This window comes from Streptomyces sp. NPDC001068 (genome assembly GCF_042897315.1).
Lineage (GTDB): Bacteria > Actinomycetota > Actinomycetes > Streptomycetales > Streptomycetaceae > Streptomyces.
Genome location: NZ_JBIAYD010000016.1, coordinates 1 through 169,199, shown reverse-complemented (window position 1 = coordinate 169,199; position 169,199 = coordinate 1). Strand labels below are relative to the sequence as shown.

Here is a 169,199-nt window from a genome sequence, read left to right as displayed (position 1 = left end):
GCGACGACCAAATGGCTGTTGGCGTCGATGACGACCTGCAGGTTGGTCGAGTAGCGGTAGTTTTTACTGGAAGCGGCGATGCTGCGGTCGCGGGTAGGCACCAGGGTGCCGTCGACGATATAGACGGTGTCCTTGCGCGGTCGACGGGCTGGCGAGATGGCCAGCAGGGGTGCGAGGTGATCGAGAATGCGGTCCGCCGCGGACTTCGAGACTCCGAACAGCGGCGCTATCTGACGCAAGGTGAGGTTCGTCCGCCAGTACGTGGCCACCAGCAGCACCCGGTCCTCCAGCGGCAGTCGCCAGGGGCGGCCGCGCTGTACGGCGCCGCCACGGCGCCGTACCAACGCAACCAGCCTTGCGAACTGCACCTCGGACAGCCCGGAGAACGGCTCGATCCACTTCGGATCATCCGCTGAGATCACCCCACCCATGCCCAGGCAACGCAGCAACCGCCACACGGGTTACGGGACAACCTCTAGGCCGCGCCGCGCTGCAGCGCCTCGCAGACCGCCGTCGACTCCCGGACGCCCAGCTCGACCGCGCGCCCGCAGTGCGCGATCCAGGCGGCCATGCCGTCCGGAGTCCCGGAGACGTACCCGTCCAGGGCCGCCGCGTAGGAGGCGCGGCCCAGTTCGGCGTGCCCGACCTCGGCGGGACAGACCGACTTGGGGTCGAGGCCGCTGCCGATCAGCACGATCCGCTCGGCCGCGCGCGCGACCAGCCCGTTGTTCGAGGTGAAGGGCCGCAGCGCGAGCAGCTCGCCGTGCACCACGGCGGCCGTCACCAGCGCCGGCGCGGCACTCCCCGCGATGATCAGTTCCGCGAGACCGTCGAGACGCCCCGACACCTCGTCCGCGTCCGGCAGCGGCAGCTCGATCAGCGGCTCCTCGACACGCTCACCGGCCCGGCGCGGCCGGCCCACCTCGTCGTCGCCGGTCGCGGCCGCCACCAGGTGCAGCCGGGCCAGCACGCGCAGCGGGGACTGCCGCCAGATGGAGAGCAGCTGGCCGGCCTCGGCGGTCAGCCGCAGGGCCGCGCCCACCACGCGCGCCTCGTCGTCGGCACCGAAGTCGGAGCGCCGCCGGACCTCCTCCAGCGCCCAGTCGGCGCCGGACAGCGCCGCACTGCCCCGGGCGCCGCGCAGCGCGGCCTCGGAGGTGACGGCGTTGCTGCGGCGCCGCATGACCCGGTGCCCGTAGACCCGGTCCACGGCCTTGCGTACGGACTCCACGGACTCGGCCACTCCGGGCAGCGATCCGAGGGCCGCGAGCGGATCGGCGGTCGCACCTGTCGTACTCATGAGTACGACCCTACGCACCCCCTGCCCGCCACTCCACGAAGGAGTGGTCTTCTTCACTTCCCCTGACACGTACAGCTACTGTCCGACTACGCTTTGTGAACATGAAAATTGCTTTCGTGGGGAAGGGCGGCAGCGGCAAGACCACGCTCTCCTCCCTATTCATCCGCCACCTCGCGGCAGCCGGTGCGCCGGTCGTCGCCGTCGACGCCGACATCAACCAGCACCTGGGCCCCGCTCTCGGCCTCGACGAGAGGGAGTCGGCGGCGCTGCCCGCCATGGGCGAGCGGCTCTCCGTGATCAAGGACTACCTGCGCGGCAACAACCCGCGCATCGCCTCCGCCGCGACGATGATCAAGACCACCCCGCCCGGCGAGGGTTCGCGGCTGGTCAGGGTCAGGGAACCCAATCCGGTCTACGACGCCTGCGCCCGCCCGGTGGAACTCGACGGCGGTGCCGTCCGTTTGATGGTCACCGGGCCCTTCACTGACGCCGACCTGGGGGTCTCCTGCTACCACTCCAAGACCGGAGCGGTCGAGCTGTTCCTGAACCACCTCGTCGACGGCTCCGACGACTACGTCGTGGTCGACATGACGGCGGGTTCGGACTCCTTCGCCTCCGGCCTGTTCACCCGCTTCGACATCACGTTCCTCGTCGCCGAGCCGACCCGGAAGGGGGTCTCCGTCTACCGCCAGTACAAGGAGTACGCCCGGGACTTCGGCGTGGTGCTGAAGGTCGTCGGCAACAAGGTGCAGGGGCAGGACGACATCGACTTCCTCCGCGCGGAGGTCGGGGACGACCTGCTGGTCACGGTCGGGCACTCGGACTGGGTGCGCGCCATGGAGAAGGGCCGGCCGCCCCGGTTCGACCTCCTGGAGGACGCCAACTCCCGCGCCCTGCGCACTCTCAGGGTCGCCGCCGACGCCACGTACGAGCTGCGGGACTGGGAGCGCTACACCCGCCAGATGGTCCATTTCCACCTGAAGAACGCCCAGTCCTGGGGGAACGAGCGCACCGGGGTCGACCTGGCCGCGCAGATCGACCCCGGTTTCGTGCTCGGCGAGGGAGTGGCGGCACCCGCCTGACGGAGGTGGGCACTCCGCCGGCGGGAGCAGCTCCCGCCACCCGCCGAAGCCGCCCTCGTGCCGGCTACTGCTTCACCGCCGGCGCCCCGGGCACCCCCTTCGGTGCCGGGGCGGGCCGGCCGGAGAGGAAGGACGCCCAGCCCTGGCGCGGGGCCTCGCCCACGTCCAGGGTGCGCAGTCTCGCCAGGACCTTCGGGTCCTGGGCGTCGAGCCAGTCGGCCAGCTGGTGGAAGGAGACGCAGCGCACCTCGGGCTTGTTGCAGACGTTCTCGATCACCTCGTCGATGGCCCGCATGTAGGTGCCGCCGTTCCAGGACTCGAAGTGGTTCCCGATGACGAGCGGTGCGCGATTGCCGTCGTAGGCCCGGTTGAAGCCCTGGATCAGCCCGTCACGCATCTGGTCGCCCCAGTAGTCGTACTTGTCGGGGTCGCCCTGGGTGGAGGTGCCGGACTGGTTGACCATGAAGTTGTAGTCCATGGTCAGCTGCTCGAAGGAGTGGCCGGGGAAGGGGACGAGCTGCATCGACAGGTCCCACAGCCCTTCCCGCTTCTTGGGCCAGACCTGGTCGTTGACACCGCTGGTGTCGTAGCGGAAGCCCAACTGGCTCGCCGCCTTCACGAAGTTCTTCTGCCCCTCCAGGCAGGGGGTGCGGGCGCCGATGAGCTCCTTGTCGTAGTCGAAGGGCAGCGGGGCGGCGTTCTTCATGCCCGCGTTGGTCTTCCAGCTCTTCACGAACTTCTTGGCCTGGGCGATCTCGCTCTTCCACTCCGCCACCGACCACTCGCCGACACCTCCGTCGGGACCGCAGAAGTGCCCGTTGAAGTGGGTGCCGATCTCGTTGCCCTCCAGCCAGGCCAGCCGCAGCTGCTTGACCGTGTCGGAGATGCCCTGCTCGTCGTTGAAGCCGATCTCGGAGCGGCCGGGTGAGTGCTGCGGGGGGCGGTAGAGGTCGCGCTTCTCCTCGGGCAGCATGTACACGCCGCTGAGGAAGTACGTCATGGTCGCGTTGTTCTCCTTGGAGACCTTGCGGAAGTGCGAGAACAGCTTCTGGCTGTCCTCGCCCGCGCCGTCCCAGGAGAACACCACGAACTGCGGGGGCTTCTCGCCCGGCTGAAGCTTCTCCGGCCGCGGCAGACGGGGCTGCGCTCCGGTGTACGCGGTGGAACCGTCACCGATCAGACGGACCACGCTCTGGGGCGCCGGTGCTCCTTTCTGTGGCCCGGGCGCCCCCTCCTCGGTGCTGGTGCCGGTCGCGCAACCCGCCAGCGACGCGGCACAGGCCGCGGCGGCCACGGCGCCGGCGGTGATCCTCTGGGTGGCAGCCAATTCCGCCCACCTTCTTCCTTCTCTCGGCGAACGCCGATCACGACGTTTTATGGCGGTGTGCCGGGTATGTGCCGACAGCGCCGCCAAGGTCGCATAGGACCGAGAGAGGGATTAATACGACAAGCCGATGAACTGCTCACTTCACCCATGGAGGTGAGCATGTGCCCCATTTGCACAGAAAATCCATGCACGACTTTTACTCTGCATTACGATTCATTTACTGAGCGTTGATTCATCCCGCCACTGCACGCCGTGACCCACGGCCGCGACCACGCCCCGGCCCCCTGGCGAGGGGACCCCCTGTTCCGCGACCGCGCTGCCCCGGAGGAGACGGGAAACATGTCGTCAGCCTGCGTACCCACCCACCCCGAGAACCTCGGACCCGCCCGGTCCGGAGCCCCGTCCGGAGCCCCGGCCGAGGCCACGGCTGCCGGGCCCGCCAAGGACTCCGACCGCCCGCCGGGCCCACCCGCGCCCCCGCGCGGCCGCTTCCGGATCGAGGGCGCCGATGTGTCGGCGTCCGTCGCGGTCTTCCTGATCGCCCTGCCGCTGTCCCTGGGCATCGCCCTCGCCACCGGCGCCCCGCTCCAGGCCGGCCTGGTCGCGGCGGCCGTCGGCGGGCTGGTCGCCGGGCGGCTCGGTGGCTGCCCGCTCCAGGTCAGCGGCCCGGCCGCCGGACTGACCGTGGTCACCGCCGATCTCATCCACCGCTACGGCTGGCGCACCACCTGCGGCATCACCGTCCTGGCCGGCCTGGCCCAACTCGGTCTGGGCTGCCTGCGGGTGGCCCGTACCGCGCTCGCCGTCAGCCCGGCCGTGGTGCACGGCATGCTCGCCGGCATCGGTGTCACCATCGCCGTCGCCCAGCTGCACATCGTGCTCGGGGGCAACCCGCAGAGCTCGGTCCTCGCCAACATCCGGGCGCTGCCCGCGCAGTTGGCCCACCTGCACCCGGCCGCCGTGGCCATGAGCGTGCTGACCCTCGGCCTGCTGTTCGGCTGGCCCCGGATCCCGGGCAGAGCGGGCCGCGCGCTGCGCACGGTTCCGGCGGCCTTGGTCGCCGTCGCCGGTGCCACCGCGGTCGCCACGCTCACCGGCCTCACGCTGCCCCGGGTCGACCTGCCGTCCTGGAGCAGTCACGCCCTGGCGGGGCTGCCCGAGGGGCCCGCGCTCGACATCGTCGCCGCGGTGCTCACCACCACGCTGGTGTGCAGTGTGCAGTCGCTGCTCGGCGCGGTCGCCGTGGACAAACTGGTGGCCGGCCGCACCGGACCCCAGTCCCGGGTCGGCCGCTCCGACCTGGACCGCGAACTGCTCGGTCAGGGCTCGGCGAACATCGTCTCCGGGGCACTCGGCGGACTGCCGGTCGCGGGGGTCGCGGTGCGCAGTTCGGCGAACGTGCAATCCGGTGCCGTCAGCCGGAACTCCACGATGCTGCACGGCGTTTTCGTAGTAGCCGCCGCGCTGCTGATGGTCCCGGTCCTGGATCTCATCCCGCTCGCCTCGCTCGCCGCCCTGGTGATGGCCGTCGGCATCCAGATGGTGTCCCTGCACCACATCCGCACGGTGACCCGCCACCGTGAGGTCGCGGTGTACGCCGTCACCACTCTCGGGGTGGCGCTCATCGGTGTCCTCGAGGGTGTGCTCCTCGGGGTCGCCGTGGCCGTCGCCCTGTCCCTGCACCGCCTCGCCCGCACCCGCATCACCCACGAAGTACAGGAAGGAGTCCATCGCATCCATGTCAGAGGACAGCTGACGTTCCTGGCGGTCCCCCGGCTCAGCAGAGCCCTGCATCTCGTACCCCACGGCGCCCGCGCCGAGGTGGAGCTGGACGGCTCCTTCATGGACCACGCGGCCTACGAGTCGCTGCGGGACTGGCAGCGGGCCCACACCGCGCAGGGCGGCTCGGCCGAGCTCACCGGCTGCCGGGTGGGCGTGCGCGCACCGGAGTACGGGCACGCGCCGGAGCACGGGCCTCGTCCCAGGCCCCGCCCGGAGCCCGGCCATGGATCCGGCCCCGCCCGGTGGGGCCTCGCCCGCTGGGGCGGCAAGGCGGCCGGGACCGGTCATGAACTCGCCCACGGGATCGGCGTGTTCCAGCGTGACACCGCGCCCCTGGTGCGGGACGAACTGGCCCGGCTGGCGCGCGACGGGCAGCGGCCGTCGCAGCTCTTCCTCACCTGCGCCGACTCCCGGCTCGTCACGTCGATGATCACCTCCAGTGGTCCGGGTGACCTGTTCGTGGTCCGCAACGTCGGCAACCTGGTCCCCCCTCCGGGTGAGGAGAACGGCGACGACTCGGTGGCGGCGGCGATCGAGTACGCGGTGGACGTGCTGAAGGTGCGGTCCGTCACGGTGTGCGGGCACTCCGGATGCGGGGCGATGCAGGCGCTGCTGGGTTCCGGGTCCGGGGGTGGCACCAGTCCGCTCGGGCGCTGGCTGCGGCACGGGCTGCCGAGCCTGGCGCGGCTGGCCGACGACGGCTGGCCGGGGGTCCGGCTGGCCGGCCGGGCGGCGGCGGACACGGTGGAACGGCTCTGCCTGACCAACGTGGTCCAGCAGCTGGAGCACCTGCGGGCGCACGACTCGGTGGCGCGCGCGCTGGCCGCCGGGGAGCTGGAGCTGCAGGGCATGTACTTCCATGTGGGCGAGGCGCAGGCGTATCTCCTGCGCCGGGCCGGCGACGAGGAGGAGGGTGAGGTGTTCGAGGGGGTACCGGGCGCGGAGGAGCTGCACAGCCCGGCCTGAGAGCGGGCGGCGAGGGCCTGCCGGCGCCGTCCAGGCCGGCGCCGGTGGGCCTCGCGCGGCCCGCCGCACCCAACAGGTCTAAACCAATTTTTGGACGGCCCTTGTCACCGGACCCCCGGGTCTGATGAGCTGTGGCCTGGGACACAACGGACACCCTTGGAAAGGGAGATGTCGTGAGCAACGAAAGCCTGGCCAACCTCTTGAAGGAGGAGCGACGCTTCGCGCCGCCCGCTGACCTGGCCGAGAACGCCAATGTCACGGCCGAGGCGTACGAACAGGCCAAGGCTGACAGGCTCGGCTTCTGGGCCGCGCAGGCCCGTCGGCTGACCTGGGCCAAGGAGCCGACCGAGACGCTGGACTGGTCGAACCCGCCGTTCGCGAAGTGGTTCAAGGACGGCGAGCTCAACGTCGCGTACAACTGCGTGGACCGGCATGTGGAGGCGGGCAACGGCGACCGGGTCGCCATCCACTTCGAGGGTGAGCCCGGCGACAGCCGCGCGATCACCTACGCCGAGCTCAAGGACGAGGTCTCCAAAGCGGCGAACGCGCTGCTGGAGCTCGGCGTCCAGAAGGGCGACCGGGTCGCGGTCTACATGCCGATGATCCCGGAGACGGCGATCGCGATGCTCGCCTGCGCCCGGATCGGCGCCGCGCACTCCGTGGTCTTCGGCGGCTTCTCGGCGGACGCGCTCGCCACCCGCATCCAGGACGCGGACGCCAAGGTGGTCATCACCTCCGACGGCGGCTACCGGCGCGGCAAGCCGTCGGCTCTCAAGCCCGCCGTGGACGAGGCGGCCGGCAAGGCGGGCAACGTCGAGCACGTGCTGGTCGTCCGGCGCACCGGCCAGGAGGTGGCCTGGGACGACACGCGGGACGTGTGGTGGCACGAGATCGTCGAGCGGCAGTCGGCGGAGCACACGCCCGAGGCGTTCGACGCCGAGCACCCGCTGTTCATCCTGTACACGTCCGGTACGACGGGTAAGCCGAAGGGCATCCTGCACACCTCGGGCGGCTATCTCACCCAGGCGTCGTACACGCACTGGGCGGTGTTCGACCTCAAGCCGGAGACGGACGTGTACTGGTGCACGGCCGACGTCGGCTGGGTGACCGGCCACTCGTACATCGTGTACGGGCCGCTGGCCAACGGCGCCACCCAGGTGATGTACGAGGGCACCCCGGACACCCCGCACCAGGGCCGGTTCTGGGAGATCGTGCAGAAGTACGGGGTGACGATCCTGTACACCGCGCCCACCGCGATCCGGACGTTCATGAAGTGGGGCGACGACATCCCCGCGAAGTTCGACCTGTCCTCCCTGCGGGTGCTGGGTTCGGTGGGCGAGCCGATCAACCCCGAGGCCTGGATCTGGTACCGCAAGCACATCGGCGCCGACAGGACCCCCATCGTGGACACCTGGTGGCAGACCGAGACCGGCGCGATGATGATCTCGCCGCTGCCGGGTGTCACCGCGACCAAGCCCGGTTCCGCGCAGACCCCGCTGCCGGGCATCTCGGCCACCGTGGTGGACGACGAGGCCCACGAGGTGCCCAACGGCGGTGGCGGCTACCTGGTGCTGACCGAGCCGTGGCCGTCGATGCTGCGCACCATCTGGGGCGACGACCAGCGGTTCCTGGACACCTACTGGTCGCGCTTCGAGGGCAGGTACTTCGCGGGTGACGGCGCGAAGAAGGACGACGACGGCGACATCTGGCTGCTCGGCCGGGTGGACGACGTCATGCTCGTCTCCGGGCACAACATCTCGACGACCGAGGTGGAGTCGGCGCTGGTGTCGCACCCGTCGGTCGCCGAGGCGGCCGTGGTCGGCGCGGCCGACGAGACGACCGGGCAGTCGATCGTCGCCTTCGTGATCCTGCGCGGCACGGCGAACGCCGAGGACGAGGGCCTTGTCGACGCGCTGCGCAACCACGTCGGCGCCACGCTCGGCCCGATCGCCAAGCCCAAGCGGGTGCTGCCGGTGGCGGAGCTGCCGAAGACCCGCTCGGGCAAGATCATGCGCCGGCTGCTCCGTGACGTCGCCGAGAACCGCCAGCTCGGTGACGTGACCACGCTGACGGATTCGACGGTCATGGACCTCATCCAGGCGAAGCTCCCGGCGGCGCCGAGCGAGGACTGACCCGGACCCCGACGTCCCGGAGGGCGCCCGGCGCGAAACGCGCCGGGCGCCCTCTTTGCGCTTAGCGTGAGACCCACCTGGCACCCTCGGAACATCTTAGGTAAACTAAGCAAAGCAGTGTAAGCCTCAAGGTGTGCCGGGAAGTCTGGTCGGCAGTAGTTCCGTCCTGCCCACCGACCGGAGGTCCCGTGTCCGCGCCCCGCACCACCACCGCCCGCAAGGTCCTCGGCCGGCTCTCACTGCCCGAGCGGACCTTCGTGGCGGACGCGCTGCGGACCGAGACCGTCGGCGGTGTGCTGCTGCTGATCGCCGCGGTCGCCGCCCTGGTCTGGGCGAACGTACCGGGGCTGCACCACAGCTACGAGACCGTCGGCGACTTCCACCTGGGCCCCGGCACCCTCGGCCTGAACCTCTCCGTCGCCCACTGGGCCGCCGACGGCCTGCTGGCGGTCTTCTTCTTCGTCGCCGGCATCGAACTCAAGCGTGAACTGGTGGCCGGCGACCTGCGGGACCCGAAGGCGGCCGTACTACCGGTGGTCGCCGCACTGTGCGGCATGGCGGTTCCGGCGCTCGTCTACACCCTCACCAACCTCGCCGGCCACGGCTCCACCCAGGGCTGGGCGGTGCCCACGGCCACCGACATCGCCTTCGCGCTGGCGGTACTGGCCGTCATCGGCACCTCGCTGCCGGGCGCCCTGCGCGCCTTCCTGCTCACCCTCGCGGTCGTCGACGACCTGTTCGCGATCCTGATCATCGCGGTCTTCTTCACCGCCAGGATCGACTTCGCCGCGCTCGGCGGCGCGGTCCTCGGACTGGCCGTCTTCTGGCTGCTGCTGCGAAAGGGCGTACGCGGCTGGTACGTGTACGTGCCGCTCGCGCTCGTCATCTGGGCGCTCATGTACAACAGCGGCGTGCACGCGACCATCGCCGGTGTCGCCATGGGCCTCATGCTGCGCTGCACCACCCGTCAGGGCGAACAGCACTCCCCCGGCGAGCACCTGGAGCATCTGGTGCGGCCGTTGTCGGCCGGGCTCGCCGTGCCCCTGTTCGCGCTCTTCAGCGCGGGCGTGAAGGTGTCCGGCGGAGCGCTCGGGGACGTGTTCGGCAGACCCGAGACGCTCGGGGTGGTCCTCGGGCTGGTGGTCGGCAAGACCGTCGGGATCTTCGGCGGGACCTGGCTGACCGCCCGCTTCACCCGGGCCTCGCTCAGCGAGGACCTGGCCTGGGGCGACGTCTTCGCGGTCGCCTCGCTCGCCGGCATCGGCTTCACGGTGTCGCTGCTCATCGGCGAACTGGCCTTCGAGGGCGACGCGGTGCTCACCGGCGAGGTCAAGGCCTCGGTGCTCACCGGCTCGCTGATCGCGGCCCTGTGCGCCACCGTGCTGCTGAAGATACGCAACGCCCGGTACCGGCGGCTGGTCGAGGCCGAGGAACGGGACGACGACCGGGACGGCATCCCGGACGTCTACGCGCAGGACGACCCGGCGTACCACCTGCGGATGGCGGAGATCTACGACCGCAAGGCCGCCGAACACCGCCGGATGGCCGCCGAGAAGGCCGGTCAGGCCACCGGGCAGCGACCGCGTTGAGGCCGCCGACGGCACGACGCGCGTGCCGAAGTACTGGGCGGGGCAGGCGCGCAGGGCGACCGTCCGGCATGATCTGACGAGACGGTACAAAAGACGATGACACGTACGCAGAGGGAGACCGCGATGAGCGCACCCGACGGCAGCCCGGTCGGTGCCGAACGCAGCATCGGCCAGTTGTTCGCCTCGGCCACGGCCGAGATGTCGGCGCTGGTGCACGACGAGATCGCGCTGGCCAAGGCCCAGCTGAAGCAGGACGTCAAGCGGGGCGCGACGAGCGGCGGCGCCTTCTCGGTGGCCGGCGCGCTGCTGCTGTTCTCCCTGCCGATGCTCAACTTCGCGCTGGCGTACGGCATTCGCACCTGGAGCCACTGGAACCTCGCGATCTGCTTCCTGCTCTCCTTCGCGGCGAACGTCCTGGTGGCCGTCGCCCTCGCGCTGATCGGCGTGGTGTTCGCGAAGAAGGCCAAGAAGGGCAAGGGCCCCCAGAAGGTGGCCGCGTCGATGAAGGAGTCGGCGGGCGTACTGCAGAACGCCAAGCCGCACCCGCGTCCCGCACTCCCCAGGGATGACGTGCCGGCCATCGAGGCTGTGGGACGCTCGTCGTCATGAGCGATCCCGCCCCCTCGCCCGTCCGGCTCGAAGGCCCATGGACCCACCGGGACGTCGCCGCGAACGGCGCGCGCTTCCACATCGCCGAACTCGGCGACGGCCCGCTGGTCATGCTGGTGCACGGATTCCCGGAGTTCTGGTGGGCCTGGCGGCACCAGCTGGTGGCGCTCGCCGACGCGGGCTTCCGCGCCGTCGCCATGGACCTCAGGGGTGTCGGCGGCAGCGACCGGACCCCACGCGGCTACGACCCGGCCAACCTGGCCCTCGACATCACCGGCGTGATCCGCTCACTCGGTGAGCCGGACGCCGCGCTGGTCGGCCACGACCTGGGCGGCTACCTGGCGTGGACCGCGGCCGCCATGCGCCCCAAGCTGGTACGACGACTCGCGGTCGTGTCCATGCCGCACCCGCGGCGCTGGCGCTCGGCGATGCTCCGGGACCGCCGGCAGTCCGCCGCCGCCTCCTGCATCTGGGGCTTCCAGCGGCCGTGGGTGCCCGAGCGGCAGCTCACCGCCGACGACGGCGCGCTGGTCGGCCGGCTGATCCGGGACTGGTCGGGCCCGCGGCTGCCGGAGGACGAGGCGGTGGAGACGTACCAGCGGGCCATGTGCATCCCCTCCACCGCACACTGCTCGATCGAGCCCTACCGCTGGCTGGTGCGCTCGCTGGCCCGCCCGGACGGCATCCAGTTCAACCGCCGGATGAAGCGTCCGGTCCGCGTCCCGACCTTGCATCTGCACGGTTCCCTGGATCCGGTGGCCCGCACCCGCAGCGCCGCCGGCTCCGGCGAGTACGTCGAAGCCCCGTACCGCTGGCGGCTGTTCGACGGACTCGGGCACTTCCCGCACGAAGAGGACCCGGCCGCGTTCTCCACCGAACTGATCAACTGGCTGAAGGATCCCGAACCCGATCGGTGACCGGGCCGATACGCCCGGTATCCGGATCTGCACACCTGTTCTACGAACGGCCACATGCCTGGCGCATAGGCCGATTGGGGGCCGCACCGGAGGTTATCGACCTTGGGGCGGGGGCAGACGTCGGGGTATGGGCTGGACGCACGACTACAGTGACGCACCCCGCAACCGCCGTACGGCAGGCGGTCTGGGCTCCCATCGAGGAGCCGTCCCGCAGCTGCCGGGCACGGACCTCAGGGTGGGGATTCCGCACATTCTGCGCCGCCGGGCCCGCTGGGTCTCGGTCCGTCTGCGTCATACCCGCACATGATCGATCACAGCGCGCAGCTGTCGGTCCCGACCTGCTGATTCGCCGTACGGCCCCGGGCGATGTCCGGCTGGATCTCGTCGGCCGTCAGGGCGTACCCGGTGTCCGCGTCGTCCAGTGACTTCGCGAAGACGACCCCGTACACCCGGCCCTCGGGTGTCAGCAGCGGTCCGCCGGAGTTGCCCTGGCGGACGGTCGCGTACAGCGAGTAGACGTCTCGGCGGACGGTGCCCCGGTGGTAGATGTCCGGGCCGTTGGCGGTGATGCGGCCTCGCACCCGGGCGGCCCGGACGTCGTAGGAGCCGTTCTCGGGGAATCCGGCGACGATAGCGCTGTCACTGGTCCCGGCGTCCCGCGCGGCGAACTTCAGCGCGCGCGCCGGCAGGTTGGGCACGTCCAGTACGGCGATGTCGCGCTGCCAGTCGTACAGGACGACCTTGGCGTCGTACCTGCGGCCCTCGCCGCCGATCTGGACGGTGGGCTCGTCGACGCCGCCGACCACGTGCGCGTTGGTCATGACCCGGCGGTCGGCGAACACGAAGCCGGTGCCCTCGAGGATCTTGCCGCAGCTCTGCGCGGTACCCGTCACCTTGACGATGGACCGCTTGGCGGTGGTGGCCACCGCGCTGTTGGCGAGGGCCGGATCGGGCGGCGACACGTCCGTGATCGGTTCGTTGGCGAAGGGGCTGAAGACCTGCGGGAAGCCGTTCTGCGCGAGGACCGCGGAGAAGTCCGCGAACCAGGTGTCGGCCTGGTTGGGCAGCGCCCTGGACACCCCGAGGAGCACCTTGGAGCTGCGGACCTCCTTGCCGAGGGTAGGCAGGGTGGTGCCCGCGAGGGCGGAGCCGATCAGCCAGGCGACCAGCAGCATCGCCAGCACGTTCACCAGCGCGCCGCCGGTGGCGTCCAGGGCGCGGGCCGGGGACCAGGTGATGTACCGGCGCAGCTTGTTGCCCAGATGTGTGGTCAGGGCCTGTCCGACCGAGGCGCAGACGATGACGACGACCACGGCCACCACGGCGGCGGTCGTGCCCACCTCCGCGTTGTCGGTCACCGCGTCCCAGATGACGGGCAGAGCGTAGACGGCGACGAGTCCGCCGCCCAGGAAGCCGATCACCGACAGGATGCCGACGACGAACCCCTGGCGGTAGCCGACGATCGCGAACCACACGGCGGCGACCAGCAACAGGATGTCCAGCACATTCACGGTGGACACCCTGTCATGACCGCCAGTCGAGCGGGACCAGCTTCTCGCGGTCCCAGGAGCGCTCCCATCCCGCGTAGTGCAGCAGCCGGTCGATCACTCCGGCCGTGAACCCCCACACCAGGGTCGATTCGACCAGGAATGCCGGACCTCGATGACCGCTGGGGTGCATGGCGGTCGCCCGGTTGGCCGGATTCGTGAGATCCGCCACGGGGACCGTGAAGACCCTCGCCGTCTCGTTCGGATCCACCACGTCCACCGGGCTCGGCGCGCGCCACCAGCCCAGCACCGGGGTGACCACGAAGTGGCTCACCGGGATGTACAGCTTCGGCAGCACCCCGAACAACTGGACCCCGGCCGGGTCCAGCCCGGTCTCCTCCTCGGCCTCGCGGAGAGCGGCCCGCAGCGGCCCGTCGGCCTTCGGGTCGCCGTCCTCGGGGTCGAGGGCGCCACCGGGGAACGCCGGCTGCCCGGCGTGCGAGCGCAGGCTGCCGGCCCGCTCCATGAGCAGCAGCTCCGGCCCCTGCTCACCCTCGCCGAACAGGATCAGCACGGCCGACTGCCGCCCCGTGCCGTTCTCCGGGGGCAGGAAGCGGCTCAGCTGGAGGGGCTGGACCGTCTCCGCGGCCCGCACCACCGGGTCCAGCCACTCCGGCAGGCCGTCCGTGCTGAGCGCCACGCCCGCGTGCGGGTCCCCCGTGTGCGCCTTGCCGCCCTGTGTCATGGCTTCCCCCGTCCCGACCTGCTGCCCCGGCCTGCCTGTTCCAACGCCCGACGACTCCTTGATCGTTCCGTGTTCGGCCCCTGAGAGGATCCCTGGGTCACATCCCTGACGCGCCCAGCGGCGGCGCCGGCCTGCCGCCCGCGTCCAGATAGGCCTGGGGCGGCTTGAGCCGCTGCCCGGGGAAGCCGCCCTTCTCGTACTTGAGCAGCTTCTTCGCCTTCTCCGGGTCGGTCTCGCCCTCGCCGTAGGCCGGGCAGAGCGGGGCGATGGGACAGACCCCGCAGGCGGGCTTGCGGGCGTGGCACATCCGGCGGCCGTGCCAGATCACATGGTGCGACAGGTCGGTCCACTCACTCTTGGGGAACAGCGCGCCGACGGCCGCCTCGATCCTGTCGGGTTCGCTCTCCTCGGTCCACTTCCAGCGCCGGACCAGTCGCTGGAAGTGCGTGTCCACGGTGATGCCGGGCCTCCCGAAGGCGTTGCCCAGCACGACGAAGGCGGTCTTGCGGCCGACGCCGGGGAGCTTGACGAGGTCCTCGAGCCGCCCGGGCACCTCGCCGCCGAACGATTCCACCAGGCCCCTGGACAGCCCTATCACCGACTTGGTCTTGGCCCGGAAGAATCCGCAGGGCCGCAGGATCTCCTCGACCTCCTCGGGGTTGGCCTCGGCCAGTTCCTCGGGGGTGGGGTACTTCGCGAACAGCGTCGGGGTGGTCTGGTTGACCCGCAGGTCGGTGGTCTGCGCGGAGAGCACCGTGGCGACCAGGAGCTGGAAGGGGTTCTCGAAGTCCAGCTCGGGGTGGGCGTAGGGGTAGACCTCCGCGAGCTCGCGGTCGATCCGGCGGGCACGGCGCACCAGCGCGGTGTGCGACTCGGGCTTCCAGGCCGCCCGCGACTTCCCGGCCGGGGTCTTCTCGGCCGTGGTCTTCTCGGTCACCGCCTTCTTGGCGGGCGCGGCCTTCTTGGCCACCGCCTTCTTCGCCGGTGCGGCCGCCGCCCTCTTCGCCGCCACCTTCACCGGTGCGGCCGTCTTCTTGCCCGATGCGGCCTTCTTCGCCGCGGCCGTCTTCGCCGTGGCTTTCTTCGCGACCGCCGCCTCAGTCGCGGTCGCCGCCTTCTTCGCCGACGTCTTTTTCGCCGGTGCCTTCTTCACGGCCTTCGCCGCCTTCGTCGCCTTTTGCGGCTCACCGGAGGCAGTATCGGACCCCTGTTCGCCCACAGCGGAATCACGACGTACAACCACCCTCGCAGCCCCCTTGGCCTGTGCTCTCACCGGCGATTTGGACACTCGGCCAGCCTAGAGCCCGGCACCGACATCCGCCCCGGACCCTGAAGATCGGCCCCCGATTGGACCCCTGCCGCTTACCTCGGGACACCTGTGCGGCATCCTTGTGACAGATCACACTGTTTGAATCGTCCGGCAAAATGGGGAGCACGGTCCCCTGGTACCAAGGGGAAGCAAGATCCCCTGAGCAGGTCGACAAGGAGAGAACTCGTGGACGACGTTCTGCGGCGCAACCCGCTCTTCGCGGCGCTCGATGACGAGCAGTCCGCGGAGCTGCGTGCCTCCATGAGTGAGGTGACCCTCGCGCGTGGCGACTCCCTGTTCCACGAGGGCGACCCGGGCGACCGGCTGTATGTCGTCACCGAGGGCAAGGTCAAGCTCCACCGCACTTCCCCCGACGGCCGCGAGAACATGCTCGCCGTCGTCGGCCCCGGCGAGCTGATCGGCGAGCTGTCGCTGTTCGACCCGGGCCCGCGTACGGCCACGGCGACCGCGCTGACCGAGGTCAAGCTGCTGGGCCTGGGCCACGGCGACCTCCAGCCCTGGCTGAACGCCCGGCCGGAGGTGGCCACCGCCCTGCTGCGCGCCGTCGCCCGCCGGCTGCGCAAGACCAACGACGCCATGTCGGACCTGGTCTTCTCCGACGTCCCGGGCCGCGTCGCGCGCGCCCTGCTGGACCTGTCGCGGCGCTTCGGCGTGCAGTCCGAGGAAGGCATCCACGTCGTCCACGACCTCACGCAGGAGGAGCTGGCCCAACTGGTCGGCGCGTCCCGCGAGACCGTGAACAAGGCGCTGGCCGACTTCGCCCAGCGCGGCTGGCTGCGCCTGGAGGCGCGGGCCGTGATCCTGCTGGACGTCGAGCGGCTGGCGAAGCGCTCGCGATAGTCGCCGTATCCGGGGGCCACCGCCCCCGGATCCCCGGTCGTCGGCGCTCGGCCTCGTCCTGGTCACCGGACGGGCGCGGATTTGGTTGGTCCATGTCTGACACGGTCGCGTCCAGAGGACTCGACGCCCTGGGCTTCTTCGAGCGCGAGGGATCGCACGCGCGCGTGCCGCTCGCTTTCCGTCCCGTGGTCGCCGCCGCCCGCGACCGACTGCTGGACGCCTTCGGGACGCGGCTGGACAGCGCCTACCTCTACGGTTCGATCCCGCGTGGCACCGCGCGCGTGGGACGCAGCGACCTGGACCTGGTGGTCGTCCTGCGGTCGGAGCCGACCGGCGCCGACCGGGACGCGGCCCGGGGCCTCGGCGAGGCCGTCGACAAGGAGTTCCCGCAGATCGACGGGGTCGGGGCCCTGCTCTTCTCCCGCGCGGGTGCTCGACGAGCGGGAGCGCCACGACATCGGCTGGTTCGTGGCCTGCCTGTGCACCCCGCTGCTCGGCGAGGACCTCGCCGAGTTCCTGCCCCGCTACCGCCCGGACTCCACGCTCGCCCGCGAGACCAACGGCGACCTGGCCCTGCACCTGCCGCGCTGGCGGCGGCGGATCGCGGCCGCGGGTGACGGCGAGGAGGCCTTGCGGCCGCTGGTGCGTTTCATGTCCCGGCATCTCGTGCGGACCGGGTTCACTCTCGTCATGCCCCGCTGGAACGGCTGGACGAGCGATCTACGGGAGATGGCCGAGGCGTTCGCCGGCTACTACCCGGAACGGTCCGAACAACTGCGCCGCGCGGCCGCGTCGGGGTACGAGCCGGTCGGCGACCGCGCGGTCCTGCGGTCCTACGTCGACGACCTCGGCCCGTGGCTGGCGGACGAGTACACACGCGTGCACGGCGAGAAGTCCCCCAGGCCCGAGGGCTGGGATTAGGTCCCCGCGGGGCGCCGCTAGATCAGCCCCTGCTCGCCTAGATCAGCCCGTGCTCGCCTAGATCAGCCCGTGCTCGCCGAGGTAGTCCAGCTGGGCCCGTACCGACAGCTCCGCGGCGGGCCACAGGGAGCGGTCCACGTCCGCGTAGACCTGCGCGACGACCGCGGCCGGGCTGCGGTGGCCGTTCTCCACGGCCGTCTCGACCTGAGCGAGCCGGTGGGCGCGGTGCGCCAGGTAGAACTCGACGGCCCCCTGGGCGTCCTCCAGGACCGGGCCGTGGCCCGGCAGGACGGTGTCGACGCCGTCGTCGACCGTCAGGGAGCGCAGCCGTCGCAGCGAGTCCAGGTAGTCGCCCAGGCGGCCGTCCGGGTGGGCCACCACCGTCGTACCGCGCCCGAGGACGGTGTCGCCGGTCAGGACCGCGCGGTCGGCGGGGAGGTGGAAGCACAGCGAGTCGGCGGTGTGGCCGGGGGTGGACACGACCCGCAGCTCCAGACCGCCGGTCGTGATCACGTCGCCGGCCGCCAGCCCCTCGTCGCCCAGACGCAGCGCCGGGTCCAGGGCACGCACGCGCGTGCCGGTCAGCTCGGCGAAGCGGACGGCGCCCTCGGCGTGGTCGGGGTGGCCGTGGGTCAGGAGGGTGAGCGCGACGCGTCTGCCGGCCTTCTCGGCCGTGTCGACCACGTTCTCGAGGTGGCCCTCGTCCAGGGGACCGGGGTCGATCACGACGGCCAGGTCGGAGTCGGGTTCGGCGACGATCCAGGTGTTGGTGCCGTCCAGGGTCATCACGGAGGCGTTGGGCGCCAGCACGTTGACGGCCCGTGCGGTGGCGGGACCCGACAGGACACCGCCGCGCGGCTGACCGGGCAGGGCTGCTGCGTCCGTCATGCTCAGGCTCCCCCGGTCGTCAGGTCGGTCGGTATGCGCTTGGTGAACTCGCCGTGGCCCGGCCAGGTCAGGACGATCTCGCCGTCCTCCAGGCGGGCACTGGCCAGCACCGGCGTCATGTCCCGGGCGGGCGCCGCCGCGAGTGTCTCGGCGGCGGTGCCGTACGGCGTCAGCTGGCGCAGGGTCGCGATGGTGGGCGGCATCATCAGCAGCTCGCCCTTGTCGTACCCGGCGGCCGCCTCCGCGGGACGGATCCACACCGTGCGGTCGGCCTCGGTGGAGGCGTTCCGGGTGCGCTGCCCCGCGGGGAGCGCGGCGACGAAGAACCAGGTGTCGTAACGGCGGGTCTCGAACTCCGGGGTGATCCAGCGCGTCCAGGCGCCCAGCAGGTCCGAGCGCAGGACCAGGCCCCGCCGGTCCAGGAACCGGGCGAAGGACAGGTCACGCGCGACCAGGGCCGCGCGGTCGGCCTCCCAGTCGTCCCCGGTGGTGTCCCCGACCACGGCGTCGGCGGCCGGTCCGGCCAGCAGGACACCGGCCTCCTCGTACGTCTCGCGCACGGCGGCGCAGACGATCGCCTGGGCACCCGCCTCGTCCACGCCGAGCCGCTCGGCCCACCACGCGCGCGAGGGGCCCGCCCAGCGGACCTGGTGGTCGTCGTCGCGCGGGTCGACACCGCCGCCCGGATACGCGTACGCGCCTCCGGCGAAGGCCATGGAGGCGCGTCTGCGCAGCATGTGGACGACAGGACCGCCAGGGGTGTCCTTCAGCAGCAGGACGGTCGCCGCGCGCTTCGGCGACACCGGCACGAGGGTGCCCTCCGCGTGCGCGCGGATGCGGTCCGGCCACTCCGGGGGATACCACTGTCCATCGGCCATTACCGGAGGCTATCCCCTGGGGAGCGAATGTTCGAGAGGGGCACCGGGGCACCCGGGGGTGCCACGGAGCGGCCGGCGTGGCCGGGGACGCGGTTACGGCAGCAGTTCGACCTGGACCTCGACCTCGACCGGCGCGTCCAGCGGCAGCACCGCGACGCCCACCGCGCTGCGCGCGTGCACGCCCTTGTCGCCGAGGACCTCGCCGAGCAGCTCGCTGGCGCCGTTGATCACCCCGGGCTGACCGGTGAAGTCGGCCGCGGAGGCGACGAAGCCGACGACCTTCACGACGCGCGCGACGCGGTCGAGGTCACCGGCGACGGACTTCACGGCCGCCAGGGCGTTCAGCGCGCAGGTGCGGGCCAGTTCCTTGGCCTCCTCCGCGGTGACCTCGGCGCCGACCTTGCCGGTGACCGGGAGCTTGCCGTCCACCATCGGCAGCTGGCCGGAGGTGTAGACGTACACGCCCGACCGGACGGCCGGCTGGTAGGCGGCGAGCGGCGGGACGACCGCCGGCAGCGAGAGACCGAGTTCGGCCAGCTTGGCCTCGACAGTGCTCGTCACGGCTTCTCCCGCTTCAGGTAGGCCACCAGCTGCTCGGGGTTGTTGGGCCCGGGCACGACCTGGACGAGCTCCCAGCCGTCCTCGCCCCAGGTGTCCAGAATCTGCTTCGTGGCATGGACGAGCAGCGGCACGGTTGCGTATTCCCACTTGGTCATGGGGCCGACTGTATCCGCTGTGACGGACGGGACACGTGGCCGAGGGGCGGGCCGGTGGGGGCGGTCCGCGACCGGCCTCGGCGGCCGACCGTACGCACGGTTGTCCACAGCCTCCCGCGTGAGTGTCCGGCCGAATGGTTAGTCTCGAAGATGTGAGCAGGCTCCAGGTCGTCAGCGGCAAGGGCGGGACCGGAAAGACGACGGTCGCCGCCGCACTCGCGCTCGCCCTCGCGACCGAGGGGAAGCGGACGCTTCTCGTCGAGGTCGAGGGCCGGCAGGGCATCGCCCAGCTCTTCGAGACGGAGGCGTTGCCGTACGAAGAGCGGAAGATCGCGGTCGCGCCGGGAGGCGGTGAGGTCCATGCACTGGCCATCGATCCCGAACTGGCCCTTCTGGACTACCTCCAGATGTTCTACAAGCTCGGCGGGGCCGGCCGGGCCCTGAAGAAGCTCGGCGCGATCGACTTCGCCACCACCATCGCACCGGGCCTGAGGGACGTCCTGCTGACCGGCAAGGCGTGCGAGGCGGTGCGCCGGAAGGACAAGGCCGGCCGGTTCATCTACGACTACGTCGTGATGGACGCCCCGCCGACCGGCCGCATCACCCGCTTCCTGAACGTGAACGACGAGGTGGCCGGGCTCGCCAAGATCGGCCCGATACACAATCAGGCGCAGGCCGTGATGCGGGTGCTGAAGTCCCGGGAGACGGCGGTGCACATGGTCACCCTCCTGGAGGAGATGCCGGTCCAGGAGACCGCCGACGGCATCGCCGAACTGCGCGCCGCGCGGCTGCCGGTGGGACGGGTCATCGTGAACATGGTCCGGCCGGAGGTGTTGGACGCGGCCGACCTGGAACTCGTACGGACGGTGCCGCGCACCGCCGTGGCGCAGGCGCTGTCCGCCGCGGGCCTGGGCGGGGCGCGCCGCGGCGGCAAGGCGGAGCAGCTGGTGGACCCGCTGCTCGCGCAGGCCACCGAGTACGCCGAGCGGTACGCACTGGAGCACGAGCAGCGCGCGGTCCTCGCCGAGCTGGACCTGCCGCGGCACGAACTGCCGCTGCTCACCGAGGGGATGGACCTGGCGGGCCTGTACGAACTCGCCACCGAGCTGCGGGAACAGGGGATGTCATGACTTCGGACCCGGATCCGGACCCGGCGCAGGACGGCACGCGCCGGGTGGCCCACGCGCCCGCGCTCGACGTCGACGCGCTGCTGGACGACCCCACCACCCGCATCGTGGTGTGCTGCGGCTCGGGCGGGGTCGGGAAGACGACGACCGCCGCGGCGCTGGGGCTGCGGGCCGCCGAACGCGGTCGCAAGGTGGTCGTGCTCACCATCGACCCGGCCAAGCGGCTGGCCCAGTCCATGGGCATCGACTCGCTCGACAACGTGCCACGGAAGGTGAAGGGCACCGAGGACCGCGGCGAATCGGGACAGTCCGGCGCGGCCGAGGACGGCGGGCGGCGCGGCGGTGGCGAGCTGCACGCCATGATGCTCGACATGAAGCGCACCTTCGACGAGGTCGTCGAGGCGCACGCGGACGCCGAGCGGGCGGCCGCCATCCTGGCCAACCCCTTCTACCAGTCGCTCTCGGCGGGCTTCGCCGGCACGCAGGAGTACATGGCGATGGAGAAGCTGGGCCAGCTGCGGGCCCGGGACGAGTGGGACCTGATCGTCGTCGACACCCCGCCCTCCCGTTCCGCGCTGGACTTCCTGGACGCGCCGAAGCGGCTGGGCTCCTTCCTGGACGGCAAGCTGATCCGCCTGCTCACCGCGCCGGCGAAGCTGGGCGGCCGCGCGGGCATGGCCTTCCTGAACGTCGGCATGTCGATGATGACCGGCACCCTGGGCAAGCTGCTCGGCGGGCAACTGCTCAAGGACGTGCAGACCTTCGTGGCCGCGATGGACACGACGTTCGGCGGGTTCCGTACCCGCGCGGACGCCACGTACAAGCTGCTCCAGGCGCCCGGTACGGCCTTCCTGGTGGTGGCGGCCCCGGAGCGGGACGCGCTGCGCGAGGCCGCGTACTTCGTGCAGCGGCTGGCCGCGGAGGACATGCCGCTGGTCGGTCTGGTCCTCAACCGCGTGCACGGCAGCGGTGCCAGCCGGCTGTCCGCCGAGCGGGCGCTCGCCGCCGCGGAAAATCTTGAGGAGCCCGGCATTGTGGATCAGGGTGACGGGAAAGCTGGACTTCGTAACTCTCCCGAGACGTACGGCAGTTCCGAATCATCCACGTCCGAGTCCGACGGCTCCCCCTCGTCCGGACCCGACGGGACGACGACGTCCGAGACCCACCCGGCGGACCAGGAAGCCCCGGCACCCCGCGCGGACGAATCCCCCTCGTCCCGGCCGGGGACCGACGGATCCGGTTCCTCCGGCGACCCGGGTCGCACCGTGGACCAGCTCACCGCGGGCCTGCTGAAGCTGCACGCCGAGCGCATGCAGCTGCTCTCCCGCGAGCAGCGCACCCGTGACCGCTTCACCGCACGCCACCCCGAGGTGGCCGTGGTGGAAGTCGCCGCGCTGCCCGGCGACGTGCATGACCTGGCCGGGCTGCGGGACATCGGCGACCGGCTCGCGGCCGCCCGCCCGGAGCTGCCGTAGCGGCTCGGACCCACAGGAGCCATAGGACCCTTAGACCCACAGGAGCCGCCGGCGCCGCGCAGACACAGCCATGGCAGAGCTGCCGTGGGGCCGCGCGCCGGTCGGTGGCGGGCGTGGGCCCGCCGGCCGGTAGCCGATCGTGGGTCCGCCGGCCGGTCGTACGCCCGCGAAACCCCGGGAGGCGTATGCCTCCGGCAGCTCGGCGGGTTGTTCCGTCAGTGGTGCGGCGGGTGAGTCAGCTCACTGCCGCGTAGTTCTCGTACACCTCGTCGTTGTCGAGGGGGACGATGCCGGTCCCCCGCTCGTACTCCGAACGCGCTGTCTCCAGAAGCCTGCGCCAGGAGGTCACGGTGGGTCGCCTGCGCAGCAGTGCGCGGCGCTCCCGCTCCGTCATTCCTCCCCATACGCCGAACTCGACACGATTGTCGAGCGCGTCGGCCAGACACTCCGTGCGTACCGGACACCCGGTGCACACCGCCTTGGCCCTGTTCTGCGCTGCTCCCTGAACGAACAGTTCATCCGGATCGGTAGTGCGGCAGGCGGCCTGCGCACTCCAGTCGGTTACCCAGCCCATACCGGCGCCGTCCTCTCCCGAATCGAGGCTCCCCCACGGCGGCAGCGGCATATTCACCGCCGCCAGTTGAGGACGTTACGGAAGGTGGGCACAGCGCAACACCCCCTTCGGGCCCAATCTTGAATGGCCCGAACGGACTATGGGTAAGCGGCAGATCACCCGCGGGAGTGAGCCGACGACAAGCGTGATCATCCCGGCATACCGGGACAGCTGTGGCGCGTCACAACGGACGCCGGATGACACACGAGGCGGATTCGGACACACCATCAACACATCACCCGAAAAAAAGTGGGCAGGTTCCGGAACGATTCGGGGTCGCCGGACGTATTGATACGTGGCCGCGCTGCTGTGACAGTTGAGAGCAGCTTAGGCCAAGGCCTGTACGTGTGTCCGGCGAATGGCAAGGTAGACCGTTCATGCCGTCGCGCCGTCAGGCAGCGGCGGCCGGTCGCCCTCTATGTCACGATCCTGCACTCGAACATCCCGAGAGCCGCTCGCTCACACGGAATGCTCATCCCTACGGATTAGGCTGCCCCCATGCCAAAGAAGCGCTCGGGCGGTGGTCTGTCCACCACGCAGCAGGCCGCCAAATTCCTCGGTGTCAGTGTGCTCGCGGGAGCCGTGATGGCGGGCATCGCACTGCCCGCGGCCGGCGCCCTGGGCCTCGCGGCCAAGGGTTCGGTCCAGGGCTTCGACGACATCCCCGCCAACCTGAAGAGCCCCCAGCTCAGCCAGCGCACCAGGATCCTCGACAGCAAGGGCAACCAGATCGCCCAGGTCTACTCCCGTGACCGCACGGTGGTGGAGCTCAAGGACATCTCGCCGTACATGCAGAAGGCGATCGTCGCGATCGAGGACTCGCGCTACTACCAGCACGGCGCCATCGACCTCAAGGGCGTCCTGCGCGCGCTGAACAAGAACGCGGTGAGCGGCGGGGTCGCCCAGGGCGCCTCCACGCTGACCCAGCAGCTGGTCAAGAACTACTTCATCGAGGAGGCCGGCGACGACCCCACCAAGGTCGCCCAGGCCACTCAGCAGACCCTCGGCCGCAAGGTCAAGGAGCTGAAGTTCGCGATCCAGCTGGAGGAGAAGCTCGGCAAGAAGAAGATCCTCGAGAACTACCTGAACATCACCTTCTTCGGAGAGCAGGCCTACGGCATCGAGGCCGCCTCCCAGCGCTACTTCTCCCAGCACGCCAAGAACCTCAACCTCCAGCAGTCGGCCCTGCTGGCCGGCATCGTGCAGTCGCCCAGCCGCTACGACCCGGTCAACGACGAGGCCGAGGCGACCAAGCGGCGCAACGTCGTCCTCGAGCGGATGGCCCAGCTCGGCGACATCTCCCAGGCGGAGGCCGACAAGGCCAAGGAGGCCCCGCTCGGCCTGCACGTCACCCAGCCCAAGAACGGCTGCATCACCGCCACCAAGGGCGCCGGGTTCTTCTGCAAGTACGTCGAGAACGTCTTCCTGACCGACGAGACCTTCGGCAAGACCCGCGAGGCGCGCGCCAAGCTCTGGAACCAGGGCGGTCTGACCATCCGCACCACCCTGGACCCCCAGGCCCAGGACTCGGTGCAGAGCTCGATCAAGGACCACGTCTACAAGGCCGACTCGGTCGCCGCGGCCGCCACCCTCGTGGAACCCGGCAGCGGCAAGATCCTGGCGATGGGCCAGTCGAAGCCGTACGGCTACAACAAGAACGAGACCGAGTACAACTTCTCGGTCGACCACGCCTACGGCGGCTCCAACTACGGCTTCCCGACGGGTTCGACGTTCAAGCCGTTCGTGGCCGCGGCCGCCATCGAGGGCGGCAAGCCGGCGACGCAGCAGTACTCGGCGCCGTACAAGATGGCCTACCCGAGCCCCGTCCAGCAGTGCGACGGCAAGCAGTGGGTCAACACGGAGAACGAGCAGGTCGAGAACGAGAACGAGTCCGAGGTCGGGCCGTACCAGATGAAGAAGGCGATGGCGAAGTCCATCAACACCTACTTCGTCCAGCTGATCTCCGACATCGGCCTGTGCCCGGTGGTCAAGATGACCGACGCGCTCCACGTCCACCAGGGCGACGGCTCGAAGCTCCCGCAGACCCCGTCCATCGCCCTCGGCGCGATCGGTCTCTCCCCGCTGACCATGGCGAGCGCGTACGCCACCTTCGCCGACCGGGGCATGTACTGCACGCCCGTCGCCATCGAGTCGATCACGCAGAAGGTCGGCAACGAGCAGAAGTCCCTGGCCGTGCCGAAGTCGACGTGTTCGCGGGCGATGAGCGAGCGGACCGCCGACAGCATCAACACCCTGCTGCGCGGAGTGGTCGACTCCGGTACCGGTCAGGAGGCCGGCCTGGACGACCGCGAGAGCGCGGGCAAGACCGGTACGACGGACGCGCGCAAGAACGCCTGGTTCGTCGGCTACACGCCGAATCTCGCCGGCGCGGTCTGGGTCGGCAGCGCCAAGCAGGACATCGAGATGACCAACATCACCATCGGCGGTGTGTACCACGGTGAGGTCTACGGCGCCGACACGCCCGGCCCGATCTGGAAGGACGCCATGACCGGCGCCCTGGAGGGCAAGCAGACGGAGTCCTTCAACCTCATCGACATCCCCGACGAGCCCGACCACGACAAGGGTGACGGAAACGGCCACGGGAACGGCCACGGCCGCGGCGGCGACACGGGCGGCCTGATCGGCGGCCTCGTCGGCGGCGCGGGCGACGGCGGCCCGGGCGACGGCGGAGCCAACCCGAACCCCACGTTCTCCCTCCCCGACGGCTTCATCCAGGGCAACGGGAACGGCGGGAACGGAAACGGCGGCAACGGCGGGAACGGGATCGGCGGCAACGGAAACGGCGGACGCAGGAACTGACCTGCCTCCCGCTCTCCCACGGGTACGACGGCGGGGCCGCACCTCTCTCGCAGAGGTGCGGCCCCGCCGTCGTACCGCCCGGAACAAGGGCCTCCGGTGGACCGGCAGGCCTCCGGGGTCAGCCCTGGAGCCGCTGCTTCACCGCGGCGGCGACCCGGCCGCCCTCGGCCAGTCCGGCCACCTTCGGGTTCACGATCTTCATGACGGCGCCCATGGCCCGCGGCCCCTCGGCACCCGCGGCCTTCGCCTCCTCGACGGCCGCGGCGACGATGCCCGCGAGCTCGTCGTCGCTGAGCTGCCTGGGCAGGTACTCGTCGAGGAGCTCGCCCTCGGCCTTCTCCCGCTCGGCACTCTCGGTACGGCCGCCCTGAGCGAAGGCCTCGGCGGCCTCCCGGCGCTTCTTCGCCTCCTTGGCGATCACCTTGAGCACCTCGTCGTCGGAGAGCTCCCGCTTCTCCTTGCCCGCGACCTCCTCCTTCGTGATCGCGGCGAGCGTCAGCCGGAGCGTCGAGGAGCGGAGCTCGTCGCGTGCCTTGATCGCGGAGTTGAGGTCGTCGTGCAGCTTCGACTTGAGCGTGGTGGTCATGGTTCCGATTGTCGCAGGTGCCCCGCACGAGCCGCCCGCGGTTTTACCGGCACGACGGCGACCGGCCGGTGGGCGGTGGCCGATGGGTGGCCGGTGGGCGGCGGCCGGTGGCAGGCGGGCGGCGGCCGGTGGCAGGCGGGCGGTGGCCGGTCATGAGTACCGTCGCGGGTCTGACACGATGGTCGTATGCGCGCTCGATACGGAGTACCCCTGGGAATCGCGGCGTTCGGCGCCGCCGGTGTGTTGTACGCGGCCGGCATCGAGGTCCGTTCGTTCCGCCTGCGCCGGGTGACGGTCCCGGTCCTCCCGCCGGGGATGCGGCCGCTGCGCGTGCTCCAGGTCTCCGACATCCACATGGTGAGCGGACAGCGCAAGAAGCAGCGCTGGCTGCAGTCGCTGGCGGGCCTGCGCCCGGACTTCGTGATCAACACGGGCGACAACCTGTCCGACCCCGAGGGCATCCCCGAGGTCCTGGACGCGCTCGGACCCCTGATGGAGTTCCCCGGCGCCTACGTCTTCGGCTCCAACGACTACTACGGCCCCAAGCCCCGCAACCCCGCCCGCTACTTGCTGGAGAAGGTGAACGGCAAGCACGGGCTGAACGGCAACCCGCCGGTGGTCGGTGCGATCCACCTCCCGTGGGAGGACCTGCGGGACGCGTTCGACGGGGCAGGCTGGCTGAACCTGACGAACACGCGCGGTGTCCTGAAGGTCGAGGGCGTCTCGGTGGAGCTCACCGGACTCGACGACCCGCACATCAAGCGGGACCGGTACGTGCAGGTGGCGGGCGGCCCCTCCGGCGAGGCGGACTTCTCGATGGGCGTGGTCCACGCCCCGTACCTGCGCGTCCTGGACGCCTTCACGGCCGACGGCTACCCCCTGCTGCTGGCCGGCCACACGCACGGCGGCCAGCTCTGCGTCCCCTTCTACGGCGCCCTGGTCACCAACTGCGACCTGGACGCGGACCGCGTGAAGGGCCTCTCGCGGCACACGGCGGAGGGCCGCACGTCGTTCCTGCACGTCTCGGCGGGCTGCGGCACGAACCGCTACACCCCGGTCCGCTTCGCGTGCCCCCCGGAGGCGACGCTCCTGACGCTGGTCCCCCGGGACCAGAGGCCGGCGTAACCCGCTCGGCCTAGAACAAAATGCCGGACATGCCCCTTATTTCTACTTTGGGGGCATGACGGCTCCCATACCCCGGGACATCCCGGACCTCCCCGCGGTCCCGGGTACGCCCGTACTGCTGCCCGGCTACGTTCCGGCGACGGCGGTGGTGGCCCCGAGCCGCCGCCCCGCGACCGCGGTGTTCCGCGTCCTGACGGCCGTGATGGCGGCGGCCGGCGTGGCCCTGGAACTGCTGCTCGGCAGCCCGGGCCGGATCATGAGCTACTTCGGCATCCAGGCGGCGGTGATCCTGGCCCTGGTCAGCCTCGCCTCCGCCCGCCGCGCCTGGCAGGCGTCCCGCCCGCTGACCTCGTCCTTGACGGGCGCGGCACTGCTGTACATCGTGACGTCGGGGCTGGTCTACCACCTGCTGCTCGGCCACACCGTGCCCCCCTTCTCCATGACGGGCTCGACGCACCCGCCGGTGGCCTGGCACGGGCAGTGGCTGGCCCTGCAACTCCTCTACACGGCGGCACCCCTGGCGGCCCTCGTGGACTGGCTGATCCTCAGCCCTCCCGGCCGCCTGCACCTTCGCCAGACGGCGGGCTGGATGCTCTACCCCCTGGCCTACCTGGTGTTCTTCCTGATCCGCGCGGAGCTGTCACTGCCCGGCACGGCGGGCCGCTACCTCTACCCGTTCCTGGACGCCGAACAGCACGGCTACCGCGGCGCCCTCGCCAACGCCCTCCTCCTCGGCCTCGCGTGCTACGCCCTGGCGGTCCTCCTGGTGGCCCTCGACCACACCCGCCCGAACCCGGTCGGCCGCCGCCCCTAAACCGGATTTCGTCTCCAGCCACCGGTGGGCTAAAGTAAACGACGTCGCCGCAGGAAGCAGGACAGCAGCGACACCGGGGTGTAGCGCAGCTTGGCAGCGCGCTTCGTTCGGGACGAAGAGGTCGTGGGTTCAAATCCCGCCACCCCGACAGCCAAAACAGCAGATCAGCCACCTACTCACGTGAGTAGGTGGCTGATCTGTTTTGGGCTGCGTGTCTACCGCTTCCCGAGTACCGACGACTGCTGCGGATCCGAGCCGAAGATCCCGCAGCGGGACCGCCAGGTGCACAGGATCCCTGACCCTGACCGGCGAAAACCCACTCCGGCACGCAGGTCCTGGCTATGTTTCGCTTCGGTGCTCGGCATGTCCCTGACCGGCTGGCACGGGTGCCACTGGACGGACCGCGGTGAAGTCATGGAACTCGTAGCGGGTGGCGGAGAGCAACAGCAGCCATTCGTTGCAGCCCTGCCACGGAGAGAGGTCGCCGGCTCCTCCGCGCACCACCCGCGGTCCGTCCCCGGTGCGGGGGCGTGCGTCCACCGGCGCGTCCTTGAAGTGTGGGATCCATACGTCGGCGCAGATCTCGTTGGCCGACCCCGTCGCCGTCAGCCCGAAGGTGTTCTCAGTCGTAGAGTTGCGTTGCTCGTCGGCGAAGTCGTCGAGCACCTGGTCCTCGTCCGGCCTGTCGTCCCCACGGAAGTTCAGGGTGGCCGTACCGGCTCGGGCCGCGTACTCCCACTCCGCCTCGCTGGGCAGCCGGAACGGCAACATCCGAAGCAGGTCGTCCAAGTCGTCGTCGCCGAGTCGGGCAGTGCTCGAATCCGATGCGGCGAAGCTGTCCTCGTACTCGGGCAGCCAGTGCCGTACTTGTGCCACGGTGAGCGGATGCCGGGCGATCAGGAACGGTTCGAGCCGTACTTCCCGCACCGGTCGGGCCTGGTCGGCGCCGGCGAAGAACGGTTCCAGGTCGTCGTCGGCACCGTCGGCCCGCTCGATGGCGCGGACCGCGGCCAGTTCCGCGTCGGAGAGGCCCATCCGGAACGAGCCACCGGGCACGGCCCGGAAGACCACTCCGGAGGGCGTGTGCCGCCAAGCCGGTCGGCCTGCCACGATCTCCTGAGCCCACATGGTGCGGACGCTAGCAGTCGGCCATCCCGGAAGAAGGCGGGGCCAGGAGGGAAGCGTGATCGACCGGCCACCTGCTGGACGTCGCAGTGCCGCACCGCCACCGCACCGGATCGAGCGGGGGGATCAGGCGCAAGAAGCCGCGACCGATGGAGCCGCGCTCGGCCGGTGGCTCAGGTCAGGCCCTGGACCGCCCCGACCGGCCGCAGCCTTCCATGCTGATGGCTCGGGAAGTCAGCAGTCGGTCGTTCTCGTCGCCAGATGCCTGGAGGCATGACGGAGACCCGTCCTGGAGGTGTCTTGCCGCAAGGGCCCCTCCTTGCCGGTCGTCAGAGTCCTCGGTCTCGATTCCAGCGGCTCACGTGCATCGCGTAGAAGACATTGCCGATGCCCGCAGTGAACATGAACAGCCAGAAGTGGGCCCACAGCGACTGGCGTCGACGCCTCAGGCCCGCCCCGCCGATCACCGCCGCGGCGGAAATGCTGTTGTTGATGATGATCGTCGGCGGCTGCCCGTACAGCTGGGCAGGCTGCTGATCCTGCGGTGTCGCCATGCTGCGTCGACTCCTCGGTGAACTGAATGTGCAAGAGCGAGACGCACCTTAGAGGTGCCCCACTGATCACCGAGGTCGAATCCGCTGTGCGTCACCCGCTCGGGGACCCAGGCCTCCGACAGTTGGAAATCATGCACGTCGAGGAACGCACCGAATGTACTGACCGCGTGCGCGTGGGGCTCCGGATGCCGCCTCCTTGACCGTCTTGTTCCGGCAGCGCGTCTACGTCCTCTTCCAGGCCAAGGGCAAGAAGTCCTGGACGCAGTCGGGCTCCGTCAAGGCCGACTCGCACGGCCACTTCACCGCCCGCTTCACCACGAGGCAGGACGGCACGTGGGTCGGGGCCCATCTCGCGTCCGGCTCCTATGTGGACGCCGAGAGCAACCACGACTACGTGGACGTGCGCTGACCGACCTTTCCTCTCGACCACCACGAAGGGCGCCCCGGGAACCTCCGGGGCGCCCTTCGTCCTGACGACGGACCGGGTACGGTGCCCAGCCCATGCCGCGCAGGCCGCGGCCGCGACAGCTCCCGCACCCTTCCCTCGCCGCCTCTGGGCGAGCCGGCCACGGACCCGGCCTGTCACAGAGCACAGCGCTGTCCTGTCATGCAGCCGAAAGGGGCGAAGTAACTCTTGTGTCCGATATCCCCCTTTTCCAGCCGACCGAGGACGGCAGCTCGATGACCGATACCGCGAACAGCAGCGATCACGTGAAACACGCGTCCGACATATCCGATACGGCGTTCGCGCTGCTCGACAGGCAGGGGACGGTGGTCGCGTGGACGCAGGCCGCCGAGCACCTCGTCGGGTACTCCGCCGGCGAGGTGGTCGGCCGGTCCGCCGCGCTCGTGCTGCCACGCTTCGGGTCGGCGCCCACGATGTCGGCCTACGTCGGGCAGTGCCGCGCCCGGAACGGCTGGTCCGGCGAGACGGCGGTGCGCCACCGGGACGGCCGCATGATCGCCGTCGGCATGCGGATCTCGATGTTGCGGGGCCAGGACGGAGCGGTGCGGTGGCTCGCGTCCGCGACCGACGTCTGCCCGCTGTCCGGAGACTCGGTGAACCAGTTGGTACAGGGCGCGATCCTCGATCACGCGCCGATCGGCGTCTCCGTTCACGACCTGGAGCTGCGATGCACCTGGGTGAACGACGTGATGGAGAGCCACGACGGGGTCTCCCGTGACCGGCGGCTCGGACGGAGGATCACCGACGCGTGCCTCCGCGTCGAGACGGAGGCCACGGAGGCGATGATGCGGCGGGTCCTGCGGAGCGGCAGCGCCAACGTCCACGAGTACCGGACCTGGCTTCCGACGCCTCTGGGCGAGGAGCGCCCGCTGGCGGTCTCCTTCTCCTGCCTCCAGGGCGCCGACGGCATGCCGCTGGGCGGGTGCACCATCAGTGTCGACGTCGTCGAGGGCCGGCGGGAGCGTGAGCGCCTCACCGTCCTCGGCGAGGCGCGCAGCCGCCTGGGCAGCACCCTGGATGTGATGCAGACCGGTCAGGAACTGGCCGAACTCGCCGTACCCCTGTTCGCCGACGGCGTCGCCGTGGATCTGGAGCAGTCGGTGCCGTTCGGTGAGGGGGCACCGATCCGCATCGGCTCGATCGGCGCGCGCCTCCCCGTTCTCCGACGTGTCGGCGTGGCCTCGATCCACCGGGGGGCGCCGGAGTCCCCCTGGGTGCGCGGTGAGCGGACTCTCATCCCACCCGCCTCGCCCCTCGCCAGAGCACTGCGCACCGGCAGGTCCTGCCTGGAAGCGAAGGCGGACACCGCCCCGGGCGGCTGGATCGACGGGTCGCCGCTACTGGCACAGCGGATGCGTGAGCACGGCATGCACTCCGTGATGGTCGTGCCCATCCGCGCGCGGCGCGTCCTGCTGGGCATGGCGGTGTTCATCCGCACCGAGAACCCGCTGCCCTTCCAGGAGACCGATCTGCTGCTGGCCGAGGAACTCGTCGGCCGCGCCGCGGTGTCCTTGGACAAGGCCCGCCGCTACCGCCGCGAGCACACCGCGGCTCTCGCGCTCCAGCGCAACCTGCGTCCTCACCGTCTGCGTGGTGGTGCGGCCGTGGAGGCCGCCTCCCGCTATCTGCCCGCCGACATCGACCGCGGTGTCGGGGGCGACTGGTTCGATGTGATCCCGCTGTCCGGCGCCCGGGTGGCCCTGGTCGTCGGCGACGTGGTCGGGCACGGCATCAACGCCGCCGCGACGATGGGCAGACTCCGTACCGCCGTCCACACGCTGGCCGACATGGAGGTGCCGCCCGCCGAACTGCTGGCCGCCCTGGACGACACGGTGGAGCGACTGGCGGAAGCGGACGCCGACACCCCGGACCGGAATCCCGCGGTGGTGGGCGCCACCTGTCTGTACGCCGTCTACGACCCGGTCACCCGCCGGTGCACCATGGCGGCGGCCGGACACCCGCCGCCCGCGATCGTCGACCCGCGGGGCGAGGTGACCTTCCCCGACCTTCCCACCGGCACCCCGCTCGGCATCGGGCTGGGAACCCTCTTCGAGGCCACGGAGCTGGAGCTGCCCGAGGGAACCCTCCTCGCCCTGTACACGGACGGCATGACCGAGACCCGCGGGGAGAGCATCGAGGAGGGGATGCGCCGGCTGGGAGCCGCCCTCGCCCGACGCGGGTTGTCCCTGGAGGAGCTCTGCGACCGGGCGATGGCACCCGTCGAGGCCCAGGTGGCGTGCGACGACGCCAGTCTGCTCCTGGTCCGCACCCGCTCGCTCGGTCCGGCCGGGATCGCCTCCTGGACACTGCCCCGTGACGAGACCGCCGTCCGGCGCGCCCGGAACCTGACAACGGGTCAGCTGGCCGAATGGGGGCTGGCAGGGCTCGAGGACTCCATGAGGCTGATCGTCAGCGAGCTGGTGACCAACGCCGTCCGGCACGGCGCCGGTCCGATCGGTCTGCGTCTGATCCGGCACGAGGTCCTGACCGTCGAAGTGTCCGACGCGGACCCCTACTCCCCGCGTCCGCGCAGCGCGCGCAACGTCGACGAGCACGGCCGCGGCCTCGCCATGGTCGCCCGGCTGTCCCGCAGATGGGGCACCCGCCCGGCACATGACGGCAAGGTCCTGTGGGCCGAAGTGGATCTCGCCCACGCATCCGGCCGGTGACCGATCCGCGAGACCGCCGGGAATGCGTCCACCCACGCGCCCTGTTCAGGACAGGCACCGGCCGTGCCGATTCCAGGCGGGGCGCGACGGCGGGAGAAGCCGGGGGAGGACCCGGCGCGCATAGGCGACGGAAGCCCGTGTTCTATGACGTCAGTCACAGCGCTACACCAATCCGCCGTCTTGCTTAGTAGATACGACGTGGCAGACATGTAGGCATTTGTCCGTCTTGGGACTGATGTGACCCTCGCCGCACATTCCGGGCTCCCGGTCGGCCGACTCGGGCGCCCGTCTCCCAGCCGTACGCGGTTTCTGATGTCACGTCACCTGTCCCGGCCGCCGCCATGCGCGGGCCGGAGACCCGCGCACCGCTTCCGTGCGGTCCGGGAGCCTACGAGGCGGGGTAGTTGCGGGACCCCTTTGCGCTCCCTGTGGAGCGGTTCTAAGAATGTCGACCCACAGGACGACGCCGCAGTTCGGAACCGGTGTGCACGCACATTCGACCGCGCACCCGGCGCTCGGCGTCACCGAGTGAGTAGGAGCCCCCCACATGAAGTCGTCCCGCATGTCCCCGAGACTCTTCGCCCTCGCTCTCGGCCTGGGTCTGGCCCCCGGTGCGCTGGGAGCGGCGGTGCCGGCGAGCGCCGAGCCCGCCGCCGTCCCGGCCGCCACGGACACCCCCGTGGCGCGGTACGCCGGGGCGTCCGACGAGGCCGCGAACAACAAGGCGTTCTTCGAGGCCGTACTCAAGTCGGCCTCCGCGCGGAGTGCGGCCCAGCCGGACGCGAAGGCGGTGACCGTCTACTACGACGACTCCCACGCGCCGAGCTTCCGGTCCCAGATATCGTCCGCGGCTTCGATCTGGAACAGCTCCGAGTCCAACGTCAAGCTCAAGGAGGCGTCGAGCGGCGCCGACTTCTCCTACTACGAGGGCAACGACCAGCGCGGGTCCCACGCCGAGACCAACGGCCACGGAAGCGGCTACATCTTCATCGACTACACCCAGGCCCGGCAGAACGACTCGATCCGCGTCGTCACCCACGAGACCGGGCACGTGCTCGGTCTGCCGGACGACTACAGCGGACCGTGCAGCGAGCTCATGTCGGGCGGCGGCCCGGGGCCGTCCTGCACCAACCGCGAGCCGAACGCCACCGAGCGCTCGCGCGTCGACCAGCTGTGGGCCGGCGGGTCCGCACCGACCTCCGGCACGGCCTCCGGCTCCGGCGGGTCCGGCGGGTCCGGAAGCGTCGCGCCGTCGATGCCCTCCATGCCGTCCATGCCTTCGATGCCCTCCATGCCTTCGATGCCCTCGGGTGGCGGTGCCGGGATGCCGGGCGCCGGTGCCGGGATGCCGGGTGGCGGGGTCGTCATGCCGGGCGGCGGTGCCGGGATGCCGGGTGGCGGTGCCGGGATGCCGGGTGGCGGTGCCGGGATGCCACGTACCGGTGCCGGGATGCCGGGCGGCGGGATGCCCGGCGGCGGTACCCCCTGGGGCTGATCGGGCCCCCCTCCGGGGGCGGTGGCAGCCGGGCCACGGGTCAGGACGTCCCGGGGCGGGGCTCCTCCCCGTCGTAGGCCGCCAGCGCGGCCTGGCGGCCCTCCAGCAGGCCGCCGAGGACCTCGGGGGTCACGTGCTCCCGGGTCAGCGCGACCGTGGCCCTGGCCTCGACCGACGCCCAGGCGTGCCGGGCACGTTTGTTGGCCCGGCGCCTGGTGTCGCTGCGCATGAAGCCCGCCCCCGCCGCGAAACCGGCGGAGGCCAGAGCGGCGAATGCGGCGGGGACGCGCGCGTCCGGTGAGGCCAGTCCCGCCGTTCCCGCCGTCCCGGCGAGCAGGGCGGCGGGGAATCCGAGGGCGATGTCCATCTTGGTCCAGAACTCGGCCCTGCGGTGGGCCAGCGTCCTCTGGCGCGCCGCCTCGTCTCTCAGCCGCTCGATCTCGGCGCGCAGGCGGCGTTCGGGCTCGTCCGGACCCAGATGGGTGGTTCCGTCAGCGAGAGTGGCCATGAGGGCATTCCAACACGGCTGTGGCGCAGTGTAGTTGGTGGTGCCGAACAGTTCTCGGGCGCGACGGACGTGCGCTTCCCACGAATCGCGCCCCGCATCGCGACGGCCATTTCCCGCATCGCGACGACCGTGCCGAGCGCCGCGAAGACCGTGCCCCGCGCCGCGGACACCGTGCCCCGCCTCGCGGAGGCCGGGTATGCCGGACGCCCGGCCGGGAGATCCCGGCCGGGCGTCCGTGTCCGTCCTCGAATCGGGTGTGCGGGTTACCAGCCGTGGTCGCAGTCGGAACCGATGTCGGTCGCCTGCGCACCCGGGCTGCCCTCGCCGTTGAGCAGGTTGCCGCCCAGGCCGTTGAGGATGCCCACCTCGCCAAGGATGTCGACGTTCAGGTCGTGGGACCTGCATCCGCCACCCTGCATACCGTGCGCGACCTGCGCGCTGGCAGGGCTGACACCCATCAGGCCGACACCGCTTATGATCGCGACCGCAACAGCAAACCTACGGAAACTGGTCATTTCTCCTCCTTCGGGCAAAGTGAGCGCACCATCAGACAAAACGCTCAGCGCTCATTTCGGAGGCTAGATCGACATCCCCCCGCACGCTCATCGGGGAAGCCATACGGGGGTTCTGAGGGCCAATCAGTCGACACCGTGCCGTCTGCCGTGCCGTCAGGACGGCTGACCGGCACCCGCTTTCCCGCGGTCCGCTGACTACTCTGCACGGGTGCCCACCGAGCTGATCCTGCTGCCCCGAGTCTCCTGTCGTGGACGGGAGATCACCGCGCCCCGGCTGCGTGGACTGCTGGCGTTGCTCGCGGAGGACCCGCGCGGCGGCTGCAGCACCGGCCGGCTGGTGGAGGGGCTGTGGCCGGAGGAGCTGCCCGAGCGGCCCGGCAAGGCCGTGCAGATCCTGGTGTCCCGGCTCAGGTCCCAACTGGGCGCCGAGCTGATCGTGAGCACGCCGACGGGGTACCGGCTGGCGCTGGACGAGGCGCAGGTCGACAGTTCCGCGCTGCTGCTGCACGAGTCGGCGAGCGCCGAGCGGGCCCGGGCCGGGGACCACGCGGGCGCCCTGGCCGAGGCCGAGGCCGGGCTGGCGCTCTGGGACGGAAACGTGGGCGCCGGCGCGGGAGAGGATCTGCACGATCCAGTGGTCGCGCTGCGTGCCGGGCGGCTCCGGGCACAGCGCTCGCTGGTCCGGTCCCGGGCGCTCGCGCTGGCCCGGCTGGGGCGGCGGGCACAGGCCGCGGCACCGCTGGCCGCGCTGGCCCGGGAGCTGCCGCGGGACGAGGAGGTGCTGGCGGAGCTGTTGCGGAGCGAGGCCGGGACCACCGGGCGGGCGGCCGCGCTGACCCGGTACGACGCCTACCGCCGCAGGCTGCGCGACGAGCTGGGGACCGACCCCGGGCCCGGGCTCGCAGCCGTCCACCAGGAGCTGGTGCGCGCGGATGTGCCGAGGGTCAGGCACGGAGTGCCGTACGAGCCGAACCCGCTGCTGGGGCGGGACGCGGACGTCGCCGCCGTGGGCGCGCTGCTGCGCGGGTTCCGGGTGGTCAGCGTCGTCGGTCCCGGCGGTCTGGGCAAGACCCGGCTCTCCCACGCGGTGAGCCGCGCCGCCGATCAGCCGGTGGTGTACTTCGTCGGCCTCGCCGGTGTCCTCGCCGACGCCGACGTGGCCGACGAGGTGGCCTCGGCCGTCGGCGCCGGGGAGGGCGGCAGGTTCAGCGGTGGCGCAGACGCCGTGAGCGGCATCCTGACGGCGCTGGGGACCGGACCCGCGCTGCTGGTGCTGGACAACTGCGAGCAGGTGATCGCCGGTGCCGCCGGTCTCGTACGGACGCTGGTGTCGCGGTCCGCGGAGCTGCGGGTGCTGGTCACCAGCCGGGCGCCGCTCGGACTGACCTCGGAGTCCGTGTACGCCCTGCCGGAGCTCTCGCCGACGACGTCGGCCGAGCTCTTCGAGCAGCGGGCGCGGGCCGCCCGGCCGGGTGTGGAGCTGCCCGCCGATCAGGTCGCCGAGATCTGCCGGCACCTGGACGGGCTGCCGCTGGCCGTGGAGCTGGCCGCGGCCCGGGTGCGGGTGCTGTCCGTCGCCGACATCGCGCGCCGCCTCCAGGACCGGTTCGCGCTGCTGCGCGGCGGCGCCCGCGACGCGCCCGAGCGGCATCGCACCCTGCGCGCCGTGGTCGAGTGGAGCTGGAACCTCCTGGAGCCCGACGGCCGGGCGGCGCTGCGTGCCCTGTCGGTGTTCCCGGGCGGATTCACCGAGGAGGCCGCCGAGTACCTGCTGGGAGAGATCGCGGAGAAGGGGGACGCGCTCGGCCTGCTGGACCAGTTGGCCGGTCAGTCCCTGCTCAAGGTGGACGAGGGCCCTTCCGGCGTGCGTTTCCACATGCTGGAGACGCTGCGGGAGTTCGGTGCCGTCCGGCGCGCCGAGGCCGGTGAGCAGGAGGCCGTGACCGGCCGGTTCCTGCTCTGGGCCCGGGACTTCGGGCGGGCCCACCACGACGCGCTGTTCCGCCGCGACCCGGTGCCCGCGTGGTTCCGTATCCGCGCCGAGCGGGACAACCTCGTCCTGGCCCTGCGGTACGCGCTGGCCCGCGGCGACGGACCCGCCACCGCGGCGGCCACCGCCGTACTGGCCTCCCTGTGGGTCACCGACTCCAGCTACGGCAGGCTCGTCGCCCTGTGTGCCGAGACCGGCGGGCCGCTGTCCCGGTTCCGTCCCGGCCCCGACCGCCCCGAGGACGTGGAGGCGGCCCGTACCGCGGCCGCCGTGTGCACGGGCGCCCTCTTCGTGGGCCTGGGCCCGCACGCCGTACGTCAGTTGGTCACTCTGCGCCGGCTGCCGTCCGCACCGGCGGACACCGTCGTACGGGCGATGGCCCTCGTACTGTGCGCCACCCCGGACATCCGCCCGCCGCAGTACGCCCGGCTCCAGCAGCTGTGCGCCGCCGACGAGCCCCTGCTGGCGGGCACGGCGTGGAGCGTGGCCAGCTACGTCTGGGAGGCCGAGCACGACACGGCGCGGGCGCTGGAGTGCGCCCGCAAGCTGCCCGGGACGCTGGGGACCCTGGGCAATCCGGCCATGCAGCTGCTCAGTCACGGGCGGATCAGCGAGCTGTGCATGCAGGCCGACCTGGGCGAGGAGGCGTACGACCATCTGCGGGCGGCGCTGCGCACGCTCGACGAGTTCGAGGGCTGGCCGGACTCGATCGGGGTGCGCTGGGGGCTGGTGCTCGCCTGTCTCCAGCGCGGGGAGATCGACGAGGCGGAGTACTGGCTGGACCTCGCGGCCCTGGACCGGCAGCCGGAGTCCGCCCGGATCTACGCCCCCGATCTGGTGGCCCGGGCCGAGATCGCGCTGGCCCGGGGGCTGACCGAGGTCGGGCTCGGGCTGTGGCGCCGGGCGGTCGAGCGGATCCGGGAGGACAGTGTGGTGCTCGCCGGCGATCCGTTCGTGGATCCCTGGGCGCTCCAGGTGCAGTCGGCGGCGCTGGCGGCGCACGCGCAGCACGGCCGGCTCGAACCGGTGGCCGCGCTGGCCGGGCAGTTGAGGGCACGGCTCCTGCGGATGCTCTCCGGGACACCGGGGGACGACACCGGGGAGAACACCACCCCGGCCGGCCCCGGGGCCGTGGTCCCGGCCGACCCCGAGGCCGCTCCGGTCGACTCGTCCGTGCTCGAACTCCCCGTGTACGGGACGGCGTTGCTCGCTCTCGGATTCGCCGGGCTGGCCACGGGCGATCCGGGTGCCGTACGGCTGGTGGCGCTGGCGGAGCGGATGCCCGCGGTGCGTGAGGTGCCCACCCTGGCCCGGGCCCGGTCCCAGGAGGCGGCCGAGAACGCGGACCGGGCCGCGTACGCCGACGCGAAGTCGGAGTACGCGGCCCTGGGGCGGGATCAACTGCGTCTCGCGGCCCTGCACGAGCTCACTGCCGGGGCTCGCGGCTGAACTGCGCCTTCGACCACAGGTAGCCCAGCACGATCAGCACCAGACACCAGCCGAGGGACAGCACGGCGTTCCTCGTTCCGATCCCGTTGCCCAGCAGCAGGCCGCGCAGGGTCTCGATGAAGGGCGAGAACGGCTGGTACTCGGCGAACCAGCGGAACCAGCCCGGCATGGCGTCCACCGGTACGAACGCGCTGGACAGGAACGGCAGCATGACCAGCGGGTAGCCCATGTTGCTGGCGCCCTCGGGGTTCGGGGCGGCCAGGCCGATGCCGACCGCGATCCAGGTCAGCGCCAGGCTGACCAGGGCCATCAGCCCGGCGGCCGCGATCCACTCCACCGGACCCGCGTTCGGCCGGAACCCGATGGCCAGTCCGATGCCCAGGACCAGGACCAGGGCCATCAGCGTCTGGATCACGGTGCCCAGCACGTGGCCGATCAGCACGGAGGCGCGGGAGATCGCCATGGTGCGGAACCGGGCCATGATGCCCTCGGTCATGTCGGTGGCCACGGACACGGAGGTACCGAGCGAGGTCATGGCCAGGGTCAGGAAGAGGATGCCCGGGACGAGGTAGGCGACGTAGTCGGACCGGTCGGCGTGGCCTCCGGTGATGCCGGCGCTCATCACGTTGCCGAAGACGTAGACGAACAGGAGCAGCAGGACGACCGGGGTGAGCAGGAGGTTCAGGGTGAGGGAGGGGTAGCGGCGGGCGTGCAGGAGGTTGCGCCGCAGCATGGTGAGGTTGTCACGGAAGGCGTGGCCGGCGGTGCTCATCGGGCGGTCTCCTTGTCGGTGGCGGCTGCGGGGGTGCCCGTCAGGGCGAAGAACACGTCGTCCAGGTCGGGGGTGTGCACGGAGAGTTCGTCGGCCTCGATGCCGGCCGCGTCGAGCCAGTCGAGGATCGCGCGCAGCTCGCGCTGGGAGCCGCCGCTGGGGACCTGCAGGACGAGCGCCTCGTCGTCCCGCGTGGTCTCGCGCAGTTCGGTGGCCGCCCGCTCGTACGTCAGCGGGTCGGAGAACCGCAGTCGTACGTGGCCGCCGGGGACAAGTCGCTTGAGTTCCCCGGCACTTCCCTCGGCGACGAGCTTCCCGCCGTTGAGCACCGCGATGCGGTCGGCGAGTTGGTCGGCCTCCTCCAGGTACTGGGTGGTGAGGAAGACGGTGGTCCCGCCGGAGACCAGTTCGCGGATGATCTGCCACATGGTGTGGCGGGAGCGCGGGTCCAGGCCGGTGGTCGGCTCGTCCAGGAAGATGATCCGGGGGCTGCCGACCAGGGTCATGGCGATGTCGAGGCGGCGCCTCATGCCGCCGGAGTAGCTGGAGGCGGGCTTGCGCGCGGCCTCGGTCAGGTCGAAGCGCGCCAGCAGTTCGGCGGTGACCCGGCGTCCCTCACTCCTGGAGAGGTGGTGCAGGTCGGCCATGAGGAGCATGTTCTCCTCGCCGGTGATCAGGCCGTCCACGGCGGAGAACTGTCCGGTGACACCGATGGCGGCCCGGACCGACTGGGCCCGCGTGGTGATGTCGTGGCCGGCGATCGTGGCCCGGCCCGCGTCGGCGGCGATCAGGGTGGAGAGGATGTTGACCGCCGTGGTCTTGCCGGCGCCGTTCGGTCCGAGGAGGGAGAAGATCGTGCCGGCCGGGACCCGGAGGTCGATGCCGTCGAGGACGGTCAGGTCCCCGTAGGCCTTGCGCAACCCGGTCGCCACGATGGCGAGTTCGCTGTCTGTCGTCGTCATGCCGCAGAGCTTGCGGCCGCGCGGGTTCAACGGGGCTTCAGCCGGGTTTCAGCGCCGGGCGGACGGTTTCAGCGGGCGGTTTCAGCGGGCGGTTTCGGGCCGGCACGCGGGTTCGGTCGGCCGACAGCTCCTTTCCATATTTTTCCCATAGGAAAGGTGGGTACGGTCCGCCGCATGCATTCCACCGGCCCGATCGTCGTCGCGGGAGCCCTGGTCGGGTTCGCCGTGGGTCTCACCGGCATGGGCGGCGGGGCCCTCATGACTCCGGTCATGGTCATGGTGTTCGGGGTGAACCCGACGGCGGCGATCGGCAGCGACCTGGCCGCGTCGGTGTTCATGAAACCGTTCGGCGCGCTGGTCCATCACCGGGCCGGCACCGTGCGCTGGGACATCGTGCGCCTGCTGCTGCCCACCGCGGTCCCGGCGGCCTTCGGCGGCGTCTTCCTGCTCCGCGCCCTCGGCGACGGCGAAGCCCTTCAGCGACACGTCAAGTACGTCGTCGGTACGGCGCTGATGCTCGCCGTCGCGGGCATGCTCGCCCGGCTGTGGCTGGACCGCCGCCGGGCCGACTCCGAGGACGAGGACAAGGGCGAGGACGGGGACGGGGACGGGGACGCCGGGGTTCCGGTACGGCCGGTGGCGACGGCGCTCATCGGGCTGGTGGGCGGGACGATCGTGGGGATGACCTCGGTCGGCTCCGGCTCCCTGGTCATCGTCCTGCTGATGCTGGCCCACCCGCGTCTCAAGGCGAACCATCTCGTCGGCACGGACCTGGTGCAGGCCATCCCGATGGTGGCCGCGGCGGCCCTCGGCCACCTGCTCGTCGGCGACGCCGACCTGGGTCTCGCGGCGACCCTCCTGATCGGCGCGGTGCCGGGCGTCCTGGCCGGTTCGGCCGTCTCCAGCCGGGTGGCGGGCGGCGCGGTGCGCTGGGCACTGGTCGTGCTGCTGACCGGGTCCGGGCTGTCCATGTTGCAGGCGCCTTCGGCCGTCGTCGTGCTCGGTTGCCTGGGGACGGCACTGCTCGGCGGGACGGTCGGCGTGCGCGCCCGCCGTGCCGCACGCTCCCGCGCGGCGACCGCCCCAGCGACCGACCCAGCGACCGACGCAGCGACCGACGCAGCCGGCGCGAGGTGAATCCAGCGTTCCGGCTCCGGCCCGACTCGCGGAGGTCGCCACCCGCGCGCGACCATGGCATGAGTCGGCCTTGAAGGAGCGCACATGCTACGGAACCGACTGCTCACCTCGGCCGCGGCACTGAGCGCGGCCGCCGCACTGGGCCTGGGCGTACCGCACACCGCGGCGGCCGCCACCGACCACTCCTGCTCCTACGTGTCGTCGGACTACCGGCCCACGCTCACGTACGGCAACAGCGGCGCGGCGGTCAGGCAGGCCCAGTGCCTCAGCAACGCCTGGAGCGGCCAGCCGCCGAAACTGGCGACCAGCGGGGTCTACGGCGACCTCATGCTGAAGAAGATCGAGTGGATCCAGGTCTGCCACGGCCTCCCGGAGAGCGGCGTGATCGAGGGCCGCACCTGGCACGTCCTGTACGAGCCGGCCCTGGACTGTCACGACCCGTACCCGCGCTGACGCCTCTCCTGACCCCCCTCTGCCCCCTTCCGCCCCTCTTTGCCCTCTCCCGCGGCCTCCCCTGCCGCGGAAGCGCCGACCTCCCCGCCCAAAGGCCGGTTAGGCTGTCGTAAAGAAATCGCAAAGAGACAGCGGAACGAGTACGGACGAGACAGGGGAGACAGCCTTGGGGGCTCCACGCCTGAGCAGGACGCCGTTGCCGGGAATCGGCGTACGTTACGACCTCACCACACGGGAGCAGCGCAGGCTCTCCGTGGTCGCGCACCGGGACGGTTCGCGGATCGTGAGCGCCTACCACCAGGACGACCCCGACGCCTGCGCCCTGTCGGTGCGGCTGTCCTCGGGTGAGGCGGACGCGCTCATCGACGCGCTGATGCCGACGCACCACAGCCCGAACCTGCTCTCCACCACCGATCTGGGCCTGGTGGCCGAGCGGATCGAGCTGGGCGCCACGTCGTACTGGAACGGCAGGCTGCTCGGCGAGACCCGGATGCGCACCGAGACGGGGGTGTCGATCGTGGCCGTGCTGCGCCGCGCCGAGGCGGTCCCCTCCCCCGCACCGGACTTCCGGCTCGCCGGCGGGGACACCCTCATCGTGATCGGCACCCGCGAGGGCGTCGACGCGGCCGCCTCCATACTCGGGCGGGAGTGAGGCCGCCGTGCACGACTCCGCCGTCTTCCTGATCGAGTTCGGGGCGATCATCCTCGGCCTGGGCCTGCTCGGCCGGCTCGCCGGACGCTTCCGGTTCTCGCCCATCCCCCTCTACCTGCTGGCCGGGCTCGCCTTCGGCGAGGGCGGGATCTATCCGCTCGGCACCAGCGAGGAGTTCGTCGCGATCGGCGCCGAGATCGGTGTCGTCCTGCTGCTGCTGATGCTCGGCCTGGAGTACACGGCCAGCGATCTCGTCTCCAACCTCAAGACCCAGTACCCGGCGGGCCTGGTCGACGCCGCGCTCAACGCGCTGCCCGGCGCGGCCATGGCCCTGTTGCTGGGCTGGGGCCCGGTGGCGGCCGTGGTGCTGGCCGGTGTCACCTGGATCTCGTCGTCCGGGGTCATCGCCAAGGTCCTCGGCGACCTGGGACGCCTCGGCAACCGGGAGACCCCGGTGATCCTGAGCATCCTGGTCCTCGAGGACCTGTCCATGGCGGTCTACCTGCCGATCGTCACCGCGCTGCTCGCCGGTGCCGGCCTGGCCGCCGGCAGCCTCACCCTGGCGATCGCCCTCGGGGTGGCGGGGCTGGTGCTGGTGGTGGCGGTGCGCTACGGCCGCCACATCTCGCGGTTCGTCTCCAGCGACGACTCGGAGAAGCTGCTGCTGGTGGTGCTGGGTCTGACGCTGCTGGTCGCCGGGATCGCGCAGCAGCTCCAGGTGTCCGCCGCCGTCGGCGCGTTCCTCGTCGGCATCGCGCTCTCCGGCGAGGTGGCGGAGGGCGCGCATCATCTGCTCGCGCCGCTGCGTGACCTGTTCGCGGCCGTCTTCTTCGTCTTCTTCGGCCTGCACACCGACCCGGCGAGCATTCCTCCGGTGCTGCTGCCCGCGCTCGCCCTGGCGGTGGTGACCGCGCTGACGAAGGTCGCCACCGGGTACTGGGCGGCGAGGCGCGCCGGAATCTCCGTCAGGGGCCGCTGGCGGGCCGGCGGCACGCTGGTCGCCCGCGGCGAGTTCTCCATCGTCATCGCGGGTCTCGCCGTCACCTCCGGCATCGAGCCCTCCCTGGGCCCGCTGGCCACGGCGTACGTCCTGATCCTCGTCGTCGTCGGCCCTCTCACCGCCCGCTACACCGAACCTCTGGCCCGCCGCCTCACCCGCCGGTCCGAGCCCGCGGACACCGTCGCCCGCGTACCCGCGCAGGCCGGCGCGACGGACCAGGAGACAGCGCCTGTGGGAAACAGCGCGGGCGGGAAATGACCGGCACACGGAAGAAACGCGCGCGGCCGGCTGAGCCGGTGGCCCGGCGGGCGACCGGTCGACGCACCGATCCGGCCCGTCAGTTGTTCCAGGTCTCGTCGTACGGGTCGGCCGGGGTCGGGATCGGCTTGGCCTCGGTGACCTGGAGGAACGGGATCGGGCCGTCGTTCACCGGGTCGCGGGTCTGCTTCGTGGTGTAGGTGCCCGTCACCTGGAGCCAGGCGTCCGGCTGGAGAACCGGGGGGATCTTGCCGGTCAGGCCCACCTTGACCGGTTGGGCGTCCGCCGCACAGCAGTTGAGGGCCATGCGGACGAGATACGGGGTGCCCGACGAGTCGACGGCCACGAACCCGGCTGTCCGGACCTGGCGGCCGGCGAGCGAGCGGCCGTGGTCGTACACCGCGCGGCCCGCGTAGTCGACCAGGTTGAGCGGCATCGGGTCGGACTTGGGCAACTTCAGGTAGCCGTAGGGCTGTTGCAGGGCCGTCCCGGTGCGCAACGCGCTGTAGGAGCCGAGCGCGGGCGGGGCCACGAGGATCAGGGCGAGGAGGGGGAGGACCAACAGCCAGGAGATGCGGGGTTCCTGATGGACATGCGCCTCCGAGTGGGCGTGCGCCTCGGGGAGCGTCTCCGGATGCGTTTCCGAGTGCGTCACCGGGTGCGTCTCGGTCCGTGGCGTGGCCGTAGCCGTAGCCGTGGACTCCTTCCGGGCGCGGGCGCGCTTCCACTCGTACCACGCGGTCGCCAGCGCGGAGACGATCAGGACGGCGCCGGCCGCCAGCACCAGTGGTCGCAGACCCGCCTTCACATAGCGCAGGTAGAGGTCGGTGCCGCCCGCGTGCAGCAGGGCCGCTCCGACCAGGAACATCACCGCCGCCTGGGCCTGCCGGTTCACAGCAGTACCGCCCCGGTCAGGACCGCGCCGGCGATCGCCGCCACGAAGGTCGCCGGCGCGAAGCGCAGCGCGAAGCCGCGACCGAAGGTGCCCGCCTGCATCGCGAACAGCTTGAGGTCGATCATCGGGCCCACGATCAGGAAGGCCAGTTTCGCGGTGAGCGAGAACTGGGTGAGGGATGCCGCCACGAACGCGTCCGCCTCCGAGCAGATGGACAGGAGCACGGCCAGGACCGACAGGGCGAGGATCGCGATCAGCGGGTCGGCGGCGGCCGTCCGAAGCCAGTCGGCCGGGGCCACCGCCTTCAGCGTCGCCGCGGCCATCGCGCCGAGTACCAGGAAGCCGCCCGCCTGCATGGTGTCGTGCCGGACCGAGGACCAGAACGCCTCCCCCCTGGTCTCGCCCTGGTGGTGGGCGTGCGCCGGCAGCCGCAGCCAGTCGGTACGGCCCAGGCGCTGCCACAGCCAGCCCATCGCGCACGCCACCAGCAGGCTGCCGGCGAACCGGCCCACGACCATCTCGGGATCGCGCGGGAACGCCACCGCCGTCGCGGTCAGCACGATCGGGTTGATGGCGGGGGCGGAGAGCAGGAAGGCGATGGCCGCGGCCGGGGTGACGCCCCGGCGGACCAGGGCACCGGCCACCGGCACCGACGCGCACTCGCAGCCGGGAAGGATCACCCCGGCCAGGCCCGCGACCGGGACCGCCAGGGCGGGGTGGCCGGGCAGGGCGCGGGCGAAGAAGGACGGGGGCACGAAGACCGCGATCGCCGCCGAGAGGAGCACACCGAGGACGAGGAAGGGGAGCGCCTGCACGACGACCGCCACGAACACCGTCATCCAGCTCTGCATCACCGGCGTGGACAGCGCACCGCGTACCGGGCCCTGGAACACCACCACCAGGAGGAGCAGCAGGGTCAGGGCGAGAGGGGAACTGAGGTGCCAGCCCTCCTGACCGGGCGGGGTGCCGGTGCCGTCGGGGCCGGGGGTCCCGTCCCCGGGCACCTCGCCGGGCGGGGCGGCTTTCTCGGTGATGGCCACGGGTCCGATACCTCCGGCACTTCGGTCAGATCCGGGGATTGTGCCCCCTGCCCTTCCCTACGGGCGGTCAGGGGCGGCTGTTCACTTCGTTGCTGGAACCATGCGTCCCGTTGAGGCAGTCTTTTCCCTTGTGGCGAGCGTTCCGTATCAGGGTGGTGGCGCCCCGGACCACATGGTGGTCTGCGGCGACGACGGTCTCGCGCACCGGCTGGCGGCCGAGTTGCGCGTGGTGTACGGCGAACAGGTCACCCTCGTCGTACCACCGAACGTGCGGATCGCCAGGCCGCCGGTCGTCGGCCGGGCCCGGGCCGCCTCGGCCGCGCTCCTGGACCGGGTGGTCAGCGCCGCCGTGGGCCGGGCCAACGGCAACGTCACCGGCGGCGCGGGCGCCGGCAGCGGTCCGGCCGCTGGTGAAGGGCCGCGCGGGGAGCGGGTGCTGGAGGCCGTGGAAGCCTCCGAGGCCGTGCTCGCCGAGGCGGGCGTGGAGCGGGCCGCCGCGCTCGCGTTGGTGTACGACGACGACGAGACCAACATCCGGGCCGCTCTCACCGCCCGCCGGCTGAACCCCCGGCTGCGGCTGGTGCTGCGCCTCTACAACCGGCGGCTGGGCGCGCACATCGAGGAACTCCTCGACCAGGCGGCCGTGCTGGCCGTCGGAGCCACGGACGGCGGGGCGGCCGACACGTCCACGACCGTGCTCTCCGACGCCGACACGGCGGCACCCGCGCTGGCCGCCACCGCGCTGGCCGGGAGCGGCAAGGTGATCCAGACGGAGGGGCTGGTGCTGCGCGCGGTGGACCTGCCGCCGGGCGCCCTCACCGGGCCGGACATCGACCGGGGCCTGTGCACACTGGCGCTTTTCTCGGCGAACAACAACGGTCCCGCACCGGTCGAGGGCAACGGTGAACAGGGGCCGCGGCTGCTGCCCGACGACGCGGAGGTCCGGGCCGCCGGCGGGCGGGGCGTGATGGTGCTGGAGCAGGTGTCGTCCTCCGTGGCGGCGGCGCAGGAGCGGCGCCGGGACGGGGTGGGCGCCGAGGTCGTCCCGCTGATCGCCTCGCTGTTCTCGCGGCGGCTGCGCTGGTCGCTGGCCGGCGTCGTGGGGTGTGTGGTCGCGCTCGCGGTCGCGCTGTCGGTGGTGACGGGCATCCATCCGGTACGGGCCTTCTACTACACGCTCCTCGACCTGTTCGCCATCGACGATCCCGCGATCGGGCAGTCGCTGGGGCGTCAGATCCTTCAACTTCTCTCAGGACTCATGGGGTTGCTGTTGCTGCCGGTGCTGCTGGCGGCGGTCCTGGAGGCGCTCGGCACCTTCCGGACGGCGACCGCGCTGCGCAAGCCGCCGCGGGGACTGAGCGGGCACGTGGTGCTGCTGGGGCTCGGCAAGATCGGTACCCGGGTGCTGACGCGGCTGCGTGAACTGCAGGTGCCCGTGGTGTGCGTCGAGTCCGACCCGGAGGCGCGCGGACTGGCCGTGGCCCGGCGGCTGCGGGTGCCGGTGGTGCTCGGGGACGTCACCCAGGAGGGAGTCCTGGAGGCCGCCAAGATCCACCGGGCGCAGGCGCTGCTCGCGGTCACCAGCGCGGACACCACGAACCTGGAGGCGGTGCTCTACGCGCGGGCGGTGCGGCCCGACCTGAAGGCGGTGCTGCGGCTGTACGACGACGACTTCGCGACGGCCGTGTACCGGACGCTTCGGGCGGCGCATCCGCGTGCGGTCACCCGCAGCCGGAGCGTGTCCTATCTGGCGGCGCCGTCCTTCGCGGGGGCGATGCTGGGGCGGCAGATCCTCGGGGCGATTCCGGTGGAGCGCAAGGTGCTGCTGGTGGCGGCGGTGGATGTGGCCGGGCATCCGCAGCTGGAGGGACGCACCGTGCGGGGGGCGTTCCGGGCGGGGGCGTGGCGGGTGCTGGCGCTGGAGGGACAGGCCGAGGTCGCCGCTGACCACGTCCTGCGGGACGGCGACCGCGTGGTGGTCGCCGTCACCCGCCGGGGACTGGCGGAACTGTCCGGCCGGGTGCCGCCCGCCGACCCGCCCCGCTCACTCGGTTGAGAGGCGAGAGGCGAGAGGCGAGGAATGGGGGCGGGTCGCGGCGGTGGGACTCCGTGCGGGTACGTCGTGGCCGTTCGCGCCGTTCGCGCCGTTCCCCGCGCCCCTTGCGGGGCGCGGGACGGTGCGGTGGCCGTGCGGTCACGCGGGCCCGTGTCCTCGGCTCACTCCGTCGGCGCCGTCACCGCGGGCGTGAGGTGGCTCTCCGCGAACTCCATCTCCAGTCGCAGTTGCTTGATGCGCTCGTCGACCACCAGGGAGCCGTGGCCCGCGTCGTAGCGGTAGAGCTCGTGCGCGGCGGAGCGGGCGGCCAGGCGGGCGACGTAGTTGTCGATCTGGCGGATGGGGCAGCGGGGGTCGTTGACGCCCGCCGAGATGTAGACCGGGGCCTTCACGTCGTCGACGTAGGTCAGCGGCGAGCTGGCGGCGAAGCGGTCCGGAACCTCCTCCGGCGTGCCTCCCAGCAGCGTGCGGTCCATCGCCTTCAGTGACTCCATCTCGTCGTGGTACGCGGTCACGTAGTCGGCGACCGGGACGACGGCGATGCCCACCGCCCAGGACTCCGGCTGGGTGCCCAGGCCGAGCAGGGTGAGGTAGCCGCCCCAGGAGCCGCCGGTCAGAACCAGGCGGTCGGGGTCCGCCAGGCCCGACTCGACCGCCCAGTCCCGCACCGCCGCCACGTCCTCCAGCTCGATCAGGCCCACCCGGTGCTTCAGGGCGTCCGTCCAGGCCCGGCCGTAGCCCGTGGAGCCCCGGTAGTTGATGCGGACCACCGCGTAACCGTGGTCCACCCAGGCGGCGGGGCCGGCCGCGAAGCTGTCGCTGTCGTGCCAGGTCGGGCCGCCGTGCAGGTCGAAGACGGTCGGCAACGGACCCTCCGCGCCCGCCGGCTTCTGGATCAGCGCGTGGATGCGGCCGCCGGGGCCCTCCACCCACGCGTCGGAGACCGGGACGGACGGCGGGCACTTCATGCCCGGCGGGTCCAGGACCACCTCGCCCGTCGTCGACCGGACCACCGGCGGCTCGGCGGCGGAGGACCACAGGTACTCGACGCTCCCGTCGGGGCGGGCCGTCGCGCCGGAGACCGATCCGGCCGGGGTCGGGACCACGGTCAGCGCGCGCGTCGCCAGGTCGTAGCGGAACAGTCCGCTGCGGGCCTCGTGGCTGTGGACGATCAGCAGGGCGCTGCCGTCCGGGAACCACTCCGCGCTCACGTCGCCCGGCAGGTCCAGGGTCAGGTCCGTCTGCTCGCCGGTCACCACGTCCCACACCAGCGGCTCCCAGCGGCCGCGGCGCTGATGGCCGATGAGCAGCCGCGAGTCACCCTCGACCGGGGCGAATCCCAGTACCTCCAGGCCCAGTTCCTCGGTGCCGCCCCTGGTGTCGTCCAGCTCGGCGACCGGCGCTCCGTCCGGCCGGACCACGCGCAGCGCGGAGTGCATCGCGTCGCCGTGCTCGGTGTGCTCGATGGCGATCAGCGAGCCGTCGTGGGAGAGGTCGCCGACCCCCGCCGACTCGTGGTGGCGGTAGATCTCCCGCGGCCGCTCCCCCGCGGTGACCAGGTAGATCGTCGTGCCCTCGTCGTCGGTGGAGCGGCCGACGACCGCCGTGCTGCCGTCCCGGCCCAGCGCCAGGCCCGAGGGGTAGGAAGGCGCCAGGCCCGGTGTCGCCTCCTCGTCCGCGCCGCCGCCGAACGGCTGGCGGCGCCAGACGCCGAACTCGTCGCCGTCCTTGTCGTCGAACCACCAGATCCACGCGCCGTCCGGGGAGAGCAGCCCGTCCGTCGTGCCGTTCGGCCGGTTCGTCGCCTGGCGCTGCTCTCCGCTCGCGCGGTCCCAGGCGTACAGCTCATACGTCCCCGTCGCGTTCGACACGAACAGGGAACGGTCGGGGGCGTCCTCCGCCCAGTCCGGCAGGGAGACCCGAGGGGCGCGGAAGCGCTTCTCCCAGTCCGGCATGTCGCTCTCACTCATGGCCGCAGTCATGGCCCCATAGTGCCCGCACCCGCCCGCAACGCGCTGGCGGGCGTCCTCAGCCTGTGGACAACTTTGCGAGCGGCCGCCCGGACGGGCCGACCCCAATCCCGGCCCGACGCGGTCCGCCCCGTACCGTGGACGGTGTGTACCGCTTCCTGCTGACATCCCGCTGGTGGGGCATCAACGTCTTCGTGCTGCTCGCCATCCCGTTCTGCGTCTTCATGGGGTCCTGGCAGCTGAGCCGCTTCGAGTCGCGGGTCGAGGCGCACCGCAGCGCCGACAAGCAGGTCGTCGACGCGCGGACGGAAGCGGCCCGGCCGCTGGCCGACCTGCTCCCCGTGGACCAGTCGACCTCCGGCAAGCGGGCCACCGTCAGCGGCCGTTACGCCAAGCAGCTGCTGGTGCCGGACCGGCAGCTCGACGGCAAGAACGGCTTCTACGTCCTGGCCCTGCTGCGCACCGACTCCGGCCGGGCCCTGCCCGTGGTCCGCGGCTGGCTGCCCGGACGGGCCGACGCGGCGAAGGCGCCCGCACCGCCGGCCGGCGAGGTCACCGTCACCGGCGCGCTGCAGGCCTCCGAGACCCCCGGGGACAACGGCGTCAGCACCCAGGGCGGGCTGCCGTCCGGGCAGACGGCGGCGATCAGCGCGGCCTCGCTGGTGAACCTGGTGCCCTACCAGGTGTACGACGCGTGGATCACGCTGGACAGGGCCGACTCGGGGATGACCGCCGTACCGGCGACCGCGCCGGACAACTCCGGGCTCGACCTGAAGGCGTTCCAGAACCTCGGCTACACCGGTGAGTGGTTCGTCTTCGCGGGGTTCACGGTGTTCATGTGGTTCCGGCTGCTGCGCCGCGAGGTGGAGTTCGCCCGGGACGCGGCGCTCGGCCTGGTACCGGACGAGGAGAGCCCGGACCGGCAGCCGACCGTCGTCTGACACGGGCACCGGCGCACGGCCGACGCAGGCGGAGCGCCGGCCGGTGCCGCCGGATCAGGCGGAGGGCCGGGCCGGGGCCCGCATGCCGAGCCACTGCTCGGCGCCCCAGGCCACGAACCGCTCCACCTCGGTGAACCCCAGTTTCGCCGCGAGCCGCATCGAGCCGGCGTTGGCGCTCTGGGTGGTGAGCACCACCGGCTCGCCCGGGAATTCGCCGTCCAGCCAGCCGAGCGCCGCCGTGCACGCCTCGGTGGCGTATCCGGAGCCCCACGCCCGCGGCAGGAACAGGTAGCCGAGATCGGCCTTCCCCGCGGCGGCCGGGCGACGGTGGCCCGTCGCCCTCCGAAGCAGGATCTGGCCGATCATCGCCCCGTCGAGTTCGACGACGAAGCTCCCGGGTGCCCGCTGGGGCACCCGGGGCAGCTCGCGTTCGAGTTCGTCGCGCGGACGGGGGCCGCCCAGGTAGGTGTGCACCTCGGGCGAGGCGAGCAGCTCGACGAAGACGGCGCGGTCCCGGGGTTCCGGCTCACGCAGGACGAGCCGCTCGGTCCTGATCGGTTCGGGCGGCCAGGTCACGGATCCAAGATCTTCCATCGGCGCACGCTAACAGCGCCGGCGGAACGGCCGCGGGGAAGTCGCTGTTCCGGCCGGAACCCGCCCCCCGGACCGCCGCTGCCGCCGGTCACACCGCCGGCAGGACCCCGGTCCAGTAGACCGTCCCGGAGCAGGCGTTCGTCACCGTCGCGGAGCCGCTCGGGGACCCGGCCTCGGGGGTGTACGAGACCGCGACGCCGCCGTCGGCCGTGCCGTCCTCGGTGAGCAGCTGGGTGGTGACGCCCTCCGACCCGGTCGTGGTCGTACCGGTGCTGCTGGTGCTGGACGGGCTCGGGGAGGCCGTGGGGCCGCCGGTGTCGCCGGTGCCGCCGCTGGGGGAGCCGTCGGTCGGGCAGGTCGCCAGGGGGACGAAGCCGAACTTCTCGTCGTAGGCCGCGCCGGGGGCCAGCACCAGGCCGGTGAGCTCGGTGGACGGGTCGGGGAGCCCGGCCGCCGCGTCGCCCGAGGTGTGCCGGACGGCGCTGAGCTGGGTGGCGTCGGCCGCGCCCTGCGCGAGCAGGCCCACGCTGCCGGGGCCGCCGACGGTGCAGCTGGTCGTCGAGACGTTCACGATCCGGAAGGTGCCGTAGACGACACCCGTCGAGTCGGGGGCGTCGACGGTGGCGGTCGGGGTGCCGAGCTGGTCCGCGGTGCAGACCGGGGCCTTGGTGTCGGCGCTGGCCGAGGGGACGACCTTGGTGCCGCCCACGGCGCCGGTGCTCTCGCCCTTGTCGCTGTCCTTGGTGCCGCCGGAGTGCTGGCCGGTGGCCTGGCCGCTGCTGCCGCCCGCGGTGCTGGAACCGCCGTCGGGGTTCTTGCCGCCGGCCGAGCCGCCCTGGGCCTGGGAGGCCTGGCCGACGTTGGAGGTGTTGGGGTCGATGCCGCCGGAGTTGGAGACGTGCACCAGGGCGGGGACCGCGGTGCCGATGAACAGGGCGGCGGCCGCCATGCCGATGGCCGCCTGGCGCTTGCGTGCCCGGCGGGCCGGGACCGCGCGGCGCAGGTGGTCGAGGACGCCGTCGCTCGGTGCGAGGTCGTCGACCGCGGAGTGCAGCATGCGGCGCAGGGCCAGTTCGTCGGCGCCGAGCCCGTCGTGGTCGGAGCCGAGCCCGCCGAAGCCCGCTCCGAGCTGCTCGGGGCTCTTGTCGTCGGGGCCGTGGTTCACAGTTCCGTTCCCAGCGTGCGATTGCGTGTGCTCTTGCTCGTGGTCCCGGGCCTGTTCCCCCGAACCGTCCGGCTCCGCCGAACGGTGGGAGCCGTGCGACCCGCGACCGGTGTGTGACGCACCGTCCGGTGTCGGCTCGTGCCAAGCGTACGGCTCGTGGCGATCATGTGAGTCGCCTCCCTGGGGACTGTCCGTCATGCCGCCGACTCCATCGCCACCCGCAGTGCCGCGATGCCACGCGATCCGTACGCCTTCACCGAGCCCAGCGAGATGCCGAGCGTCTCGGCGACCTGCGCCTCGGTCATGTCGGCGAAGTACCGCAGCACGAGGACCTCGCGCTGGCGGCGCTGCAGGCCCTTCATCGCCTTGATCAGGTCACGCCGCTCCAGCTGGTCGTAGGCGCCCTCCTCGGCGCTCGCCATGTCGGGCATCGGCTTGGAGAGGAGCTTGAGGCCGATGATGCGGCGGCGCAGCGCTGAGCGGGAGAGGTTCACGACCGTCTGGCGGAGGTAGGCCAGGGTCTTCTCCGGGTCACGGACGCGTTTGCGGGCCGAGTGGACCCGGATGAACGCCTCCTGGACGACGTCCTCGCAGGACGCGGTGTCGTCGAGGAGGAGCGCGGCGAGGCCGAGCAGCGAACGGTAGTGCGCCCGGTAGGTCTCGGTGAGGTGGTCGACGGTGGTGCCGGCCGCCACCGTCTCCTCGGCGCCGTCGCGCTGGCTGGGTATGCGGGTGGGCCGCGCTGCGGGCATGGGCGCGATCACCGGCATGCCGCCGGCCGCGCCGGGCATGCGGGGGCGCAGGCCCGCGCGGGGCGGCCGCAAGGCCGTCGCGCCGGGGGGCGCACTGAGTTCGAGTACCTCTGCCACGACAGTTGGACACGCGTGCCCCCGTCGGGGTTGTACGTGCCGGGCATCACTTTCGTGTGACTCCCGCCGGACGGGGTCGCGCCGGGCGTGCCGGGGCGGCCGGCGCACGCGGCCGGGGCCGTTCTTCGCGCGTCCGGCAGCAGACCCGACGGTGCCTCAGATGCCGTCATGCGTCCCGCTCTTCCCTCGTGTCCCATTTGAACGGGCGTCCCCACGCCCTGATCACGGCGTCCCCACGCCAGGATCATGCGTCCCCACGGCCGGCCGGCCGGTCGCGTGAGCGCCCCATGAGAGGGCGATCGCAAAGACGCTCCCCGGCACCCGCGTGGTTGCGGGGCGCAGAGAGGGAAATCTTCGAACGCCAAGGGTCTGCGGTTCAAGTGGTTTGGACCATGCTCATGGCCACATTTCCGATCCGGACGGCTCTGGTGGGCCCGCTCCCAGAAACGACGTTTCCCGTGGTCACCGGCTGTTCACGCGAACTCCGCCGCCCCTGAACGGCCAGTCAGTTCCGCCGCTACCAGCTCGGCGATCTGCGCGGTGTTCAGAGCGGCACCTTTGCGAAGGTTGTCCCCGCAGACGAAGAGTTCCAGCGCGGTCGGGTCGTCGAGCGCCCGCCGCACCCGCCCCACCCAGGTCGGATCGGTGCCCACCACGTCGGCCGGGGTGGGGAACTCGCCGGCGGCCGGGTTGTCGAAGAGGACGACTCCCGGTGCGGTGTCCAGGATCTCGCGGGCCCCGTCGACCGTGACCTCGCCCTGGAAGCGGGCGTGCACGGTCAGGGAGTGCGTGGTGACCACCGGGACCCGGACACAGGTGACCGCGACCGGCAGCTTCGGGAGTCCGAGGATCTTGCGGGACTCGTCCCGCACCTTCATCTCCTCCGAGGACCAGCCGTCCTCGCGCAGCGACCCGGCCCACGGCACGACGTTCAGCGCGACCGGCTCGGGGAACGGCCCGGTGCTGTCCCCGACGGCCCGCCGCACGTCACCCGGCTTGGTGCCCAGCTCGGTGCCGGCGACCATCGACAGCTGGGCCCGCAGCGTCTCCACGCCGGCCCGCCCGGCCCCGCTCACCGCCTGGTACGACGAGACCACCAGCTCGCGCAGCCCGAACTCGGCGTGCAGCGCGCCCAGCGCGACGATCATCGACAGGGTGGTGCAGTTGGGGTTGGCGATGATCCCGCGCGGCCTGCCGCGGGCGCAGTGCGCGTTGACCTCGGGGACCACCAGCGGCACGTCCGGGTCCATCCGGAAGGCGCCGGAGTTGTCCACCACGACGACGCCCTTGGCCGCGGCGACCGGCGCCCAGCGCGCGGACACCTCGTCGGGCACGTCGAACATCGCCACGTCGACCCCGTCGAAGGCCTCCTCCGACAGGGCGACGACCTCCGCCTCCGCCCCGCGCACGGTCAGCTTGCGGCCGGCCGAGCGCGGGGAGGCGATCAGACGGATCTCGCCCCAGACGTCCGCCCGCTGGGACAGGATCTGGAGCATGACCGTGCCGACGGCCCCGGTCGCCCCCACGACCGCGAGCGTCGGCTTGGCGGTCATCGGCCGGTGCCTCCGTAGACCACGGCCTCGTCGCTGTCGGAGTCGAGCCCGAAGGCGGTGTGCACGGCGCGCACGGCCTCCGGCACGTCGTCGGCACGGGTGACGACCGAGATGCGGATCTCGGAGGTCGAGATCAGCTCGATGTTGACCCCGGCGTCGCTGAGCGCCTCGAAGAAGGAGGCCGTGACCCCCGGGTTGGTCTTCATGCCCGCGCCGACCAGCGAGATCTTGCCGATCTGGTCGTCGTAGCGCAGCGAGTCGAAGCCGATGCCCGGCCGGTTGCGCTCCAGGGCGTCGATGGCCTTGCGGCCCTCGGTCTTCGGCAGGGTGAAGGAGATGTCCGTCAGACCGGTGGCGGCGGCGGACACGTTCTGCACGACCATGTCGATGTTGACCTGGGCGTCGGCGATGGTCCGGAAGATGGCTGCGGCCTCACCCGGCTTGTCCGGCACACCGACGACCGTGATCTTGGCCTCGGAGGTGTCGTGCGCGACACCGGAGATGATGGCCTGCTCCACCTTCTGGTCCCCAATCGGCTGACTGCTGACCCACGTGCCCTGCAGTCCGCTGAAGCTGGACCGGACGTGGATCGGGATGTTGTAGCGGCGCGCGTACTCCACACAGCGGTGGAGCAGCACCTTGGAACCGGAGGCGGCGAGCTCCAGCATGTCCTCGAAGGAGATCCAGTCGATCTTCCGCGCCTTCTTCACCACGCGCGGGTCGGCGGTGAACACACCGTCGACGTCGGTGTAGATCTCGCAGACCTCGGCGTCGAGCGCGGCGGCCAGCGCCACGGCCGTGGTGTCGGACCCGCCGCGCCCCAGCGTGGTGATGTCCTTCTTGTCCGCGCTGACGCCCTGGAACCCGGCGACGATGGCGATGTTGCCCTCGTCCAGCGCCGTCCTGATGCGCCCCGGCGTGACGTCGATGATCCGGGCTTTGTTGTGCACCGAGTCGGTGATGACGCCTGCCTGGCTGCCGGTGAACGACTGGGCCTCGTGGCCCAGGTTCTTGATCGCCATGGCCAGCAGGGCCATGGAGATGCGCTCTCCGGCGGTCAGCAGCATGTCGAACTCCCGGCCGGCGGGCATCGGGGACACCTGCTCGGCCAGGTCGATCAGCTCGTCCGTCGTGTCGCCCATCGCGGAAACGACGACAACCACCTGGTTGCCGTTCTTCTTCGCTTCCACGATCCGCTTGGCGACGCGCTTGATGCCCTCGGCATCGGCAACGGAGGAACCTCCGTACTTCTGCACGACAAGGCCCACGTGCGCTCCTCGCTCGGTTCGTCTGTGTCGGCTCAGTTTAACGAGCGGCCGGATTCCACCAGCGTGCTCCCGCATGGTGAGACGTCCTGGCGGGGGTTCCCGCCGCTCGCTTCCGGGACGGAACATGCCCAGCTCACGGCGCACCACGCAGGAAAGTGCGGTGGCTCACAGCGACGTGGCTCGCAGCGACGGCGGCGAGGAGAGCGCCGGGGCCGGGACCGGTCCGGTGCCCCGGGGGCCGGGGCACCGGCTCACTTGGTCCGCAGGCCCAGCTGTCCGCCGATCTCCTCCTGCATGACCTGGCCCGCCTCGAACTCCAGGGTCTCGTCACCCATCGTCGCCTGGTCGGTGTCCAGGCCGTCCAGCTCGGCCAGGGGCTGGTTGAGGCGGACGTGGATGAGGACGGACTGGAGGGCGCGCAGGGTCGCGGAGGCCGTCGGGCCCCAGTTGGAGAAGTAGGAGAACTGCCACCACCACAGCGCCTCCGTGGTGCGGCCGGCCCGGTAGTGGGCCATGCCGTGCCTGAGGTCGGTGATGACGTCGGCCAGGTCGTCCGAGATCCGGGCCGGCACGGGCGCCCGGCGCGGCTCGTACGGGTCGAAGACCTCGGAGTAGACGTCGATGGGCTCCAGCAGCCGGGCGAAGTTCTCGCGCAGCTCGTCGACGTCCGGCTCGGGGCCCAGGTCCGGCTCGTAGCGCTCGTCGGGGACGATGTCCTCGTGCGCGCCGAGACGGCCGCCCGCCAGCAGCAGCTGGGAGACCTCCAGGAGGAGGAAGGGCACCGCCGAGTCCGGTTCGTCGCCCTTGGCCACCTCCGTGACGGCCACCAGGAAGCTCTCGACCTGGTCGGCGATCTGGACCGCGAAGTCGTCGGGGTCCTGGGCGGTCGCGTGCAGTGTGGCGTCAGACATCTAGGAGTCGTCTCCCCTCGAAGGCGCGGCCGAGGGTGACCTCGTCCGCGTATTCCAGGTCGCCGCCCACCGGGAGGCCGCTGGCCAGGCGGGTGACCTTCAGGCCCATGGGTTTGATCATGCGGGCGAGGTAGGTGGCGGTGGCCTCGCCCTCCAGGTTCGGGTCCGTGGCCAGGATGAGTTCGGTGACCGCGCCGTCGGCGAGCCGGGCGAGCAGCTCCCTGATCCGCAGGTCGTCGGGGCCGACGCCCTCGATCGGGCTGATCGCGCCGCCGAGCACGTGGTAGCGGCCGCGGAACTCACGGGTGCGCTCGATGGCGACCACGTCCTTGGGTTCCTCGACCACGCAGATCACCGACGCGTCGCGGCGCGGGTCGCGGCAGATGTTGCACAGTTCCTCCTGCGCCACGTTGCCGCAGGTCGCGCAGAACCGGACCTTCGCCTTGACCTCCAGGAGGGCCTGCGCGAGCCGCCGTACATCCGTCGGCTCGGCCTGCAGGATGTGGAAGGCGATCCGCTGCGCGCTCTTCGGACCGACGCCGGGCAGCCGCCCCAGCTCGTCGATGAGGTCCTGGACCACGCCTTCGTACAACGGAATGCCCTTCCTGCGAGTCTTTCGGTACGTACCGTAGTTGGCTGCCGCCTGTCCTAGGAAGGCGGTGCGGGTGTCGCGTGGGCGACGAACATCAGAACGGCGTGATCAGAACGGCAGACCGGGGATGCCGCTGCCGCCGCCCAGGCCCTGCGCCAGCGGGCCGAGCTTCTGCTGCTGGAGTGCCTGCGCGTTCGCGTTGGCCGCCTGGACGGCCGCGACGACCAGGTCGGCGAGGGTCTCGGTGTCGTCCGGGTCGACCGCCTTCGGGTCGATCTTCAGCGCGCGCAGTTCGCCGGCGCCGGTCACGGTGGCCGTCACCAGGCCGCCGCCCGACTGTCCGTCGACCTCCGTGTTCGCCAGCTCCTCCTGGGCCCGTGCCAGGTCCTCCTGCATCTTCTGGGCCTGCTGGAGCAGCTGCTGCATGTTGGGCTGGCCACCACCGGGGATCACGATCAGCTCCTGGGTCCGCGTCCGTGTCTTGTGTCTTGCCGTCTTGCCGTCTTGCCGTCCTGCGGTCTTGCCGTCCTGCGGTCCTGCTCGGCGTCTTGCCGTTCCTGCTCTGCTGTGGATGAGCCTACGTGCTCGGCGCGGCCATCGCCCCGCCACTCTTTCGAGTGAGAATCCTGACGGCCCTATACCTGATCAAGGCCCACTTCCGAGCGGAAAAGAAACGAAAGCAAGGCCTTCGCCACCCATTGGGCGGTAGGAAGGGTTCCCGTCGTCAGCACCCATGTCACGTGCACCATGACGGTCCGATGTCACGGAACGTGACCGGTTGTGATCAGTAGGGAGTGCCGGGTGGGCCAGCCGGAGATGCAGCCCGAGGGACCGCCGCAGGAAGGGCGCGGCGAGGGCGCGGCCGGACTGCGGCCGGGGGATCTGACGGGACGGCCGTTCCCGCTCGGGGACTGGGGCGAACCGGCCGAGCGGCTCGACGAGCTGTACCGGTGGGTGGAGCGCGGGGCGCTGGGGACCGCCGAGTGGTACCTGTCCGACCGGGTGTGGAAGCGCCGGGGGGCGCGGGCGCTGCGGTGCGGAGCGGCCGTGGGCGCGGTGCTGGGCGCGGCGCTGCCGCTGCTCGACCTCACCGGGGTGGTCGGCGGGGTCGCGCCCTGGGGATATCTCGCGCTGCTGATGGCGGTGGCCTGTGTCGGCATCGACCGGTTCTTCGGGGTCACCTCCGGCTGGATAAGGGACATGGCGACCGCGCAGGCCGTGCAGCGGCGGCTCCAGGTGCTCCAGTTCGACTGGGCGTCGGAGAGCGTGCGGGAGGTGCTGGGACCGGCGGAGGGCACGGCGAGCGAGGCGGCCGAGCGGTGCCTGGCGGTGCTGCGCCGGTTCTCGGAGGACGTGACCGAGCTGGTCCGCACGGAGACCGCCGACTGGATGGTGGAGTTCCGGACCGGTCCGGCACCGCTCGGCATGCAGGCGACCGTGCCGGCGGGACCGCGTGCGGACGCGGGACATCTGAACGGCCGGTTCCCGATGCCCCCGGGCACCAACGGCACCCGCCCGAACATGCCGCGGCAGCGCCCGCCGGAGCCCCGATGAGCGGGATTGTCACGACGCCCTAATGTCTTGACATCACCGGAAGCGGCCCAGCATCGTGGGCGGACAGCGTGAGCGGACAGTCCGCGGAACGGTCCGAAGAGGGGCAGCCACATGGTGCGCAGGCTCGGTGTCGCCGTCGTCGGGTTCGGCTGGATGGGGCGGGTGCACACCCAGGCCTACCACCGGGTCACCCACCACTTCCCGGAACTGCCGGTCCGTCCCGAGCTGGTGACCGTCGCCGAGGAGGTGCCCGGCCGGGCCGAGGAGGCCGCCGCGCGGTTCGGTTTCGCGTCCACCACCCGCGACTGGCGCGAGGTCGTCACCGACCCGCGGGTGCACGCCGTCAGCATCACCGCGCCGAACTTCCTGCACCGGGAGATCGGCGTCGCCATGGCCGAGGCCGGCAAGCACATCTGGATCGAGAAGCCGGTCGGGCTGACGGCCGGGGACGCCGGCGCGGTGGCCGACGCGGTCGCGAAGGCCGGTGTCCAGGGCACGGTCGGCTTCAACTACCGCAACGCGCCCGCCGTCGCGTACGCCCGTGACCTCGTCGCCTCCGGTGAGCTGGGCACCGTCACGCATGTCCGCATCCGGCTCCTCAGCGACTACGCGGCCCACCCGGACGGGGCCCTGACCTGGCGCTACGAGCGGGCCCGCGGCGGCTCCGGGGTCCTCGGCGACCTCGCCTCGCACGGCGTCGACCTGGCCCGCTTCCTGCTCGGTGACATCACCGCGCTCGCCGCGGACACCGCCGTCTTCATCCCGGAGCGCGCCCGCCCCGCCGGCGCCACCGCGGGCCACACCCTGGCCACCGGCGGTGATCTCGGCCCGGTCGAGAACGAGGACTACGTCAACTGCCTGCTGCGCTTCGCGTCCGGCGCCCGGGGCGTGCTGGAGGCCTCCCGGGTCTCCGTCGGCGAGCAGAACAACTACGGCTTCGAGGTGCACGGCACCCGGGGCGCCGTCTTCTGGGACTACCGGCGGATGGGCGAGCTCGGCGTCAGCCGCGGCACCTCCTACCAGGACCAGCCCGTGGCCACGGTCTTCGTCGGACCCGGGCACGGCGAGTACGGCGCGTTCCAGCCCGGCGCGGCCAACGCCATGGGCTACGACGACCTCAAGGTCGTCGAGGCCGGCAACTTCCTGCGTTCCGTGGCCGAGGGCGTCGCCCACGGCCCGACCCTGGCGGACGCCGTGCACAGCGCGGCCGCCCTGGACGCGATGACCCGCTCGGCCGCCCTGGGCACCTGGGTCAGCCTCGGCTGAACCGGCGCGGCCCGCCCGCGGCGGGGCCTCACCGGCACAGTTCCATCCCCACCGGGGTGTAGCAGGGCACATGCCCGTGGGTGCGGATCACGTCCTCGCCGTTGCCCTTGACGACGTACGACAGGAAGCTCGACGCCAGCGTGTCGGCCGCGGGCCGGCCGTAGGTGTACGCGTACTCGATCTCCCGGTACGGGTACGGGCTGAGACCGCCCTCGATCGCCTCCACGGACGGGGCGTGGTGGTCGACGGCGAGGGTGTGCAGGCCCTTGGCCCCGGCCGCCACGTTGAGCTCGGCGTAGCCGACCGCCCCCTTCAGCCGGGCCACCTCGTCCAGCACCTGATCGGTCGAGTCCAGTTCGCAGCGGATCGCCTTCGCCGTCGGGTCGTCCTTGTGCACGCAGTCGACGGAGGAGTTGGCGATCTCGCCGCGCTTCAGCACCCGCCGCTGGAAGACCTGCCGGGTACCGGAGTTGGCGTCCCGGCTGACCAGGTGGACCGGCAGGTCGGGCCCGCCCAGTTGCTTCCAGTCGGTGATCTCGCCCCGGTACAGCCGGCGGACGTCGGCCGTGGACAGGTTCGTCAGCGGCACGTCGTCGTTCACGACCAGGGCGAAGACCACCAGGGCGACCCGGTTCTCGCGCAGTTCGGGCATGTCGGGTGGCTTGGGGCCGTCCGAGAGTGCCAGGTCCGGCGGCGAGCCCCCCTTCTTCCAGCCGGCTCCCGCGCTGTCCAGGTCCCTGATCCCGGCGGTCGAACCGTGCGCGTCGACGCGGATCGACGCCCCCTCGCAGTCCTTCTCGTACTTCCGCGCCGCGTCCGTGATCACCGGCGCGAACGCCGTCGAGCCGTAGACCCGCAGCGAGCCCTTCGCGCAGCCGATCGGCGGCGGGCTGTCGTCGCGGACCACGACGATCGCGGCCAGGGTGACGACGCTGAGCGTCAGCATGGTGGTGATCAGCCGGGAGGCGCGGCTGAACAGCGGGGTCGCGTCGTCGGGGGTGGCGCTGCGGTTGGGGTGCACCTCGCCGTCGTGAATGCCGCCGATGAGCCTGATCTCCCGGCCGATGTCACCGCCGGACAGCAGCACGAGCAGCTTGAAGTGCTCGCCGTGGTTGAGCGGGACGCGCGGGATGCGCAGGGAGTTGCCGGAGTAGCCGAAGCCGCGCTCCGGCGTGAAGTGCGGCATCAGGTGGTCGCTGTCGGTCGGCTGGGTGACCGACACGCCGCGGATCGTCCGGTCGCTGAACACGGCGGTGAGGCCGTGCAGTTCGGGACTGGTGTAGTCGTCGCGGCCGATGCCCTGGGAACCGTCGTTCTCGATGCGCAGCAGGACGAGGGTGGCGTCGGCCATGTCCGGGGCCTCGTCGAAGAGGCCCAGGCGTCTGCCGATCCGCCCCGACCGGAGGTCGTCGCCGATCGGGTTGTCCATCTGGACGCGGTAGCCGATGCGTTTGCGGCGCGGGACGCGCCGCTCGAACCAGAAGATGGCCGCCGACGCCACGATGCCCGCCGCCGCGGTGCCGACGGCGACGATGTTCTCCGCGCTCAGCCACTCCATGTGGGTGCCCCCGCCACTCCCCGGAGTCGAATGACGCCGTCACCGTAAGGGGCGGGCATGGCCCGTGCGGGGACAATTCGGACGCGCGATCCAATGTTCGCCGAGCGTTCAACTACCCCAGGAGACGCGGGAGTTCACTGCTTGCTGTAGGTGAGGCTCTCCTCGCCGTCCTTGCGGACCCGCTTCAGGCCGCCGTCCGGCAGCAGGGTCACCTCGGTGGCCTCTCCGGCGCTGCACGACGAACGGGGCTCGCCCGTGGTGACCGTGGAGGGTCCGATCTCCAGCGGACCCCCGGCGCCCGGCTTCTCGGCGAGGTCGGCGTCGAACTCGCAGTGGTAGCCGGGTCCGTCGGCGACCAGCGTGAGGACCGGGTCGCCCACGGCACCCTGGCGGATGGTCAGTTCGCGGGTGTTGTGGCCGGTGGAGTTGTCTATCGACGTGACCCAGGTGCCGAGGAAACCGGTGGGCACGGAACCGGTCGCCGGGGCCGAGGAGGACGACGACGCGGTGGGCGCCGGTTCTCCGGCGGTGGTCCGGGCGGGCGCCGAGGGGGCGGGCGTGGCGGCGCCGCCCGCCTTGTCGTCGTCACCGCCGCTGTTCATGAGCCCGTACACGGAACCGCCGGCGGCCAGCATCACGATCACCGCGACGGCGACGAGGACCGCGGTGGAACGGCGGGTCCGGCGCGGTTCGTCGTCGGGCGCGGGGTCGTAGAGCGAGGGCGGCGGGGGCGTGTACAGCGGCTGGACCGGCTCGGGGACGCCGGCCGTCGGGTCGGGGGTGCCGTAGGGATTGGAGTAGGGGTTGTAGGGCTGCGGGTGCTGGTGGGGCTGGTTCGGGTAGCCGTACGCCGGGTGGGCCGGTGCGTGTTCGGGGGAGGCCGCTCCGGTGGCCGGCTGGTGCGCCCCGGCCGCCGCCGTCCCCGTCGCCGCGGCGCCGGCACCACCGCGGTCCCCCGGCCCGGCCGGCCCCTGCGCCCACCGGTCGGCCGGCCCGCCGGGGGAAGTCCCCACCACGGCCCCGTACACCGTCGGGTCCTCCACCTCCAGCAGCTCCACCGCGTGCCGGCCCAGCTGGGCCACCAGCGACCCGGGCAGCCAGGGGTCCCTGGACCGGCCCTCCTCGACCGTGTCGACCGCTCCCGTCCTGGCCAGGATCGCGTCCAGGGAGGGGCGGGTCGCCGGGTCCTTGCGGAGGCAGTCGCGGACCACGTCGGCGATGCCCTCCGGAAGCCCGGACAGGTCGGGGTCCTCCTGGGCGATGCGGAACATCTGCGCGTGCTCGCCGCCCTCGGTCGAGCCGAAGGGAAGCTGTCCGGTGGCCGCGTAGGCGAGCACCGAGCCGAGGCTGAAGATGTCGGAGGCGGGGGTGATCCGGTCGCCGCGCACCTGCTCGGGCGCCATGAAGCCGGGTGAGCCGACGAGCGAACCGGTGCGGGTGATTCCCTCGCCGGGGAGGGTCTCCATCGCCCGCGCGATCCCGAAGTCGATGACCCTGGGTCCCTCTATCGTGAGCATCACGTTGGACGGCTTGAGATCGCGGTGGACGATCCCGGCCGCGTGGATGTTGGTGAGCGCGTGCGCCAGCCCGGCGGCGAGGATCCGCACCGACCGCTCCGGCAGCGGCCCGTGGTCGTGCTCGACGACCCGCTGCAGGCTCGGCCCGGCGACATAGCCGGTGGCCACCCAGGGCACGGCGGCCTCGGTGTCGGCGTCGAGGACGGGCGCGGTCCAGAACCCGCCGACCCGCTGGGCGTTGCGCACCTCCTGCCGGAAGCGGGCCCGGAAGTCCTCCTGTGCGGCGAGTTCCGCCCGCACCAGCTTCACCGCGACGGTACGGCCGCGCTCCGACCGGGCGAGATACACATGCCCCATGCCGCCCGCGCCCAGCCGTGCCAGCAGCCGGTACCTCCCGATGTGCTGCGGATCCCCGGGCCCCAGCTTCTCCATCGCAGATCCGCCCCTTCTCCACACTTGTGATCCAGCCGAGAATATTCCGGCCACTCCACCGACCGGGCCCCGCCCTGTCTACGGTTCCGTAACAGGTGCCGGTCGCTCCGGTATATCCACGGGCTGTGGACAAACTGTCGCGGAATCCACCTGACCATGGAACAGGTCGCCGATATCGCGTCCGTGCCGGGCACTCCTAGGCTCGGCGCCATGACCCCTCAGCCCAATCCCCAGGCCGGAGCCGACGTCAAGGCGGCCGACCGCGCGCATGTCTTCCACTCCTGGTCCGCGCAGGACCTCATCGACCCGCTCGCCGTGGCCGGCGCGGAAGGGTCGTACTTCTGGGACTACGACGGCAGGCGCTACCTGGACTTCACCAGCGGGCTCGTCTTCACCAACATCGGCTACCAGCACCCGAAGGTCGTCGCGGCGATCCAGGAGCAGGCCGCGAGGATGACCACCTTCGCGCCCGCCTTCGCCGTGGAGGCCCGGTCGGAGGCGGCCCGGCTGATCGCCGAGCGGACCCCCGGCGACCTGGACAAGATCTTCTTCACCAACGGGGGCGCGGACGCGATCGAGCACGCCGTGCGGATGGCCCGGCTGCACACCGGCCGCCCGAAGGTGCTGTCCGCCTACCGCTCGTACCACGGCGGCACGCAGCAGGCGGTCAACATCACCGGCGACCCGCGCCGCTGGCCCTCCGACGGTGCCGCGGCCGGGGTCGTGCACTTCTGGGCGCCCTTCCTGTACCGCACGCGTTTCTACGCGGAGACCGAGGAGCAGGAGACCGCGCGGGCGCTGGAGCACCTGGAGACCACGATCGCGTTCGAGGGGCCGGGCACGGTCGCCGCGATCGTCCTGGAGACCGTGCCCGGAACCGCCGGGATCATGGTTCCGCCGGCCGGGTACCTGGCGGGCGTCCGCGAGATCTGCGACCGGCACGGGATCGTCTTCGTCCTGGACGAGGTCATGAGCGGGTTCGGGCGCACGGGCGAGTGGTTCGCCGCCGACCTGTTCGGGGTCGTGCCCGACCTGATGACCTTCGCCAAGGGCGTGAACAGCGGGTACGTGCCGCTCGGCGGTGTCGCCATCAGCGGGCGGATCGCGGAGACCTTCGCCCGGCGGCCCTACCCGGGCGGCCTGACCTACTCCGGGCACCCGCTGGCCTGCGCGGCGGCCGTCGCCACCATCGGCGTGATGGCGGAGGAAGGCGTCGTCGAGAACGCGAAGCGGCTCGGCGCGGACGTCGTGGGACCCGCCCTGGCCGCGCTGGCCGAGCGGCACCCCAGCGTGGGCGAGGTACGCGGCACCGGCATGTTCTGGGCACTGGAGCTGGTGCGGGACCGGGCGACCCGGGAACCGCTGGTCCCCTACAACGCGGCCGGGGAGGCGAACGCCCCGATGGCCGCGTTCGCCGCCGCCGCCAAGCAGCACGGTCTGTGGCCGTTCGTGAACATGAACCGGACGCACGTCGTACCGCCGTGCAACGTCGGTGAGGCGGAGCTGAAGGAGGGCTTCGCGGCGCTGGACGCGGCGCTGAGCGTGGCCGACGAGTACACGGTCTAGGGGCGCCGGTCCCGGGTGCGGGTGAGGGTGCGGGCGGGCGGGCCGCCCGCTCACCTGAACGGGCGTTCATGGAACCCGAACGCGTAAGGTGGCGTGCTCGTAGATGTACACGTAGGCGAGCACGTCACCTGAACGCGTGAGGAGAGGCACCCGACGATGCCGGGCAACGGCGCTGTGACCCGCAGTACGCTGCGCCAGCAGATCGCGGACGCACTCCGTGACGAGGTGCTCGCCGGGCGCCTCCAGCCGGGCCGGGAGTTCACGGTCAAGGAGATCGCCGACCAGTACGGGGTGTCCGCCACCCCGGTCCGCGAGGCCCTGGTCGACCTCTCCGCGCAGGGCGTCCTCGACGCCGACCAGCACCGCGGCTTCCGGGTCCCCGAGTACTCCCTCACCGACTACCGGAACATGATCGACGCCCGCAGCCTGGTCGTGGACGGCATGTTCCACGCCCTGGCCGGCGGCCGCCACCCCACCTTCAAGGACGCCGCCGAACCGCGCGCCGCGGCCGCCCTGGCCGCGGTGCGCCGGCGCGGCGAGGAGGCGCAGCGGGCCGCGACCGCCGGCGACCTCACCGTGCTGATCGGCTACGACCTGCGCTTCTGGCGCGAGCTGTCCACCCTGTTCGGCAACCCCTACCTCGCCGACTTCCTGCACCGGCTGCGCGTGCAGTCCTGGGTGTGCGCGGTACGGCAGCTGCGCCGGCTCCCCGATCTGCGCGGGTACCTGTGGTGCCGCCACACCGAACTGGTCGACGCGCTGTCCCGGCGGGACATCGAGACCGCGCGCGGGATCGTCGCCGAGTACAACGCACACTCCCTCGCCCTCATCGAGCGTCTGTCGGAGAACGGATGACCGCGCCCCCGGAGACCGTCGACCTGTCGGTGGTCATCCCCGCGTACAACGAGGAGGAACGGCTCGGCCCGACGCTCGACGCCGTCACCCGCTACCTCGCCGACAACGAGAACCGCTTCGGCACCTGGGAAGTGATCGTCTCCGACGACGGTTCCACCGACGGAACGCGCGAGGTCGCCGCCCTGGGGCGGCCGCACGTCCGGCTGGTCGCCGCCGACCGCAACCGGGGCAAGGGCAACGCCCTGCGCCTCGGGGTGGCCGCCAGCACCGGCCGCCGGGTGCTGGTCACCGACGCCGACCTCGCCGCCCCGATCGAGGAACTGGACCAGCTGGACAAGGCGCTCAGCGAGGGCAACGCGGCGGCGATCGGCTCGCGCGCGGTGCCCGGCGCGGAGATATCCGACCACCAGCACCGGCTGCGCGAGCTGCTCGGCCGCGCCGGGAACCTGCTGATACGGGCCACCGCGGTGCCCGGCATCAAGGACACCCAGTGCGGTTTCAAACTGTTCGAGGGCGACCGGGCCCGGGAGGCCTTCGCCGACTCCCGCCTCGACGGCTGGGGCATCGACGTCGAGGTCCTCCAGCATCTGCACCGGGACGGCGGTTCCATCGCCGAGGTGCCGGTGCGCTGGAGCCACCAGCCCGGCTCGAAGGTCGGCCCGATGGCCTACCCGAGAGTCCTCGCGGACCTGGCCCGCCTGCGGCTGCGCCGGCTGCGCCCGGCCGACCTGCTGGTCCCGGTGCTCTTCCTGGTCCTGTCGGTCGCCCTCTACTCGGGCCGCTTCTTCGACCCGGGCCACCGCTACCTGGTCGACTCCCTCCAGGACCAGAACCAGTGGGAGTGGTTCTTCGCGGTGACCGCGGACAACCTCGCGCACCTGCGCAACCCGTTCTTCTCCGACCTCCAGAACTTCCCCGACGGCGTCAACCTGATGGCCAACACGGTCATGCTGGGCGCCTCCGTCCCCTTCGCCCCGCTCACCCTGCTCGCCGGGCCCGCCGTCTCGCTCTCCGTCTGCATGGCGCTGGGCCTGGCCTCGACCGCCGCCGCCTGGTACTGGCTGATCGTGAAGCGGGTGACACGGCACCGGGGCGCGGCCTTCCTCGGCGCCGCCCTCGCGGCCTTCGCGCCGCCGATGGTCAGCCATGCCAACGCGCACCCCAACTTCGTGATCCTGTTCATGGTCCCGCTGATCATCGACCGGGCCCTGCGGCTGGCCGCGGGCACCCGCGTCCGGCGGGACGGGATCGTGCTCGGCCTGATGGCGGCCTACCAGGTCTTCCTGGGCGAGGAGCCGTTCCTGCTGGCGGCGCTCGGCATGACCCTGTTCGCCGTCGCCTACGCGGCCGTACGACCGCAGGTGGCGAAGGACTCCTGGCGCCCGCTGGGCAAGGGCCTGCTGATCGCGGGCGCGGTCTGCCTGCCGCTCGTGGCCTACCCCCTGTACTGGCAGTTCAGCGGACCGCAGAGCTACCACAGCGTCCTGCACGGCGACAACGCCGGAAACAGCCCGCTGTCGCTGCTCGCCTTCTCCGAGCGCTCCATGCTCTTCGGGGACGCGGCCCGCGCCAACGAGCTGTCCCTCAACCCCACCGAACAGAACGCCTTCTACGGCTGGCCACTGGTCCTGCTCGCCTTCGCGATCACGGTCCGGCTGTGGTCGCGGCCGCTGGTCAAGGCGCTGGCGTTCACCTCGGCGGCCGCGGCGGTGCTCTCCCTCGGCCCGAAGATCCGGATCCCGCTGACGGACACCGTGTACTCGGGGCCCTGGGCGCTGGTGCGGAAGCTGCCGCTCTTCGAGTCGGTGATCGAGGGCCGGGTCGCGATGATCTGCGCCCCCGCGCTCGGCGTGCTCCTCGCGCTCGCCCTGGAGAGGGTGCTGGGCGCCCGTCGTGTCGGCACCCAGTACTTCGGTCTGCTCGCCATCGCGCTCGCGCTGCTCCCGGTCGTCCCCGCCCCCCTCAAGTCCGTACCGCGGACGCCGGTACCGGAGTTCGTCACGAGCGGGATGTGGAAGTCGTACGTGGGCAGGGGCGAGTCCCTGGTCCCCCTCCCGCTCCCGGATCCCGGGTCCGCGGAGGCGCTGCACTGGCAGACGGCGGCCGACCTCGGCTTCAAGATCCCCGGCGGGTACTTCAACGGCCCCTACGGCGACGATCGCATCGGAATCTACGGTGCCGTCCCGCGATTCACCTCGAACATGCTGCGGGACGTCCGCTACAGCGGCAAGGTGCCGGTGATCGGCAAGAACTGGCGGGCGCAGGCGGCGAAGGACTTCGCGTACTGGAAGGCGGGCGTCCTGGTGGTCGCCCCGCAGCCCAACGACGAGAAGCTCCGGCAGGCGGTCCAGGAGCTGACCGGAAAACCCGGTAAGTGGACCGGTGGGGTCTGGGTATGGGACCTGCACGAGGGGAGCTGACCCGCGCCGCACGGATTACCCTTCCCTGACCACCTAGCTGAGCACGTGCTGTGAACGCCCTGAATGAGGAGCCCTCTTTGGCCTGTGACCTCTGGCTGGTACCGCTCGTCGACGTGTTGTGCCACACCCCCGACAACCCGTTCGCCGAGGAACTCGCGCAATACAACAAGGTGCTCGCCGAGGCCGGGCTGCCGCCGGTGCCGGTGTACCAGTACATGCCGGGACTGTCCGGCGAGGTCGCGCCCGTGGCCGGCTTCGACTACGACGCGCTGCACTTCCTGCGCCGCGCCTACCTCCTCCAGGTCTGCGGCCTGCCCGTCTCCCCCGTGGACGACCTGGGCGGCGACTACGAGCAGCTCCTGGAGATGTTCGAGTCCACGGCCCAGCAGTCGCACCTGGTCTGGCACTACGACCACGCGGGCGCGTACGTCCCGGTCGACTTCCCGAACCCGCTCTCCAGCGACGAGCTGCTCGCCGGCGGCGGCCCGCTGGGCTCGTCGCACGCCCTGCTGCGCGAGCTGGAGTACGTCGCCCCGTCGATCGGCATCGACCCGGCGAACCCCCCGGCCGCCCCACAGGCCCCCGCGGCCCCCACCGACCTGGAGGAACCGGCGGTCGCGGCCCCCTACGACCCGAGCCCCTTCGCCCGGGAACGCCACGTCTGGCTCGGCCTGCACGCGGCCGCGACGCGGAGCCTGGCGCAGGGCTCGATGATCGTGTTCAGCTGAGGCAGAGGGGGTCGAGGTAGGTCAGTTCTGCTCGACGATGCGGATCGTGCGGATGCCGGTGCCCCGGTAGCGCATCGGGGTCCTGGTCAGCACGGCACGGCCGCGTGGCCATTCGACGGTCGGCAGGGCGAGGTGCAGCACATGGGCGCCGCTCCAGTCGGGCTCGTCCTTGCCGTCCTGCGCCGTGCCCTTCTCAGCGCGCAGGCGCTTGCCCACGGCAGTGGCCGCCGCGAAGTCGAGCGCTTCGATGTTGACGGACGGCAGCGCTCCGACGTGCTCGGCGACACCGGCCCGCTCCCGCTCGGCGGCAGCCAGGCTCACCGCCGGGATGTAGACCCGCAGCGCGGGGTCCTTCTCGGCCTCGACGACCAGACGCGAAGCCATGCTGTTCCCGGCCCCGAGCGCGAGGGCCGCCGTGTCGTCGAAGATGACGGCACGCGGGAGCGGGTACCGCTCCTCCCCTGTCACTGGGCCTCCCCGATGCGCCCCGACTCGATGTCCGCCCACAGCTTCTCGCCGGCCTTCTCGTCCTCTTCCGTGTAGGGCCGGCCGAGGAAGTGCTCCTCGACGTACGCCCTCGTCTCCTCGTACCGCTTGCGCTGCTCTTCCTTGGTGGGTGTGGCCCCGGCCAGCTCCGCCACGAGGTCCCGCATGCTCATTCCGCGTTCCCGGGCGAGCTCCTGGAGGCGGTCACGGACAGCGGGGTCGACCTTGATCGTGGTGTCAGCCATGAGCAGAGTATACTGTCGGTATACCGTCTCTGGGCGTACGAGTGCGACAGTCATCGACGTCCCTTTCTCTGGTTCCTACGCGGCCGCCGGGTGAAATTCCCGCGGTTCACCCCTGGGTGGCCCGAATTCGCACGGCCTCTCGGACACCTCGCAGGTCGTCGAGTACTGCCGTGTCACCGGATCCCGTCGCACCACCCGCCGCAGATGACCCCGTTCCTCCAGCTCACGCAGGGAGGCGACGACCGTCATGCACCCTTCCCGGCGCCGCGCCGCGAGCATGCGCTCCGTGATCCACGAGCCGTTCGGAAGGCTCAAGAGGTACGCCAGTACGCCCGCGGCCGCCCAGGACAGGCGGTACTCCCGGCACAGGAAGCCGGCGAGGGCTGCGAAGGCGCGCAGGGGCGCCGTACGATGAACGCGCATCCGGAGTCGTCTCTCCCGGTGTCGAGCCCCCGGGTGTTGGCGCACCGCGGGGGCAATCTGTTGATCGCGACTCTAGGGCCACGCAAAGTGGCGAACGCAAGCCGGAACACCCTTTTCCTGGGCTTTAGTTCACACATTTCACTCCGTGGAGTGAAGCGCGCTGCGCAGCAATCGCGCATGAACGAAACGGTCCGGCTCGGTCGGCGCGTAACGCCAGAACAAAGGCCAGGTCGTCCCGCCGAGCGCGGGCACCGGGATGTACGACACCCGGTCCGGCCCGGCGGCGAGCCGACTGGTCCCGGCCGGCCAGGGCACGTGCCGGTCGGCGCTCCCGGCGGCCACCAGGAAGTACACACACCGCCGCCTGCTCGCGACCTCGATCACCGGCCCGGGATCACCCCCGGTCATCCGCGCGAGCAGATCGGCGACGCGTCGCCCCCACTCCCCGTCGTCCACCCGCAAGGCGTCGAACTGGACTCCCGCCTTGCGGAGTTGGATCCCGGACGCGGGGAGCCAGTCGAGGTTTAAGGGGTCACTTTGCGTGTTCATGGGACCAGTCTGGGCAGGTGGGGCTACCGTCGCCATAACTCAGAGTCAAGAGCCGAAAACTCTGGGAATTCCGGGCCCGGTGGTTGTGGCCGTTTGAGTTCGTTTGAGTCCGGGGGTGACCGCATGACGCGGACGGAGGCGAGCGGCACGACACAACTCGTGGCCGCCATGACCAAGGCACTCCGTGAACAAAAGGATCTGACGCAGGAGGAGTTGGGGAAGCTGATCGGCTACACCGGGTCAGCGATCAGCGCCCTGGAAACGGGGGTGCAGCCACCCAGCGACAAGATGCTCGTCAAGCTGGAGGAGACGATCGGCGGCGGCCTGGGCATCTTCGAGAAGGCGCGCGGGCTGGTGCTGCTGGACAAGTATCCGGCGCAGTTCTAGAACTTCGCGCTGGTGGAGCAGGAGGCGGTGTCGCTGTCGTCGTACCAGACGTTCGTGGTCGACGGCCTGTTCCAGACACCGGAGTACGCGCGGGCACTGATCGGCGGCGGCTTCCCGAAGCTCCCGGAGGAGAAGGTGGAGGAACTGGTCGAGGCACGGGTGGCCCGGCGCGCGCTGTTCGACCGGGCGGAACCGACGGCCATGATCGAGCTGATCCTGGAGGAGTCGGTACTGCGACGGCCGTTCGGGAGCTGGGAGGTACTGCGGGACCAATTGCGCTCGCTCGCGGGGGATGCGGAGAGGGACAATGTGAGTGTCCAAGTGCTGCCGATGGAGCGGGGATTACGGGTCAGCCATGCCGGAGCTGCGGGGAACATGGTCCTGGTGAAGACCAAGGAGCACCACGACGTGGTCTACCTGGAGATCGAGGAGGAAAGCCTCCTGGTCAGCGATCCAGCGAAGGTCGCTCGACTCACCCACCGGTATGCCAAGATCCGAACGCAGGCTCTGAGTTCGGATGACTCACTCAGCCTCATCCGGACATTGGCGGGAGAAGACCGGACATGACCAGCACCCTGAGATGGTTCAAGTCGAGCTATAGCGACGACAGCGGCGGGCAGTGCCTCGAAACCGCATACACCTGGCGCAAGTCCTCGTACAGCGACAGCAGCGGTGGCCAGTGCCTCGAAATATCCCCCCGCCCCCGCACCGTCCACATCCGCGACTCCAAGGTGACCGACGGCCCGGAGATCGCCGTGTCCACGGCCTCCTGGGCCGCGTTCGTCGGGGCGGCCGGGGCCGAGTGACTCCGGTGTCGGCTAACCGAACACGCTGAACAGGGCGAGCGCCGGCCCGGCCGCGTAGACCGGGACGGCCAGGGCCAGGGCGGTCCACGGCCGTCGGAACCGCACCACCCCGAGGACGACCGTGACCGCCGCGGCGGCCAGCGCGACCGACGGTCCGAACATCGCGACGAGCATCCACACACCGGAGTCGTCGCAGAACCGCGCGGTTCCGGCCGAGGTACCGCAGCTGTCACCGGCGAAGGCCATCCCGAAGAACAGCAGGCCGTTGACCGCCACGGCGAGAGCGAGCAGCAGCCCGGTCACCACGGCGAAGAGCACTCCGAGGGGGCCGCCCGGCAGGGTGCGCTCCGGCGGGACCGCGGGGCCGTACGGCGGCGGGTACGAGGGCGGCGGGAAGCTCATGCCTCCATCTCACTCCCGTCCGGACGCCCCCGCCTGAGTACGGCTACTCAACCGGCGTGAGCCCGGGTCGCCGAGTGGGTCACCAGGGCACCACCCCGTCGTCCTCGAAGAAGCCGCCGGTCGGGCCGCCGTCGGGGAGGGTCGCCAGGCGGATGGCGGTGGCCGCGCCCTGCTGCGCGGTGCGGACGCCCTGGAAAGCGTTGAGGTCGGTCGCGCAGTAGCCGGGGCACGCGGCGTTGATCAGGATGTCCGTGTCCCGGAGTTCCCTGGCGTACTGGACGGTGACGGCGTTGAGGAACGTCTTGGACGGCGCGTAGGCGACGGCGATCGGTCCCAGTTCGGCGCCGGGCGCGGACTGCCGGGTGAGGGAGCCGACGCTGCTGGAGACGTTCACGATCCGCGGCGACGGCGCGCGGCGCAGCAGCGGCAGCATCGCGTTGGTGACGCGGATGACGCCGATGACGTTGGTCTCCACGACGGTCCGCACCGTCGCGAGGTCGACGGTGGCGGGTGCCTGCGGCGCGCCGCCGGTGATGCCGGCGTTGTTGACGAGTGCGTCGAGGCGTCCCGCACGGGCCTCGACCAGACCGGCCGCAGCGGTCACGCTCGCGTCGTCCGTCACGTCCAGCGGCACGCCGAACGCGTCGGCCCCGGCCGCCCGCAGCTTCGCGACGGCGGCCTCCCGGCGCTCCTCGTCCCGGGCGCCGACGCCGACGCTCCAGCCGAGAGCGCCCAGCCCGGCGGCGATCTCGTAGCCGATGCCCTTGTTCGCGCCGGTCACCAGCGCGGTCCTGGGGCGGGTCATGTCCCCGGTGATGTCTTCGGTCATGTCCTCGATCCTGGCGCGGGCCGGGCCGGGCGGGCCAACACCGATCGGGTGTGCGCCGATACCGCACGGGTATCGGTCCGGCCCGGATCGGTAGCATGGCGGGCGTGGAGACACGCGAATTGCGGTACTTCGTGGCCGTCGCCGAGGAGTTGCACTTCGGGAGGGCGGCACGGCGGCTCGGGATCGCGCAGCCGCCGTTGTCGCGGGCCATCCGTCAGCTGGAACGGCGGCTGGGGGCGGCGCTGCTGGAGCGCACCAGCCGTCAGGTCGCCCTGACCGAGGCCGGTTCGGTGCTGCTGCGGGAGGCGCGGGCGGCCCTGGACGCCGTCGAGGCCGCCGAGCAGCGCACCCGGCGCGCGGCCCTCGCGGCGGGCGGCCGGGCCGGCGTGGTCCTCGCGACGAAGGCGGGCGCGTCCGGCGCACTGCTGGCGAGGCTGCTCGACGCCTACGCCGCCGAACCCGGCGCGGTCGCCGTCGACCTGCTGCTGTGCGGGGTCGGCGAGCAGGAGCGCATGCTGCGCGACGGCCGGGCCGATGTGGCGCTGCTGCACCTGCCGTTCGACGGCACGGCGGGCTTCGACACCGAGGAGCTGCAGACGGAGCGCCAGGTCGTGGTGGTGCCGGCCGGGCACGCCCTCGCCGCCCGCGACCAGGTGCGGCTGACCGAGGTCACCGAGCTGGCGGGCCTGCCACTGGCGCGCTGGCGGGGCCGCGACGGCTCGTACCCGGACGGGCCCGGTCCCGAGGTCCGGGACCAGGCCCAGCTGTACCAGCTGGTCTCGCTGGGGCGGGCCTGCTGTGTGGTGCCGGAGTCGGTCCGATCCCAGCTGCGTGAGGACCTGGCCGCCGTGCCGGTGCCGGACGCCCCGCCGGTCACGACCGTGATCGCCTGGCCGCCCCACAGCCGGTCCCGGGCGGTCGCCGGGCTCGTCCGGACCGCCACGCGGCTCTGCGCACCAGCCGGCACGGCCCGGTGACGCGGCGGCGGGCGCGGAGCGGACCGCCGGGTGCGGCGGCCCCCTCCGAACGGCTCCCGCCGGGCTACGGGAAGACCGGCGTCCCGCCCTGCGTGAGCTTCCAGTTGGCGGCCGCGAACGCCGACGGGTCGATGGTGCCCTTCGCCGTGGCGTAGGCGACCATCAGGTCGCGGACCTGGTTGGGGGTGCTGTAGACGATCTCCGCCTCGGCGATGTGCGGATAGCCGGAGCCGCCGTTGGCGCGGTAGTTGTTGACGGCCACGACGAAGACCTGGTCGTCGGCGACCGCGGTGCCGTCGTAGCTGAGGTTCTTGATGCGCGAGCCCTCGGCGGCCGCGATGTCGATCTCGTAGTCGACGCCGGCCGCGGTGTCGTACATGTAGTCCCAGAAGCTGTTGGCGTTGGTGAGGGTGGCGGTGTCGACCGCGGTGCCGACCGGGACCTGGTGGTAGTACTTCGCCGCGTACTCCAGGTAGTCCTTGAGCTGGGCGCCGGTGAGCTTCTTGCCGTAGAGGGTGTTCTCGTAGACGTACAGGCCCGCGACGTCGCGGATCGTCACGTCCCCGGCCGGGATGACGGCCGTGCGGCTGAAGGGCGCGGCCACCGAGATCAGCGGGAGTGCGGCGTCCGCCGCCGACAGGCCCGCCTTCACACCCTCCATCTGGACCTGCTGGATGAAGTCGATGGCGGGCACGTCCTTCCAGCAGGCGTCCGCCGTCGACATGGTCTCGGTGCAGGTGCCGATCGCGGTGTTGACGTACTTGACCACCAACGCGTGGTCGGCGGTGAGGAGTTCGGTGATCCGCGGGTCCTCGGCGACCGTGTTGCTGTTCAGCGTGGTGGCGGTCTTCCTGGTGACCTTCCAGGAGCCGCGCACGTGCTCCAGCTCGAAGTCGAAGCGGGAGAGGCGGTAGCCGTAGCAGTACGGCTCGGAGAGCAGGACGTCCTCGCCGGTCTCCGCGTTCTTCACGGTGTACGTCGGGACGTCGACGTGGGTGTGGCCGACGAGGATCGCGTCGATGCCGGGCACCTGCTCGGCGACCAGGTTCGACGCGTTCTCCACGTAGGGGAGTTCGTCGCCCCACGAGGTGGAGCCGTCCAGGCCCGAGTGGTCGGTGAGGAAGACGACGTCGCAGCCGAGGGCGCGCAGCCGGGGCACGTACTTCTTCGCCTGCTCGACCAGGCCGGTGAAGGCCATCTTCCCGGAGACGTTGTCCTTGTCCCACAGGGCGATGCCCGGGTTGGTGAGGCCGAGGATGCCGACCTTGATGTCCGGGCCGTGCGGGACCTTGATGTGCTTGACGGTGTAGGGCCGGAAGGCGGGCTGCATCGTCCTGGCGTCCAGCGCGTTGGCGCCGAGCAGCGGGAAGTCGCACTGCTTCTCGAAGGTGCGGACGGTCTCGATGCCGTAGTTGAACTCGTGGTTGCCGAGGGCGGCCGCGTCGTAGCGCATCTCGTTCATGGCGATGGCCATGGGGTGCTTGGGGCCGCGCTTGCCGTTCTTGCCGGTGATCGGGTCGACGCTCGCGAAGTAGGAGGCGAGCGAGGTGCCCTGGATGATGTCGCCGGCGTCGACCAGCAGCACCCGGTCCGCGCCCCGCTCCTTGCGGATGTTCTTCACCAGGGTGGCGATGCGCGCGATGCCGTAGGTGTTGCCCTTGGCGTCCACCGGAGCCGCGTTGGTGTAGTAGTCCCAGTTGAAGACGTGGCTGTGCAGGTCGGTGGTGCCCAGGATGGAGAAGCTCCAGGTCTTGGGCGCCTTCGGGGGCTTGGCGTGGCCGTGGCCGCGTTCGGCGGCCTCGGCGGTGCCGGCTCCGACGGTTCCCGCGACGGCCACGGCCGCTCCGGTGACGGCCGACTTCTGCACGAACTCACGGCGGTTCATGGGATTGAGGGGCATTCAGGGCTCCTGGAAGGGCGGTACGGACGGGAGTTGCGTGCGGGAGGCGGCGGGCTACCCGCGTAGATGCTGACCCTCACCCGTTACCGGCGTAACCACGGACAGCCCAAGGGCCGGTCAAGGATTCCCAAGACCGGCCCAAGTCGAGCTGCCAGGCGGCTCATTACAGGAACGAGTTGATCTCGATCGTCTCGTTGCGGCCCGGGCCCACGCCGATCGCGGAGATCGGGGCGCCGGACATCTCCTCCAGCGCCTTGACGTAGTTCTGGGCGTTCTTCGGCAGGTCCGAGAAGGACTTGGCCTTGGTGATGTCCTCGGACCAGCCGGGCAGCGTCTCGTAGACCGGCTTCGCGTGGTGGAAGTCGGTCTGCGAGTACGGGAGTTCCTCGACGCGCTTGCCGTCGATCTCGTAGGCGACGCAGACCGGGATCTGCTCCCAGCCGGTGAGGACGTCCAGCTTGGTGAGGAAGAAGTCGGTCAGGCCGTTCACCCGGGTCGCGTAGCGGGCGATCACCGCGTCGAACCAGCCGCAGCGGCGGTCGCGGCCGGTGGTGACACCGCGCTCGCCGCCGATCCGGCGCAGCGCCTCGCCGTCCTCGTCGAACAGCTCGGTCGGGAACGGACCGGCGCCGACGCGGGTCGTGTACGCCTTGAGGATGCCGATGACCCGGCTGATCTTCGTCGGGCCCACGCCGGAGCCGGTGCAGGCGCCGCCGGCCGTCGGGTTGGACGAGGTGACGAAGGGGTACGTGCCGTGGTCGATGTCCAGGAGCGTGCCCTGGCCGCCCTCGAAGAGGACGACCTTGTCCTGCTCAAGGGCCTGGTTGAGGATCAGGACCGTGTCGGCGACGTACGGGGCGAGCTTGTCCGCGTAGGTCAGCAGCTCCTCGACGACCTGCTCCACGGCGATCGCGCGCCGGTTGTAGAGCTTGGTGAGCATCTGGTTCTTGACGTCGAGGGCAGCCTCGACCTTCTGGGTCAGGATCGACTCGTCGTAGAGGTCCTGGACCCGGATGCCGACGCGGTTGATCTTGTCCGCGTAGGTGGGGCCGATGCCGCGGCCGGTCGTGCCGATCTTGCGCTTGCCGAGGAAGCGTTCCGTCACCTTGTCGACGGTCACGTTGTACGGCGTGATGATGTGCGCGTTGCCGCTGATCATGAGCTTTGACGTGTCGACGCCACGCTCGTTCAGACCGCTCAGCTCGGAGAGCAGGACCGACGGGTCGACGACGACGCCGTTGCCGATGACCGGAACACAAGTAGGCGAGAGGATTCCGGAAGGAAGGAGGTGGAGCGCATACTTCTGGTCGCCGACGACGACCGTGTGGCCGGCGTTGTTGCCACCCTGGTATCGCACCACGTAGTCGACGGAGCCGCCTAGCAGATCCGTCGCCTTTCCCTTGCCTTCGTCACCCCACTGAGCACCGAGCAGCACAAGTGCGGGCACGCGCGTACACCCCTTCCGGGCGGGGCATGTCCAAGGTCAGGGGCGTACGCGTAAGGTTCGTCGCCGCGTACCACCGCGACCGTCGTTGGCCGCACAACCGTCGGACCGGATGCCCCGGAATAGACGAAGCCCCTGGCGCAACAGCGCAAGGGGCTCTTGCACAGTGATGCTACCCGAGGAAGCGAGGCACGACCGAGGTGGCGACTTTCGCGACGTCCGATCAGCTGCTGGTGATCATCGATCCGGCGGCACGGCAGACGGACGGCGAATCCGTACGGATCGCGAAAGACGTGCTCAGCGCGGGTGCGACCACGAAGGTGTGTCTGCCGGAGAGCCCCGAGGAATTCGCCCGGGTACTGGCTCGCAGGGGGTCGCGACGGCCGGTGGTGGTGGGCGACGACGGCGCGCTGATCCGTGCGGTGACCTTTCTGCACCGGCAGCGCGAGCTGGCCGGATGTGTGCTGTCCATGGTCCCCGTGGGCGGCGCGCTGGGCGTCGCGCACGCGCTGGGGGTGCCCACGGGTGCGGTGGCCGCGGCACGGACGGTCCTGGACGGCGTGGAGCGGCGCATGGACCTGCTGGTCGACGACAGCGACGGGGTGGTGCTGGGCGCGCTGCGCATCCCGCCGCTGGCGGCGGTGGCGGAGGCCGGGGAGCCGGCCGCCGCGCGGGGGTGGCTGCGGCCCTACCAGACGCTCGTACGGTCCCTGTCCGCCCGCCCGGCACCGGCCGGGCCCCGCCCCGGGCCGACGCGGCTGCGGGTCGAGGTCGACGGGGAGACGGTGGTGGACCTGGACCAGCCGGTGGAGGGGATCTCCGTGACCCCGGGAGGCCTCGACGGGCTGGCCGAGGTGGAGGTGCGTCCGGCGTCGGTGGGCGCGGAGGCGACGCCGGTACGGGCCACCGGACGGACGGTGACGGTGACGGGCGCGGACTTCCGGTACCGGGCCGACGTGGGCGTGACCGGACCGGTGCGGCGACGGACCTGGCGGGTGGTCGAGGACGCCTGGGGCCTCACGGTGCCGGGCGGTTCGTAGCGCCGGCTCCACGGACCGGTCACGCGGCTCCCTCGCGCCCCTGACGGGGTTCGTGGTAACCGGGTCAGGGCCGCCCAGCCACGACGCTCCCGCGGGTACGTACGCACCTGCGGCCCGGTGGTGGGCCGGTCGCGCAGTTCCCCGCGCCCCTGACGGGGCTCGTGGTGGGCTGGGCCCGCAGTTCCTCGTGCCCCTAGCGGGGCTGCTCGGTGCCGAACCGTTCCGCGCGGTGGACCCGCCAGCGCTCCATCATCCGGGCGATCTCCTCGTCCACGAACTCGAAGAACGCGAGCGTCTCGGCCATCCGGCGGCCCGCCGGGGAGTCCGCGCCGAGGCTGGTCACGCCCTCCCGCAGCGCCCCCTCCCACCGCTTGATCACGGCTTCCCGACTGGTCAGGGCCTCGTACCACTGGTCGCTGTGCACCCGGTACCGCTCCCGCCGGGAGCCCGGCTCGCGCTCGCGGGCGATCATGTGCTGCTGGGCCAGGTACCGCACTCCGCCGGACACCGCGGCCGGGCTGACCTGCAGCTGCTCCCCCAGTTCCGCCGAGGTCATGGTGCCCGGGTCGGACGACAGCAGGGCCGCGAAGATCCGGGCCGGCATGCGCTGCATCCCGGCCTCGACGAGCTGGGCCGCGAAGCTCTCGACGAACTTCGAGACGGCCTCCTGATCGCGTCCCGCCGCATCCGTGGTCATGGTCACCAGCCTAGCCGGGGTTTCCGTTCTTCCTTAACTTCACAAATTTCTGAAGGAAGCGTACGTTCTGAACCATGACGAAGGCAATCACGGTCGCCGGGCTCCACAAGTCCTTCGGCCGCACCCGGGCCCTGGCCGGCCTCGACCTGGACGTCGAGGCCGGCGAGGTGCACGGCTTCCTCGGCCCCAACGGCGCCGGGAAGTCCACCGCCATCCGGATCCTGCTCGGCCTGCTGCGGCCCGACTCGGGCGCCGCCCGCATCCTCGGCCGCGACCCCTGGAAGGACGCCGTGGCGGTGCACCGCCGGATCGCCTACGTCCCCGGGGACGTGACCCTGTGGCGCAACCTCTCGGGCGGCGAGGTCATCGACCTCTACGGCCGCCTGCGCGGCGGCCTCGACGCCCGCCGCCGGGCCGACCTGCTCGACCGTTTCGAGCTCGACCCGACGAAGAAGGGCCGTACCTACTCCAAGGGCAACCGGCAGAAGGTCGCCCTGGTCGCCGCGTTCGCGTCGGACGTGGACCTGCTGATCCTGGACGAGCCGACCTCCGGCCTGGACCCGCTGATGGAGGAGGTCTTCCAGCGCTGCGTCGAGGAGGAGCGCGACCGGGGCCGCACGGTCCTGCTTTCCTCGCACATCCTCAGCGAGGTGGAGGAACTCTGCGACCGCGTCAGCATCATCCGCAACGGCCGTACGGTCGAGTCCGGTTCACTCACCGACCTGCGTCATCTCACCCGGACCAGCGTGACCGCGGAACTCGCCGGGCCGCCGAACGGGCTGGCCCGCCTCCCCGGCGTCCACGGCCTCGACGTGCAGGGCCACCGGGTCCGCCTCCAGGTGGACACCGAGCAACTCACCGCCGTGCTGGGCTCGTTGGCCCAGACCGGCGTCCGCTCCCTGACCTCCACGCCCCCGACCCTGGAGGAACTCTTCCTCCGCCACTACGCGGACGAGGCGGTCACCCGATGACGACCCTCAGCGGCACCGGCACACTCCTGCGCCTCGCGCTGCGCCGCGACCGCGTGACCACTCCGGTCTGGATCGCGGTGAACGCGCTGATGGTCCTCTCCATGCCGAACACGCTGAAGACCCTGTACGGCACGGAGTCCGAACGCACCGACCTGGTCCGCCAGTTGCAGACCAACGCCTCCTTCCGGGCACTGATAGGCCCGCTCCACGACACCTCGCTCGGCGGTCTGACCGCATGGCGGGTCGGCGTGTACGCCGGTGTCCTGGCGGCCGTCACCGGCCTGCTCGTCGTCGTACGCCACACCCGCGAGGAGGAGGAGACCGGCCGGGCGGAACTGCTGGCGTCCGGCGCGGTGGGCCGCCGGGCGGCGCTGACGGCGGCGCTGCTGGCGGCGGGGGCCGCCAACGCCGTGCTGGCCCTGGTCGTCGCCGTGGGTCTTGCCCCGCAGGGCGGTGCCGGAGCGCTGTCCCTCGGGCTCGGCCTCGGCGCCGTCGGCATGGTCTTCGCCACGACGGCGGCGGTCGTGGCGCAGCTGACGGAAAGCGCGCGGCCGGCCCGTGGCCTCACGTCGGCGGTACTGGGCGCGGCCTTCGTGCTGCGCGCGGCGGGCGACTCGGCGAGCCGCGACGGATCGTCACCGCTGACCTGGCTGTCGCCGCTGGGCTGGCTGGAGAACCTCCGGCCCTTCGGCGGCGAACGCTGGTGGGTACTGGGGCTCTTCACGGCCGCGGTGCTGGTGCAGGCCGGGGTGGCCTACGTCCTGGCCGGCCGCCGTGACCTGGGGATGGGCTTCTTCCCGGCCCGTCCGGGCCCGGCCACCGGGGCCCTCGGCTCGGCCGCCGCGCTCGCCTGGCGGCTCCAGCGGGGCGGGCTGCTCGGCTGGTCGCTCGGCTTCTTCGTGTCGGGCGTCGTCTTCGGCGGGCTGGCGCAGGACGCGGCCGACCTGGTCGGGGAGAACGACAACGCCCGGGAGATCTTCGAGCGGATGGGCGGGCACGGCGCGCTCACCGACGCGTTCCTGGCCTCGATGACCGGCATGCTGGGCCTGGTCGCGGCGCTGTACATGGTGTCGTCCGTGCTCCGGCTGCACGCGGAGGAGACCTCCGGTCGCGCCGAACCCCTGCTCGCCGCCCCGGTGGGACGGCTGCGCTGGGCGGCCGGTCACCTCACGGTCGCCCTCGGCGGATCGGCCCTGATCATGCTGCTGGCCGGACTGGGCTTCGCGGTCGGCTACGGCAAGGAGGTCGGCCCGGTTCTCGGCGCCTGCCTGGTGCAGCTGCCGGCGGTCTGGGTGATCGGCGCCCTGGCGCTGCTGCTGTACGGGGTCGCGCCCCGACTGGCCCCGACGGCCTGGGGAGTGGCGGTGGCGGTCCTGCTGATCGGCTGGGTGGGCCCGGCCCTCAACGCGCCCCGGATCGTCCTGGACCTCTCCCCCTTCGGCCACCTGCCGAAGCTGCCGGGCGGGGGGATGGAGTGGGGGCCGGTGCTGAGTCTGCTGGGGGCGGCTGCGCTGCCGGCCTCCCTCGGACTGGCGGCACTTCGACGCCGGGACGTGACCGCCTGACAGCAGACCTTCAGTCGACGTACTGCTTGAGTTCCTCGGTGCCGAGGGCGATACCGACGGGATCGGGGAGACTGACCTTGCCCCCGAGCTTCACCACGTGGATGTCCTGGTACCCGTCCTCCGGGTCCGGGTTGCTGTGCACGAGGACCGACAGGTTGTCCCGGTCGATGAGCAAGTAGACCGGGATACCCGCCTCGGCGTAGGCGCGGGGTTTCTCCACCCGGTCCCGGTTGTGGGTGTCCGAGTCGTACGACGTGACCTCCACGACCATCAACACCCCACGGGTATCGGCCCAGTCCCCCTGCCCCGCGAAGTGCCCCACGGGTGCGAGGACAGCATCGGGCCGGGCCCGGCCCCGGCGATATGCCTCCACCTTCAGACCCTGCGTCGGATTGAGATCGAGCTCCGGCCGAGCCTGCATGCATTGGCGGATCAACCACATGATGATCGATCCGTGGTCGCCGTTCGTCACCTTCTTGACCCCGATCCGCCCGTCGATGAATTCGAGCCTGACGGCGTCGTCCACGCGCTCGGCGAATTCAGCGATCCGATCGAACACGTCCACCGACATCTGGGACGAGGTGCGCTCTGCCATAACCGTCATAGTGCCTCCCTTCGCAGGCAAGCACCAGCTTGACCCGTCACTCGTGATCGGCCGTCGGAATCGGTCAGTGATCAGCCGAACGGGTGATCACTCGACGCGGACACTCAAGCCTTCCAACCCCCGGATCACGAAGTTCGGCTTCCGCTTCGGCTCCGCCGCCAGGGTCAGCGTCGGGGCCTTCGCCAGCAGGGCCGTCATCGAGGCCGCCAGCTCGATGCGGGCCAGCGGGGCGCCGATGCAGTAGTGGATGCCGGCGCTGAAGGAGATGTGCGGGTTGTCGCGTCGGGTCAGGTCGAGTTCCCCGGGGTGGTCGAACACGTCCGGGTCGTGGTTGGCGGAGCCGAAGAGCATCGCGATCTCGGCGCCCCTCGGGATCGTGGTGCCGTCGATCTCGATCTCGTCCAGCACCCAGCGCTCGAAGAGCTGGAGCGGGGTGTCGTAGCGCATCAACTCCTCGACGGCCGTGGGGACCAGGGAGTGGTCGGCGCGCAGGGCGGCGAGCTGGGCGGGGTTGCGGAAGAGGGCGTACCAGCCGTTGACCGTGGCGTTGACGGTCGCCTCGTGGCCGGCGTTGAGCAGCAGCACGGCGGTGGAGATCATCTCCTGCTCGGTGAGCCGGTCGCCCTCGTCGTGCGCGGCGATCAGCCCGGAGATCAGGTCCTCGCCCGGTTCCGCGCGCCGCGCGGCGATCAGCCCGTGCAGGTAGTCGGAGAACTCCACCGACGCCCTGACGGCCCGGGCGGCCGTGTCCTCGGAGGGGTTCAGCTCGTACATGCCGCAGATGTCGGCCGACCAGGGCCGCAGCGGGGCCCGGTCCGCCTCCGGGATGCCCAGCATCTCGGCGATGACGGCGACGGGGAGCGGTTCCGCGACGTCGGCGAGCAGATCGCCGCCGCCCCGCTCGACCAGGCCGTCGACCAGCTCACCCGCGAGTCCCGCCACGTACGGCTTGAGCCGCTCGACCGTGCGCGGGGTGAACGCCTTCGACACCAGGCGGCGGATGCGGGTGTGGTCCGGGGGCTCGAGATCCAGCATGCCGTGGTCGTTGAGCGTGTGGAACGGCTCGTGCTCCGGCGGCGGTGCGGTGCGCCCGAACTCCTCGTGGCTGAACCGGTGCTGGTACGTCCGCCCCAGCCGCCGGTCCCGCAGCAGCGCCGAGACGTCGGCGTGGTGCGGGACCAGCCACTGGTCGGTGGGCTCGTAGTACCGCACCCGGCCCCGGGACCGGAGCTCGGCGTAGGCGGGGTACGGGTCGGCGAGGAAGTCCGGGTCCCAGGGGTCGAAGGCTGCCATGGACGGACGTTAGACCGCCGCCCACCCTTCTGACCAGGGGTGTCCGGGTGAGCCGGGTTCAGCGGCCCTGGGGTGCCAGGGACTGCGGCTGTTCGGTGGGGTACAGGCCGCGCTGGCCGCCCACGACCTCCGGGTCGAACATGACGATCGCTCCGGCCAGGACCAGGGCCATGACCGGGCCGGCCAGCATGATCAGGAGGAAGGACAGCAGGCTCGTCGAGGACTGGCCGCCCGTCTGCATCTGCGAGACGTGCACGCTCACCGCGGCCATGCCGGTGTAGTGCATGGTGGACACGGCCGCACCCATCACGAGGCCGGCTCCGACGGTCGCCCAGACGGCGCTGATCGACACCGCGGCCCAGAGCGCGGCGGTCGCTGCGATGACGGCGATCACCACGGAGAGGACGACGACCGTGGTGTCGTATTCCACGGTCCCGCCGGTGTGCATCGCGCTCATGCCGAGGTAGTGCATGGCCGCCACCCCGAGACCGGTGACGATGCCCGCGGTTGCCAGGGTGGCGGGGCCGGAGCCCCGGTAGCCGACCAGGAAGACGCCTCCGGCGACCACCAGGATGGCGACGACGAGGCTCAGCAGCGTCCTGCCCGCGTCGTAGCTCACCCCCGTGCCGTCGACGCTGAACCCGATCATCGCGATGAAGTGCATGGTCCAGATGCCGCAGCCCAGGGAGACCGCCCCGAGGGCGAGCCAGCCCAGCCTTTTCTCACCGCGGCGGCGGCCCATCGAGCGGGTGGTGCAGCGCAGGGCCAGCACGGAGCCGAGAAACGCCATCAGGTAGGCGACTATCGGGGTTACCAGGCCATAGTGGAATTCGGACACGTCAGCGGTCATCGCGGGCAACTTTCCTCGCGCGAAACGGGGACGACGACACTTCTGCAGAAACGATTCGGCAGAAGTGGAGGAATGGGGGGAGGGCAACAGGAGGCGGGAACAAGCCACCTGGCCGATTCCTTCACCATTCAAACACAACACCATCGCTCCGTGTCCACACCCGTACCCCTTGCGATCGAATCGCAACAACGACCTTGCTGGTGGCATGTGCACCCCGGCGCGGCCCGGAGAACCCGCGGGGGACGGCGAAATCGGATTGCCCCCGGCAGGCGGGATCCCCTTGGCTGGGCGGCATGACCGAACTGGGCACCGACCGCCTCGTCCTGCGCCACTGGCGTGATTCCGACCTCGGGCCGTGGGCGGAGATGAACGCCGATCCCGAGGTCCGCGAGCACCTGGGCGATCCACTCACCCGCGAACAGAGCGACGCCTCCGTGGCCGCGTTCCGGGCCGAGTTCGACCGGCGGGGCTACGGGTGGTGGGCGGTCGAGGTGCGGGCGACGGGCGGGTTCATCGGCTTCGCCGGCCTGGACGCCGTGGACGACGGCATGCCGTTCACCGGAGTGGAGATCGGCTGGCGGCTGGCCCGTCCGGCCTGGGGCCGGGGCTACGCCACCGAGGCCGCGCTCGCCGTGCTGGCCCACGGCTTCGACGCCCTCGCGCTGCCCGAGATCCTCGCCGTCACCACCGCCGCCAACCTCCGTTCGCGGGCGGTCATGCGGCGGATCGGCATGACCCGGAACCCCGCCGACGACTTCGACGATCCCACCGCGCCGCCCGGGCCCCTGCGCCCCAGCGTGCTCTACCGGCTCGCCCGGCCGCACCGCGACACTCCCTGACCCGGGGGCAGCACCGCGACACCCCCTGGCCCGGGGGCCGCACCACGACAGCCCTCAGCCCGGGGTCACCAGCCGGGCCTCGTAGGCGAAGACGGCGGCCTGTGTGCGGTCCCGCAGGCCCAGCTTCACCAGGATGCGGCTGACATGGGTCTTGATGGTCGACTCGGCCACCACCAGGCGTCCGGCCATCTCCGCGTTCGACAGGCCCTGGGCGATGAGGACCAGGACCTCCGTCTCGCGGTCGGTGAGGTCGCCGTAGGCCGCGTGGGCCGTGGGCATCAGCCTCGGGGTGCCGGAGAGCTTGGCGAACTCCGTGATCAGACGCCTGGTGACCGTGGGCGCGAGCAGGGCCTCGCCCGCCGCCACGATCCGGACTCCGTCGGCCAGTTGCCGGGCGGAGGCGTCCTTCAGGAGGAACCCGGAGGCACCGGCGCGCAGGGCCTGGTACACGTACTCGTCCAGATCGAAGGTGGTCAGTACCAGGACCTTGGCCGTGCCGTCGAGGGCCACGATCTCCCGGGTCGCCTCGATGCCGTTCAGCTCCGGCATCCGGATGTCCATCAGGACCACGTCCGGGGCGAGTTCACGGACCCGGTCCACCGCCTCACGGCCGTTGACCGCCTCGCCGACGACCTCGATGTCCGGCATCGCGTTCAGCAGCACCGAGAAACCCTCGCGCACCATCATCTGGTCGTCGGCGATCAGCACCCGGACGGTCATGCCTCGTCCTCCGCGGGAGGGGCGACCGGCAGGAAGACCGTCACCTCGTAGCCGCCGTCGCCCGTCGGGGCCGCCGTCATCGCGCCGTTCAGCATCGACACGCGCTCCCGCATGCCCGTGATGCCGTGTCCGGCGCCGGGAGAGGGTTCGAGAAGGGCCGGCCGGGGCGGTGGCCCGTTGACGACACGGAGCCCCAGACCGCCGATCACGTAGCCGATCTCGACGCGGGCACTCGCTCCCGGCGCGTGGCGCAGGGTGTTGCTGAGCGCCTCCTGGACGATCCGGTACGCCGACAGCTCGACGCCCTGCGGGAGTTCGCGGACCGCGCCGGTCACCCCCTTGTCGACGCTCAGGCCCGCCTCCCGCACGTTGGCGAGCAGTGCGTCCAGGTCGGCGAGGGTCGGCTGGGGGGCGTCGGGGGCCGCGTCGTCCTCGGCGCGGACCACACCGAGGACGCGGCGCAGCTCGGTGAGGGCCGCCACCGCGTTCTCCCGGATGGTGACGAACGCCTTCTCCAGCTCAGGCGGCGGGTTCTCCACCCGGTAGGGGGCCGCCTCCGCCTGGATGGCGACCACGGACATGTGGTGCGCCACCACGTCGTGCAGTTCGCGGGCGATGGTGGTCCGCTCCTCGAGGAGCGTGCGCCGGGACCGTTCGTGCGCGGTCTCCGACTGCTGGGCGGTCACCGTCTGTTCGGCCTCCCGGCGGATCTGCCGGATGCCGACGGTCAGCAGGGCTATCGCCGAGACGACCAGCATCGGGCCGACGTCGTTGCTGTAGTGGTTCCAGCCGAGGGCCGAGACGAAGGAGAAGCCGTAGAACGCGGTGATCACCCACATCCAGGCCGCCGTGCGCGGACGGGTGCGGGCCGCGACGACGGTGAGCACCACCAGGTGGGAGATGAAGTTGCCCGCGGTCCACGGCCAGTCGTCCCAGGAGCTGCTCAGCAGGGTGCCCAGCCAGGTCGCGACGAGCGACAGCCAGAAGGCGGCCACCGGGCGCGCCAGGGTGAGCAGGACCGGGGCCAGCGCGACCAGCCCGGCCGGCAGCGCCCCGGCCGATCCCGGCGAACGGTCCGCGACGGCCACCAGCAGGGCCAACCCGCCCGCGGCGGCCACCACGATGTGCGGGGCCCACACCGCGTACCGCCGCGTGCGCGCGGACAGGCGGCGGAGCCGCCCTTCGCCGCTCAGCGGGGGCAGCGGGCGGTAGGCGAAGGCGTCCTGGAACAGGTCCCGCCGCAGCCTGCCCAGGGCGTCCAGCGCGGCCCGGACCTCCGGGCTGCGCGGTTTGTACGGCTCGAAGGCACCGTCCGGCGGTTCCGGCGGCATCGCCTGTGCGTGGGTCGTCTCGGTCACGTACACGACGTTATGCGGCGGCCGGGACCGCCGTCGTCACCTGTGAGACGGGTTCCCGGGCATCCGTCTCAGGTACTACGGCCACCGGCCACGGGCCTCACCAGGCCAGTTGGGCGATCTCCTCCGCCACCACCGCGCAGGCGTCCGCCGCCGGGTCGATCAGCGGGAAGTGGCCCACGTCCTCCAGCAGGGTCAGGCCCACCACCTCGCCCGCCTTCGCCGACGCGTCCGCGTAGGACTCGGCGACCGCCTGCGGGACGACGTCGTCCGTGCGGCCCTGGACCAGGGTGGTCGCGATGCCGGTCGGCAGCAGCAGCGCCGGGTCGGCATAACGCTGGCGGTCGGTGAACTCGTGGCTCCCGCCGAGGAGTTGGAGTGCCGCGTGGCCGCAGACCTCCAGCTTCTCCGCCATCGCGAAGTCGGCGATCGGGGCCAGCGCCACCACGCCCCGCAGCGCCGCCGGGCCGGACGTCCGCCAGGGGGCGTCCTGCGGCAGGACGTGCCGGGCCGCCGCCCACAGCGCCAGGTGGCCGCCGGCCGAGTGGCCGGTGAGGACGGTGCGGCGCAGGTCCGCCTGGGGCAGCGCCTCGCGGGCCAGCGCGGGCAGGGCGTCCAGCGCGGCCGCGATGTCGTCGAACGTGTCCGGCCAACGGCCGGCCACCGGCCCCGAGTCGCCCGGCGCGGGATCCGTCGCACCGCGCCGGTACTCGACGTTGGCCACCGCGAAGCCGCGCCGGGCCAGGAAGTCGGCGAAGGGGGTGAGGTGGCCGCGGTCGTACGGGGTCCGCCACGCGCCTCCGTGCAGGGTCACGACCAGCGGGGCCACGGTCTCGCCACCGCGCGGGACGTAGAAGTCGATCACCTGGTCGGGGTGGTCGCCGTAGGCCGCCGTGGCGTCGGGCGCGACGTGCGGGTGCGAGAAGGCCGACTCCTCCTCGGCTGCGGCCCGTTGTGCTGCGGCGTCGTCCGGCATGCTCCAACCTCTCAGCGGCGTAATCACATTGGCGGACCAGGTGGGGAACTCGGCCGTTGGCCGGGACGGTATCAGGCCGGTGACGTGCGGCGACACGTGGATGTCACGCACGGTGAGGATTAAACGGTTCTGTACCGTCCCGGCCCTTCCCGGCCGGGTCGCCGTATCCGCTTGTCGACTCGCCCGAGGGTCCTAGACGGCCTCCGCCAGCACCCGCGCCGCCCGTTCCGCGTCCGCGAAACCGACGTAGAGCGGGGTGAAGCCGAAACGGAGCACGTCGGGATGGCGGAAGTCCCCCACCACGCCGCGCTCGATCAGCCGCCTCATCACGTCCCCGGCGTCCGGGCAGCGCAGCGCGATCTGGCTGCCGCGCTCCTCGTGCCGCACCGGGGTCACGCACTCGACGCGGCCCGCCGGCAGGTACGCCTCGACGCACTCCAGGAAGAAGTCCGTCAGCGCCAGGGACTTGGCGCGCACGGCGGCCACCGACACCCCGTCCCAGACCTCCAGCGCCGCCTCCAGGGCCAGCATGGAGAGGATGTCCGGGGTGCCGACGCGGCCGCGCACCGCGCCCGGGGCCGGTTCGTACTCCGAGCGCATCCCGAACGGCTCGGCGTGCGAGTTCCAGCCGGGCAGCGGGGAGTCGAATCGGTCCTGGAGGTCGCCGCGGACGTACAGGAACGCCGGTGCGCCCGGACCGCCGTTCAGGAACTTGTAGGTGCAGCCGACCGCCAGGTCGACCCCGTGCTCGTCGAGGCCGACCGGCAGCGCGCCCGCGCTGTGGCACAGGTCCCAGACGGCCACGGCGCCGGCCGCGTGGACCGCGCCGGTAAGGCCGGGGAGATCGTGCAGCCGGCCCGTGCGGTAGTCGACGTGGTTCAGCAGCACGGCGGCGGTGCGGTCGCCCAGCGCGGCGGGCACCTCCGCCGGGGTCACCGGCCGCAGCACCCGGCCCGTCAGCCGGGCCGCCGACTCGGCGATGTAGCCGTCGGTGGGGAAGGTCGTCGCGTCCACGAGGATCTCGTCGCGCCCCTCCCCCGCCAGCCGTACCGCACCGACCAGGGCCTTGAAGACGTTGACGCTGGTGGAGTCGCCGACCACGATCTGTCCGGCGGCGGCGCCGACCAGCGGGGCGATCCGGTCGCCGATCCGCTCCGGCGCCGTCCACCAGCCGCTCTCGTCCCAGGACCGGATGCGCAGCTCGCCCCACTGCCGTCGCACGACGTCCTCGACCCGGCCGGGCACGTGCGCGGGCAGGGCGCCCAGCGAGTTGCCGTCCAGGTACACCACCTCGTCGAGGACGAACCGGGAGCGCACCCCGGCCAGCTCGTCCGCCGCGTCCAGCTTCTCCGCGCGCAGGGGCAGCTCAGACATGGGACCTCGCCGTCCACAGCTCGGGGAACACGTTCTTGCGGGCCCGCTTCTCCAGCCAGGCGACGCCGGCCGAACCGCCGGTGCCGGGCTTGGCGCCCATCGCGCGGCGGGTGGCGACCAGGTGGTCGTTGCGCCAGCGCCAGACCAGTTCGGCGACATCGGTGAGCGCCTCGCCGAGACGGGCGAGGTCGGCGTCCCCGTCACCCGAGTAGACGGCCGTCCAGGCGGCCTCGACCGCGTCCGAGGGGTCGTACCGCCCGGACACGTCACGGTGCAGCACCGCGTCCGGCACGGGGTGTCCGCGGCGCGCGAGCAGCCGCACCACCTCGTCGTACAGGCTCGGCTCGTGCAGGGCCTTCTCCAGTTCCGCGTGGACGCGGGGCGCGCCGCGGTGCGGGACCAGCATGGACGTGGACTTCTCGCCGAGCAGGAACTCCATCCGCCGGTACATCGCCGACTGGAAGCCGGAGCCCTCGCCGAGGGCGGAGCGGTAGGAGTTGAACTGGGCGGGGGTGAGCTGGCCGAGCGGCCGCCAGGAGGCGTTCAGCGCCTCCAGTTCCCGGGTGGAACGCTTCAGCGCGGCGATCGCGGTGGGAATGTCGTCACCGCGCAGCGCCGCCGAGGCCGTCTCCCACTCGTGGACGATGACGGTGAACCACAGCTCCATGACCTGGGTCGTGACCAGGAAGACCATCTCTCCGGGATCGTCGGAGAGGGTGTGCTGGAGGTGGGTGAGCACGTCCGCCTTGACGTAGTCCTCGTACGGCGTCGTGCCGGCGAAGTCAAGATGCGGGGTCTCGGGCTCCGAAGCCTCGTGCGGCTGAGCCTGACGGGACATCGCTGTCTCCTGTTGTGTACTCCGGGTAGCGGTCCGCCCCTGCCGTTCTCGACACGGGGGCCCCGGTCCCCACCCGCATCTTCCGCAACGTAACCCGCACCCGGCAAGCCCCGCCCGCTGCCGGACGTGCCACACCGGCGGCCACCGGCCCCGTTCACCCGGCCGGACCACCGCGGTCCGCACCGCGCGGCCGGCGGCGGGACGCGGGCACCGGCGGCCGCGGTGGCAGACTGGCGCCATGACGACGCACAAGAACCTGCTCGGCGGCCCGGAGCCGACCTACCTGCCCGAGAACGAGGAGGCGTACCGCCTGCTCGGCGAGGAGAAGCTGGCCCCGGCCGAGGTGGCGGCGAGGTTCCCGACCTTCTCGCCGGCCTGGGCGATGCTCGCCGACGACGCGTTCGAGCGCGGCGCGGTCATCGAGTCGTACGCCTACGCGCGCACCGGTTACCACCGCGGGCTGGACGCCCTGCGCCGGGCCGGCTGGAAGGGCCACGGCCCCGTGCCGTGGGACCACCGGGCCAACCGCGGCTTCCTGCGCTGCCTGGCCGCGCTCGGCCGGGCCGCGGGCGAGATCGGCGAACAGGACGAGTACGAGCGGTGCCGGCAGTTCCTCAAGGACAGCAGCGCGGAGGCGTACGCGGAACTCGCGGGCTAGCCACCGCGGCGGTCGGGCGGGCAGCCGGGCGCGCGGTCGGGCGCCCGGCCGGCCTAGGGCCGGCCCTCCGCCTCCAGTGGGGGCGCGACGACGTTCCCGTGGGTGCGGCACTCCGGGCGGACGCAGCCCGGAGCCGGTTTGCGGACCAGCGCGAACGCCAGGGCCGAGCCGGCCACCAGCACCCCCGCGCAGATCGGCATCGCCCGGTCGAAGGCCGCGTCGAACCTCACCGCCGACCGGTAGGCCTCCGGGCCCATACCGGCGAGCAGCGGCAGGGCCGCCACCGCGATCAGGCTGGCCGCACGCGCCGCCGCGTTGTTGATGCCGCTGGCGATACCCGCCCTGGCCGTGTCCACGGAGGCGAGGACCGAGGCGGTCAGCGGGGCCACCAGGGTGACCATGCCGGCGCCCATGACCACGACCGCCGGGAAGACGTCCGTCAGGTAGTTCGCGTGCTCGCCCACCCGGAGCATCAGCATCATCGCCGTGGCGCACAGCAGGGGTCCGACGGTGAGCGGCAGCCGTGGCCCGATCCGGTCGGCCAGCGCGCCCGAGCGTGCCGAGAAGAGCAGCATCAGGACGGTCGAGGGCAACAGGGCGGTGCCGGCGGCCAGCGCCGAGTAGCCCGCCACCACCTGGAGTTGGAGCGCGGTCAGGAAGAAGTAGCCGCCGAACGCCCCGTACACGCACAGGGTGACCACGTTCAGCGCGGTGAACTGGCGGGAGCCGAAGATGTCCAGCGGCAGCATCGGGTCCTGGCGGCGCTTCTCGACGAACACGAAGGCCACACCGGTGGCGAGGCCCGCGAGGGCGAGCAGCGACGTGGTGCCGGCCTCGATCAGCGCGTAGGTCACGAACCCGAGGGTGAGCGCGGCCAGTACCGCGCCGAGCACGTCGAACCTGCCGTGGGCCCGGCCGTCGGTGGACTCCGGGACGTGGCGCAGGGCGACCGGGACGCAGAGCAGGGCCAGCGGGACGTTCAGCAGGAACACCCAGCGCCAGCCGGGACCGTCCACCAGCCAGCCGCCCAGGAACGGGCCGACGGCCGCGCCGATGCCGCCGAAGCCGGACCACAGGCCCACCGCCTTCGCCCGGTCGTCGGGATGGAAGGAGGCCTGGATGAGGGCGAGGGACCCCGGGGTGAGCAGGGCCCCGCCGATGCCCTGGAGGGCGCGGGCGGCGATCAGGACGATGTCGTTCGGCGCCAGGCCGCACAGCAGCGAGGCGGCGGCGAACCAGACGACGCCGAGCACGAAGATCTTCCGGCGGCCGAACTGGTCGCCCAGCGAGCCGCCGAGCAGGATCAGGCCGGCCAGCGTCAGCAGGTACGCGTTGACCGTCCACTGCAGGGCCGAGAGGCTGGTGTCCAGGTCACGGCCGATGCGGGGCAGCGCGACATTGACGACGGTCGAGTCCAGCAGCGCCATGCTCGAGCCGAGGACGGTGGTGAACAGGATCCACTTGCCCTGTGCGGAGGCCAGCCGTACGTCAGGCATGGTTCCAGGTATACAGCGGACCCGGTGCTGTAGCACCGGGTCCGCCGAAAACGCGACGTGTCCGTAGTACGACGGACACGCGAACGCCTTACTTGATCTTGTTGCCCGCCGAGCGCAGGTGCTGCGTGGCCTCGACGACGCGCGCCGCCATGCCCGCCTCGGCCAGCTTGCCCCAGGTGCGGGGGTCGTAGGTCTTCTTGGAGCCGACCTCGCCGTCGACCTTCAGGACACCGTCGTAGTTCTTGAACATGTGGTCGGCGACCGGACGGGTGAAGGCGTACTGGGTGTCGGTGTCCAGGTTCATCTTCACGACGCCGTTCTCCAGCGCGGTGGCGATCTCCTGCTCGGTGGAGCCGGAGCCGCCGTGGAAGACGAAGTCGAACGGCGACGCCTTGCCGAACTTCGCGGCCACGCCGTCGGCCAGCTCCTTCAGCAGCTCCGGGCGGAGCACGACGTTGCCCGGCTTGTACACGCCGTGCACGTTGCCGAAGGAGGCGGCGAGCAGGTAGCGGCCCTTCTCGCCCAGGCCCAGGGCCTCGGCGGTGCGGATCGCGTCCTCGACGGTGGTGTAGAGGGAGTCGTTGATCTCGTGCGAGACGCCGTCCTCCTCGCCGCCGGTCGGGGTGATCTCGACCTCGAGGATGATGTTGGCCGCGCGGGCCTGCTCCAGCAGCTCCTGCGCGATCGCCAGGTTGTCCCCGAGGGTCTCGGCGGAGCCGTCCCACATGTGCGACTGGAACAGCGGGGTCAGGCCGGCCTCGACGCGCTTCCTGGAGATCGTGATCAGCGGACGCACGTAGGCGTCGAGCTTGTCCTTCGGGCAGTGGTCGGTGTGCAGCGCGATGTTGACCGGGTACTTCTCGGCGATGACGTGCGCGAACTCGGCGAGCGCGACCGCGCCGGTCACCATGTCCTTGCTGTACTGGCCGCCGAGGAACTCGGCACCACCGGTGGAGATCTGGACGATGCCGTCGCTCTCCGCCTCCGCGAAGCCGCGCAGCGCAGCGTTCAGAGTCTGGGACGAGGTGACGTTGATGGCCGGGTAGGCGAACTTGCCTGCCTTCGCCCGGTCGAGCATCTCGTTGTAGACCTCGGGGGTTGCGATGGGCATCTGTCCGCTCCTTGGGTGTGCGGGTCGGCGTACTGCGGTTTCTCTACGGCCCTGACCTAGACCTTGAGGCACGACGTCATCGTCGTCCCCATCTTTCCAGACATGCACCGATGCTCCGGGCGTCGGTGGGATCCGTGTCAATCCCACCCGTCGACCGGGTGTCAGTCCAGACCCAGTTCATCCTTCGAGAAGGCGAACAGGTAGGGCACACCCGCGCCCTCGCGGATCTTCTCGTCGGCGCCGGTGGCCCGGTCGACGATGGTCGCCACGGCGACGACCTCGGCACCGGCCTCGCGCACCGCCTCCACGGCGGCGAGCGGGGAGCCGCCGGTGGTGGAGGTGTCCTCCACGACCAGGACGCGCCGGCCCCTGATCTCCGGCCCCTCCACCCGGCGCTGCAGACCGTGCGCCTTCGCCGCCTTGCGGACGACGAAGGCGTCGAGGCGGCGCCCGCGCGCGGCGGCCGCGTGCAGCATCGCGCCGGCGACCGGGTCGGCGCCCATGGTGAGGCCGCCGACGGCGTCGTACTCCAGGCCGTCGGTGAGGTCGAGCAGCACCTGGCCGACCAGCGGGGCGGCGGTGCCGTCGAGGGTGACGCGGCGGAGGTCGACGTAGTAGTCCGCCTCCAGCCCCGACGACAGGGTCACCCTGCCGTGCACCACGGCCTTGTCCTTGATCTGTTGCAGCAGCTCAGCGCGCACGTCCGTCATGCCGACCAGCTTAGAGGCGACACGCTCACAGGCGGCGCCAGGTCCAGGTGGTCGTGGCTTCCAGCGGCTCCAGCGGGGTGACGAGACGCGGAAGCGTGTTGAGGCCGTTCGGCGGACCGGTCTGCGGCTCCACGCACACGGCCGCCTCCTGCTCGTCGTAGACCACGACCCACTGTTCGCGGCTGGCCACCTTCAACTCCAGCTGTCCCGGCCAGGTGAGGGTGACGTCGACGCCGTCGGGCATGCCGAAGCAGTCGTCCCAGGGACCGGGCCGGGGATCGACGCGGTTGCCGGTGGGCAGGTGGTCCGCGCCGCGCTCCTCCTGCCAGGCCGGGGTGAAGTCGATCCGGGCGTCCTGGGCGTGCTCGCCGCCGAGGTTGCGGTTGAACCAGGGGTGCCAGCCGATCTGCGCCGGGAAGGAGTCGTCGTACGTCTCCACGGACATGGTCAGCGTCAGCGAGTCCGCGGTGAGCCGCACGTCGTGCGTGACGCGGCCGGGGTGCGGCCAGGGGTCGCCGAGTTCGCACGTGATCACGGCCTCGTCCGCGGAGCGGCGGGCGATGCGCCAGGCGCCGTCGCGGGCGGTGCCGTGGATGGCGTGCGGCGGGGAGTTGAGCGGCATCTGGACGATGTCGGGGCCGTCCCGGAAGCGGCCGTCCCGGATACGGCCGCACCACGGCACCATCGGGAAGCAGCCGAAGCGCTCACCCTGGCGCAGGAGTTCGAGGGGGCCGACTTGCAGTCCGGCGATCCGGCCGCCGTTGCCGGGGTGCAGGTGGAGGGTGGCGTCGCCCGCGGTCAGCGTGATGTCTTCGTTACTCACGGGACGACAGTACTGGGAAGGGGCGGCGGCGCCTCGGGGGCGGGTGGGCGGGGAACGGTCGCGCCCACGCGGCGGAGGCCGTGCGCGGACCTCAGCGGCGCTTGCGCAGCGCCCTCGTCACCACGATCGCCGAGGCCAGGGCCAGGGCGGCCGCCGGTGCGGCCCACCGCAGCGCCGAGGCCGCCGCCACCGTCTGCGGTGCGGGGACCGGCGCGTAGCGGCCGCGGGGCGGGGCGTGGTCGACCTCCTCCGCGCTGCGGCCGATCATCGTGCGGCGGGCGTGTGCCGCCTCGGCGAAGATCTCGGGCAGCGGTTCCTCGACCGGTTCGGGTGCCAGGGACGGTGGCGGCACCTCGGTCTCGAAGACCGGCTCCGGTTGGGCCGGGGACTCTGCCCACGCCTCCCCCAGGCCCTCCACGAAGCGGTTGAGCAGCCGGGTCGCCGCCGACTCCACCGCCTCCGGGGGCAGTTCGGCGACCCGCCCGTCGGCGGTGGCCGTGCCGGTCACCGTCACCCCGCAGCCCTCGCCGGTGTCCGCGAGGCGGAGCGTGAGCGCCACCTTCACCGTGCCGGGGCCGCGCGCCTCGGTGGCGTCGGCGTCGACCGCGTAGGAACCGTCCTCGTGTGCGCTGACGCGCAGGGTCCCCCGGTAGGTGATCGAGTGACTGCCGATACGGACCTTGACGCGGCCGGTGCCGGGTGCGGCGCCCGCGTCCTGCTGGAGGCCGGGGAGCGCCCGCGCGACCCGCGCGGGGTCGGCCAGCGCCTCCCTGAGCCGCGAGGCCGGGGCCGGGACGTACACCTGGTGCTCCATGCCGACTGAGCCTACCCAGGAGTCAAGCCGACGTACCCTCCACGACGCACGGCACGGGACCGCCGGGACACGAGCCCCCGACGGGAGGGCATCCGTGCGGCGCGGGACCGGGGGGCGGGTCCCCGACGGGACGGCATCCGCGCGGCACGAGGACGGCGGGGCACGGACCCCCGACGGGACGGCATCCGCGCGGCACGAGGACGGCGGGGCACGGACCCCCGACGGGACGGCATCCGCGCGGCGCGGGACCGGGGGGCTCGGGCTCCCGACGGGACGGCACCGCGCGGCGCGGGACCGGGGGGTCGGGTCCCCGACGGGACGGCATCCGCGCGGCACGAGGACGGCGGGGCACGGACCCCCGACGGGACGGCATCCGTGCGGCGCGGAACCGGGGGGCGGGTCCTCGACGGGACGCCATCCGCGCGGCGCGGAACCCGGGGGGTCGGGTCCCCGACGGGACGGCATCCGCGCGGCACGAGGACGGCGGGGCACGGACCCCCGACGGGACGGCATCCGCGCGGCGCGGGACCGGGGGCTCGGCTCCGGCTGAACGGGGTGTGGTCAGTAGCGTGGATTCACGAGGGTCGAGGCCGGTGGTGCTGTCCGTGGTGTGGGCAGCGCGTCCTCTCTCAGGTCCCGTGCCGTCAGCGTGTACAGCCGTGGGCCGTCGGCCGGCAGCCGCAGCCGCGGAGCGCGCGAAGCCTCCGCCGCCAGGACGAACCCCCAGTCGTGCGGGGCCCTGGAGGCGGCGGCCGAACGGTCGGGGCCCGCGGTGAAGCCGGGATCGCTGCCGGGCACCCGGTAGGGGGTCGTGGCCAGACCGGCCGCGCGCATGGTCGCGTCCACCGTCCAGAAGACGCGGGTGCCGGCCCGCACCGGGCCGGCGTGCACGACCAGGCGGCCGCCGGGCGCGAGCACGCGGCGGGCCAGGCCGTAGAACTCCTCGGAGTACAGCTTGGCGCTGGCCGTGATGCCGGGGTCGGGCAGGTCGGCGATCACCACGTCGTACGCGGCGTGCGACGCGATGCGGCGAAGCCGGCAGAACGCGTCGTCGGTGACCACGTGGACGCGCGGGTCGTCGTAGGAGTGGGCGTTGAGCGCGGCGAGGCCGGGATCGTGGCGGGCGAGGCGGACCAGGCCCGCGTCGGGTTCGACGACGTCGACCCGGTCCGCACCGGTGTGCCGGAGCACCTCGCGCGCGGCCATGCCGTCGCCGCCGCCGAGGATCAGCACGCGCGCGTGCGGGCCGCTCATCGCCGGCTGGACGAGGGCCTCGTGATAGCGGCGTTCGTCGCGGCCGCCGACGCGCAGCCGGCCGTCGAGGAAGAGGTCGAGGGGGCGGCCGCGGACGCCGCCGGTGAGGACTATCTCCTGGACGTCCGTCTGGACGGCGACCCGGACGTCGCCGCCGTAGACCGCCTGCCGGGCGGCCCGTTCGAAGTCCTCGACGTGCGCGGCGGCGGTGGCGAGGACGGCGAGGACGGCCACGTTGACGGCGAGCAGGATCCAGCGGGCCCGGCGGCACAGGTCCTGGCGGAACAGGCCGAGGACCAGGGCGCCGCCGGCCACGACGTTGACCGTGCCGGTGAGCAGGGTGCCCGTCAACTGGCCGAGGAAGGGCAGCAGCAGGAACGGGAAGGCCAGGCCGCCGACGAGCGCGCCGACGTAGTCCGCCGCGAACAGGTCGGCCACCGCGCCGCCCGCGTCCTGGCGGCGGATGCGCTGGATGAGTTCCATCAGCAGCGGCACCTCGGCGCCGATCAGCAGGCCGATGGCGAGGGAAAAGGCGACCAGGAGGCAGCGCGGTCCGGCCGCCCACAGGCCGCCCCAGCCGCCGGTCCAGGCGAAGACGGCGTACAGGGCGAGGGCGCTGCAGCCGCCGACCAGTGCCAGCGCGGCCTCCACCGCGGCGAATCCGGCCGCCGCGTGCCAGCGCAGCCGCTTCGCCGCCAGCGAGCCGACGCCCATGGCGAAGACCATCACGGAGAGCACCACGGAGGCCTGGGTGACCGAGTCCCCGATCAGGTACGAGGCGAGGGCGACGAGTTCGAGCTCGTACACCAGCCCGCAGGCCGCGCAGACGAAGACGCACGCCAGCACCAGGAACCGGCCCGTCCCCGGCCGCACGGGCAGCGGCGCGGGGGCGCCCCAGGGCGGCGGTGCGCCTGGCGGGGCGGGCGGGTGCGGATCGATCACTCTGCGACGTTACGTCACTCGCTCGGTACGCTTCGTCACCCACACGTGTGGAAATCGACCGCTCTTGACGGCTCGTTGGTTTACGTCAGCCCGGGACAGGTTGGGCCACCGGGACCCGTACGCCGACCCTCGTGCGGGTCGCGACCAGCTGGCCGTCCTGCGGATACGCGTGCCAGGTCCGCCAGTGCACCTGGCCCTCGTGGCGCTGGGCGAGCAGCGCGGTGAACGCGTGCGGGCTGCCCGGGAAGACCCCGGCGAGGCCGTACGGGTGCTCGGCCACCAGGGCCAGCAGCTCCTGGGCGCGGCCGGCGAAGGAGCCCGGTGACAGCACCTCGACGCGGGCCGCGAACTCGTACTCCCAGTCGCCGATGCGCTTGGCCACCCCGAGCGGCAGGGGGGTGCTGGACCCCGGGATGCAGGCCACCGTCTCCGAGCAGCCGCCGCACTCCTCCTCCAGGAGTACCTGGTGGGACGCGCCCAACAGTCTGAGCTGGAGTTTCGCCCCGGACAGCTCCAGGTCGAGGGTGGCCAGTGCGGGCAGCGGCTCGCGACCGAGGGCCCAGGCGAGGTCGGCCGCGCGGGTATCGGTGTAGGTGGTGTTCAGGGTCGTGAGCATGGATCGGCTCCGCTAACGCGCAAATGGGGAGGAGGGTGGTCCGACGCACCTCGGCGGACACCGGGAGATCGGCCCGGTCGGCCCAGCCGGGAAGGGGTGTCGTCAGGACGTCCGAGGCGCTGCTTTGGTGATTTAGAGGGAATCATGAACAGTGACGCCGCCACAGCGTTTTTACCCAACTTCGTGGGGTTTCCATCCCTCAGAGGGCTCCACAGCTCAACTGTTCAACAACGTTGTGCGCCCTGGTCCCTCTGGCGTGCGCCGGGGCGTCCGGGAAGAGCCGCCAGCTCCTCGTCCGGACGCCCCGTGCCCCCCGTTTCCCCCATGTCCCCCGTGTCCCCCGAGGTTCCCGGTCAGTTGCCCCCGCCGCAGCCGCCCCCGCCACCGCACGAGGAGCCACCACCGCAGGACGACCCGCCGCCGCAGGAGGAGTGGCCTCCGCCGCACGAGTGACCCCCGTGTCCGCCGTGGTACCCGCCTCCGGAGGACGACCCCGAGTCCCCGGCCCACCAGCTGCCGCCCGAGCTGTCGGAGGAGGAGTATCCGTTCCGTCCGGCGCCCTTGCGGGCCACGGTCCCGACGATCACCAGGCAGATGATCGCGGCCGCCGCCACGATGAAGACGATCCCCATGGCGTCACCTTCTTTCCGGTCCCGCGGAGCGACCCCCCGTGGGCGCCCCGGCCGCCGCGTGACCGCGACGTGAGCTGGAGATGCCCGGCGGCCCGGACGGCCAAAGCAGAGTTGAGGAACTCCAGAGCTTGGGCGCAGGATGGCCCGCATGACCTCCAGCGAACGTCCTCTTCTGAACCGTCGGCTCGCAGAGTTCGGGACCACGATCTTCGCCGAGATGTCCGCCCTGGCGCTGAGTACCGGGTCCATCAACCTCGGGCAGGGCTTCCCGGACACCGACGGCCCCGAGGAGGTCCGGGAGGCCGCCGTACGGGCGCTGCGCGACGGGCGCGGCAACCAGTACCCGCCGGGGCCCGGCATCCCCGAGCTGCGTACGGCGATCGCCGCGCACCAGGAGCGCCGGTACGGGCTGTCGTACGACCCTGACGCCGAGGTGCTGGTCACGGCGGGCGCCACCGAGGCGATCGCGGCCGCCCTGCTCGCCCTCGTGGAGCCGGGTGACGAGGTCGTGGCCCTGGAGCCCTACTACGACTCCTACGCGGCCTGCATCGCCATGGCCGGCGGCACCCGGGTCCCGGTCACCCTCCGCCCCGACGGCACCGCCTTCCGCCTGGACCTCGACGAACTGCGCGCGGCCGTCACCCCCCGCACCCGGCTGCTGCTGGTCAACACCCCGCACAACCCGACCGGCACGGTCCTCACCCGCGCCGAGCTGACCGCGATCGCGGAGCTGGCGGTGGAGCGCGACCTGCTGGTGGTGACGGACGAGGTCTACGAGCACCTGGTCTACGACGACGCCGAGCACATCCCCCTCGCCACCCTGCCCGGCATGCGCGGGCGCACGGTCACCATCGGGTCGGCCGGCAAGACCTTCTCCTTCACCGGCTGGAAGGTCGGCTGGGTGACCTCGACGCCGGAACTGGTCACGGCGGTCCGCTCGGCGAAGCAGTTCCTGACGTACGTCGCCTCCGGACCCTTCCAGTACGCGGTCGCGGAGGCGCTCGCCCTGCCCGACTCCTACTTCGAGGCGTTCCGCCAGGACATGCGGACCAAGCGGGACATCCTCGCGGCCGGCCTGCGGGAGGCGGGCTTCACGGTCTACGACACCGCCGGCACGTACTTCGTCACCACCGACATCCGCCCCCTCGGCGAGAGCGACGGCTTCGCCTTCTGCCGCGCCCTGCCGGAACGCGCGGGCGTCGTCGCCATCCCCAACGCCGTCTTCTACGACCACCGGGACGTGGGGGCGCCGTTCGTACGGTTCGCGTTCTGCAAGCGCGCGGACGTGCTGGAGGAGGCGGCCCACCGCCTCAAGCGGCTCGCCTGCTGAGCGCGGCCGCCCGAGGGACCGGGCGCGGCCCGGCGCGGCCTGGCGCGGCGCGGGGCGACCCGGCGCGGCCCGGCGCGGGCGGGCGTACTGGCCCGCTCCCGTTCCCGACGCCGCCGATATCACCCCCGTGTCCGTCGGTGGCCCGCGCCACGCCAGGGGGCCGGCACCTCCGGTACCCCATCGGGCGCGTATTTCTCGCGCTTCGCCGCGCTCCCCCGCAGGGTGCGAATGTGAGCCACGCCAGCACCACCGCGCGTACGACCCCCGGCACGACCACCGGGACCGCCGCTCTCGCCCCGTCCCTCGTCACCGCCGGCGGGGTGGCCGTGGGGCTGTTCGCGGCGGCCCGGCTCACCGGCATGGCCGTGGTCGCGCTGGCCGCGTGGGCGTCCGGCAGGCATCCGCTCACCCTGCTCGGGCGGTCGTGGGACTCGGTCTGGTACCTGGGCATCGCGGCCCACGGCTACGGCCGCACCCTGTACTTCCGCCCCGACGTCGTCCACGGCGACCTGGCGTTCTTCCCGCTCTACCCGGCCCTGATCCGCGTGCTGACCGCCGTCACCCCGCTGAGCGGGGCGGGCGCCGGCCTGCTGGTGTCCTGGACGGCCGCCGCGGTCGCCGCCGCGGGCATCTACGCGGTGGGCGCCCGGCTGCACGGCCGCACCGTGGCCACGGCCCTCGTCCTGCTGTGGGGCCTGCTCCCGCACTCCGTCGTGCTGTCCATGGCGTACACGGAACCGGTCCTGACCGCGTTCGCCGCCTGGTCCCTGTACGCGGTCCTGGCCGGAAACTGGCTGTGGGCGGGCACCCTGGCCGCCCTGGCGGGCCTGTCCCGGCCGAACGGCTTCGCGGTCGCGGCGGCCGTACTGGCCGCAGCCGTGTGCGAGGCGCGCCGCTCGCGCGGCCGGGCCGCCCACAGGCTGTGGACGGGCGCGGCGCTCGCACCGCTCGGCTGGCTCGGATACGTGCTGTGGGTGGGCCGCCGCACCGGCGATCCGCTGGGCGGCTACTTCGGCGTGCAGCGCCTGTGGGGGTCGCGCTTCGACTTCGGCCGGGGCTCGCTCCGCTTCGTCCGCGGCATGCTGCTGCGCGGCGACCGTTTCGTCTTCCCGATGGCCCTGGTGATCGTGGCGGCGGCGGTGGTCCTGTTCGCGCTGCTGCTCCTGGACCGGGCGCCGCTCCCGCTCCTCGTCTACAGCGCCGTACTCCTGCTGATCACCCTCGGCGGCTCGGGCTTCTTCGAGTCCAAGCCCCGTTTCCTGCTGCCGGCCTTCCCGCTCCTCCTCCCGCTGGCCTGCGCGCTGGTCCGTACGGCGAGAGCCCGGCCCTGGCACGCGTCCGTGGTGGTCGCGGCCCTGGCCGGGCTCTCGTTCGGCTACGGCGCGTACCTGGTCGTCGTCGCCGGTACGCCCCTGTAGGGGTTCCTACTCCTCGTCGCCCCCGGGCTCGTCGGTCCCGTCGACGGCCTCCTCCAGGCCGAGCTGCTCGACGAGCCACTTGTCGAACTCGATCGCGGCGCGCACCCAGCTGACCGTGGACGACACGAAGTGGTTGATGTCGACGCCCATGCCGATCAGCATCTGCGCCTCACCGATGAGACGGACGGTGCCGTCGTCATGGGTGTGCGTGTAGACCTTGGGCCACAGGGTCCGACGGTTCCAGTCGTCGATGGCCTCGAGGAGCTGCGGCTTCTCGTCGATCTTGTGGGAGCGGTCGTAGAACGTCCGCACCGAGAAGACCGACTGCTCGTCCTCGCCGCGGAACATGAAGTAGGTGCGGAACTGCTCCCACGGCGCCGCGAGGTCACCCTCGTCGTCGACGACGTACTTCAGCTCCATCTGGTCGAGGAGCTGCTTCACAAGGTCCTGATCCGGGACGACGGGGCCCGCCGGTCCTTGGGGCTGCGGCTCGGGCTGGCCCCCGAAGTTCGGAATCGAGGACGGGTCGATGGTCACCGTGATTTTCCCTTCATACGGATCCCGCCATCCTCCACCATCCGGGGAGGGGGTAGGCAACCCCCGCCCCGGCGGGTTCATCTCCCGTTGGCGCAATTCCGCTCAGAGCGTTTTCCCGGTGTCCTGACCGGTACTTTCGACGGCTTCCGCGGCCGGGCCGGCGGCCGGGTCCTCCGGCGTCACCGGGCCCACGATCAGGCCCTCGCCGAAGGCGTCGACCCGGATCGTGTCGCCGTCCTTGACCTCTCCGGAGAGGATCTCCTTGGCGAGGCGGTCGCCGATGGCGGTCTGGACCAGACGGCGCAGCGGACGGGCGCCGTACGCGGGGTCGTTGCCCTCCTCCGCGAGCCAGGCCAGGGCCTCCGGGGTGATCTCCAGGGCGAGGCGCCGGTCGGCGAGCCGCCTGGCCAGCCGGTCGATCTGGAGCCGGGCGATCCGGGCCAGCTCGTCCTTGGCCAGGGCGGAGAAGACGACCAGGTCGTCCAGCCGGTTGATGAACTCCGGCTTGAAGGATTGCCGGACGACCTCCAGGACCTGCCGCTTCTTCTCCTCCTCGCCGAGCACCGGGTCCACCAGGTACTGGCTGCCCAGGTTCGACGTCAGCACCAGGATGGTGTTGCGGAAGTCGACCGTGCGGCCCTGGCCGTCGGTGAGCCGGCCGTCGTCCAGCACCTGGAGGAGGATGTCGAAGACCTCGGGGTGGGCCTTCTCCACCTCGTCCAGGAGGACCACGGTGTAGGGGCGGCGGCGGACCGCCTCGGTCAGCTGACCGCCCTCCTCGTAGCCGACGTACCCGGGCGGGGCGCCGACCAGCCGGGCCACGCTGTGCTTCTCGCTGTACTCCGACATGTCGATCCGGACCATCGCCCGCTCGTCGTCGAAGAGGAAGTCCGCGAGCGCCTTGGCGAGTTCCGTCTTGCCGACACCGGTCGGGCCGAGGAAGAGGAACGAGCCGGTGGGACGGTCCGGGTCGGCGATGCCGGCGCGGGAGCGCCGTACCGCGTCCGACACCGCGCGCACGGCCTCGGTCTGGCCGATCAGGCGGCGGCCCAGCTCGTCCTCCATGCGGAGCAGCTTCTGGGTCTCGCCCTCCATGAGGCGCCCGGCGGGGATGCCGGTCCAGGCGGCCACCACGTCCGCGATGTCGTCCGAGCCGACCTCGTCCTTGACCATGGTGTCCCGGGCGGTCTCCACCTCGGCCTCGGACGCGGCCTCCAACTCCTTCTCCAGTTGCGGGATCTCCCCGTACAGCAGCTTGGAGGCGGTGTCGAAGTCGCCGTCGCGCTGGGCGCGTTCGGCGGTGCCGCGCAGTTCGTCGAGCTTCTCCTTCAGCTCGCCGACCCGGTTCAGGGACTGCTTCTCGCGCTCCCAGCGGGCGTTGAGGCCGCGCAGGTCCTCCTCCTTGTCGGCGAGGTCGCGGCGCAGCTTGTCCAGGCGCTCCCGGGAGGCCGGGTCGGTCTCCTTCTCCAGCGCCAGCTCCTCCATCTTCAACCGGTCGACCACGCGCTGGAGTTCGTCTATCTCGACGGGCGAGGAGTCGATCTCCATGCGGAGCCGCGAGGCGGCCTCGTCGACCAGGTCGATGGCCTTGTCCGGGAGGAAGCGGGAGGTGATGTAGCGGTCGGAGAGGGTCGCGGCGGCCACCAGCGCGCTGTCCGCGATCTGCACCTTGTGGTGGGCCTCGTAACGGCCCTTGAGGCCACGGAGGATGGCGATGGTGTCCTCGACGCTCGGCTCCGCCACCAGCACTTGCTGGAAGCGGCGCTCCAGCGCCGGGTCCTTCTCGATGCGCTCGCGGTACTCGTCGAGGGTGGTGGCACCGACCATGCGCAGCTCGCCGCGGGCCAGCATCGGCTTCAGCATGTTGCCGGCGTCCATCGCGGAGTCGCCGCCGGCGCCCGCGCCGACGACCGTGTGCAGCTCGTCGATGAAGGTGATGACCTGACCGTCGGAGTCCTTGATCTCGGCGAGGACGGTCTTCAGCCGCTCCTCGAACTCACCCCGGTACTTCGCGCCCGCGACCATCGCGCCGAGATCCAGCGAGACCAGCCGCTTGTCCTTCAGCGACTCGGGCACGTCGCCCTTGACGATCCGCTGGGCCAGCCCCTCGACCACGGCGGTCTTGCCGACACCCGGCTCACCGATGAGCACGGGGTTGTTCTTGGTGCGGCGGGACAGCACCTGCACGACCCGCCGGATCTCCTGGTCGCGCCCGATGACGGGGTCGAGCTTCCCGTCCCGCGCGGCGGCCGTGAAGTCGGTGCCGAACTTCTCCAGCGCCTTGTACTGGCCCTCGGGGTCGGCGGTGGTCACCCGGCGCCCGCCGCGCGCCTTCTGGAAGGCCTCCACCAGCTTCTTCGCGGTGGCACCCTGCCGGTCGAGCACCTCGCCGGCCGCGCCGCCCTTCGCTGCGATGCCGATGAGCAGGTGCTCGGTGGAGAGGAAGTCGTCGCCGAGGTCGCGGGCCCGCTCGTCCGCGTCGGCGAGGACGGCGAGCAGCTCGCGGTTGGGCTGCGGGGGTGCGACGGTGGAACCGGTCACGCTGGGCAGCGCGGCCAGCACCCGCTCGGCGCCCTGTCGTACGACGGTCCGGTCGGCGTCGACGGCGGCGAGCAGGTCGGTGATGTTCTCGTTCTCCTGCCCGGCCAGCAGAGCCAGCAGCAGGTGGGCGGGGGTGAGGTCGGCGTGCCCCATGGTCACGGCCCGGCTGCTGGCCGCGTTGATCGCGTCCCGGCTCCTGTTGGTCAGCTCGGCGTCCACGTTCGCTTTCTCCTCCTCGGCATCGTTCGGCTGACTCAGCCAACGTACACAAAGTTGAGTCTATTCCACTCAAGGTGAAGACGGGAGCCCTTCCGGAAACGGATTGGGAAGCACCGCGAACCCGACGCACCAAAGGGTGCCCGGTGGGGGTGGGGGCGCCCCCGCCGGGGCCACGGAGTGGACGGGCGGGGACGGGCGGGGAGTGGACGGGCGGGGGCCCGGGGCGCGCCGGGGGTGGGGTCCGGGCGGCGACTCGGGGCGGGCGCCCCGTTCCGTCGGCGTGCCGACAGCAGGTTTCGGCCACCGTGAAGCATGGCCGAAACCGGCCGATAGGCAGAAATGTCCCCAGAAAACTGCAGCGGCGTCACCGTGTTCAGGTCACGGTGACGCCGCTGCGGGGGGAAGTACCTGAGCGATCTTTTACGACGGGGGAATCGCGTCAGGCACTGCGGGGGGTGGCCGAGATGGTCCTCACGTCCGGGATGCCCGGCTCAGCCAGCCGATGGTCTCTCTGGTCCAGGTTCACAAAGATCATTCCGTACCGGACGGCGCACCGCACGGGCTGCGGCGCCCCTCGGGGCTTGCGCAGGCACCGGTAGGCCCGGACGTCCTCTTCCTCGTCACGCGTCACCACCACCGGCTCACCGAAAACGGTCACCATCAGCGAGTCACCACTGTGGGGGATGGCGGTGACCAGGTCGATGAAGTGCCAACCGGAGCGATAGGCCGTGGCCATTTCGCGCCGGAAGGACCGATCGTCGGGTGGGGTGGTCATCTCAACTCCCGGAACCGTCTGCCGTTTCCACAGCCACGGTGGACACGGCCACCGCCGGCCACTTCGTATCCGCCCGGACATCGTTCTTCACGCCCGACTGGCCGCTCAGCACCAAGAGCGCCACGACCGTGGACGTGAAGGCGACAAGCGCCGGGCGAAGCACTCTCTTACTCATGGTCCGCTTCGTCCTCACTTGCAATCCCCTCATTCCCCCGACGGATACGACGATGGCTCATACAGGCACGTCATGGCCACACGATCGGTGCATCATGTTCCTGCACGTTCAGGACCCTGGGGGGTGGAGATTTAGTGACGAATCGGGCCAAGGTGTCACATCCTCATGCGGTGACCGAAATGTGCGACGAAGGCAGTCGGCTCTACGCAAGCGCTCTGCGGGCCGGGCGTATCGCCCGTCCGGAGGTCGCGGCCGCCCCCTGCCTCATGGAATTCGCCCTCCTGCAGCCGGATCCGGACGACCCGGGCTGGCTGCGCCCGGTGCCCCCGGCCCTGGTCCTCGCCCAGCGGCTCAACCCCATAGAACGCGAGATCGCCGAGCGCAGACGCCGGTCGCTCGAGCTCTCCGACCTCTTCGAACCCTTCATGGCGCTCAGCAACCGCTCGGGGGCCGCGACGGACTCCATCGCGGTGCTGGAAGGCAGCGACCGGATCAACGACGCACTCAACATGGCCACCTCACAGTGCCGCAATGAGGTGGTCACGGTCCAGCCGAGCAACCAGTTCACGGAGCGCACCATCCTGCAGGGCCTCGACCGGGACAAGGCCCTCGTGGACCGCGGGGTGCGGATCAGGACGCTGTACCAGCACACGGTCCGCTACAACCTGACCCAGCTCGCGTACGTCGCGCAGCTCGCGAACGGGTCGGTGGAGTACCGCACCATCGACGAACTCGTGGAACGCCTGATCATCTGCGACGAGACCGTCGCCTTCATTCCCGCCCGTGACGATCAGAAGGTGGCGCTGGAGCTGCGCAACCCCGCGCTCGTCGGGTACCTGCTCAAGGTGTTCGAGTTCATCTGGAGCCGCGCGGTCCCGCTGAACGCGGGCACCCCCTACGAAACCGCCGCCGACGGCATCACCGACATCCAGCACTCGATCGCGAAGCTGCTCGTCGAGGGGCATGTCGACGAAGCCATCGCGCGCCGGCTCGGCATGAACGTGCGCACCTGCCGAGCCCACATCGCCAAGCTGGCCCAGGCACTCGGCAGTGGCAGCCGGGCCCAACTGGGCTACCTCATCGCCCAGTCCGGCATCCTGGAACAGAAGCTTCCCGAGGAGGGCGGCAACCGTTGACCCTGCCAGTCCCGCACACCGAGCACGGCATCGAAGACCTGTGCGTGACCGGGACGAAGCTGTACGAGCGCGCGCTGCGGGAAGGACGGATACCCGCTCCCGACGCCGCGGACGCGCCCTGCCTCGTCGACCATGGCCTCCTCCACCCCGCCCTCGACGACCCCGGCGCACTCGAGCCCGTGGCACCCGCCACCGCCCTCAACCGGCTCCTGCGCGGCGCCCGCACCCGTATCGCCGCGGAATGGCGACGCGAGGAGCGGCTGGTGGACCTGTTCGAACCGCTGACGCACCTCCACGGCCCCGCCGGCGCGACGCCGGACTCCCCCGCCCTCCGCCTGCTCAGCGGCACCCGACGCATCAACGACGCCATCACCGAGGCCATGCCGCAGGCTCAGCGGGAGGTCCTGTGCGTCCAGCCGCACTCCGGTCTGGTCGGTGAGCGCGGCATCGCCGCCTACCCCGTCGCCCACGAGCGCGACATGGCCTTCCTGGACCGTGGCGGCCGTATCCGCACGCTCTACCAGAACACCGTCCGCCACCTGCCGAACTTTCAGGCCTACGTCGAACAGGTCAGGGGCGACAGTGTGGCCCGAGGGCTCGACGAGGTGCCCGACCGTCTCGTCGTCATCGACCGGACGGTCGCCTTCCTCCCCGCCAACGACGACGGCACCCTCGCCCTGGAGGTCCGCCAGCCGGCGCTGATCAGCTACATCGCGACCAACTTCGACCGTCTCTGGCACCTGGCCACGCCGATCTTCCCGAAACCCGGGCACCGCCCCACCGTCAACGGCGTCACCCCCCGCCAGCAGGCCATCGCCGCCCTGCTCGTCGAGGGCCACACCGACGCCGCCGTCGCCGAACGCCTCGGCATGAACATCCGCACCGCCCGCGTCCACATCGCGAAGCTCGCCACCACCCTCGGCAGCGACAGCCGGGCCCAACTCGGCTACCTCATCGGACGCTCGGGGATCCTTGATCGGGAAGACTGACCTCGGCCGGCGGCCCGTTCGCCTCGCCCGGCGGCCGGTCCAGCCCCACCTGCGCTATCCGCACACCCAGTTGGGTACGGCTGGCCGCGCCCAGCGTCTCCGAGAGCCGGGCGATGTGGGCGCGGCAGGTACGGACGCTGATGCCCAGGCGTTCGGCGATCACCGCGTCCTGGTGGCCTTCGGCCAGCAGCGCCGCGATGGACTGCTCGCGGTGCGAGATGCCCTCGATGCCGGTGTCGGGAAGCGGGGCGGTGAGGGGGATCGCGAGGCGCCACAGGCGCTCGAAGACGGTGACGAAGTACTCGACCAGGGCGGGGTGGCGCAGTTCCAGGGCCATCGTGCGGTCGGCGTTAGCGGGGATGAAGGCGACGGTGCGGTCGAAGAGGATGAGGCGGTCGATGACCTCGTCCAGGGTCTTGGCCTCCACCGCGTCGCCCATCAGCTCCAGGTAGTTGAGCAGGCCCTGGCCGTGCCGGGCGACATGGGTGTACAGGTCCCGCATGCGTACCCCGCGGCCGCGCAGGGCGACCGCCCGGTGCAGTCCCTCGGTCAGCTCCGACTCACGGCGGATGCCGCCCGGCTGGACGGTCAGCACCTCGCTGGTGCACGCCTCCGTCGCCTCGTCCATCGCCGCCTGGATCCGCGACAGCCCGTCCAGCACCCGGATGGCCGCCGTGCCCTCGGCGGAGGCCGAGGCGTCCTGCAGCTGCCGTCCCAGACCGGCGTACCACTCGAAGGCGGCGACCGCCGAACCCACCCGCCGCTGACTGTCGGTGACCTCGTCGTGAACCCCGCGCAGGAGCCGGGTCATGACCTCCTGCGGGGAGGTCGGCACCAGCCAGTCCATGTCGTCGGGGTCCGGGTGCAGCAGCGCCAGCTCAAGCAGACAGGGCACCGCGTCGGCGTCCGTGCGCGGTACCCGGCCCCGGCGCACGGCCCGGGAGTACACGCGGTCCCCGGCGGCGCACAGTCGGTCGGCACCGTGTGGATGCTTGTCCGTCCCGTGCCCGGCCATCGCCCATTCCACCCCCGGTTTGCTGCCTCTTCCGCAGCGCAACTATGAGCGGTCCGGACCGGGTCCGCAACACGGCTCCCCTCGCACGGGGCGCGAGAATGCCCGCATGCGCCCGGTATCTCCCGGCCTCCGCAGGCCGCACTGCAACAAGATGACGGTGGTGGCGGCAGGTCCACGGGGGCATCGTTGGCACCGCTTCCCACGGGTGTTCGCCGGACACCCGAAGGGGCCCCGGTCCGGCCTCCCCCGATCGGTTCCGGGGCCCCCGCAACGCGCCCACGGGGGAGATGCGTTGCGTGGAGGGCCGCCCGCGGGCACGTGCCGCGGCAGACCCCGCGGATCGCCGAGATCGGCCGGCGAACACCGCGTCACGTGCCCGCCCGGGCGGCCCCGAACGCGCCCCGGCATCACTGAACTCCGGGGGCGTCGCGGGCGTCGGCCGACGCATCACGCTCGCGGGCGCTTCCGGAAACGGCGTCGCGTGCGACGGACCGTCCGTACGGAAGTCCCGGATCCGGTCCGCCGTCACCCGGGCGCGACCCACCGGAACTTCCCGGCACAGGGCCCCGTCGAACCGCGCCGAGCCGCCATGGGCCCGCGGACGGTCCGGTCGAGGTCTTCCCCGGACAGGACCGTCGGCGGAGGACACGGGGCCGAGTTCTCAGCCGGCCGCCCCGCCCGCCCGGCGGCGGACAGCCGGCGCGGGCGGCGGACAGCCGGGACGGGCGGCGAACTGCGCCTGACGCCTACTTGAGGCCGGCCGCCGTGCAGGCCGCCTGGTAGTCGGCGGTGCAGATCTGGGAGATCTTGTAGATGCCGTCCGCGACGACGGTGTCCTTGATCTTGCTCTTCGTGACGGCGCTCACCTGCACCAGCTGGGACGGGATGTTCTTGTTGGTCGGGCTGTCGACCTGGTCCTGGGTGAGCGCGTCGAACTGGATGTCCTTGCCCTGCACCCGGTAGACGGCCATCTGCGCGGCGGCCTCGGCCTCGGCCGGGTAGGGCTTGTAGACGGTCATGTACTGCTGGCCCACGAGGATCCGCTGGATGGCGTCGAGGTCGGCGTCCTGGCCGGTGACCGGCGGCAGGTCGGTGATGCCGGCCGCCTTGAGGGACTTGATGATCTCCCCCGCCATCGCGTCGTTGGCGGAGTAGACACCGGCGATGTTGCCCTTGCCGAGCTTGTCGATCGCCTCGGTGGTCTCCTTGCCGGCGGTCTTCGGGTCCCAGTCCTTGGTGTCGAACGAGACGTCGGAAGGAGTGTCCACCTTGCCGCTCAGCTCGGACATGGCGCCCGTCTTGAACTGCTTGGCGTTCGGGTCCGTCGGCGAGCCGTTGATCATGATGACCTTGTCGGAGGTGTCGACGTTCGGCCCCATGCCCTCCAGCAGCGTACGGGCCTGCACCTCGCCCACCAGCTCGTTGTCGAAGGAGACGTAGGAGTCGATCGGGCCCTCGGCGAGTCGGTCGTAGGCGATGACCGGGATGCCGGCGCTCTTCGCCTTCTTCACCGTGCCCGCGATGGCGTGCGAGTCGACCGAGTCCAGGATGATGACGTCGACCTTGTCGTCGATCATCTTCTGCATCTGCTCGGCCTGCGTGGACGCGACCGAGGCGGCGTTCTGGTAGTCGACCCGCGCCTGCTTGTTGGTCAGCTCGGCGATCTTGGCCGTCATGATCGGGACGTCGAAGTTCTTGTACCGGGTGTTGATCTTGTCCGGCATCAGCACACCCACGGTGATGTCGTTGCCCTTGGTGGGGCTCGCGGTGGTCGACGATCCCGTCGCGTTGAGCACGCCGCAACCGGCGAGCGGGAGGGTCATCGTGGACGCGGCCACAAACATGGCTATACGACGCATACGGGGGCTCACTTCAGGTGCGTTCCGGACATGGGGCTGCTGCGACCCAGATGTCTGAAAAGACAACGCGCAGGCCGCACCCGGCGTCAAGCGGAACCACTTAACGAGTGCGCAACACTACGCTCCGCAGTGTCTGTGAAGGGCATGCGGAATCACCTGCAAACACCTTTTACGGGCCCTCCATCCAAAGGGAGTTCAGGGGCGGGCAAAGATCAGTACAACCAACTCCTTTCCTCATGAGTCGACATCGGCAACGGCGATGCCCGTTGACCGGATACGACCAGAGGATCGAATGAACCCAGCCAGACGCGCCGCGGCCGGTGCCGTGGTGCTCGCCAGCGCGGCCGGTCTCCTGACCACCGTCGCCGCCCCCGTCGCCTCGGCCACGACGACCTGCGCGACACCGGTCTACAAGCGGCAGTTCTTCGCGAACACCACGTTCACGGGCACCCCGAAGAAGACCGACTGCGACTCCGCGGTCAGCGAGAGCTGGAGCGGCACCCCCGCCTCCGGCCTCCCCAAGGACGACTTCGGCGTCCGCTGGAGCGTGACCCGCGACTTCGGCTCCGGCGGCCCCTTCGCCCTCGCCGCGTCCGGACTCGACGGCATCCGCGTGTACGTCGACGGCAGCCGCAAGGTCGACCTGTGGAGGAACACGACCGGGACGGTGAGCAGGACCGTCAACGTCACGGTCCCCAGGGGCACGCACACCCTCCGTGTCGACTACGTCAACTGGACCGGCGCCGCCAAGGTCAAGTTCACGTACACGCCCCGGACTTCGGCGACCGTCGACAAGGTCGCGCCGCTCACCCCGCCGCACCCGCTGGTGTCCTACGACGGCAACGCCGACACGACGAAGCTGAGCTGGACGAAGAACCAGGAGATGGACCTCGCCGGCTACCGGGTCTACCGACGCCCGAAGGGCGTCACCAGCTGGACGAAGGTGGGGTCGACGACGGCGACGTCCCTGACCGACACCCCGCCCGCGACCGGCGCCGTCTACTACTACGAGGTCCGCGCCTATGACAGGGCGGGCAACGAGTCGGCAGGCACCGCCGACGCCCCGGTCACCAGCACCGTGCTGCAGACACCTGCCCGGTTCACCGTGTCCGCCATCGACACGGGCGCCTCCCTGAGCTGGTCGGGGGTGTCCGCCGCGGCGAGGTACCGGGTGGAGCGGACCGACGCCCACGGTGTCGTCACCAAGTCCTGGGACCCCGCCCGCACGGTGAGCCTCACCGACGACACGCTCGCGCGGGGCGAGGCCGCCCAGTACCGGATCGCGGCCGTGGACGGCTCCGGTCACATGTCGCCGTTCACCGAACTCCGCGCGGTGACCCGCCCGCTGGCCGCACCCCGCGAGCTGACGGCGACGGCGGGCATCGGCAGCGCGACCCTCCAGTGGACGACGAGGCCCCAGGACGCCCCGTACGGCGAGTTCCGGGTCTACCGTTCGACCACACTGCCCGTGGACACCTCGACGGCGCAGTGGGTGACCTGTACGACCAGCTTCGCCACCCTCTCCGACGGGTCCCGCCGGTACGGCTGCGCCGACCTCTCGGCCGAGGAGGACACCACTTACCACTACGCGGTGGCGAACGCGCAGGGGTCGCAGATCTCCGCGCTCTCCAACACCGCCACCGTCACCACGCTGGTCTCCGACAAGCCGCCCGCCCAGGTGACCGGGCTGACGGCGACGGCCACGGGGTACGGCATCGAACTGGACTGGGACGACAACACCGAGCCCGACCTGAACCGGTACGCGGTCTACCGGGGCGTGGTGCTCGGCGACGAGGGCGACGAGCAGGTCTGCTCAGGCTCCGAGTGGGCGGACCTGCCTGCGGGCACCTCCCGCTTCCGGGACGTCCGGCTGCCCGACGGCGACCGAGCCTGCTACTGGGTGGACGCGATCGACGACGCGGGCAACTCCAGCCGGTGGCTGGGGCCCGTGTACGCCGTCGTCGTGGACGAACTGGACCTGACTCCGTCGGTGGCGACCCCGGAGGGCTCCCCGCTCACCCTGACGGCGCACGTGGCCGACTCGGGCGTTCACCTGGCGTGGAACGCGGTCGACGCGGCGACGGGCTACGTGGTCTACCGCTGGAACCCGGAGACGCAGGGCTACGAGAGGCTGGCGGCCACCACGGACCGCTCCTACGACGACATCACGGCCGGCGCCGGTACAACCCACTACTACTGGGTGACCGCGCGGTACGCCGACGGCACGGAGTCGGTGCCCGGTGCGCAGTGGGCGATCCTGGAGCCGTGACCGGCACGCGCGAAGGGGCCCGGAGGACATGTCCTCCGGGCCCCTTCGCGCGTGTACCTCTAGTCCTTGGCCTTCTTCGGCCGCCACACCACCAGCGCGCTGGTCTGCTGGACCTCCTGGTAGGGGACCAGGTCGCGGCGGTACGAGGCGTGTACCGCCGCCTCGCGCTGCCGCATCGCGGCCGCCGCGCCGTCCAGGGCCGCCTCCATGTCGGCCACGCGGGCCTGGAGCGCGGCGACCTGGTTCTCCAGTTCGATGATGCGCTTGATGCCGGCCAGGTTGATGCCCTCGTCCTGCGACAACGCCTGCACCTGGCGGAGCAGTTCGATGTCGCGGGCCGAGTAACGGCGCCCCCGCCCGGCCGTGCGGTCCGGGGAGACCAGGCCGAGGCGGTCGTACTGACGCAGCGTCTGCGGGTGCAGTCCGGAGAGCTGGGCCGCCACCGAGATGACGTAGACCGGGGTCTCCTCGGTCAGTTCATACGGATTGCGTCGACGGCCGTCCATCTCTGTCATGCTCCCTTCGCAGCCTCGAACAGCTCCGCCCGCGGGTCCTCACCCGCGGTCGCCTCGCGATACGCCTCCAGTGCGTCACGAGCATTCCCCGACAGGTCCTTCGGGACACTCACCTCGACGGTGACCAGGAGGTCGCCGCGGGTGCCGTCCTTGCGGACCGCGCCCTTGCCGCGGGCACGCATGGTGCGCCCGTTGGGCGTGCCCGGAGGCAGCTTCAGGGTGACCGGCGGTCCGCCCAGGGTGGGCACCCTGACCTCGCCGCCGAGCGCCGCCTCGGTGAAGGTCACCGGCACGGTCACCGTGAGGTTGTCCTCCTTGCGGCCGAACACCGGGTGGGTGTCGACGTGGACCATGACGTACAGGTCACCGGCCGGGCCGCCGCGTTCGCCGGGCGTCCCCTTGCCGCGCAGGCGGATGCGCTGGCCGTCCGTCACCCCGGCGGGGATGCGGACCTGCATGGTCCGGGACGACTTGGCGCGGCCGCTGCCCTTGCAGTCCGGGCAGGGGTTCTCCGCGATGAGGCCGCGGCCCTTGCAGTCGGGGCAGGGGTCGGTGAGCGAGAAGCCGCCCCCGGAGCCCCGCGCCACCTGGCCGGTGCCGACGCAGGTCGGGCACACGCGCGGTGTGCCGTTCACGTCGCCGGTGCCCGAACAGGCCTTGCAGGGGGCCTGCGAGGACATCCGCAGCGGAACCGTGGCGCCCTCGATGGCCTCCGTGAAGCTGAGCGTGACCTCGGACTCGATGTCCTGGCCGCGCCGGGGCTGGGTGCGCGCGCCCGCGCCGCCGCCCCGGTTGAACAGGCCCCCCAGGACGTCGCTGAAGCCGCCGCCGCCCCCGCCGAAGCCGCCGCCCCCGGCCTGGGCGTTGCCCCCGAAGAGGTCGCCCAGGTCGAAGTTGAAGTTGCCGCCGCCCGCGCCCGGCCCCGGGCGGAAGCCGCCGTTGCCGAAGAGGGCGCGCGCCTCGTCGTACTCCTTGCGCTTCTTGGGGTCGCCGAGCACGTCGTTCGCCTCGGAGATCTCCTTGAAGCGCTCCTCGGCCTTGGCGTTGCCCTTGTTGGCGTCCGGGTGGAACTCGCGGGCGAGTTTCCGGTACGCCTTCTTGATCTCGGCCTCGGTGGCGTCCTTGGGGACGCCGAGGACCTTGTAGTAGTCCTTCTCGATGAAGTCCTTGGTGCTCATCCCCGACGTCCCTCCTTCCGCTCGGTACCTATTGCGTCAGCCCTCCTCAGGGCCGTTGTCCTTCTCGTCGCCGGCCGCCGGGGCCTCGTCGGCCCCTTCGGCCTTCGCCGGGGTCGCCCCGGGCTGGGGTTCGGCGACCGCCACCCGCGCGGGGCGGATGGTGCGCTCGCCGATGCGGTACCCGGGCTGCAGGATCGCCACGCACGTCGTCTCGGTGACGTCCGGCGCGTAGCTGTGCATCAGCGCCTCGTGGATCGTCGGGTCGAAGGGCTCGCCCTCCTTGCCGAACTGCTGCAGGCCCATCTTGGCCGCGACCGTCTCCAGCGACTCGGCCACGGACTTGAAACCGCCGACCAGTTCGCCGTGTTCCCGGGCGCGCCCGATGTCGTCGAGCGTCGGCAGGAGTTCGGTCAGGAGGTTCGCGATGGCGATCTCCCGGACCGTGATCCGGTCGCGCTCCACCCGGCGGCGGTAGTTCTGGTACTCGGCCTGGAGGCGCTGGAGGTCCGCGGTGCGCTCACCGAGCGCGGTGCGCACCTGGTCCAGCTGAGCCGTCAGGCCGGTCAGCTCGCTTGCGTTTGCGTCCCCGGCCGAGGCCGCCCCCGAAGCGGGGGCGGCCTTCGGCTCGGCGTCGTCGGAGGTCGCGCCGGAGGGGACGTCGGGCTTCTCCTCGAAGCCCGGGGTCTCCTCCGTCACGCGGCACCGTCCTTGCGCTCGTCGTCGACGATCTCCGCGTCCACCACGTCGTCGGCGTCACCGGCACCGGCGCCCGGACCGGCGGCACCGCCGGCGGCCTGGGAGGCCTGGGCGTCGGCGTACATGGCCTGGCCGAGCTTCTGGGAGACGGCCGCGACCTTCTCGGTGGCGGTGCGGATCTCGGCGGTGTCCTCGCCCTTGAGCGTCTCCTTCAGCTCGGCGATCGCACCCTCGACCTCGGTCTTGATCTCGCCCGGGACCTTGTCCTCGTTGTCCTTGAGGAACTTCTCCGTCTGGTAGACGAGCTGCTCGCCCTGGTTGCGGGTCTCGGCGGCCTCGCGGCGGCGGTGGTCCTCCTCCGCGTACTGCTCGGCCTCCTGGCGCATCCGGTCGACCTCGTCCTTCGGCAGCGAGGAGCCGCCGGTGACGGTCATCTTCTGCTCCTTGCCCGTGCCCAGGTCCTTCGCGGTCACGTGCATGATGCCGTTGGCGTCGATGTCGAAGGCGACCTCGATCTGCGGGACACCGCGCGGGGCCGGCGGCAGACCGGTCAGCTCGAACATGCCGAGCTTCTTGTTGTACGCCGCGATCTCGCGCTCGCCCTGGTAGACCTGGATCTGGACGGAGGGCTGGTTGTCCTCGGCGGTGGTGAAGATCTCGGACCGCTTGGTCGGGATCGTCGTGTTCCGCTCGATGAGCTTGGTCATGATGCCGCCCTTGGTCTCGATGCCGAGGGACAGCGGGGTCACGTCGAGGAGCAGGACGTCCTTGACCTCACCCTTGAGGACACCGGCCTGGAGGGCGGCGCCGATGGCGACGACCTCGTCCGGGTTGACGCCCTTGTTGGCGTCCTTGCCGCCGGTCAGCTCCTTGACGAGCTCGGCCACGGCGGGCATACGGGTGGAGCCGCCGACGAGGACGACGTGGTCGATCTCGCCGAGCTGGATGCCGGCGTCCTTGATCACGTTGTGGAACGGCGTCTTGCAGCGCTCCAGCAGGTCCGCGGTCAGCTGCTGGAACTGGGCGCGGGTGAGCTTCTCGTCCAGGTGCAGCGGGCCCTCGGCGGACGCCGTGATGTAGGGCAGGTTGATCGAGGTCTCGGAGGACGAGGACAGCTCGATCTTGGCCTTCTCGGCGGCCTCGCGGAGGCGCTGGAGGGCCATCTTGTCCTTGCCGAGGTCCACGCCGTGACCGGCGGCGAACTGCTTGACCAGGTAGTCGACGACGCGCTGGTCCCAGTCGTCACCACCGAGGTGGTTGTCGCCGTTGGTGGCCTTCACCTCGACGACGCCGTCGCCGATCTCCAGGAGGGACACGTCGAAGGTGCCGCCACCGAGGTCGAAGACGAGGATCGTCTGGTCGTCCTTGTCGAGGCCGTAGGCGAGCGCGGCCGCGGTGGGCTCGTTCACGATGCGCAGGACGTTCAGGCCCGCGATCTCGCCGGCCTCCTTCGTCGCCTGGCGCTCGGAGTCGTTGAAGTACGCCGGGACGGTGATGACCGCGTCGGTCACCTTCTCGCCCAGGTAGGCCTCCGCGTCCCGCTTCAGCTTCTGCAGGATGAACGCGGAGATCTGCTGGGGGTTGAAGTCCTTGCCGTCCAGCTGGATCTTCCAGTCGGTGCCCATGTGGCGCTTCACGGACCGGATGGTGCGGTCCACGTTGGTGACCGCCTGGCGCTTGGCGACCTCGCCGACCAGAACCTCGCCGTTCTTGGCGAAGGCGACGACGGACGGCGTGGTCCGGGCACCCTCGGCGTTGGTGATGACGGTGGGCTCGCCGCCTTCAAGAACGCTGACGACAGAGTTAGTCGTGCCCAGGTCGATGCCGACCGCACGTGCCATGGTGATTTCCTCCAGCTGACTTGAGTGGAACGGACTCAAGTGTGCATCAAGCCCGCGCGTGGGTCAACAGACCTGAGTCATGGACACTCAACTCTTATCCATTCCTCACACGCAACTGGCCCGTGACCTGCGAGGATTCAACGCGTCGGGGTCCATAGACCGACACCCGAAGGAGTAGCAGTACGACGCTGACGGTGACGCAGGCGACGCATGTGGCGCCGGTCCGCCCGATCCAGCCGCCGTGCACGAGCACCCCGACGAGCACCCCCGCGAAGGACACGGCCCCGAGGGCGACGGTGGCGCCGGGCGGGGTGAGCCCGAGCCTGCGCAGCCGGTGCGCGAGATGGTCGGGCCCCTGCCGCAGCACCGGCCGCCCGGCCAGCAGCCGCGACAGCACGACGAGCAGCACGTCGGCGCTCGCGACGGCGGTGAGCGCGAACAGCACGCCCGCGCTGGCGACGGGGTCGTACCCGGTCCGGGTGATCAGCGCGGCCGCGGCCAGCACGAACCCGGCGAACAGCGAGCCGGTGGCGCCGAGCGCGATCCGCGCGGGATGCCAGTTGTGCATCAGGAACCCGGTGAGCGCGGCGGCCAGCACACTCAGCAGTACGGCCAGCCCGTCCATGACCTCGGCGGAGGCGCAGGCCCCGACGCCGAAGGCGGTGACCACCCCGACGGTCCCGGCCAGCCCGTCCGCGTGGTCGAGCCCCTTGAAGGCGACGGCGACGAAGGCGATCCAGCCGACCCCGAGCACCCCCTCGACCACGCCGAACTCCGCGTACGGCACCACGCAGGCGGCCGCCACGGCCGTGCCGAGGAGCAGGAAGCGGGTCTTCAGCCGCCACACGTCGGCGATCAGCCCGAGCAGCGCCACCGCTCCCCCGGCGATCAGCAGTTCACCGACCCCGGTACCGAGCGGAGCGACCCCGGTCCAGTCGCCGGCACCGGCGACCAGACAGGTGGCGCCCACGACGGCGAGCCCGCCCAGCACCGGGACGGGACGGGTCCGCCGACGGTCGACGAGCCCCAGCCGCAGCGCGAGCGGCCGGATCAGCGCGGCGAGGACGGCGGCGAACAGCAGGGCGGTGGTGGCAGCGACGATCCCGTAGAGCACAGGTCTAAATTAGACCTAAATGTAACAATTGCGTACGAATAACACGATCACTTTGCCGCCGCAAGGCAGCCGCCGGTCAGGCACACCTCAGCGATTCAGATCACCCCGCACCTGACTACAGTGCGGGTAAAGATGCGGGTAGTCTCAGACCGACTGCATAAGTTACCGCTTAGTAATTTCGGGAACCCTCTCGCGAAGAGACCCGAAGAGAGACCTCGCAGGCCCGAGGAGCCCCCATGCAACTCGCCGCGATCATCGTGTCGCTGGTTCTGATCGTGGTCGGCGTGGCGTTGTTCGCCCGCGCCGTCCTCCAGATCTACAACTTCATGCGGCTCGGTCAGAACGTGCCCGCCGGCACCCGTACCGACGAGCCCGGCCGGCGGACCGTGACGGTGGTCAGGGAGTTCCTCGGCCACACCCGGATGAACCGCTGGGGCATCGTCGGCGTGGCGCACTGGTTCGTCGCGGTCGGCTTCTTCTCGCTGCTGCTGACGATCGTCAACGCCGTCGGCCAGCTGTTCCAGGCCGACTGGCTGCTGCCGGTCATCGGCGAGTGGGCGCCCTACAACGTCTTCGTCGAGTTCATCGGCACCATGACGGTCCTCGGCATCCTGGTGCTGATCGTCATCCGCCAGCTGAGCAAGCCGAACCGGCCGGGCCGCAAGTCCCGCTTCGCCGGCTCCAACTTCGGCCAGGCGTACTTCGTCGAGACGGTCATCCTGATCGTCGGCGTCTGCATCTTCATGCTGCACGCCCTGGAGGGCGCCCAGCACCACGTGGACTCCTACGAGGCCTCCTTCTTCATCTCGTACCCGGTGGTCCACTGGCTCGCGGGCATGGACGTCTCCACGCTCCAGAACCTGACCTACTTCTTCGCCGGTCTGAAGATCGCGACCTCGTTCATCTGGATGATCGTGGTCGCCCTCAAGACCGACATGGGTGTGGCCTGGCACCGCTTCCTGGCATTCCCGAACATCTGGTTCAAGCGCAACGCCACCGGTGAGACCTCCCTGGGCGCCCTGCTGCCGATGACCTCCGGCGGCAAGCCGATCGACTTCACCGACCCCGGTGACGACGACGTCTTCGGCGTCTCCCAGGTCGAGCAGTTCTCCTGGAAGGGCCTGCTGGACTTCTCCACCTGCACCGAGTGCGGCCGCTGCCAGTCGCAGTGCCCGGCCTGGAACACCGGCAAGCCGCTCTCCCCGAAGCTGCTCATCATGTCCCTGCGGGACAACGCGCACGCCAAGGCGCCCTACCTGCTCGCGGGTGGCGGCAAGACCATGGAGGGCGAGGAGAAGGCGTCCGAGGAGCAGCTGGCGGGCGTCCCCGCGGCGGCCCTCGCCGAGGCCGAGCGGCCGCTGATCGGCACCGCCGAGGAGAACGGCGTCATCGACCCGGACGTGCTGTGGTCCTGCACCACCTGCGGCGCCTGTGTCGAGCAGTGCCCGGTGGACATCGAGCACATCGACCACATCGTCGACATGCGCCGCTACCAGGTGATGATCGAGAGCGCCTTCCCGTCCGAGGCGGGCACGATGCTCAAGAACCTGGAGAAGAAGGGCAACCCCTGGGGCCTGGCCAAGAAGCAGCGCCTGGAGTGGCTCAAGGAGGTCGACTTCGAGGTCCCGGTCGTCGGCCAGGACATCGAGGACCTCACCGAGGTCGAGTACCTCTACTGGGTCGGCTGCGCCGGCTCCCTCGAGGACCGTGCCAAGAAGACCACCAAGGCCTTCGCCGAGCTGCTGCACATCGCGGGCGTCAAGTTCGCGATCATGGGCGGCGACGAGAAGTGCACCGGCGACTCCGCCCGCCGCCTCGGCAACGAGCCCCTGTTCCAGGAGCTCGGCATGGAGAACGTCATGGCGCTGAACACGGCGTTCGGCGAGGAGCTGGACGACGACGGCAAGGTGACCGAGGAGTCCCGCAAGCCGAAGTCGGCCAAGAAGATCGTCGCCACCTGCCCGCACTGCCTCAACACCATCGGCAACGAGTACCCGCAGCTCGGCGGCGACTACGAGGTCATCCACCACACCCAGCTGCTCCAGCACCTGGTGGACCAGGGCAAGCTGGTCCCGGTCACCCCGGTCGAGGGCATCATCACGTACCACGACCCCTGCTACCTGGGCCGCCACAACAAGATCTACACGCCGCCGCGCGAGATCATCGCGAGCGTGCCGGGTCTGCGCAACGAGGAGATGCACCGCCACAAGGAGCGCGGCTTCTGCTGTGGCGCGGGCGGCGCCCGGATGTGGATGGAGGAGCGGATCGGCAAGCGCATCAACAACGAGCGCGTGGACGAGGCGCTGTCGGTGAACCCCGACATCGTCTCCACGGCCTGCCCGTTCTGTCTGGTGATGCTCACCGACTCGGTCAACGGCAAGAAGAACGACGGCAAGGCCAAGGAGTCCATCACGGTGGTCGACGTGGCCCAGCTGCTGCTCGACTCGGTGAAGACGCCGGCCGACCCGGCGGGCGCCGCCGAGCCGGAGAGCGCGCCGGAGCCGGAGCCGGTGAAGTAGCTCCCTCGCACAGGGGAAAGCCCCCCGGCCCAGTGTGGGCCGGGGGGCTTTCCCGTGCGCGCCGGCCGGTCAGGCGCGCGGGCGCTCGAAGGTCAGCAGCAGGCCCTCGACGGCGCCGGGGCCTATCCGGCCCTTGACGTCGGCGGCGGTGATGGCCTTGAGACCCCAGCCGTCCTCGGCGTGCTTGTTGAGGACCTTCTCCAGCTTGTCGCTGTCCAGTGCGTCGCCGATCAGCGACTCCCGGAAGGTGACGACCTTGTACTCGTACGCGTAGGCACTGCTCATGTCTGCGGGATCCTCCTGCCGGCGGGGCCGGGTCGGAACGGGTTGCCGGGGGCCAGACAATCACCCCGGGGCACCGCCGCACACCGCGGGACCGGATTTCGCCCCGTCCGGGCCGGCTCAGGCCGCGGCGGCGGTGGCGTTGACGGTCACCGGGATGTTGCCGCGGGTGGCCTTGGACGCGGGTGGCCTTGGAGTAGGGGCAGATCCGGTGGGCGGCGGCGCCCAGTTCGGTGGCGCTGGCCGCGTCGACGCCGCCGAGTTCCACGTTGAGCACGGCGGCCAGGCCGAACTCGTCGTCGTCACCGTGGTGGAGGGTGACCTCGGCGGTGATGGCGGTGCTGGTCAGCCGGATCCGGCGGTCGGCGGCGGCGCGGCGCACGGCTCCCAGGAAGCAGGCCGCCCAGCCCGCCGCGAACAGCTGCTCGGGGTTGCCGGACGTACCCCTGCTCAAGGAGTGCGAGAACCCGGAGTGCACCCGCACCTACATCGACCGCTCCCGCGGGATGCGGCGGCACTGGTGCGGCATGGAGTCCTGCGGCAACAAGATCAAGGCCGCCGCGTACCGGGCGCGCAAGAAGGCGGCGCCGTCGGCGTCCCGCTGACCCGCAGGTACTCGATACCGGTGTCGAGGGCCGCCCTGAGGTGCGTCGACTCACCGGTGGACAGCATGAGGGAGACCCCGCCCTGGATGCCCGCGAGCAGCGCGGCGGACGCGCGGTCGACGTCCAGGTCCGGCGCGACCAGCCCGCCGGCCCGCAGGGCGCGGATGCCGCGGGCCAGGTCCTCCTGCCACTGCCGCATCAGCCCCGTGACGATCGCCCGCGCGCCGGGGCTGGTCCGCCCGACCTGGAGGAACAGCGCCCCCAGGGGGCACTGGTCGCCCTGTAGTTCGTAGCGTTCCACCACCACGTCCCGCCACCGCTGCCAGGACTCCCAGGAGTCCAGCCGGCCCAGGTGCGGCTGCTGGTCCGCGAGGACCCGGTCCGCCTCGAACCGGGCCACGGCGAGCAGCAGGGCGTCCTTGCCCTCGGGGAAGTAGTGGAAGAGCTGGCTCTTGCTGGTGCCGGTGCGGCCGCGGATGTCGTCGAGCGTGGTGGCGCCGACTCCCTGCGTGCGCAGCACCTCGGCGGCCCCCTCGACGATCCGGGCGCGGGTGGCCCGCCCCTTCGCGGTCAGCGCTTCCGGCATTCCGTCGCCTCCTCGGGCTCCGTCCGGACCGAATTTCTGGACTTGCCGGTCCATTTTACGCGACGCACAGTGGACCGCACGCCGCTCGGCACAGCCGACGAAATGAGGGAGACGGCATCATGAGTGAACGACTGCGCGACAAGACGGCCCTGGTCACAGGGTCGACCAGCAACATCGGGCAGGCGATCGCCGAGGCGTTCGCCGCCGAGGGGGCCCATGTCATCGTGTCCGGACGCAGTGCCGGACGCGGCGCACAGGTCGTGGCCGGGATCCGCGCGTCCGGCGGGCGGGCCGACTTCCTGGCGGCCGACCTCGACGGCAGCCCGGCCGCGTCCGAGGACCTCGCCGCCCGGGCCCGGGAGGCGCTGGGCGGGCGGATCGACATCCTGGTGAACAACGCCGGCGTCTACCCGGCCCCGGGCACCACGGCCACCGACGAGAAGACGTTCGACCAGGTCTACGGCGTGAACGTCAAGGCACCGTTCTTCCTGACCGCCGCCGTCGCCCCCGCGATGGTGGAGGCCGGGGCCGGAGTGATCATCAACCTCGGCTCCTGGATCGCCCGGCTCGCCGTCCCCGTCGGTGCCCTCTACAGCTCCACCAAGGGCGCCATGGAGACCCTCACCCGTGCCTGGGCGGCGGAGTTCGGCCCTCAGGGCGTACGGGTCAACGCCGTCTCACCCGGCGTGATCCTGCCCCCGGCCCCGCCCGGCGCACAGCCCCACCCCGGCGAGGTGATGATGAAGGGCACCCCGGCCGGCCGGATGGGCACGCCGGACGCCATCGCCCACGCCGTGGTCTGGCTGGCGTCCGACGAGGCGTCCTTCGTGCACGGCACCGTGGTGGACGTCGACGGGGGCAGGACCGGGGTCGCCGTCGTCGCGGCGTAGGACCTGCGGCCTTCGGACCGCCGGTGCGGCGGTGCGGCGGTGCTCACTTCAGGCCGATCGCCGCGCAGTCCGCCGCGTACTCCGGGGTGCAGATCTGGCCGACGGTGTAGACGCCGTCCGCGACCACGGTGTCCTTGATGTTGTCCCGGGTGACCGAGACCACCGGCACCAGGGCCGCGGGCACCTTCCGCCCGCCGGCCGCCTCGACCTTGTCGGGGGTCAGCGCGTCGTACTGGATGTCCTTGCCCTGCACCTTGTACACCGCCATCTCGGCGGCCTGGGTGGCCTCGTCCAGGAACGACTTGTAGACGGTCATCGACTGCTCGCCGGAGACGACCCGCTGCACCGCGTCCAGGTTGGCGTCCTGCCCGGTGACCGGCGGGATGTGGGTCGCCCCCGCCTGCTTCATCGCCTCGATGACGGCACCCGCCATGCCGTCGTTGGCCGAGTAGACGGCGGCGATGTTGTGCAGGCCGACGGCCTGGATCGCCTTCTTCATGTTCGCGCCGGCGACCTTCGGCGACCACTTGTCGGTGTCGTACGCCCTGGCGATCCGGACGTTGTTGCGGAACTCGTCGATGGCGCCCTTCTTGAAGCTCGCCGTGTTCGGGTCCGCCGGGTCGCCGTTCATCATGACGATCTCGCTGGTCTCGGCCTTGCTGCCGAGCGCCGTCATGATGGCGCGGCCCTGGACCTCGCCGACGAGTTCGTTGTCGTGGGAGACGAACGCGTCGACCGGGCCCCGGGCGAGCCGGTCGTAGGCGATGACGGGGATGCCGGCGTCCTTCGCCCTGCCGACCTCCGGCTCGATGGCCCCGGCGTCGACCGCGTCCACCAGGATGACGTCGACCTTCCGGTCCACCATCCGCCGGAACTGCCGGCTCTGAGTGGCCGCGCTCGCCTCGGCGTTGGCGTAGACGACCTTGCCCTTGCCGTGGGTCAGGGAGGCGATCTCCTTCGTGAAGATGGGGTGGTCGAAGGTCTCGAACCGGGACGTGGCCTTGTCGGGCAGGAGCAGACCCACCGTCATGTCGTCGCCCTTCGCCGCGGTCGCGGGGTCGCCGCTCCCGTCCATGCCGTCGACGACACCGCACGCGGTGAGTGCGAGGGCGGACGCGGCGGCGGCCAGCGCCAGGGCGAGACGGGGCATGGGGGTGCCGCAGAGGACAGGTGCGCTCACACCAGCGCCTTCCAAGTGGGGGGCCATCAAGTGCAACCGATGATGTGAGGGAAGCAAACGCGCAGCGGCCGGACCCGTCAAGCCGCGCCCCCGGCGGGCCGGTTGGCCGACGCGGGGTGCGACGGGGCGGACAAAGGGTGCCGTGACGAGGGTTTTTGCTGGTCAGAAGGGTGCGGACGGAAGGGCTGGCGACGGGGCGCCGAATGTGCGGATTTCGGAGGGCCCGGGTCGGGGACCGGTGAAGGCCGCGTGAAAGTCCGGCCGCTTCGCGAGCGTTATCACCGGTGGCGTCCGTCGCCCGGGGCTTCGACGGCCGCCCCGGAACCCGGCGTCTGCCCTCCGGGCCCGAGGCCGGAGCGCCGCCCCTGACCGGTGGCCGGGGTTTCGGCGCCGGAGGCGGGGAGCGTCAGGGCCCGGAGCGCGGACAGTGCGCCGTTCGCGACCGGGGACGGCGGTGCCGACTCCGGCGGGACGGCCCGGAAGGCGCTCGGGGGCAGGCCGTAGACCGCGCGGAACCGGCGCGAGAAGTGGTACGCGTCGGCGAAGCCGCACCGGACCGCGATGGCGCGCAGCGAGAGGTTGCTCAGCCACAGCAGCGGCTCGGCCCGCGCCAGCCGCAGCCGTTCCAGCCCCTCCACCGGGCCGACGCCGAGGCTCCGCCGGCAGATCCGGCACAGCGTGCTCTCCGACACCCCGGCCGCCCGGGCCAGCCGCTCCAGGGGAAGCGGCCGGGCGACGCCGTCCGACCAGTGGGCGCGGACCGCGGCCATCATGGCGACGAGCGGTTCCGGGAGGGTGTCCGCGCCGGTCCCGGGACCGGGGCCGTGCACGAACGTGAGGAGCAGCAGCCGCAGGGTCTCCTCGGCGTGCCGCTGCCAGGCCGGTGGCCGGCCGGAGCCGAGTGCCAGCAGGTACCGGCAGAGCGCGGCCATCGGATCGTCCCGCCCCGTCAGGTCCCGCACGACCGGCCAGCCGGTGTCGTCCGGGGGCGGCCCGCCCGGTACGGCCGGGGGCAGCCGGAAGTGCGCGTAGCCGTGCCGGGTGGGCCGGCCCGGGTCCCAGCGGAAGGTGTCGCGCATGCCGGGCCGTACCAGCAGCAGCGCGCTCGGTGTCAGCCGCAGGGTCCGGTCACCGCAGGTCCAGCGGGCACTGCCGTTCAGCAGCCAGACGAACTCGTACGACCCCGCGTCCCTGGGCCCGAACACCGAGGCGGGCGGGTAGTCGGCGACGGCGGGACCCAGCCGTGCCAGGAGTTCGGGTGTGGGCAGCGTGCCCGCGGGCGGCGGGACGTGCTCGGCGGTCCCCGTCACGGCCTCACCGGTCGCAGCCCCCGGACCGGTCGCGCCGTACCCGGGGCGTACGGATGCCGGTGGTTCCCTTGTAGGCGTACGGGTCGTTCCCCGCGACCAGCACGATGTCCCGGAAGTCGGCCTGCGCCATGGGCACTTCGATGCCGGGGTGCGCCCAGGGGAGCAGCGACGAGGCGCTCATGTAGTGGTTGACCAGTGCCCGCCGGAAGCCCCGCCGGCCGTTGTTGGGCAGCGACCTGTGCAGCAGGTAGCCGTGGAAGAGCAGCACCGAGCCGGCGGCGATCTCGACCGGCACCGCGTCCGCCTCGTCGTACGGGAAGCCGTAGGACTGGACCGTGCAGTCGTAACGGGCGTCGTCGTGCTCGCGGTTGGGGTAGATGACGCCGGGCCGGTGCGAGCCCGGCAGGACCCACAGGCAGCCGTTGTCGACGGTGGCGTCGTCCAGGGCGAGCCAGGCGGCGGTCAGGGACCGGTCCCGGGTGGGGATGAACATCTCGTCCTGGTGCCACGCCTGGCCCGGTCTGCCCTCGGACTTGACGAACAGCATCGACTGCATCGACTTGATGTCGGGTCCGATCACCTCGGTCAGCGGCCCGACGACGGCGGGATGGCGCATGGTGTCGAGCATGAGCGAGGACAGCTTGTGCGGATAGTGCACGCACAGGAACCGGCGCACGGTGTCGTCGTCGCTCTCCCCCTCGACCGGCACCGGCGCCCCCTCGACCGCGCCGCGTTGGCCGCGGCAGATGCGCACGGTCTCCGCACGCAACCCGTCCACCTCGTCCGGGGACAGGGCGGCCGGCAGCACGGCGTAGCCGTCCCGGCGGAAGCGGGTGGCGAGATCCTTCCCCGCACCGGCGCGTACGGTCATCGCGTCCCCTCCCTTTCCCGATCCATTTCCGGATCCCTTTACGGGTCCTTTTACGGATCCTTTTACGGTTCTCATCCCGGATCCTCTTACGGTTCTCGTCCCGGATCTTTTCCCGGCCCCGTTCCTGATCCTTTTCCGATGCTCCTGAAAGGCGTGCCCCCCGGCCATGGCTCACCCGCGCACGGGGATGGCGAATCCTGTCACGGCACATGATCGAAACGTCCGGGAAACCGTCCCGGCAAAGGAAGTTCACGCGTCTTGACGCGTTTCGCGAGGCCCGAGTAGCGTCATCCGGCACTTGCTAATACGTATTAGACGGGGGTGTTCATGGTCCCTCCCGAACGACGTAGACGCGCCACCCAGCGGGACATCGCCCGGCACGCCGGCGTCTCCCAGGCGACCGTGTCACTGGTGATCAGCGGCGGTGCGGCCGGCGCACAGATCGCGGAACCGACCCGCCGTGCCGTGCTCGCCGCGGCCGAGGAACTGGGCTACGCGGCCAATGTCGCCGCACGCAGCCTGAAAGGCGGCCGGAACCGGCTGCTCGGCCTCTACACGTTCGAGTCGGTGTTCCCGACCGACCAGCGCGACTTCTACTACCCCTTCCTGCTGGGCGTGGAGGCGGAGACGGCACGCCAGGGATACGACCTGCTGCTGTTCTGCTCCGGCGGAGGCGAATCCGGTCCCTCGGGGGCCGAGCGGTCGATCTACGTCGGCGGGGCCAACCGGCTGAAGATCGCGGACGGTTGTGTCCTGCTCGGCCGGAACGTGCGGCGCGAGGAGCTGTCCGCGCTGGTCCGCGAGGACTTCCCGTTCGTCTTCGTCGGCCGCCGCGAGCTGGACGACGGTGAACTCTCCTACGTGGCCGCCGACTACGTCTCCGCGACCGCGGCGCTCGTCGCCGAACTGGCGCGCCTCGGCCACCGGCGGATCCTGTACCTGCGGGCCCGCGAGGACAGCGAGCCCACCCGGGACCGCGAGGAGGGGTACCGGCGCGGGCTGGCCGAGGCGGGCATCGCCCTGGACGCGGCGCTGGTCCGGAGCCTGGACGACCCGGCCGCCCTGACGGTGGACCGTGTCGAGGGATGGATCGAAGGTCTCGGGATCACCGCGCTGCTGGTCGAGCCCACCGAGGACAACCGGCTCACCGAGGCGCTGGCGACGATGGCCGGCACGGAGCGGATACGGTTCCCGGCCGACTGCTCCCTGGCCCTGCTCGGTGATCCGCCGTCCTGGACACCGGAGTTGCGGAACTGGACCCGGTTCTCGCTGCCCCGGGCCCGGATGGCGGGCGAGGCCGTGCGGCTGCTGGTCGAACTCCTCGACCAGGAGACCTGCGAGCCGCTGCGGCTGACCGTGCCGTGCGCGTTCGTACCGGGCGACTCGATCGGACCGGCCCGTACGGACACCGGCCCGCGGCGCCCCGAACCCGGTGGGAGGCCAGGCGGATGATCCGGATGATCGCGCACCGGCTGCTCGTCGGCGTCTTCGTGATGTGGGGTGCCGCCTCGCTGATCTTCCTCATCGTCCGGGCCGCGCCCGGCGACCCGGCGACCGTGCTGCTCGGGCCGGACGCCGACCGGAGCCAGATCGACAGCCTGCACGCCTCGCTCGGCCTGGACCGGCCGCTCGGCGCGCAGTACCTCAGCTACCTCGGCGACGTCTCGCGACTGGACTTCGGCGAGTCGCACCGGCTCGGCAGGCCCGCCATGGACGCGGTGCTCGACCGGCTCCCCGCCACCGTCGACCTCACGCTGACGGCCACCGTGATCGCGGTGGTCGTCGGACTGACGCTGGGGCTGCTGGCCGGCGGGCGGCCGGGCGGGGCGGTGGACCGGGTGGTGTCGGCCTGCACGATCGCACTCCAGTCGTTCCCCACGTTCTGGATCGGCATCATGCTGGTGCTGGTCTTCGCCCTGGGCCTGCGCGTACTGCCCAGTTCCGGGTCCGGCACGCCCGAGCACCTGGTGCTGCCGGCCGTCACCCTCTCGTTCCCGTTCATCGCGATCATCGCGAGGCTGACCCGGACCAGCCTCGCGGAGACGATGCGCGAGGGCTACGTCCAGACCGCCCGCGCCAAGGGCCTGACCGACCGCCAGGTGCTGCTCGGGCACGCGCTGCGCAACTCCCTCATCCCGGTGGTGACCGTGGTGGGCGTCCAGGTCGGGGCGCTGGTCGGCGGCGCCGTGATCGTCGAGAACGTGTTCGCCTGGCCCGGTCTCGGCTCGCTGGTGGTGGACGCGGTGGCCAACCGCGACTACGCCGTGGTCCAGGGCGCCACCCTGCTGGTCGCCGGGATCGTCGTCGTCCTCAATCTGGTGGCCGACCTGCTCATCGCCCAGTTGGACCCGCGGATCCGGACGGGGGCCGTCTGATGGCCGACCTGGCGACCGCCCCCGAGGCGCTGTCCGCGGTCCCGCGACGGGCTCGGCGCCGCGGGCCGCTCTCCCGGATCCCCGCCGCCGTCGTGGGCTGCTACCTGCTGGTGGCCCTGGTGGGGCCGCTGCTGATCCACTACGACCCGGTGCACACCTCCCTGGACGACCGGCTGCTCGCCCCCGGCTCCCGGACCTCCACCGGCGGCACCGCCTGGCTGGGCACGGACGGGCTCGGCCGCGACCTGCTGGCCCAGATCGTGTACGGGGCCAGGACATCGGTGCTGATCGGCGTGTCCACGGTCGCGCTCTCCTGTGCCGTCGGGGTCCTCCTCGGTGCCGTCGCCGGCTACTTCCGGGGCGCCGTGGACGCCGTCCTCGCCCGGGTCTTCGACATCCTGCTGGCGTTTCCCGCGATCCTGCTGGCGATCGTGATCGCGGGCGCCTTCGAACGCAGCGTCCTGCTGGTCGTGCTCGCCCTGTCGGCCACCGGCTGGATCACCTTCGCCCGGGTCACCCGCGGTGTCGCGCTGTCCCTGCGGGAACGGCCCTGGGTCGACGCGGCACGGGTGCTGGGGGTGCCCGGCCCGAAGATCCTCGCCCGGCACGTCCTGCCGTTCACGGCGGGACCGGTCGTGGCCCTCGCCACCCTCGAGTTCGCGCTGGTGGTGCTGGCGGAGGCGGGGCTCAGCTTCCTCGGCATCGGGCTGCCCCTGTCCACCGTCTCCTGGGGCCAGACCATCGCGGGCGGCAAGGAGTACCTGGAAACGCAGTGGTGGATCTCCACCCTGCCCGGCATCGCGCTGTCCCTCCTGATCATCAACATCGGCATCCTCGGCGACCAGCTCACCGCCCGCTACGGGCGGGGCCGCTCCGACTGAACCTCCCGAACTCCGCGCACCGCTCTCGTTCACAGACAGGAGCACCTCCATGGCCAAGACGCGTGCGTACCGGCGGAGCCGGCTCATCCGGCTCACCACCTCCCTCACGGCGGGCGCGGCCCTCCTCGCCGCCTGCTCGACCGCCTCCGGCGGCGACGACAACGGCGGCGGGGCCTCGGGCGACGTGACGGTCGCGGGCACCTACCCGATCGAGAGCCTCGACCCGCACGGGGCCCAGGGCGCCTCCACCGGAACCCAGCTGGCCGCCCAGGAGATCTTCGGCCGGCTCGTGAGGCCGGACGCGGACGGCACGCTCAAGGGCGACCTGGCCACCGCCTGGAAGCCGAACAAGGACGTCACGCAGTGGACGTTCACGCTGCGCTCCGGGGTGACGTTCTCCGACGGCTCCCCGCTCGACGCCGACGACGTGGTGGCCTCCTTCCAGCGGATGATCACCCTGAACGGCCCCAACGCCGGCAACTTCCCCGGCTGCACGATGACCAAGGTCTCCCCCACCGAGGTCGTCCTCAGGAGCCCGGCACCGGACGCCTCCGTACCGGGCAAGCTCGGCACCTTCTACGTCCTGCCCTCCGGCGTCGGCAAGGAGGACACCGCCTTCTTCAACCACCCCGTCGGGTCCGGCCCGTTCACCGTCGACGCCTTCACCCCGGGCCAGTCCCTGGTCCTGGTGCCCAACGGCAAGTACCGGGGCACCAAGCCCGAACTCCACCGGGTCACCGTCCGCAACGTCCCCGACCTGTCGGCCCGCATGACCGCGCTGCGCACCGGCGAGGTGGACGTCGTCTGGGGCATCCCGGACGACCAGCTGGCCTCGCTGAAGGGCGACGAGGACCTGACCGTGCGGACGGTGCCGAGCAGCGCCGAGTTCACCATGTGGTTCAACTCCTCGACGCCCGCCCTCAAGGACGCGAAGGTGCGCCGGGCGATCTGGCAGGCGGTCGACTTCAAGACCATCATCGGCAAGCTCTACCCCGAGACCGGCGCACCGGCCGACGCCCCGGTGACCGGCGTGGTCCTCGGGCACGTGCCGCAGCCGCCGGTGGCCTACGACCCGGCCGCCGCCAAGGCCGCCCTCACCGCCGCCGGCTTCGACTTCTCGAAGAAGCTGCGGCTGCAGTTCGCCAACGACGAGTTCCGGCCCTTCATCCAGGCCGTCGTCTCCGACCTGCAGAAGATCGGCGTACGGGCGGACCCGCTGGAGAAGGAGCAGGCCGCCTTCACCGAGGACCTGCTCGCCCTCAAGTGGGACATCAACTTCCAGCAACTGGCCACCCCCAGCTACGACGCGGCCAGCAACCTCGGCCGCCTCTACACCTGCGCCGCCAACCGGATGGGCTACTGCGACAAGCAACTGGACGGGCTGCTGGCGTCGGCGGGCGCGACGGCCGACAAGCACAAGCGCACCGAGCTGTACGGCGAGGCGAGCCGGATCATCTGGCGGGACGCCGTCGGGATGTACCCGATGTCGGTGAGCATCGCCTACGCCTGGAACAGCCACCTCAACGGCTTCGTCCCCGACGCCAGCGGCCTGCCGGACTTCGCCGGCGTACGGACCGACGGCTCGTGACCCCCGCCGGAACCGCACCCGGGCACGGGGCCGCCGCACCGGCCCCGCCCGCATCCGACGGCCCGCCGCTGCGCGTCGAGGACCTGGTGGTGGAACTGCCGGGACCGCACGGCACCCGGGTGCGCGCGGTGGACGGCGTCTCCTTCGACGTGCCCCGCGCCACCACCGTCGGACTGATCGGGGAGTCGGGCAGCGGCAAGACCATGACCGCCCTCGCGGTCCTCGGCCTGCCGCCCGAGGGCGCCGCCCTGACGGGACGGCTGCTCTGGCACGGCGAGGACCTGCTCGCCGCCGCTCCGGCCCGGCTCCGGGCGGTACGCGGCCGGGAGATCGCGATGATCTTCCAGGACCCGCTGGCCGCGCTCAACCCGACCCAGCGCATCGGCCGCCAGATCGGCGAGATCCCGCGCCGCGACCGGTTGCCGCGCGCCGAGGTGACCCGCCGGGTCGTCGAACTCCTGGACCGGGCAGGCGTGCCGGAGCCGGAGCGCCGGATGCGCGCCTACCCGCACGAACTCTCCGGCGGCCTGCGCCAACGCGCCATGATCGCCATGGCGCTGGCCGGCCGGCCCACCCTGCTGCTCGCCGACGAGCCCACCACCGCGCTCGACGTCACCGTGCAGTCCCGGATCCTGCGGCTGCTGGCCGACATCCGGACGGCGGACGGCCTGTCGATGCTGCTGGTCAGCCATGACCTGCGGGTCGTGTCGCACGTCGCGGAACAGGTCGTGGTCATGTACGCGGGACGGGTCTGCGAGCAGGGACCCGCGGGCGGGACGCTGCGGCGGCCCGCCCACCCCTACACCGCGGCCCTGGTCCGCAGCGTGCCCGCGGTCAGGACCCGCACCGCCCTCGCCGACCCGCTGCCGGGCGCCCCCGCGACACCGGCGAACCGGCCGGCCGGCTGCGCGTTCCACCCGCGCTGCCCGCTCGCCCGCGCCCGCTGCCGCACCGAGACACCACGGGTGCGGGAGGTGGCGCCGGGCCGCCGCAGCGCCTGCCACTACGCGGAGGAGGTGCTGAAGGCGTGAGCACGAACGAGCACCAGCTGCTCGACGTACGGGATCTGCGCGTCCGGTACGGCGGACGGCGCGCGGGCCGCCGGGGCGGCACGGTGGCCGTGGACGGGGTGAGCCTGTCGGTCGCCCCCGAGGAGACGCTCGGCCTGGTCGGCGAGTCCGGCTCCGGCAAGACGACCGTGGCCCGGTGCGTGGCCGGGCTGCTGCGTCCCGGCGCCGGGACCATCACCTTCGACGGGCGCCCGCTGGCCCGCGCCGGGCGCCGTCCGGCCGGGTTGCAGCGTGCGGTGCAGATGGTCTTCCAGGATCCGCGGTCCTCGCTGAATCCCCGGATGACGGTCGCCTCGATCATCGCCGAGGTCTGGAGCACCCATCCGGTGACCGCGCCCGGCGGCGACCGCACGAAGGCGCTGCACGGGCTCCTCGCCGACATGGGGCTGGACCCCGAGGTGGCCTCGCGGCGCGCGGGGGACCTGTCGGGCGGCCAGTGCCAGCGGGTCAGCATCGCCAGGGCGCTGGCGGTACGGCCCCGGCTGCTGGTCTGCGACGAGGCGGTGTCCGCGCTCGACGTGTCGGTGCAGGCCCAGATCCTGCGGCTGCTGGTGGACCTGCGGGGCAGGCACCGGCTCGCGATGCTGTTCATCTCCCACGACCTGGGGGTGGTGCACCAGATCGCCGACCGGGTGGCGGTCATGCGGCGGGGCGTGATCGTGGAGGAGGGCGGGACCGGCGAGGTGCTGACCGCGCCGCGGCACCCGTACACCCGGGCCCTGCTGGACGCGGCGCTGGACCTGGACGACTCGGTGCCCGGGGACGGCACCGCCGACGACGAGGCGGTCGTATGAGCGAGAGGCGGCCTGCCGTGATCCCGGCGCCGACCGGCTGGAACACCTGGGACGTCCGTACGCACACCGGCATGAACAGGCTGCCGGACGGGCCGCGGGTGCGGTTCGGCGTCCTCGGCCCCGACGGTCCGGTGCTCGACGGCTTCACCTGGCGCGACGGCCTCGAACGGCTGGGCCCGCACACCGTGGACGGCGGCTACGCCGAGGTGACGGTGCGCGCGGCGGGCCACCGGTTGCGGCTGCTCTTCGCGGGCGGCCCCGGGGACGTGCTGGACGCGCTGGCCGAGAGCACGGGCGTGATCGTGCTGTCGGTGGAGGGCCTGGACGACATCGAGGAGTTGGCGGGCGGCACGGCCACCGTCCGTGCGGGCGGAACCCGTTGGACCGTCACCGTCTCGACGCGTGGGCGCAGGGTCGAGGGCCCGGCGGACGCGCTGACGCTGGCCTTCGACGGCGAAGCGGGGGAGAACGCCGTGTGCCTGCGGATGGCGCCCCGAAGGGGCGCGGGGAACTGCGCGAAGAGCCCCCACGGCGCGGCGGCCGAAAGACTGCGCGTCACGGCGCTGGCAGCGGAGCGCACCGCGCTCCGCTCCACCGGCTGGCTCGGCGACGCCGCCGCCGCGCTGACCCGGGCCGTCACCTGGAACACCGTCTACGCCCCGGACATCGGCCGCGTCCTGACCCCCACCTCACGGGACTTCGTCTGCGCCGAGCGCAAGGGCTTCTACGGCACCTGGGCGCTGCACGCCTGGGACACGTTCTTCACCGGCCTCGCCGCCTCCGTCGTCGACCGGGACTACGCGCGCGGCGTCTTCGGGCAGATCCTGCCGTACGCGGACGCGGCCGGGATGATCCCGAACCGGGTCTCGGACGAACGCGGCCGCACCGACGACCGTTCGCAGCCGCCGGTGGGCGCGCTCACGGTCCTGCAGGCCTATCTGGCGGGCGGCCTGTCGTCCGCGACCCGCGACACGGCACTCCTCGCCGACACCTTCCCGGCGCTGCTGGCCTGGCACGACTGGTGGCCCCGGGCCCGGCGCGGGCCGCACGGGCTGCTCGCCTGGGGTTCCGACCCGGTCCCCGGCGACCCCGCGTCGGCGACCCTGGACCGGGCCAGACGGGAGTCGGGCCTGGACGACTCGCCGATGTACGACGAGGCCCGCTACGACCCGGTGACCCGCACCATGGACCTCGCCGACGTCGGCCTGAACGCCCTGCACATCGCGGACGCCGAAGCGCTGGCGGACATCGCCGACGTGCTCGGGCGGGACGCGACGTCCGGCCGGCTGCGCGCCGGGGCCGCCGCGGCCAGGACGGCCGCCGACCGGCTGCTGTGGGACGAGGAGAGCCAGGGCTACCGCAACCTCACGGCGGCGGGCGCGCACGACCCGCATGTCTCGCCGACCATGCTCTACGCGCTGCTCGGCGGTCTGCCCGACGCCGGCCGGGCGCGGGCCACGGCCGCCGACCTGCTGCGGCCCGAGGTGCTCGGGGGCGACCGGCCGCTGCCCAGCGTGGCCCGCGACGACCCGGGGTTCGCGGCGACCTACTGGCGCGGCCGGATCTGGGCGCCGATGGCCTATCTCGCGGTGCTCGGGCTACGGCGTTACGAACTCACCGAGCTGAGCCGGCCGGTGGTCGGGAACCTGCTGCGGCTCTTCCTCGACGAGTGGCGGGAGCACGGCCACGTCCGGGAGAACTATCCGGCCGTGGCGGGCGAGAACCTGACGGGTCTGCGCAAGCGGTCGGACGGGCTGATGGCCTGGGGCGGTCTGCTGGCGTACCTCGCCTTCGGCGAACTGGCCGACGCGCGGACCGACGGCTGGCGGTTCGCGCACCCGGGAGAGCCGGCCGAGCTGTGCAACCTGCCGCTCGGCGACGGCCGCCTCGACGTCCGGGCGGCCGGCCGGCTCGTCGTCGCCCTCGACGGACGGGTGCTGCTGGACGCGGCTCCGGGAGTCGTCGTGCACGGCTACCGGATGACCGGCGACCGGGTGAGCGGGAGGGCCGAGGGCGTGGGCGACGTCCTGGTCACCCCGCCGGGCGGTGGTCCGCCCGTGCCGGTGCGGGTGACGGGCGGCGCCCGGAGCTTCACGTTCGGCCCGCACGGGGGGCACGGCGCACAGGAGGGGAGCGGGACATGAGCGCGGAGACATCGGCGGCCGCGGACATCCTCGTCGTCGGCGGCGGCCTCGGTGGCGTGGCCGCCGCACTGGCCGCCCTGGACCGGGGGCGGTCGGTGCTGCTGACCGAGGAGACGGGGTGGATCGGCGGCCAGCTCACCAGCCAGGGCGTGCCGCCCGACGAGCACGCCTGGATCGAGCAGTTCGGCGCCACCCGCACCTACCGGGCGCTGCGCGAGGCGATCCGCGACCACTACCGCAGGTGGTATCCGCTCACCGAGGAGGCGAGGCGGCGCCGGTACCTGAACCCGGGCGAGGGCCGGGTGAGCGCGCTGTGCCACGAGCCGAGGGTGGCCGCGGCCGTGCTCGACGCCATGGTCGGGCCGTACGTGGCGGCCGGCCGGCTGCGGATCCTGTACGGGTACCGGCCGGTGGCGGCGTCCGTGGCGGGCGACCGGGTGCGGTCCGTGCTCGTCGAGGGCCGCGACGGCGGCCAGGTCGAGGTGTCGGCACCGTACGTCCTGGACGCGACCGAACTCGGCGATCTGCTGCCGCTGACCGGGGCGGAGCACGTGACGGGCTTCGAGTCCGGCCGGGACACCGGTGAGCCGAGCGCGCCGAAGGAGGCGCAGCCGGCCAACATGCAGGCGTTCTCCTGGGTGTTCGCCGTCGACCACCTGGCCGGCGAGGACCACACCGTCGACCGCCCGGCCGGCTACGACCGCTGGGCCGCCTACCACCCCCCGCAGTGGCCGAACCGGCTGCTGAGCCTGAGCGCGCCCGACCCGAGGACGCTGGAGACGGTGGAGCGCGGCTTCACCCCCAACGCCGGCTCGGGGCCGGTGGTCGCCGACCAGAGCAAAGACGCGGGCGACAAGGAGCTCTGGGAGTTCCGCCGGGTGGTCTCCCGGCGGCTGTACCGGCCCGGCTTCGCCGCGAGCGATGTGACCATCGTCAACTGGCCCATGATCGACTATCTCCCCGGGCCGCTGATCGGGGTGGACGACAAGGAGCGGGACCGGCACCTGGCGGGCGCCCGCGAGCTGAGCATGAGCATGCTCTACTGGCTGCAGACCGAGGCGCCCCGCCCCGACGGCGGCACCGGCTGGCCGGGACTCCGGCTGCGCGGCGACGTGTTCGGTACGGCCGACGGGCTGGCCAGGGCGCCGTACATCCGGGAGTCGCGGCGGATCGTCGCCCGGCGGCGGATCGTCGAGCAGGACCTCTCCCTGGCCGTCCGGGGCGAGCACGGCGCGGTCCACTACCCGGACTCCGTCGGCGTCGGCATGTACCGGATCGACCTGCACCCCTCCACCGGCGGCGACACCTACATCGACGTCGCCAGCAGCCCCTTCCAGATCCCGCTGGGCGCCCTGCTGCCCGTACGGCTGCGGAACCTGCTCCCGGTGTGCAAGAACATCGGCACCACCCACATCACCAACGGCTGCTACCGGCTGCACCCCGTCGAATGGAACATCGGCGAGGCGGCCGGATCCCTGGCGGCGCACTGCCTCGACCACCGTCTGGAGGCCGGCCAGGTGTACGAGAACCCCGGGTTGCTGAGCCGCTTCCAGGCCGAACTCGCCGACGCCGGGGTCGAACTGGCCTGGCCCGAGGTCAAGGGGTACTGATGGGCGGCATCGACGGGCGCGCGTTGCTGGCCGGCGTCACCGTCCCGCTGGTCACGCCGATGGACCGGCCCGGACGGCCCTCGGTCCCGGCCGCCCACGCGCTGCTCGGCGCCCTCGCGGCGGCCGGCGCGCACGGGCTCATGCTCTTCGGCAGCAACGGCGAGGGCCCGCTGCTGCCCACCGGACTCCTGACCGCGTTCGCCACCGGGGTGGCCGCCCGCTGGCGCGAACTGACCGGCCACGGACCGGTGCTGGTCAACGTGACCGCTCCCGGCACCGCCGAGGCGCTGGCGCGGGCCGAGGCCGTACTGCCCGCCGCGCCGGACGCGCTGGTGCTCAGCCCGCCGGTCTACTTCCACCACCGGCACGACGAGATCGTCGCCCACTACACGGCCCTGACCGGCCTCGGCGTGCCCGTCGTCGTGTACAACGCCCCCCGCTACAGCAATCCGCTGACCCCCGCCCTGCTCGACGAACTGACCTCCCTCGACGGTCTCGTGGGCATCAAGGACAGCTCGGGCGACCCCGCGCTGTTCGGCCACGCCCTGGCGGCGGCACGCCGGCGCGACGGCTTCGGAGTCAGCCAGGGCGCGGAGCGGCAGGCACTCGACGCGCTGCGCCTCGGGGCCGACGGCGTGGTCCCCGGGGTGGCCAACCTGGCGCCGGCCGCGGCCGTCGAACTGTTCCGGGCGCACGTCGAGGGGCGGCCGGACGAGGCCCACCGCGCACAGCGACTGCTCGACCGGGTCCTGGAGTTGCACACGGTGCGCCCCGGCGTGCCGGCGGTGAAGGCCGTCCTCGCCGCCCGCGGACTGTGCCCGCCGCACCTCGCCGCCCCCTTCGCGCCGTGCTCCGCCGCGGAACGGCAGGCCCTGGCCGAGCTCCTCGCCCCCCTCGACGCACATCTCATACGCGCCTGATCCCGAACGCGCTCCGCCTTCCGACCTCCTCCGTACCGCCCGAAAGGGGTGGCCCACCATGTCCGACGACAGACCGCGGCGCACCGCCATGAACCGCAGATCCTTCGCCCTGGGCGTCGCCGGCGTCTCGGCGGCCGCCGCGTTGGGACCGGTGGCCCTCGGCTCCCCGGCCCACGCCGCCGGCCGGACGGCCGCGTCCGACCGGCACGGCACCTTCTTCGAGGAGCAGACGCTCTGGGACTCCGCCGAGGGCCCCCTCGTCAACTACCACGTGCACGCGCTCGCCGTACTGCCCGACGACACCGTGCTGGCCGTCACCGAGGGACGCCACGAGGTGTGCGACGCCGGACCGCGCGACCTGCTGCTGCGCCGCAGCACCGACGGCGGCCGGACCTGGGAGGAGAGCCGCACCCTGGTCGCCTCCGCCGACGGCGAGTCCTGGGGCAACCCGGCGCTGGTGGTGGACCGGCGGACCCGGGAGGTCTTCCTCTTCTACATGCTCTCGCTGCGGCTGCCGGAGAACACCTCCTGCTCGGGCGACTCGGGCGACCTCTACCTGATCTCCAGCCGGGACGGCGGCCGGACCTGGGGCGAACCACGGCACCTGGCCGGGCTGTTCGACGGATTCCCCTACACCTGGGCGCTGCACGGACCCGGGCCGGGCCACGGACTCCAGCTGCGGTCCGGCCGGCTGCTGCTCAACTGCCTGCACCGCAGGGTGATCGTCGGCAACACGGTGGCCGAGCGGTACTACGGCGTCGCACCGGTCTACAGCGACGACCACGGCGCCACCTGGCAGGCGACCGGCGAAGTGCCCGTCCAGGTCGCCTACCCCGTCAACGAGGCCCGGATGGTGCAGCGCGCCGACGGCAGCGTGCTGGTGAACGGCCGCGCCGCGGCGGGCGGCGAGGGGCAGCGGATCGTCTCCGTCAGCAGGGACGACGGCATGACCTGGTCGCAGCCGGCGCTCGACGGGGCCACCGGCTCGCTCAACGCGGTGGACGCGAGCCTGCTGCGCCTCACCGGCGGCCCCGGCGGCCACGACACCGGCCGGGTGCTGTTCAGCCGCCCCGACTCCCCCGTGCGCCGCAACATGACGGTGTCGGTCAGCTACGACGAGGGCTACTCGTACCGGTACTCGCGGGTCGTCAACGAGAACCGGGCCTACTACTCCGACCTGGCCCGTCTCTCCGACGGCACCGTCGTGCTGCTGTACGGCTGCGACGGCGACTCGGCGAGCGTTCCGCTCCGGGTCAACGTCTGCCGCTTCTCGCTGGAGTGGCTGACCCGCGGCCGGGACAGCCTGCGCCACGGCCCCCACTACCGGGAGACCGTCCTCGCCCTGGCCCGCACCCACCACGAGGTCACGGGCGGCGGCACCGTCACCACCGTCGCCGATCCCCCGGCCCGCGGCGGCGAACGGCTGGTGCTCACGCCGGAACAGGTGGGCGACACGGTGGAGTTCACGATCCGGGTGCCGCACACCGGCGACTACGAGCTGCTGCTGCGCCACTACCGTTCGGCCGACGGCGCCCTCGCCGCCGTCACGGTGGACGACGGCACCGCTCTGCCCGCCCGCACGATCGACACCACCGCGCAGACGGCGGACGGCTTCGACCTGGCCCACCTGGGCGCCACCCGGCTGCGCGCCGGACGGCACACCGTGCGGTGCGCGGTGACGGGGGCGGGCAGGGGCGGCGGCACCGTGCTCGGCCTCGACACGCTCAGCCTGATCGAAGCGCCGGGCTCCGCCGACGTCCGCGCCGAGGTCGTCGTCGACAACGACCGGCTGGGCTTCGAGGTGGTCGCCGGCAGCTGGCCGACGGCGACGGCCGACCCCGGCTACTGGTCGGGCAACTACCGCACCGCGCCCGCCGGTACGGGCACCCGGAAGGTGCGCTGGCGGCCGGCCGTGCCGTGGGACGGCGTGTACGAGGTGCAGGTGTCCTACCCCCCGGCCGCCGCCCGGGCAGGCAACGCCCCGTACACCGTCGTCCAGGGCGACGGCACGGCCACCACCGTGCGGATCGACCAGCGGACGGCGGGCACCGCGGATCCGCGCGGCGGTACCTGGGTCACCCTCGGCGAGTACCGCCTGACGGCCGGTCTCGGCAACTCGGTGGAGCTGACCAACGACGCCGACGGCACGGTGGCCGCCGACGCGGTCCGCCTGCTGGGCCCTCGGCCCTGACGGCCGTGGAACCGCCGGACACGACCTAGTGCAGCCGCGGGCTCGGGGTCGGGGAGCCGTGCGGCTGTGCCGCGTCGTGGGCCGCGGTCACGATGAGGTCGGTGACCTGCTGGGGATGGGAGATCATCGACACGTGCGAGGAGTCGATCACCACGGTCTTGCGCGCGTGCGCGCGCCTGGCCTCGAACTTCTCGAGGCTCGGGTTGATCGCCCGGTCCTGGCTGCCGACCAGCGCGTAGACCGGCTTGTCGCGCCAGGCCGCCGCGGTGAGCTTGTCGTTGAACGCGGACTGCGCGATCGGACGCTGGGTGGCCGCCATGATCGCCGTCTGCTGCTGGGAGAGGTCCTGGGCGAAGACCGCGCGCAGCTTGCCGGGCTGGATGTACAGGTCCGTGCCGGTGGTGCCGTCGCCGTTGCGGAACGGCACCCCCTGCAGCGCCTTGGTGAGCGGAACGGCGGGGAACTTGGCGGAGAGGCTGGAGAACGACTCGCCCTTGTCCGGCATGATCGCGTTGATGTAGACGAGCGCCTTGACGTTGTCGAGTCCGTCGGCCGCCTGCGAGATCACCTCACCGCCGTAGGAGTGCCCGACCAGGACGACCGGTCCCTTGATCGTCTTCAACAGGCTGTTCAGATACGTGGAGTCCTGGGGTATTCCACGCAGCGTGTTGGGCGGCGCGACGACGTGGTAGCCGCGCGCCTGCAGGCGCTGCACCACCGCGTTCCAGCTGGACCCGTCGGCGAACGCGCCGTGCACGAGCACCACGGTCGGCTTCTGGCCCTGCGGGGACGGACCGGCGCCGTCCGCCGCGTGCGCCGGCACCACGGTCAGGGCGGCGAGCACCGTCACCCCGAGGGCCAGCCTGCCCTTGCCCGATCTCAAGATTCCAGAGGCGGTCATGTGCTTCCACTTCCTCGGCGTACAGATCTCGGCGTACAAGTCCCGGCCTGCAGATCCCGGCCCGCAATGACGAAAGACGAAAGACGCGCCATGCGAAAAGGAGAGGCGAAAGGGAGGGCCGACGGAGTGATACAGGCGGCCGAATCAGCCTAGTCCGGTATCGACGGCGGGCAAGCCGAGCCCCGTTCGCCACGAGTTGCCGGGGCCATCAGGCGCGCTCAGACTTATTGCATATGTCAAATCGTCCGCGTGATCTCCGGAGTTTCCCATGGCCAAGATCCTGTGCGTGCTGACCGGGGCGAGTTACTGGACGCTGAAGGACGGACACAGACATCCGACCGGCTACTGGGCCGAGGAGTTCGTGGCGCCCTACAGCGTGTTCACCGCCGCCGGACACGAAGTCACCGTGGCAACTCCGCACGGCGTCGTCCCGGTTGTGGACACGATGAGCCTGGAGTCCCGGATGGCGGGCGGTGAGGAGAACTCACTCCAGGAAGAGGCCGTCATCGAGTCCGCGGACGAGCTGCGGCACCCCATCTCCCTCCAGGACGTGCGTCTTGAGGACTACGACGCGGTCTACTACCCCGGCGGACACGGCCCGATGGAAGACCTCTCCATCGATCGCGAATCCGGGGAGCTGCTGCGCAGGGCACTCGCGTCCGGCAATCCGCTCGGCATCGTCTGCCACGCTCCGGCCGCTCTCCTCGCGACCCGGGACGCGAACGGCGACACGCCCTTCGCGAACTACCGCATGACGGGGTTCTGCAACGAGGAGGAAGCCGGTGTCGGTTTCGCCGACAAGGCCAAGTGGCTGTTGGAGGACGAGCTGAAGAAGCTGCCCGTCGACTACTCGCGCGGCCCCGCCTGGGAGCCGTACACGGTCTCGGACCGCAACCTCTACACCGGTCAGAACCCGGCCTCCTCGGGCCCCCTCGCCCAGGAACTCGTCGAGGCGCTGTCCGGCAGCGGCGCGTGAGAAGGGAGTCGGCCCATGGCCATCGCGACGACGAGTCCCGTGACCGGACAGGTCCTCAGGAGCTTCGCCGAACTGACTCCCGGTGAACTCGAGGACAAACTGGCGCGGGCGGCGGCCGCCGCCGCCTCGTACCGGCTGACCAGCGTCGAGGAGCGGGCACGCTGGCTGCAGCACGCGGCCGAACGCCTGGAGAAGGAGGTCGAGAGCGTCAGCCGGATGATCACCGAGGAGATGGGCAAGACGTTCCGCGCGGCGGAGCAGGAGGTGGCCAAGTGCGTGCACGGGCTGCACTACTACGCCGCCGAGGGCCCCGGCTTCCTGCGGGACCTGGACGGTGACGCCGAACGCGTACAGGCCGAGCGGACGTTCGTGACGTACCAGCCGATCGGTGTGGTGCTCGCGGTGATGCCGTGGAACCTGCCCCTGTGGCAGGCCATGCGGTTCGCGGCGCCCGCGCTGATGGCCGGGAACGTGGGCCTGCTCAAGCACGCCTCGAACGTGCCGCAGTGCGCCCTGTACCTGGAGGAGCTCTTCCACGACGCGGGCTTCCCCGACGACGTGTTCCAGACCCTGCTGATCTCCTCGGGACGGGTGGAGCAGGTGCTGCGCGACCCGCGGGTGGCCGCCGCGACGCTGACCGGCAGCGAGCCGGCGGGCCGGTCGGTGGCCTCGATCGCCGGCGACGAGATCAAGAAGGTGGTCCTCGAACTCGGCGGCTCGGACCCGTTCATCGTCATGCCCTCCACCGACCTGGACCGGGCCACCGACGTCGCGGTGAAGGCCAGGTGCCTCAACAACGGGCAGTCCTGCATCAACGGCAAGCGGTTCTTCGTCCACCAGGACATCGGTGAGCGGTTCATCGAGATGTTCGTCGCGAAGATGGGCGCGCTGGTGGTCGGCGACCCGATGGACGAGCACACCGACGTCGGTCCGCTGGCCACCGAGTCGGGGCGCCAGGACGTGGCGGCCTACGTCGACGACGCGGTGGCCAAGGGTGCGACGGTGCTGCTGGGCGGCCGGATCCCGGAGGGGCCCGGCTGGTACTACCCGCCCACGGTGCTGACCGACATCACCCCGGAGATGCGGATGTACCACGAGGAGGTCTTCGGTCCGGTGGCCCAGGTGTGGACGGTCGCCTCGCTGGAGGAGGCGCTGCGGGAGGCCAACGGGCATCCCTACGGCCTCGGTTCCAACCTGTGGAGCGAGGACGAGGCCGAACGCGAGCTGTTCGTCCGGGACGTGCAGTCGGGCATGGCCTTCATCAACGGCAACACGACCAGCTACCCGGAGATCCCCTTCGGCGGCACCAAGCGCAGCGGCTACGGCCGTGAGCTGTCCGACCTCGGCATGCGCGAGTTCATGAACGCCAAGACCGTCTGGATCGGCCGGTGACCGCAGCCGGCCTCGCCGCCGCCCGTTCGAGCACGGCGGACCTGGCGGAGATCGTCTCCCGCACGGAGGACGCGCAGTGGGAGCTGCCCTCGGCGTGCGCGGGCTGGCGGGTCATCGACGTGATGGCCCACCTGGCGGCCCTCGCCACCGAGGCGGTGCACCCGCCGCCGCCGGACCCGGGTCTGCCGCGGAACCGCGAGCGCTACCACGACCTGCGCGTCGACGAGCGCCGGTCCCTGAGCCACCGGGAGGTCCTCGACGAGTGGCGGCACAGCACCCCGCGCCAGCTGGACCTGCTGGCGGCGGCGCAGGAGCCGGCCGGCGCCGACGAGCCGGTCGAGGTGGCCGGTCTCGGCACGTATCCGCGCCACCTGCTCGCGAACACCATGGCGTTCAACGTCTTCTGCCATCTGCGCGACGACCTGCTCGCCCCGGCCGGGCCGCTGCCGTTCGCCCTGCCCGCTCCGACCGGCGAACAGGTCGCGCCCGCGGTCGAGTTCATGCTCGCCGGACTCCCCCAGATGCAGGGCCCCGAACTCACCGCCGCCGTCACCGGACCGCTCGTCCTCGATCTGACCGGGCCGGGCGCCACCACGGTCACCGTGCGGCCCGCGGACGGCCCGGACGGCCGGCTGACCGTGGTCCCGGGCGCGGCCCCGGACTCGACGGCCGCGGTCCACAGCACCGCCCTGGAGTTCATCGCCTGGGGCACCACCCGCACGCCCTGGCGCGACCACTGCCGTGTCACGGGGGACAGTGCCACGGCGACACCGTTCCTCGACCTCCTGAACATCGTCTAGGCCTTGGCGCTCAGGCCCCCACGGTCCCGTCGACGCCCTCCCGCAGGAAGTCGGCGTGCCCGTTGTGACGGCCGTACTCCAGCAGGACGTGGATCATCACCATCCGCAGCGACACCTCCTCCTCCCACCGCGGCTGGTATCCGGCCCGGTCCAGGGATCCGGCCTCGCGCTCGATACGGCGGGAGACCGCCACCTCGGCCTCCCAGGCCGTGAACGCCTCCTGCCGGGTCGAGGCGCTCGCGTCGTAGGCCGCCTGGAAGTCGATCTCGTCGGACCAGACCATGGGTGCCTCGCGGTCCTCGAACACCCGCCGGAACCAGGCCCGTTCCACCTCGGCCATGTGCCGCACCAGGCCGAGCAGCGAGAGCGTGGACGGCGGCATGGACCGCTGCCGCAGCTCCTCGTCGGTGAGCCCCTCGCACTTCATGGCGAGGGTGGCCCGGTGGTAGTCGAGAAAGGCCCGCAGCATCTCGCGTTCGCTCCCGAAGGCGGGCGGTCCCGTGCGCTCGTCGCTGGTCACCGGCAACTCCTCTTCCGTTCCGATCCGTTGCGTCGTCCGGGACAGATCATCCACCGCGGCGCCCGCCGGCCGCGAGGCTCACCGCTCCCAGTACCGGGCGAGGGCCCCTTCCCGGTACGGGGCCGGGCTGACGCTGAGGTCACCGGCGAAGGGCCGGTCCAGGACGAAGACCAGGAGCAGGCTGAAGCCCACCAGTCCGGCGAGCGAGGCGACGAACAGGATCTGGACGCGCAGCTTGCGCATGCCGTAGAGGAAGGTGAGCGGGACCAGGACCAGCGCCCCGCCGACGGCCAGCACCTGGAGCAGTGGCGGCAGTTCCTGGCGTGCCATGGTGATCCGGGCGCGCCGCTGGGAGGACACGTCGTCGAGGTGGCCGACGGCCTGCTCGTAGAAGACCTGCTCGCGCTCGCTCTTCGGGTCGTAGGCCTGGAGCGCCCCGTAGGCGTCCTGGAGATGGGTCTCCGTGGCCCCGTAACTGGGGTGCCCGGCGCGCATCCGGGGCCACTGGTCGTCGACGACCGCGTGCACGTAGCCGCTCATCGCGCCCTCGACCCGGGTGCGCACCGCCTCGGGGAAGGAGGCGGCGTCGCGGGTGATGAGCGCCGCGTCGGTGGCCTCGGAGGCGACGATGGTCTGGGTGTCCTCCAGCTGCGTCCACAGGGTGACGATCACGAACGCGAGGATGATGCCGTAGATGGCGCCGAACATCCCGAGCGTCACCCCGACCATGTCGTTGTGCTCCCCACGCGCCAGGGTCGGGTACCTGCGACGCGTCAGCACACTGCCGGCGACGGCCAGCAGGACGGTCCCGCCGACGGTGACGACGGCCAGCGTGAGGGTGCTGAAGTGGTTGAGCAGCCAGAGCGACATGGGTGCGGAGTCTAGGCCGGTCGAAGCAGCCCGAAAGCCGCGTCTTCCTCCCGTACCGCGCCGGTACGGGAGGAAGTTCACGCCACCGGGTGAGCACCCGGGGAAGGGGTGTCAGAACACGCCCTTGTACCCCTGCCAGCCGGTGGCGATCTTCGTGCGCGCGCCGAAGGAGCCCTTGCCGTTGCCGTTGTTGCGCCACACGGTGCCGGAGGTGTCACGGGAGACGAGGTCGGCCCGGCCGTCGCCGGTGATGTCGCCGACGCCCACGATCACGTTGTACGACGAGCCCCAGTCGTCGAAGACCTTCACGCGGCCGGTGAGCTTGCCGGTCGAGGTGGAGTCGTAGCGCCACAGCTCGTTCGACCGGTCCTGCACCAGGAGGTCGCCGTAGCCGTCGCCGTCGAGGTCGCCCGCGCCCAGGACCTTCTTGTAGCCCGTCCACTTCGCGGCGATCTTCACCCTGGCGGCGAACTTGCCGGCGCTCGTCGCCTTGTAGAGGTAGACGTCCCCGGTGGAGGCCTGGCGGGCGATCAGGTCGGGCCTGCCGTCACCGCTGACGTCGCCCGGCGAGGTCAGCACGTCGTACTGGTTCCAGCCCGTGCCCAGCGAGGTGTACGCCGTGGACGGCGTCACCGCCGCCGCGCACCCGGGCCGGTAGGCGCGCAGCGTTCCGCTGCTGAACCGCACCAGCACGTCGTTGCACCGGTCGCCGTTCAGGTCGCCGAACGGCACCGCCTTCACGGTGGCCGGCCATCCGGAACCCGTCCGCTTCCCGGTGAGCGTCCCCTTTCCGGCCCCGTACTGGTACGTCAGGCCGCCCGAGCCGTTCAGCGTCAGCAGTTCGCCGAAGCCGTCCGACCCGACGAAGTCGCGGCGGGCCGGGGCGGCCCCGGTGACCTTGACCGTGCCCGTCCTGGTCAGGGCGGCGCCCTGGCCGTCCGCGGGGGTGACGGTCAGCTTCCAGGTGTAGGCGCCGTTGGGCACCAGCCGGCCGGATCCGTCCTTGCCGTTGAACGCCGGTGCCACCACGCCCCGCGCCGGACCGCCGGAGAGGGTCCGCACGGTCCTGCCCGCCGGGTCGGCGAGCGTCAGCCGCCAGGAGGCGGCGGGCTTGTTCAGCCACCACTTCGGCCCCCACTGCGCGGCCCCGCCCCTGACGTCCGCCGAGGCGGCGACGGTGGCGTCCCGCTGGGCGAGGGCGGAGACGGGCACGTCACTGGGGGTGAGGCGGACGGAGTTGTCGGAGCGGAGCTGCGCGATCACGCCGGTGTAGGGGTCCACGTCCCAGGCGTTCCCCTCGAACGCCCCGGCGGTGTGCGCCACGGCCGTCCCGCCGCGCACGTCGACCACCCTCAGCTGCCCGGCCCCGGACGTCGCGACGAAGCCGTCGCCTAGCTGCGCCCGCTCCCAGTCGGAGCCGGCCACCCGCACGTTCCGCCCGGTGACGGTGTCGTAGACGCCCAGTCCCTCCGAGCCGAGCACGCAGTTCCACATCAGCCACCGGCCGACCGCCTGGAAGTCGTTCAGCAGGCAGCCGCGCCCGAACCACACGTCGTCGCCCCGCTTCCCGGTGACCAGGTCGACGGGGTACACGCCGTCGTTGCCGGACGCCAGCCACAGGGTGGTGCCCCAGATCGCCCGCACGCTCTCCGTGGTCGTGTACACCGTGCGCCCGGAATCGAGGTCGAGGATCCTGGTCTCCGCCACGCCGGCGCTGTTGTACGGCCTGACCAGGGCGGCGAAGCGGCCGTTGGCCGCGGCCGCGGTCTGGTAGCCGGTGGAGCTGTCGATCCGGGTGCCGGGCATCGGGCGGCCGGCCCCGAGAACCTGGGGCTGCTGGGTGGCACTCGTACCGTAGCCGGAGAGCACCGTCCGGCCGTCGCCGGTGTCGAAGAACCGCGGGTGGCCCCCGACATAGCTGTCCGGAACGATCCGGCCGCGATCGGTGCGGGTCCCCACCGTGGGGGACCCGGCCACGCCGGTCTCCCGGGTGTACAGATACGACCAGTCGCCCACGGGGTCCAGCTCCGTGGTGGTCAACTCCCCCTGGGAGAGGTTCAGCTGGGAGACCGTGTGGGCGGTCCGCACGGGATACGCGTCGGCGACGCGGCGCACGGTGACCCCACCGCCCGCACCGGCCTCGATCCGGGAGACACCCCAGCGCTCCGTGTCGGGGCCGCCCGCGACCAGCAGCCCGCCGTCCGGGGTCGACACGGCCTGCCGTGACGTGCGGGCCAGCAGCGTCCGCGGCGCGGAGCCGTCGAGCGGGACGGCCTCGACCCGCGCGACCGCGCGATAGGTCACGCTGTTGCCCAGGGAGCCGTCGAACCGGGAGACGACGACGGTGTCCCCGACCATGCCCAGCACCTGTGCGATGTCGCCCACCCGCACGGTGCGCAAGGGCGCGCTCGGGTCCTGGCGGGAGGCGACGTACAGGGTGCCGCCGGAACACCACACCACGTGCGTGGGGCTGAGCGCGGCCAGTTCGGGCACGTCCAAGGTGTACGGCATCGCGGTGAAGCGTCCCCGCGCCAGGTCGAGCCACCCGGTGACGAAGTCGTCGCCCTTCCGGTACCGCAGCATTCGTCCGTGCGCGTCGGCCAGCCCGCCGACGGACGACACGTAGACGCCGGACGGGATGCCCTCGACCGTACGGTCGTCGAGGGAGCCGTCGACCCCGGCGTCCAGCAGATGCACCGCCACGTCGCCGGGCGGTCCCACCAGCGCGAGGACCGTCGACCCGAGCGTGCCGAAGTACGTGTACCCGTCCGGGAGCGCGACGGTGCCGGTCTCGCCGGACGTCATGTTCCGCAGCGTCACGGTCCTGGTGGGGATGTCGTACCGGGCGACGACGTCGGAGCCGGCGCCGGCGCTCGTGACGCCGTAGGCGTCCGTGCCGTCGGGGTCGACGACCGTGTCCACCCCGTCGTACGTCGTCCACAGCTGCCCCCGCCCCTCCTCGTACCGGAGGAACCCGGAGGGCCCCGCGCTCAGCAGGCCGGTCCGGGGGACCATGGACGTGGTGGCCGGGACGACCACCTCCCCGGCGACCGGCTCGCCCTGCGCGCTGCCGACCGTGAACAGGCCGATTCCGAGGGCGAGTGCGAAGGTGAGGGTGGTGGCGGTGGCGCTGCGTACGAGCGCGCGTCTACCCATGCGGGACCTCTTCGAGGACGGTAGGCGAAGCCACGGGGCGCGTGCGCGCACGCCTGCTGGCCGCACGCCGAGGACGTGCGGCACCCATGACGTTCGGACACCCCCCAGGCGCGTGGCCGGATACTAACACTTTACCTGTGCATGACCTGTGCATGGGAAGCGTCGGACCCTCGGCACTGCCCCCGGAACTGCCCTCGGGGCCCTGTCGGAAGCCGCCGGGTTCCGGTAAGGATGGACCGGCAAGTCGTAGGGGGCGAGGGGAAGTTCATGCACGCGTCGACAGAGCGGGACCGGTCGTCGGACGAACGGGACACCGCCCAGCGCGTGACCCGGCCCAGTGCGCTGGTCCAGCGGATGCTGGACCTCCAGCAGACGGCGGGCAACACCGCGGTGGCCCGCGTGGTCGCGCGGGAGAGGCAGCGGGAACAGCGCCAGGAGCAGCACCGGCACGGCCCGGGATGCGCGCACGAGGACCCGGCCGTCCAGCGCCGGGAGAGCCCGGGGCACGAGCACGAGGGTGCCGAGGACGCGCGGCCGGCGTCCCACCAGAGCCTCATCGCCGCCGCGATGGCGACACCGAGCAGCCCGCTGCCCGGCTCCTTCCTCACCAAGGCCAAGGCCTTCTACGGCAACGACGCCCTCTCCGCCGGCCGGGTCCACGACAACGCGACCGCCCAGCGGGCCACCGCGGCGCTGGGCGCCCGGGCCATGACCATCGGCCACCACATCTTCCTCGGCTCGTCGGCCGTCGGCGACACCGAGACCCTCGCCCACGAGGCCAGCCACCTCGACAAGAACCTCCGCGGAATCCGCGAGACGGGCAACGACAACGGCGCGGGCGTCGCGGTGACCGACCCCGGGCAGGGCTCGGAACGCGCGGCCGTCGCCGACGGCGCCGCCTTCACCGCGGGAGCGGCCACCGCGCCGTCCGTCGTCGCACGGAGCGCGGTCGCCCCGGCGGCGGAGGTCGGCCCCCAGGACGGCCCGGCGGTCCAGCGGGCGGTGTGGGAGTTCGACCAGGCCGCCAGCTTCAGCGACCCCCGCTCCGGCCAGGAGACCCGCTGGCGCAACCGGGCCAACCGGGACGACGTCCGCACCGCCACCCAGCTGGGCATCGCCGACCCCGGGACGCCGCGGCACGGGGACGTCTACGACGACGCGACCCAGCAGGTGCACAGCAGCGCGAACGCGAGGTTCTCCAAGAAGGGCACCATCCCGGACCGGGAGTACCCGCAGCGTGAGACCCGGACCCGCCGGGCCCTGGTCGAGGCCAAGCAGGCCATCGCGACCGCCCTGGCCCTGCTGGCGTCGGCGGGGGACACGCCGGGCGGCCAGTTGCTGACGGCACTCCAGTCGGGCTTCCCCGCGTTCCGGGCCGCCACCCCCGATCAGGTCGCCACCTTCCTGCCGCGGATCGTCGAGGTCGTGAGGCGCATCCAGGCCGGGCTGAACGCGCAGGGCGCGGAGATCGCCCTGGTGGGCGAGGGCAACGTGCCCCGTGGAGTCGCGGGCTGGGTCGGCTCCTCCTGGCACGACGTGTACAGCCGCGTGACCAACCCGGACCAGCAGAAGAGCGAGGAGCTCCCGACCCTGGACACCGGCCGCAGCGGCCCGATCAACCTGACGAACGAGGGCCAGAACGCCTGGTACATCGTCCACGAGGCGACACACCGGTTCGCCGGCACTCTGGACTACCAGTACAGCCCGCGCGACTCGGAGTTGCAGGAGGAGAGCTTCAACGCCGACATGGCCGCCGTCGCGCCCGAGGCGGCGGCGGCCAGCGAAACGGCCACGCTCGCCAAGCGCGCCCTGCGGGACCCCTCCACGTACAGCGGCGAGAACAACGACTCCAACCGGCAGCCGAACTGGTACGCCATGGGCCGGCGTGCCCTGATGAACGCCGATTCCTACGCCCAGTTCATCCTGACCGCGGCGGGGGCCCGGGCCCCGCGGTTCTGACCCGCCCCCCTCACCCGTACGGTGCCGGTCCGCTCACCCGTACGGTGCCGGTCAGCTCGTGCGGGCGGGCGGGGCGGGTGAGGGTGGCCGTGGCCGCGTCCGAGCAGGGGCGCCGGTCCGAGGCCCGCCCCCCGAGGAGACGCCGATGCCCGAGCGCACCGAGGCCAAGCCCGCCGAACCGTCCGTCGAGCGGGCCAACGACGCCGTCCTGCGCCGTTTCCCCTTCGACGACACCCAGGACCTGGACGACGCGCGGCGCGGCTTCCTCGGCACCGCCGCGGAGACCGTCGTCAAGAACGCGGACGGTGGCGTGGTCTGGGACCTGGACGCCTACGGGTTCCTGGCCGGCGACTGCCCGGCCACCGCCAACCCCAGCCTGTGGCGGCAGAGCCGGCTCTGCTCCGAGCACGGGCTGTTCGAGGTCACCGAGGGCATCTACCAGGTGCGCGGTTTCGATCTGTCCAACATGACGATCGTGGAGGGCGAGCGGGGCGTCCTCGTCATCGACCCCCTGCTGTGCGCGGAGACCGCGGCCGCCGCCCTCGCCCTGTACCGCGCCCACCGCGGCGAGCGGCCCGTGACCGCCGTCCTCTACACGCACAGCCACGCCGACCACTTCGGCGGCGTACGGGGGGTCGTCTCCGACGACGACGTGGCCGGCGGGGTACCCGTCCTCGCCCCGGAGGGCTTCCTGGAGCACGCGGTCAGCGAGAACGTCTACGCGGGCACCGCGATGGGCCGCCGCGCCGCCTACATGTACGGCGCGGCCCTGCCCAAGGGAGCGCGCGGACAGATCGGCACGGGCCTCGGGCAGACCACCTCGACCGGCGCGGTCACCCTGATCCCGCCGACCGCGTACCTCACGCGCACCGGGCAGACCGAGACCGTCGACGGCATCCGCATGGTCTTCCAGCTCACCCCCGGCACCGAGGCCCCGGCCGAGCTGAACATCCACTTCCCCGACCACGCGGCCCTGTGCATGGCCGAGAACGCCACCCACAACCAGCACAACCTGCTCACCCTGCGCGGCGCCCTGGTCCGCGACCCCCGGGTGTGGTCCCGCTACCTGACGGAGGCCGTCGACCTCTTCACCGGCTCCTCGGACGTCGCCTTCGCCTCGCACCACTGGCCGGTGTGGGGACGGGAGCGACTGACGCGGTACCTGACCGAGCAGCGGGACCTGTACGCCTACCTGCACGACCAGACCCTGCGCCTGCTCAACCAGGGGCTGACCGGGCCGGAGATCGCCGAGCGGATGGAACTGCCCCCGGTACTGGAGCGGGCCTGGCACACCCACGGGTACTACGGCTCGGTCAGCCACAACACCAAGGCGATCTACCAGCGTTACCTGGGCTGGTTCGACGGCAACCCGGCCCGCCTGTGGGAACACCCGCCGGTCGAGGCGGCCCGGCGGTACGTCGAGTTCATGGGCGGCACGGACGAGGTCCTGCGCCGCGCCCGGCAGTCCTACGCCGACGGCGACTTCCGCTGGGTGGCGCAGGTCGTCGGGCACGCCGTGTTCGCCGACCCGGACCACGCGGAGGCCCGCGCGCTCCAGGCCGACGCCCTCGAACAGCTCGGCTACGGCAGCGAGAACGGCACCTGGCGCAACTTCTACCTGACCGGCGCCTACGAACTGCGCAACGGCCAGGTCGGCACCCCCACGGTCACCGCCTCGCCCGACGTCGTGGCGGCGCTCTCCCTCGACCAGCTCTTCGACGCGCTCGCCATCCGGGTGGACGGGCCGCGCAGCTGGGACGCGGACATCACCGTGCGCTGGAACGTCGCGGGCCGTGAGCCGGTCACCACGCGGCTGCGCAACGGCGTCCTCACCACCGTCACCGGCACCGGACCGGCCGCTGCCGACCCCGACGTCGAGATCGGCCTCGCCGAGGCGGAGCTGCGCGGTCTGCTGCTCGGCACGCTCACCCCGGCGGAACTGGCCGCCCGCGACACCGTCACGATCACCGGCGACGCCGGGCGGCTCACCGAACTCGTCGGCCGCCTGGACTCACCCGACCCGGACTTCGCCGTGGTCACCCCCTGAGACCCCCTCCGGCACAAGACAGGCCGTCCGGCGTCCGCCGGGCGGCCTCTCGGCGTCGCTCCGACCCGTCCGGCCGGTGGACGGAGCTCCGGCGAGGCGCTCGGTTCCGGCCCGAACGCACCCCGACGGGATTCGCCTCTGGTCCCGGAGGGACTCGTGGGTGAACAATCCGGTGGTGTTTCCTGAACGAGACCGGAACCCGGCAGGTGCGCCTTCCGTCTTTCCTGATCGGGCAGGTGTCGTCGTCTAGCGAATCGGCCGGAAATTGAGATCCATACCACCGCGGGTTCCTTCGCGAACGAGCGACGGAACACCGCTCTCCGTCTGGCGTCGTCCCGGGGCGGTGCTCTGGACCGTGGCGGGTGCCACGGCCCTCGGTTTCCTCCTCGCCCTGGAGATCACCGCGCGACACTACGGCCTGCCCGGGCCGCTCACCAACCAGGCGCGGGAGGTGGTCTTCGCCCCCAAGTCGGGCTTCCTGCTCTACGCCGGCCTGACGCTGACGATGACCGTCCTCACCTGGCGGCAGCGGTTCCTCGCGCTGGCGGCCGCGATCGGCATCGACCTCGCCGTCGTCGCGGTCCGCTGGGCGCTCGGCGTCCAGGTGACCGACGGCCATCCCTTCGGCAACGGCGCGCTGTGGGTGATCCTGGGCACCGCGGTCGTCGCCGTCACCCGCCGCACCGGCCCGGAACGCGTCCTGCTGCTCAAGGGCGTCGGCCTGGGCCTGCTGCTGGTGACCGGCCGCAAGACCGGCGACACCTGGCTGCTCGTCACCTCCAGGACCCGCCCGACGGTCCTCGACCAGTACGTGGCCACCGCCGACCACGCGCTGGGGGACCCGTCGTGGCTGGTGGGCCGGATCGTCACCGCCACCGGTCCGGTCGGCTTCAACCTCCTCGACATCGTCTACGGCCAGCTCGCCGTGGCCGCGGTCGTCGTCGCGCTGTACCAACTGCGCAATGTGGCCGACGAGAGGGCCTTCCCCCGCCACCACCTGGTGCGCACCTTCCTGGTGATCGGTCTCCTCGGGCCGGCGATCTACATGGTCTTCCCGGTGGTCGGGCCGGTCTTCGCCTACGGCACCGGCGTCGAGCACTGGGCCTCGGTCAGCCTGTGGCCCGAGACGCCCGTCGGCGGCGCCGGCCACGCCCCCGGCCACTGGGAGGTCGCCGACCTGTGGCCGCGGACCATGCCGCCGGTCGATCCTCCCCAGCACATGCCGTTCGACACGTTCACCCCGCGCAACTGCATGCCCAGCCTGCACACGGCATGGGCCGTCGCGATCTTCATCCACTCCCGGAGCGGCCCGCGCCTGCTGCGCTACGCCGGCGCGTTCTGGCTGGTCGCCACCCTCACCGCGACGCTGGGATTCGGCTACCACTACGGCGTGGACCTCATCGCGGGCGCGGTGTTCACCCTCACCATCGAGGCGGCACTGCGCTCCTACGACCGCGGCTGGGACCGGCCGGGGCTGCGGTTCGCCGCCTACGGGGCGGCCCTCTTCACCGCGCTCCTGGTGTCGTACCGCTGGCTGCCGCTGGAGATGGCCAGGTATCCGTGGGTGTCGGGACCGCTGCTCCTGCTGGCGCTCTCCTCGGCCGTCTACGGCTACGTACGGACGCAGCGGCGAACCACGCCGGAACCCCTCCTGAGCCCCCGTCAGCCCGTGCGGCCGGAAGCCCTGCGGTAGACCGGCGCGGCCTTTCCCGGCCGGAGGGCGGCGGGCCCCGCGTGTGCCTATGGTGGGCGGGTGACAGGCGTTTCGCCGTGGACGCGGGTGCGCTCCAGGCTCTCGGCGCAGGGGCCGACGGCGGCCCGGATCCTGGTGATCGCGGTGATCTGCTGGCAGGCCGCGCTGTGGGCCGGCGCCGACCAGCCGCCGGTGTTCGCCGCCATCGTGCCGCTGCTGTGCCTGCGCGACGACTCCGCCTCGTCCCTGACGGCGCTGCTGCTGAGGATCCTGGGCGTGCTCGCCGGCGTGGCCCTGGGCGTCATCGTGGTGCACTTCTTCCGGCCCGACACGGCCGTACTCGCCGTCGTGCTGGGCCTGGCGCTGCTGTGCGGCGCGGTCATCGGCTCCGGTACGGCACTGAACGTGCAGGTGGCGGTGACCTCACTCCTGGTCTTCGCCAACCCCGCACCGGAGTCCTACGGCTTCGCCCGGCTGTGGGAGAACGCGCTGGGCGGCGCGATCACCGCCGTCCTCGGCCCGCTGCTCTGGCCGCGCGACCCGCGCCGCGAGGCGGCGACGCTGGCCCGGCGGTACGCCGACGACCTGACGACCGGCCTGGTCCGCGGCGCCCGCGCGATCGGCTCCCCGGACGCCGCGTACGCGAACCGGACGCGCACCGAGGCCGAGGCCGCCAGACTGCGCGGCTACGAGGACAGGGCCCGGGAGGCGCAGAAGGCCATGCGGTTCAACCCGCTGCGCCGGCGCCAGCGGGACACGGTGGCCGAACTCGGCGACCGGATCGGCCGCGCGGCCCGGGCGGCACCCCATCTCCTCGCCCTGGCCGCCGAGGTCGACTTCTTCACCGCCCGCGACGGCCCCACCGCGGCCCTCGCCCGCGCCCGGACCGGTCTGCTGCCGGTCGCCGAGGCCACCGCACGGGCCCTGCGAGCCCTCCTGGACGGGCGGGACCCCGGCGCGGACACGGCGGCCGCCCGCGCCGCTCTGGCCCGGTACACCAGGGAGGACACCGCGCCGGTGGCCGTACTGCTGCGCAGGCCGTTCACCAGGATCCTCGACCTCTGCGACGGCCCCGGGAACTGAGGGCCGCTCAGCCGGGCCCGTCCGGACCCCGGGAGAAGACCGTGTCACCGGCGGTCGCCACGATCGCGTCCTGGACGAGCAGCACACGCGGCGGGTAGTCCTGCGCCTTGTCCCCCGGGTCCGGCAGCGCGGACGTGCGCCACAGCGTCGCTCCGGTACGGCCGTCCAGGGCGAGCAGGCGGCCGAACCGGTTGGCGAAGTAGACCCGTCCGTACGTCGCCGACACCGCGGGCGCGGACAGGCTCTCCACGTCCGTCACCTTCCGCCACAGCTGCCTGCCGCTGTCCGCCGACACCGCGGTGACCGTCCCGTCGGAACGGACGAAGTAGACGACGCCGTCCACCAGGGTGGCCGCGCCGGTCAGCGGACGCGCCAGCGGAATCCGGCGGACCCGCCCGGTGTCCGGGGCCACCCGCAGCAACGCGTCGTACGGCCGTTCGTACCCGGACTCGTACACGTCCTCGGCGGTCTGCGGGGCGAGGAAAAGGGGCTGTCCGCCGGCCGTGCCGAGCGCGAGCGCCTTCTTCGGCAGGGTCGCGACCTTCGTCAGGCCGCCGGGTCCCGGCTTCAGCAGGTCGACCGGGCCCTGGCCCTCCTCGGTGCCCTGCGAGCACAGCACGTAGGCGACGCCTCCCAGCACCGTCGGGACGCAGTACCCGGCCGGCGAGGGCGCCCGCCACAGTTCCCTGCCCGAGGGTCCGTAGGCCACGAACGACGAGTAGTCCGGCGACATGGTCAGCAAACCGTCGTCGTACAGCACCGCGTCCACGGCCTTGTTGATGTCGCGCTGCCACCGCGGGCGCCCGGTGGCGGCGTCCAGCGCCAGCACCCGTCTCCCCCGGTCGTCCGGGTCCTCGTACACGTAGACCAGTCCGTCGCGGACGCCGATCGGCCGCGCCCCCTGCGGGCGGGTGCCGGTCCGCCACCGGGTGCGGCCGGAGGCCGCGTCGACCCGGGCGGCCGTGAACCCCGTACCACCACAGAAGAGGGCGTCGCCCTCCGCCACGCATCCGGAGGTGTCGTACTCGAGGGGGACGCCCGTCACGGCGGTCCGCAGCCTCGTGCGCCACGGCCGCCAGCCGTCGGGCAGGGACGCGGCACGGGCGCTGGGGCCGGAGGCGCCGGCCTCGGCGGCGGCCTGGTCCGGACCGGGCCCGAGGAGGGCGACCCCGGCCCCCAGCCCGGCGACCACCAGCACCCCGGCGAGAGCGGCGAGCAGCAGCCGGTTCCGGCTTCGCCTGCCGGTGCCCGTGCCGGTGGAGGTGGAAGTGGAGGTGGAGGTCGAGGTGGAAGTGGAGGTGGAGGTCGAGGTGCCGCCGCGGGTGGGGCCCGCGGCGCCCGTGGCGGCGGTGGCCGTGCCCCGGTCGGCGGGACGGCGCCGGGGGCCCGGGGACTCGTCGGCGCCGGACTCCGGCAGATCCCGGAGCATGCGGTGGATGTCCGTCAGGCCCGGCCGCGCGACCGGGTCCTTGTCCAGGCAGCGCTCGACGATGCCGAGGAACGCCTCGGGCACCCCGTCCAGGTCCGGGGTCCCGTGCACCACCTGATAGCCCGTTATGTACGGGCTGTCCGCGTCGAACGGTCCCGTGCCCGCCGCCGCGAACACCAGCAGCGATCCCAGGGAGAACACGTCCGAGGCCGGGGTGACGTCCCGGGGAGCGGCCAGCTGCTCCGGCGACATGAAGGGCGGCGTGCCGATCATCCGCCCGGTCGTGGTGAGGCTCTGGTTGTCGTCGGCGCGCGATATCCCGAAGTCGATGACGCGCGGCCCGTCCTCGGTCATCAGGACGTTGCGCGGTTTCAGGTCCCGGTGCACCAGGCCCGCCCGGTGGATGTCGCGCAGCGCCTCGGTGAGCCCCAGGCCCAGCGCGCGCAGTTCCCGCCCGCCCAGCGGACCGTCCCTCTCCACGACCTCGGCGAGGTTGGCGCCCGGCACGTAGAGCGTCGCCATCCACGGCCGTTCGGCGTCCGGGTCGGCGTCCACGACCGGCGCCGTGAAGGCACCGCTCACCCGCCGCGCCGCCGCGATCTCCTGCCGGAACCGCGTCCGGAACTCCTCCTCCTGGGCGTACGCCCCGCGCACCAGCTTGACCGCGACCTGCCGCCCCGAGGCGGAGACTCCCAGATAGACGACTCCCATGCCGCCCGCCCCGAGCCGACCGAGAAGGGTGTACCCGCCTATGGACTCCGGGTCCCCGGTGCTCAGGGGCGTCATCGCCGATCACCCTTCCCAACGCCTGCCTGCCTCACGGGGATCAGCGTAGGGCAGGCCGCTCCGGGCGCGGAGCCGCCCGGGTCACGCAGTGGGTCGCCGGATCCCGGCGCCGGTCCCCCGTCCCTTCCGGCGTTCCATACGAGTGGCGTTCGCGCAGCTCACAGCCGGTGCGAACGTTCCAGCGTCCCGGAACCCCGGTGGGTGATGGCGAACGGAACGCCCCGTGGCACAGGCTGAGGCCATCCGAGCACGGCACCTCGCCGGACCTGGCGGCCGTGCTCGTTCCCCGCCTTCGCGGCAGTCGGATTCCCGATGTTCAGAGAAAGCAGCCCAGTCATGCGTATCGCCACCCGTCTCGTCTCCCGCGCCGCCGCCTCCTCCATGGTCGTCGCCGCCGCCCTCGCGCTCGTCGGCCTCCAGGCCACCGGGCAGACCGCGGCCGCCGCGACCGTCAAGAAGGCCTCCCCGGTGGTCACCTGCACGGCCGCCAACACCAAGGTGACCGTCACCCAGGTGTCCCGTCCGATCAACCACCTGCTGCTCAAGGCCACCAACACCGGCACCAAGCCCTGCTACGCCGACATCGCCCCCTTCCTGCGGGCCGGCGCCGACGCCCAGGCCCCCGTGGCGTGGGCCGACGAGACCACCCCGCAGGCCGTGGTGACGCTCGATCACGGCCAGTCCGCCTACGCGGGCATCACGACGTCCACCCCGGAGGGCGAGGGCGGGGCCAAGGAGAAGACCCTGGGCGTGTTCTTCAGCGACCGCAACGGCCACGCGACGGGCAAGGAGACGACCCTGAAGCTGCCGAACGGCGGTGTCTTCTTCAACAGCGCGGCCGTCGTCACCTACTGGCAGGACAACGCCCAGGACGCGCTGGCCTGGTAGCCGCGGCCCCCAGGTGACCGGCGCCCCACGCCGGTCACCGGCGGCGGTGTGTCCTCCGGCGGCGGTGTCCTCCGGCGGGGCGGACACCCTCGGCCGCGGTCCCGTCCGCCAGGCGCCGGAGCGCACCCGAGCGCCGGGCGGACGGGACCGCGGCCGACCTGCCGCACGCGCCGCCACGACGGCTCTCAAGTCCGCGCCACGGGCGGCCGATGGATTGCGCAGGAACGATCAAGTCGAGAAAGGGCTGGTTCCTGTGACGTCAGTTTCGGTGCCCCGGTCGCCCGCGGGGCGCGACACGGTGGCCGCCGCCATCGAGGACCTGCGGGCCGGCCGGCCCGTGATCGTGACGGACGACGCGGGCCGGGAGGACGAGGGAGACCTGGTCATGGCCGCGCAGTTCGCCACCGCCCGGACACTGGGCTTCTTCGTGCGCTTCACCGGCGGGCTGATCTGCGCGCCGATGGCGCCCGAGGTGGCCGACCGGCTGGAACTGCCGCTGATGGTGCCGCCCGCCCCCGGCACGAGCCCGGACCTGGGCACCGGGACCGAGGCCCCGACCGCGTACACCGTGTCGGTGGACGCGGTCGGCACCGGCTCGGGCATCTCCGCCGAGGACCGGGCCCTGACGCTGCGGACCCTGGCCGACCCCGAGACCCCGCCCGGCCGGCTGGTCCGCCCGGGGCACGTGTTCCCGCTCCGGGCCCGCCCCGGCGGGACCGCCGAACGCCGGGGGCACACCGAAGCCACCGTCGACCTGCTGCGGCTGGCCGGCCTGTCACCGGTCGGCGCGATCAGCGAGGTCTGCGAGGACGACGGCTCCCTCGCCCGCGGCGACCGGCTGCGGGCCTTCGCCCGCGAACACGGGCTCACCGTCATCGCCATCGAGCAGCTCGCACCCCGTACGCGGCTCGGCGACCCGGCGCTCGGCGATCCGGCGCTCGGCGACCCGGCGCCGGCATGACCCCGACGCGACGGGCCACCGTCTTCGACCTGGACGACACCCTCATCGACACGGCCGGGGGCTGGGCCCGCGCCTGCGCGGCCTTCGCCGCCCGGCACGGACACCGGTGGAGCGCCGCGGACACCGCCGCACTCCACGGGAACGGCCACTGGGCGTCGTACGTCGCCGGTCTGTGCGGCGGCGGTGCCGACGCCGCACAGGTCGTCGAGGCCTGCACCACCGTCATGGTCGGCGAACACACCGCCGGCCTGGTGACGGCGCTGCCGGGGGCGCTGGAACTGGTCCTCGAAGCCGAACGGCACGGCCCGGTCGCCGTGGCCACCGCCAGTCCGCGCCGCTTCGTCCGCGCCGTCCTCGACGGCCTGGGGCTGACGGCCCGGCTGGGTGCCGTCGTGTGCGGTGAGGACGTGGTGCGGGCCAAGCCCGCACCGGACGCCTACCTCCACGCGGCCGCGCTGATCGGCGTCCCGCCCGCCGACTGCCTGGCCGTCGAGGACTCGCCGAACGGCATCCGCGCGGCGGCCGCCGCGGGCATGCGGATCCTCGCCATCCCCCGCGACGGCATGCGCCTGCCCGTCCCCGTCGCCCGGCTCGTCACGGACAGCGCCCACACCGCCGCCGACGCGCTCCCCCTGCTGCGCCGGCTGCTCGACGCCCGGCACGAGCCACAGCCACAGCCACTGGTACAGCCGCAGCCGCAGCCGCAGTGACACGGTGGCGGCAGCGGCCACGGCCGCTCGATGCCGTCGGCCGTCACGGCCGGGTGTCCCAGAACCGGCACCGGTGCCGGGCCGCGGTGCGCGCCGGGCCGGTGCGGTCCGGGACCAGGGACTGGACCGCGCCGGACCGCCAGGCCGGCGGGTCCGTGTCGGGCCGGAGCACGGCGTTCGGGTCACCCGTCCGCACGAAGCCGGTCCAGTAGTCGATCATCAGGCCGGCCAGCCGGTGCTGGGCCGTGTTCATGGTCCTCGGGCGGCCGCCCAGGTCGAACAGGTACGGGAGTTCACTCGCGTGCGGCGCGCCGAGCGGGAACGGCGGCGTGCCCGCGGTGAGCGAGGGGGCGTGCTCGTCCGCGAACTCGTAACGCCACACGGGGACCCGGGCGGAGAGCAGGGCGGCGGCGCGCAGGGTGGGGCAGGCGAAGTTGCTGTCTCCGATGACCGCTCCGAACACCGGGCCGCCGTCGGATCCGGTGACCGGGTACGCGCGGACGACCGCCGCCGCCCGTGCCGGACCAGGGAAGAACGCGGCCACGACGTCGGGCCAGGTGTCCGGGGTGACGGGGTTGCCCGCCTGGATGATTCCGGCCGCCCAGCCGTTGCCCTCGTCGCGGGTGTTGCCGATCAGCACCGGCACGTGGTGGAAACGGCCCCGTTCGAGGGCGGTGCCGGGGTCGTACGGCAGGAGCGCGGTGCCGTACGCGGGCTGCTGGTCGGCGTCCTGCGCGGCGAGCAGCCGGGCCACGCTCACGTGCCGCAGACAGGCCACGGCGTCCCGGACGCTCCCGCAGCCCACCTCCGCCGCGAACCGGGCCCCGGCCGCCCGCACCGCGGACAAGGACGCCGCGGCGGGTGCGAAGGGGCGCTCCGGCCTGCCGGTGCAGGGCCCGCTCTGGATGATCGCCCGCTCGAACAGGCCCGCGGCGGAAGGCGAGGCGAGCTGGGCGCAGACGCCGAAGCCGCCGGCCGACTCACCGGCCAGGGTGACGTCGCGGGCGTCACCGCCGAGGGCGCCGATGTCGGCCCGCACCCAGCGCAACGCCGCCTGCTGGTCGGCGAGTCCGAAGGTGCCGGAGCCGGGCAGGCCGTCGTGCCCGAGGAAACCGAGCGCGCCCAGGCGGTAGTTGACGGTGACCACCACGACGTCGCCGCGCACCGCCAGCCGGTGGGCGTCGTAGGAGCTGCCCGCGCCGGTGGTGAACCCTCCGCCGTGCAGCCAGACCAGTACGGGCTTCGGCCGCCGGGGCGAGGCGTCGGCGGGCACCGTCACGTTCAGACGGAGGCAGTCCTCGTCCGTGCTGCCGCCGGGCACCTCGCCGGCCTGCTGCGGGCACGCGCTGCCGGGCCGGGTCGCGTCCCGCACGCCGGTCCACGGGGCGGCGGGCCGTGGCGGGGCCCAGCGCAGGTCGCCGACCGGGGCGGCAGCGTAGGGGATGCCCTCGAAGGTGCGGTAACCGTCCCCGGCGCTGCCGCGCAGGGCCCCGTCGTGGGTCCGCACGACAGGAGCCGGTCGCGGTGCCCCCTCCGCGGCCCGGACCGGTACGGCGGTTCCTACGGTGGTCGAGGCGGCGGCCCATACGGCGGCCAGGCAGGCCAGGGTCGTGGTCAGTCGTCGTACCGTCATCGTCTCCCCCGGTGCGGTGGTTTCTCGGTGCGGTGCCGTGCGGTCTCGGTGCGGTGCGACGCGGTGGCCGTGCGGTCTCGGTGCGGTGCGGTGAATCCGCGGTCCCGGTCCCGCTCCCGGTCCGTGGTGTCAGCCGCCGCCCATGCCTCCCTGCGCGGCGACCATGGTCGTACGGAGTCCGCGCACGGCCTTCTCCAGACCCGGTGCGAGCGCGCCGAGCCGGCCGGTGAGGGCGTCGACACGGGCCCGGTCCGCGCGGCCGCCGTGGCCGTCCCGGCGCGGTGCGACCGAGGGGACCTCGCCCACCGCGCACAGGGCCGCCAGGGCGGCATCGCCGGTATCGGCGTCGGCGGCCGGCCCGACACCCCGCAGCACGGCCGACACATGACCGGTGAGCGCCGCGACGGCCGCCGGGTCCGCGACGGTCACCCGGCGCGCGGAGAACGGCGGGAGCGGCCTCCTGCGTGTGTCGACGGTGAGCGAACCGAGCGCCGCGAGCCGGTCCTCCACGGCCCGCAACGTCCGTGCCCGATGCCGCCGGACCAGGGTCTTCCACCCGTGCGGGGCGTCGGTGACCTCCTCCAGGACCCCGTCCAGCACCGGGTCACCGGCCGGCCCGGCCGCGGTCACCCGCCGCACCCCGTCGGCGCTCTCCACGAGATGACCGCGCAGGACGAGTTCGGTGAGTGCGGCGGCCCGGACGAGGAACCCCGTCCGGGTGCGGTCGTAGGGGCCCCGGGCGGTGTCGTCGAGGGCGAGCAGGTACATGCGGTAGGGCAGCGCGTCGGTCATGTCATCGACGCTAGGCACTCCACGGGCGCCGCTGATCCACCCCGGGTACGGACTCGCGATAGGCGTCGAGGTGGAGTGCCCCGCCGGCTCATCCTCAGGGACGACGCGGCCGGACGAGTCCGCAGTCGTAGGCCGCGACCACGGCCTGCACCCGGTCCCGCAGCCCCAGCTTGCGCAGGACCGCGGAGACGTGGTTCTTGACGGTGGCCTCCGACAGGGCCAGCTCCCGGGCGATCTCGGCGTTGGACAACGCCTGGCCGACCAGCGTGAGCACCTCGGTCTCCCGCTGCGACAGACTCTCCAGACCGTCCGGGGCGCTCATCCGGGGCGCGGTGCGCAACAGCCGGTCGAGCATGCGGCGGGTGACGCTCGGCGCCAGCGGCAGCTCCCCGCGCGCCGTGCCCCGGATGGCGTCGACCAGCTCGGTGGGCCGGATGTCCTTGAGCAGGAATCCGCTGGCCCCCGCCCGCAACGCCCCCAGGACGTGCTCGTCGATGTCCCACGTGGTCAGCACCAGCACCCGGGCCGCGGCGCCGTCGGCCACGATCCGCCGGGTCGCCTCGATCCCGTCCACGACCGGCATCCGTACGTCCATCAGCACGACGTCGGGGCTCGTCCGGCGCACCAGCCGTATCGCCTGTTCCCCGTCGGCGGCCTCACCGACGACCTCCAGGTCGTCCCGGGCGTCGATGATCATGCGGAATCCGGTGCGGACCAGGGCCTGGTCGTCGGCCACCACGACACGGATCGTCACGACGCGCCCTCCCCGGGCAGTCCCGCGGCGCGCTCCGCGCGCCGGGTCGCACCGCCCGTCGGCAGGGTCGCGCGCACGCCCCAGCCGCCGCCGTCGAGCGGACCGGCCCGGAGGCTGCCGCCGAGGGCCGCCGCCCGTTCCCGCATGCCCGTGAGACCGCGCCCCGAACCCGCCGGCACGGGCGACGGCGGCCGCGGCTGCCGCGCCCGGCCGTTGTCGGTCACCTCGATGTCCATCGCGGCCGCACCGAGGTGTACCGACACCCGTACCTCGTCGGCGTCGGTGGCATGGCGCAGGACGTTGGTGAGCGCCTCCTGGATGATCCGGTAGGCCGTGAGATCCGCGGCCGCCGACGTCCCGTCACCGCCCGGAACGTCCCCCGGGACGTCCCCCGGACCGTCCCGGCGTACGACGACCGACAGACCCGCGGCCCGCGTCACGTCCGCCAGCTCGTCCAGCCGGGCCAGCCCCACCGGCCCGTGCCCCGGCCCGTGCCCCGGCCCGAGCCCCGGCCCGTCGGCCTCTCGGTCGTCGTGGAACGCCCGCAGCAGCAGGCGCAGTTCCGCCAGGGCCGAGCGTCCCACGGCCTCGATGTCCCGCAGCGCCTGCCGGGCCTGTTCGGGACGGGCCGCGAAGCCGTCCTCGGCGGCGCTCGCCTGGATCACCATCACCGACACGGTGTGCGCGACCACGTCGTGCACGTCGCGTGCGATGCGGGCGCGTTCCTCGGCCACCGCCCGCCGCGTCTCGGCCGCCGCCCTGGCCCGCCGGGTCCGGTACAGCTCCCCCGCGGTCCAGGCCAGGGCCACGGCGAGCAGATAGAGCGGCAGCACGAGCCGGTCACCGGCCAGGAGCGCGAGCGGCGCCGGCGCGCACATCACCGCCACCGCCCACCGGGAGCTCCGCCCCGGCCGCGTCGCCGCCAGCACGCACAGCGCGACCTGCGCGGCGAGCAGCGCGCCCGTCAGGCCCACCGCGGGAAACAGCGCCCACAGCGCGAGCCCCGTCACCGTCGTCAGGCCGAGCACGGCGGCCGGAGCGCGCAGGACCCACCACAGCGCGGCGACCTGGACCACGGCCAGGCCCGACGCCACCCCCGGACGCCACCCCGAACCGGCCCAGACCGCCACCGCCGCCGCCGACGCCACCACCAGGGCCACCGCGGCCACCAGCGCCGAGCCGAGCACGCTGGTCACCAGCGCACCCGGCCCGAACCACGGCAGCCGCCGTCCCGGTTCCCGACTCACAGGTCAACCGTAGCGACAGCGGCCGCGACCGCGGCGCGGCCGACCCGGGTCCACCCCCGCGGGCAGGCACGCGCCCGGCACGTGTGATCCCGCCTTCCCCGGGCAGACGCCGCTCATCATGAGCAGCCTCGATCGGACCACCGCGGACGGGGACACACGGCACAGACCGCACGCGCGGGAGTCTCCGCCCCCGGCCCCCTCGACGGCGGAGCGGAGCAGCCGCGGCGGGCGGGACGCAGACGGCGGGCACGACTCTTCGCGGGCGCCGCTGCGTGACGACCGGGGTGCCGGGCGGGGCTTTTCGCCGGGGTCGCACGGCGCCAACCGGGGCTTCTCGCCAGAGCCGCACGGTGACGGCCGAGGCTTCTCGCCAGAGCCGCACGGTGACGGCCGAGGCTTCTCGCCAGAGCCGCACGGTGACGGCCGAGGCTTCTCGCCGGAGCCGCTCGGTGGCGGCCGGGTGGTGGGACTGGACGGGCTGCGGACCGTCGCCGTGGTGCTGGTCATCGTGTACCACGTGCGCCCGGACCTCGTGCCCGGCGGCTCGGTGGGCGTGGACGTCTTCTTCACGATCAGCGGTTTCGTCATCACCCGGCTGCTGGTCGCCGAGTACGCCCGTACCGGCCGGATCGGACTGTGGACGTTCTACCGGCGGCGATGGCTGCGGCTGATGCCGGCCCTGCTGGTGATGTGCGCGGTCGCCGCCCTGCTCTCCCTGGCGTTCCCGCTGCCGCTGTTCCGCGGGACGTGGGTGGCGGCGGTGCTGGCCGCGGGTTCGGTGGTCAACCTGGTGCGCGCCGGGGCTCCCGCGACCGCCACCGACCTCACCGCACCGCTCGGCCACACCTGGTCCCTGGGAGTGGAGGAGCAGTTCTACCTGGCCTGGCCGCTGCTGTTGCTGGTGCTGCTGCGGCGCGCGACGCCCCGGACGGTGCTTCGCGGGGTCGGCGTGCTGTGCGTCCTGCCGGTGCTGTGGCGGACGGTCCTGTGGGACCCCGCCGCCCTGCACCGCATCTACAACGGCCCCGACACCCGCGCCGACCAACTCCTCGTCGGCGCCCTGCTGGCCCTCGTCCTGGCCCGGCTCCGCGCCGACGACCCCCGCCTGGCGCTGCTGCGCCGCTGGGCGGGACGGCTCTGCCCGCCCGCGGTCGTACTGCTGGCGCTGATCGCCTGGCGGATCCCGATCACCGAGCACAACGGCTGGAGTCCGCTCTGGTACACCGTCGGGTTCCTGGCCACCGCCGTCCTGTCGGCCTGCGTGGTGGCCGGGCTGCGACTGTGCCCGCGGTCGTGGCCGTCCCGCCTGCTGTCGCTGTCCGCCCCGGCGTGGGTCGGGCGCAACCTCAGCTACGGGATGTACCTGTGGCACTACCCGGTCATCAGGCTCCTCCACGATCTCGGAGCGCGCGGTGGCCGGCTGCTCGCCCTCGGCCTCGTGGTCACGCCGGCCGCGGCCCTCGCCTCCTACGCGCTGCTGGAACGCCCGCTCCTGCGACGCCGCCCGACGCCCGCCGGCCCGCCGCAGCCGGCCGACGCGGTGGCGCCCGCCCCGGCCGCGTGACCAGCCCCGGCCGCGTGACCAGCCCTGGCCGCGTGACCCGCGCCGACCGCGTGACCAGCCCCGGCCGCGTGACCCGCGCCCGCCTCCGCGCGTGCGCCGGTCACACCCTGCGCCAGCGGGCGTTGGCCCAGGAGAACACCCCGAAGGCCATCAGGCCGACCGCTATCAGCACCAGCAGCCAGGGGCCCGCGGGGGTGTCGGCGAACGTCCGCAGGGTGTCGTCCATGCCCTTGGCCTTGCCGGGCTCGTGCTGGGCGGCCGCGGCGACGGCGAACCCGCCGGCGGTGGCGAACACGATGCCCCGGGCCGTGCCCCCGGACACTCCGAAGAAGGAGACGAACCTGTGCACCTTACGGGACATCTCGGACATCTTGAGGTGCTTCTCGAACTTGCGCATGACGGCCCGGACGGCGATCCAGACCCCGGCGGCGGTCACCGCGGCACCCGCGACGCCCACGATCCACTGACCACCGGGCCAGTCCAGCGCCTTCGCCGTGACGTCCTGGGAGTTCCGGTCGGAGCTCCCGCTGCCGCTGCCCTTGTCGCCGGCCGCGTAGGAGAGCACGGAGTACGCGACGAACCCGTAGAAGACGCAGCGGCCCGCGGCCATCGCCCTCTTGCCCGCCTTGTCGCCGTCCGGGCCCGCCTGCCCGAAGGCCGCCTCCGACAGCCGCCACAGGGCCATCCCGGCCAGGGCGATTCCGAGCAGCCACAGCAGAACGGTGCCGAAGGGCTTCTGGGCGATCTCGGCGATCGCGCCGCCCCGGTCGGCCTGCTCGCCCCCGTCGCCCCCGCCGGGGAAGGCGATCCGCAGGGAGAGCACGCCGATCAGCACGTAGATGACCCCTCGGGCGCCGAAGCCCGCGCGAGCCGCGACCTCGACCGCCTTGCTGTTCGCCGCACGTCGAACGGGACTGCGTCCACCCGCTGTTGCCGATTCAGTAGCCATGCCCTACCGGTTGCCCCGAAGGTCCCGGCAAAGACCGGGAGGTTTTCAGGCATGCCGGCCCGCAGCCGGGGTAGGCGCGGCATGCCGGGCGCCGACCGGCGAAGGACGAGCGCGAGCCAGTGGGAGGGCGCAGAATGCCGACGACGACCGTTCGGACCGCCGGGCAGAGGGTGGACGTTCCCGAGATCGCGGACCCTTCCAAGGTCGCGCCCAAGG

Annotated in this window: 143 protein-coding genes, 1 tRNA gene and 6 pseudogenes; 68 read left to right on the top strand and 82 right to left on the bottom strand. The window is 72.1% G+C overall.

The window, feature by feature from the left end; genetic code table 11:
* Positions 1-431, bottom strand: a 431-nt coding sequence (locus tag ACFY3I_RS37445) for a transposase family protein (RefSeq protein ID WP_390865446.1), incomplete at its 3' end; no start/stop codon positions are given.
* A gap of 44 nt (positions 432-475) precedes the next feature.
* Positions 476-1,300, bottom strand: a complete 825-nt coding sequence (locus ACFY3I_RS37440) for an oxidoreductase (RefSeq protein ID WP_365286566.1) — start codon at positions 1,298-1,300, stop codon at positions 476-478.
* Positions 1,301-1,401: 101 nt separating this feature from the next.
* On the opposite strand from ACFY3I_RS37440, the gene ACFY3I_RS37435 reads away from it, so the two are divergent.
* Complete coding sequence (locus ACFY3I_RS37435) at positions 1,402-2,382, top strand: ATP-binding protein (RefSeq protein ID WP_390865440.1); 981 nt, start codon at positions 1,402-1,404, stop codon at positions 2,380-2,382.
* Between the two features lie 64 nt (positions 2,383-2,446).
* Here ACFY3I_RS37435 and ACFY3I_RS37430 read toward each other — a convergent pair whose 3' ends face one another.
* Positions 2,447-3,709, bottom strand: coding sequence for a hypothetical protein (locus ACFY3I_RS37430; RefSeq protein ID WP_390865439.1), 1,263 nt, complete (start codon positions 3,707-3,709; stop codon positions 2,447-2,449).
* A 339-nt stretch (positions 3,710-4,048) separates the two neighbouring features.
* Here ACFY3I_RS37430 and ACFY3I_RS37425 point away from each other — a divergent pair, with 339 nt between their 5' ends.
* The 6 genes and pseudogenes from ACFY3I_RS37425 (at position 4,049) to ACFY3I_RS37400 (ending at position 12,011) form a co-directional block, all read left to right on the top strand.
* Positions 4,049-6,457, top strand: a complete 2,409-nt coding sequence (locus tag ACFY3I_RS37425) for a SulP family inorganic anion transporter (RefSeq protein ID WP_390865438.1) — start codon at positions 4,049-4,051, stop codon at positions 6,455-6,457.
* A 173-nt stretch (positions 6,458-6,630) separates the two neighbouring features.
* Complete coding sequence (acs, locus tag ACFY3I_RS37420; RefSeq protein WP_390865437.1) at positions 6,631-8,589, top strand: acetate--CoA ligase; 1,959 nt, start codon at positions 6,631-6,633, stop codon at positions 8,587-8,589.
* Positions 8,590-8,777: 188 nt separating this feature from the next.
* Positions 8,778-10,250: pseudogene (nhaA, locus tag ACFY3I_RS37415) on the top strand (Na+/H+ antiporter NhaA).
* Between the two features lie 51 nt (positions 10,251-10,301).
* Positions 10,302-10,787 (top strand): phage holin family protein, encoded by a 486-nt coding sequence (locus ACFY3I_RS37410; RefSeq protein WP_365286578.1) that lies wholly within the window; start codon positions 10,302-10,304, stop codon positions 10,785-10,787.
* A complete protein-coding gene (locus tag ACFY3I_RS37405; protein WP_390865435.1) occupies positions 10,784-11,704 on the top strand; it encodes an alpha/beta fold hydrolase in 921 nt (306 codons plus the stop codon). Before ACFY3I_RS37410 ends, ACFY3I_RS37405 begins: the two co-directional genes overlap by 4 nt.
* A gap of 127 nt (positions 11,705-11,831) precedes the next feature.
* A complete protein-coding gene (locus ACFY3I_RS37400; protein ID WP_390865434.1) occupies positions 11,832-12,011 on the top strand; it encodes a hypothetical protein in 180 nt (59 codons plus the stop codon).
* A gap of 4 nt (positions 12,012-12,015) precedes the next feature.
* On the opposite strand, the gene ACFY3I_RS37395 is transcribed toward ACFY3I_RS37400, so the two are convergent.
* The 3 genes from ACFY3I_RS37395 to nth all read right to left on the bottom strand — a co-directional run bounded on the left by ACFY3I_RS37395 (position 12,016) and on the right by nth (position 15,089).
* Positions 12,016-13,215 carry a MarP family serine protease gene (locus tag ACFY3I_RS37395; protein ID WP_365286835.1) on the bottom strand — a complete coding sequence of 400 codons (1,200 nt, stop codon included), beginning with the start codon at positions 13,213-13,215 and terminating at the stop codon, positions 12,016-12,018.
* Between the two features lie 13 nt (positions 13,216-13,228).
* Entirely contained in the window at positions 13,229-13,936 is a 708-nt protein-coding gene (locus tag ACFY3I_RS37390) for an NUDIX hydrolase (protein ID WP_390865433.1), read from the bottom strand.
* 97 nt (positions 13,937-14,033) lie between these two features.
* Complete coding sequence (nth, locus tag ACFY3I_RS37385) at positions 14,034-15,089, bottom strand: endonuclease III (protein WP_390865432.1); 1,056 nt, start codon at positions 15,087-15,089, stop codon at positions 14,034-14,036.
* A 342-nt stretch (positions 15,090-15,431) separates the two neighbouring features.
* Here nth and ACFY3I_RS37380 point away from each other — a divergent pair, with 342 nt between their 5' ends.
* Together ACFY3I_RS37380 and ACFY3I_RS37375 are read left to right on the top strand one after the other, a co-directional pair.
* The gene (locus tag ACFY3I_RS37380; protein WP_018547939.1) at positions 15,432-16,106 is read left to right on the top strand and encodes a Crp/Fnr family transcriptional regulator; all 675 of its coding nucleotides are present in this window, start codon (positions 15,432-15,434) and stop codon (positions 16,104-16,106) included.
* 92 nt (positions 16,107-16,198) lie between these two features.
* Positions 16,199-17,027 (top strand): annotated as a pseudogene (locus ACFY3I_RS37375) (nucleotidyltransferase domain-containing protein).
* A 57-nt stretch (positions 17,028-17,084) separates the two neighbouring features.
* Here ACFY3I_RS37375 and ACFY3I_RS37370 read toward each other — a convergent pair.
* The 4 genes from ACFY3I_RS37370 to ACFY3I_RS37355 all read right to left on the bottom strand — a co-directional run bounded on the left by ACFY3I_RS37370 (position 17,085) and on the right by ACFY3I_RS37355 (position 19,509).
* Positions 17,085-17,915: an MBL fold metallo-hydrolase gene (locus tag ACFY3I_RS37370; RefSeq protein ID WP_390865431.1), complete on the bottom strand. Its 831-nt coding sequence runs from the start codon at positions 17,913-17,915 to the stop codon at positions 17,085-17,087.
* Positions 17,916-17,917: 2 nt separating this feature from the next.
* On the bottom strand, positions 17,918-18,793 hold the full coding sequence (locus ACFY3I_RS37365) for an NUDIX hydrolase (protein ID WP_365286592.1): 876 nt from the start codon (positions 18,791-18,793) through the stop codon (positions 17,918-17,920).
* Between the two features lie 93 nt (positions 18,794-18,886).
* Entirely contained in the window at positions 18,887-19,354 is a 468-nt protein-coding gene (locus ACFY3I_RS37360; protein ID WP_390865430.1) for a RidA family protein, read from the bottom strand.
* On the bottom strand, positions 19,351-19,509 hold the full coding sequence (locus ACFY3I_RS37355; protein ID WP_019992579.1) for a DUF4177 domain-containing protein: 159 nt from the start codon (positions 19,507-19,509) through the stop codon (positions 19,351-19,353). Before ACFY3I_RS37355 ends, ACFY3I_RS37360 begins: the two co-directional genes overlap by 4 nt.
* Before the next feature lie 152 nt (positions 19,510-19,661).
* Here ACFY3I_RS37355 and ACFY3I_RS37350 point away from each other — a divergent pair, with 152 nt between their 5' ends.
* On the top strand, positions 19,662-20,639 hold the full coding sequence (locus tag ACFY3I_RS37350; RefSeq protein ID WP_365286596.1) for an ArsA-related P-loop ATPase: 978 nt from the start codon (positions 19,662-19,664) through the stop codon (positions 20,637-20,639).
* Entirely contained in the window at positions 20,636-22,111 is a 1,476-nt protein-coding gene (locus tag ACFY3I_RS37345) for an ArsA family ATPase (RefSeq protein ID WP_390865429.1), read from the top strand. The genes ACFY3I_RS37350 and ACFY3I_RS37345 overlap by 4 nt, the downstream gene beginning before the upstream one ends.
* 235 nt (positions 22,112-22,346) lie before the next feature.
* On the opposite strand, the gene wblA is transcribed toward ACFY3I_RS37345, so the two are convergent.
* The gene (gene wblA, locus ACFY3I_RS37340) at positions 22,347-22,685 is read right to left on the bottom strand and encodes a transcriptional regulator WblA (RefSeq protein ID WP_063777071.1); all 339 of its coding nucleotides are present in this window, start codon (positions 22,683-22,685) and stop codon (positions 22,347-22,349) included.
* A 537-nt stretch (positions 22,686-23,222) separates the two neighbouring features.
* Between wblA and ACFY3I_RS37335 the strand changes: the two genes are divergently transcribed.
* Complete coding sequence (locus ACFY3I_RS37335; RefSeq protein WP_365286600.1) at positions 23,223-25,544, top strand: transglycosylase domain-containing protein; 2,322 nt, start codon at positions 23,223-23,225, stop codon at positions 25,542-25,544.
* 118 nt (positions 25,545-25,662) lie between these two features.
* Here the strand turns inward: ACFY3I_RS37335 and ACFY3I_RS37330 are convergent, their stop codons facing one another.
* On the bottom strand, positions 25,663-26,130 hold the full coding sequence (locus ACFY3I_RS37330; RefSeq protein ID WP_390865428.1) for a GatB/YqeY domain-containing protein: 468 nt from the start codon (positions 26,128-26,130) through the stop codon (positions 25,663-25,665).
* 186 nt (positions 26,131-26,316) lie between these two features.
* Between ACFY3I_RS37330 and ACFY3I_RS37325 the strand changes: the two genes are divergently transcribed.
* The 3 genes from ACFY3I_RS37325 (at position 26,317) to ACFY3I_RS37315 (ending at position 28,217) form a co-directional block, all read left to right on the top strand.
* The gene (locus ACFY3I_RS37325; protein WP_365286604.1) at positions 26,317-27,255 is read left to right on the top strand and encodes a metallophosphoesterase; all 939 of its coding nucleotides are present in this window, start codon (positions 26,317-26,319) and stop codon (positions 27,253-27,255) included.
* A 55-nt stretch (positions 27,256-27,310) separates the two neighbouring features.
* Positions 27,311-28,069, top strand: coding sequence for a Pr6Pr family membrane protein (locus ACFY3I_RS37320; protein WP_390865427.1), 759 nt, complete (start codon positions 27,311-27,313; stop codon positions 28,067-28,069).
* 74 nt (positions 28,070-28,143) lie between these two features.
* Positions 28,144-28,217 (top strand) — tRNA-Pro (locus tag ACFY3I_RS37315).
* Between the two features lie 191 nt (positions 28,218-28,408).
* Here ACFY3I_RS37315 and ACFY3I_RS37310 read toward each other — a convergent pair.
* Both ACFY3I_RS37310 and ACFY3I_RS37305 read right to left on the bottom strand, forming a co-directional pair.
* On the bottom strand, positions 28,409-29,197 hold the full coding sequence (locus ACFY3I_RS37310) for a formylglycine-generating enzyme family protein (RefSeq protein ID WP_390865426.1): 789 nt from the start codon (positions 29,195-29,197) through the stop codon (positions 28,409-28,411).
* Between the two features lie 326 nt (positions 29,198-29,523).
* Positions 29,524-29,748: a hypothetical protein gene (locus ACFY3I_RS37305; RefSeq protein WP_390865425.1), complete on the bottom strand. Its 225-nt coding sequence runs from the start codon at positions 29,746-29,748 to the stop codon at positions 29,524-29,526.
* 196 nt (positions 29,749-29,944) lie between these two features.
* Here ACFY3I_RS37305 and ACFY3I_RS37300 point away from each other — a divergent pair, with 196 nt between their 5' ends.
* From ACFY3I_RS37300 to snpA, 3 genes and pseudogenes are all read left to right on the top strand, one after another.
* The gene (locus tag ACFY3I_RS37300; protein WP_390865424.1) at positions 29,945-30,157 is read left to right on the top strand and encodes a hypothetical protein; all 213 of its coding nucleotides are present in this window, start codon (positions 29,945-29,947) and stop codon (positions 30,155-30,157) included.
* A gap of 272 nt (positions 30,158-30,429) precedes the next feature.
* Complete coding sequence (locus tag ACFY3I_RS37295; RefSeq protein WP_390865423.1) at positions 30,430-32,883, top strand: SpoIIE family protein phosphatase; 2,454 nt, start codon at positions 30,430-30,432, stop codon at positions 32,881-32,883.
* 547 nt (positions 32,884-33,430) lie between these two features.
* A pseudogene (gene snpA / locus ACFY3I_RS37290) lies at positions 33,431-34,069 on the top strand (snapalysin); the annotation flags it as partial.
* Between the two features lie 349 nt (positions 34,070-34,418).
* Here snpA and ACFY3I_RS37285 read toward each other — a convergent pair.
* Positions 34,419-34,886, bottom strand: coding sequence for a hypothetical protein (locus ACFY3I_RS37285; protein WP_390865422.1), 468 nt, complete (start codon positions 34,884-34,886; stop codon positions 34,419-34,421).
* Positions 34,887-35,149: 263 nt separating this feature from the next.
* A complete protein-coding gene (locus ACFY3I_RS37280; protein ID WP_365286628.1) occupies positions 35,150-35,401 on the bottom strand; it encodes a hypothetical protein in 252 nt (83 codons plus the stop codon).
* Positions 35,402-35,609: 208 nt separating this feature from the next.
* Between ACFY3I_RS37280 and ACFY3I_RS37275 the strand changes: the two genes are divergently transcribed.
* The gene (locus ACFY3I_RS37275) at positions 35,610-38,840 is read left to right on the top strand and encodes an ATP-binding protein (protein WP_390865421.1); all 3,231 of its coding nucleotides are present in this window, start codon (positions 35,610-35,612) and stop codon (positions 38,838-38,840) included.
* Here ACFY3I_RS37275 and ACFY3I_RS37270 read toward each other — a convergent pair.
* Together ACFY3I_RS37270 and ACFY3I_RS37265 are read right to left on the bottom strand one after the other, a co-directional pair.
* Positions 38,818-39,612 (bottom strand): ABC transporter permease, encoded by a 795-nt coding sequence (locus ACFY3I_RS37270; RefSeq protein ID WP_390865420.1) that lies wholly within the window; start codon positions 39,610-39,612, stop codon positions 38,818-38,820. The two genes, ACFY3I_RS37275 and ACFY3I_RS37270, sit on opposite strands and share 23 nt — an antisense overlap.
* The gene (locus ACFY3I_RS37265; RefSeq protein WP_390865419.1) at positions 39,609-40,574 is read right to left on the bottom strand and encodes an ATP-binding cassette domain-containing protein; all 966 of its coding nucleotides are present in this window, start codon (positions 40,572-40,574) and stop codon (positions 39,609-39,611) included. The genes ACFY3I_RS37270 and ACFY3I_RS37265 overlap by 4 nt, the downstream gene beginning before the upstream one ends.
* 174 nt (positions 40,575-40,748) lie before the next feature.
* Here ACFY3I_RS37265 and ACFY3I_RS37260 point away from each other — a divergent pair, with 174 nt between their 5' ends.
* The 4 genes from ACFY3I_RS37260 to ACFY3I_RS37245 all read left to right on the top strand — a co-directional run bounded on the left by ACFY3I_RS37260 (position 40,749) and on the right by ACFY3I_RS37245 (position 44,074).
* Positions 40,749-41,711 (top strand): sulfite exporter TauE/SafE family protein, encoded by a 963-nt coding sequence (locus ACFY3I_RS37260; RefSeq protein WP_390865418.1) that lies wholly within the window; start codon positions 40,749-40,751, stop codon positions 41,709-41,711.
* Positions 41,712-41,795: 84 nt separating this feature from the next.
* Positions 41,796-42,164, top strand: coding sequence for a hypothetical protein (locus tag ACFY3I_RS37255; RefSeq protein WP_365286638.1), 369 nt, complete (start codon positions 41,796-41,798; stop codon positions 42,162-42,164).
* A 166-nt stretch (positions 42,165-42,330) separates the two neighbouring features.
* On the top strand, positions 42,331-42,816 hold the full coding sequence (locus tag ACFY3I_RS37250; protein WP_365286640.1) for a TrkA C-terminal domain-containing protein: 486 nt from the start codon (positions 42,331-42,333) through the stop codon (positions 42,814-42,816).
* Between the two features lie 7 nt (positions 42,817-42,823).
* Complete coding sequence (locus ACFY3I_RS37245; protein ID WP_390865417.1) at positions 42,824-44,074, top strand: cation:proton antiporter; 1,251 nt, start codon at positions 42,824-42,826, stop codon at positions 44,072-44,074.
* Positions 44,075-44,153: 79 nt separating this feature from the next.
* Here ACFY3I_RS37245 and ACFY3I_RS37240 read toward each other — a convergent pair whose 3' ends face one another.
* Together ACFY3I_RS37240 and ACFY3I_RS37235 are read right to left on the bottom strand one after the other, a co-directional pair.
* Entirely contained in the window at positions 44,154-44,969 is an 816-nt protein-coding gene (locus ACFY3I_RS37240) for a TIGR03943 family putative permease subunit (protein WP_390865416.1), read from the bottom strand.
* The gene (locus ACFY3I_RS37235; protein WP_390865415.1) at positions 44,966-46,009 is read right to left on the bottom strand and encodes a permease; all 1,044 of its coding nucleotides are present in this window, start codon (positions 46,007-46,009) and stop codon (positions 44,966-44,968) included. Before ACFY3I_RS37235 ends, ACFY3I_RS37240 begins: the two co-directional genes overlap by 4 nt.
* A 172-nt stretch (positions 46,010-46,181) precedes the next feature.
* On the opposite strand from ACFY3I_RS37235, the gene ACFY3I_RS37230 reads away from it, so the two are divergent.
* On the top strand, positions 46,182-48,065 hold the full coding sequence (locus ACFY3I_RS37230) for an NAD-binding protein (RefSeq protein ID WP_390865445.1): 1,884 nt from the start codon (positions 46,182-46,184) through the stop codon (positions 48,063-48,065).
* 161 nt (positions 48,066-48,226) lie between these two features.
* On the opposite strand, the gene ACFY3I_RS37225 is transcribed toward ACFY3I_RS37230, so the two are convergent.
* Positions 48,227-50,035, bottom strand: a complete 1,809-nt coding sequence (locus ACFY3I_RS37225) for a prolyl oligopeptidase family serine peptidase (RefSeq protein ID WP_390865414.1) — start codon at positions 50,033-50,035, stop codon at positions 48,227-48,229.
* 146 nt (positions 50,036-50,181) lie between these two features.
* Between ACFY3I_RS37225 and ACFY3I_RS37220 the strand changes: the two genes are divergently transcribed.
* Positions 50,182-50,976 carry an SURF1 family protein gene (locus tag ACFY3I_RS37220; protein WP_365286648.1) on the top strand — a complete coding sequence of 265 codons (795 nt, stop codon included), beginning with the start codon at positions 50,182-50,184 and terminating at the stop codon, positions 50,974-50,976.
* Positions 50,977-51,030: 54 nt separating this feature from the next.
* On the opposite strand, the gene ACFY3I_RS37215 is transcribed toward ACFY3I_RS37220, so the two are convergent.
* The 8 genes from ACFY3I_RS37215 to ACFY3I_RS37180 all read right to left on the bottom strand — a co-directional run bounded on the left by ACFY3I_RS37215 (position 51,031) and on the right by ACFY3I_RS37180 (position 58,381).
* Positions 51,031-51,570 carry a GNAT family N-acetyltransferase gene (locus ACFY3I_RS37215; protein ID WP_390865413.1) on the bottom strand — a complete coding sequence of 180 codons (540 nt, stop codon included), beginning with the start codon at positions 51,568-51,570 and terminating at the stop codon, positions 51,031-51,033.
* 88 nt (positions 51,571-51,658) lie between these two features.
* On the bottom strand, positions 51,659-52,735 hold the full coding sequence (locus tag ACFY3I_RS37210) for a hypothetical protein (RefSeq protein ID WP_390865412.1): 1,077 nt from the start codon (positions 52,733-52,735) through the stop codon (positions 51,659-51,661).
* A gap of 194 nt (positions 52,736-52,929) precedes the next feature.
* Entirely contained in the window at positions 52,930-53,526 is a 597-nt protein-coding gene (locus ACFY3I_RS37205; RefSeq protein WP_390865444.1) for a SigE family RNA polymerase sigma factor, read from the bottom strand.
* A gap of 551 nt (positions 53,527-54,077) precedes the next feature.
* Positions 54,078-55,157, bottom strand: a complete 1,080-nt coding sequence (locus tag ACFY3I_RS37200) for an aspartate-semialdehyde dehydrogenase (RefSeq protein WP_390865411.1) — start codon at positions 55,155-55,157, stop codon at positions 54,078-54,080.
* Positions 55,154-56,425, bottom strand: coding sequence for an aspartate kinase (locus ACFY3I_RS37195; RefSeq protein WP_365286658.1), 1,272 nt, complete (start codon positions 56,423-56,425; stop codon positions 55,154-55,156). The genes ACFY3I_RS37200 and ACFY3I_RS37195 overlap by 4 nt, the downstream gene beginning before the upstream one ends.
* 251 nt (positions 56,426-56,676) lie before the next feature.
* The gene (locus ACFY3I_RS37190; RefSeq protein WP_365286660.1) at positions 56,677-57,336 is read right to left on the bottom strand and encodes a DUF5063 domain-containing protein; all 660 of its coding nucleotides are present in this window, start codon (positions 57,334-57,336) and stop codon (positions 56,677-56,679) included.
* Positions 57,329-57,928 (bottom strand): recombination mediator RecR, encoded by a 600-nt coding sequence (recR, locus tag ACFY3I_RS37185; RefSeq protein ID WP_365286662.1) that lies wholly within the window; start codon positions 57,926-57,928, stop codon positions 57,329-57,331. Before recR ends, ACFY3I_RS37190 begins: the two co-directional genes overlap by 8 nt.
* Positions 57,929-58,036: 108 nt before the next feature.
* Positions 58,037-58,381: a YbaB/EbfC family nucleoid-associated protein gene (locus ACFY3I_RS37180; protein ID WP_365286664.1), complete on the bottom strand. Its 345-nt coding sequence runs from the start codon at positions 58,379-58,381 to the stop codon at positions 58,037-58,039.
* A 348-nt stretch (positions 58,382-58,729) separates the two neighbouring features.
* Here ACFY3I_RS37180 and ACFY3I_RS37175 point away from each other — a divergent pair, with 348 nt between their 5' ends.
* Together ACFY3I_RS37175 and ACFY3I_RS37170 are read left to right on the top strand one after the other, a co-directional pair.
* Positions 58,730-59,482, top strand: coding sequence for an SLATT domain-containing protein (locus tag ACFY3I_RS37175; protein WP_365286666.1), 753 nt, complete (start codon positions 58,730-58,732; stop codon positions 59,480-59,482).
* A 111-nt stretch (positions 59,483-59,593) separates the two neighbouring features.
* Positions 59,594-60,748 carry a Gfo/Idh/MocA family protein gene (locus ACFY3I_RS37170; RefSeq protein ID WP_390865410.1) on the top strand — a complete coding sequence of 385 codons (1,155 nt, stop codon included), beginning with the start codon at positions 59,594-59,596 and terminating at the stop codon, positions 60,746-60,748.
* Between the two features lie 28 nt (positions 60,749-60,776).
* On the opposite strand, the gene ACFY3I_RS37165 is transcribed toward ACFY3I_RS37170, so the two are convergent.
* Both ACFY3I_RS37165 and ACFY3I_RS37160 read right to left on the bottom strand, forming a co-directional pair.
* The gene (locus ACFY3I_RS37165) at positions 60,777-62,306 is read right to left on the bottom strand and encodes a substrate-binding domain-containing protein (protein WP_390865409.1); all 1,530 of its coding nucleotides are present in this window, start codon (positions 62,304-62,306) and stop codon (positions 60,777-60,779) included.
* Positions 62,307-62,440: 134 nt separating this feature from the next.
* On the bottom strand, positions 62,441-64,255 hold the full coding sequence (locus tag ACFY3I_RS37160) for a protein kinase (RefSeq protein WP_390865408.1): 1,815 nt from the start codon (positions 64,253-64,255) through the stop codon (positions 62,441-62,443).
* A gap of 210 nt (positions 64,256-64,465) precedes the next feature.
* Between ACFY3I_RS37160 and ACFY3I_RS37155 the strand changes: the two genes are divergently transcribed.
* The 4 genes from ACFY3I_RS37155 to ACFY3I_RS37140 all read left to right on the top strand — a co-directional run bounded on the left by ACFY3I_RS37155 (position 64,466) and on the right by ACFY3I_RS37140 (position 69,824).
* Complete coding sequence (locus ACFY3I_RS37155; RefSeq protein WP_390865407.1) at positions 64,466-65,821, top strand: aspartate aminotransferase family protein; 1,356 nt, start codon at positions 64,466-64,468, stop codon at positions 65,819-65,821.
* Positions 65,822-65,977: 156 nt separating this feature from the next.
* A complete protein-coding gene (locus ACFY3I_RS37150; RefSeq protein ID WP_390865406.1) occupies positions 65,978-66,676 on the top strand; it encodes a GntR family transcriptional regulator in 699 nt (232 codons plus the stop codon).
* The gene (locus ACFY3I_RS37145) at positions 66,673-69,096 is read left to right on the top strand and encodes a dolichyl-phosphate beta-glucosyltransferase (protein WP_390865405.1); all 2,424 of its coding nucleotides are present in this window, start codon (positions 66,673-66,675) and stop codon (positions 69,094-69,096) included. Before ACFY3I_RS37150 ends, ACFY3I_RS37145 begins: the two co-directional genes overlap by 4 nt.
* Positions 69,097-69,173: 77 nt before the next feature.
* A complete protein-coding gene (locus tag ACFY3I_RS37140) occupies positions 69,174-69,824 on the top strand; it encodes a hypothetical protein (protein ID WP_365286680.1) in 651 nt (216 codons plus the stop codon).
* A gap of 21 nt (positions 69,825-69,845) precedes the next feature.
* Here ACFY3I_RS37140 and ACFY3I_RS37135 read toward each other — a convergent pair whose 3' ends face one another.
* The 4 genes from ACFY3I_RS37135 to ACFY3I_RS37120 form a co-directional block, all read right to left on the bottom strand.
* The gene (locus ACFY3I_RS37135) at positions 69,846-70,292 is read right to left on the bottom strand and encodes a hypothetical protein (RefSeq protein WP_390865404.1); all 447 of its coding nucleotides are present in this window, start codon (positions 70,290-70,292) and stop codon (positions 69,846-69,848) included.
* Positions 70,289-70,555, bottom strand: coding sequence for a hypothetical protein (locus ACFY3I_RS37130; RefSeq protein WP_390865403.1), 267 nt, complete (start codon positions 70,553-70,555; stop codon positions 70,289-70,291). The genes ACFY3I_RS37135 and ACFY3I_RS37130 overlap by 4 nt, the downstream gene beginning before the upstream one ends.
* 75 nt (positions 70,556-70,630) lie before the next feature.
* Positions 70,631-70,978, bottom strand: coding sequence for a hypothetical protein (locus ACFY3I_RS37125; RefSeq protein WP_390865402.1), 348 nt, complete (start codon positions 70,976-70,978; stop codon positions 70,631-70,633).
* 138 nt (positions 70,979-71,116) lie between these two features.
* Positions 71,117-71,527 carry a hypothetical protein gene (locus ACFY3I_RS37120; protein ID WP_365568914.1) on the bottom strand — a complete coding sequence of 137 codons (411 nt, stop codon included), beginning with the start codon at positions 71,525-71,527 and terminating at the stop codon, positions 71,117-71,119.
* 123 nt (positions 71,528-71,650) lie between these two features.
* Between ACFY3I_RS37120 and ACFY3I_RS37115 the strand changes: the two are divergent.
* Positions 71,651-72,481 (top strand): annotated as a pseudogene (locus ACFY3I_RS37115) (helix-turn-helix transcriptional regulator).
* Positions 72,478-72,720, top strand: coding sequence for a DUF397 domain-containing protein (locus ACFY3I_RS37110; RefSeq protein WP_390865401.1), 243 nt, complete (start codon positions 72,478-72,480; stop codon positions 72,718-72,720). Before ACFY3I_RS37115 ends, ACFY3I_RS37110 begins: the two are co-directional and overlap by 4 nt.
* A gap of 12 nt (positions 72,721-72,732) precedes the next feature.
* Here the strand turns inward: ACFY3I_RS37110 and ACFY3I_RS37105 are convergent, their stop codons facing one another.
* Both ACFY3I_RS37105 and ACFY3I_RS37100 read right to left on the bottom strand, forming a co-directional pair.
* Positions 72,733-73,122 (bottom strand): hypothetical protein, encoded by a 390-nt coding sequence (locus ACFY3I_RS37105; protein ID WP_390865400.1) that lies wholly within the window; start codon positions 73,120-73,122, stop codon positions 72,733-72,735.
* Between the two features lie 79 nt (positions 73,123-73,201).
* Entirely contained in the window at positions 73,202-73,951 is a 750-nt protein-coding gene (locus ACFY3I_RS37100) for an SDR family oxidoreductase (protein WP_390865399.1), read from the bottom strand.
* Positions 73,952-74,055: 104 nt separating this feature from the next.
* Here ACFY3I_RS37100 and ACFY3I_RS37095 point away from each other — a divergent pair, with 104 nt between their 5' ends.
* Entirely contained in the window at positions 74,056-74,928 is an 873-nt protein-coding gene (locus ACFY3I_RS37095; RefSeq protein ID WP_390865398.1) for a LysR family transcriptional regulator, read from the top strand.
* A gap of 64 nt (positions 74,929-74,992) precedes the next feature.
* On the opposite strand, the gene ACFY3I_RS37090 is transcribed toward ACFY3I_RS37095, so the two are convergent.
* The gene (locus tag ACFY3I_RS37090; RefSeq protein WP_390865397.1) at positions 74,993-76,828 is read right to left on the bottom strand and encodes a bifunctional metallophosphatase/5'-nucleotidase; all 1,836 of its coding nucleotides are present in this window, start codon (positions 76,826-76,828) and stop codon (positions 74,993-74,995) included.
* A 163-nt stretch (positions 76,829-76,991) separates the two neighbouring features.
* On the bottom strand, positions 76,992-78,275 hold the full coding sequence (locus tag ACFY3I_RS37085; protein WP_365286696.1) for an adenylosuccinate synthase: 1,284 nt from the start codon (positions 78,273-78,275) through the stop codon (positions 76,992-76,994).
* A gap of 197 nt (positions 78,276-78,472) precedes the next feature.
* Between ACFY3I_RS37085 and ACFY3I_RS37080 the strand changes: the two genes are divergently transcribed.
* Entirely contained in the window at positions 78,473-79,312 is an 840-nt protein-coding gene (locus ACFY3I_RS37080; RefSeq protein WP_390865396.1) for a diacylglycerol kinase family protein, read from the top strand.
* Between the two features lie 193 nt (positions 79,313-79,505).
* Here ACFY3I_RS37080 and ACFY3I_RS37075 read toward each other — a convergent pair whose 3' ends face one another.
* On the bottom strand, positions 79,506-80,009 hold the full coding sequence (locus ACFY3I_RS37075) for a MarR family transcriptional regulator (RefSeq protein ID WP_365286700.1): 504 nt from the start codon (positions 80,007-80,009) through the stop codon (positions 79,506-79,508).
* 74 nt (positions 80,010-80,083) lie between these two features.
* On the opposite strand from ACFY3I_RS37075, the gene ACFY3I_RS37070 reads away from it, so the two are divergent.
* Together ACFY3I_RS37070 and ACFY3I_RS37065 are read left to right on the top strand one after the other, a co-directional pair.
* Positions 80,084-80,980 carry an ATP-binding cassette domain-containing protein gene (locus ACFY3I_RS37070; protein ID WP_390865395.1) on the top strand — a complete coding sequence of 299 codons (897 nt, stop codon included), beginning with the start codon at positions 80,084-80,086 and terminating at the stop codon, positions 80,978-80,980.
* A complete protein-coding gene (locus ACFY3I_RS37065; protein ID WP_390865394.1) occupies positions 80,977-82,545 on the top strand; it encodes an ABC transporter permease in 1,569 nt (522 codons plus the stop codon). The genes ACFY3I_RS37070 and ACFY3I_RS37065 overlap by 4 nt, the downstream gene beginning before the upstream one ends.
* 10 nt (positions 82,546-82,555) lie before the next feature.
* Here the strand turns inward: ACFY3I_RS37065 and ACFY3I_RS37060 are convergent, their stop codons facing one another.
* From ACFY3I_RS37060 to ACFY3I_RS37050, 3 genes are all read right to left on the bottom strand, one after another.
* Complete coding sequence (locus ACFY3I_RS37060) at positions 82,556-83,149, bottom strand: Uma2 family endonuclease (RefSeq protein ID WP_365286706.1); 594 nt, start codon at positions 83,147-83,149, stop codon at positions 82,556-82,558.
* Positions 83,150-83,236: 87 nt separating this feature from the next.
* A complete protein-coding gene (locus tag ACFY3I_RS37055) occupies positions 83,237-84,442 on the bottom strand; it encodes a cytochrome P450 (protein ID WP_390865393.1) in 1,206 nt (401 codons plus the stop codon).
* A 58-nt stretch (positions 84,443-84,500) separates the two neighbouring features.
* Positions 84,501-85,292: an MHYT domain-containing protein gene (locus ACFY3I_RS37050; protein WP_390865392.1), complete on the bottom strand. Its 792-nt coding sequence runs from the start codon at positions 85,290-85,292 to the stop codon at positions 84,501-84,503.
* Between the two features lie 293 nt (positions 85,293-85,585).
* On the opposite strand from ACFY3I_RS37050, the gene ACFY3I_RS37045 reads away from it, so the two are divergent.
* The gene (locus tag ACFY3I_RS37045; RefSeq protein WP_365286711.1) at positions 85,586-86,131 is read left to right on the top strand and encodes a GNAT family N-acetyltransferase; all 546 of its coding nucleotides are present in this window, start codon (positions 85,586-85,588) and stop codon (positions 86,129-86,131) included.
* A 54-nt stretch (positions 86,132-86,185) separates the two neighbouring features.
* Here the strand turns inward: ACFY3I_RS37045 and ACFY3I_RS37040 are convergent, their stop codons facing one another.
* The 5 genes from ACFY3I_RS37040 to ACFY3I_RS37020 all read right to left on the bottom strand — a co-directional run bounded on the left by ACFY3I_RS37040 (position 86,186) and on the right by ACFY3I_RS37020 (position 91,394).
* A complete protein-coding gene (locus ACFY3I_RS37040) occupies positions 86,186-86,851 on the bottom strand; it encodes a response regulator transcription factor (protein ID WP_365286713.1) in 666 nt (221 codons plus the stop codon).
* Complete coding sequence (locus tag ACFY3I_RS37035; protein WP_390865391.1) at positions 86,848-88,209, bottom strand: sensor histidine kinase; 1,362 nt, start codon at positions 88,207-88,209, stop codon at positions 86,848-86,850. The genes ACFY3I_RS37040 and ACFY3I_RS37035 overlap by 4 nt, the downstream gene beginning before the upstream one ends.
* Before the next feature lie 97 nt (positions 88,210-88,306).
* Positions 88,307-89,182: an alpha/beta hydrolase gene (locus ACFY3I_RS37030; protein WP_390865390.1), complete on the bottom strand. Its 876-nt coding sequence runs from the start codon at positions 89,180-89,182 to the stop codon at positions 88,307-88,309.
* A gap of 192 nt (positions 89,183-89,374) precedes the next feature.
* Positions 89,375-90,556: a kynureninase gene (gene kynU, locus ACFY3I_RS37025; protein WP_390865389.1), complete on the bottom strand. Its 1,182-nt coding sequence runs from the start codon at positions 90,554-90,556 to the stop codon at positions 89,375-89,377.
* A complete protein-coding gene (locus tag ACFY3I_RS37020; RefSeq protein WP_365286721.1) occupies positions 90,549-91,394 on the bottom strand; it encodes a tryptophan 2,3-dioxygenase family protein in 846 nt (281 codons plus the stop codon). Before ACFY3I_RS37020 ends, kynU begins: the two co-directional genes overlap by 8 nt.
* A 238-nt stretch (positions 91,395-91,632) precedes the next feature.
* Between ACFY3I_RS37020 and ACFY3I_RS37015 the strand changes: the two genes are divergently transcribed.
* A complete protein-coding gene (locus ACFY3I_RS37015; protein WP_365286723.1) occupies positions 91,633-92,052 on the top strand; it encodes a DUF3151 domain-containing protein in 420 nt (139 codons plus the stop codon).
* Between the two features lie 53 nt (positions 92,053-92,105).
* Here ACFY3I_RS37015 and ACFY3I_RS37010 read toward each other — a convergent pair whose 3' ends face one another.
* The 8 genes from ACFY3I_RS37010 to ACFY3I_RS36975 form a co-directional block, all read right to left on the bottom strand.
* Positions 92,106-93,548, bottom strand: a complete 1,443-nt coding sequence (locus ACFY3I_RS37010; protein WP_390865388.1) for an MFS transporter — start codon at positions 93,546-93,548, stop codon at positions 92,106-92,108.
* An 88-nt stretch (positions 93,549-93,636) separates the two neighbouring features.
* A complete protein-coding gene (gene fbaA / locus ACFY3I_RS37005) occupies positions 93,637-94,659 on the bottom strand; it encodes a class II fructose-bisphosphate aldolase (RefSeq protein ID WP_390865387.1) in 1,023 nt (340 codons plus the stop codon).
* A gap of 161 nt (positions 94,660-94,820) precedes the next feature.
* Complete coding sequence (gene pyrE / locus ACFY3I_RS37000; RefSeq protein ID WP_365286729.1) at positions 94,821-95,369, bottom strand: orotate phosphoribosyltransferase; 549 nt, start codon at positions 95,367-95,369, stop codon at positions 94,821-94,823.
* A 25-nt stretch (positions 95,370-95,394) separates the two neighbouring features.
* Positions 95,395-96,192, bottom strand: coding sequence for an aldose 1-epimerase (locus ACFY3I_RS36995; protein WP_390865386.1), 798 nt, complete (start codon positions 96,190-96,192; stop codon positions 95,395-95,397).
* A gap of 91 nt (positions 96,193-96,283) precedes the next feature.
* Complete coding sequence (locus ACFY3I_RS36990; RefSeq protein ID WP_390865385.1) at positions 96,284-97,006, bottom strand: SRPBCC family protein; 723 nt, start codon at positions 97,004-97,006, stop codon at positions 96,284-96,286.
* 561 nt (positions 97,007-97,567) lie between these two features.
* A complete protein-coding gene (locus ACFY3I_RS36985) occupies positions 97,568-99,202 on the bottom strand; it encodes a polyamine aminopropyltransferase (protein ID WP_390865384.1) in 1,635 nt (544 codons plus the stop codon).
* Positions 99,203-99,287: 85 nt separating this feature from the next.
* Complete coding sequence (locus tag ACFY3I_RS36980; RefSeq protein WP_365286737.1) at positions 99,288-99,818, bottom strand: DUF2617 family protein; 531 nt, start codon at positions 99,816-99,818, stop codon at positions 99,288-99,290.
* Positions 99,819-100,171: 353 nt separating this feature from the next.
* A complete protein-coding gene (locus tag ACFY3I_RS36975) occupies positions 100,172-100,450 on the bottom strand; it encodes a hypothetical protein (RefSeq protein ID WP_390865383.1) in 279 nt (92 codons plus the stop codon).
* Between the two features lie 139 nt (positions 100,451-100,589).
* Between ACFY3I_RS36975 and ACFY3I_RS36970 the strand changes: the two genes are divergently transcribed.
* Both ACFY3I_RS36970 and ACFY3I_RS36965 read left to right on the top strand, forming a co-directional pair.
* Positions 100,590-101,780, top strand: a complete 1,191-nt coding sequence (locus ACFY3I_RS36970; protein ID WP_390865382.1) for a pyridoxal phosphate-dependent aminotransferase — start codon at positions 100,590-100,592, stop codon at positions 101,778-101,780.
* Between the two features lie 230 nt (positions 101,781-102,010).
* Positions 102,011-103,198: a mannosyltransferase family protein gene (locus ACFY3I_RS36965; protein WP_390865381.1), complete on the top strand. Its 1,188-nt coding sequence runs from the start codon at positions 102,011-102,013 to the stop codon at positions 103,196-103,198.
* A 6-nt stretch (positions 103,199-103,204) separates the two neighbouring features.
* Here the strand turns inward: ACFY3I_RS36965 and ACFY3I_RS36960 are convergent, their stop codons facing one another.
* The 3 genes from ACFY3I_RS36960 to ACFY3I_RS36950 form a co-directional block, all read right to left on the bottom strand.
* On the bottom strand, positions 103,205-103,735 hold the full coding sequence (locus ACFY3I_RS36960) for a YbjN domain-containing protein (protein WP_365286743.1): 531 nt from the start codon (positions 103,733-103,735) through the stop codon (positions 103,205-103,207).
* Positions 103,736-103,837: 102 nt separating this feature from the next.
* Complete coding sequence (gene clpB, locus ACFY3I_RS36955) at positions 103,838-106,495, bottom strand: ATP-dependent chaperone ClpB (protein WP_390865380.1); 2,658 nt, start codon at positions 106,493-106,495, stop codon at positions 103,838-103,840.
* A gap of 439 nt (positions 106,496-106,934) precedes the next feature.
* Entirely contained in the window at positions 106,935-107,270 is a 336-nt protein-coding gene (locus ACFY3I_RS36950) for a hypothetical protein (RefSeq protein ID WP_390865379.1), read from the bottom strand.
* A gap of 354 nt (positions 107,271-107,624) precedes the next feature.
* Here ACFY3I_RS36950 and ACFY3I_RS36945 point away from each other — a divergent pair, with 354 nt between their 5' ends.
* Both ACFY3I_RS36945 and ACFY3I_RS36940 read left to right on the top strand, forming a co-directional pair.
* The gene (locus ACFY3I_RS36945; RefSeq protein ID WP_390865443.1) at positions 107,625-108,581 is read left to right on the top strand and encodes a helix-turn-helix transcriptional regulator; all 957 of its coding nucleotides are present in this window, start codon (positions 107,625-107,627) and stop codon (positions 108,579-108,581) included.
* 2 nt (positions 108,582-108,583) lie between these two features.
* Complete coding sequence (locus ACFY3I_RS36940; RefSeq protein WP_390865442.1) at positions 108,584-109,570, top strand: helix-turn-helix transcriptional regulator; 987 nt, start codon at positions 108,584-108,586, stop codon at positions 109,568-109,570.
* Here ACFY3I_RS36940 and ACFY3I_RS36935 read toward each other — a convergent pair.
* Together ACFY3I_RS36935 and ACFY3I_RS36930 are read right to left on the bottom strand one after the other, a co-directional pair.
* Entirely contained in the window at positions 109,533-110,585 is a 1,053-nt protein-coding gene (locus ACFY3I_RS36935) for a LuxR C-terminal-related transcriptional regulator (protein WP_390865378.1), read from the bottom strand. The two genes, ACFY3I_RS36940 and ACFY3I_RS36935, sit on opposite strands and share 38 nt — an antisense overlap.
* A gap of 746 nt (positions 110,586-111,331) precedes the next feature.
* Complete coding sequence (locus ACFY3I_RS36930) at positions 111,332-112,444, bottom strand: sugar ABC transporter substrate-binding protein (protein ID WP_390865377.1); 1,113 nt, start codon at positions 112,442-112,444, stop codon at positions 111,332-111,334.
* A gap of 292 nt (positions 112,445-112,736) precedes the next feature.
* Here ACFY3I_RS36930 and ACFY3I_RS36925 point away from each other — a divergent pair, with 292 nt between their 5' ends.
* Positions 112,737-114,713, top strand: coding sequence for a fibronectin type III domain-containing protein (locus tag ACFY3I_RS36925; protein WP_390865376.1), 1,977 nt, complete (start codon positions 112,737-112,739; stop codon positions 114,711-114,713).
* 59 nt (positions 114,714-114,772) lie between these two features.
* Here ACFY3I_RS36925 and ACFY3I_RS36920 read toward each other — a convergent pair whose 3' ends face one another.
* The 5 genes from ACFY3I_RS36920 to ACFY3I_RS36900 form a co-directional block, all read right to left on the bottom strand.
* Positions 114,773-115,219, bottom strand: a complete 447-nt coding sequence (locus ACFY3I_RS36920) for a heat shock protein transcriptional repressor HspR (RefSeq protein WP_365286849.1) — start codon at positions 115,217-115,219, stop codon at positions 114,773-114,775.
* 5 nt (positions 115,220-115,224) lie between these two features.
* Entirely contained in the window at positions 115,225-116,406 is a 1,182-nt protein-coding gene (dnaJ, locus tag ACFY3I_RS36915) for a molecular chaperone DnaJ (protein ID WP_365286755.1), read from the bottom strand.
* A 36-nt stretch (positions 116,407-116,442) separates the two neighbouring features.
* Positions 116,443-117,102 (bottom strand): nucleotide exchange factor GrpE, encoded by a 660-nt coding sequence (gene grpE, locus ACFY3I_RS36910; RefSeq protein WP_390865375.1) that lies wholly within the window; start codon positions 117,100-117,102, stop codon positions 116,443-116,445.
* Complete coding sequence (gene dnaK, locus ACFY3I_RS36905; RefSeq protein WP_390865373.1) at positions 117,099-118,943, bottom strand: molecular chaperone DnaK; 1,845 nt, start codon at positions 118,941-118,943, stop codon at positions 117,099-117,101. The genes grpE and dnaK overlap by 4 nt, the downstream gene beginning before the upstream one ends.
* Positions 118,944-119,037: 94 nt before the next feature.
* A complete protein-coding gene (locus ACFY3I_RS36900; RefSeq protein ID WP_390865372.1) occupies positions 119,038-120,057 on the bottom strand; it encodes an MraY family glycosyltransferase in 1,020 nt (339 codons plus the stop codon).
* Positions 120,058-120,293: 236 nt separating this feature from the next.
* On the opposite strand from ACFY3I_RS36900, the gene ACFY3I_RS36895 reads away from it, so the two are divergent.
* A complete protein-coding gene (locus ACFY3I_RS36895; RefSeq protein ID WP_390865371.1) occupies positions 120,294-122,576 on the top strand; it encodes a (Fe-S)-binding protein in 2,283 nt (760 codons plus the stop codon).
* 69 nt (positions 122,577-122,645) lie between these two features.
* Here the strand turns inward: ACFY3I_RS36895 and ACFY3I_RS36890 are convergent, their stop codons facing one another.
* Together ACFY3I_RS36890 and ACFY3I_RS36885 are read right to left on the bottom strand one after the other, a co-directional pair.
* Complete coding sequence (locus tag ACFY3I_RS36890) at positions 122,646-122,861, bottom strand: DUF4177 domain-containing protein (RefSeq protein WP_365286765.1); 216 nt, start codon at positions 122,859-122,861, stop codon at positions 122,646-122,648.
* Between the two features lie 238 nt (positions 122,862-123,099).
* A pseudogene (locus ACFY3I_RS36885) lies at positions 123,100-123,336 on the bottom strand (OsmC family protein); the annotation flags it as partial.
* Between ACFY3I_RS36885 and ACFY3I_RS36880 the strand changes: the two are divergent.
* A pseudogene (locus tag ACFY3I_RS36880) lies at positions 123,293-123,463 on the top strand (CGNR zinc finger domain-containing protein); the annotation flags it as partial. The pseudogenes ACFY3I_RS36885 and ACFY3I_RS36880 sit on opposite strands and share 44 nt — an antisense overlap.
* Here the strand turns inward: ACFY3I_RS36880 and ACFY3I_RS36875 are convergent.
* Complete coding sequence (locus ACFY3I_RS36875; RefSeq protein ID WP_390865370.1) at positions 123,408-124,049, bottom strand: TetR/AcrR family transcriptional regulator; 642 nt, start codon at positions 124,047-124,049, stop codon at positions 123,408-123,410. The pseudogene ACFY3I_RS36880 and the gene ACFY3I_RS36875 overlap by 56 nt on opposite strands.
* 119 nt (positions 124,050-124,168) lie before the next feature.
* Between ACFY3I_RS36875 and ACFY3I_RS36870 the strand changes: the two genes are divergently transcribed.
* Complete coding sequence (locus tag ACFY3I_RS36870; protein ID WP_390865369.1) at positions 124,169-124,939, top strand: SDR family NAD(P)-dependent oxidoreductase; 771 nt, start codon at positions 124,169-124,171, stop codon at positions 124,937-124,939.
* Between the two features lie 43 nt (positions 124,940-124,982).
* Here ACFY3I_RS36870 and ACFY3I_RS36865 read toward each other — a convergent pair whose 3' ends face one another.
* From ACFY3I_RS36865 to ACFY3I_RS36855, 3 genes are all read right to left on the bottom strand, one after another.
* Positions 124,983-126,089 (bottom strand): sugar ABC transporter substrate-binding protein, encoded by a 1,107-nt coding sequence (locus tag ACFY3I_RS36865; RefSeq protein ID WP_390865441.1) that lies wholly within the window; start codon positions 126,087-126,089, stop codon positions 124,983-124,985.
* Between the two features lie 308 nt (positions 126,090-126,397).
* Positions 126,398-127,429: a helix-turn-helix transcriptional regulator gene (locus ACFY3I_RS36860; RefSeq protein ID WP_390865368.1), complete on the bottom strand. Its 1,032-nt coding sequence runs from the start codon at positions 127,427-127,429 to the stop codon at positions 126,398-126,400.
* Positions 127,430-127,433: 4 nt separating this feature from the next.
* Positions 127,434-128,300: a phytanoyl-CoA dioxygenase family protein gene (locus tag ACFY3I_RS36855; RefSeq protein ID WP_390865367.1), complete on the bottom strand. Its 867-nt coding sequence runs from the start codon at positions 128,298-128,300 to the stop codon at positions 127,434-127,436.
* Between the two features lie 327 nt (positions 128,301-128,627).
* Here ACFY3I_RS36855 and ACFY3I_RS36850 point away from each other — a divergent pair, with 327 nt between their 5' ends.
* Genes ACFY3I_RS36850 through ACFY3I_RS36805 form a run of 10 tightly spaced genes read left to right on the top strand, consistent with a single transcriptional unit; the run spans position 128,628 to position 141,873 of the window.
* Positions 128,628-129,752, top strand: coding sequence for a LacI family DNA-binding transcriptional regulator (locus ACFY3I_RS36850; protein ID WP_390865366.1), 1,125 nt, complete (start codon positions 128,628-128,630; stop codon positions 129,750-129,752).
* On the top strand, positions 129,749-130,675 hold the full coding sequence (locus tag ACFY3I_RS36845; protein WP_390865365.1) for an ABC transporter permease: 927 nt from the start codon (positions 129,749-129,751) through the stop codon (positions 130,673-130,675). The genes ACFY3I_RS36850 and ACFY3I_RS36845 overlap by 4 nt, the downstream gene beginning before the upstream one ends.
* Positions 130,675-131,556 (top strand): ABC transporter permease, encoded by an 882-nt coding sequence (locus ACFY3I_RS36840; protein ID WP_390865364.1) that lies wholly within the window; start codon positions 130,675-130,677, stop codon positions 131,554-131,556. The genes ACFY3I_RS36845 and ACFY3I_RS36840 overlap by 1 nt, the downstream gene beginning before the upstream one ends.
* Positions 131,557-131,605: 49 nt before the next feature.
* Complete coding sequence (locus tag ACFY3I_RS36835; protein ID WP_390865363.1) at positions 131,606-133,144, top strand: ABC transporter substrate-binding protein; 1,539 nt, start codon at positions 131,606-131,608, stop codon at positions 133,142-133,144.
* A complete protein-coding gene (locus tag ACFY3I_RS36830) occupies positions 133,141-134,175 on the top strand; it encodes an ABC transporter ATP-binding protein (RefSeq protein WP_390865362.1) in 1,035 nt (344 codons plus the stop codon). Before ACFY3I_RS36835 ends, ACFY3I_RS36830 begins: the two co-directional genes overlap by 4 nt.
* On the top strand, positions 134,172-135,008 hold the full coding sequence (locus ACFY3I_RS36825; RefSeq protein WP_390865361.1) for an ATP-binding cassette domain-containing protein: 837 nt from the start codon (positions 134,172-134,174) through the stop codon (positions 135,006-135,008). The genes ACFY3I_RS36830 and ACFY3I_RS36825 overlap by 4 nt, the downstream gene beginning before the upstream one ends.
* Positions 135,005-137,152 carry a trehalase family glycosidase gene (locus ACFY3I_RS36820; RefSeq protein ID WP_390865360.1) on the top strand — a complete coding sequence of 716 codons (2,148 nt, stop codon included), beginning with the start codon at positions 135,005-135,007 and terminating at the stop codon, positions 137,150-137,152. The genes ACFY3I_RS36825 and ACFY3I_RS36820 overlap by 4 nt, the downstream gene beginning before the upstream one ends.
* Positions 137,149-138,762 (top strand): FAD-dependent oxidoreductase, encoded by a 1,614-nt coding sequence (locus ACFY3I_RS36815; RefSeq protein WP_390865358.1) that lies wholly within the window; start codon positions 137,149-137,151, stop codon positions 138,760-138,762. The genes ACFY3I_RS36820 and ACFY3I_RS36815 overlap by 4 nt, the downstream gene beginning before the upstream one ends.
* The gene (locus tag ACFY3I_RS36810; protein ID WP_390865357.1) at positions 138,762-139,682 is read left to right on the top strand and encodes a dihydrodipicolinate synthase family protein; all 921 of its coding nucleotides are present in this window, start codon (positions 138,762-138,764) and stop codon (positions 139,680-139,682) included. The genes ACFY3I_RS36815 and ACFY3I_RS36810 overlap by 1 nt, the downstream gene beginning before the upstream one ends.
* A gap of 58 nt (positions 139,683-139,740) precedes the next feature.
* Complete coding sequence (locus ACFY3I_RS36805; protein WP_390865356.1) at positions 139,741-141,873, top strand: exo-alpha-sialidase; 2,133 nt, start codon at positions 139,741-139,743, stop codon at positions 141,871-141,873.
* 25 nt (positions 141,874-141,898) lie between these two features.
* Here ACFY3I_RS36805 and ACFY3I_RS36800 read toward each other — a convergent pair whose 3' ends face one another.
* Positions 141,899-142,774 (bottom strand): alpha/beta fold hydrolase, encoded by an 876-nt coding sequence (locus ACFY3I_RS36800; protein ID WP_390865355.1) that lies wholly within the window; start codon positions 142,772-142,774, stop codon positions 141,899-141,901.
* A 268-nt stretch (positions 142,775-143,042) separates the two neighbouring features.
* Between ACFY3I_RS36800 and ACFY3I_RS36795 the strand changes: the two genes are divergently transcribed.
* The 3 genes from ACFY3I_RS36795 to ACFY3I_RS36785 are packed head-to-tail and all read left to right on the top strand — an operon-like array spanning position 143,043 to position 145,942.
* Positions 143,043-143,750, top strand: a complete 708-nt coding sequence (locus ACFY3I_RS36795) for a type 1 glutamine amidotransferase domain-containing protein (RefSeq protein WP_390865354.1) — start codon at positions 143,043-143,045, stop codon at positions 143,748-143,750.
* Between the two features lie 15 nt (positions 143,751-143,765).
* Complete coding sequence (locus ACFY3I_RS36790; protein ID WP_390865353.1) at positions 143,766-145,142, top strand: NADP-dependent succinic semialdehyde dehydrogenase; 1,377 nt, start codon at positions 143,766-143,768, stop codon at positions 145,140-145,142.
* Positions 145,139-145,942: a maleylpyruvate isomerase N-terminal domain-containing protein gene (locus ACFY3I_RS36785; RefSeq protein WP_390865352.1), complete on the top strand. Its 804-nt coding sequence runs from the start codon at positions 145,139-145,141 to the stop codon at positions 145,940-145,942. Before ACFY3I_RS36790 ends, ACFY3I_RS36785 begins: the two co-directional genes overlap by 4 nt.
* A gap of 10 nt (positions 145,943-145,952) precedes the next feature.
* Here ACFY3I_RS36785 and ACFY3I_RS36780 read toward each other — a convergent pair whose 3' ends face one another.
* The 3 genes from ACFY3I_RS36780 to ACFY3I_RS36770 all read right to left on the bottom strand — a co-directional run bounded on the left by ACFY3I_RS36780 (position 145,953) and on the right by ACFY3I_RS36770 (position 150,488).
* A complete protein-coding gene (locus ACFY3I_RS36780; RefSeq protein WP_390865351.1) occupies positions 145,953-146,462 on the bottom strand; it encodes a DinB family protein in 510 nt (169 codons plus the stop codon).
* Positions 146,463-146,540: 78 nt separating this feature from the next.
* The gene (locus ACFY3I_RS36775; protein WP_390865350.1) at positions 146,541-147,332 is read right to left on the bottom strand and encodes a DUF4239 domain-containing protein; all 792 of its coding nucleotides are present in this window, start codon (positions 147,330-147,332) and stop codon (positions 146,541-146,543) included.
* A 111-nt stretch (positions 147,333-147,443) separates the two neighbouring features.
* Positions 147,444-150,488 carry an FG-GAP-like repeat-containing protein gene (locus ACFY3I_RS36770; RefSeq protein WP_390865349.1) on the bottom strand — a complete coding sequence of 1,015 codons (3,045 nt, stop codon included), beginning with the start codon at positions 150,486-150,488 and terminating at the stop codon, positions 147,444-147,446.
* A 267-nt stretch (positions 150,489-150,755) separates the two neighbouring features.
* On the opposite strand from ACFY3I_RS36770, the gene ACFY3I_RS36765 reads away from it, so the two are divergent.
* From ACFY3I_RS36765 to ACFY3I_RS36750, 4 genes are all read left to right on the top strand, one after another.
* The gene (locus ACFY3I_RS36765; RefSeq protein WP_390865348.1) at positions 150,756-152,447 is read left to right on the top strand and encodes a DUF4157 domain-containing protein; all 1,692 of its coding nucleotides are present in this window, start codon (positions 150,756-150,758) and stop codon (positions 152,445-152,447) included.
* A 145-nt stretch (positions 152,448-152,592) separates the two neighbouring features.
* Complete coding sequence (locus ACFY3I_RS36760) at positions 152,593-154,494, top strand: alkyl/aryl-sulfatase (RefSeq protein WP_390865347.1); 1,902 nt, start codon at positions 152,593-152,595, stop codon at positions 154,492-154,494.
* Positions 154,495-154,849: 355 nt separating this feature from the next.
* Positions 154,850-156,187: a phosphatase PAP2 family protein gene (locus ACFY3I_RS36755; protein WP_390865346.1), complete on the top strand. Its 1,338-nt coding sequence runs from the start codon at positions 154,850-154,852 to the stop codon at positions 156,185-156,187.
* Positions 156,188-156,247: 60 nt separating this feature from the next.
* Entirely contained in the window at positions 156,248-157,270 is a 1,023-nt protein-coding gene (locus ACFY3I_RS36750) for an aromatic acid exporter family protein (protein ID WP_390865345.1), read from the top strand.
* Between the two features lie 7 nt (positions 157,271-157,277).
* On the opposite strand, the gene ACFY3I_RS36745 is transcribed toward ACFY3I_RS36750, so the two are convergent.
* A complete protein-coding gene (locus ACFY3I_RS36745) occupies positions 157,278-159,485 on the bottom strand; it encodes a PQQ-binding-like beta-propeller repeat protein (RefSeq protein ID WP_390865343.1) in 2,208 nt (735 codons plus the stop codon).
* 336 nt (positions 159,486-159,821) lie between these two features.
* On the opposite strand from ACFY3I_RS36745, the gene ACFY3I_RS36740 reads away from it, so the two are divergent.
* From ACFY3I_RS36740 to ACFY3I_RS36730, 3 genes are all read left to right on the top strand, one after another.
* On the top strand, positions 159,822-160,373 hold the full coding sequence (locus ACFY3I_RS36740; protein WP_365286825.1) for a DUF4232 domain-containing protein: 552 nt from the start codon (positions 159,822-159,824) through the stop codon (positions 160,371-160,373).
* 253 nt (positions 160,374-160,626) lie between these two features.
* Positions 160,627-161,334: a 3,4-dihydroxy-2-butanone-4-phosphate synthase gene (gene ribB, locus ACFY3I_RS36735; protein WP_390865342.1), complete on the top strand. Its 708-nt coding sequence runs from the start codon at positions 160,627-160,629 to the stop codon at positions 161,332-161,334.
* Complete coding sequence (locus ACFY3I_RS36730) at positions 161,331-162,044, top strand: HAD family hydrolase (protein ID WP_390865341.1); 714 nt, start codon at positions 161,331-161,333, stop codon at positions 162,042-162,044. Before ribB ends, ACFY3I_RS36730 begins: the two co-directional genes overlap by 4 nt.
* A gap of 43 nt (positions 162,045-162,087) precedes the next feature.
* Here ACFY3I_RS36730 and ACFY3I_RS36725 read toward each other — a convergent pair whose 3' ends face one another.
* The 4 genes from ACFY3I_RS36725 to ACFY3I_RS36710 all read right to left on the bottom strand — a co-directional run bounded on the left by ACFY3I_RS36725 (position 162,088) and on the right by ACFY3I_RS36710 (position 166,470).
* The gene (locus ACFY3I_RS36725; RefSeq protein ID WP_390865340.1) at positions 162,088-163,677 is read right to left on the bottom strand and encodes a carboxylesterase/lipase family protein; all 1,590 of its coding nucleotides are present in this window, start codon (positions 163,675-163,677) and stop codon (positions 162,088-162,090) included.
* Positions 163,678-163,806: 129 nt separating this feature from the next.
* On the bottom strand, positions 163,807-164,469 hold the full coding sequence (locus ACFY3I_RS36720; RefSeq protein WP_390865339.1) for a GPP34 family phosphoprotein: 663 nt from the start codon (positions 164,467-164,469) through the stop codon (positions 163,807-163,809).
* Positions 164,470-164,563: 94 nt separating this feature from the next.
* Positions 164,564-165,223 carry a response regulator gene (locus ACFY3I_RS36715; protein ID WP_390865338.1) on the bottom strand — a complete coding sequence of 220 codons (660 nt, stop codon included), beginning with the start codon at positions 165,221-165,223 and terminating at the stop codon, positions 164,564-164,566.
* On the bottom strand, positions 165,220-166,470 hold the full coding sequence (locus tag ACFY3I_RS36710) for a sensor histidine kinase (protein ID WP_390865336.1): 1,251 nt from the start codon (positions 166,468-166,470) through the stop codon (positions 165,220-165,222). Before ACFY3I_RS36710 ends, ACFY3I_RS36715 begins: the two co-directional genes overlap by 4 nt.
* 460 nt (positions 166,471-166,930) lie before the next feature.
* Here ACFY3I_RS36710 and ACFY3I_RS36705 point away from each other — a divergent pair, with 460 nt between their 5' ends.
* Positions 166,931-168,034, top strand: a complete 1,104-nt coding sequence (locus ACFY3I_RS36705; protein WP_390865335.1) for an acyltransferase family protein — start codon at positions 166,931-166,933, stop codon at positions 168,032-168,034.
* A 100-nt stretch (positions 168,035-168,134) separates the two neighbouring features.
* Here the strand turns inward: ACFY3I_RS36705 and ACFY3I_RS36700 are convergent, their stop codons facing one another.
* On the bottom strand, positions 168,135-168,983 hold the full coding sequence (locus ACFY3I_RS36700; RefSeq protein WP_390865333.1) for a DUF1206 domain-containing protein: 849 nt from the start codon (positions 168,981-168,983) through the stop codon (positions 168,135-168,137).
* Positions 168,984-169,199 lie beyond the last annotated feature (216 nt).

Bases quoted from the DNA above. Each gene is read 5' to 3' on its own strand.
- ACFY3I_RS37050 (WP_390865392.1), bottom strand. From the start codon at position 85,292: ATGACCGCTGACGTGTCCGAATTCCACTATGGCCTGGTAACCCCGATA.
- ACFY3I_RS37125 (WP_390865402.1), bottom strand. From the start codon at position 70,978: ATGCGCGTTCATCGTACGGCGCCCCTGCGCGCCTTCGCAGCCCTCGCC.
- ACFY3I_RS36935 (WP_390865378.1), bottom strand. From the start codon at position 110,585: ATGGCCGGGCACGGGACGGACAAGCATCCACACGGTGCCGACCGACTG.
- ACFY3I_RS37280 (WP_365286628.1), bottom strand. From the start codon at position 35,401: ATGACCAGTTTCCGTAGGTTTGCTGTTGCGGTCGCGATCATAAGCGGT.
- ACFY3I_RS36890 (WP_365286765.1), bottom strand. From the start codon at position 122,861: ATGAGCAGTGCCTACGCGTACGAGTACAAGGTCGTCACCTTCCGGGAG.
- ACFY3I_RS36945 (WP_390865443.1), top strand. From the start codon at position 107,625: ATGTGCGACGAAGGCAGTCGGCTCTACGCAAGCGCTCTGCGGGCCGGG.
- ACFY3I_RS36980 (WP_365286737.1), bottom strand. From the start codon at position 99,818: ATGCTCACGACCCTGAACACCACCTACACCGATACCCGCGCGGCCGAC.
- ACFY3I_RS37200 (WP_390865411.1), bottom strand. From the start codon at position 55,157: ATGACCGCCAAGCCGACGCTCGCGGTCGTGGGGGCGACCGGGGCCGTC.
- ACFY3I_RS37190 (WP_365286660.1), bottom strand. From the start codon at position 57,336: ATGTCTGACGCCACACTGCACGCGACCGCCCAGGACCCCGACGACTTC.
- ACFY3I_RS37120 (WP_365568914.1), bottom strand. From the start codon at position 71,527: ATGAACACGCAAAGTGACCCCTTAAACCTCGACTGGCTCCCCGCGTCC.
- ACFY3I_RS36740 (WP_365286825.1), top strand. From the start codon at position 159,822: ATGCGTATCGCCACCCGTCTCGTCTCCCGCGCCGCCGCCTCCTCCATG.
- ACFY3I_RS37405 (WP_390865435.1), top strand. From the start codon at position 10,784: ATGAGCGATCCCGCCCCCTCGCCCGTCCGGCTCGAAGGCCCATGGACC.
- ACFY3I_RS37055 (WP_390865393.1), bottom strand. From the start codon at position 84,442: ATGGCAGCCTTCGACCCCTGGGACCCGGACTTCCTCGCCGACCCGTAC.
- ACFY3I_RS37370 (WP_390865431.1), bottom strand. From the start codon at position 17,915: ATGACGGACGCAGCAGCCCTGCCCGGTCAGCCGCGCGGCGGTGTCCTG.
- ACFY3I_RS36810 (WP_390865357.1), top strand. From the start codon at position 138,762: ATGGGCGGCATCGACGGGCGCGCGTTGCTGGCCGGCGTCACCGTCCCG.
- ACFY3I_RS36765 (WP_390865348.1), top strand. From the start codon at position 150,756: ATGCACGCGTCGACAGAGCGGGACCGGTCGTCGGACGAACGGGACACC.
- ACFY3I_RS36970 (WP_390865382.1), top strand. From the start codon at position 100,590: ATGGCCCGCATGACCTCCAGCGAACGTCCTCTTCTGAACCGTCGGCTC.
- ACFY3I_RS37060 (WP_365286706.1), bottom strand. From the start codon at position 83,149: ATGACGGTTATGGCAGAGCGCACCTCGTCCCAGATGTCGGTGGACGTG.
- ACFY3I_RS36760 (WP_390865347.1), top strand. From the start codon at position 152,593: ATGCCCGAGCGCACCGAGGCCAAGCCCGCCGAACCGTCCGTCGAGCGG.
- ACFY3I_RS37355 (WP_019992579.1), bottom strand. From the start codon at position 19,509: ATGACCAAGTGGGAATACGCAACCGTGCCGCTGCTCGTCCATGCCACG.
- ACFY3I_RS36700 (WP_390865333.1), bottom strand. From the start codon at position 168,983: ATGGCTACTGAATCGGCAACAGCGGGTGGACGCAGTCCCGTTCGACGT.
- ACFY3I_RS36720 (WP_390865339.1), bottom strand. From the start codon at position 164,469: ATGACCGACGCGCTGCCCTACCGCATGTACCTGCTCGCCCTCGACGAC.
- ACFY3I_RS37335 (WP_365286600.1), top strand. From the start codon at position 23,223: ATGCCAAAGAAGCGCTCGGGCGGTGGTCTGTCCACCACGCAGCAGGCC.
- ACFY3I_RS37320 (WP_390865427.1), top strand. From the start codon at position 27,311: ATGACGGCTCCCATACCCCGGGACATCCCGGACCTCCCCGCGGTCCCG.
- ACFY3I_RS37145 (WP_390865405.1), top strand. From the start codon at position 66,673: ATGACCGCGCCCCCGGAGACCGTCGACCTGTCGGTGGTCATCCCCGCG.
- ACFY3I_RS37305 (WP_390865425.1), bottom strand. From the start codon at position 29,748: ATGGCGACACCGCAGGATCAGCAGCCTGCCCAGCTGTACGGGCAGCCG.
- ACFY3I_RS36730 (WP_390865341.1), top strand. From the start codon at position 161,331: ATGACCCCGACGCGACGGGCCACCGTCTTCGACCTGGACGACACCCTC.
- ACFY3I_RS37015 (WP_365286723.1), top strand. From the start codon at position 91,633: ATGACGACGCACAAGAACCTGCTCGGCGGCCCGGAGCCGACCTACCTG.
- ACFY3I_RS37265 (WP_390865419.1), bottom strand. From the start codon at position 40,574: ATGACGACGACAGACAGCGAACTCGCCATCGTGGCGACCGGGTTGCGC.
- ACFY3I_RS37155 (WP_390865407.1), top strand. From the start codon at position 64,466: ATGACCCCTCAGCCCAATCCCCAGGCCGGAGCCGACGTCAAGGCGGCC.
- ACFY3I_RS37285 (WP_390865422.1), bottom strand. From the start codon at position 34,886: ATGGCCACTCTCGCTGACGGAACCACCCATCTGGGTCCGGACGAGCCC.
- dnaJ (WP_365286755.1), bottom strand. From the start codon at position 116,406: ATGAGCACCAAGGACTTCATCGAGAAGGACTACTACAAGGTCCTCGGC.
- ACFY3I_RS37040 (WP_365286713.1), bottom strand. From the start codon at position 86,851: ATGACCGTCCGGGTGCTGATCGCCGACGACCAGATGATGGTGCGCGAG.
- ACFY3I_RS37400 (WP_390865434.1), top strand. From the start codon at position 11,832: ATGGGCTGGACGCACGACTACAGTGACGCACCCCGCAACCGCCGTACG.
- ACFY3I_RS36975 (WP_390865383.1), bottom strand. From the start codon at position 100,450: ATGGGGATCGTCTTCATCGTGGCGGCGGCCGCGATCATCTGCCTGGTG.
- ACFY3I_RS37325 (WP_365286604.1), top strand. From the start codon at position 26,317: ATGCGCGCTCGATACGGAGTACCCCTGGGAATCGCGGCGTTCGGCGCC.
- fbaA (WP_390865387.1), bottom strand. From the start codon at position 94,659: ATGCCCATCGCAACCCCCGAGGTCTACAACGAGATGCTCGACCGGGCG.
- ACFY3I_RS37390 (WP_390865433.1), bottom strand. From the start codon at position 13,936: ATGACACAGGGCGGCAAGGCGCACACGGGGGACCCGCACGCGGGCGTG.
- ACFY3I_RS37100 (WP_390865399.1), bottom strand. From the start codon at position 73,951: ATGACCGAAGACATCACCGGGGACATGACCCGCCCCAGGACCGCGCTG.
- pyrE (WP_365286729.1), bottom strand. From the start codon at position 95,369: ATGACGGACGTGCGCGCTGAGCTGCTGCAACAGATCAAGGACAAGGCC.
- ACFY3I_RS37105 (WP_390865400.1), bottom strand. From the start codon at position 73,122: ATGAGCTTCCCGCCGCCCTCGTACCCGCCGCCGTACGGCCCCGCGGTC.
- ACFY3I_RS37045 (WP_365286711.1), top strand. From the start codon at position 85,586: ATGACCGAACTGGGCACCGACCGCCTCGTCCTGCGCCACTGGCGTGAT.
- ACFY3I_RS37165 (WP_390865409.1), bottom strand. From the start codon at position 62,306: ATGGAGTGGCTGAGCGCGGAGAACATCGTCGCCGTCGGCACCGCGGCG.
- ACFY3I_RS37130 (WP_390865403.1), bottom strand. From the start codon at position 70,555: ATGGCTGACACCACGATCAAGGTCGACCCCGCTGTCCGTGACCGCCTC.
- ACFY3I_RS37330 (WP_390865428.1), bottom strand. From the start codon at position 26,130: ATGACCACCACGCTCAAGTCGAAGCTGCACGACGACCTCAACTCCGCG.
- ACFY3I_RS37070 (WP_390865395.1), top strand. From the start codon at position 80,084: ATGACGAAGGCAATCACGGTCGCCGGGCTCCACAAGTCCTTCGGCCGC.
- ACFY3I_RS36770 (WP_390865349.1), bottom strand. From the start codon at position 150,488: ATGGGTAGACGCGCGCTCGTACGCAGCGCCACCGCCACCACCCTCACC.
- ACFY3I_RS36795 (WP_390865354.1), top strand. From the start codon at position 143,043: ATGGCCAAGATCCTGTGCGTGCTGACCGGGGCGAGTTACTGGACGCTG.
- ACFY3I_RS37110 (WP_390865401.1), top strand. From the start codon at position 72,478: ATGACCAGCACCCTGAGATGGTTCAAGTCGAGCTATAGCGACGACAGC.
- dnaK (WP_390865373.1), bottom strand. From the start codon at position 118,943: ATGGCACGTGCGGTCGGCATCGACCTGGGCACGACTAACTCTGTCGTC.
- ACFY3I_RS36950 (WP_390865379.1), bottom strand. From the start codon at position 107,270: ATGACCACCCCACCCGACGATCGGTCCTTCCGGCGCGAAATGGCCACG.
- ACFY3I_RS36835 (WP_390865363.1), top strand. From the start codon at position 131,606: ATGGCCAAGACGCGTGCGTACCGGCGGAGCCGGCTCATCCGGCTCACC.
- ACFY3I_RS36855 (WP_390865367.1), bottom strand. From the start codon at position 128,300: ATGACCGTACGCGCCGGTGCGGGGAAGGATCTCGCCACCCGCTTCCGC.
- ACFY3I_RS37075 (WP_365286700.1), bottom strand. From the start codon at position 80,009: ATGACCACGGATGCGGCGGGACGCGATCAGGAGGCCGTCTCGAAGTTC.
- ACFY3I_RS37440 (WP_365286566.1), bottom strand. From the start codon at position 1,300: ATGAGTACGACAGGTGCGACCGCCGATCCGCTCGCGGCCCTCGGATCG.
- wblA (WP_063777071.1), bottom strand. From the start codon at position 22,685: ATGGGCTGGGTAACCGACTGGAGTGCGCAGGCCGCCTGCCGCACTACC.
- ACFY3I_RS36745 (WP_390865343.1), bottom strand. From the start codon at position 159,485: ATGACGCCCCTGAGCACCGGGGACCCGGAGTCCATAGGCGGGTACACC.
- ACFY3I_RS36875 (WP_390865370.1), bottom strand. From the start codon at position 124,049: ATGCCGGAAGCGCTGACCGCGAAGGGGCGGGCCACCCGCGCCCGGATC.
- ACFY3I_RS37230 (WP_390865445.1), top strand. From the start codon at position 46,182: ATGGTGGTCTGCGGCGACGACGGTCTCGCGCACCGGCTGGCGGCCGAG.
- ACFY3I_RS37310 (WP_390865426.1), bottom strand. From the start codon at position 29,197: ATGTGGGCTCAGGAGATCGTGGCAGGCCGACCGGCTTGGCGGCACACG.
- ACFY3I_RS36895 (WP_390865371.1), top strand. From the start codon at position 120,294: ATGCAACTCGCCGCGATCATCGTGTCGCTGGTTCTGATCGTGGTCGGC.
- ACFY3I_RS36725 (WP_390865340.1), bottom strand. From the start codon at position 163,677: ATGACGGTACGACGACTGACCACGACCCTGGCCTGCCTGGCCGCCGTA.
- ACFY3I_RS37150 (WP_390865406.1), top strand. From the start codon at position 65,978: ATGCCGGGCAACGGCGCTGTGACCCGCAGTACGCTGCGCCAGCAGATC.
- ACFY3I_RS37260 (WP_390865418.1), top strand. From the start codon at position 40,749: ATGCATTCCACCGGCCCGATCGTCGTCGCGGGAGCCCTGGTCGGGTTC.
- ACFY3I_RS37090 (WP_390865397.1), bottom strand. From the start codon at position 76,828: ATGCCCCTCAATCCCATGAACCGCCGTGAGTTCGTGCAGAAGTCGGCC.
- ACFY3I_RS37295 (WP_390865423.1), top strand. From the start codon at position 30,430: ATGACCGATACCGCGAACAGCAGCGATCACGTGAAACACGCGTCCGAC.
- ACFY3I_RS37020 (WP_365286721.1), bottom strand. From the start codon at position 91,394: ATGTCCCGTCAGGCTCAGCCGCACGAGGCTTCGGAGCCCGAGACCCCG.
- ACFY3I_RS36775 (WP_390865350.1), bottom strand. From the start codon at position 147,332: ATGTCGCTCTGGCTGCTCAACCACTTCAGCACCCTCACGCTGGCCGTC.
- ACFY3I_RS37410 (WP_365286578.1), top strand. From the start codon at position 10,302: ATGAGCGCACCCGACGGCAGCCCGGTCGGTGCCGAACGCAGCATCGGC.
- ACFY3I_RS36930 (WP_390865377.1), bottom strand. From the start codon at position 112,444: ATGCGTCGTATAGCCATGTTTGTGGCCGCGTCCACGATGACCCTCCCG.
- ACFY3I_RS37225 (WP_390865414.1), bottom strand. From the start codon at position 50,035: ATGAGTGAGAGCGACATGCCGGACTGGGAGAAGCGCTTCCGCGCCCCT.
- ACFY3I_RS37255 (WP_365286638.1), top strand. From the start codon at position 41,796: ATGCTACGGAACCGACTGCTCACCTCGGCCGCGGCACTGAGCGCGGCC.
- ACFY3I_RS36840 (WP_390865364.1), top strand. From the start codon at position 130,675: ATGGCCGACCTGGCGACCGCCCCCGAGGCGCTGTCCGCGGTCCCGCGA.
- ACFY3I_RS36865 (WP_390865441.1), bottom strand. From the start codon at position 126,089: ATGCCCCGTCTCGCCCTGGCGCTGGCCGCCGCCGCGTCCGCCCTCGCA.
- ACFY3I_RS36990 (WP_390865385.1), bottom strand. From the start codon at position 97,006: ATGGAGCACCAGGTGTACGTCCCGGCCCCGGCCTCGCGGCTCAGGGAG.
- ACFY3I_RS37065 (WP_390865394.1), top strand. From the start codon at position 80,977: ATGACGACCCTCAGCGGCACCGGCACACTCCTGCGCCTCGCGCTGCGC.
- ACFY3I_RS36850 (WP_390865366.1), top strand. From the start codon at position 128,628: ATGGTCCCTCCCGAACGACGTAGACGCGCCACCCAGCGGGACATCGCC.
- ACFY3I_RS37270 (WP_390865420.1), bottom strand. From the start codon at position 39,612: ATGAGCACCGCCGGCCACGCCTTCCGTGACAACCTCACCATGCTGCGG.
- ACFY3I_RS37205 (WP_390865444.1), bottom strand. From the start codon at position 53,526: ATGCCCGGCGCGGCCGGCGGCATGCCGGTGATCGCGCCCATGCCCGCA.
- ACFY3I_RS36805 (WP_390865356.1), top strand. From the start codon at position 139,741: ATGTCCGACGACAGACCGCGGCGCACCGCCATGAACCGCAGATCCTTC.
- ACFY3I_RS37215 (WP_390865413.1), bottom strand. From the start codon at position 51,570: ATGGAAGATCTTGGATCCGTGACCTGGCCGCCCGAACCGATCAGGACC.
- ACFY3I_RS36800 (WP_390865355.1), bottom strand. From the start codon at position 142,774: ATGACCGCCTCTGGAATCTTGAGATCGGGCAAGGGCAGGCTGGCCCTC.
- ACFY3I_RS36870 (WP_390865369.1), top strand. From the start codon at position 124,169: ATGAGTGAACGACTGCGCGACAAGACGGCCCTGGTCACAGGGTCGACC.
- ACFY3I_RS36925 (WP_390865376.1), top strand. From the start codon at position 112,737: ATGAACCCAGCCAGACGCGCCGCGGCCGGTGCCGTGGTGCTCGCCAGC.
- ACFY3I_RS37345 (WP_390865429.1), top strand. From the start codon at position 20,636: ATGACTTCGGACCCGGATCCGGACCCGGCGCAGGACGGCACGCGCCGG.
- ACFY3I_RS36790 (WP_390865353.1), top strand. From the start codon at position 143,766: ATGGCCATCGCGACGACGAGTCCCGTGACCGGACAGGTCCTCAGGAGC.
- ACFY3I_RS37170 (WP_390865410.1), top strand. From the start codon at position 59,594: ATGGTGCGCAGGCTCGGTGTCGCCGTCGTCGGGTTCGGCTGGATGGGG.
- ACFY3I_RS37010 (WP_390865388.1), bottom strand. From the start codon at position 93,548: ATGCCTGACGTACGGCTGGCCTCCGCACAGGGCAAGTGGATCCTGTTC.
- ACFY3I_RS36815 (WP_390865358.1), top strand. From the start codon at position 137,149: ATGAGCGCGGAGACATCGGCGGCCGCGGACATCCTCGTCGTCGGCGGC.
- ACFY3I_RS36845 (WP_390865365.1), top strand. From the start codon at position 129,749: ATGATCCGGATGATCGCGCACCGGCTGCTCGTCGGCGTCTTCGTGATG.
- ACFY3I_RS36920 (WP_365286849.1), bottom strand. From the start codon at position 115,219: ATGGACGGCCGTCGACGCAATCCGTATGAACTGACCGAGGAGACCCCG.
- ACFY3I_RS37425 (WP_390865438.1), top strand. From the start codon at position 4,049: ATGTCGTCAGCCTGCGTACCCACCCACCCCGAGAACCTCGGACCCGCC.
- ACFY3I_RS37030 (WP_390865390.1), bottom strand. From the start codon at position 89,182: ATGCCGGACGACGCCGCAGCACAACGGGCCGCAGCCGAGGAGGAGTCG.
- ACFY3I_RS37160 (WP_390865408.1), bottom strand. From the start codon at position 64,255: ATGGAGAAGCTGGGGCCCGGGGATCCGCAGCACATCGGGAGGTACCGG.
- ACFY3I_RS37435 (WP_390865440.1), top strand. From the start codon at position 1,402: ATGAAAATTGCTTTCGTGGGGAAGGGCGGCAGCGGCAAGACCACGCTC.
- ACFY3I_RS36820 (WP_390865360.1), top strand. From the start codon at position 135,005: ATGAGCGAGAGGCGGCCTGCCGTGATCCCGGCGCCGACCGGCTGGAAC.
- ACFY3I_RS37365 (WP_365286592.1), bottom strand. From the start codon at position 18,793: ATGGCCGATGGACAGTGGTATCCCCCGGAGTGGCCGGACCGCATCCGC.
- kynU (WP_390865389.1), bottom strand. From the start codon at position 90,556: ATGTCTGAGCTGCCCCTGCGCGCGGAGAAGCTGGACGCGGCGGACGAG.